194 protein-coding genes, 2 tRNA genes, 10 pseudogenes and 1 riboswitch (1 of these 207 running past the window's edge) are annotated in these 230,686 nt (G+C 59.1%); of the genes and pseudogenes, 114 read left to right on the forward strand and 92 right to left on the reverse strand.

Annotation, left to right across the window (positions count from 1 at the left end; translation table 11 throughout):
• Positions 1 to 42: 42 nt before the first annotated feature.
• From SJQ66_RS15095 to SJQ66_RS15105, 3 genes are all read right to left on the reverse strand, one after another.
• On the reverse strand, positions 43 to 216 hold the full coding sequence (locus SJQ66_RS15095; RefSeq protein ID WP_320534967.1) for a hypothetical protein: 174 nt from the start codon (positions 214 to 216) through the stop codon (positions 43 to 45).
• Between the two features lie 66 nt (positions 217 to 282).
• Positions 283 to 471, reverse strand: a complete 189-nt coding sequence (locus SJQ66_RS15100) for a hypothetical protein (RefSeq protein ID WP_024903575.1) — start codon at positions 469 to 471, stop codon at positions 283 to 285.
• Positions 472 to 541: 70 nt separating this feature from the next.
• On the reverse strand, positions 542 to 745 hold the full coding sequence (locus tag SJQ66_RS15105) for a hypothetical protein (RefSeq protein WP_081764929.1): 204 nt from the start codon (positions 743 to 745) through the stop codon (positions 542 to 544).
• A gap of 173 nt (positions 746 to 918) precedes the next feature.
• Between SJQ66_RS15105 and SJQ66_RS15110 the strand changes: the two genes are divergently transcribed.
• On the forward strand, positions 919 to 1,284 hold the full coding sequence (locus tag SJQ66_RS15110; protein WP_253463630.1) for a Wadjet anti-phage system protein JetD domain-containing protein: 366 nt from the start codon (positions 919 to 921) through the stop codon (positions 1,282 to 1,284).
• A gap of 47 nt (positions 1,285 to 1,331) precedes the next feature.
• Here SJQ66_RS15110 and SJQ66_RS15115 read toward each other — a convergent pair whose 3' ends face one another.
• A complete protein-coding gene (locus tag SJQ66_RS15115; RefSeq protein WP_024903573.1) occupies positions 1,332 to 2,204 on the reverse strand; it encodes a LysR family transcriptional regulator in 873 nt (290 codons plus the stop codon).
• Between the two features lie 209 nt (positions 2,205 to 2,413).
• Between SJQ66_RS15115 and SJQ66_RS15120 the strand changes: the two genes are divergently transcribed.
• The 4 genes from SJQ66_RS15120 to SJQ66_RS15135 all read left to right on the forward strand — a co-directional run bounded on the left by SJQ66_RS15120 (position 2,414) and on the right by SJQ66_RS15135 (position 6,612).
• Positions 2,414 to 3,418 carry a TRAP transporter substrate-binding protein gene (locus tag SJQ66_RS15120; RefSeq protein ID WP_024903572.1) on the forward strand — a complete coding sequence of 335 codons (1,005 nt, stop codon included), beginning with the start codon at positions 2,414 to 2,416 and terminating at the stop codon, positions 3,416 to 3,418.
• Positions 3,408 to 3,992 carry a TRAP transporter small permease gene (locus SJQ66_RS15125; protein WP_024903571.1) on the forward strand — a complete coding sequence of 195 codons (585 nt, stop codon included), beginning with the start codon at positions 3,408 to 3,410 and terminating at the stop codon, positions 3,990 to 3,992. Before SJQ66_RS15120 ends, SJQ66_RS15125 begins: the two co-directional genes overlap by 11 nt.
• Positions 3,992 to 5,278, forward strand: coding sequence for a TRAP transporter large permease (locus tag SJQ66_RS15130; RefSeq protein ID WP_024903570.1), 1,287 nt, complete (start codon positions 3,992 to 3,994; stop codon positions 5,276 to 5,278). Before SJQ66_RS15125 ends, SJQ66_RS15130 begins: the two co-directional genes overlap by 1 nt.
• 104 nt (positions 5,279 to 5,382) lie before the next feature.
• Positions 5,383 to 6,612 carry an aminotransferase class III-fold pyridoxal phosphate-dependent enzyme gene (locus SJQ66_RS15135; RefSeq protein WP_024903569.1) on the forward strand — a complete coding sequence of 410 codons (1,230 nt, stop codon included), beginning with the start codon at positions 5,383 to 5,385 and terminating at the stop codon, positions 6,610 to 6,612.
• Between the two features lie 51 nt (positions 6,613 to 6,663).
• Here SJQ66_RS15135 and SJQ66_RS15140 read toward each other — a convergent pair whose 3' ends face one another.
• A complete protein-coding gene (locus tag SJQ66_RS15140; RefSeq protein WP_024903568.1) occupies positions 6,664 to 7,704 on the reverse strand; it encodes a MerR family transcriptional regulator in 1,041 nt (346 codons plus the stop codon).
• A 289-nt stretch (positions 7,705 to 7,993) separates the two neighbouring features.
• On the opposite strand from SJQ66_RS15140, the gene SJQ66_RS15145 reads away from it, so the two are divergent.
• The 7 genes from SJQ66_RS15145 to fahA all read left to right on the forward strand — a co-directional run bounded on the left by SJQ66_RS15145 (position 7,994) and on the right by fahA (position 15,509).
• Positions 7,994 to 8,935 carry a hydroxymethylglutaryl-CoA lyase gene (locus SJQ66_RS15145; RefSeq protein WP_320534968.1) on the forward strand — a complete coding sequence of 314 codons (942 nt, stop codon included), beginning with the start codon at positions 7,994 to 7,996 and terminating at the stop codon, positions 8,933 to 8,935.
• A gap of 7 nt (positions 8,936 to 8,942) precedes the next feature.
• Positions 8,943 to 10,094, forward strand: a complete 1,152-nt coding sequence (locus tag SJQ66_RS15150; protein WP_046152327.1) for a CaiB/BaiF CoA transferase family protein — start codon at positions 8,943 to 8,945, stop codon at positions 10,092 to 10,094.
• The gene (locus SJQ66_RS15155; RefSeq protein ID WP_320534969.1) at positions 10,091 to 10,228 is read left to right on the forward strand and encodes a hypothetical protein; all 138 of its coding nucleotides are present in this window, start codon (positions 10,091 to 10,093) and stop codon (positions 10,226 to 10,228) included. The genes SJQ66_RS15150 and SJQ66_RS15155 overlap by 4 nt, the downstream gene beginning before the upstream one ends.
• 76 nt (positions 10,229 to 10,304) lie before the next feature.
• The gene (hppD, locus tag SJQ66_RS15160; RefSeq protein ID WP_024903565.1) at positions 10,305 to 11,381 is read left to right on the forward strand and encodes a 4-hydroxyphenylpyruvate dioxygenase; all 1,077 of its coding nucleotides are present in this window, start codon (positions 10,305 to 10,307) and stop codon (positions 11,379 to 11,381) included.
• Positions 11,382 to 11,486: 105 nt separating this feature from the next.
• Positions 11,487 to 12,926 (forward strand): MFS transporter, encoded by a 1,440-nt coding sequence (locus tag SJQ66_RS15165; RefSeq protein WP_320534970.1) that lies wholly within the window; start codon positions 11,487 to 11,489, stop codon positions 12,924 to 12,926.
• A 19-nt stretch (positions 12,927 to 12,945) separates the two neighbouring features.
• Positions 12,946 to 14,238: a homogentisate 1,2-dioxygenase gene (hmgA, locus tag SJQ66_RS15170; protein WP_320534971.1), complete on the forward strand. Its 1,293-nt coding sequence runs from the start codon at positions 12,946 to 12,948 to the stop codon at positions 14,236 to 14,238.
• Entirely contained in the window at positions 14,235 to 15,509 is a 1,275-nt protein-coding gene (fahA, locus tag SJQ66_RS15175; protein ID WP_024903562.1) for a fumarylacetoacetase, read from the forward strand. Before hmgA ends, fahA begins: the two co-directional genes overlap by 4 nt.
• A 79-nt stretch (positions 15,510 to 15,588) precedes the next feature.
• Here fahA and SJQ66_RS15180 read toward each other — a convergent pair whose 3' ends face one another.
• Positions 15,589 to 16,494: a LysR family transcriptional regulator gene (locus SJQ66_RS15180; RefSeq protein ID WP_024903561.1), complete on the reverse strand. Its 906-nt coding sequence runs from the start codon at positions 16,492 to 16,494 to the stop codon at positions 15,589 to 15,591.
• 435 nt (positions 16,495 to 16,929) lie between these two features.
• Between SJQ66_RS15180 and SJQ66_RS15185 the strand changes: the two genes are divergently transcribed.
• Together SJQ66_RS15185 and SJQ66_RS15190 are read left to right on the forward strand one after the other, a co-directional pair.
• Positions 16,930 to 18,123, forward strand: a complete 1,194-nt coding sequence (locus SJQ66_RS15185) for an acyltransferase family protein (protein WP_024903560.1) — start codon at positions 16,930 to 16,932, stop codon at positions 18,121 to 18,123.
• 406 nt (positions 18,124 to 18,529) lie between these two features.
• Positions 18,530 to 19,405 (forward strand): lipid A biosynthesis lauroyl acyltransferase, encoded by an 876-nt coding sequence (locus SJQ66_RS15190; protein ID WP_024903559.1) that lies wholly within the window; start codon positions 18,530 to 18,532, stop codon positions 19,403 to 19,405.
• A gap of 36 nt (positions 19,406 to 19,441) precedes the next feature.
• On the opposite strand, the gene SJQ66_RS15195 is transcribed toward SJQ66_RS15190, so the two are convergent.
• From SJQ66_RS15195 to SJQ66_RS15240, 10 genes are all read right to left on the reverse strand, one after another.
• A complete protein-coding gene (locus tag SJQ66_RS15195) occupies positions 19,442 to 20,392 on the reverse strand; it encodes an NAD-dependent epimerase/dehydratase family protein (RefSeq protein WP_024903558.1) in 951 nt (316 codons plus the stop codon).
• A complete protein-coding gene (locus SJQ66_RS15200; protein ID WP_024903557.1) occupies positions 20,389 to 21,393 on the reverse strand; it encodes a fumarylacetoacetate hydrolase family protein in 1,005 nt (334 codons plus the stop codon). Before SJQ66_RS15200 ends, SJQ66_RS15195 begins: the two co-directional genes overlap by 4 nt.
• On the reverse strand, positions 21,390 to 21,986 hold the full coding sequence (locus SJQ66_RS15205; RefSeq protein WP_024903556.1) for a cupin domain-containing protein: 597 nt from the start codon (positions 21,984 to 21,986) through the stop codon (positions 21,390 to 21,392). The genes SJQ66_RS15200 and SJQ66_RS15205 overlap by 4 nt, the downstream gene beginning before the upstream one ends.
• Positions 21,983 to 22,786 carry a cyclase family protein gene (locus SJQ66_RS15210; RefSeq protein WP_320534972.1) on the reverse strand — a complete coding sequence of 268 codons (804 nt, stop codon included), beginning with the start codon at positions 22,784 to 22,786 and terminating at the stop codon, positions 21,983 to 21,985. Before SJQ66_RS15210 ends, SJQ66_RS15205 begins: the two co-directional genes overlap by 4 nt.
• Positions 22,783 to 23,988, reverse strand: a complete 1,206-nt coding sequence (locus SJQ66_RS15215; protein ID WP_407691535.1) for an MFS transporter — start codon at positions 23,986 to 23,988, stop codon at positions 22,783 to 22,785. Before SJQ66_RS15215 ends, SJQ66_RS15210 begins: the two co-directional genes overlap by 4 nt.
• Before the next feature lie 33 nt (positions 23,989 to 24,021).
• A complete protein-coding gene (locus SJQ66_RS15220; protein WP_024903553.1) occupies positions 24,022 to 25,149 on the reverse strand; it encodes an FAD-dependent oxidoreductase in 1,128 nt (375 codons plus the stop codon).
• A 129-nt stretch (positions 25,150 to 25,278) separates the two neighbouring features.
• On the reverse strand, positions 25,279 to 25,680 hold the full coding sequence (locus SJQ66_RS15225) for a Rieske (2Fe-2S) protein (RefSeq protein ID WP_320534973.1): 402 nt from the start codon (positions 25,678 to 25,680) through the stop codon (positions 25,279 to 25,281).
• Between the two features lie 13 nt (positions 25,681 to 25,693).
• Positions 25,694 to 26,638 carry a VOC family protein gene (locus SJQ66_RS15230; protein ID WP_320534974.1) on the reverse strand — a complete coding sequence of 315 codons (945 nt, stop codon included), beginning with the start codon at positions 26,636 to 26,638 and terminating at the stop codon, positions 25,694 to 25,696.
• A 31-nt stretch (positions 26,639 to 26,669) separates the two neighbouring features.
• Positions 26,670 to 27,830 carry an alpha/beta hydrolase family protein gene (locus SJQ66_RS15235; protein ID WP_024903550.1) on the reverse strand — a complete coding sequence of 387 codons (1,161 nt, stop codon included), beginning with the start codon at positions 27,828 to 27,830 and terminating at the stop codon, positions 26,670 to 26,672.
• 20 nt (positions 27,831 to 27,850) lie between these two features.
• Positions 27,851 to 28,786, reverse strand: coding sequence for a SphA family protein (locus SJQ66_RS15240; RefSeq protein WP_024903549.1), 936 nt, complete (start codon positions 28,784 to 28,786; stop codon positions 27,851 to 27,853).
• A gap of 305 nt (positions 28,787 to 29,091) precedes the next feature.
• Between SJQ66_RS15240 and SJQ66_RS15245 the strand changes: the two genes are divergently transcribed.
• The 4 genes from SJQ66_RS15245 (at position 29,092) to SJQ66_RS15260 (ending at position 33,148) form a co-directional block, all read left to right on the forward strand.
• Positions 29,092 to 30,015 carry a LysR family transcriptional regulator gene (locus SJQ66_RS15245; protein ID WP_320534975.1) on the forward strand — a complete coding sequence of 308 codons (924 nt, stop codon included), beginning with the start codon at positions 29,092 to 29,094 and terminating at the stop codon, positions 30,013 to 30,015.
• The gene (locus tag SJQ66_RS15250) at positions 30,012 to 30,980 is read left to right on the forward strand and encodes a LysR family transcriptional regulator (protein WP_024903547.1); all 969 of its coding nucleotides are present in this window, start codon (positions 30,012 to 30,014) and stop codon (positions 30,978 to 30,980) included. The genes SJQ66_RS15245 and SJQ66_RS15250 overlap by 4 nt, the downstream gene beginning before the upstream one ends.
• 103 nt (positions 30,981 to 31,083) lie before the next feature.
• Complete coding sequence (locus SJQ66_RS15255; protein ID WP_253463621.1) at positions 31,084 to 32,094, forward strand: ornithine cyclodeaminase family protein; 1,011 nt, start codon at positions 31,084 to 31,086, stop codon at positions 32,092 to 32,094.
• A gap of 34 nt (positions 32,095 to 32,128) precedes the next feature.
• Entirely contained in the window at positions 32,129 to 33,148 is a 1,020-nt protein-coding gene (locus SJQ66_RS15260) for a dihydrodipicolinate synthase family protein (RefSeq protein WP_024903545.1), read from the forward strand.
• Between the two features lie 97 nt (positions 33,149 to 33,245).
• On the opposite strand, the gene SJQ66_RS15265 is transcribed toward SJQ66_RS15260, so the two are convergent.
• Both SJQ66_RS15265 and SJQ66_RS15270 read right to left on the reverse strand, forming a co-directional pair.
• Positions 33,246 to 35,036: a glycosyltransferase family 39 protein gene (locus tag SJQ66_RS15265; protein WP_157685706.1), complete on the reverse strand. Its 1,791-nt coding sequence runs from the start codon at positions 35,034 to 35,036 to the stop codon at positions 33,246 to 33,248.
• Positions 35,014 to 36,030 carry a glycosyltransferase family 2 protein gene (locus tag SJQ66_RS15270; protein ID WP_052738166.1) on the reverse strand — a complete coding sequence of 339 codons (1,017 nt, stop codon included), beginning with the start codon at positions 36,028 to 36,030 and terminating at the stop codon, positions 35,014 to 35,016. Before SJQ66_RS15270 ends, SJQ66_RS15265 begins: the two co-directional genes overlap by 23 nt.
• A gap of 340 nt (positions 36,031 to 36,370) precedes the next feature.
• Here SJQ66_RS15270 and SJQ66_RS15275 point away from each other — a divergent pair, with 340 nt between their 5' ends.
• The 4 genes and pseudogenes from SJQ66_RS15275 to SJQ66_RS15290 all read left to right on the forward strand — a co-directional run.
• Positions 36,371 to 37,315 (forward strand): AEC family transporter, encoded by a 945-nt coding sequence (locus tag SJQ66_RS15275; RefSeq protein ID WP_024903543.1) that lies wholly within the window; start codon positions 36,371 to 36,373, stop codon positions 37,313 to 37,315.
• A gap of 96 nt (positions 37,316 to 37,411) precedes the next feature.
• On the forward strand, positions 37,412 to 39,682 hold the full coding sequence (locus tag SJQ66_RS15280) for a TonB-dependent siderophore receptor (protein ID WP_081764926.1): 2,271 nt from the start codon (positions 37,412 to 37,414) through the stop codon (positions 39,680 to 39,682).
• Between the two features lie 42 nt (positions 39,683 to 39,724).
• A pseudogene (gene pnuC / locus SJQ66_RS15285) lies at positions 39,725 to 40,276 on the forward strand (nicotinamide riboside transporter PnuC); the annotation flags it as partial.
• Between the two features lie 189 nt (positions 40,277 to 40,465).
• Positions 40,466 to 41,638: pseudogene (locus SJQ66_RS15290) on the forward strand (phosphotransferase); the annotation flags it as partial.
• A 28-nt stretch (positions 41,639 to 41,666) separates the two neighbouring features.
• Here the strand turns inward: SJQ66_RS15290 and SJQ66_RS15295 are convergent.
• Genes SJQ66_RS15295 through cysT form a run of 3 tightly spaced genes read right to left on the reverse strand, consistent with a single transcriptional unit; the run spans position 41,667 to position 44,904 of the window.
• On the reverse strand, positions 41,667 to 42,869 hold the full coding sequence (locus SJQ66_RS15295; RefSeq protein ID WP_024903540.1) for a sulfate/molybdate ABC transporter ATP-binding protein: 1,203 nt from the start codon (positions 42,867 to 42,869) through the stop codon (positions 41,667 to 41,669).
• A gap of 8 nt (positions 42,870 to 42,877) precedes the next feature.
• Positions 42,878 to 43,864 (reverse strand): sulfate ABC transporter permease subunit CysW, encoded by a 987-nt coding sequence (cysW, locus tag SJQ66_RS15300; RefSeq protein WP_024903539.1) that lies wholly within the window; start codon positions 43,862 to 43,864, stop codon positions 42,878 to 42,880.
• Entirely contained in the window at positions 43,861 to 44,904 is a 1,044-nt protein-coding gene (gene cysT, locus SJQ66_RS15305; protein ID WP_236693384.1) for a sulfate ABC transporter permease subunit CysT, read from the reverse strand. Before cysT ends, cysW begins: the two co-directional genes overlap by 4 nt.
• Before the next feature lie 228 nt (positions 44,905 to 45,132).
• Here cysT and SJQ66_RS15310 point away from each other — a divergent pair, with 228 nt between their 5' ends.
• Entirely contained in the window at positions 45,133 to 45,765 is a 633-nt protein-coding gene (locus tag SJQ66_RS15310) for a 2'-5' RNA ligase family protein (protein WP_024903537.1), read from the forward strand.
• Positions 45,766 to 45,857: 92 nt separating this feature from the next.
• Complete coding sequence (locus tag SJQ66_RS15315; RefSeq protein WP_036009847.1) at positions 45,858 to 46,412, forward strand: YggT family protein; 555 nt, start codon at positions 45,858 to 45,860, stop codon at positions 46,410 to 46,412.
• Here the strand turns inward: SJQ66_RS15315 and SJQ66_RS15320 are convergent, their stop codons facing one another.
• From SJQ66_RS15320 to SJQ66_RS15350, 7 genes are all read right to left on the reverse strand, one after another.
• Entirely contained in the window at positions 46,413 to 47,705 is a 1,293-nt protein-coding gene (locus tag SJQ66_RS15320; protein ID WP_320534976.1) for a WaaZ-like lipopolysaccharide core biosynthesis protein, read from the reverse strand.
• Positions 47,702 to 48,718 (reverse strand): glycosyltransferase, encoded by a 1,017-nt coding sequence (locus SJQ66_RS15325; protein WP_320534977.1) that lies wholly within the window; start codon positions 48,716 to 48,718, stop codon positions 47,702 to 47,704. Before SJQ66_RS15325 ends, SJQ66_RS15320 begins: the two co-directional genes overlap by 4 nt.
• 107 nt (positions 48,719 to 48,825) lie before the next feature.
• A complete protein-coding gene (locus tag SJQ66_RS15330) occupies positions 48,826 to 50,523 on the reverse strand; it encodes a Na+/H+ antiporter (protein WP_320534978.1) in 1,698 nt (565 codons plus the stop codon).
• 256 nt (positions 50,524 to 50,779) lie between these two features.
• On the reverse strand, positions 50,780 to 51,826 hold the full coding sequence (locus SJQ66_RS15335; RefSeq protein ID WP_082102427.1) for a glycosyltransferase family 9 protein: 1,047 nt from the start codon (positions 51,824 to 51,826) through the stop codon (positions 50,780 to 50,782).
• Positions 51,827 to 52,249: 423 nt separating this feature from the next.
• Complete coding sequence (locus tag SJQ66_RS15340; RefSeq protein WP_046152263.1) at positions 52,250 to 52,540, reverse strand: acylphosphatase; 291 nt, start codon at positions 52,538 to 52,540, stop codon at positions 52,250 to 52,252.
• 42 nt (positions 52,541 to 52,582) lie between these two features.
• Complete coding sequence (locus SJQ66_RS15345) at positions 52,583 to 53,572, reverse strand: DnaJ C-terminal domain-containing protein (RefSeq protein ID WP_046152262.1); 990 nt, start codon at positions 53,570 to 53,572, stop codon at positions 52,583 to 52,585.
• 109 nt (positions 53,573 to 53,681) lie between these two features.
• Positions 53,682 to 54,458 carry a queuosine precursor transporter gene (locus SJQ66_RS15350; RefSeq protein ID WP_024903530.1) on the reverse strand — a complete coding sequence of 259 codons (777 nt, stop codon included), beginning with the start codon at positions 54,456 to 54,458 and terminating at the stop codon, positions 53,682 to 53,684.
• A 209-nt stretch (positions 54,459 to 54,667) separates the two neighbouring features.
• Here SJQ66_RS15350 and acuI point away from each other — a divergent pair, with 209 nt between their 5' ends.
• Positions 54,668 to 55,669, forward strand: a complete 1,002-nt coding sequence (gene acuI, locus SJQ66_RS15355) for an acrylyl-CoA reductase (NADPH) (protein WP_390174008.1) — start codon at positions 54,668 to 54,670, stop codon at positions 55,667 to 55,669.
• 101 nt (positions 55,670 to 55,770) lie between these two features.
• Here acuI and SJQ66_RS15360 read toward each other — a convergent pair whose 3' ends face one another.
• Positions 55,771 to 56,409 (reverse strand): peroxiredoxin, encoded by a 639-nt coding sequence (locus tag SJQ66_RS15360; RefSeq protein WP_024903528.1) that lies wholly within the window; start codon positions 56,407 to 56,409, stop codon positions 55,771 to 55,773.
• A gap of 715 nt (positions 56,410 to 57,124) precedes the next feature.
• On the opposite strand from SJQ66_RS15360, the gene SJQ66_RS15365 reads away from it, so the two are divergent.
• Entirely contained in the window at positions 57,125 to 57,316 is a 192-nt protein-coding gene (locus SJQ66_RS15365; protein WP_081764925.1) for a DUF6726 family protein, read from the forward strand.
• A gap of 55 nt (positions 57,317 to 57,371) precedes the next feature.
• Positions 57,372 to 58,139 (forward strand): flagellar basal body L-ring protein FlgH, encoded by a 768-nt coding sequence (locus SJQ66_RS15370; RefSeq protein ID WP_024903526.1) that lies wholly within the window; start codon positions 57,372 to 57,374, stop codon positions 58,137 to 58,139.
• Positions 58,140 to 58,255: 116 nt separating this feature from the next.
• On the opposite strand, the gene SJQ66_RS15375 is transcribed toward SJQ66_RS15370, so the two are convergent.
• Complete coding sequence (locus SJQ66_RS15375; protein ID WP_024903525.1) at positions 58,256 to 58,987, reverse strand: response regulator; 732 nt, start codon at positions 58,985 to 58,987, stop codon at positions 58,256 to 58,258.
• 390 nt (positions 58,988 to 59,377) lie between these two features.
• On the opposite strand from SJQ66_RS15375, the gene SJQ66_RS15380 reads away from it, so the two are divergent.
• A complete protein-coding gene (locus tag SJQ66_RS15380) occupies positions 59,378 to 60,100 on the forward strand; it encodes a response regulator (RefSeq protein WP_036009843.1) in 723 nt (240 codons plus the stop codon).
• A gap of 1 nt (position 60,101) precedes the next feature.
• Positions 60,102 to 61,526, forward strand: coding sequence for an ATP-binding protein (locus SJQ66_RS15385; protein ID WP_320534979.1), 1,425 nt, complete (start codon positions 60,102 to 60,104; stop codon positions 61,524 to 61,526).
• A 44-nt stretch (positions 61,527 to 61,570) separates the two neighbouring features.
• Here the strand turns inward: SJQ66_RS15385 and SJQ66_RS15390 are convergent, their stop codons facing one another.
• On the reverse strand, positions 61,571 to 62,641 hold the full coding sequence (locus SJQ66_RS15390; RefSeq protein ID WP_024903523.1) for a hypothetical protein: 1,071 nt from the start codon (positions 62,639 to 62,641) through the stop codon (positions 61,571 to 61,573).
• A 132-nt stretch (positions 62,642 to 62,773) separates the two neighbouring features.
• Here SJQ66_RS15390 and SJQ66_RS15395 point away from each other — a divergent pair, with 132 nt between their 5' ends.
• Entirely contained in the window at positions 62,774 to 63,493 is a 720-nt protein-coding gene (locus tag SJQ66_RS15395; protein WP_253463614.1) for a DUF6314 family protein, read from the forward strand.
• A 202-nt stretch (positions 63,494 to 63,695) separates the two neighbouring features.
• Here SJQ66_RS15395 and SJQ66_RS15400 read toward each other — a convergent pair whose 3' ends face one another.
• The gene (locus SJQ66_RS15400) at positions 63,696 to 64,148 is read right to left on the reverse strand and encodes a hypothetical protein (protein ID WP_024903521.1); all 453 of its coding nucleotides are present in this window, start codon (positions 64,146 to 64,148) and stop codon (positions 63,696 to 63,698) included.
• 395 nt (positions 64,149 to 64,543) lie between these two features.
• Between SJQ66_RS15400 and SJQ66_RS15405 the strand changes: the two genes are divergently transcribed.
• The 4 genes from SJQ66_RS15405 to SJQ66_RS15420 all read left to right on the forward strand — a co-directional run bounded on the left by SJQ66_RS15405 (position 64,544) and on the right by SJQ66_RS15420 (position 71,754).
• Positions 64,544 to 65,047, forward strand: a complete 504-nt coding sequence (locus SJQ66_RS15405) for an Hsp20 family protein (RefSeq protein ID WP_024903520.1) — start codon at positions 64,544 to 64,546, stop codon at positions 65,045 to 65,047.
• A 258-nt stretch (positions 65,048 to 65,305) separates the two neighbouring features.
• Positions 65,306 to 69,295 (forward strand): hypothetical protein, encoded by a 3,990-nt coding sequence (locus SJQ66_RS15410; RefSeq protein WP_320534980.1) that lies wholly within the window; start codon positions 65,306 to 65,308, stop codon positions 69,293 to 69,295.
• A gap of 91 nt (positions 69,296 to 69,386) precedes the next feature.
• Entirely contained in the window at positions 69,387 to 70,499 is a 1,113-nt protein-coding gene (locus SJQ66_RS15415) for a HoxN/HupN/NixA family nickel/cobalt transporter (RefSeq protein ID WP_390174009.1), read from the forward strand.
• Positions 70,500 to 70,632: 133 nt separating this feature from the next.
• Positions 70,633 to 71,754 carry a porin gene (locus tag SJQ66_RS15420; RefSeq protein ID WP_236693383.1) on the forward strand — a complete coding sequence of 374 codons (1,122 nt, stop codon included), beginning with the start codon at positions 70,633 to 70,635 and terminating at the stop codon, positions 71,752 to 71,754.
• On the opposite strand, the gene SJQ66_RS15425 is transcribed toward SJQ66_RS15420, so the two are convergent.
• Both SJQ66_RS15425 and SJQ66_RS15430 read right to left on the reverse strand, forming a co-directional pair.
• A complete protein-coding gene (locus tag SJQ66_RS15425; protein ID WP_024903516.1) occupies positions 71,742 to 72,482 on the reverse strand; it encodes an aspartate/glutamate racemase family protein in 741 nt (246 codons plus the stop codon). The genes SJQ66_RS15420 and SJQ66_RS15425 overlap by 13 nt on opposite strands.
• Positions 72,483 to 72,487: 5 nt before the next feature.
• Positions 72,488 to 73,729, reverse strand: coding sequence for a cation:proton antiporter (locus SJQ66_RS15430; RefSeq protein WP_253463611.1), 1,242 nt, complete (start codon positions 73,727 to 73,729; stop codon positions 72,488 to 72,490).
• A 490-nt stretch (positions 73,730 to 74,219) separates the two neighbouring features.
• On the opposite strand from SJQ66_RS15430, the gene SJQ66_RS15435 reads away from it, so the two are divergent.
• Together SJQ66_RS15435 and SJQ66_RS15440 are read left to right on the forward strand one after the other, a co-directional pair.
• Positions 74,220 to 75,086: a hypothetical protein gene (locus SJQ66_RS15435; RefSeq protein ID WP_320534981.1), complete on the forward strand. Its 867-nt coding sequence runs from the start codon at positions 74,220 to 74,222 to the stop codon at positions 75,084 to 75,086.
• Positions 75,087 to 75,271: 185 nt separating this feature from the next.
• Positions 75,272 to 75,583, forward strand: coding sequence for a cupin domain-containing protein (locus tag SJQ66_RS15440; protein ID WP_081764924.1), 312 nt, complete (start codon positions 75,272 to 75,274; stop codon positions 75,581 to 75,583).
• A gap of 202 nt (positions 75,584 to 75,785) precedes the next feature.
• On the opposite strand, the pseudogene SJQ66_RS15445 reads toward SJQ66_RS15440, so the two are convergent.
• From SJQ66_RS15445 to SJQ66_RS15455, 3 genes and pseudogenes are all read right to left on the reverse strand, one after another.
• Positions 75,786 to 75,875 (reverse strand): annotated as a pseudogene (locus SJQ66_RS15445) (helix-turn-helix domain-containing protein); the annotation flags it as partial.
• 53 nt (positions 75,876 to 75,928) lie between these two features.
• Entirely contained in the window at positions 75,929 to 76,708 is a 780-nt protein-coding gene (locus tag SJQ66_RS15450; RefSeq protein WP_024903512.1) for a hypothetical protein, read from the reverse strand.
• A 58-nt stretch (positions 76,709 to 76,766) separates the two neighbouring features.
• Positions 76,767 to 77,447, reverse strand: a complete 681-nt coding sequence (locus tag SJQ66_RS15455; RefSeq protein WP_024903511.1) for a hypothetical protein — start codon at positions 77,445 to 77,447, stop codon at positions 76,767 to 76,769.
• A 267-nt stretch (positions 77,448 to 77,714) separates the two neighbouring features.
• Here SJQ66_RS15455 and SJQ66_RS15460 point away from each other — a divergent pair, with 267 nt between their 5' ends.
• Positions 77,715 to 78,209, forward strand: a complete 495-nt coding sequence (locus tag SJQ66_RS15460) for an NUDIX hydrolase (RefSeq protein WP_024903510.1) — start codon at positions 77,715 to 77,717, stop codon at positions 78,207 to 78,209.
• A gap of 412 nt (positions 78,210 to 78,621) precedes the next feature.
• Here the strand turns inward: SJQ66_RS15460 and SJQ66_RS15465 are convergent, their stop codons facing one another.
• Positions 78,622 to 79,137 carry a GNAT family N-acetyltransferase gene (locus tag SJQ66_RS15465; RefSeq protein WP_024903509.1) on the reverse strand — a complete coding sequence of 172 codons (516 nt, stop codon included), beginning with the start codon at positions 79,135 to 79,137 and terminating at the stop codon, positions 78,622 to 78,624.
• Positions 79,138 to 79,756: 619 nt separating this feature from the next.
• On the reverse strand, positions 79,757 to 80,203 hold the full coding sequence (locus SJQ66_RS15470; protein ID WP_024903508.1) for a VirK family protein: 447 nt from the start codon (positions 80,201 to 80,203) through the stop codon (positions 79,757 to 79,759).
• Positions 80,204 to 81,264: 1,061 nt separating this feature from the next.
• On the opposite strand from SJQ66_RS15470, the gene SJQ66_RS15475 reads away from it, so the two are divergent.
• Positions 81,265 to 81,588 carry a GFA family protein gene (locus SJQ66_RS15475; protein ID WP_024903507.1) on the forward strand — a complete coding sequence of 108 codons (324 nt, stop codon included), beginning with the start codon at positions 81,265 to 81,267 and terminating at the stop codon, positions 81,586 to 81,588.
• A gap of 674 nt (positions 81,589 to 82,262) precedes the next feature.
• Here the strand turns inward: SJQ66_RS15475 and SJQ66_RS15480 are convergent.
• Positions 82,263 to 82,892 carry a glutathione S-transferase family protein gene (locus tag SJQ66_RS15480; protein ID WP_320534982.1) on the reverse strand — a complete coding sequence of 210 codons (630 nt, stop codon included), beginning with the start codon at positions 82,890 to 82,892 and terminating at the stop codon, positions 82,263 to 82,265.
• Between the two features lie 238 nt (positions 82,893 to 83,130).
• Between SJQ66_RS15480 and SJQ66_RS15485 the strand changes: the two genes are divergently transcribed.
• Entirely contained in the window at positions 83,131 to 84,246 is a 1,116-nt protein-coding gene (locus SJQ66_RS15485) for an alkene reductase (RefSeq protein ID WP_320534983.1), read from the forward strand.
• A gap of 120 nt (positions 84,247 to 84,366) precedes the next feature.
• Positions 84,367 to 85,299: a LysR family transcriptional regulator gene (locus tag SJQ66_RS15490; RefSeq protein ID WP_320534984.1), complete on the forward strand. Its 933-nt coding sequence runs from the start codon at positions 84,367 to 84,369 to the stop codon at positions 85,297 to 85,299.
• Here SJQ66_RS15490 and SJQ66_RS15495 read toward each other — a convergent pair.
• The 5 genes from SJQ66_RS15495 to SJQ66_RS15515 form a co-directional block, all read right to left on the reverse strand.
• Complete coding sequence (locus tag SJQ66_RS15495; protein ID WP_024903503.1) at positions 85,276 to 85,992, reverse strand: SDR family oxidoreductase; 717 nt, start codon at positions 85,990 to 85,992, stop codon at positions 85,276 to 85,278. The two genes, SJQ66_RS15490 and SJQ66_RS15495, sit on opposite strands and share 24 nt — an antisense overlap.
• Positions 85,993 to 86,058: 66 nt before the next feature.
• Positions 86,059 to 86,730, reverse strand: coding sequence for a peroxiredoxin-like family protein (locus tag SJQ66_RS15500; protein WP_024903502.1), 672 nt, complete (start codon positions 86,728 to 86,730; stop codon positions 86,059 to 86,061).
• Positions 86,731 to 86,786: 56 nt separating this feature from the next.
• Positions 86,787 to 87,551, reverse strand: coding sequence for an enoyl-CoA hydratase/isomerase family protein (locus SJQ66_RS15505; protein WP_024903501.1), 765 nt, complete (start codon positions 87,549 to 87,551; stop codon positions 86,787 to 86,789).
• A 69-nt stretch (positions 87,552 to 87,620) separates the two neighbouring features.
• Entirely contained in the window at positions 87,621 to 88,187 is a 567-nt protein-coding gene (locus tag SJQ66_RS15510; protein WP_024903500.1) for a carboxymuconolactone decarboxylase family protein, read from the reverse strand.
• 532 nt (positions 88,188 to 88,719) lie between these two features.
• On the reverse strand, positions 88,720 to 89,088 hold the full coding sequence (locus SJQ66_RS15515; RefSeq protein ID WP_024903499.1) for a VOC family protein: 369 nt from the start codon (positions 89,086 to 89,088) through the stop codon (positions 88,720 to 88,722).
• Positions 89,089 to 89,142: 54 nt separating this feature from the next.
• Between SJQ66_RS15515 and SJQ66_RS15520 the strand changes: the two genes are divergently transcribed.
• Positions 89,143 to 89,601 (forward strand): MarR family winged helix-turn-helix transcriptional regulator, encoded by a 459-nt coding sequence (locus SJQ66_RS15520; RefSeq protein ID WP_024903498.1) that lies wholly within the window; start codon positions 89,143 to 89,145, stop codon positions 89,599 to 89,601.
• A gap of 278 nt (positions 89,602 to 89,879) precedes the next feature.
• Here SJQ66_RS15520 and SJQ66_RS15525 read toward each other — a convergent pair whose 3' ends face one another.
• Positions 89,880 to 90,320 carry a protein tyrosine phosphatase family protein gene (locus tag SJQ66_RS15525; RefSeq protein WP_024903497.1) on the reverse strand — a complete coding sequence of 147 codons (441 nt, stop codon included), beginning with the start codon at positions 90,318 to 90,320 and terminating at the stop codon, positions 89,880 to 89,882.
• 75 nt (positions 90,321 to 90,395) lie between these two features.
• Positions 90,396 to 91,658: an NAD(P)/FAD-dependent oxidoreductase gene (locus SJQ66_RS15530; RefSeq protein ID WP_046152250.1), complete on the reverse strand. Its 1,263-nt coding sequence runs from the start codon at positions 91,656 to 91,658 to the stop codon at positions 90,396 to 90,398.
• A 100-nt stretch (positions 91,659 to 91,758) separates the two neighbouring features.
• Between SJQ66_RS15530 and SJQ66_RS15535 the strand changes: the two genes are divergently transcribed.
• From SJQ66_RS15535 to SJQ66_RS15560, 6 genes and pseudogenes are all read left to right on the forward strand, one after another.
• Positions 91,759 to 92,241: an MBL fold metallo-hydrolase gene (locus tag SJQ66_RS15535; RefSeq protein ID WP_236693381.1), complete on the forward strand. Its 483-nt coding sequence runs from the start codon at positions 91,759 to 91,761 to the stop codon at positions 92,239 to 92,241.
• A 7-nt stretch (positions 92,242 to 92,248) separates the two neighbouring features.
• The gene (locus SJQ66_RS15540; RefSeq protein WP_320534985.1) at positions 92,249 to 93,256 is read left to right on the forward strand and encodes a thioredoxin fold domain-containing protein; all 1,008 of its coding nucleotides are present in this window, start codon (positions 92,249 to 92,251) and stop codon (positions 93,254 to 93,256) included.
• Complete coding sequence (locus SJQ66_RS15545) at positions 93,253 to 93,747, forward strand: DsrE family protein (protein ID WP_024903492.1); 495 nt, start codon at positions 93,253 to 93,255, stop codon at positions 93,745 to 93,747. Before SJQ66_RS15540 ends, SJQ66_RS15545 begins: the two co-directional genes overlap by 4 nt.
• 135 nt (positions 93,748 to 93,882) lie before the next feature.
• The gene (locus tag SJQ66_RS15550) at positions 93,883 to 94,674 is read left to right on the forward strand and encodes a substrate-binding domain-containing protein (RefSeq protein ID WP_407691536.1); all 792 of its coding nucleotides are present in this window, start codon (positions 93,883 to 93,885) and stop codon (positions 94,672 to 94,674) included.
• 169 nt (positions 94,675 to 94,843) lie between these two features.
• Positions 94,844 to 95,014, forward strand: a pseudogene (locus SJQ66_RS15555) (alpha/beta fold hydrolase); the annotation flags it as partial.
• A 218-nt stretch (positions 95,015 to 95,232) separates the two neighbouring features.
• Positions 95,233 to 96,261, forward strand: a complete 1,029-nt coding sequence (locus SJQ66_RS15560) for an F-box protein (protein ID WP_024903489.1) — start codon at positions 95,233 to 95,235, stop codon at positions 96,259 to 96,261.
• Between the two features lie 375 nt (positions 96,262 to 96,636).
• On the opposite strand, the gene SJQ66_RS15565 is transcribed toward SJQ66_RS15560, so the two are convergent.
• Positions 96,637 to 97,227, reverse strand: coding sequence for a TetR/AcrR family transcriptional regulator (locus SJQ66_RS15565; RefSeq protein WP_046152245.1), 591 nt, complete (start codon positions 97,225 to 97,227; stop codon positions 96,637 to 96,639).
• Positions 97,228 to 97,304: 77 nt separating this feature from the next.
• Between SJQ66_RS15565 and bdcA the strand changes: the two genes are divergently transcribed.
• From bdcA to SJQ66_RS15585, 4 genes and pseudogenes are all read left to right on the forward strand, one after another.
• Positions 97,305 to 98,018 (forward strand): SDR family oxidoreductase, encoded by a 714-nt coding sequence (bdcA, locus tag SJQ66_RS15570; RefSeq protein ID WP_320534986.1) that lies wholly within the window; start codon positions 97,305 to 97,307, stop codon positions 98,016 to 98,018.
• Between the two features lie 297 nt (positions 98,019 to 98,315).
• Entirely contained in the window at positions 98,316 to 98,756 is a 441-nt protein-coding gene (locus SJQ66_RS15575) for a MerR family transcriptional regulator (protein ID WP_024903486.1), read from the forward strand.
• Entirely contained in the window at positions 98,704 to 99,075 is a 372-nt protein-coding gene (locus tag SJQ66_RS15580) for a carboxymuconolactone decarboxylase family protein (protein WP_036009787.1), read from the forward strand. The genes SJQ66_RS15575 and SJQ66_RS15580 overlap by 53 nt, the downstream gene beginning before the upstream one ends.
• A 94-nt stretch (positions 99,076 to 99,169) precedes the next feature.
• Positions 99,170 to 99,313, forward strand: a pseudogene (locus SJQ66_RS15585) (integrase); the annotation flags it as partial.
• A gap of 189 nt (positions 99,314 to 99,502) precedes the next feature.
• On the opposite strand, the pseudogene SJQ66_RS15590 reads toward SJQ66_RS15585, so the two are convergent.
• Together SJQ66_RS15590 and SJQ66_RS15595 are read right to left on the reverse strand one after the other, a co-directional pair.
• Positions 99,503 to 101,062 (reverse strand): annotated as a pseudogene (locus SJQ66_RS15590) (methyl-accepting chemotaxis protein); the annotation flags it as partial.
• An 853-nt stretch (positions 101,063 to 101,915) separates the two neighbouring features.
• A complete protein-coding gene (locus SJQ66_RS15595) occupies positions 101,916 to 102,875 on the reverse strand; it encodes a LysR family transcriptional regulator (protein WP_024903483.1) in 960 nt (319 codons plus the stop codon).
• A gap of 85 nt (positions 102,876 to 102,960) precedes the next feature.
• Here SJQ66_RS15595 and SJQ66_RS15600 point away from each other — a divergent pair, with 85 nt between their 5' ends.
• Both SJQ66_RS15600 and SJQ66_RS15605 read left to right on the forward strand, forming a co-directional pair.
• Positions 102,961 to 103,689, forward strand: coding sequence for an SDR family oxidoreductase (locus SJQ66_RS15600; protein ID WP_024903482.1), 729 nt, complete (start codon positions 102,961 to 102,963; stop codon positions 103,687 to 103,689).
• Positions 103,690 to 104,125: 436 nt separating this feature from the next.
• Positions 104,126 to 105,283 carry an FAD-dependent oxidoreductase gene (locus tag SJQ66_RS15605; RefSeq protein ID WP_024903481.1) on the forward strand — a complete coding sequence of 386 codons (1,158 nt, stop codon included), beginning with the start codon at positions 104,126 to 104,128 and terminating at the stop codon, positions 105,281 to 105,283.
• Between the two features lie 760 nt (positions 105,284 to 106,043).
• Here SJQ66_RS15605 and SJQ66_RS15610 read toward each other — a convergent pair.
• Positions 106,044 to 106,119: transfer RNA gene (locus tag SJQ66_RS15610), tRNA-Lys, on the reverse strand.
• Positions 106,120 to 106,282: 163 nt separating this feature from the next.
• Here SJQ66_RS15610 and SJQ66_RS15615 point away from each other — a divergent pair.
• Complete coding sequence (locus SJQ66_RS15615) at positions 106,283 to 106,759, forward strand: OsmC family protein (RefSeq protein WP_024903479.1); 477 nt, start codon at positions 106,283 to 106,285, stop codon at positions 106,757 to 106,759.
• Positions 106,760 to 106,798: 39 nt separating this feature from the next.
• On the opposite strand, the gene SJQ66_RS15620 is transcribed toward SJQ66_RS15615, so the two are convergent.
• Positions 106,799 to 107,806: a D-2-hydroxyacid dehydrogenase family protein gene (locus SJQ66_RS15620; RefSeq protein WP_253463593.1), complete on the reverse strand. Its 1,008-nt coding sequence runs from the start codon at positions 107,804 to 107,806 to the stop codon at positions 106,799 to 106,801.
• A gap of 557 nt (positions 107,807 to 108,363) precedes the next feature.
• On the opposite strand from SJQ66_RS15620, the gene SJQ66_RS15625 reads away from it, so the two are divergent.
• A complete protein-coding gene (locus SJQ66_RS15625; protein ID WP_024903476.1) occupies positions 108,364 to 109,407 on the forward strand; it encodes a LysR family transcriptional regulator in 1,044 nt (347 codons plus the stop codon).
• An 88-nt stretch (positions 109,408 to 109,495) separates the two neighbouring features.
• On the opposite strand, the gene SJQ66_RS15630 is transcribed toward SJQ66_RS15625, so the two are convergent.
• The 3 genes from SJQ66_RS15630 to dprA form a co-directional block, all read right to left on the reverse strand.
• Entirely contained in the window at positions 109,496 to 112,177 is a 2,682-nt protein-coding gene (locus tag SJQ66_RS15630; protein ID WP_024903475.1) for a DNA topoisomerase III, read from the reverse strand.
• Positions 112,178 to 112,408: 231 nt separating this feature from the next.
• Complete coding sequence (locus SJQ66_RS15635; protein ID WP_407691537.1) at positions 112,409 to 112,783, reverse strand: thioredoxin family protein; 375 nt, start codon at positions 112,781 to 112,783, stop codon at positions 112,409 to 112,411.
• Entirely contained in the window at positions 112,773 to 114,476 is a 1,704-nt protein-coding gene (gene dprA / locus SJQ66_RS15640; protein WP_320534987.1) for a DNA-processing protein DprA, read from the reverse strand. The genes SJQ66_RS15635 and dprA overlap by 11 nt, the downstream gene beginning before the upstream one ends.
• Positions 114,477 to 114,961: 485 nt before the next feature.
• On the opposite strand from dprA, the gene def reads away from it, so the two are divergent.
• The 9 genes from def to SJQ66_RS15685 all read left to right on the forward strand — a co-directional run bounded on the left by def (position 114,962) and on the right by SJQ66_RS15685 (position 124,781).
• Entirely contained in the window at positions 114,962 to 115,465 is a 504-nt protein-coding gene (gene def / locus SJQ66_RS15645) for a peptide deformylase (RefSeq protein ID WP_024903472.1), read from the forward strand.
• 115 nt (positions 115,466 to 115,580) lie between these two features.
• Positions 115,581 to 116,615 (forward strand): methionyl-tRNA formyltransferase, encoded by a 1,035-nt coding sequence (fmt, locus tag SJQ66_RS15650; protein ID WP_024903471.1) that lies wholly within the window; start codon positions 115,581 to 115,583, stop codon positions 116,613 to 116,615.
• Between the two features lie 111 nt (positions 116,616 to 116,726).
• On the forward strand, positions 116,727 to 117,437 hold the full coding sequence (locus SJQ66_RS15655) for a LysE family translocator (protein WP_024903470.1): 711 nt from the start codon (positions 116,727 to 116,729) through the stop codon (positions 117,435 to 117,437).
• Between the two features lie 239 nt (positions 117,438 to 117,676).
• Complete coding sequence (gene htpX / locus SJQ66_RS15660; protein ID WP_320534988.1) at positions 117,677 to 118,537, forward strand: zinc metalloprotease HtpX; 861 nt, start codon at positions 117,677 to 117,679, stop codon at positions 118,535 to 118,537.
• 397 nt (positions 118,538 to 118,934) lie between these two features.
• Positions 118,935 to 120,440, forward strand: a complete 1,506-nt coding sequence (gene rsmB / locus SJQ66_RS15665) for a 16S rRNA (cytosine(967)-C(5))-methyltransferase RsmB (RefSeq protein ID WP_024903468.1) — start codon at positions 118,935 to 118,937, stop codon at positions 120,438 to 120,440.
• Between the two features lie 143 nt (positions 120,441 to 120,583).
• Positions 120,584 to 121,156 carry a DUF4390 domain-containing protein gene (locus SJQ66_RS15670; RefSeq protein ID WP_036009765.1) on the forward strand — a complete coding sequence of 191 codons (573 nt, stop codon included), beginning with the start codon at positions 120,584 to 120,586 and terminating at the stop codon, positions 121,154 to 121,156.
• Positions 121,146 to 123,770 carry a sensor histidine kinase gene (locus SJQ66_RS15675; RefSeq protein WP_320534989.1) on the forward strand — a complete coding sequence of 875 codons (2,625 nt, stop codon included), beginning with the start codon at positions 121,146 to 121,148 and terminating at the stop codon, positions 123,768 to 123,770. Before SJQ66_RS15670 ends, SJQ66_RS15675 begins: the two co-directional genes overlap by 11 nt.
• Positions 123,771 to 124,586 (forward strand): response regulator, encoded by an 816-nt coding sequence (locus SJQ66_RS15680; RefSeq protein WP_320534990.1) that lies wholly within the window; start codon positions 123,771 to 123,773, stop codon positions 124,584 to 124,586.
• 119 nt (positions 124,587 to 124,705) lie between these two features.
• Positions 124,706 to 124,781 (forward strand) — tRNA-Phe (locus tag SJQ66_RS15685).
• Positions 124,782 to 124,941: 160 nt separating this feature from the next.
• Here the strand turns inward: SJQ66_RS15685 and SJQ66_RS15690 are convergent.
• From SJQ66_RS15690 to surE, 5 genes are all read right to left on the reverse strand, one after another.
• A complete protein-coding gene (locus SJQ66_RS15690; protein WP_024903464.1) occupies positions 124,942 to 127,473 on the reverse strand; it encodes a PAS domain S-box protein in 2,532 nt (843 codons plus the stop codon).
• Positions 127,474 to 127,560: 87 nt separating this feature from the next.
• Entirely contained in the window at positions 127,561 to 128,685 is a 1,125-nt protein-coding gene (locus SJQ66_RS15695; RefSeq protein ID WP_024903463.1) for a glycosyltransferase family 32 protein, read from the reverse strand.
• Positions 128,678 to 129,196 (reverse strand): DUF4123 domain-containing protein, encoded by a 519-nt coding sequence (locus SJQ66_RS15700; RefSeq protein WP_024903462.1) that lies wholly within the window; start codon positions 129,194 to 129,196, stop codon positions 128,678 to 128,680. The genes SJQ66_RS15695 and SJQ66_RS15700 overlap by 8 nt, the downstream gene beginning before the upstream one ends.
• Before the next feature lie 140 nt (positions 129,197 to 129,336).
• Complete coding sequence (argE, locus tag SJQ66_RS15705) at positions 129,337 to 130,605, reverse strand: acetylornithine deacetylase (protein ID WP_024903461.1); 1,269 nt, start codon at positions 130,603 to 130,605, stop codon at positions 129,337 to 129,339.
• Between the two features lie 8 nt (positions 130,606 to 130,613).
• On the reverse strand, positions 130,614 to 131,498 hold the full coding sequence (surE, locus tag SJQ66_RS15710) for a 5'/3'-nucleotidase SurE (protein ID WP_407691538.1): 885 nt from the start codon (positions 131,496 to 131,498) through the stop codon (positions 130,614 to 130,616).
• Between the two features lie 342 nt (positions 131,499 to 131,840).
• Here surE and SJQ66_RS29725 point away from each other — a divergent pair.
• From SJQ66_RS29725 to SJQ66_RS15735, 6 genes and pseudogenes are all read left to right on the forward strand, one after another.
• Positions 131,841 to 132,053: pseudogene (locus SJQ66_RS29725) on the forward strand (7-cyano-7-deazaguanine synthase); the annotation flags it as partial.
• Between the two features lie 150 nt (positions 132,054 to 132,203).
• Positions 132,204 to 132,761, forward strand: a pseudogene (locus tag SJQ66_RS29730) (7-cyano-7-deazaguanine synthase); the annotation flags it as partial.
• Positions 132,762 to 133,394, forward strand: coding sequence for a 7-carboxy-7-deazaguanine synthase (queE, locus tag SJQ66_RS15720; RefSeq protein ID WP_024903458.1), 633 nt, complete (start codon positions 132,762 to 132,764; stop codon positions 133,392 to 133,394).
• A 36-nt stretch (positions 133,395 to 133,430) separates the two neighbouring features.
• Positions 133,431 to 133,886, forward strand: coding sequence for a 6-carboxytetrahydropterin synthase QueD (queD, locus tag SJQ66_RS15725; protein WP_024903457.1), 456 nt, complete (start codon positions 133,431 to 133,433; stop codon positions 133,884 to 133,886).
• Positions 133,887 to 134,069: 183 nt separating this feature from the next.
• The gene (locus SJQ66_RS15730) at positions 134,070 to 134,339 is read left to right on the forward strand and encodes a hypothetical protein (protein WP_024903456.1); all 270 of its coding nucleotides are present in this window, start codon (positions 134,070 to 134,072) and stop codon (positions 134,337 to 134,339) included.
• Positions 134,339 to 134,842, forward strand: a complete 504-nt coding sequence (locus tag SJQ66_RS15735; protein ID WP_320534991.1) for a DUF3005 domain-containing protein — start codon at positions 134,339 to 134,341, stop codon at positions 134,840 to 134,842. The genes SJQ66_RS15730 and SJQ66_RS15735 overlap by 1 nt, the downstream gene beginning before the upstream one ends.
• A 97-nt stretch (positions 134,843 to 134,939) precedes the next feature.
• On the opposite strand, the gene rodA is transcribed toward SJQ66_RS15735, so the two are convergent.
• From rodA to SJQ66_RS15760, 5 genes are all read right to left on the reverse strand, one after another.
• The gene (gene rodA, locus SJQ66_RS15740) at positions 134,940 to 136,088 is read right to left on the reverse strand and encodes a rod shape-determining protein RodA (RefSeq protein WP_024903454.1); all 1,149 of its coding nucleotides are present in this window, start codon (positions 136,086 to 136,088) and stop codon (positions 134,940 to 134,942) included.
• A 50-nt stretch (positions 136,089 to 136,138) separates the two neighbouring features.
• A complete protein-coding gene (mrdA, locus tag SJQ66_RS15745) occupies positions 136,139 to 138,310 on the reverse strand; it encodes a penicillin-binding protein 2 (protein ID WP_024903453.1) in 2,172 nt (723 codons plus the stop codon).
• 12 nt (positions 138,311 to 138,322) lie between these two features.
• Positions 138,323 to 138,835 carry a rod shape-determining protein MreD gene (gene mreD, locus SJQ66_RS15750; RefSeq protein ID WP_024903452.1) on the reverse strand — a complete coding sequence of 171 codons (513 nt, stop codon included), beginning with the start codon at positions 138,833 to 138,835 and terminating at the stop codon, positions 138,323 to 138,325.
• Positions 138,832 to 139,965, reverse strand: a complete 1,134-nt coding sequence (gene mreC / locus SJQ66_RS15755) for a rod shape-determining protein MreC (RefSeq protein WP_024903451.1) — start codon at positions 139,963 to 139,965, stop codon at positions 138,832 to 138,834. Before mreC ends, mreD begins: the two co-directional genes overlap by 4 nt.
• Before the next feature lie 75 nt (positions 139,966 to 140,040).
• The gene (locus tag SJQ66_RS15760) at positions 140,041 to 141,084 is read right to left on the reverse strand and encodes a rod shape-determining protein (RefSeq protein WP_024903450.1); all 1,044 of its coding nucleotides are present in this window, start codon (positions 141,082 to 141,084) and stop codon (positions 140,041 to 140,043) included.
• 562 nt (positions 141,085 to 141,646) lie between these two features.
• On the opposite strand from SJQ66_RS15760, the gene gatC reads away from it, so the two are divergent.
• The 4 genes from gatC (at position 141,647) to SJQ66_RS15780 (ending at position 145,843) form a co-directional block, all read left to right on the forward strand.
• The gene (gene gatC, locus SJQ66_RS15765) at positions 141,647 to 141,946 is read left to right on the forward strand and encodes an Asp-tRNA(Asn)/Glu-tRNA(Gln) amidotransferase subunit GatC (RefSeq protein WP_024903448.1); all 300 of its coding nucleotides are present in this window, start codon (positions 141,647 to 141,649) and stop codon (positions 141,944 to 141,946) included.
• Between the two features lie 63 nt (positions 141,947 to 142,009).
• Positions 142,010 to 143,515: an Asp-tRNA(Asn)/Glu-tRNA(Gln) amidotransferase subunit GatA gene (gene gatA, locus SJQ66_RS15770; RefSeq protein ID WP_024903447.1), complete on the forward strand. Its 1,506-nt coding sequence runs from the start codon at positions 142,010 to 142,012 to the stop codon at positions 143,513 to 143,515.
• 4 nt (positions 143,516 to 143,519) lie between these two features.
• Positions 143,520 to 145,010, forward strand: coding sequence for an Asp-tRNA(Asn)/Glu-tRNA(Gln) amidotransferase subunit GatB (gene gatB, locus SJQ66_RS15775; protein ID WP_253463582.1), 1,491 nt, complete (start codon positions 143,520 to 143,522; stop codon positions 145,008 to 145,010).
• Between the two features lie 56 nt (positions 145,011 to 145,066).
• Complete coding sequence (locus SJQ66_RS15780) at positions 145,067 to 145,843, forward strand: exodeoxyribonuclease III (protein WP_024903445.1); 777 nt, start codon at positions 145,067 to 145,069, stop codon at positions 145,841 to 145,843.
• Positions 145,844 to 145,864: 21 nt separating this feature from the next.
• Here the strand turns inward: SJQ66_RS15780 and SJQ66_RS15785 are convergent, their stop codons facing one another.
• The 6 genes from SJQ66_RS15785 to argB all read right to left on the reverse strand — a co-directional run bounded on the left by SJQ66_RS15785 (position 145,865) and on the right by argB (position 152,770).
• Positions 145,865 to 147,313 (reverse strand): M48 family metalloprotease, encoded by a 1,449-nt coding sequence (locus tag SJQ66_RS15785; RefSeq protein WP_157685701.1) that lies wholly within the window; start codon positions 147,311 to 147,313, stop codon positions 145,865 to 145,867.
• Positions 147,310 to 148,584, reverse strand: coding sequence for an AmpG family muropeptide MFS transporter (locus SJQ66_RS15790; RefSeq protein ID WP_036009733.1), 1,275 nt, complete (start codon positions 148,582 to 148,584; stop codon positions 147,310 to 147,312). The genes SJQ66_RS15785 and SJQ66_RS15790 overlap by 4 nt, the downstream gene beginning before the upstream one ends.
• A gap of 11 nt (positions 148,585 to 148,595) precedes the next feature.
• The gene (gene metW / locus SJQ66_RS15795; protein WP_096335567.1) at positions 148,596 to 149,192 is read right to left on the reverse strand and encodes a methionine biosynthesis protein MetW; all 597 of its coding nucleotides are present in this window, start codon (positions 149,190 to 149,192) and stop codon (positions 148,596 to 148,598) included.
• Between the two features lie 170 nt (positions 149,193 to 149,362).
• Complete coding sequence (metX, locus tag SJQ66_RS15800; protein ID WP_024903441.1) at positions 149,363 to 150,604, reverse strand: homoserine O-acetyltransferase MetX; 1,242 nt, start codon at positions 150,602 to 150,604, stop codon at positions 149,363 to 149,365.
• A gap of 307 nt (positions 150,605 to 150,911) precedes the next feature.
• On the reverse strand, positions 150,912 to 151,832 hold the full coding sequence (locus SJQ66_RS15805; protein WP_390174007.1) for a pyrimidine 5'-nucleotidase: 921 nt from the start codon (positions 151,830 to 151,832) through the stop codon (positions 150,912 to 150,914).
• A gap of 38 nt (positions 151,833 to 151,870) precedes the next feature.
• Entirely contained in the window at positions 151,871 to 152,770 is a 900-nt protein-coding gene (argB, locus tag SJQ66_RS15810) for an acetylglutamate kinase (RefSeq protein ID WP_024903439.1), read from the reverse strand.
• 165 nt (positions 152,771 to 152,935) lie between these two features.
• Between argB and SJQ66_RS15815 the strand changes: the two genes are divergently transcribed.
• Together SJQ66_RS15815 and SJQ66_RS15820 are read left to right on the forward strand one after the other, a co-directional pair.
• Entirely contained in the window at positions 152,936 to 154,231 is a 1,296-nt protein-coding gene (locus SJQ66_RS15815) for an ATP-binding protein (RefSeq protein ID WP_024903438.1), read from the forward strand.
• Positions 154,224 to 154,766: a response regulator transcription factor gene (locus SJQ66_RS15820; protein WP_046152232.1), complete on the forward strand. Its 543-nt coding sequence runs from the start codon at positions 154,224 to 154,226 to the stop codon at positions 154,764 to 154,766. The genes SJQ66_RS15815 and SJQ66_RS15820 overlap by 8 nt, the downstream gene beginning before the upstream one ends.
• Positions 154,767 to 154,808: 42 nt before the next feature.
• Here the strand turns inward: SJQ66_RS15820 and hslU are convergent, their stop codons facing one another.
• The 7 genes from hslU to dapF form a co-directional block, all read right to left on the reverse strand.
• On the reverse strand, positions 154,809 to 156,146 hold the full coding sequence (gene hslU / locus SJQ66_RS15825; RefSeq protein ID WP_024903435.1) for an ATP-dependent protease ATPase subunit HslU: 1,338 nt from the start codon (positions 156,144 to 156,146) through the stop codon (positions 154,809 to 154,811).
• 14 nt (positions 156,147 to 156,160) lie between these two features.
• The gene (hslV, locus tag SJQ66_RS15830; RefSeq protein ID WP_024903434.1) at positions 156,161 to 156,709 is read right to left on the reverse strand and encodes an ATP-dependent protease subunit HslV; all 549 of its coding nucleotides are present in this window, start codon (positions 156,707 to 156,709) and stop codon (positions 156,161 to 156,163) included.
• 391 nt (positions 156,710 to 157,100) lie between these two features.
• Complete coding sequence (gene dksA / locus SJQ66_RS15835) at positions 157,101 to 157,520, reverse strand: RNA polymerase-binding protein DksA (protein ID WP_024903433.1); 420 nt, start codon at positions 157,518 to 157,520, stop codon at positions 157,101 to 157,103.
• A gap of 285 nt (positions 157,521 to 157,805) precedes the next feature.
• Complete coding sequence (locus SJQ66_RS15840) at positions 157,806 to 158,879, reverse strand: CobW family GTP-binding protein (RefSeq protein ID WP_320534992.1); 1,074 nt, start codon at positions 158,877 to 158,879, stop codon at positions 157,806 to 157,808.
• A gap of 126 nt (positions 158,880 to 159,005) precedes the next feature.
• Complete coding sequence (locus tag SJQ66_RS15845; RefSeq protein WP_082102420.1) at positions 159,006 to 160,229, reverse strand: tyrosine recombinase XerC; 1,224 nt, start codon at positions 160,227 to 160,229, stop codon at positions 159,006 to 159,008.
• Positions 160,213 to 161,256 (reverse strand): DUF484 family protein, encoded by a 1,044-nt coding sequence (locus SJQ66_RS15850; RefSeq protein ID WP_320534993.1) that lies wholly within the window; start codon positions 161,254 to 161,256, stop codon positions 160,213 to 160,215. The genes SJQ66_RS15845 and SJQ66_RS15850 overlap by 17 nt, the downstream gene beginning before the upstream one ends.
• A gap of 23 nt (positions 161,257 to 161,279) precedes the next feature.
• The gene (gene dapF, locus SJQ66_RS15855; protein ID WP_024903429.1) at positions 161,280 to 162,233 is read right to left on the reverse strand and encodes a diaminopimelate epimerase; all 954 of its coding nucleotides are present in this window, start codon (positions 162,231 to 162,233) and stop codon (positions 161,280 to 161,282) included.
• Between the two features lie 268 nt (positions 162,234 to 162,501).
• Here dapF and SJQ66_RS15860 point away from each other — a divergent pair, with 268 nt between their 5' ends.
• The 8 genes from SJQ66_RS15860 to SJQ66_RS15895 all read left to right on the forward strand — a co-directional run bounded on the left by SJQ66_RS15860 (position 162,502) and on the right by SJQ66_RS15895 (position 176,060).
• Complete coding sequence (locus SJQ66_RS15860; RefSeq protein ID WP_320534994.1) at positions 162,502 to 166,164, forward strand: hypothetical protein; 3,663 nt, start codon at positions 162,502 to 162,504, stop codon at positions 166,162 to 166,164.
• 603 nt (positions 166,165 to 166,767) lie between these two features.
• Entirely contained in the window at positions 166,768 to 167,220 is a 453-nt protein-coding gene (locus SJQ66_RS15865; protein WP_024903427.1) for a phage tail protein, read from the forward strand.
• A gap of 97 nt (positions 167,221 to 167,317) precedes the next feature.
• A complete protein-coding gene (locus SJQ66_RS15870) occupies positions 167,318 to 169,036 on the forward strand; it encodes a phage tail sheath family protein (RefSeq protein ID WP_253463578.1) in 1,719 nt (572 codons plus the stop codon).
• Positions 169,037 to 169,171: 135 nt separating this feature from the next.
• Positions 169,172 to 169,627 carry a phage tail protein gene (locus tag SJQ66_RS15875; RefSeq protein WP_024903425.1) on the forward strand — a complete coding sequence of 152 codons (456 nt, stop codon included), beginning with the start codon at positions 169,172 to 169,174 and terminating at the stop codon, positions 169,625 to 169,627.
• 131 nt (positions 169,628 to 169,758) lie between these two features.
• On the forward strand, positions 169,759 to 170,931 hold the full coding sequence (locus tag SJQ66_RS15880) for a phage tail sheath family protein (RefSeq protein WP_320534995.1): 1,173 nt from the start codon (positions 169,759 to 169,761) through the stop codon (positions 170,929 to 170,931).
• A gap of 441 nt (positions 170,932 to 171,372) precedes the next feature.
• Positions 171,373 to 173,367, forward strand: coding sequence for an ATP-binding protein (locus SJQ66_RS15885; protein ID WP_407691556.1), 1,995 nt, complete (start codon positions 171,373 to 171,375; stop codon positions 173,365 to 173,367).
• A 192-nt stretch (positions 173,368 to 173,559) separates the two neighbouring features.
• Positions 173,560 to 174,810, forward strand: a complete 1,251-nt coding sequence (locus tag SJQ66_RS15890; RefSeq protein WP_320535334.1) for a Pvc16 family protein — start codon at positions 173,560 to 173,562, stop codon at positions 174,808 to 174,810.
• Positions 174,810 to 176,060, forward strand: a complete 1,251-nt coding sequence (locus SJQ66_RS15895; RefSeq protein ID WP_024903421.1) for a Pvc16 family protein — start codon at positions 174,810 to 174,812, stop codon at positions 176,058 to 176,060. Before SJQ66_RS15890 ends, SJQ66_RS15895 begins: the two co-directional genes overlap by 1 nt.
• A 58-nt stretch (positions 176,061 to 176,118) precedes the next feature.
• Here SJQ66_RS15895 and SJQ66_RS15900 read toward each other — a convergent pair whose 3' ends face one another.
• On the reverse strand, positions 176,119 to 177,003 hold the full coding sequence (locus SJQ66_RS15900; RefSeq protein ID WP_320534997.1) for a lipid A biosynthesis lauroyl acyltransferase: 885 nt from the start codon (positions 177,001 to 177,003) through the stop codon (positions 176,119 to 176,121).
• Positions 177,004 to 177,317: 314 nt separating this feature from the next.
• Between SJQ66_RS15900 and metK the strand changes: the two genes are divergently transcribed.
• Positions 177,318 to 178,490 (forward strand): methionine adenosyltransferase, encoded by a 1,173-nt coding sequence (gene metK / locus SJQ66_RS15905; protein ID WP_024903419.1) that lies wholly within the window; start codon positions 177,318 to 177,320, stop codon positions 178,488 to 178,490.
• 135 nt (positions 178,491 to 178,625) lie between these two features.
• Here the strand turns inward: metK and SJQ66_RS15910 are convergent, their stop codons facing one another.
• The gene (locus tag SJQ66_RS15910; protein ID WP_157685018.1) at positions 178,626 to 178,964 is read right to left on the reverse strand and encodes a hypothetical protein; all 339 of its coding nucleotides are present in this window, start codon (positions 178,962 to 178,964) and stop codon (positions 178,626 to 178,628) included.
• 188 nt (positions 178,965 to 179,152) lie between these two features.
• Entirely contained in the window at positions 179,153 to 180,451 is a 1,299-nt protein-coding gene (locus tag SJQ66_RS15915; protein WP_236693391.1) for an amino acid permease, read from the reverse strand.
• Positions 180,452 to 181,027: 576 nt separating this feature from the next.
• Between SJQ66_RS15915 and SJQ66_RS15920 the strand changes: the two genes are divergently transcribed.
• From SJQ66_RS15920 to SJQ66_RS15945, 6 genes are all read left to right on the forward strand, one after another.
• Positions 181,028 to 181,939, forward strand: coding sequence for a hypothetical protein (locus tag SJQ66_RS15920; RefSeq protein WP_024903416.1), 912 nt, complete (start codon positions 181,028 to 181,030; stop codon positions 181,937 to 181,939).
• Between the two features lie 245 nt (positions 181,940 to 182,184).
• Entirely contained in the window at positions 182,185 to 184,257 is a 2,073-nt protein-coding gene (locus tag SJQ66_RS15925; protein WP_176026031.1) for a hypothetical protein, read from the forward strand.
• Between the two features lie 36 nt (positions 184,258 to 184,293).
• Positions 184,294 to 184,431: riboswitch (S-adenosyl-L-homocysteine riboswitch) on the forward strand.
• A gap of 31 nt (positions 184,432 to 184,462) precedes the next feature.
• A complete protein-coding gene (gene ahcY / locus SJQ66_RS15930) occupies positions 184,463 to 185,884 on the forward strand; it encodes an adenosylhomocysteinase (RefSeq protein ID WP_024903414.1) in 1,422 nt (473 codons plus the stop codon).
• A gap of 96 nt (positions 185,885 to 185,980) precedes the next feature.
• Positions 185,981 to 186,370: a phage holin family protein gene (locus SJQ66_RS15935; protein ID WP_024903413.1), complete on the forward strand. Its 390-nt coding sequence runs from the start codon at positions 185,981 to 185,983 to the stop codon at positions 186,368 to 186,370.
• 32 nt (positions 186,371 to 186,402) lie between these two features.
• Entirely contained in the window at positions 186,403 to 187,236 is an 834-nt protein-coding gene (metF, locus tag SJQ66_RS15940; RefSeq protein WP_320534998.1) for a methylenetetrahydrofolate reductase [NAD(P)H], read from the forward strand.
• Between the two features lie 282 nt (positions 187,237 to 187,518).
• On the forward strand, positions 187,519 to 188,433 hold the full coding sequence (locus tag SJQ66_RS15945; RefSeq protein WP_024903411.1) for a LysR family transcriptional regulator: 915 nt from the start codon (positions 187,519 to 187,521) through the stop codon (positions 188,431 to 188,433).
• A gap of 233 nt (positions 188,434 to 188,666) precedes the next feature.
• Here the strand turns inward: SJQ66_RS15945 and madM are convergent, their stop codons facing one another.
• From madM to SJQ66_RS15980, 7 genes are all read right to left on the reverse strand, one after another.
• The gene (gene madM, locus SJQ66_RS15950; protein ID WP_024903410.1) at positions 188,667 to 189,434 is read right to left on the reverse strand and encodes a malonate transporter subunit MadM; all 768 of its coding nucleotides are present in this window, start codon (positions 189,432 to 189,434) and stop codon (positions 188,667 to 188,669) included.
• A gap of 14 nt (positions 189,435 to 189,448) precedes the next feature.
• A complete protein-coding gene (madL, locus tag SJQ66_RS15955) occupies positions 189,449 to 189,844 on the reverse strand; it encodes a malonate transporter subunit MadL (RefSeq protein WP_024903409.1) in 396 nt (131 codons plus the stop codon).
• 58 nt (positions 189,845 to 189,902) lie between these two features.
• Positions 189,903 to 190,214 carry a biotin-independent malonate decarboxylase subunit gamma gene (locus SJQ66_RS15960; RefSeq protein WP_320534999.1) on the reverse strand — a complete coding sequence of 104 codons (312 nt, stop codon included), beginning with the start codon at positions 190,212 to 190,214 and terminating at the stop codon, positions 189,903 to 189,905.
• Between the two features lie 335 nt (positions 190,215 to 190,549).
• Positions 190,550 to 191,596 (reverse strand): dipeptide ABC transporter ATP-binding protein, encoded by a 1,047-nt coding sequence (locus SJQ66_RS15965; RefSeq protein ID WP_024903408.1) that lies wholly within the window; start codon positions 191,594 to 191,596, stop codon positions 190,550 to 190,552.
• Positions 191,593 to 192,798, reverse strand: coding sequence for an ABC transporter ATP-binding protein (locus SJQ66_RS15970; protein ID WP_407691557.1), 1,206 nt, complete (start codon positions 192,796 to 192,798; stop codon positions 191,593 to 191,595). Before SJQ66_RS15970 ends, SJQ66_RS15965 begins: the two co-directional genes overlap by 4 nt.
• Before the next feature lie 5 nt (positions 192,799 to 192,803).
• A complete protein-coding gene (locus SJQ66_RS15975) occupies positions 192,804 to 193,727 on the reverse strand; it encodes an ABC transporter permease subunit (protein WP_320535000.1) in 924 nt (307 codons plus the stop codon).
• 12 nt (positions 193,728 to 193,739) lie between these two features.
• Entirely contained in the window at positions 193,740 to 194,750 is a 1,011-nt protein-coding gene (locus SJQ66_RS15980) for an ABC transporter permease subunit (RefSeq protein ID WP_024903405.1), read from the reverse strand.
• A gap of 355 nt (positions 194,751 to 195,105) precedes the next feature.
• On the opposite strand from SJQ66_RS15980, the gene tssB reads away from it, so the two are divergent.
• From tssB to tssA, 15 genes are all read left to right on the forward strand, one after another.
• On the forward strand, positions 195,106 to 195,645 hold the full coding sequence (tssB, locus tag SJQ66_RS15985; protein WP_320535001.1) for a type VI secretion system contractile sheath small subunit: 540 nt from the start codon (positions 195,106 to 195,108) through the stop codon (positions 195,643 to 195,645).
• 4 nt (positions 195,646 to 195,649) lie between these two features.
• Positions 195,650 to 197,149 carry a type VI secretion system contractile sheath large subunit gene (gene tssC / locus SJQ66_RS15990; protein WP_320535002.1) on the forward strand — a complete coding sequence of 500 codons (1,500 nt, stop codon included), beginning with the start codon at positions 195,650 to 195,652 and terminating at the stop codon, positions 197,147 to 197,149.
• 152 nt (positions 197,150 to 197,301) lie between these two features.
• Entirely contained in the window at positions 197,302 to 197,775 is a 474-nt protein-coding gene (locus tag SJQ66_RS15995; RefSeq protein WP_036009683.1) for an Hcp family type VI secretion system effector, read from the forward strand.
• 11 nt (positions 197,776 to 197,786) lie between these two features.
• Positions 197,787 to 198,443, forward strand: a complete 657-nt coding sequence (gene tssE / locus SJQ66_RS16000) for a type VI secretion system baseplate subunit TssE (protein WP_320535003.1) — start codon at positions 197,787 to 197,789, stop codon at positions 198,441 to 198,443.
• An 18-nt stretch (positions 198,444 to 198,461) separates the two neighbouring features.
• Entirely contained in the window at positions 198,462 to 200,300 is a 1,839-nt protein-coding gene (tssF, locus tag SJQ66_RS16005) for a type VI secretion system baseplate subunit TssF (RefSeq protein ID WP_024903400.1), read from the forward strand.
• Positions 200,255 to 201,397: a type VI secretion system baseplate subunit TssG gene (gene tssG, locus SJQ66_RS16010; protein WP_024903399.1), complete on the forward strand. Its 1,143-nt coding sequence runs from the start codon at positions 200,255 to 200,257 to the stop codon at positions 201,395 to 201,397. Before tssF ends, tssG begins: the two co-directional genes overlap by 46 nt.
• Positions 201,398 to 201,518: 121 nt before the next feature.
• On the forward strand, positions 201,519 to 204,410 hold the full coding sequence (tssH, locus tag SJQ66_RS16015; protein WP_320535004.1) for a type VI secretion system ATPase TssH: 2,892 nt from the start codon (positions 201,519 to 201,521) through the stop codon (positions 204,408 to 204,410).
• The gene (locus tag SJQ66_RS16020) at positions 204,403 to 206,376 is read left to right on the forward strand and encodes a type VI secretion system Vgr family protein (RefSeq protein ID WP_320535005.1); all 1,974 of its coding nucleotides are present in this window, start codon (positions 204,403 to 204,405) and stop codon (positions 206,374 to 206,376) included. The genes tssH and SJQ66_RS16020 overlap by 8 nt, the downstream gene beginning before the upstream one ends.
• A 26-nt stretch (positions 206,377 to 206,402) precedes the next feature.
• Positions 206,403 to 206,915, forward strand: coding sequence for a toxin-antitoxin system YwqK family antitoxin (locus SJQ66_RS16025; protein WP_320535006.1), 513 nt, complete (start codon positions 206,403 to 206,405; stop codon positions 206,913 to 206,915).
• On the forward strand, positions 206,915 to 207,301 hold the full coding sequence (locus SJQ66_RS16030; RefSeq protein ID WP_024903395.1) for a DUF4280 domain-containing protein: 387 nt from the start codon (positions 206,915 to 206,917) through the stop codon (positions 207,299 to 207,301). Before SJQ66_RS16025 ends, SJQ66_RS16030 begins: the two co-directional genes overlap by 1 nt.
• 63 nt (positions 207,302 to 207,364) lie before the next feature.
• A complete protein-coding gene (locus SJQ66_RS16035; RefSeq protein ID WP_320535007.1) occupies positions 207,365 to 207,847 on the forward strand; it encodes a hypothetical protein in 483 nt (160 codons plus the stop codon).
• A gap of 1 nt (position 207,848) precedes the next feature.
• Entirely contained in the window at positions 207,849 to 209,450 is a 1,602-nt protein-coding gene (tssK, locus tag SJQ66_RS16040; protein ID WP_320535008.1) for a type VI secretion system baseplate subunit TssK, read from the forward strand.
• The gene (locus SJQ66_RS16045) at positions 209,447 to 210,655 is read left to right on the forward strand and encodes a DotU family type IV/VI secretion system protein (protein WP_320535009.1); all 1,209 of its coding nucleotides are present in this window, start codon (positions 209,447 to 209,449) and stop codon (positions 210,653 to 210,655) included. The genes tssK and SJQ66_RS16045 overlap by 4 nt, the downstream gene beginning before the upstream one ends.
• 26 nt (positions 210,656 to 210,681) lie before the next feature.
• Positions 210,682 to 215,448: a type VI secretion system protein gene (locus SJQ66_RS16050; RefSeq protein WP_320535010.1), complete on the forward strand. Its 4,767-nt coding sequence runs from the start codon at positions 210,682 to 210,684 to the stop codon at positions 215,446 to 215,448.
• A gap of 37 nt (positions 215,449 to 215,485) precedes the next feature.
• A complete protein-coding gene (gene tssA, locus SJQ66_RS16055) occupies positions 215,486 to 216,766 on the forward strand; it encodes a type VI secretion system protein TssA (protein ID WP_253463553.1) in 1,281 nt (426 codons plus the stop codon).
• Here the strand turns inward: tssA and SJQ66_RS16060 are convergent.
• Together SJQ66_RS16060 and SJQ66_RS16065 are read right to left on the reverse strand one after the other, a co-directional pair.
• Positions 216,750 to 218,417 carry a hypothetical protein gene (locus tag SJQ66_RS16060; protein ID WP_320535011.1) on the reverse strand — a complete coding sequence of 556 codons (1,668 nt, stop codon included), beginning with the start codon at positions 218,415 to 218,417 and terminating at the stop codon, positions 216,750 to 216,752. The genes tssA and SJQ66_RS16060 overlap by 17 nt on opposite strands.
• A gap of 348 nt (positions 218,418 to 218,765) precedes the next feature.
• Complete coding sequence (locus SJQ66_RS16065; RefSeq protein ID WP_320535012.1) at positions 218,766 to 219,419, reverse strand: 5-formyltetrahydrofolate cyclo-ligase; 654 nt, start codon at positions 219,417 to 219,419, stop codon at positions 218,766 to 218,768.
• Positions 219,420 to 219,498: 79 nt separating this feature from the next.
• Between SJQ66_RS16065 and SJQ66_RS16070 the strand changes: the two genes are divergently transcribed.
• Genes SJQ66_RS16070 through SJQ66_RS16085 form a run of 4 tightly spaced genes read left to right on the forward strand, consistent with a single transcriptional unit; the run spans position 219,499 to position 224,414 of the window.
• Positions 219,499 to 221,469 (forward strand): lytic transglycosylase domain-containing protein, encoded by a 1,971-nt coding sequence (locus SJQ66_RS16070; protein WP_320535013.1) that lies wholly within the window; start codon positions 219,499 to 219,501, stop codon positions 221,467 to 221,469.
• A 40-nt stretch (positions 221,470 to 221,509) separates the two neighbouring features.
• Entirely contained in the window at positions 221,510 to 222,478 is a 969-nt protein-coding gene (locus SJQ66_RS16075) for a complex I NDUFA9 subunit family protein (RefSeq protein ID WP_320535014.1), read from the forward strand.
• Between the two features lie 46 nt (positions 222,479 to 222,524).
• A complete protein-coding gene (locus SJQ66_RS16080) occupies positions 222,525 to 223,175 on the forward strand; it encodes a glutathione S-transferase family protein (protein WP_253463684.1) in 651 nt (216 codons plus the stop codon).
• Positions 223,176 to 224,414 (forward strand): multifunctional CCA addition/repair protein, encoded by a 1,239-nt coding sequence (locus SJQ66_RS16085; protein WP_320535015.1) that lies wholly within the window; start codon positions 223,176 to 223,178, stop codon positions 224,412 to 224,414.
• A 97-nt stretch (positions 224,415 to 224,511) separates the two neighbouring features.
• On the opposite strand, the gene SJQ66_RS16090 is transcribed toward SJQ66_RS16085, so the two are convergent.
• Together SJQ66_RS16090 and SJQ66_RS16095 are read right to left on the reverse strand one after the other, a co-directional pair.
• Positions 224,512 to 224,706, reverse strand: coding sequence for a DUF2905 domain-containing protein (locus SJQ66_RS16090; protein WP_024903383.1), 195 nt, complete (start codon positions 224,704 to 224,706; stop codon positions 224,512 to 224,514).
• A 56-nt stretch (positions 224,707 to 224,762) separates the two neighbouring features.
• A pseudogene (locus SJQ66_RS16095) lies at positions 224,763 to 226,037 on the reverse strand (class I SAM-dependent methyltransferase); the annotation flags it as partial.
• Between the two features lie 88 nt (positions 226,038 to 226,125).
• On the opposite strand from SJQ66_RS16095, the gene SJQ66_RS16100 reads away from it, so the two are divergent.
• The 4 genes and pseudogenes from SJQ66_RS16100 to SJQ66_RS16115 all read left to right on the forward strand — a co-directional run.
• Positions 226,126 to 227,136, forward strand: coding sequence for a hypothetical protein (locus tag SJQ66_RS16100; protein WP_157685694.1), 1,011 nt, complete (start codon positions 226,126 to 226,128; stop codon positions 227,134 to 227,136).
• Positions 227,137 to 227,478: 342 nt separating this feature from the next.
• Positions 227,479 to 227,874 (forward strand): dihydroneopterin aldolase, encoded by a 396-nt coding sequence (locus SJQ66_RS16105; RefSeq protein WP_046152298.1) that lies wholly within the window; start codon positions 227,479 to 227,481, stop codon positions 227,872 to 227,874.
• Positions 227,875 to 227,898: 24 nt separating this feature from the next.
• A pseudogene (gene ttcA, locus SJQ66_RS16110) lies at positions 227,899 to 228,825 on the forward strand (tRNA 2-thiocytidine(32) synthetase TtcA); the annotation flags it as partial.
• A gap of 503 nt (positions 228,826 to 229,328) precedes the next feature.
• On the forward strand, positions 229,329 to 230,686 hold the 5' portion of the coding sequence (locus SJQ66_RS16115; RefSeq protein ID WP_320535016.1) for a methyl-accepting chemotaxis protein. 529 nt of this gene lie beyond the right edge of the window; the window shows 1,358 of its 1,887 coding nt (coding positions 1-1,358); it begins with the start codon at positions 229,329 to 229,331; its stop codon lies beyond the right edge, outside the window.

Here is a 230,686-nt window from a genome sequence, read left to right on the forward strand (position 1 = left end):
TTTGATGCAATGCTTACTTTTTCACCACGAGTCCGTGCTATATCACGGGTTTACCGGCGGTGGCGCTTTTTTGTGATGATGCGGAGGCGGAGGCGGCGGCGCCGGCTTGTGTCGCGCCGATTTGTGCGGGGGCGGAGGCGCGTCTTGCGCCGCGGCAAGCATTGGTAAGCCGCCGATAGCAATGGACAAGCCCAGCACGGTGAGGATCTTTTTCATGCGGTGTTCTCCAAAATCAATGTGTCGTTGCACACAGGTCACGGATCGTGATCTGTGCACCAGGCATTACGAATTCGGACCGGGCGGAGGCGGCGGCGGCGGTTTCCGATGGCGCGGCCGATGGTGATGCGGTGGCGGGGGAGGCGGCGGCGGCTTTGCGTGGTGCGGCGGTGGCGGCGCGTCCTGGGCAGACGCGGCGAACGGCGCGCCGATCCACGCCGCTACCAAACCAACGGCAATCAGCATCTTCTTCATGTGCTCTCCTCTTCAAGATGGTTCTTGTGTAAATGCTCAGGCCCACAGATCCTGCATGTACATTGTCACATCAATAGCCGGGAGGCGGCGGAACCGGCGCATCGCGGCGCTCATACCCGTATCCAGGAGGCGGCGGTGGCGGCGGCTCCCAATGCCGATGATGGGGTGGCGGCGGCGGTGGGACGTCCGGAGGAGGCGGTGCATACTGCGCCCGGGCCAAAATCGGCAAGGCACTCAAAGCGGCTAGGGTGACCGCAGCAACGATCTTCTTCATGCATTGGCTCCTTTTTTGTTAAGGCCGACGAGGACCAGATGCCACTCGTCCATGAAACCAATCTAACAATCCGCCCCACCAGACGCACGGGTTTTAACAAAGGCTCACGAAAGAGCCTGCGTCGTTGCATATTTTCACTTTTACTTATTTTTCCGCCTGTGCCAGAGAGTATCGTGATCTTTGGCGCTGGATATGGGTGGGATGCCTTGGCGCAAGCGCGTTGGTTGGATCGGTGCGCCATGCATTATTGGGGTGATATCGATACCCATGGTTTTGCAATCCTGAATCAGCTGCGTCGCCATTTTCACGCGGTATCCTCGATCTTAATGGATCGCCTGACGTTCGATGCGTATGCCGACTCGTGGGGTGTCGAGGCCTCGCCATTGACGGCAGATTTGCAACGATTGACGTTTGAAGAAGGACGGCTTTACGATGACTTGCGCCATCAGCGCTTACGTCCTGGCGTTTACCTGCGTTTGGAGCAGGAGCATATCGGTTATGTCGCGGTGAAGCGCGCATTGCGCCAGATTATCGTCTGATGTGGTCCTAGTGCTGTTTCAATACCGATCTGGTTGAAGCGCTACAATCAAGCCGAGGCCATCACGATCGGCGCGACCTGATGGATAAACGCTGCCACTTCCTGAACGCCGACATGATCGGCACGTTCGCTCCGCGCGTGGACCAGTGCCATCTCAATATCACTGAGCACGGGTAAGCCGTCATCCGCGCCCAAGACACGGAAGTCCTTGGGTACCGCCGACGCCGGAAGCGCGGTCAATGCGCCCCCTAGCCGCACCGCACTCAGCACGCCTGGCAAGTGACTCGCCGTATAGGAAATGTGCCAGGGCACCTGCGCGGCATCCAGATCGCGCAGGATTAATGGTCTGGCACGGCACTGTTCCGTGAACAACGCCAGCGGAATAGTTTTCTGCCGCTCCGGGAAATAACCGTTGGCACAACACCAATGTCGTGGCTCGCTGAACAGAAAATCACCGATGGTGTGTTTTTCATCGCGGGTGACAATCGCGAGATCCAGCGCGCCTTCTGCGAGAAGCGTTTCCAGCGTAGTGGAAAAGTCACACACGATTTCCACGCGTGGGAAGACAGACACACCGCCAAAGCGCCGAATCACCTGGTTGCTGAATCGTTCCAGATAGTCGTCCGGCATTCCTACCCGTACCGGCACGGAAACATGGTGGTTGTGCAAGGCACGCAAGGCTTCGTCTTCCAACTTACGTATCCGACGCGCATACGTCAGTAACGTTTCGCCGGCCTTGGTCAAGACAATGCCGCGCTGGGTTCGGTCGATGAGCGTTTGGCCCAGCCGCTCTTCGAATCGCCGTATGGTCAGGCTGACGGCAGCCTGCGTCTTGAAAAGATGATTTGCGGCAACCGTGAATCCGCCCAAATCATGAACGGCAATAAAGGTTGCAAGGGCGTCTGTATCAAGGTGGCGCATGGCGGCAAGAGGTCCGGCTGAAGAACGCGGCAAAAAAGCACGGGGCAAACAGGGAGCTGAATCCATGCGCCTTAAACACACGCGTCGGGGCGCGTGGAAAGCATAACATTTTGTTGTTGGACGATAGCTACTTGTCGTGAGGTGTTAGATTTTGACAAAGTAGACTTCGCGATATTACCCGTTCCTATATGTTTGCCGGAGAGGTTGCGATGTCTTTTCACCAATCGTCGAAGTTGCGTCTGCTGCGTTTGATGTGCACTGCAGCATTCGTCAGTGCCAATGTGAGCATCGTATCGCCGGTTGTTGCGGCGCAGACGCTTCGACTCGCACATGCTTCCGTACCTGGAAGTCTGATCGATCAAGCCATTCAAAGATTTGCCGCGGAGGTGAAGGACAGCACCCACGGTTCCTTGATCATCAAGGACTTTCCGAGCGAGCAATTAGGGGATGAGGTTGCCATTGCCGACGGTGTGGGCAATGGCTCGATCGACATCGGACTTGGCGGGGCGGTTGATGCAATTGATCCCCGGTTGAACGCGCTGTCTTTACCCTTCCTGTTTTCAAACGCCACACAAGTACACCACTATCTGGACAGTGCTGCTGGCAAGACGTTCTTGAGCATTGGCGCACCGCGTGGTTATCAAATGCTGGGCGCACTGGATTCCGGTTTCCGGCAGTTCGCGAACACGAAGCGGCCTATCTACAAGCCTGCCGATATGGTGGGTCTTAAAATTCGAACGCCAGCGAATCCCGTTATTCTGGCGACGATCAAGCAACTTGGCGCATTGGCGCAATCGCTGCCATTGGGTACGGTGTACACCTCACTGCAGTCAGGTGTGGTGGATGGGGCCGAGCCGGAGCTGCGGGACTACTCAGACGAGAAATGGTATGAGGTCGCCAAGTACGTCAGCATGTCGAACTATGTTTGGACGGCAAACTACTGGTACATGAATAAAGACAAGTACGACGCATTGCCAGCGGCGGATCGTGCGGCGCTTGATAAAGCCGTGATCGACACAACGGCCTGGTATCGCGCACAACTTGAACAGAGCTATCAGAAACTGGACGCTACGCTGAAAGCCAAGGGCGTCAAGTTCAACGACGTGGATACCGCCGCCTTCCAGAAAGCCGTGCTGCCGATCTATGCGCAGTTTTCCAAGACATGGGGCAGCGCGCTCATCAGCACGCTACAACACGATGCCAATGGAAAATAACCCATCGCCAGATAGCGCGCTGGTACCCGTCAATCCTTTGCCGATTATCTCGCCGGATGATCCTGCCGCGCGGCCGACGCCCGAGTCGGGCGGGGGAATTGACCGCGTGCTGTCCGTTATCGGCGTGATCGCGTTTCTCGTCACGTTGGGTTCGACGCTGTGTGGCGTGATCGCGCGATATTTTCATGTGCCCGGTTTCGAGTGGTCGTTCGAGGTGGCAGGCATTGCTTTTATCTGGGTGACATTCATCGGTGCAGCTGTTGCCGAGAAAAATAATCAGAACGTCCATTTCGATGGCGTGTTGTCGCAGTTCAGCGCAAGTTGGCAACGTCGTCTTGCCATTGTCGGCGCACTGATGCTCTTACTGGTCAGTGTTTGGCTGGTGGCCAGTGGCATCGCCTTTGGCCAACGTGCTGGGAGCGTACATACGTCGGTGCTGGGATTGCCCGGCTGGGTGACGATTACCGCGCTACTGGTATCTGCTATCGCGCTAGCAATCTTTGCGCTGCTGCGTTTGTTTGCACAATGGCGCGTCGCATTTTCTTCCACGGCATCGGACGGACACCATAGCTGATGACGGTCGCGATACTTTTCCTGGTATTTTTTCTATTGCTGATTCTCGGGCTGCCGATAGTCTGGTCGATGTTCGGAGCCAGTCTGGCCGCGTTGACCTTTGGCGATCTGGGCATGCCGCTGGCCTGGTTTGCGCAGCAAACCATCCGTGGCGCGGATTCGCAAACGCTTGCGGCTATCCCACTCTTCCTTTTCGCCGGTGAACTGATGAATCGGGGAGGGCTGACGACGCGGATCATGCATATTGCAGAGCACTTTCTTGGTCGTTTGACCGGTGGGCTTGGATTGGTGAATGTCGTAACGGCGCTTGTTTATGGTGGTTTGACAGGCTCCGCGACGGCCGATACCGGTACTGTCGCGAAAGTGATGATTCCGGAAATGGAGCGGCGTGGCTATCCGCGCGATTTCTCCGCCGCCATCACCGCCGCATCCGGTACGTTGGGTATCGTCGTGCCACCCAGCGTGATTCTGATTCTGTATGGCGTGATCACCAACACCTCCATTGGCGGTCTTTTCATGGCCGGCATTCTTCCTGGGATATTGCTGGCGTTGGCTTTCATGGTAACGGCTTACGTCGTGGGGCGGCGCAACGGATTTCCACGTGCGACCCATGCGTTCGTGACCGGCGCCGTGATTCGCGATATCGGCAAGGCGTTTCCGGCTTTATTGATGCCCGTCGCCGTGCTGGGCGCCATCATTGGCGGCATTGCCACACCGACCGAGGCGGCATCGCTCTCTGTCGTGTATGCCTTATTGGTCGGATGCCTGTTCTATCGCGCGCTTTCCTGGCGGGATATCTATCCGGCCATCCGGGATACGGTCATCACCACTGGTTCGGTGATGATCATCATGGCCGCGGCCACGCCCTTCGGATGGATCTTGACGGTCGAACAAGTTCCCCAAGCCGTGGCCTCGTGGATTACCGGCCTGCATGCAGGACCGTACGGCACGATCGGCATCATTGTGCTGGTGCTGAAGATCATGGGCTTCTGGTTGGATCTCGGGCCCGCGCTCATCATCATGGCGCCGATCCTTGTTCCCGTGGCGAAGCTTGCAGGCTTCGATCCTTACCAGATTGGCTTGATTTTTACGATGACGCTGGGCTGGGGTTTATTTACGCCACCGATTGGTACCAATATCTTCGTCGTCTGCAACGTTGCCAAAGTGAGTATCGCGGCTGTGTCGAAGCGGCTCGTGCCGTTTTGGATCGCCACCGCGATCACGATTGCGCTCGTGGTGTTTATTCCCGCGTTGACCGGGTATTTACCCGCTTTTTTTACGAACTAAGGTGGGCCTTGCGCGGCTGGCTTCATCGCGAACGGGGCTCCACGCTAAATCGAAAAGCGCATCGCATATTGATGGTGCGTATGGCTTCGGATGGGAGGTTTTTAATGCGGCATCTGGTTGGTGGTATTTCCAGCGCGGGACGGGCATTGCCCCAATTCGGTAATCAGTCGATGTTGATCGACCGCGCCGCGGGTCCGTATCTGTGGACCGACAGCGGGGATCGGTACATTGACACCGCCGTGGGATTCGGCGCGACGATGTTGGGCCATAACGTGCCGGAAGTCGTGGAAGCGGTCGCCCGTACCCAGCAACGCATGATGATGCCCGCGTTCGCACATGCCTTGGAAGAGGACGCGGCGGCGGCACTGGCCGCATGTACGGGGCCTTTGAGCAAGGTCATCTTTGTCAATACCGGTAGCGAGGCGGTACATCTGGCGTGCCGTACGGCGCGCGCTGCGACGGGCAAAACCGGCATCGCGAAATTCGCCGCGGGGTACGACGGGTGGTACGACCAGGTGGCTTTCGGGAATGCCGGCTCGGCGGATGCGGTCATGGCAAGCGATGAGCGTCCTGTCCGCGACGGCATGGCACTGCTTCGCTATAATGATTTTGCCGATGTCGATCGTCTATTCGCGGAAAATGCCGACTTGGCGGCGGTGCTGATCGAGCCCGTACTCGCCAACGCCGGGTGCATCGAGCCCGCCCCTGGCTATCTGAAATATGTCGCGGATTGCGCGCATCGGCATGGGGCGCTAGTGATCCTGGACGAAGTGTTGATGGGCTTCCGGCTGCATGCCGGGCTGGCTGGTCACCTGTTCGGCATCGAGGCGGATATGGCGACGGTGGGAAAGGCGATTGGTAGCGGTGTCCCTGTTGCGGCCCTGGTAGGGCAACCGTCCGTCATGCAGCATCTGGAAAGCGGCGCGGTAATACGCGCCGGAACGTATAGCGGCAATCCGCCCGTGTGCGCCGCCGTGCTTGCAACCATGCGCTTATTGCGTGAGCAGGACTATACAACTTTGCTGGCGCGCGGTGATGCCGTGCGTGCAGCCATCACCGCACGATTTGCCGAGGCGGGCCAGACTATTGCCACCAGCGGTTATGGCACCGTTTTCACGCTTTGGCCGGCGCCGCAAGCGCCGGTAGACTATGCCCAGGCCGCGACGTTCGCGAACAACGACTGGACCCGACAACTCCACTTTGCCTTACGTGATCGCCATGTATTGACAATGCCCTTCGCGTTCGGCCGGGTGTATCTCAGCTTTGCCCACACCACGGAGGTCATGACGCAGTTGACGGATGCCTACGCGGACGCGGCGATTGTTGGCCATTGACGCGGGTGCGAATGATCGGTGCGACGGATAGGAAGCAAGGTATCTTTGGCGTTATAAACGGGGCATTGCATTTTCTGACACCGGCGGACGCGTGACCCGAATCCGTACATCCGGTGAGGCTAGACAGGTAGCGACTGCCTCATATCCTGGCGCACCAGGGTAGGCCGCTACCCGCATCGGCGGACTATGATTTGCCGGGCATAGAATAATCGTTTCATCGGGGCCGACCGAGGCAAGATCCAGAATTCCCGTGGAGCGGGTTAGCAGGAACAGCGTCTGCCGTCCTGATTTCGCACGATAGCGAAGGTGTGTGATGAATGCCCGCTGCGTATTTTCGTCGAGGTCCTGTTCGATCATGTCGACGATCAGGAATGATGCGGCGTCAGTTTCCAGCTTGGCAAGCAAAGCGGTTAATGCGTGAGATGCTTTTGCTCCTTCCCCCGTTAACCACGTCATGGTTCGATCAACGCGAGCCTTGAGCGCGGGGCTGGCATCCAGCAGCGCGGCGACTGATGCAACACTGTTGTCGAGCCGGTCCAAACCCAGAAACGCGGCGTCGGGCAATGTTTCGGCAAGGCGCATGGCCAATCGCGTTTTTCCGCTGCCAAGTGAGCCGATAATATAATTGAGCGGGCTGATGTTGCAAAGTTCGAAGTGCTCGCCTCCCCAAGGCCAAGGCAGATCGAATGCCACACTTATCTCAGGCTCGCCCAGCAGATGCGCTAATTCACCGCGCGCTGGCATTTGTCCTCTGATCAAGCAGGATCTTATGCTTCGGACTTTGTCGAGCTTACGAACATGGTCCTGAATTTCGTCGCTTAATGCGACCGCGTGGCTTTCCAGCGCCTTTTCCAACGTTTGTGCGTCGCCGTCGAGCACCCCAGCAACTTGAGCGAGACTCAAGCCAAGTGCGCGAAGTGCGACAATCTCGCCCGCCCTCGCCATGTGCTCGGGACCATACAAGCGATATCCCGCCGCGGTTCGACCGGGGCGCACGAGATGTTGCTCCTCGTAAAGGCGCAGTGCCTTGGTTGATACCCCGAGTCTTCTAGCAGCCTCTGACGCATTCAGACCTAATGGAATTACCGCCATGAAGTCACCTTTTGGTTGTGTACCGATCCTCGTCAGGTTAAAGGTGTCCCTGGGGGACGGGTCAACAACATTTTAGGATCTCCGATGATGGGTTCGTACCGCGGTCGTCGGAGGCGTTTTCCGAAGACACACGTGCGGTCCAGTTGCTTGCCATGTTGTCATATGGCTGACATTCCGCACGGGAAGCATAAAGCTTCCAACATACCGCTTTAAGTTTTCGTGGGAATCGCTAAAGTGAGTGCAACGCTGGCTAACTTGCGATCGGCCAAGGATAAACGGAGACGGATATATGCCCTCGTTCCCGAGGAACGTCGTGATTCGCGAGGTCGGGCTGCGCGATGGCCTGCAGAGCATCCAGCGCGTGCTGCCCACCGAACGCAAAATTGAATGGATTCGTGACGCTTACGCCGCCGGACAGCGAGAGATCGAAGTCGGGTCTTTCGTTCCCGCGCGTCTTCTTCCACAACTTGCTGATACGGATCAACTCGTTGCCTACGCGCGGACACTGCCCGGTCTGTTCGTCTCGGTCCTCGTGCCCATTCTCAAAGGTGCTGAACGCGCGCTTGAAACCCAGGCCGATCTGATGCTTATACCATTGTCGGCAAGCCGCGAACACAGTCTTGCCAATCTCCGCAAAACCCCCGACGAAGTCATTGCGGAAGTGGGGCGGATCCGTGCGGCGCGCGATGCCTCGGGCTCGAAAACCTTGATTGAAGGTGGCATTGGCACCGCGTTCGGTTGCACGATTCAGGGCCACGTCGATCGGGCGGAGGTTCTGCGCTGCATGCAGGGCGTGCTCGATGCGGGCGCGGACCGCGTAAGCATCGCCGATACGGTGGGCTATGCCGGTCCCGGTGCCGTGCGCGATTTGTTTGAAAAGGCGCGCGATCTTGCGGGGGAGCGATTCTGGTGCGGCCACTTTCACGACACGCGGGGCCTTGCTCTGGCTAATGTCTATGCCGCACTCGAGACGGGCGTGGGGAGATTCGATGCAACGCTTGCCGGCATCGGTGGTTGCCCGCACGCGCCGGGTGCCAGCGGGAACGCGTCCAGCGAAGACCTTGCCTTCATGCTCGCCGACATGGATATCGAAACGGGGATCGATATCCCGGCGTTTTTGAAACTACGCGAAAAAGTCGCCACGTGGCTCGAAGGGGAGTTGCTTCACGGCACGTTATGGCGTGCCGGCTTGCCGAAAACTTATGCCGCAGCGGCTGCGCTTCACGCTTGAGGTCATGATGAGCACCAACACGAAACTTCCCCTTGATGGCGTCCGCGTCATTGAATTTACACACATGGTCATGGGACCGACGTGCGGCATGATCCTCGCCGACCTCGGCGCGGAAGTCATCAAGATCGAGCCGCCCGGTGGCGATAAGACCCGCAAGCTGCCCGGCCTTGGTATTGGCTTTTTCCGCTCATTCAACCGAAACAAGAAAAGCGTCGTACTTGACATCAACACGCCGGAGGGGCACGCGTCGGCGGTAGAACTCATTGGCACGTGCGACGTGATGCTCGAGAATTTTCGTCCGGGACTGATGCTGAAACTCGGGCTCGACTACGAAACGCTCTCAAAACGTTATCCCGGCCTGATTTATGTGTCGCACAAGGGTTTTCTGCCTGGCCCCTATGAAAAGCGCCTCGCGCTCGACGAGGTCGTGCAGATGATGGGAGGGCTTTCGTATATGACAGGACCTGTTGGACGGCCATTGCGCGCAGGCACCTCCGTGAACGACATCATGGGCGGGATGTTCGGGGCAATCGGTGTGCTTGCGGCACTGCGTGAGCGCGATAGCACACATCGCGGGCAGGAGATACAGAGCGCGCTCTTTGAAAATTGCGTGTTCCTATCCGGACAGCATATGCAGCAATACGCGATGACGAGAGAGGCGCCGCCGCCAATGCCATCGCGCGTATCAGCCTGGAGCGTCTACGATGTCTTCACGCTCGCCAATGGTGAGCAGATTTTTATCGGCGCCGTGAGCGACAAGCAGTTCATCACCTTGTGCGATATTCTCGAATGTCCGGATCTTCCACTCCAACCCGACTTCACCACGAACGCGTTGCGCGTGGCGGTTCGGCCGCAACTTCTCGAGCGGTTGGGAAACATCCTCAAGCACCATCGTAGCGAAGACCTATCTCCGAGACTCGAGGCGGCGGGTATTCCCTATGCACCGATCGTGCGGCCCGAGCAATTGCTTGACGACCCACATCTGAAAGCAAGCGGAGGCCTCGTTCCGATGGAAGCCGAAGATGGCAGCATGACTGAGGTCGTGCTGCTGCCATTGACGATGGGGGGGCGACGACCTGGCGTACGACAGGCCTTGGCGCGTGTCGGAGAGCATACGCAGGAAGTGCTCTCTCGCCTCACGAAGAAATTGAGTGTATGAGCCTCTCCCGCATTTGCGGCGAGAAGTCGCAATCGACCCACCCGACTCGGGCTGTCCCGCAAGTGATGGTGGAAGTCGTGCGCGAACTCACTGATGAGAAAATTGCCTATCTTATTAGTAATGCATGGGATTAATCGCTGAAAAAGCACTTGATTGATGTGAACCGAATCAGGCGGGCTGAATCCTGCCGCTTTATTTAGGAGCATGTAAATGGCAGATCTGTTTGAAAATCCAATGGGCTTGACGGGATTCGAGTTCGTTGAATTTGCGTCGCCCACACCGAATACGCTGGAGCCAATATTCGAGAAGCTGGGCTTTACGTTGGTTGCACAGCATCGCTCGAAGGACGTCGTATTGTATCGTCAGGGCGACATCAACTTTGTCGTCAATCGCGACCCGAAAAGTCCGGCGGCTTACTTCGCGGCGGAACACGGCCCCTCCGCGTGCGGACTGGCATTCCGCGTCAAGGATGCGCATGCTGCTTACGCGCGTGCACTTGCTCTTGGCGCACAGCCACTCGACATGCCTACCGGGCCAATGGAGCTCCGTTTGCCGGCGATCAAGGGCATCGGCGGGGCGCCACTCTATCTCATCGACCGCTTCAAGGATGGCGAGTCAATATATGACATCGACTTCACGTTTCTCGACGGCGTAGATCGCCGACCGGTTGGCTATGGCCTCAAGTTGGTCGACCATCTTACGCACAACGTTTACCGCGGCCGCATGGCATTCTGGGCAGGCTTTTACGAGAAGCTTTTCAATTTCCGTGAAATTCGCTATTTCGACATATCCGGCGAATACACCGGGTTGACCTCCAAGGCGATGACTGCGCCCGATGGGAAAATTCGGATTCCACTGAACGAGGAGTCGTCAAAGGGCTCGGGGCAGATAGAAGAATTTCTGATGAAGTTCAATGGTGAAGGCATCCAACACGTTGCCTTGCTCTCCGACGACCTGCTCACGACCATCGACAAGCTTGCGCTGGCGGGCGTTCCTCTGATGAACGCGCCGAGCGACACCTACTACGAGATGCTCGAAGAGCGGTTGCCGGGGCATGGCCAGCCCGTCTCGGAGTTGCAGACGCGCGGCATTTTGCTTGACGGCAGTACCGAGGGCGAACAGCCGCGCCTTTTGCTGCAGATCTTTTCCGACACACTACTTGGTCCCGTTTTCTTTGAATTTATTCAGCGCAAGGGGGACGACGGGTTCGGCGAGGGCAACTTCAAGGCGCTGTTTCAGTCAATCGAACGGGACCAGATTCGACGAGGTGTTGTCGGACAGAAATAAGCGAAAGCAGGGGCGCCGGAATCACGATTGGCCCGCCATTACGACCGACGGAAAAAAACACTCATAAAACCCGTCATTCCGTAGCTGTGTTCAGGAGACAAACATATGCAGCCTACCGTTACGGCGGATTCGCACCCGCTTGCTCCGACGCATGTCAATGTCGGGCCTACACCCGGCGCTGAGATCTCAGCCCGAATGGATCGATTGCCAATCACACGGCATCTCTGCGTACTTGTTTTCTTGATCTCGCTAGGTGGCTTCTTTGAGGTCTACGACCTTATTTTCACGGCCTATATTGCCCCGGGAATGGCGAAAAGCGAGTTGCTGCAAACAACGACCCACGCCTTCTTTGGCCTTAGTGGTATCGCCGGGTTCATCGCTGCAACTTTCGCGGGCCTCTTTGTTGGCACATTTGGATTCGGCTGGATACCGGATCGTTACGGTCGTCGCCCGATTTTCACGATCTCCTTGCTTTGGTATTCGATAGGGTCGGTGATCATGGCCTTTCAGACAACACCTGAAGGCGTGATTCTCTGGCGTTTTATCACTGGAATTGGCGTAGGTGTCGAAATCATCACAATCGATAGCTACGTTACCGAACTGGTCCCGCGGCATATGCGTGGGCGTGCAATGGCCTTCAACCAACTCGTCATGTTTGCCGCCGCTCCCGTCGCAGCGATTCTTTCTTACTGGCTTGTGCCGACGACAGTATTCGGCGTCGATGGCTGGCGTGTGGTCGTGCTCGCAGGGGCTGCAGGTGCGGTAATCGTCTGGCTCGTTCGCCTTGCGCTTCCCGAAAGCCCCCGATGGCTTGCAATGCATGGCGATGTGGCGAAAGGCGAGGCCGTGCTCCGAAAGATCGAAGCCATTGTTGAACGTCGATCGGGCAAACCACTGCCGGCGCCTTTGCCGATTATCGATCTGCCTGTTCAGCGCCGCGCATCGATTGCCGAACTTTGGCAGCCGCCTTATCGCTCGCGTTTAACCATGCTCATCGTCTTCAACTTTTGTCAGGCCACCGGATACTACGGATTTGCGAATTGGGTTCCGACACTTCTCATCGGTCAGGGAATCACGGTGACAAAGAGTCTGCTTTACTCGTTCGTCATCGCCTTTGCGATGCCAATTGGGCCGTTACTTGCCATGCTATACGCTGACAAGATCCAGCGTAAGTATCTGATCGTTGGTGGGGCACTGGCGGTCATCGTGTTCGGTATCCTGTTCGGACAAGTAAAATCCGCCTCTGTTCTCATCATTCTCGGTATCCTGATTAGTCTCGCGGGACAAACCATCTCAGTGTGTTACCACGCCTACCAGTCGGAACTGTTTCCTACCGCCGTGCGTTGCAGGGCGAACGGCATCGCCTACTCTGCGAGCCGCCTTGGCGCGATGATGTCTGGATTTATTATCGCGTTTCTTTTAAGAGATTTTGGTGTGCCGGGCGTATTTACTGGAATTACCGCCTGCATGCTTACGGTGGTCATGGCGATTGGCGTGTTTGGTCCAAAGACGAATGGGTTAAGTCTCGAAGAGCTGAATAAATGATGTGCGTGTGGAGATTCGCATGACCGAATATCTATCTGGGTTTGGAAACACCTTCTCGTCCGAAGCGTTGGCAGGCGCGTTACCGGTCGGGCGTAACTCGCCGCAGCGATGCCCATATGGACTGTATGCCGAGCAACTTTCGGGTACGGCATTCACGGCGCCTCGCGCTGAGAATCGGCGATCCTGGCTTTACCGGATTCGCCCGTCTGCCATGCATGAGCCGTTCGAGAAAATCGCCGCGCCTCGCATCATCAGTTCGTTTGACGAGGTTCCGGTTTCGCCGAATCAGCTTCGATGGAATGCACTTCCTGCGCCCGCAACCGAAACCGACTTTATCGATGGGATTGTGACCATGGCTGGACACGGGAGCCCGCGGTCACAGAGTGGTGCGGCGGTGCATCTTTACGCCGCCAATCAGTCGATGTGGGATCGTGTGTTTTATAACGCTGATGGCGAGATGCTCGTGGTGCCGCAAGAGGGGGTGCATCGCTTCGTTACGGAGTTTGGAATCATCGAGGCGACCCCGCAGGAAATCGTCGTGATACCGCGGGGGGTACGTTTCCGGCTCGAGCTTCCTGAAGGCCCGGCGCGTGGCTATATTTGTGAAAATTACGGTGCCAATTTGCGTTTGCCGGATCTGGGCCCGATTGGATCAAATGGTCTGGCGAATCCGCGAGATTTTCTCACGCCGGTTGCTGCTTTCGAGGACAAGGATACACCTCATCAACTTATCGCAAAGTTCATGGGGGGCATGTGGTGCGCGCAAATGAAGCATTCACCGCTTGATGTCGCCGCGTGGCACGGCAACTACGCGCCATATAAATACGATCTTCGGCGATTCAATGCGATTGGTTCGATCAGCTTCGATCATCCTGACCCATCCATTTTCTTGGTTTTGCATAGCGCGTCGGATACGCCCGGCGTCAGCAACATTGACTTCGTGATATTTCCGCCCCGCGTACTCGCAATGCAAGACACCTTTCGGCCACCGTGGTTCCACCGTAACGTCGCCAGTGAGTTCATGGGCCTTGTTCATGGGGCCTATGACGGAAAAACCGGTGGTTTCGCGCCCGGAGGGGCGAGCCTGCATAACAGCATGACCGGTCACGGGCCGGACGCAGGTACATTCGAGAGGGCCAGCCGCGCCGACCTCTCCAAACCAGACATCATCACGGACACCATGGCCTTCATGTTCGAGAGCCGTCTCGTATGGCATCCAACCAGGTACGCCATGGAGAGTGCGCAATTACAGCGGGATTATTTCCAGTGCTGGCAAGGACTAAACAAATATTTTGAGGCGGACCGGTCATGACTACGGTGGCGATCGATTTTACCCACGACCCCGAGTTGAAAAGTTGGGTAGAAAGTGCAAACAGCCCGGATACGGACTTTCCGATACAGAATTTACCTTTTGGTCGCTTTAGAAGCACGTCGACTGCGCCATGGCGCGTTGGCGTGGCCATCGGAGACCAGATTCTCGATCTTGCATACAAGGCTCCGGATGCCGATATGAAGCGGGTGATGAGCCTGCCTTCGCATGCGCGCACCGCGTTGCGACAGGAACTGTCTCGCGACCTCGCTTATGGCGGTCCGCGAGCGGCTGAGCTGAAAGCGGCGTTGGTGCCTCAGGCCGAAGTCGAGGTTGGCTTGCCGTGTGAAATCCGCGACTACACCGATTTTTATACCAGCATTCATCACGCTACGACAGTTGGAAAGATGTTTCGGCCGGATAGTCCCTTAATGCCGAATTACAAGTGGGTGCCGATTGCGTATCACGGTCGCGCGTCATCGATTTCAGCGAGTGGTCATTCATTCCATCGACCTGTTGGGCAATCGATCACGATGGGGAGCACAATTCCCGAGATTGGTCCGACGAAGAAGCTTGATTACGAACTCGAACTGGGGTTTTTCATTTCGCTTGGCAATGAGGTCGGTACGCGCATTTCGATGGAAATGGCTGAAGAGCATATTTTTGGTGTCGCGCTTTTCAATGATTGGAGCGCGCGCGATATTCAGGCGTGGGAATACCAGCCATTGGGGCCTTTTCTCTCAAAAAGTTTCGCGAGTACGATATCGCCCTGGATTGTCTCGCTCGATGCCCTCGCGCCGTTTCGGGCGCCGCAAGTGCGTCCTTCAGATGATCCGCAACCGCTTCCTTACCTCGATTCAGAAAAGAACAAAAAGATGGGAGCGATCGATATTGAACTGGAAGTCTGGATTCAGACATCGGTGATGGCCAAGTCGGGTCAGCCTGCTGAGCTTCTCACGCGGTCGAACGCCACCGATGCGTACTGGACCGTCGCCCAACTTGTGTCGCATCACACGATTAACGGCTGCAATCTGTCCACTGGCGATCTGTTGGGATCGGGCACGCTTTCCGGAAAAGCGACGTCCCAGGCTGGCTCACTCCTGGAACTTACCATGAACGGCAGCCGCCCGGTTGTCCTGGGTAACGGAGAGCAGCGCGCATGGCTTGAGGATGGTGACACGGTGATTTTTCGAGCGCAATGCCGGCGCGACGGGTATCGTCGCATCGGACTTGGAGAGTGTCGCGCCACCGTATTGTCCGCGGTTCCGCTCTAGTCAGGCACTTTTACGGAAATGCATGGCTTTGCGTTTTCACTGGGCCGGTCAAAGGCGTTCATTGATATAGCCGGCTCGCCTATGCTTTTTCAGCACGCCTTGTTAAGTGCTCGACCAACGCTTTCGCCGGAGCTTGTAGAAAGTTGAACTGCTTGAAGCACACGACAAAGTTGCGCTTCGTCCATGTGTCGGTGAGGGGAATGATCTTCACTTTGAACACGGACTGGTATGTTGTCGCGACTTCAACAGGGATAACGCTGATTCCAAGTCCAGAGGCAACCACACGGAATGCCGCGTCGAAATTCGAAACAATCACGCGGTACGACAATGTCTTTCCCGCGCTCGCCGCTGCGCGCCGAAGCATGGTGTGGACAGCGGTCGACGGTAACAAGCCGACATGCTCGTAGTCCAAGGTCTGGCTGAAGCTGAGCTTTTTCTGGTTGGCCAAAGGGTGTGCCGGATGTACAGCAAGCGCTAATTTGTCACTTCGATACGGCCTATGTTCGAGGCCTTGCAGGTCGACGTTGTCCCAGCAAACCCCGACGCTTGCCGTTCCCTCCCGCAGTTGTCGGACCAAGTCGGTGGACAAACGCTCTTCAATATCCACGCGGATGTTCTTGTTGGCGGATTCGCCCATGAACGAGGCGATGTCATCCAGGAGGGTCTCAGCGATTGCGGAGACCGAAGCACATACGCTTACCCGTCCACGCAGGCCGTCTCCAAAAACCGCCACGTCGCTTCCTATCCTTTCCAGCGTGAAAAGCACATTGCGCCCATGCTCCACAAGTGCCACGCCTGCAGGCGTGGGTTCGACGCCGCGACGTGAACGTGCCAACAAAGGCACCCCGAGGTCCGCCTCAAGATGAGCAATACGTTTGCTAATCGCCGACGGCTCGATGTGCTCCTCTTCGGCTGCTCGTTTGATGTTGCCGTGGTCGCATACAGCAACAAACAGCCGTAGGGTCTTCAAATCGATATCGCGCACGTCCCGCTCCCCAGAGTTTCCATCCTGGAACAGTAGTGGCTTTAAATTACCACTTTTGCGTTCCATTGGAATGTCTGAAGTTAGCATAAAATGCCACTTATAAAGAACCGGTGTTACTACGTAGAGGCCTGAATCGGCAAAAACTGCGTATTCGACACGCATCTTTTTGATACCACCCTCCATAAGCTGGCCTGTCAGCGAGTACGCTCATCCTTTGGTAACCTAAAACAAGCGTTTCGCGCTTTTGCCCGCATCCACGCCTGGGTAACCCGCCAGCACCTTTATTACCAGAAGCGTATTTTTGAGAAACGCCGTAATACGACCGAATATGCTGCGTCGTCGAGACGTGCTAGCCGGTTATTTAGTATTTCAAGATATCTCGGCGTCTGATTTTGGGAGCCCTGGCCGACGCTGTTCACGTAATGCCCTGAAGAGGTGAAAAATGAAGCGCAACGGGGAACATTGTTGAATGCCGCGCTTGGCGAAAATCGTGCGACATGGGCCGGTGTACACATCGACGCGATGCGTGGCGCCGCGGCCTTGATCGTCGTTATCGGGCATGCACGTAGCTTGTTTTTTGTCAGCATGACAGGAAATACCGAAACGGGGCAACTGACGATTGGCGATGAAGCCGTCATGGTCTTTTTTGTCCTGAGTGGCTATCTCGTCGGTGGTAGCGTGCTGAGAGATATGAAGGCTCGTACGTGGAATTGGCTTGACTATCTCGTCAAGCGATTGGTTCGGTTGTTGATCGTACTGATTCCCGCGGTCTTCATCGGTATAGTCATCGATAACATCGGCTTCCGGTTCTTGGCGCATGGCGGCAGCATTTACACAGCACCCGTCGGGCAAGTCTATGTACTGCCTGTCCTCTTCAGCCAGATTCAAAGCGTCCCGATCATCCTGGGCAATATCGTTTTCCTGCAGACTATTTTGGTACCAACCGTAGGGACGAACGCGACGCTCTGGAGCTTGTCTAACGAGTTCTGGTATTACGTCTTATTTCCGCTGGGAATGCTCGTTCTCCGATATGAACGCAATATTCTTCTGCGCGTCGCCTACGGGACAGGCGCCGCGTTGATCATCTGGATGATAGGCCTGCACGCGTCCGTCTTGTTTCTCACATGGCTACTTGGCGCAACGCTTTCGATCGTGCCGCGACGCATTCCTGCTCGATGTGCGAATGGTGCCGTGATCATTGCCACCGCTGCGTTTTGCATGGTCTTCGTCTGCGCAAAAAAATTCGATCTACCGCTTTATGTCGCGGAATTGATGATTGCGGTGCTGGTGAGCGCGTTGGTCTATACGATCATCTGTCAAACCACGCCAACCACGCCTTCTCTTTACGGGACGGCCGCCCGTTGGTCTTCGAATATTTCGTACACGCTCTACCTCACGCATTTGCCTTTTCTGATTTTGCTTTGCGCGCTCGTCAGCACGCCGTGGGTGCTTGCACCCGTGTCGATGGCGTCATTCGCCAAATTTGGTGTCGGCATCGTTGGCGCGCTGGTGTGGGCAGCGGCGCTATATTACGTATTTGAGTCGCGTACGAACGGTACGCGGACCGTCATCAGTGCCTTGATTCGCACGCGCGCCCGTGCCGTGAAGCAGCCCATCTCAAGGGATTGAGTAACACGCTTGGCGCTTTCCCCTCTCCCATCGCTGTTTTGGCAACATGCCAGCGGCTTGCCCACGCTTTCGCATCCAGGCGAAATAAGACAGCTTTAGCCGCTTTTAATGCCGGACTAAGGTAATAGTCTGCATCATCGCGACGTTCCATTTCGGAATGGTATTTCTGACCGAATACGTAACACGAAAATATGTGCTAATGCGACACCTGCTCGTGCTAACGTGTGTTCTCTAGAATCTCAAGAATATACATGGTAGCCTTCGCCCGGTCCGTGGCGCCGTACCTCTGATCGCATCGCTATCACTGCGGTCATCACCCAGTCCGATCTTCCACCCGAAAAAAAACCGATCCACGGCGACTTCCGTGGAGTTAATTGTGCGAGCAAGCATTTAGCTGGAAGCATCTATGAAAAGTCTGGGGTATTGGCTGACGGTAGGTCTGCTGCGTGTCCTCGCCGTCCTGCCCTATGAGGTGGTTGCCCGTGCCGGAAGCGCATTGGGCGGCCTGCTGTATCGCATTCCGAGCCGACGCAAGGATATTGTTCTCACCAATCTGCGTCTGTGTTTTCCACTCAAGACGGAACCCGAACGGGAGACCTTGGCGCTGGCGCATTTCCGGCACGTGGTGCGCAGCTTTCTGGAGCGCGGATTCCAGTGGTTTGGCAGCGCTCGCAAGATCAATCGTCTGGTTGAGATGGACAGCCGCATCGACCTCGACGCACCCCACGCCCAACCCACGATTTTCATGGGTTTTCATTTTGTCGCGATCGAAGTAGGGTGCATGCTGTATTCATCCAGGCAGCCTGTGGCTGCGTTGTACACCCGGATGTCCAATGCACGTGTGTGCGCAATGGCGAAACGCCAGCGTGGTCGCTTTGGCGCGGCCATGATCGAGCGCAGCACCAGTGCAAAGCAGGTGGTGAAGCTGCTGCGAACAGGAACGCCGATCATGCTGGCGGCCGACATGGATCACGGCCCGACGGGTTCGGTGTTCGCGCCCTTGTTCGACGTGCCGGCCTGCACGCTGACGTCGGTATCGCGACTCGCACGGCTTGCCGGCGCACGCGTCGTGCCCTTTGTGACGGAAGTCCTCCCAGACTACCGAGGATACCGCTTGACGGTCTTCGAGCCGCTTCAAAATTATCCAACGAACGACGAAGCGGTCGACGCCCGGACAATGAATGCGTTTCTCGAAACGCAGATTGTGCGCTTTCCCGAACAGTACTATTGGGTTCATCGGCGCTTCAAGAGCCGTCCTCCCGGCATGCCCGGGGTCTATTGATTGCGTGTCGTGTGACGCCAGATGCGCAGGCGTGGTTCAAGCGTCTGCTAAGGCACGCGTGATCAACGCATCGATCGTGCCATCATCCAGGAAGCCAGCCGCTACGGCGCGACGGTCGATCATCGGCGGCTGGCGGCCGAATTGCCGCTCGATCGCTTCGTCAGGGGCATAGACTATCGGTGCCGTACCGCATTGCCGCGCCAACGCATCGACAACGGCTTGCACCGTCAGGCGGAGCACGGGAGGTGTCCACACGCGTTGAGTGGCCAGGCCCGCGGCCGGCAGGCGTGCCGCCTGCAGCAGGTTATCGATGCAGCACACGCGTGACATCCACCACGGCGTTGCCGACGGAGACACCGGGCAGGTATAAGGGCGCCCGTGCCGTGCGGCATCAAAGATCGCGCTCATGAAGGCCGAGCCGCGCGCCGTCGACAGACCTGGTCGTGCCACGATTCCCGGTAAGCGGAGCGAACGGGCGTCGAGCTTACCGCGACGTGTCCAGTCCGCCAGAATCTGTTCACCGATCAGCTTATGCACGCCATAACTGGTCGTTGGTGCCGGACTGGTGTGCTCATCTATTCGAGATGGCATCGGCGCACCGTAGACGGCCACGCTGCTCGCGAAGACCACGCGCGCCACGCGCGAGTAGGTTTGTACCTGTTGCGCGAGCCGTTCGAACAGCGATAGCGTCGCATGCAGATTGACGCGATCGCCCAGGGTCCGGTCGGCTTCGGCAAGCGCGCCGGGTACGCTTGCCAGATGAAAGACAATATCGACAGGCTCCGATAGCAACGCATCCAGCGTATGCGCCATGCCGAAATCGCCTGCGATGAAAGTAAGGCGCCTATCCGTGGGGAGAATGTCGGCGTTCTGATCGACCAGCAAAAGCTGGGTCACATCCCCGGCGCGGGAAACGCCTTCCTTCAATAGGCGCTGGACCAGCATGCCGCCGACGAAACCACAGGCGCCGGTTATCAATACTCTCATCCTCTTACCTGATCCTGGTTGGCGACCGATGCTTGCACGACACGCTGATCGATGACGCCGAAGGGCGTTCCGCCGTTCTCGTCGCGCGCGACCATTCTCACGCGATCACCGAAGCGCATGAAATCCGTCCGTGCCAGTCCTTCATCGACGATCTCGATGACGCGACGCTCGGCGATGCAAGCGGACCCCGCCGCGCGATCGACATTCGAGACCGTCCCCGAACCGATGATCGTTCCGACGGACAACCGGCGTGTGCGTGCCGCGTGCGCAATGAGGTCACCAAAATGGAAGTTCATTTCGCCGCCGTTCGGTTGTCCAAACCATCGACCGTTCCATTCCACGTGCAATGGCAGATGTACCCGTCCACCGCGCCAGGCGTGGCCTAACTCATCAGGCGTGATCGCGACGGGCGCGAAACTCGTGGAGGGCTTGGCCTGCAGAAAACCGAAGCCGGTTTTCATCTCTCGTGGCCCCAATCCGCGCAGGCTCCAGTCGTTGATCTGTACCAGCAGGCGAATATGGGCGGTCGCGCTATTTGTCGATACGCCCATCGGCACGGGACCGACGATCACACCGAACTCGCCTTCGAAGTCGATGCCGTCGCGCTCGTCGGGTAAGGGCACGTCGTCGGTCGGGCCCAGAAAATCGTCGCTCGCGCCTTGGTACATCACCGGCACCGTATCGAAATCGGGAATGGGCGGTGTGTTGAATGCCCGTTCCATCAAACGACCATGATTGAGAAACGCGGAAGCGTCACACCACTGGGGGCTGCGAGGTAACGGGGCGGCACATGTGCTCTGGTCGAATGGGCGGGCATCGGGGGCGCGACCCTCATTCAGCGCGTCGTACAGTGCTTGTAATCGCGGGGCGATGTCGGACCAGTGTTCCAACGCATCCAGCATCGTTTCGGCGATTGCTGTTGCCTTCACGGCATGACGAAGATCGCGTGACACGACCACCAACAGACCATCGCGCTCATGGCGTAGCGAGGCAAGTTTCATTTTCTTTCCTTCTCCAACCGCAAATCGAGCGATGCGGCAATCGCGCTATCGTAGGTTCCATCCACCAGCACGAATAACATCCGGCACACCCGGTTCGAACGATTGGCCCATGCGTGATTCGTGCCACGCTGGATCACGACGCTTCCGGGTTTGAGCGGCACCTCACCCTCGTCTAGAACCAGCGTCAATTCGCCGTCGATCACGACGCCATAGTCGACCGACTCCGTGCGATGCATCAACGGATGCGGTGAATTTCCCCGAACCGTCGATACCGTCGCATCTCCCGTCTGGCTGAACGCGGCATGCATCTTCGCCGCGCCGTGCGCGAGAAACTCCGGCGTATCAGGGGGAATATCGACAAAGCGTAATCGCGTGCCCTGTTTGGGCGGGGGCAGCATCAGCGGTCCGGCGGCCGGGTCCGGCCCGTTGTCAACGCAAACGGGCGTCCCTGTCGTCGACCAGACTTCATGGAATACCGTGCCGGGTATGGCCGTGATGTTGAAAACGCTATGCAATGGCCCCTCGGAGGCGATGACGGCGCGACCTTGTGCGTCATGACCCGTGACAACGCGGTGGATCGGCGGCAAGCTCATGGCGTCACCTCGTCGAATATCGCCACGGCGCGCGTCCAGCCGGCCGACGCGCCGCGGATCTTGTGCGGAAAACAGCTTATCGTGAACCCATGCGGCGGCAACGCTTCCAGGTTGTGCAGTTTTTCGAGATGACAATAACCGATATCGCGTCCCGCCTTATGGCCTTCCCAGATGAGAGAGACATCACCCGTCTCGGCGATCTTCTTCGCGGTGTATGAAAAAGGCGCGTCCCAGCTCCAGGCGTCGGTGCCGGTGAGGCGGACGCCGCGTTCCAGTAGATACATTGTTGCTTCGTAGCCGATTCCACAACCGGCATTCAGGTAGTCGCGCTGTCCGTAACGTGATCCGGCGCGTGTGTTCACCACGACGATATCGAGCGGTTCGAGTTCGTGGCCGATTCTTGCCAGTTCTTTCTCGACGTCGGCGGCGGTTGCGACATAGCCGTCCGGAAAGTCTCGGAAGTCGAGCTTCACGCCGCGCTGAAAGCACCACTCGAGAGGAACCTCATCGATGGTGATGGACGGCTTTGCTTCACCGAGTTGGGCATCCATCGTTGAATGGAAGTGCCAGGGCGCATCGAGGTGCGTGCCGTTATGCGTGGTCAACGTGACCCACTCGGCCGCGGCGGCCTCACCGTCTGGAAAATCTTCGACTTTCGTGCCCGGTAGCATCGCCATGAATTCGTGGACCGTGTCGGCATGCTTCTGGTAGGTGATCTTCGGCGCGAGCGGCGGCGGGTCCGAGAACACGTCATTTTCGAGATAAATGGAGAGGTCGATAAAGCGACGATTCGGCTTCATTCGGAAGCTCCTGCGATGCGTGCTCGGGATGCCAGCGGTGAGAAGGCGAGGATTGCGATGGTGGCCATTACCACTGCCGCGGCGCCAAGACTGCCATAGCCGAATTGCTTGACGAGCGTGCCGCCAAGAATGGGGCCGATGGCGGAACCCGTCATCAGCATCGCGGGGGTGGCCGCAACCGCGCGGCCCGTTCTGTCAAGACGCGCGAGCATGCCGAACGCGAAGGTGTGCGTGAAGATCATGATCGCCGCGAAGACGGAAGCCGAGGCCGCGTATGGCACAAAGGCGCTACTCTGCGTGATGACCAACGCGACGACGGCTTGTGCCAGTACGCCGCACTGCGCCACGCGTACACCCGGCAAGCGCGATTCGAGTAAGGCCGCGAGCGGTGCGGGTAGCAGGTTGACGAAACCCAAAGCGATGAGTACGCCCCCCACGGCGGCGTAGCCGAAGCCGCGATCAATGCCGATGCGTTGCAGAAAGGCGAATACCATGGCTTGCGTGAGTCCCATGCAGGCAACGCCGAGCATGCCGAACCAGACGGCACGATCGAGGCGCGACTCCCTCCTTGTTGCATTCGCATCGGGTGAGCGGGTAGCGGGAAACCCGAGCGCGGACACGAGCGCGGCAACCACCATCACGAAGGCAAACACTTCGAAAAGCGTTCTGCCGCCATGTGCCGCGATTAATCCGGGCGTGATGCCGAGGAATACGATGGCAAAGCATCCCAGCGACAAACCGGCGAAGGCGAACAATCGGTGCGGGTTCGCGCTGCGCCCGATCGTGCCATGCGTGACACACAGGCTCGCGCCAACAGAAAGCCCAGCCACCAGATGCACGGCGGCCAACAATATATAGCGATCGATCGACACCGCCGTGATGAATGCCACGGCCGCGACGGCGAAACCGGCCGGTACGATCAAGCGCGCCGGCAAGCGGTTCAGGCGCGGTGACAGCAGCACACTGCTCGCCACCGCACCTGCCAGAAACAGCGTGGCCAGCGAGCCGGCTTGCTGCGGATCGAGGTGGTAATTGCCAATCAGCGTGCCGACCCACACCGGCAACGCGACCAGATCCACCATGCCGACGCAATGCGCGACGAGCAGCGCCAGCACGCCGAGCCCGCTGTATCGACGGGCAGGTTGAACGCCGGTTTGCAAGGCCGGCGTTTGCGTAGCGTGCGTTGTGATGTTCTGTATCATTTGTTCGCTCTCCGTCGTGTCAGTCGGGCGCTATCAAATTGGTTGCGTCAAGCTCGTCAGCGTCTCGCGCATGATCTGGGCATGTTCTACCTTGTCGCCGTCGCAGATCTCGATTTCGCCAAGGCGACCGGAGTTTTCCACGACAATGCGGCAGCGCTCCCAACGGCGTGACTGGAACGCAAGCAAGGCCGTCGCCAGCGTCGCACCGCGGCCGAGTTCCTCGGCGAGCACGATGCCATCCTCGATGCCGATACCCGCCCCGGCAGCCATATGAGGCGTTGTTGCATGCACCGCATCGCCAACGAGCACCACACGCCCGGCGAACCACGGTTGTGGCACGAGCAAGCGTTCCAGCGGCCGGTAAATGACGGTGGAATGCGGGCCGATCTGATCACGAACGGACTGCACCATCGGTGCGCTGAAAGGCGCAAGCAGGTCGCGCAGCATCTGTGGCATGCGATCGGGATCGAGGCGCGCGTTTGTTGGACGATCCTCGGTGATGAACACATACATCTCGTCTTGTGAAACAGGGTTCACCCCAGCCTTGACCTTGTGCCCCATCCACATTGTCACGCGTGTGATCTCGGTGGGGCGGGGCACGACCGCGCGCCAGATGCCCTGGCCGGTATAGCGCGGATGCGGCGCGTCCGGGAACACGGCTTGCCGGACTTTAGAATAAAGGCCGTCCGCACCGATCACCAGGTCATAGGTGGCCTTCGTACCGTCAGTGAGCGTCACGTCAACGCCTTCGTCGTGTTGAACGATCTCCGTGAACGTACAGCCAAGGCGCACATGTACGCCGACAGCGCGCGTTGCCGTGGCGAGGATGTCGGCCAATATCGGCCGCATGATCGCGCCGCCGCCAGGGATATCGGGCCCGGCGACGCGGGGCGTTGGCAGTTGCCCCAATGGCATGCCGCTCGATGTGAAAAGGTCAACGCCGTCGTCGCAGTAACCACGCGCAATGACCGCGTCGATGACACCGATAGTCTTTAGCGCGCGTAGCGTCGGACCGCCGATGCTGATGCCCGCGCCATAAGCGCGCCACGCATGGTCTATCTCGACAAGATCGACTTTCAGCCCTTGTTTTACGCATTGAATCGCAGTGGCCATGCCGGAAAAGCCGCCCCCGATGATGAGCACATGCCGAACGGTCGCCATGTTGGTGTCTCCTGTTTTGTTCTTGCGTCCGCGCATGTCGGATGCATGCGGACACGTGTTTTTTGTTTTCGAATCGGTGCAGGGCTTGTTTCCAACCGGACAACCCGCCGCCGCGCCTCCTTGCTCGCGCTACCCTTCGCCTTCGGCCGTGCTTTCGTCGTGCTGTGATACCGCGCCTGTCGGCATGAAGACGCCCACGTCGCCGTGCGCCGTCACTGCCGTGTCAAGCCGGGTCAACCGTTGTCCAAGGCAGGGGCCCACCAGGCATTCGCCCGTTGCGATATCGAACTGCGCCCCGTGCGCGAAACAGACGATACGGGTGCCATCACTATTCAGATACGCGTCCTTGCGCCAGGCCATCGGCGTGTTGCCGTAATGGGGACACGCATCCAGGTACGCAAATACCTTGTCGCCGCGACGAACGACCAGCACGGTGTCGTGGCCCGCGCCCGCGGGATCGAAACCGCGCGCCTCGGGGTCGTCGAGGTCATCGAAACGAACGAGATGGATCGGTAACGCGGCAACGGGCATGGCGTCGTCTCCTTTACTCGGGGCGCTTTGTCGGCGGTCCGCCCGGCACCCATTTTTCGTGATGCTGGAACAGGAACAACTGCGAGCCGTCGGCGCTCATCGGCGCCGCGCGCGCGGTCCATTCATCGTCGTGAAGGTCCATGTCCGCGTCATACTCCACGTGACAACCCAGCGGGCTATTGAAGTACCAGAACCAGTTCGACCCGAATCTGTGACGCCCTGGCCCCCAGAATGATTGATACCCCTTCTCCACAAAGCGCGTGCCGGCTTGCAAGACGGCGGTCGGGCCACCCATGTGGAAAGTGAAGTGCTCGCAGCCCTTCATGAACGGAGGCGTTTGAATCATGAACAGCGTGTGATGATCGAGCGTGCCGGCCGGGCGCAGAAATGGCCCAACCCCGGTGAAGCGGTCCGAGCAACGAAAGCCCAGGCGTTCCACATAGAACGCTTCGGCCTTGTCTGCATCGGGCACGAAATAGACGACGTGCGAAAGCGTGCGAGGCGTGAGATCCGCGTTGTCGTTCACCGCAACCACGTTGGTCGGCCGTTGCGCGGGCGCGCCCGGCGCGTTGATGGCTTCCGCGGGCAACGCGAGAGGTTTTCTGGTTGTAATCTGGAAGCCGAGGGCGAACCCCATGTCGTCGACCGATTCAATCGATCCGTCCGCGAGTTGCTTGACTTCGCGGTCGCGTCGCAGCTCTTCCGCGATAGCCTGCAGCGTTGCGGCGTCCGCCACGCCGTAGGTTGTCTTGCGCAGCATGCTTCCGGTGCCGAGCGCGGGAGGCAATGTCGGATCATCCGCTCGCCGGATCTCGACCGCGGTGCCGTCGAGCGCTTCAAACCGGCCGCCCGTTTCATCGGCACGAATAGGCAGCAGGCCATAATGAAGAAGATATGCGTTGCAGTTCGCCACGTCGTCCACGCCGAAGACAAGCGAATCGGTGCCGATGATATTCATGATCATTATTCTCAAAATAAAAAGAAGGGAGTCAGACAGCGGTATGCCCGCCTAAGGTTTCAGCCACCCAGTCGGCGATGTACTGTCCGGCGTTGATCGAATTGTCGAAGCTGGAGTGTTGGACGCCGCCCTCCCGATCGGTGAAGATTTTCAATTCACGCTTCGGGCTGTTCACAAGCTGTTCGTACGTGCGATGCGCCCACGCAACCGGGATCTGTGAATCCTTCTCGCCGTGTGTTACGAGAAACGGCACCTTGATGCGGTCGAGCACGCCGTCCAGATGCACGTCTTGTGCGATCTCCATGAACGTGTCGATGTCTTTCGCGCCCCACACCCAGCACACATGGTTCCAGTAGTGCGGCACCGGTAAGCTGCCTTCGCGTTGCAGGCGTTTCTTCTGTACGTCGCGCCAGTCGTGATTCGCGCCCCATACAACACCGCAGGCGAAGCGCGGCTCGAACGCCACGGCGCGCGGACAGTAGTAGCCACCGAGAGAAACGCCTTCCATGCCGATGCGTCTGTGATCGATGTCCTCGCGCGTCTCGAGCCAGTCCACGATCCGGCTTGCCCAGATCTCGGTGTTGTACACGGCATGCAGACCTTCGAGACGCAATGCCTCGCCGGTGCCGGGCTGATCGACGATCAGCGACGACACGCCGCGCGCCGCCAGCCATCCTGGCAAGCCGACGAGGTATTTCATCTCCTTCGTGGAGTCGAGTCCGTTCACTTGCAGGAGCAAGGGGCTGCGCGCGCTCGCGCCCCTGGCTTTGACCAGCAGGCCTGAAAGGTGGCTGTCGCCATACGGAATGGTGACGTGCTCGCAGTTTTCGCCGAGCAGCTTGACCCCCATCGAGAAGGTATCGAGCGCGCGGCGGTATAGGTCGACGCGTGCCGGTGCGTCGTGCGCCTGTAACCGCTCGCAGGTGATCAGATAGATCGCGGCGCGCTTGTACTTTTCACCTGCTGACAGGAACCTGCCGCGTGCTTCGTCTTCGGTGGCGAGATCGCACAGGCGATCGGCCATGCTTGACCAGACTTGCCTGAATGCACGTGTTCCTTCGGCATCGGGCTGCTTCGCGGCCTCCTGCAGTGGCGCGCACATCACTTCGATTTCGCCAATGCGCGCCCCCATCTCGATCGCGAGATCGACGGAGAGGTTCCAGACGTAGTTCGTGGGAAAGTAGCGAAACATGTCAGTCCTTCATGATCAGGTTAGTGGCCCGTATTGGGGATTGGTGGCTTTGCCCACAACGGGATCGCGAGGTTTAGCCAGATCGCGTTGCTCTTCGATGTATTGGCTGCATAGATGCCCTGCTGATAGTTCAGATTGATGTTGAAGGGGCCGGCGTTGTACACGATGGACGGGCCGAGGGCGAGCGACTTTGCGCGATTGCCGACGACCACCGAGCCGTTCTGCCGGTCGTCCGTGAACTGGTTCAGGTACGCGCCAACCATGCCGATCTTCCATTTGCCGAAGTTCCATCCGGCCTCGAATTCGCCGACGTACGCCGTGCCGGAACGGTAAGCCGTTTCGCTGTTTTCACGGTTGAACATCACGCGGTTGGAAACACCGAGGTCAATCCCGTTCGGCACGTTGTAGCGCAGCGAAATCACCGGTTGTAGCGAGGTATAGCCCACTGCCACGCTCGCTTTCGACGGGCTGTACGAACCGTTCTCGAACGCAATGTCAAAGCCGCTGGTGAATGTCAGATTCCGTGCAAGGTGCCAGCTCAGCACGACGGGAGAGAGCGTGATATTGGACAGCCCGTTTTGCGTACCGCGTTGGCCCGCAACATTCGTGTGCAGCGAGACGACCGGCAAGACCAACTGCGTGTATACATTCGCGCCTAGTAACGTAAAGGGATAGGACGCGAGCAGACGCGTGGTCGCTGAAAATGTCGACGAGTGAAAACGGAACGGTAATTTTTCGCCGTTATTACCGTAAAGCCCATTGGAGAAGCTGTAATTGAATTGTTCCAGGGCGAACAGTCCGGGTATGGGCGGCATTTCCGCGATGTTCGTGCCTACCGCGCCGGCCGGATAAGGGGAAACCCCGCCTTCGAGCGCATACGCGTGCTTCGACGCCAGCGTGGCAAACAGCATGCATCCTATGGAAGCAGCGATCGCCCCAAGATATCCTTTACGCATTTTTGTCTCCTCATCGCCAGCGCCGCACGGGCGAGTCGACTTGTCTCTTATCGTTTATTGAATGCGATGAAACGCATGTATGTCCCCGGCCGACCCCACGTCTCAACCGGTCCCGATGCAGGGTGTGAATTCAATGTTGTCGGGATGGGGATTAGATTAAGATGCGCTGATATAACACTCAAATGGATTGCATCCATTCGGTGTATGGGTCGCCTGAATGCTTTTGGGAGAAACCCTAACGCCGATCGATGCCGGAACGTATCGGCGTTAAAACAGGCAGCAAACAATAAACGGAGACAAGGCACATGCGCTTCAACAAGCTCGATCTGAATCTGCTCGTGGCGCTCGACGCTTTGCTGACCGAAGGAAGTATCAGCCGGGCCGCGGAAAAAATTCACCTGAGCCAGTCCGCGATGAGTAACGCGCTGGCCCGACTGCGCGAATACTTCGACGATGACTTGCTCGTCCAGGTCGGGCGCAAGATGGAACCCACCTCACGTGCCGAAGGGCTGAAGGACCCCGTGCGCGATATTCTGCTTCGGGTTGATGCGACCGTGGCCGCGCAGCCGCAGTTCGTGCCGTCGCAGTCGAACCGGCTATTCGGATTGCTGGTATCGGACTACACGATGATGACGCTAATGCCGCACGTGCTGAAGCGCGCCTATCGGGAAGCCCCCGGGGTGAGCTTCGACTTACGGCCTCAGGTCTCGAACCCGCAACGTGTGCTTGAACGAGGCGAAGCTGACCTGCCGATCATTCCCAAGGACTTCTGTTCGACGGAACATCCGTCCGAGAGACTGCTGGAGGAAACGTTCTGTTGTGTGTTGTGGGAGCAAAGCAACTTCGCAACCGGCGATATGACAAGCGACCGCTATCTGCGCGCGGGCCACGTGGTCGTGCATCCCGGCGGCGGTGGCATCGCGCTCGAAGACGCGTTCATGAGGCGTCTCGGCGTGTCCCGACGGGTCGAGGCGAGTACGTTCAGTTTTCTGTCCGCCGCGCATCTCGTAGTCGGGACGCACCGCATCGCGACAATGCATTCCCGGCTCGCAAGGGAAGCGGCGCGCGCCTTGCCGATTGCGATCAGGGACATGCCGATGGTGATGCCGAAGATGGAGCAGTGCATGCAATGGCACAAACATCGCACGTCGGACCAGGGCATTGCGTGGCTGCGCATGCTGATAAGGGAGTCGGTGCTCGCCATGGATGGCATGCTGGACGCGGTATGATGAAGACGGTTGCGAGCAGGGCGGCAGGCGGGCACACGAAGGTCGATGTCCATCAAGCGGCCGACACGTTATCCATTCTCGATCCGCGATGGCAAGTCTTCGCGCGCGTGGCGAACCTGGGCAGTCTCAGCAAAACCGCCATCGCGCTCGACATGCCGCAATCGCTTGTCAGCCGGGACATCGCGCTGCTCGAACAGCAGTGTGGCGAGCGGCTCTTTCGACGCACGGGCCGCGGCGTCGTTCTCACCGAATTCGGCCAATACGTGTTGCCGCGCGTCGTGCATCTTGCTGAACACGCAGACGCGCTGGCAGATGATATTCGCAGCGCGCGTGGGCAGCCTAAGGGTGAAGTGCTGGTCGGTTTGTTGCCGTCCGCGGTAGACCAGCTGGCCGGCCCGTTATTCGCGTCGGTAAAAAAGCAATTGCCGGACGTCAGACTGCATCTGGTGGAAGGCGCAAGCGCCCAGCTCGAAGAGCAACTCCACGAGGGCCGTCTCGACATGGCGGTGGTCTTGCGCGACGACGCGGCGAGCGTCAAGGACGCTCATGTCCTTGCCACGGTGCCCCTCAATCTCGTGGGGCTGCGCGAAGATACGTTGGTCGCAGGGAAGGAGATTCCGCTCGCCCGACTTTCTGGTATACCCCTGGTCGTCCCGGGCCGCCCCCATCCCTTGCGCGGGCGTCTTGATCGCCTCGCCGTCGAACACGCGCTGGCACTGGAAGTGACTGTCGAGGTGGACTCGGTGCGATTACAGTATGAGATTGTCGCCGCGGGCGGAGGCTATGCGATCGCCTCGGTCATGCCAGGCAGGCTTGATGCACGTTTGGCCGCATCACGCATCGTCCAGCCCGGGCTCGAACGCTTCGTGGTACTGGTGGATACGCCGCGTCGTCCCCATACCCGCGCCACGCGGATGGTTCGGTGCCTGATCGAAAAGCTCGAGGTATTTGCGCCGATGCGCTGATCCGGTTATCGACAAAATGCATAACTGCTTTCGATGCTGAGCAGTACACGAATGCGCACGGGCTCCCTATAGTGGGTTGGTCATTTACGCCAACGCCCACACCATGTCCGATACGCGGCCGAGCGAGGCCCTTCCCCCCACGCTTTTTCTAAGCGACGCCGACGTTGCATCGCTCGTCGACTGGTTTCCCGCGGTGTCCGCGCTCGCAAAGGCGTATGCCGGACAGATATCCGACGCGATGGTCCCACCGCGTTCGATGGCGCGCGGCGATGGTATCTGGTTGCGCGGTCTGACCGCGATATCGCCTGCTGGTGGTCACATGGGATCGAAGCTGATTGCCGCGTCGCCGCGCATAAGACGCGCAAGCTATTTGATCTCGCTTTTCGATCAGCACACGATGGGCCTTGCCGCGTTGATCGACGGTAATCGTGTGACGGGACTGCGTACCGCGGCCACCGCCGCGCTGGCGATCGACCGGCTGGCGCCCCGCCGGCCGCTGCGTGTAGGGGTGATCGGTTCGGGCTTCGAGGCGCGTGGCGCGCTCGATTGCCTCGCCGCGACGCGCCTGCTGCAGGGTGTGTTGGTCTTCAGTCCCAATCCATCGAGCCGTGAACGTTTTGCGCGCAGTTTCGCCGGCAGCATCGACGTGTGCCCTGTCGACACCCCCGCACGTGCCGTAAGCGACGCCGATGTCGTCATCTGCGCCGCTCGCAGTCGCGACGAGTCGCCGGTTCTGCAGGGCGCGTGGCTTGCTGCAGGGGCAACCGTGGTATCGCTCGGCTCGACCCTGCCCGAGCAGCGGGAGGTGGACGAAGAAACCATGGCCCGGGCCGTGTGCGTGGTGGCCGACATGCCCGATGAAGTCGCGCACGATACCGGTGACGGCATCGCGGCCATGCGCGCGGGCCTCGCACTTGAGGCGAAACTCGTCTCTCTCGCGGCCGTGGTCTCGGGCGAGGTGACGCCGCGACGTTCCCAGGCCGACATCGTGCTCTACAAATCGGTGGGCTCGGCACTGCAGGACGTGGTCATCGCGGAGATGCTGTTCGCACTCGCCAAGGTGAAGGGCTATGGCACGCCGTTACCGGTGAGCATCGTGCCGGTTGCCAAATAATATTGACCTCAATCCGGAATCGGAGAAATGCCTTATGGCTACCTACAAGAAAGCCGACGCTCGCGCATGGGCAAAGGAGCACCTGATTGGTTGCTCGGCCGTTACCATTCCCAGCTACAGTGCGGACCTCAAGCATCTCAATGAACGCGGCATCCGCCACGACATTGAACGGGCGATCACATTCGGTTTCCGTTATACGCTGTTGTGCAGCGAAGTGGCCATTACGCCCCAGGAGAACGCACAGTTCACTGCATGGGCACGCGAGACAGCGGGCAACCGGCTTGGCCTCTTTTTTCATGCGGCATTCGGAACGCTTGCGGAGAACATCGAAGCGGTGAAGCTGGCGGAGAAAGCCGGCGCGGATATCGTGCTGCTGTCATATCCTCCTCAGTTCTGGCCCACGACGGAACAGGAAATCTACGACTATACGAAAACGTTCTGCGACGAGACCGATCTGGCGGTGATGTTATTTCCCATCCCGCTCTGGGGGTTCGAGCGGGTTCATCCCGCAGGCATGCCGGTACACCTGGTCCGTCGCCTTCTCGACGATTGCCCAAATATTGTCGCGATCAAGTCGGAGCAAGGTTTTCCGCTACCAGCGGGGATCTGCGAGATGTACCACCACTTTCGCGAGCAGGTCGTGATCAGTTGTCCGATCGAAGGGGATGCGATTCCACTGATGAGCGTGATGAAACTCCAGTTCTCCGGCACCAGTAACACCGCATGGATGAGCGACTACTATCCGAAGGCGTTCGAACTGGCGCGCCATGGCCAGTGGGAAGAGGCCATGGCGATGTACTGGCGCGTTAATCCCGCGCGCAATGCCAACGGCGGGGCGGCGCAGACCTACGCGGGCGGTACCGGCGTGCTCAACCGCACCATGTGGAAGTATCAGGACTGGCTGGCCGGGTTCAATGGCGGCCCGTTGCGCGCGCCGGCCATGCGTGTGCCCGACCGTTTGATGAAGACATTGCGCCAGGGCCTGATCGCCTCGGCGTTGCCGGTGACGTCTGATCCGGATACGGCATTTAACGTGGGCCGCTTTCCCTGCTGAGCAATAGCGCCACGAAGCACATCGATCGAAGGGCGTGGCACGGTGCGTCGATTCGCGTCCACCCACAAGCCCTTTCCTCGTGGCGCGCTTGCACCGGCTATTTTGCGATGCCGGCCAAGTCGTTCTTGTTCGCATCAAAGCGAAGGATATCGATGCTGCCGAAGTGCCAGGTCTTGACCGGCTGCCCTCGCTCCGCGATCAAGGCTTCGCGCACCAGGTCCGGATGCCCTTTTTCCACCGCGGTTCGACGCGCAAGCCACACGGTTTCGTGCCCCGCCATCATTGCCTTGATACGCGGGATATCCGAGGGAATGACCGCCGGCTCGCCCTTGTTGCTGCTCAAATAGTCGCGCGGCATGTTTAACGCCGGATAGTCAGCCGGAATCTGCACGGCCGGCAGGTTGTCTTGGAAGCGGTGGGTGTAATAGTTGATTCCCACGGCCACCTCGTTCGGATAAATCAGCAGCAAATCATCCTTGCGCACTTGTTGCACCAACGTCTGCTCGATCTTGCGGAGGTCTTCCGTGGGCATCAGGAAATACGCCCGCACGCCAACCAGTGACAGCAACACGACGACCGCGAGAATGGCGTGACGTCGCCAAGCCCGGCCGGGCATCAGTCCGATACCGCAGGCGACCAGCACCATGACTGGCGTTGTCATCCAGGCCATCGTCCGCGTCACGAAGACAGGCTTGAACAGGTACGAGACTACGAACAAAAGCGTCATGGGCAGGAAAAGCGCGATGATCGCGTACACCGTCAAGGTTGCCCACGTACGGCCTTTTTGATATAGCCGCACCACGCCGAAGACCAGCAGCAACAGGACCGGAATCGTGGCTGCGCGCCCGCCTGCCGACAGTGTCAATGGCCAGCTCAGCATTGCCGGTGAAACCTCGGCCCAGAAAGCGGAATGGACCGTGCGCGATTCTTCGAGCAGTATCGGTATGCAGGGTGCCCAGAGGGCCAACGCCAGCAGGAGCGGCTTGATGACCGCCATCAGCAGCGGCAGGCGCCGGCCGGCACCAAAGAAAACGATGACTACGCCCATTGCGAGCCAGTTCGCCATGATGATGACGGGGCTCGTATTGTGCAGCCAGAGTGTGATCCCCGCGCAGCCTCCTAGGCCGAGCCACAGCAGCAGCGTGTTGGCACGCCGCGTCGAGAGCGGAACGGTCGTGGATGGTGCCGACGCGGCAAAAGCGCCGCCTGTGTCGGCGTCGTGGGGCGCCGCCGGATCAAACGCCGTCTGGAAGGCAAACAGACGTTGCAGATACAGGCACGACAGCAGCAGCATTGCCGTGCAGCTCAGACCTTGCAGCGCATAGGGACGCGCTTGTTGCGCGTATTCGAGACTGCCGGCATTGATCGCGAGCAATGCCCCTGCGATGAGGCCGATATACTCGGCTCGCGGACCCGGCTTGATCCAACGTGGCGCATGCGTGGCAATCGCCACCGTGGCAATGCTGGCAATAACCGATAAGGCACGCATTGCGCCTTCGCTGCTCCCCGTCAGCCCCATCCAGAGTTTCAATGCTGAGTAATAGAAGGGCGGGTGGGTTTCATATTGCGGCATGACTTGCCAGAGATCATGCCAACTCAGGCTCGAAAACCAGAAGCTGTAAGCCTCGTCGGTCCAGAAAGACCGGCTGGTCAGTTCGGGCAATCGCATCGCGACGGCGAGTGCGAGAATGGCCCACGCGGCCTGGATGAATTGTCTGCTTCTTGCGGCTGGCACCGGGCGCGGCGGCGGGGTGCGCCGCGTGCCCGGCGGCATGTGCACTTCGGACGGTGGGTCTATCGATGCCGACATTCGTGCGTCATCCGGATGGGCGGGAAGCGTCGTGACCGACTGCGCGGTACGCGTATCAACCACGTGAGCGTTGTTCATAGCGGCGTTTGACGAGGTAGATTGGCCGGCGTTTCGTTTCGAAGTAAATCCGTCCCACGTACTCGCCCAACACACCAATGCCGATCAATTGCATGCCCCCAAGCATCAGCACGACGGTAAGAATGGACGCATACCCCGGTACTGCCACACCGAATACCAAGGTGCGTAGAATCAGGAAGAACGCATAAAAAAACGCAAAGAAGGCGAAGATCACGCCGAGATAGGTCCACACGCGCAGCGGTAGCGTGCTGAAGCTGGTAAAACCTTCCAACGCGAAATTCCAGAGGCGCCAGCCCGAGAACTTGCTGTCACCGGCCACGCGCGCTTCCCGTGCGTATTCCACCGTTGCGGTGGGGTAGCCTACCCACGCGAACAAGCCTTTCATGAAGCGACGCGTCTCCGGTAACTGCTTCAATGCATCGGCGACGGCCCTGGAGATCAGGCGAAAATCGCCTACATTCTCAGGGATGGGGACATCCGACAGGTGATTGTGAAGACGGTAGAACATCGCCGCCGTCTTCCGTTTCATCATGGAGTCCGAACTCCGGTCCGCGCGTTTGGCCACCACGACGTCGTACCCCTCACGCCATTTTTCGATCAACTTCGGAATCACCGCCGGCGGATCTTGTAAATCCGCGTCGAACGGGACAATGATGTCGCCACGTGCTTCGTCGAGACCGGCCGACAATGCCGATTCCTTGCCGAAGTTGCGGGTCAGGTCGATCACGACGATTTTGCCGTTCGCCATCGCATGCGTCACCAGTTGCTGCAGCGTGGTGTCACGGCTGCCATCGTTGACGCATACGATCTCGAAATCGAATTCGGTCAATGCCTCCAACTGCGGGACAACCGCCGCGAAAAATGCATCGATTACTTCCCCTTCGTTATAGAACGGCACAACCAGCGAAAGCAAAGGCTTGTTGACCGGGTCGATGTCCCGGGGCACGAGAAACTGCTGCGCCACGGCGGATGGCGCAAAAGACGGTGTAGTCATCGCGTAGTCACTAATCTGTTACATCAGAGAGTCGGAGCGGCGAAACGTCGAACGGACGAAGGCGTCGCACAGGTACGCGACAGGCAAGACGAATCTGTAAAGCGGCCCGTATAGATTACACAATTCAGCCGCGCTCGACATGTGCTTCGATCAAAATTCGGCATGCCGAAACATGTTTGCCAAGAAAAGTACCAGGCAACACCGTACGCTACGTTACGTCTTGATACATTCACGATGCGGCGACAATAACGAATTGAAAGGAAGCAAACATTGGATTGTATCAATTGACTGGTTTATGCTCGCGGCTGTCCTAATATTCCAAGTCCGGTTTTTCAGCACGATGTTGACCACTTTTGAAATACTGCTGCCGATCTTTGCATTGATCCTTGCCGGCTACCTGTGCAGAAAGCGTCGGATCATGGGGCCGACGGCTGCATCCGAATTGAACAAGATGGTGGTCTGGCTGGCACTCCCGGCCTTGTTGTTCGATGTGATGGCGCACGCCACCTGGGCCCAGATGGACCAGCCGGCGTTTATCCTGGCGTTCACGCTCGTGTCGGTGGGGATTTTTGCAGTCGTGCTGGCCTGGCGACTGCGAGCAGGCCGTCACCTCGCCGATGCGAGCATCGATGCCATTGCGGCAGCCTATCCGAACACCGCCTACATCGGCTTGCCGTTGGGGATGGTGCTGTATGGGGTGCAAAGCCGCACCCCCGTCACGATCGCGACGATCATCGTCGCCTGCGTGCTGTTTGCCGGCGCGATCGTCTTGATCGAGATTGGCGTGCAGACGGAACGTCATCCCGCAAAGCTTGCGGGAAAGGTGCTGAAGTCGCTGGCGAAGAATCCGTTGATCGTCTCGCCGATCGCGGGAGGGCTGGTCGCCGCGGCGCATGTGAGCATGCCGCAAAGCGCCGAGATGTTTCTGAAACTGTTGGGCGAGGCGGCAAGTCCGTGCGCGCTGATCAGCCTCGGGCTGTTTCTCGCCGAGGATCGTCCGTCGTCACGTCTGCAGCCGACGACCGTGGCGCTAGCTGCCTTGAAACTGATCATCCAGCCTTTGCTCGCCTTCTGGCTAGCCAGTCGGTGGCTTGGCATGTCTGGCGATATACTCGGTATCACCGTGCTGCTTTCGGCGCTGCCGACCGGCACCGGCCCTTTCATGCTGGCGGAATTCTATAAACGCGAAGCGGTCATCACGTCGCAGGTCATCTTGTTGACCACGGTCTGTTCGCTGTTGACCCTGACTGTAATGCTGGTACTCACGGGACATGTTCCGCATTAACGCGACATGTTGCTATGCAGCAAACCGCACTGTAATTTACGGATGGCGTCACTGCCGTTACTATGCGCGCGACGATTCGTAAAATAATGGGACAGGATGAGAAAGCCGCGCGGGGCAGTATTTTCGGTGTCGATTGGCTGGGTGCCCAGGGTACCTTTCATCTTCTGCGCGGTGCTGGCCGGCGCGCTCCCGCACGCTGCGCTGGCGCAAGCCGCGGCGGCGGCGGCGACGACGGCGTCCGCACCAGCGGCTAGCGCCTCGGCGACCGACAATGCATTGCCCGCCGTAGCGGTCACCGCGCCGGGCGAAGACGGCGGCGCGGCGAACCATTATCGGGCACGAACCTCGTCGATCACCGGGGACGAGGACGCACGGTTGCGTGACACGCCGGCATCGATCACGGTGATGACCGCGGCATTGATTGCCGACCAGCAGGCCAAGCGCCTCAGCGACGTATTGCGTAATGACGCATCGGTGGGCAACGCCTATGCGCCGGTGGGGTATTACGAGGGTTTCTCGATCCGCGGCTTTCCGATTGATCTCGCCAGCGCGATCAAGGTCAATGGGATGAGCGCATCGGGTGAGCAGCAGTTCGCACTTGAAAACAAATCGCGCGTGGAAGTGCTGAACGGGCTGGCGGGGATAGAGAGCGGTGTAGTCGCGCCTGGCGGCATCATCAACTTCGTGACCAAGCGTCCGGAAAATGTGCAGAGCGTGACGGTCGGCACGGACAGTCGCGGATCGACGTCGGCGGCCGTCGACCTTGGTCGACGCTTCGGTACCGACAATGCATTCGGATTTCGCGTCAACGCGGCCAAGGAAGATACGCACTCGTATGTCGATGGCGCCAACGGCCGGCGTACTTTCGGCTCGGTTGCCCTGGACTGGAACCTGACACCACGCGCCAGCCTGCAATTGGACGCCGAGTTCCAGCAACTGGTGCAGAAGTCGGTGTCCGGCTATCAACTGCTGGGCGGCACCGTGGTGCCGTCCGCCGCCTCCGCCAGCAAGTTGCTCGGCGCGCAGCCATGGGCCAAGCCGACGACCACCGATGCACTAAACCTGAGCGGACGCTTCGACTACCAGTTCAACGACGACTGGCGCGCGTACGTTGCCATCAGCCGCAGCCGGACGATGATCGATGACAACGTCGCTTTCGCCTACGGTTGCTACTATGCGCCGAGTTGCGCCAGCGGTGCCACCTCGCCGTACTTCTTCGGGGCGAACGGCGACTTCGACGTCTACGATTTTCGCAGCCCTGGCGAATACCGGCGTAACGACGAAGTGCGCAGCGCCGTGACGGGCCGTGTATGGACGGGGGCGGTCCGGCATGACGTGTCGTTGGGTGTCGATATCCAGCGGCGCGTGGTCAGCATGACCACGGCGGTCAACGACTACGTCGGTAGCGAGAATATCTACGGCCCGGACCTGACCTTCGATCCCTCACAGAATCAGGCCGGTCCGTCCTTCCGGCAACTCGACGCCTGGCAATATGCCCTTTTCGCGACGGACAAGGTGTCGATCGGCGACCATTGGCAGATCCTGGGCGGTGGTCGCGAAGTGTTCTTGCGGCAGCGCAGCTGGGCAGCAATCGACACGGTAGCCACGCACACGGACCGCACGACCTTCCTGCCGCAACTGGCGGTGGTGTACAAGCCTGTGACGCCACTTTCCGTGTATGCGTCGTACAGCAGGACGCTGTCGCTTGGCGCCCAGGCCCCGTACCGCGCGACGAATGCATACGCGTTCCTGCCGCCATTGCTTTCCACGCAAGTGGAGGGCGGAATCAAGTACGATTGGCGTGATGCATTGAGCGTGGGCTTGTCGGTCTTCACGATCGACAAGCCGTTCGAATTCGCTGATCCGGATGCCGGTACCGGCACCTATACCTTCGTGCAGCATGGCACCCAGCGCAATACCGGAGTCGAGTTGAACGTATCCGGTCGTGCAAGCCGTGACCTGACGCTGAACGGCAGCGTGGCCGCCATTCGCGCGCGGGCATCCGGTACGGGCTCTCCGGATTACGAAGGCCATCAAGTCATCAATGTGCCGGCGATGCGCGCGACGGTGTACGCCGATTATGCGGTGCATCCAGTGCCGGGCTTGCATCTGCTGGGCGGCATGGTGTTCAGCGGCAGCAAGACGGCCAATGAAGAAGGCACGGCCCGCGTTCCCGCCTATTTCGTCTTTAATGCCGGGGCGCGCTATGAGACCCGAATCGGCGGGCATCGGACTACGATCCGCCTGTCGATCGACAATCTGTTCAACAAGTACTATTGGCAGGATGCGGGCGAGCAGCAGGGGGACGCCTATCTGTTCCTGGGCGCACCACGCACGGCCCGGCTGTCCCTGACGTACGATTTCTAAGGGACGGCGGCCGCTTCGGGCAGGTATTTCGTAGGAATCACGATGTCAGGAATTGAAATCGCGGGCGTGCTGGTCAGTGCGCTGGCAGTCTGGATGACGGCGCGCCGCTGGATGGCATGCTGGCCGGTGGGACTGGTGTCCGTCGCGCTTTATGCATGGATATTTCATGACGCGAAGCTGTATTCGGACATGCTGTTGCAGGCCGCATTTGCCGTGATGCAGTTGTACGGCTGGTGGCGCTGGCGGCACCCCGAGACACGGGCGGCGGCCAGCGCGTTGGTGGATGTCCAGGTGCCGTCGTGGCGTCTCTTGTGCCAGGGTCTGGGATGTGGCGCGCTAGGCGGCGCGGCACTGGGGCTGATGATGTCGGTGTGGACCGATGCCGCCTTGCCCTGGATGGACGCCTTTTTGTCGGCATTCAGTCTGGTCGCGCAGTATTGGACGGCGCGCCGATTCATTGCGTCGTGGCGACTGTGGGTCCTGCTCGACCTGATATATGTGGGGATGTTCTTGGTGAAGGGGCTCTATCCAACAGCCTTGCTATACGCCTGCTTCGTCGTGCTGGCATTGATCGGCTGGCGTAACTGGCGTCGTGCGTTGACCCTCGGGCGTCGGGTGATGCGGGGCGGGACGTCGGAAGGCTTGCCCGTGCCGTCCCCGGTTCCGGCCCCCCGTTCGCCCGTGCCATCGAATCCTGCCAGCGGCGCGGGGAGGCGTGGTGACAATACCGCTGACAGGGGGAATCTCGCGGGCACCGCCGGGCGTCCCTTCGGGCAGTCAGGCCAGTTCGGCATACACGGACAGCAGGCCGATCGAGATTGGCCGCTGATGATCGTCAGCGAACTGGCCAGCGTGCTTTCCTCCTACCGGATCGCGGGCGAAATCGACGTCATTTCATGGCATAGCCCGCGACCATTCGCCGCCGCGGCATTGGTCAGGCTGACCACGGGTGAAACGCTATTTGTGAAGCGTCACCATGAACGCCTGCGCGACATCGCGGCGTTGGCGGAAGAGCATCGGTTCATTGCGCATTTGCAACGGCAGGGAATGGCGGTGGCGCAGGTCCTGCATGACCGCTTGGGACGCACGGCCGTCCAGATCGGTGAATGGACTTACGAAGTGCATGGCATGGGGGAAGGCCAGGATGACTATCGCGACGTCATGTCGTGGGAACCCTTCAGGCGGGTGGACCATGCGCGGGTAGCCGGTGCCGCATTGGCGCGGCTGCATCGTGCGTCCCGCGGCTACGATGCGCCGGCGCGGCCACCCCGGCTGTTGCTGTCGAGCTACCAGGTGATTGGTGCGTCGGCGTTATTGCCAGCGCTGGAAAACTGGGTAGCGGCGCAGCCGCTGTTGCAAGAGGCGCTGGCGATGCGGCCGTGGCGTGAAGACATCGCGGCGACGATCGGCCCCTGGCATGCGCGGCTCGTCCCGCTGCTCGAGGCCGAGGGTGCGGATGCGGCGCCCGGCCTGGCGCCTTTATGGACGCATGGCGATTGGCATGCCTCGAATATGTTGTGGCGTGGCGCGGGTGCACCGTCATCGACACCGCGTACGCCCGAGGTCGGCACGATTCTCGACTTTGGACTTGCCGACCGGACGTGCGCCTTGGTGGATCTCGCGCTCGCGATTGAACGCAACACGATCGAATGGCTTGTGCAATCGGATGCGCGCGCCGTCCATCTGGACCAGGTCGATGCCTTGTTGAATGGCTATCACAGCGTCACGCCGCTGACCGATGCGGATCGCGCCGCGTTGATCGCGTTGCTGCCGATCGTGCATACCGAGTTCGCGTTGTCCGAGGTTGGCTACTTTGCTGGTGTGCTAGGTCTCGGCGAAGCCGCCGCCGTCGCTTACGACGATTATCTGCTGGGGCATGCGCGGTGGTTCGGCACGCGGTACGGTGGCGCGCTGTTGGCGCATCTGCGTGACTGGCGCGGCGCGCCATCGGTGTGACGGGCACGGCATGCCGCCACGTGGCGGGTCAGCTTTCAGCGGCGGCCGGCGTGCCGATGTCGATCGTGGCATTGCCGACAAAAACGCGCGCGCGACGCGGTGATAACAACACCGACTCGTTTTCCTGAAGCTGCATGTTCAGGAACTGCTGCGCCGGTAATTGCGCCTCGATAACGGCGATGCCCGCGCCCGCGCCGGCAGTGGGCGTCATGCCTACCGACTCGGCCGGCGCGAGCAGTTCGAGCTTGGCCACCGCACCGACCACCACGGCGCGGCTGAATTGCGCGGCAATGCCGTGGTGGCCCGGCGCCGGTCGCGTGATCTCGAAATCGTGAGGACGCACGAACGCGTTCGCCTCGCCATCCGGGGTTGCAGCCGTTGCCGCATGGCCGGCAGTGCTTGCCGTGGCGGCCTCGTCATGTATCGGGGCGACGTGTCCCGCGCCGGGCGTCTGGAACGTGTAGTCGCCTACGTGGATCAGGCCATCCCGCGCCGTGCCCTGGAACCGGTTTGCATCGCCGAGGAAGCCATAGACGAACGGACTTGCCGGCTTCTGCCAGACGTCCAGCGGTGAGCCGCTCTGCTCGATGCGGCCACGGTTGATCACCACCACCCGATCGGCCACTTCCAATGCTTCTTCCTGATCGTGCGTGACGAAGATGCTGGTCACGTTCAATTCTTCATGCAGGCGACGCAACCAGCGTCGCAGTTCCTTGCGCACTTTGGCGTCGAGCGCGCCGAACGGTTCGTCAAGCAGCAGCACCTTCGGCTCCACGGCAAGTGCCCGCGCAAGCGCGATACGCTGGCGTTGCCCACCGGACAACTGTGACGGATAGCGATCGGCCAGCCAGTCCAACTGCACCAGTTTCAGCAGTGCGTGCACTTTTTCCCGGATTTCGGCCTTTGGCGGTCGCTCGCGTCGCGGGCGGATCTTCAGCCCGAACGCGACATTGTCGAACACGGTCATGTGGCGGAACAGCGCGTAGTGCTGGAATACGAAACCCACCTGGCGTTCGCGGACATGCACATCGGTGCTGTCCTCGCCGGAGAACAGGATCTGCCCGCTATCCGGTGTCTCCAATCCGGCGATGATGCGCAGCAGCGTGGTCTTACCGCAGCCGGACGGTCCGAGCAGCGCAATCAGCTCGCCCTGGTCGATATGCAGGTTGACATCGTTCAGCGCCTGGAAATCGCCAAAGCGCTTGTTCACGTGTTGAACTTCGATACTCATCGGAAACCTCAGGGACGCCCGTTGGCGCGGGCAACATCGGAAGGCGCGGCGCCGGCGCCCGCGATCAGGACGGCGTCCGCGACCTGACCCGGACGTTCGCTTGGAAGGTCGGCGAGCCGCTTCATCTCGCGTTCATGCCGCCACTCCACCACGGATTTGATCACCAGCGTGACCAGTGCCAGCAAGGCGAGCAGCGATGCCACCGCGAACCCTGCCTGAATCTGGAACTGGTTGTACAGAATTTCCACTTGCAGCGGGATCGTATTTGTCTCCCCGCGCAGATGGCCCGAGACAACGGACACCGCGCCGAATTCTCCCATGGCCCGTGCATTGGCCAGGATGACGCCATATAGCAAGCCCCATTTGATATTTGGCAGCGTGACATGCCAGAACGTCTGCCAGCCGCTGGCGCCTAGCACGATGGCCGCTTGCTCCTCGTCGCTGCCCTGCGCCTGCATCAACGGAATGAGTTCGCGCGCCACTAGCGGAAGTGTCACGAATGCCGTGGCGATCACGACTCCCGGTACCGCGAATATGATCTGGATATCGTGGTCCATCAGCCAGGGGCCGATCCATCCCTGCGCGCCGAGCACGAGCACGTACGACAGACCCGCCACCACCGGCGAGACGGAAAACGGCAGATCGATCAGCGTGATCAAGATGGCCTTGCCACGGAATTCGAACTTCGCGAGCGCCCAGGCGGCTGCCACTCCGAACACCACGTTCATCGGCACGCTGATGGCCGCGGTCAGCAGCGTCAGCTTGATGGCGGACCACGCATCGGGATCCCGCAATGCGCTAAAGTAAGCGCCCACGCCCTTGCGCAGCGCTTCGACGAACACGGTCAGCAGCGGCAGGATGAGGAACAGCGCGATAAACAGCAAGGCAATGCCGATCAGCAGCCGGCGGACCCAAGGGGATTCTTCGGTGCCGCGCCGGATGCGCGTGGCGGCGCCCGTCTGCGTGCCTGGACGGCTTAATGCGGGAGAGGTCATTTGCGGCCTCCCGCGAGTAGTTTGCGCTGCCAGGCTTGCAGGCCATTGATGGCCAGTAACAGTACGAACGATACCACCATCAACACGACCGCCACCGCCGATGCCCCTGCGTAGTCGAATTGCTCAAGCTTCACCATGATCAGCAGCGGCGTGATTTCGGACACCATCGGCATATTGCCGGCGATGAAGACGACCGAGCCGTACTCGCCTACCGCCCGTGCGAACGCCATGGCGAATCCGGTAAGCAAGGCCGGAGAAATCGCGGGCAAGATCACGCGTGAGAAAATCTGCCAGCGCGTGGCACCCAGGCTGGCGGCCGCCTCTTCCAATTCCGCTTCGCTATCTTCCAGCACCGGTTGCACGGTACGCACGACGAAGGGCAGGCTGATGAACGTCAACGCAACGACGATGCCGGCGGGGTTATAGGCCAGATGGATACCGACCTGCGACAGGTACTGACCTAGCCAGCCGTTGTTCGACAGGATGGCTGTCAGCGAAATACCGGCCACGGCAGTCGGCAGGGCGAAGGGCAGGTCGACCAGGGCGTCGATGATACGCTTGCCGGGGAAGCGGTAGCGCACCAGCACCCAGGCGATCAGCAATCCAAAGACGAGGTTGATCAACGCGGCGATCAGTGCGCAGCCAAACGTGACGCGGTAGGTTGCCAACACGCGGGGCGCCGCGACTGCGGTGACGAAATCATCCCAGCCCAGGCCTGCGGTCTTGAAGAACAGCGCTGACAACGGCACGAAGACCATCAGGCACAGATAGAACAGGCTGAAACCCAGCGTCAGGCCGAAACCCGGCAGCACGCGCCGGGACTTGCGCGTCTTGCCGGGTGCGGGCGGCGGCGTGGGGTTGCCGGTCCCTCGTCGCGCATCGAGCCCGGTGGCGGGACCACCGGTGGCGTCGGCAAGCGCATCGGAGACGGCGGCGTGAATGCCGGAGGGGGCGGTTCGGGAAGCGGATAAGGCCATACGGTCGAGCAGTGCGGCGTCGCAGCGTTGAGTAGCAGTGCCGAGGGGAGATCGTTGCGGCATGAAGCCACGCGTGAGACTTTCCCTCGGCATGGTGCGGGAATGAACAGGGCATTATAGAGAGCCGCTTTTCGTGAAAACAGTCAAAACTGGGCGAAACAACCTGAAATCATTCGACTTTTTCGTTATGAGCATATGGTGCGAATCGGGCGCGAGTGTGCGTTCGGTTGTCGTCCGGCTTGACGAAAGCCTTACAGGCAGGGCAGCATCAGGATTCAGCGGAGATCCCAGATGCGCTTATTTTTTGCGTTGTTGCCGGATAAAACCGTGCGGGAGTCGCTGGCACGGCGGGCGCTCCAGGCGCAGCGCCGCTGCGGTGGGAGGCGTTTGCCGCCCGAGTCGCTGCACCTGACGCTGCTGTTTCTGGGGCAGGTGCCGTCGGACCGGCTGCCGGTGCTGGCGGCGATGACCACGGCCTACAGTGTGCCGCCTGGCACGTTGTCCTTCGGGCGTTTCGGCGCGTTCGGGCGCCGCCGGATCGTCTGGGCCGGTCTGGGAGACGGTCTCGGGGCTGGCAGCGGTCGCACCGAGGCGGACGTTGCCGCCGCACAGGATGCCAGCGGCGTGACAAACCTGCTGGCCTTGCACCGCGGTCTGAGCGAGCTGATCACCGTAGCCGGTCTCTCGCTCAAGGATGAGCCGTTTCGCCCGCATGTTAGCCTGCTGCGTGACGCCATGCCGTCGGATCTGGGCGGCGTGGTCTCGGCGCTGCCGTTTGCAGCGCTGGAGTGGTCGTATAAGCGCATTGCCCTCATGGCATCCGAACCTGCCGGGGGACGTCACCGCTATGTCGAATTAGCGCGTTCGCCGCTTGCTCCGCTGCCTGACGTGGGCGGCGAGGTGGTGCCGGCCCGATCGGGCTAACAAACAACAGGGCCGCGGTGCCATGTCGGCGGTCGTCGTGTCGTGCGACAATCCCCGGCGCGCATTACCATTGAATGGATTCAGGAGTCAGCATGTTCGGCGATATCGCCCGTTTTCTTATTGACATCGTTTTTACGCTGTTCGGCGCGGCCCTGCTATTGCGGGCGTGGATGCAAGCCGTGCGCATGCCACCGCGCAACCCGGTGTCACAGGGGGTGTTCCAGATCACCGACTGGATCGTGGTGCCGTTACGGCGGGTGCTGCCGGGAACCGGGGGTGTCGATTGGGCGACGCTGCTTGCGGCTTATGTCGTTGCCCTCCTCTATTTGTTGCTGGTTGTCGCCGTCGCTGGCGGTGATCCGGGTGACATGTTTCCGTTGGTCTTCGCGTTTGCGTTGCTGACCACCGTGAAATGGGCTGTCAACCTGTTGATGTGGGCGACCTTGTTGATGGCGCTGATGTCCTGGCTGAATCCGCGCGCGCCGACGATGGCGCTGCTCGACATCCTGACGGCACCGTTCCTGAATCCGCTGCGCCGGGTGTTGCCGTTGATCGGTGGCATGGACCTTTCGCCGCTCGCGCTCTTCGTGATCACGCAGATCCTGCTGATGGTGATCTCGCGCCTCGGGATGTCCCTCGGCTTCTGATTACGCGGCAGCCGGGCGATTTTCCCATTGGCCGCGCGTCACCCCGGCGGGGCAACGTGCGCGTTTGATGGCTTCGTGGGCCAGGACGAACGGCAGCGTGCGCCAATCCGCCTTCGGAAAGACCGCATGGTCCAATGCGCTTTCCAGCGACAGGTTGGTCACGCGTACCCGCCTGGCCCTCAGGATGGGCGCGGCATGCGTGAACGAGGGCAGGATCTCGCCGGCCAGTTGGCGATGGATCATTGTCGGCAGCCGGTCGTCGTCGGTTTCGTAGAAACGCGGTTTCTCCGCCGCGTTGCCGAGGTCGAGTCCATGCAGGTAGAGGTTGTCATAGCCCAGCCAGGTTGCCACCTGAAGTGCCTCGAAAGCGACGGTGCCGCCGGGAAACACGCCTCTCGCGATGTCGTGGCTGAAGCCCAGCGGCATCGGCGTGACGAACTGTGTCATGGTGCCGTCCGATCGCGCCACCACCTCGGCATAGGACTCGTGCGGGCGTAAGGCCTGCATTCCTACGCGCTCTATCAGGAACACGCGGCATTGCAGCGCCGATTGCGGAAATCGCTGCAGAATGGTCCATAAGCAGATGGGCGTGGTGAACAGCACCAGGTCTTGCGCGATGATGTGCGCGACCAGGTCTTCACGGTGCCGGATAAAGCCGTTGTCCGTGATGCAGTAATAATCGAAATGCATGCCGTATTGGCGTGTCAGCGCCACTGCGCCGTTGACGCCCATGCGCTTGTGCGACGGCGCGGCATTGACCAGCACGTCATAATCGATAGCGGCGATCGACGGGCCGCATGCAACAAGATGCAGCGGTGGGCGAGCGTTCAGGGTTACGCCCGTCCTGCCCTGCGCCTCGCACATGGCCGAGGTTCCGCGTTCCCTGTAGGCGCGCTGACGACGCATTGCGTCGTTGGCAAGGGGAAACGAATGACCATACACGGTGAAATCCGTCACGCGTCCTTCCGCATCGCGAAAGACCTTGCCGTGCGGCCAAAGGCGCTCGCTATGTCGATGCTCGGCGGAATGCGTTGCACGAAACAGGGATTTCAACGCCGCCGCATACATTCGGCGCCACGCCCGGTCCAGGCGGCCGCGCCCGGTGGCGCGGCGCGGGGCCACGTCAGCATCGTCGGCGTGCGCGGCGTCTTCGATTGTCTGTCTATCTTCAGCATCCCTATCGGATTGCCGAGCCTTTCCAACATGCGAGACTGTCTCGCCATCGGGGGAACTTGCCGCGGCACCGCCCGTTCCCGTGATCCTGCCATTCGCGATGCTGTCGGCGCTCGTCATTTGACCGTCTCCTGCCGTGCAGCCATCGTGCCTGCGACAGCGTTGGCGCGACCGCCCCGAAGCCGCCATTTGATACGAGACCACAATGACATGCGCCGCGTGCGTCGATTGCCGGTGTAGTTCACCTGGCTGGCCTTGACGATTGCACCGAAGGGCTGCGCATTCCGGTATTGGTCAAGGGTATAGCCCGCGGCAAGCGCATCGGCGTGGTACTGATCGAACAACGCTTGCAAGTCCGCCCGCGGATGCGGAAGCACCTCGCCATCGAACCAATGTTTCGATCTTTCGGCCGCCAGGCGCGGAAACGCATATTTATGCGTGAACTGGGTGCCGATGTCCGAGTAATGCAAAATACGGATATCGCTGAGTGGCCGATTTTCCCCATCGACGTTGTTTTCGTCGGGGTGGAGACGATATGTAAATTCTGGATGGTCGTTGAAAAAATGAATCAGGTTGGCATGCGCTTCGGGTGTTGACCGTAATGCATCCAGTGGCGGCAAATGGTCCTTCGCGGCGGCGCAATCCCATACCATCACGCAGTAGCGCCAACTTTTTTTCTTGCGCTTCGTCGCGGCGAGTATCTGTCCGTACGTAAAAGGGGTACGCCACAAATCGGCAATATCCCGGAGCACGACCATGTCCGCATCCATGTAGATGGCGCGCCCCTGATAGCCGCACAGTGCCGGGATCGCCCAACGGAAGCCGGAAAACGGTGTGACCCAGAGATCGGTACGCCAGCCTCGGTCTTGCTCCGGTTGGGAATACCAAGGGCTTGCGGGATCCCGTGATAACTGCATCCAATGAATTTCGACGGGAATGGACGCATGTCGCCGCAGGCTGTACTCCAGCACCATCATCTGCTCGAGATCGCAGTTGTTGGGGTCGCATCCCACGAATACCCGCGCCACGTCCTCGGAGATAGGGGCACCGAGTGACGGGGAACATGCCGGACGCGCCGTTTCGGTTGCGGTCAAGGCAACAGCCGGGTGCGGATCACGAGATTCGGCAGACATTGTGGGATACTCCAACTTGCAATGCGTAACCAATAAATAACCACGCAACTTTGCAACTTTCGTGCCTGTTCAGGCATCTCCCTATATTTGATCAATCCCGCACGGAATCAGTGTGACGCCGTACCTCGGCCGCCGCGGAGCAAGATCGCGGATTCGGCAAGATCGGTCTCCCGCAGCAGGCGAGTCAACGTTTCATCGTTTATCGCGTTGCTGGCCTGGCGCCGAAAGAATTCGCTGCGCTCGGCACGTAATGCCGCGATATGCATTCGGCGCGCGATTTTTTCCGAGCGGCGCGCGCGGTCGCGCAACGATTCGTCGATATCGCCACCATCGGCCAGCAGATGTAGCGGACGCTTGTACGCGGCCGAGACCTGCGCGGCGATATCGGCAGCCAGCCCGTCTTCCTCATGTCCCCGTTCGGCGCGTAAATCGCGCATCCGCTCGTACTCGACCTCGATCGCCTTCAGCGCGGCGGCGCTGGCGGCGGCCCGTGCTTCGCGCTCCTCGCGTCGCTCGCGTTCTCCGCCAAGGTCCTTGATCCGTCCGAGTGCCAATGGCAGCCCGATGGTGGCCACCACCAGCGAAAAAATAATGACGCCGGCGGCGAGGAATACCGCGAGGTCGCGCCCGGGAAATGGCGTGCCATCGTTCATCGTCAGCGGAATCGACAACACGCCCGCCAGGGTTACCGCGCCGCGTACCCCGGCAAGTGACGTGATGGCCGCTACACGCAATCCGGGAATCGCATTATCAATCCCCATTTTCGCGATATGCCGGCTCGACAGCCAGCGCAGCGCCCAGACCCAGACCATCCGCAGCGTAAGCATGACCATGGAAATCGCGAGCACGTACTCGATCAACGCGGCCAACTCGCCGTTATGGAGGTGATGCGCTTCCAATAGTGCGCTGCCGATGATCGATGGGAACTGCAGTCCAAGCAGGATGAAGACAAAGCCGTTGAAAATCAGTTCGATCATGGCCCAGACACTGGCGCCGCGCATCCGCGTGGCAACGCTTTCGGTGCTCAGGTCCGTCGTGAAATTCATCGCCATGCCGGCGGCCACCGCTGCCAGAATGCCGGACAAGCCCAGGTGTTCGGCCAGAATATAGGACGCGAACGGCAGCAGCAGGATCAGGATGATCTGCACGCCAGGGTCGTCATCATCGGACAATTGGGCAATTTTCTGGCGCAGCCAGTTGAATGGCCAGGTCAGCGCCACGCCCATCGCCAGCCCACCCAATGCAATCACGACAAAGCTGATGGATGCCTGCCATATCGAAAACGTGCCGGTCAGCGCGGCCGCCACCGCGAACTTGAACGCGACAAGTCCCGATGCGTCGTTCAGCAGGGCCTCACCTTCCAGGATGTGCTTCAACTGTAGCGGCAGCCTGCCGCGCGGCACGATGCCGGACAGCGCGACGGCATCGGTTGGCGACAACACGGCAGCCAAGGCGAACGAGACCGGTAGCGGCACTGTCGGCACGAGCCAATGAATGAAATAGCCAAGCCCCCCCACCGTGAAAAACACGAGGCCGAGCGCCAGCATCAGGATGGGCCGCCGGTAATGAAACAGCTCCCGCTTTGGCATCCGCCACCCATCGGCGAACAGCAAGGGAGGAATGAACAACAGCAGGAAGACATCCGGCACGAAAGTCACGTGCAGGCCCAGACGCGGCCATGCCAGCACACTGCCGATCGCGATCTGTATCAACGGCAACGGGATGGGGAAGCGGATCAGCCTGGCAGCCGTACCCGACAGCGCCACGGCAAGCAGCAGGATGAGGACGGTGAAAACGGTTTGCATCAGCGGGGAATCGGGATCTCGAAATAAGCGGGGCGACAGGCTGGGGGCAAACCAGTCCTTAGAGGCAAAGGGCAAAACACGGAGGTAGTGCGGACGGAGGCGAGCAGGTAGCAGCCGGTACCGGCTTAACGGACCCACGGCGCGGCGTACGCGTATCACTCGGTGCAATCTTCGCCTACGCAAAAATACCGTAAACAAGCCTCGGCGTCGCACCGCGCATTGTCACGATGCGGTTAACGTTGCAACACTTTATTGATCAGTTCGCCCGCCGCGCGTCCGTCGCCGGGTCCGTGCCGGGACGGGGTGCAAGCGTTGGACTGGTCGGCGCATATGCATTACCGTGCAACGTGACCGGCATGCCGCAGCGCCGTCGCAGGATATCGAACGCTCTTAATACACGCGCCGAAGATACCAGGTATTTCCAGCACGTCTCTTTCAGGAAGCGTCCCGGCACAACGGGTAGCGGCAGCACCATTTCCGATGGTGCCCAGCCCGGTTGCCAACGCGCGGCAATACGAGGACGCATCGCCAACGCCACAGTCGGAACGCCGAGGCTTGACGCGAGATGGCCTAGTCCCGAGTCGTTGCCGATCACCCAGCCTGCCGTGACGATCCGCTCGGCAATCTGGCTGAGATCAGGCGAGGCATATGCGCGGAGACCGTACGACGGCAGCCATCGCCAGTTCTCCAGTGCCGATTGCGGCAGCACGAATTCCGGGTCGAAACCCCGTGCACGCAATTGCAGCGCCAATGCGACAAACCGTTTGGGCCGCCAGCTTTTCTGCGAATCGCTGGCAACCGGGTGGATCACCACCCGGCGCATGTCGCCGCGCGGTGTCAGCGGCCGCCGCGATCTTTCTGATTCGCCCGGTGCGGTTGCCCGTACGGCCGACGACGGTAGCTGCGCTATCCCATTTTCCCGAACCAGATCCGTCAGTCCGAAATGCACGCGACACACGTCGAGCTGAATGTCGACCATATTCCTGATTTGTCGATAAATGGGCCAATCGTCCATCACGATGACGTTCGCATGCCGGTCACCGGGGGGAAGCACCTTGTCCGCATGGTAAGCGTGCAAGATGACGTCATACGGCGCAAGTGCCGAGGACGCGTCATGCGGCGTTAATCCAGGCGCGATGTCGAAGCCGGGAAACCAATCGCGCAGCGCATGAATCTGGTCACCGAACACCTTGATCCTGTAGCCATGCCGGGCAAGGTTGTGTACCACGATCATCGATAGCAGCGAGTCGCCCAGGCGCGGCGACATCACGAAAGCGTAGGAGTGGTTTACGCTGGCCAACATTTACCGCGCCCCCTCACGATGACGTCGGGGAGCCGCTTTCTTTCTGCGTACGGTCCCGCGCGATGGTCCGCGCCCCGTAAGGGCGGCATGTCGCGCGACAAGGCACCGTAAGACGGAAGGGCTGCATAACGAGATGGCTCGCGACAGATCGTACTCAACGCACTCTCCGATTTGCTTGTGCTGATCAATAGCGCGCGGAAACATGCCATTGCGCAAAGTAGATCAAAGCTTTTTTAAGCAAATGATTTTGCTGTACAAAAACAAAATGAAGTCGGGTTTTAAAGATTCACCCTCGACAGCGACCTTATAATATATCGTCAATCGTGGATGTTTGCCGAAAGGCTCGGTTAATTCGTCATGAATTGTGAGATAAGCATGCGAAAAACCGGGAGCCGAAAAGATCGAAGTTGATGTCGACGAGGGCTAACGTTGCTCGAAATGACTGAAACGGCGGTCGTCCGGGATGCGTTCGCTATCGACGGTTTCAACACGGGCCATCGGCGGCCCCAGTCGCAGCCATTCGAGCATCCGGTCGACCTGATCCACAGACCCTTGTATGACACCTTCGACCGTCCCATCGGCCACGTTGCGTACCCAGCCGCGGACGCCGATCAAATGCGCGCGCCGCACGGCCGCGGCACGATAACCAACGCCTTGAACGCGACCACTGACGCGAATTGCGTAGGTTTCAATATCCATGTCGAAAGAGTGCATCGCCCTTCACCGACGTCGGCGAAGGGGACGTGCTACTTAAATTTAAACAGTCCAATGCGCGCGGGGGTCGAAATGCGTCGCCTGCTCCATGGCCAGATAGGCATTACGCGCGGCACTGGTGCCTGCCGGCGGCAAGGCGATCTGCACGTTCACGTAAAGATCCCCTGGTGTCGAACCGGGAATCCCTTTGCCTTTGAGGCGCAGCTTGCGGCCCGCCGCGGTATTCGGCGGGATGGTCAACTGCACCGTGCCGTCCGGCGTGGGCACGGAAACCGTTGCCCCTAGCGCGGCCTCCCAGGGCGCCAGCGGCAATTCCAGCGACACGTCGCGACCTTCCACCTTGTACAGCTTGTGCGGCGCAAACGTCAGTTCCAGATAGAGATCGCCCGCCTTGCCGCTGCCGGGCGCCGGTGCGCCCTGGCCAGTCAGTCGCAAATGCTGCCCCTCACGTACGCCTTTGGGGATGGTGACATCGAGCGTGCGTTCCTGCGTGGACGCCCGGCCGAGCGCATCCACGGTCGGGATGCGCAGCGTGATCGTGCGCCGTGCGCCCTGGTAGGAATCTTCCAGATCAATGCTGACCTTTGCGTGGTGATCCTGCCCCGCCGCCGTGCTGCCTCGCCGGCGGGATGTTCCCGCACCGGTCGTGCCACCGGTCGAACCCGGACCGCGGCGCGTCGCGCCGCCGAACATCGACTCGAAGAAATCGCTGAAATCGCCAAACTCGCCTTGTTGCGCTCCCCCCGTGCCGCCACGGCGTCCAAAGTCAAAACCCGTGTTCCAGTTCGGTGGTGGCTGAAAGTCCTGGCCGTTGCGCCAGTTGCTGCCCATTTGATCATAGGCCGCCCGCTTTTCCGGATCCTTCAGGACCTGGTAAGCCTCGCCGACTTCCTTGAAGCGTGCCTCGGCGTCGTCCGCCTTGTTCACATCCGGATGATATTGGCGCGCGAGTTTCCGATATGCGGCCTTGATATCGTCCGCCGACGCAGTCCGTTTCAACCCGAGGATGGCATAGTAGTCCTTGTACTTCATCCGCTTACATCGTCCGCTGTCTATATGCCGGGTCTGCTCCCGGCTGTGCCTGTACATACCTGCATCCTGTGCCTATGTGGGGGCAGGATGCAAGATTTCCAGTACCGCCTCAGGCACGCAGGCGGAACGGGGTGAAATTCGTGTCGCGATCATAGTGGTCATGATGCTCGACGCGCTTGAGCCAGCCGACGATCCAGTAGGTAAGCGGCGTGGCAAGCACTTCCCAACTGGTCTTCAGCAGGTACTGCGCCAGCGCGACATGCCAGACCTGGCTGGTAGGCCAGATCCCGTAGAACGCGATCACGTAGAACAGTGACGAATCGAACGCCTCGCCCACCGCCGTCGAGCCGATGGTGCGCAGCCAGAGCATGCGGCCGGATGTCAGGATTTTCATCTTCGCCAGCACAAAGGCGTTGACCAGACTGCCGGTCCAGAACGCGACAATCGAGCCGACGACGATGCGTGGCGTATTGCCGAACACCCCTTCCAGGTGCTGCTGATAGCCGTGCATATAGTCGGAATTCGCCGCAGGCAACGCCAGTACGATGGCCGACATCACGGCCATGAAGATCAGGGCGCCAAATCCGGTCCAGACGGCGCGTCGATCGTATGCGTAACCGTAGACCTCGGTCATGATGTCGCCGAACGCATAGGATATTGGGAAAAACAGCACCCCGGCGCTGTACGAGACCAGCCCGAGGCCTGGCAGGTCGATCACCGCGACCTTGCCCGCGCCGATCAGGTTCGAACAGATCAGCACGACGACAAAGGCGGCGAGAAACAGGTCGTAGTAGCGGAAGCGTGGGCGCAAGGCGGACTCGCCACTGGTGCCGGCGGATTGACCGGGCGGCGGGAGCTCGGATGTCGTAGGTAAGGGCTTGTGCATGGCGGGCCGGAGCAACGATCTGGACGAGTGCGACGATGTAGGGGGCTGAGGCCGGCCGCGGCCGGTCAGGACTCATTGTGCCTGAAGTCGAAAAACGCGTGGCCGTTTCGCCTGGGGCGGCACGGTTGGCCCGATGCGTTTATCCTGCTGAGATTCACCGGCCCGCAGCCGGTCTTCGTATACAACGCCGCTAGGCGGGAGGCCAACCGATGTCTACCCCATCCGAAATGTCCGGGACGTTCAACGCGCTGTACCTGGAGCACGGCGCGAAAGTACGTCTGCAGCGATTGCAGGATGCGCAATTGCCACCAGGCGATGTCACGGTCCGCATCGATCATGCGACATTGAACTACAAGGATGCGCTGGCCATTACCGGCAAGGGTGCCGTGGTCCGTCAATTTCCGATGGTGCCGGGCATCGACCTGGCCGGGGTTATCGAGTCGAGCGCGGATTCTCGATATCGGACAGGCGAGGAAGTGATCGTCAACGGCTGGGGGATCGGCGAGACGCACTGGGGAGGGCTTGCCCAGCGCGCCCGGCTGCGCGCCGATTGGCTGATTCCCCTGCCCCTCGCTTTCGACACCCGCCAGGCCATGTCGATCGGGACCGCCGGTTATACGGCGATGTTGTCGGTGCTGGCGATCGAGGCGCATGGCGTCCGGCCGGCTTCCGGCGAGGTCCTGGTGACGGGCGCCAGCGGCGGCGTCGGAGGTGTCGCCGTGGCCCTGCTGCGCAAGCTCGGCTACACGGTAGTCGCTTCCACCGGGCGCATGGCGGAGCAGGACTATCTCCGGCGATTGGGTGCCAGCGATGTGATTGATCGCGCGACGTTTTCCTTACCCGGCAAGCCCCTTGTGAAGGAGCGATGGGCCGCCGTTGTCGATTGCGTCGGGAGCCATACCTTGGCAAATGCCTGCGCGGCAACGCGGCAAGAGGGGATCGTCACCGCGTGCGGCCTTGCCCAGGGAATGGATTTTCCGTCTACGGTGGCGCCGTTCATCCTGCGTGGCGTCACGTTGAGGGGCATCAACAGCGTCTATCAGACCCGCGAGAAACGGCAGCGCGCCTGGCAACGGCTCGCAGAGGATCTCGATCCCGCCATGTTGGAAACGATGACACACGTGATCGGCCTGGAAGCGGCCATCGGTGCCGCCGACGACCTGCTGGCCGGCAAAGTACGCGGCCGCCTGGTGGTGGATGTCAATCGCTGACCCGTTCGCCGGCGGGCGGGTATTGGCGCGCGGACGGGTCACCTGCACGCCGTGGATTTGCCTGCCGTCGCAGCGCAGCTGCCCAGGCGTGGTGCTGAATGTTACTTATTCGGCTGTGGCGTCACGCGCAGGTACGGGCGCTCAGCCTTGTATCCCTTTGGGAACTTCTGCTTCAGCTCCGCTTCGTCCTTGATCGTCAGCGGAATGATGACGTCGTCGCCGTCGCGCCAGTTGCCCGGCGTGGCCACGCTATAGCCATCGGTCAATTGCAGTGCATCGATGACGCGCAGGATCTCGTCGAAGTTCCGGCCCGTGCTCATCGGGTAGGTCAGTGTCAGTCGAATCTTCTTCTTCGGATCGACGATGAACACGGATCTCACCGTTGCCGTCGCCGACTGGTTCGGATGAATCATGCCGTACAGCGAGGCGACCTTGCGGTCATGATCGGCGACGATCGGGAAACCGACGACGGTTTTCTGCGTCTCCTCGATGTCCTTGATCCAGTCCGTATGTGACTCGGCGCTGTCCACCGACAGGGCCAGCGCCTTTACGTTGCGCTTGTCGAGTTCGGGCTTCAACTTCGCGGTCAAGCCCAGTTCGGTCGTGCAGACCGGTGTGAAATCGGCCGGATGGGAAAACAGGATCACCCAGGAATCGCCAGCCCATTCGTGGAACTTCAGCTTGCCGATGGAGGAATCCTGTTCGAAATCGGGGGCGGTGTCGCCGAGAAAGAGACTCATATCGCACTCCATGTTTGTGACGGATGTTGCAAATCGGGCCGGTGCCACGGCATCACGCTGCTGCCGAGGTCGGCGGAACCAGCAGCCTGCGCAAGCGCACGGCTGATGGCGAATCATGCTATCAGATCGCCGTCGCTCGTTACGCTCAGATTCGGATAAGCATTCGTCCCGGCATGGATTCTTCCCTGGCGTGAGGCCCTTTGTCGCCCGATGGCCGAACCTTGCGGACATTCCGGAAGGGCCAACGCGCACGTCGGCATCCGATAGGCGCATGGGAAAAAACTGAAAGTTTTCCGAAAGCGGCCGTTAACGCGGTATCTGTGCCAGCAAGCTTCCCGGCGTTGCCTTGCCTGCTGCCACACTACCGCCACGAACCATGCCGCGACAGGTTTTGTCCTGCCCGTGTCTTGCCAGGCGACCAGGTCTCAAGCAGGAAGCGATGTCTTTCTTACTGGGGAAGGCCTCCAGGTAAGGGTTCGTAAGGATTGAAGAAATACGCCATATCTTCGCCCGATCGGAATGGTGCACGTGGCGGCATGATGCGACTCTAGCGGGCTGGACAGCTCGGAGAGCGCGGCACGAACCAGGGCGGCAGGAGGCGGCAGCGGCAGGCGAAGGTTTGTGTGATTCGTGGAATCGGACGGTTCGAAGCGGGGCCGTCTAGCGTGCCGGAAGATATTTTCCGGCTTGGTGAACTGTCTTTGGCTCGACTGTGATGAAACTTGTTCCGCGTAGCGTATCGCGCGCTGTACTGTGGGTGTTCGTGGCGGCGGCGCTGTCCCAGCTTGGCGGATGCGGTCTGCTCGCATTCCCATGCCGGGCGGTGGCCGCCACCGTGAAAATCGTGCCGGGTATCGGCCATGCGGTGGCCACGCCGTTCGATGGTTGCGCCGCGGCCATCGATTGATCGTAGCCCGGTAGTACGGCGCTGACGCCTTCGTCGATGTCGACGAAGGTGGTGTATGGCATCGCGGAACAAGGCGCTTGCGCGGACGACGCGCGATTATCGACCGAAGTGCATGATGAAGCCACGTTCCCATGGTTTTACCGCTGTTCCGTCCCGCCGTGCGGCGGGCGTCGTTGCTTGGCCCACGGCAACCGTGATCTTGATGGCGTTATCGGCTTGTGGTGGACAGCAGTCGATCGTCAAGGTGCCCACCTATCCGCCGTTGATGAATCCGCAAACGCAGTTGGCTGAGCAGGGCGGCATCTACCAGCCCGGCACGGCGATGGCGCTTTATGAATCACCGCGCGCGCGTCATGTCGGTGATCTGTTGACGGTGAAACTGGAGGAGAACTTCCAGACATCGAATTCGGCGCAGATGGACTTGAACCGCGACAGTAATGTCACCGCGAAGGTTGCCGACGGCCGGACGACCGGCATCCCCATCACGCTGTCCAAGCTATTCAACATCGGCTCGGCAAATTCGAAGTTCCAGAGCAAGGGGTCGATCACGGGCGGCGGCACGTTGAACGGTACATTGTCGGTATCCGTCATCTCGGTGTTGCCCAGCGGTAACTTGATGGTCGCCGGGGACCGGATGATCGCCACGAACAACGACAACCAGCTTGTCCGTTTTTCCGGCATCGTCAATCCGATCGATATTCAGCCGGGTAACCTCGTGTCGTCGACACGTGTCGCCAATGCCCGGATCGAACAGCAGGGCGATGGTGCGTTGCGCACCACCACGCATAGTGGCTGGCTGCATAACCAGGCAGCGAACTATTAATCGTTTGTAAAAGGCGGGGAGGCTGGTTGCCGGCGTCCCCGTTTTTATCCGCGCGCCGCGTTCCGCCATGGCAACGCGTAACGTGTCGTCCGCGTATGCACGGTGGTAAGCACGACTTAATGCGGTAAGTGTTCCGCCGCGCCCAGCTCGCGGTCCGGCACAAAGATATAGCCCTTGCCCCATACGGTTTGGATATAGCTGGGCTCGGACGGATCGCTTTCGATGACACGGCGCAAGCGCCAGATCGACACATCCAGATTGCGGTCACGCACCCCGTCCGACTGGCCGTGCAGCAACTCGCTCAAGCGAGAGCGCTTCATCACCGTCATGGCGTTGCGCACAAAGACTTGCAGCGTTGCAAATTCACTCTCGCAAAGCGGCAGGCGCTCGCCGTCGCGCCGCAATTCCCGCGCGGCAAAATCGACCTCGAACGGGCCGAAGCGATACGGCGGCCGACTTTCCGGCAATCCGGGCGGCGCCGCGCCACGACGGCGCAGGATCGTCCGGATGCGTGCAACCAATTCCTGTGGATCGAACGGCTTCGGCAGGTAGTCGTCCGCACCCAGTTCCAAGCCGATAATGCGATCGATGGCGTCGGAGCGTGCCGACAGGAACAGGACGGGGATGTCGTCACCCGACGCGCGCAGCTCGCGCAACGCCGTGATGCCGTCCACATCGGGCATCATCACGTCCAGGACGACGATGGTCGGGCGCTCCTGTTCGATGCGCCGGCGCAATCCGGCGCCATGGTGCAGCACGGACACCGCGAACCCGCGCTGTTGCAGGTAATCGCGGATCAGATCTCGCACGACCGGATCGTCGTCGACGATGAGCACATGATTATTCATGTCTTAATTCTAATAGCCGACTGGCGGAAGCGCGACCCCATCGTATCGGTGTGTCTTTCCGAATCTTGCCGCAAACGGGGCGGGTGGGCGGCTTTCAAGTGGCTTGGCGGGGTGGCTGACGGCATGCGCGGGGCCGTCGGGATTTGGCGCCATGAATGGGTAGGCCGATGAAAAAAGATAGCAATAAACGCGCATTTCAGTGGCGTTCGGTCATGTTTTCCATTTCTCTTGGTATAAAAAATGTACCGGAGGCGGGGTAAACCGGGGCGTCGTCTACTGTCAACCCGAGCCAGTACGGGTGCGACATGCGCATCCGCCTCGTAAGCGGGGGTAATATTGAGATGTCCGGTGCGTCCTTGCCTCGGGCGGCGGTCCCGTTAGAATCGCACCATGGATACCTCCGTATTGATTGTTGACGACGACCCGGCCGTACGCGATTTGCTGAGCCGGTATCTCGAACCGCGTGGTTATGCGGTCTCCACCCTGGCGGATGGCGACGGCTTGCGTGCGCGCCTGGCGGAAGGGCGCCCGTCGCTCATCGTGCTCGATGTGATGATGCCGGGCGCCGATGGCATGCAAACGCTTGCCGCGCTCCGCGATAGCGGGGACGATATTCCCGTCATCATGGTGACGGCGCGTGACAGCGTCGGGGACCGGGTGGCAGGCCTCGAACTGGGTGCCGACGACTACATTGTCAAACCGTTCGAGCCGCGCGAGTTGATGGCGCGGATCGATTCGGTGTTACGCCGCGAGGTAGCGAACCCGGTTTCGCATTCCGCGGGTCGCACGGAATCCGCCGAAGTCTTTGCCTTCGGACGCTTTCGTTTCGACAGCCAGTCCCGACGACTGTTCGCCGACAGCAAGCCGTTGCCATTACGGGACAGCGAACTGGCGCTATTGAACGTCTTTGTTCGTCATCCGTACAAGGTGCTCGGGCGCGAGTATCTACACCACCTATTGCGTGGCGAAGCGCTCAGCTTCCGCGATCGGGGCTTCGACGTACCCGTATGGCGGCTACGCCGGCTGATCGAGGAAGATCCGTCAAATCCGCGACATCTCCAGACGGTGCGCGGCAAGGGCTACGTCTTCGTGCCCAATGTCGAGGCAACCTGATATGCGTTTTCGGGCCGGCCGCGCCGATACCGGCGTCGAGGCCGGCAGTGACGGGTCAGACAATACGGACAGCCATCGTCCATCACAGCCATTCGATACTGTGTTCGGGCGAATGGCGGTGTTTGCCATTCTGGTCCTGTTCGCGGTACAAGCCGCCTGGTTTGCTGTATTGGCGATACAGGGGCCGCGCAACCAGGCGAACGGCTATGCGCGTGGCCTGTTGATGCTGCTGCAGGCGGAGCACAATGACGCGACGGGCGATCCGGGGCTATCGCCGGTAAATGGCGTGATGCTGCTGCCGGAGTCGGCACGGCCGCGCGATGGCAACTGGCATAGTCAGATCGATGGTCCGATGGGGCATTTACTCGATGCCATGCGCAAGAATCTCCCGGCCGGGACGCTGGTCGGCATCGAAACCGGATCACCGCGAGATCGCCTCTGGGTTCGCTATCCAGCGCCTGCCGCAACGGCTGCGGCATCGAACACCGCCAGCCCGGCCGATTCGCGCGAACCGAATTGGATTGTCATTTCGCTGGACCCGCCGCCGCCGCCGCCGGTCTTGCTGGAGTCCGCCGCCATGTTGATCGCGGCGGTCCTGTTGTCGATTGGCGCCGCTTGGCAGATGCAAAGGCCGATGGCGCGCGTCGCGCAGGCGGCGCGCCGCTTCGGCAAGGGCGAGCGGCCGCCGCTGGTGGCCGAGAAGGGACCGCGAGAAGTGCGCGAGCTGATTCACGCGGTCAATCAGATGATGCGGCAGCTCAGCCAGAGCGAGGATGAAAAGATCCTCATGCTGGCGGGCATTGCACATGACCTGAAAGCGCCGTTGACGCGAATGAAGTTGCGCGCCAGCGTATTAGTCGACGACGAAGCGCGCTTGCAGTTCACGCGTGACGTCGATTCGCTGACGCATATCGTCCAGCAGTTCCTGGAATTTGCCGGATCGGAGCCGGCGGATGGCCCGGAAATCAGCGTCGATGCGTTTATCCGGGCGCAGTTTTCGATGCCCGAAACGGGTGAGGAAACGCTGTTTGTGCAGCATCTGCGTGCGGGCCCTGCTTTCACTTTGCCCCGTACCCTGATCGATCGTCTGGCCAGCAACCTGGTCGACAACGCGCTTGAGCACGGCAGTGCGCCGGTGGAGTTGCGCACGCGGCGTGATGGGGACCATTGGGTGTTCGAGGTGCGAGACCATGGCCCCGGCATCCCGGAAGATCTGATCGAGGAGGCCGGTAAGCCGTTCGCGCGCCTGGACCCGGCGCGAAGCGGCGATGGTCATTGCGGGCTGGGGCTGGCGATCGTGGCGCGCCTCGCGCGCAAGCGCCGTGGCCGCTACCAGATAGAGAATGCGCCCGATGGCGGGTTGGTCGTCAGCGTCCTGCTGCCTGTCGACCCATCGATCGACCGCCCCGTGGCGGCCTTGCATTAGGCCGGCCTGGCCCACGGCTTACCGGATGACCCCGCCTGCGCGCGTCAGGGAGAGGTGCTGGTGATGCCCTTCGGCTTCCAGGCATTGGACGATGTGGTGCCATAGGGGTTTCCCTGCGTGGCCGGTGCCGGCATCGGGGCATCGCCGGCATATGGTGCCTGGGCCGGTTGCGTCCCCGCAAAGGCTGGCGGGTTTGTTGCCGGTGCGGCCCGCGTGCCGGTGTACGGCGAAACATAGCCGGCCGGCGGTGTGGCGGCGGGTGCCGACATGGCAACATCGGCGGTACCGTACGGGTTCGCCTGCGTCGTGGGCGCCGCGTTCGGTAGCGCGTTCATGCCAGGCTGTTCCAGCGGTACGGCCATGACTTCCGCTGCGCTATAGCTGGTCTGGCCATTCGTCGAGATCGTATAGCCGCTGCTGCGTGATATCGGTACGGCGGCCAATTGCGTATTCTGTACGGGCACGACCATCTGGCGCACCAGACCGCGCATCTTTGTCGAGACACTGGCAAAGCGGTCGACGTTCAGGCCCTCGGTCTGGTAATGCGCGACCACGACCTCGGTGCCATGTACCAGACGCAGATCGATGGTCGAGAGATAGCGGGTATAGCCGTCGATGAATTGACGTTGGCCGTAATCCATCGACGCGGTGTAGGTGAGCCGCGATTCGCAGTCCGGCGGCGCCGTGCCTGCGTTATAGACCATCGAGGTCACCCCGCGCTGAGCCAGCGCGACGCGCAGGGCCGGGACGAGGTCTGACAGGTTGACCTGGTTGTTGATCTCGATGCACACGTGTTTCACTGGCAATGCCTTGCCGGTGACATACGTCGGCGATGACACCTGGGACGCCACCGCGAAGCCGGCCTGGGTCACCGATCCCACTGCGTCGGCCGCGGCCACCAAGGTGTAGGCGCAGCCTGACGTCAGCGACATGATGGCTGTCGCCACGGCGATGGTCGTCCACGCTCCCAGCCTGCCTTCGCTACGCCTTCCTGCCGTTGCGCCGTGCCGCGCGTGCGTGCGCCGACCATCCGCGCCTGCGAGCGGGGTCGTCGAGGTTGCCGCCGTGTCGCGCGCTTGCGCGGCCGTGGGCTGCCGATACGCCTTTGCATTCATTGCCGTGTGCCGTCCGCCCAAATAAGGGGTCGTGGTCAGTGTTGCGATGATCGCGTATCTTGCGTCGGGCAAAATACCGAGCAGGGACCGCGGAACGTCAAGTCCTTACGAATTCTTACATGATCAAGAAATATGACCGATTGGATCGATGACGCAGCCGTGCCCGCATGGTTTGCCGCACTGCGCGGGCGCTGGCGCTTACGGCGGGTTGTGCTGGCCTGGCGCGCGCCAGATAGCGGTCCGCGCGAGAGGCCCATTTCGGCAAGCGGTCCCGATGCGGTGGTGCCTGGGGTTCTGTCTTCTCCTTCTATAGAGGCAAGATTGACCGGCGAAGTGACATTGTCCACGGCGCAATCCGACCTGGCGTTGCACTATGTGGAGTCCGGGGTATTGCGTCTGCGGCATGGCCATCCGTTGCAATCGACACGACGCTACCTCTACCGATGCGAGACCGGCGGCGATGGGCACACGCTCGCGATCGATTTCGCCGATGGACCTTCGTCAGGACAGCCGTTCGTCCGTTTGCCCTGGCCCGCCTTGCAAGAACGCGATGCCGCCGATGGCGAAGACCTGCACGTGTGCGGGGCGGATCGCTATCACGTCCGCTATCGTTTTGAAAAGAAGCGGCGTGACACGACAAGCGATGAAAGCGGCGGCATGTCGATGTCGCGTCCGGATGGCGTCGCCATTGCGTGGTCGCGTCTGAAAATGCGCAAAGAGGATACCGAGATATCCGAGAGCGACGAGGTATTACCACTCTGGAATCGTATCGTGCAGCGAACCCGTGTACGCGGGCCGAAAAAAGATTACGCGATCGTTTCGATATTGGATCGAATCGATACGTCAGGATGATTTTTGTGAGGGTGAAACAGGGTGGATCGTTCCGTCGCGAATGATCACGATGGCGTCAGGGGCATCAAGCGCCCGATGTAAGGCGCCGAGAACCGCCGAGCAATGGCATGGAACCATTGTTGGTATGAACGCCAACGCGGGCGCCCATACCGAACGACGCGCCAGGGAGGCGCTTCGTGAAACGCCGCGGCATAGGTGATGCTTATGCCGTCGTTTCTGCTGCCGGTGCTGCAACCGGTGCCGTGGCAGCGGTCTTGCGCGGTGCGCGGGTCTTCTTTGCGGCAACCGGAGCCTTCGCCACGCGTGCCTTCTTCGCGGCGGCTTTCTTTGCAACCGGCTTCACGGCGACTTGCTTCGTTGCCGCTTTCTTTGCAACGGCCTTTTTCGCAACGGCTTTCTTTGCCACAGCCTTCTTCGCGGCAGTCTTCGTTGCCGCTTTCTTTGCAACAACCTTCTTGCTCGCCGGGCCAGCCTTGATGATTGCTTGGGCTTCCTTCAATGCCGCCTTCACTGCCTTTTCGTACAGTGCAACCTTTTCAGCTGCATCCTTGCGTGCTTCGGCGGTCTTCGCCAAGGCCTTCTTTGCCGCTTCACCCAACTTCGCGGCGCTAGCTTCCAATTTAGCCAGCGGCGTGGCCTTGATTCCCTTCGGCATCTTCTTCTCCTCGTTGATAAACCCGCGCAGTGTTGCCTTGTTTCCCAGTGCTGTCAATCACTTGTCTTCAAACAAAGTGTGACTGTCAACCGAAATTTTCGTTTTTAAAACGCACTGTGTGAATTTGACACTGGAAATAAAGAGGTCCTTTGTATATCGAGGGCTAAGCGAAAGTTGCGATGAAAAAACGGGTAATGAAGCACGCACGCAACGTCTGCGCTGTTAAGCAACAGAAACGGCGAAAAGAAAAGGACGCGACGAAAGGGGGCGATCGCCCAAAAAAAATCGTTCGAAACACTCTTGAAAAGTGTTGAGCAAGGCGCATATCGGTATCAGGCGGGTGCTCATTGGGAGGCCCGTCCAACTTTATCGCTTGTTACTTTGAGGATATGACCATGCGTACCTATGACTTTGCTCCGTTGTTTCGTTCGGTGATCGGTTTTGATGAATTTGCCCGTGTGCTCGATGATGCATCGCGCGGTGAGGGGGCGCCGAGTTACCCGCCTTACAACATTGAACTGGTGGAAGAAAACGCATACCGCATTACGATGGCGGTTGCCGGTTTCGATCGCAGTGATCTGGATATCGAAACGGAACGCAACACCTTGAAGATCACGGGCCGTCGCCGCGCTGAAAACACGCAGCGTACCTTTTTGCACCGCGGCATTGCGGAACGTGACTTCGAACACCGTTTCAAGTTGTCGGATCATGTAAAGGTAACTGGCGCGCGTCTGGATAACGGCCTGTTGTGTGTGGAACTGGTCCGGGAAATTCCAGAGGCATTGAAGCCGCGTCGTATCGAAATTGGCGCGGGTTCTCGGCTGATCGATGCCGCCGAATCACATGCCGCGCCGTCGGAAAAGGCGGCTTCCGCACCGACGGAAACTGTCGTCGCGTGATGAAGACGGCTGGCGGATTCTTCCGAATTTGCCGGCACGCATAACGCCGGTGACGTTGTCTACGCCCCCGCTTGCTTTATGGCAAGCGGGGGCGTATTGCATCGTAGCGTGAAAATAGGGTGTGCTGCACGATGCGGTTCAACGCGGTGTTTTTCCTGACGCTTTCTTCGCAAGACGCGATATCGCTTCGGTAGCGGCTTATTGCTGTCACATCCGACATGCAATTTGATGGACCGCAGAGGTAAAGGAAAGGCTGCCATGATGAACACGCCGGCCACCGACGGCATAGCCTGGCCGTCCGGGGATTCCCGCGACGAGAGACTACAAACGGACAATGGCCGTGACGATGCGGCCCCGAGCGGCCCGCAGACCCAGATGTCGGCGCGCATCGCGACGCATGGTGGCGTGCAATTCGCGCCATCGCATCCACCTGCTCACACATCGCCGGCGTCGCCTCCCTTGCTGCGTCCGCGGACGGAGACAACGCTCGGCCGATTATCGTCGGCGATGTCGCGCGCAAAACGAAAGATGACCGCCTCGCGCGCGTCGACGTTTCTTTCTCGCTCGATCGAGATCAACACGGCGCTATTCCACTCCGCAAGGCACGGATACCCGCGCGATCCGGCGGATTTCAAGCAAGGCAGCGTGACTGACGGTGACCTGCGCCAGGGGACCGACGACACGGCGGCACACGTCATTACGCGGCAACGCCTGCAAGCGCAAGTGCATGCGCAGGCAATCCTGAATGTGTCTCCGCTCGATGCGTCGCCACCGACCGCCGCAACGGCACATGCATCAGCGGCATCATTTCCCGCGACAGACATTACGACCACGCACCGTCCTTCCCCTGACCGGAAAATGGATAGGCTGGCGAAGAACGCGCACGCGCATGCCATCCAGAGCGAATGGGTTGATGGTGTCTCGGAAAAACAGAAAACGCGTCGGGCGAAGTCGTTTGCGCTGACGTTGCATCCCACGCGGCTGGTCTCCGCGTTGCAGCATGCAATCCATCCGATGCGAACTGAAGCACGTGAGAGCAACGTAGGTAACGTGGGGTCCGATAATGGCGTAATCGGGCTGTACCCGGTTGGCCCGTTACCGGATCGCACCCCTGCGTCTGCGATCGGCGCGCTACGCGATGCTGCCGCGTGGAGGCGTTGGATCGAAAACGCGTTGCCGGCGCAAGCACGCGCGCAAACGCACAATGTGCCGCCAGGGCATGCTGGCGCGGCGGCGGTGCAACTTCCAAGTCTCGATCAACTGCGTGCTGATCGCGCGGCGACCGAGCATGTGCATCGCGCGCTGCGTGGTTTGGGACCGGCGGTGTCGCCCGCCGCGCGGGAGAGCGGTGTCTTGGTCGTACAGTCACTGCATCGCTTAGGGGTGATGCACGCGGAACAGGCGGTGCCGATTCTCGACGCGGTATGCCAACTCGATTTCACGCAGCCCGACCGCATGCATGCCGATACGCCGGAGGCAGTGCACGCATGGCGGCTTGCGCGGAACATGGCACGGACGGCACCGGGTTTCGATGCGTTAATGCGGTTAAGGGGGGAGAGACGACCACGAAATGCATTGGGCGATCTGGTCGATGTGCCGCCTGAGCACACTCATCGGCGTGAAGCGCAACGGATGATGTTGCAGGTCGCGGCGGCATTGGAGCCGGACGATGCGTCACCGATGCGTGCGTACGAAAGCGAGAGCCGTGTGACAGCGGATGGTGCGCGCGCGGCCTATCCCGGTAGCGTGACAGGCCGCATTGCGCTGGAATCGCGACTGGATCCGTCGCCTGCCGCGGTGATCGCGCGGCATCGTGCCCCCGCTATCGGTGATCCGGCGCGACCGAATGTGCGGCAATGGCGATCCGCGCCGTTGGCATGGCGTAGTGGCGCGGCGGCATTGGAGATGCTGCGCGCGCAGGGGGACGCGAGTCGCCTTCATGCGGACGCCATAGGTGATTTTTTCGCCTGGCAGCAAGGTTTTCGGAAGGATGGTCCAGGTAGCGACTATGCGTTCATGCGCGCCCGTCTGCACAAGTTTACGGCGAAAACGATTCCGCGCGTTGCACAATCACAAACACGGAATTATCTGCCGCGCTTGTTCGGCAAGCGGCGCTCACCGTTGTCGGCGCTTGTCCGTTTCGGTACGCAAGGCGTGCCTCGGAAAACGTTTAAAGCCGAACACCAGGCAATGCGGGATGGTATCGACGCGGCCGTTGCCGCGCTTCCGCCCTCGGTGCGAACCGAAGCCGCTGACGTATTGCCGACGATGACGCCCGACGATGCGCTTGCCGCGCTGACCGATTGGTTGCACCGCGCGGGTCCCCATGCCAGCCCGGCATTTCAAGCGGCGCTGACGCACGCGCAAAAACTGGCGCATCCAGGCGAAGTCGACGCGCCGCCGGTGCCGATAGGCCGCGCGCACCGCACCGCTCATTCGGGCGTCGCGAATGGTGATGCTCGCGTCACGGTCAACGATGTCCAGATGCTGACTGGCGACGATCCGGTGAGCTTGGCCCGCAGAACCTTGCAGGCCGTGGCGCGTGCGTTGCCGTCGAGTTCGCGATTGCGCCTGGGCGATGGCAATCGCATTGGCGTCAGCACGCGCGGCCTGTCCGCGAACGTGTCGACAGCGCTCGGGCTCGCGGGCATTCCCATTGCGCCGCGCCTGGATCTGCGCGCAAGCCGACAACGGGAAGCGGTTGTCGAAATCGCCCGCAATACGCAAGGAGTGGATGTTTTCGTTGGCACCGCGGATACCCTCTCGGCGCATTCCGGGGCGGGTGTGCTACTCGGGTATGACATTGACGTGGGCCTGGCGCGGTTTCGTGCGGGACTGACGTTGCAAGGCGTGCCGTACTCCGATGCACGGCAACGGCCGCGTGGCGTGATGCTGCGGGTCGCACGCCGAGTTGCCGGGAATGGTGGATCCTACAGCGACGCACGGATGCTGGAGAAAGCCGAGCAGATCGTTTCACACCTGTTTGACGAATCGTTACGCTTGAATGGTCAGTTGCCGCTTGCCACTGTCACCAGCAGAGAGGATCGCACGGCCACGCCAGCACCCGTTGCAGGAACGGCCCATGTCATCTTTCCGAACGGTAGCACACGTACCGTGCTACGCCGACATCGTGATGCACAGGCAGAGCGCGATCTGGCGGAGGGCAAGGATGCCCGCGGTTCATGGAATCGGCTCGCGCGGTGCTTTATCGACGACCCCGACATCTCCATTGGTTGGATGGACGGCCGCAATGGGCAGCAGAAGCATGGTGTGTCCGCCGACGCGGGTCCGTCGTTCCGCCTGTTCGGCCCCGCGTCCTGGATGCGGCTTGGGGTCAACGCCGGCCTTGCCTACGAATACACGTCACGCCGCTGGCTGGATGGCGACGAGCACAGTGGTCGGATGCAGGTGACCCAGCATCGCGTGGGAAGGGGGCATCGTCTGATCGGGCGTCTGGGCGGTACGATCGGCGGGACCTCGGAGACGGGGGGCGGTAGCGGGGCGGTGAGCGTGGGGGTGGTTTCCCTGGATGCGCCCTCGATCAACGTTGCGTTCAAGGACCGCTCACGGCAGGCGAAAGTGCAACGCGTACGCGAGAACGGTCGGCTTGTCAGTCGCGCCTGTCTGGTCGATCTCGAGTATACCGACGCCCATGCATACTGCCGTGCCATGCAGGCCCAGCGCCCGCGCTGGATCGCGTTTTACGCCAATCAGGCGCCCCTGGGAACATCAGCCGCGTCCGCGCACGAGCAGGCGACCCGGCGCTTCGTGCAACATCTTGCCGACGCGATGGCGAATCGCATGCCGAATCAGACCTATTTTCATCGATGGCGACTGCGACGTGACAAAGCCGAGGAGATCGATGGTCTGTCGGCGTTGGCGACAAACGCATTGGTTGAAGCTACGATCATCGAGAAGGCGACGCGCCGCGCGCCGAACGGGCGGTTGCAACGGCCCGGGCCACCCGATCCCCGGCTGCTTGCCGCGCGCGCCGCCCATGACGCCTTTCAAGCCGAAATCGACAAGATTGCCGATGATCCCGAGTCGTGGATACCGGTGGAAGAGAAAGGCAAGGAGCGTTCACGTCAGGCGCGTTCGCCGGGCGTCAATTTCGCCGTGCAATGGAATACGACGACCAGTGCCGTCGGCGAACGGGAAATATTCTCGGAAGCGTTGTCCTTTGCAACGATGGAGCGGCTCGATCGCACTGCTCGACGCGGCAGGCAGGCCCGCACGCACGGGGGGTGATTTTTTTTGGAAGGTTGTATGATCCATAATTTCGAACGCCGCGCGTCATGTCCGGGCGCGCGCCCGACCGGAGGTTTGTCCTCTCGTGGCAATGTCCAAACTTTCACGCCCCAGGCTGATGCTGCCGGTGTCCCTCTTTCGCCAAGGCGCTTCATTCCGTGTCAAGGTCAGCGCGCTCTATGCGGTGCTACTTGCCGGCAATATCGCCGCATGGGCTTGGGCCATTGCGACTTTCCACCATTACCCGCTATTGATTGGGACATGTGGCCTTGCCTATGCTTTTGGCCTCAGGCACGCTGTCGACGCTGATCACATCGCCGCTATCGACAATGTGACGCGCAAACTGATGCAAGATGGTCAGCGGCCGACAACCGTCGGGTTGATGTTTTCCCTCGGCCATTCAACCATCGTTGTGCTGGCCTCGGCGCTGATCGCCGTGACGATCCATGCCATGCGTGGCGCGTTCTTCGACGATGCGCGCGTGTCGTACTGGCGCGAGATTGGCGGTGCATTTGGCACCGGCGTATCGGCGTTTTTCCTGATCGTGATCGCGATGATGAATCTGGTCATCCTGCGTTCCGTCTGGGCGTCATTCAAACGCGTACGTCACGGGCTACCCTATCGGGAGGCCGGTATCGATACATTGCTGGCGGGCGGTGGCTTTTTCGCACGTTTGTTGCGTCCGGCGTTCAAGCTCGTCTCGCGCAGTTGGCATATGTATCCGCTCGGTTTTTTATTCGGGCTCGGTTTTGATACCGCAACAGAAGTCGGCTTGCTCGGGATGTCGGCGAACGGCGCGAGTCAAGGCATGACGACGGGGGCGATCATGATTTTCCCGGCCCTGTTCCTTGCCGCAATGACTTTGGTCGATACGACCGATGGTCTGCTGATGGTGCGGGCCTATGGATGGGCCTTTGTACGGCCCATCCGCAAACTCTATTACAACTTGACGGTAACAGCCTTATCTGTGGTTGTTGCATTCTGCATTGGTGGCATAGAGGCACTGGCGCTTATTGCCGACAAGCTAAGCCTGAAAGGACCTTTTTGGGATAGCGTCGGCGTGCTCGGCGATCATATGGGCTGGCTCGGTTACGGCACCGTGGCGTTGTTTCTGGCCGGCTGGTTCGTATCGGTCTTGGTTTATAGGTGGCGTGGTTATGCGGAGTTGGACTGTGTGCGCACGGGATGCGCGGAATCCGACTGAAGACGAACGGATTGTCACGTTTTCCTGTTCGGGTAATAACAGTCTGCAGTCAAACACTTGTTCACCGCGATCGATGCGAATACGTCGCTCGGCTTGGAGGATTCTTCGTATATTGTCCGGTCGTGCCGCTGCAATGGCAGCGCTTTCCTTGGGGGGAGTGGGACTGCATGCGACAGTTGCCCACGCTGCATCGGACGATGCCGATGGCGTGGCCGGAGTGTCGTTGTACGGCGAGATCGATGCCGGCATCGCCTATCTGCATCAACCGGCGGGTGGCGCATCCTGGCGTGCTAGCCAGGGGCTGATCGATGGTTCCTATTGGGGGGTGCGTGGCAGTGAGCCACTGAACGGCGACCTGCGCGCGTTGTTCCGGCTCGAGCACGGTTTCTCGTCCACCGACGGTAGCCTTATAAATGATCATCCGATGTATGTCGGCCTTGCGAGCGAGCGTTTCGGCATGGTGACGCTCGGACGCCAGTACGATGGGATGTACGATTTCCTTGCGCCTTTTACGCTGACGGGGAACAGCGGCGGTACGGCATTCGCGCATCCGTTCGACAATGACAACGCGAACAATTCCTATCTCGCCTCGAACGCGATCAAGTACACGAGCCCCGAGATCGGCGGCGTCACCTTCGGCGGCATGTATGCATTTTCGAATGCCTCGGCCGGCATGTCGCGCAATCGCGCTTATAGCGTGGGCGCCCGTTTCAAGGCGGGCGATTTCCAGATCGGCGGCGCGTATCTGCGTGTGGATGGCTTGGGAACCACCGAGGGCGGCGCGTATGACGCGCAGCCGTTGCCTCTGACGCCGACGATGGGCAACGTAGTGAATTATGCCGATGCGAGTGCACGTCGACAAAATACTTTCGGTATAGGCGCCAGCTATACAATAGGCGCTTTTACGTCGGCGCTTTCCTACTCGCGTGCGGTCTACACCGGGGTTGCCGACGCGTCCGACGGATCGCCTGCTGCGTCGATCGGCTTCAGCAATATGGAGTGGAACGTCAGTTACCAGGCCAGCACCGCTTTGCAGCTTACGGCGATGGTGTCATACACGCATGCGTCGGCCAGCAGCCGATGGTTGACAGGAGGCATGCAGGCCATCTATACGTTGTCACCCCGGACAAACGTCTATGTTCAGTGGGTCGGACAGCGCGCATCCGACGGTCAACTGGCGGTGCTCAATGGCTTCGATCCGTCCAACGGGCGTCATCAACTACTGCTGGCCACCGGGGTGCGTCACAATTTCTGAGGACTGTACGGCGCCATGGCGCCGCTATAGGTCTTTGGAAGTGGGAAGGCAAAGCCGCTGCGTTTCGACGTGCGCACGCCCAGGCCGAGGAGCGCCTCGGCAAGCTTGACGGCGGCGGTGACGCCGTCGATGACAGGAACGCCCAGTTCCTGTTCCAGTGCTTCGCAGAAATCGACCATCCCCGCGCAGCCCAGCACGATGGCTTCGGCATGGTCTTCCTCCAGCGCTGCACGGCATGACTGCAGCACTTTCTCTCGCGCGGCCGAGCCCGGCTCCTCCAACGCCAATACCGCGACATCGATCGCGCGCACGTTGCGGCAGAAGCCGCGCATGCCATACCGATCCACCAGGTGCCAGGTCATATCCCTGACACGGCCGAGGGTGGTGACAATCGTGAAGCCGGGTGCGATAAGGCTGGCGACATGCATCGCCGCTTCAGCAATCCCCAGCACCGGCCCTTGCACGCACTCTCGTGCCGCATGCAACCCCGGATCGCCGAAACAGGCGATCACGTGCGCTTGCGCCCCTTCGGCCTCTCCTCGTTTCAGTTCCGAGAGCAATCCCGGCACGGCCATCGCGTCGTCATACCATCCTTCAATCGAAGGGGGGCCGGCGTCGGGATTGACCACTCGCAATGTTGTGCCGAGTGCCGCCTTGCGGCGTGCGCCGTCCGCGATGGTTTGCGTCATCGAGGCGCTGGTATTCGGATTCACGATATTGATTTTCATATGGGTTATCCCGTAACGGCGGTACGCATGTGACGTTTGCGCATCAGTAACTTGAACAGCGGGCTGGTCATCGTCGTCGAGATGACAGCGAGCGTCACCAATGCGGCGTAGGCAAACTCCGATAACAGCCCCTGCTTATGTAGCACGGTGGCGGCAACGATTTCCATCAATCCCTTGCATTGCAAGAGGGTACCAATTCCCCAGCGCTCGCGTGCGTCCAGGCCGGCCACCGGCGGCAGTATCCATAGCGCGGTCATTTTAGAGACTGCGGAAACCAGCAGCAGCAATAGGGCTGCCGACATGGCTGCCCAACCCATGACCCGGCCGTCGATGTTCAAGCCGCTATGACCGAAGAAGAGCGGTGCCAGGGCAATCAAGCTGATCTGCCCCAAGCGTTCGATATGGATGCGGCGCATCCATCGCGGCGGCAGCAATGCGCCTGCGGCAAAGGCGCCGATCAACTCGTGAATGCCCAGTCGTGCGCTGCACCAGGACCCGCCGACCAGGAACACGGCCGCGATCATCCAGGCGATGATGGGATGGACAGGTTTCTCATGACGTTCCGCAAGCCAGCCCATGGCGCCGAGCAATACAAGGCAGCCGATGGCCATTATCTGCGTCTTCCCCCAATGCAAGCTTGTACCAACGTTTGCCGCAAGTTGAATGGCGGCCAATCCCAGCCATAGCACCGCATCGTCTATCAAGGCGACACTGAGCGCGATAAAGCCTAGCGGTTGTTGCTCGGGCGTCAGTTCGCGTAGCAGACCGACCAATACGGGCAGCGCGCTTACTGCGATGCATAAGCCGATGGCGCAGGCGCTTATCCAATTATTGCCATGCGGCGGAACCCAGTTTGCCTGGTCGAGCAAATGAAAGCGGCTGACCAGTGTACCGGTCACGAACGGCAACGCCAGCGCCAGCGCGGCGGCGCTGGCAATGCGCAATGGTTTGAGAGGGGGCCGTGCAATGGTCTTGCTGCCACCATCCCGACCGGTGATCACCGGTGGGTGACGTGTTTCGAGCCCCGCGGTAAAAGCGAGCAGGACGACGCCGATAAACCCGATCTGGTCGCCTGGCACTGATGGGAGGCCCAGGGATTTCATCGGTAGTCGTGCGGTTGCCAGGATCAACCCGAGCAGAATTGGCACGACGGCCAAAGGCAAGGAGCGGCGCAACGCCACCCAGATCAGCCAGGGTATCCCGATAAACAGCGCGATGTCATAGAAAAAGGGTAATACGGATGGCATGAGTAAAAGGTTCGGAAAGGCAAACCGGCCCGTCTATTAAATTGATTTGACAAGTTATACCACGATGATAAAAGGCGATGGGAGGGATGGGCCCGACTTGGCCTGGATCTTTGGACAACACCCAAAGGATCGAGGGGAAAGCATACAACGCGGGAGAAGATCAAGGCCGCTTTGTAGCCCAGTTGCTCCGCAGATGTGAGGGAGCGGAAGAAGCAACTATCTGTATTGATGCAAAAGCAATGAAATGCGCGTCCTGGCGGCGCTGATCAGATGCAACGTTGAGATGTATCTCAACGCGGGCAAAGATAAAAGGCCGTCACGCGGCCGTTATGGACGGTCTTCCATCTGTTTTGTAAATTTTATTGCGCTTCCCCTCAACTATTGTTGGCTTATTGTTCGTAATGCGTTTTGTATTTTCGCACTGTCCTAAAGTAGTCTCATTGTTCTTTGATATAAGAAAAGGCGAGTAAATATCAGGAGCAATAGTTTCATGAATAAATTTTGCGTAAGAAAAATTTCATTAGGATTGCTTTTTGCTATACCTTTTGCTATGACAGGTTGTCATAAGGGCGACAAACTATCCGACGCGGGTGATGCGGTAAGTCGGGTCGTTGACAGCGTGGTAGATAAGGGAAGACGAGGTGCGAGAGAGGCGGTGAGGGCGGACACAGGTGCGATGGGTCTTTATTCGCGTGAAGCAACCGCGAAGGCACGTCCTGTATTTTTGGCTGTTACCCCGCATGGCACCTTTGGCACGTTTGACGGTGGGGCTCGGATATTTTTTTCACCGGAGGTAATGGTGCGCACAGGAGGGGAAGGGCACCTTCAGGCAGGAAAAATGTCCCTTTTTGTTAATCCTCCGGAAGTCGGGCGCAAGCAATTTGTAGTGCAGCGGGATTATCTGGGAAGCTTCAAGGCGCAGCGTGAACTTCAGTTGACGCTGGCGGATGTCAACGGCAGTTTCTCGACAGCGCCTTATGTTTTACAGTATGAACCACTGTATGAAGAAGCGCTGACCTTGTTGGACATTGCGGGAGAGTATAACGGTCATCGCATAGAAGGGCAGAAAACTACGGGCCCCCTCACGGTGTCGATTGCGACCGATGGGACATTTAAGATGCAGGACGTAGACGGAAAAATCTTCAAGAAGGTACTGACCGCTGCAGCCGACGCCCGTTACTTTATCTTGTCTGACGATGCGTTGTCATCGGCAAGTGCCACGGTTGACAAAATAATCGCGTTAGTTTTCTTTGATAAGGACAAAAAGCTCACCATGATTGCAGCAGACCAGAAACACGCATTGGCCATCGAGGCACGGCGTATTGATGCAGGCGTGCCTGATCCTGCCGCTATCTAATACGCTCTGCCGCGCGCGGAAGCCTTGGTGGGTCAGGTGCCTGGTTACCTTGTGAACGATAATGTCGCTTGGCGGATGCGGGATGAAGACGCATGCCGCTAACTTTTCGATTTCCAGTTTGAAATAAGCGATAATTTCATCAATTCGATCAGATCCGATTACTAACGCTTTCGCGCCTGACACTGATGAAATTGATCCGAGGTAAGGAATTCACTTCGCCGCAAGCATGGGGCGCGGTCGAAATCGCCAATATGGACGGCACGACGGTACGCCTGCATTGGACCGATAAACCCTATATATGGCATGTGAATGACGGCGAAGAGGTTTTTGCTGTTCTGGACGGCACAGTGGATATGCACTACAGGGAGTCCGGCGTCGAACAGATCGCCGTGCTGTCCGTAGGCGATGTGTTTTTTGCTGGCGTCGGCTGCGAGCACGTTGCGCATCCACGTGGAGAGGCCCGGATATTGGTTGTCGAACGTGAGGGCAGCATGTGAGTCGTACGACGCTTTTCAAGATGGTTAAAGGCCCTTAAACGTCATTTTGCCATTTGATACCGTTGCTTTTTATACTGTCGTGGCGCGCCGATTCGTGACACGTCGCCCCGATTGGCTTACTAATAAGGGGGGGCTGGCAATGCGGCATTGTATCAATCGCCTTGCTTGCTCTGCGCCATGCGGGTGCGATATACGCGCGGTGCGGTGCCACGCCGTACCAACGCTTGAACGCCTGCGAGAAGCTCGATAGGTCGCTGAAACCAAGCCGATCCGCGATATTTGAGAGCGTCATGCGTTTTAGTGTGCCATGTCGACAGACGGCACCGTGCTGAATACGGTTAGTGCTTACCCGTTTGGATATTCCTCGGTAATTAACTGCAATCGAAGCGAAGCAAACTGATTTGCCATGTCATTCAAGAGGAATAGATCACGCCGTCGTCTTGTCGGTTGCGAAGCGTGGGGGTCGTAGTTGCGGGGTAGGGTTATGTCGTTTGGCGCATACGCAGTCATGCCGTGTGCGGTACAGGTTTGAATTGCCCGCTTGGTTTGGTCCCGATGCGTTATCACGCCCACGGTGCCCAGTGCTGCTGCGTTTGTCTTCAAGGCGAGGATAGCAACGGCGACATCGTCGAGCGTAGGGTACGTGACCTTGCCGCTGCTCGCTACGGCCGGGGGATGGACTGACTGGAGGTTGTTTGTGCTCATGCCATATTTGGTCGTGAGCACGCTCGCCACTTCTGCTTGTGCGTACACCATTACCGGCTTCAGTGTATACAGCTGATTTACCGCGTCAGCGATTGCTTCGTTAATGGGGCCAGGTAGCGGCGTGGATGCGCCCGGACGATCTCCGAAACTGAATGCGATGATGCTGCTAATCTGTGCTGCGGGGATGAATGGTAAATCCCACGAGAAAAAGATGTCGTGTAGATAAGGCACCTCGATGGCTGCTGTGTGCGCATCGTTCAGTTCCGTCGTAAGTTTTGCAAGCATTTGCTTTTTTAGATCGGCATCAAGCGTTGCAGCACTTGCCGCCTGGATGGTCTTGCTGATTCCTGCGGTTGATGCAATCACGGGAAGCGCCGCGGCAACGGATGTCGAACGAATAAATGTTCTGCGAGATGTCATAATAATGAGATAGCAAGAATCAAGGGGGCTTCCTACGGGGTTCGCGTGTGAAAAAAACTCAACCCTCGGGGTAGGCCTGGCTTGTTAGTGCCGCGCTTTTGGCCATCAATTGCGCATACATATCGTGTACGAGGTAAAGGTGGCGACGCCGCGTCCACGGTTGTCCCGATAGCGCATCGTAGTTGACCGGTAATGTTATTTCTTGGACTGCTGCTGCATTCATGCCGCGCGCCTGTGAAGTTTCAATACACCGTTTTGCGTGATCGCGATGTCCCACTACCCCGACGTTTCCGAGTGCCGCAGCACTTCCTGCGAAGCCGATGATTGCGGCCGCCACGCCATCGGTGCTGAGATACGTCACGGAGCCATCGCTTGCAATGTTCGGCTCGATCGATTGCAGGTTGGCGCTGGTCATCCGGTATTTCGAGGCAAGGAATCGGGCAATCTCCCACTGTGCGTACACTTTCGCGCCGGTCAGTAGATAAAGCTGATGAACCGCATCCGCGAGTGCTTCATTGATCGGTCCCGGGTCCGGGAGCGCCGCCTGCGCAGTTGCGGTGGCGGACGTGTTGCCGCTCGCGGCATTGGGTCGATTGCCAAAACTGTAAGCGACGATTGAAGTGACTTGGGATGCTGCTATTAATGGTAGATCCCACGTCAATCCAATATCCAGCATGGTTGGTACAAGGGTGCGGGCGGTGGCGGTGTCGTGCAATTCGGCCGATAGCTTCTCTTGCATTGCCGCTGTCAAATTTCTCTCAGAAATGTGGTCAGATGTGGCGCGCCCCCCCGCCGCGGATGCGGTTGATGCATCGGTCAACAAGGCGGTCGCGGCAGCTTGCGAAGCGTGCGATAAGAAACGTCGGCGGGAGGTCGTCACGGGCTGTTGGTGTTTTTTAAAATAGTATTTCTACAGATAGAACGTTACCTTGCAGTGACAACGCGTCATGATGGAGAATGGTTTTGTTGTCTGGGGTCTGTCGTAGCGTTCTTTGGCGGGGAAGTTATGATTGCATTCGACGTTGGCAGCCACCGTTTTCATTTTCGTGCCGCAGCGGTTATCACGCTGTCTGAACACATCTTATTACACCAAATCGAAGGTCAGAATTTCTGGTGTTTACCGGGTGGTCGAGTCGAGCCTGGTGAACGCGCAGAACAAACCGTGGTCCGAGAGATGCACGAAGAAGTCGGCGCGGATATTGATGTTGGGAATCTGTTGTGGACCGTTGAGAATTTCTTTTCCCATGAAGGCCAGCCACATCACGAAATCGGACTGTACTTTGCTGCCATATTAAAGCCGGGGTCGTCGATGCTTGACTTAACGAAGCACCACCATGGCGTGGAAGGAAGCAAAAGTCTCAAGTTCGTGTGGTTCGCACGCGAGCAGTTATGGTCACTTGATATCAGGCCCGCTGTCCTTGGCGAGCTTCTGGCAAAGGGCCAATTAGTGCCAGCCCATGTCGTTCAGGATGGAGAGCAATTCACAGTTCGCTGCTTGTAAATCGAGTGGCAACTTTTAAGGGTTGATGTCGGAGCATGCCGCGACCATCCCATAAATAACCCGGTCTCGACGAACTTGCTGTCAATATGCGAAATGATAGTTGCAGTGACAGCCACTATTGGTCGCTGGGTGGCTGATTCGGATGTGTCAGCGCTTATTCGTCGGCTTCATGGCGTAAAACGGCCGTTGAAGATTGAAGGCCAATGTCCTTTTCGGGGTAAATAAGCTGCCGACTGCAGGACCGCAGCGAACCTCCGAATCTCGGTCTGAGCAGGCGTTCGGCCGCGATTCGACGGCTGACCGCTTATGGGCAGACAGGGGGCGAGTGAGATGCATCACCTGTCGCGCGTTAGAGATTTCTGAGATCGTCCAGGAAAGGACAGCCATTGCGCCCTCTTAAATCGACGACAATCTACACTTCCATGAGGTATCGATGGTCGATCACTGGCGTTGTGTCGATGAAACTAGCTTTAGTCCCTTCAAATCGCCAGCCGTTTCGCTCGTAGAAGGCGATCGCACGAAGATTGCCTTCAAGTACATAGAGATGCATCAGATTCTGATTTTGTTTCCTGGTCCATCTACGCACGGCGTCAATCATTAACTTTCCCGCCCCGCACCCTTGATGGGTTGCGAGCACATGAAGGCAGTCAAGCAGTATTCCGTACGACGAGTCATCCACATTTTCGGCGCGAACGAAACCAACCGGCACTCCTTTGCACTCGGCCAACATGACAAGGCCGCGGGCTTTCGCCGGTTGCGCCATATAATTTTTCCAATGAGCGATATGCTCAGCCGGCACTTTTTCAAGAAGATACGCGGCGGGCAGGATGTGAGAGTAAGCTAGCTGCCAACTTCGGGTATGCAGCCTAGCTATGTGCAACGCATCGTCGGACGCAGCCTCGCGCAGTGAGATTTTGTTTTCTGCCATGTCGGTCAATTTCAGTTCTTGGCATCCATCGTAGCATTTTCTCTGTTTGCACAATTCCGCAGGCATACAATCTGACACGGTGGTGTGCGGTCGGTAGCCGACAAACGGAGGCCGCCCCGAAGCAGCTACTGCCGTCGAGTGCAAACTGTGTCTCATAGTGTTTGTTGGCGGCGGCTATTCTGAGCAAAAACCCGGTGTCCAGCGCAGTGCAAATTTAGTGATCATGCTCACCTGTAATGAGGATTATTCAACAGCCTTGCGATAAGAATCGCGCCGAATTGATTGATGCTGCCGCCGTCAAGTCCAAAGGGCCTGTGCCAGAGCCAAGGCGGCAACGTGTGCGTCAGCGTGGATGCTATGAATCCCTTCCGGCACCACACAGCCCGTAGCTCCGGGATTGACAACATAGCGACGAACCGCCTCCTCAAGCACGGCGCCAAGACACTCTGCCACCGGTCGGTCAGCGCGGAGAAGCTCCGTCAAGGGTACGCGTCTGTGCGAGCGTAGCGTTCGAGGATGCAAGCGCAGAGGCCTGCCTTGTTACCAAACGCGGCGTAGAAAAATGCTGCCCCGAGCGGCATGACGAGCGGGGGGCGGCGTGGCGATGCATGCTTACCGCTCATTGCCGAATAAACCTGATCCCCTCATTCATGCCGCATTTGTACGAAATACGCTCACCGAGCCTCGTATAGGCAGGCAACTGAAACATGTCGGCGGTGAATATCACCGTCTTGTCCGGCTTGACTTGGTAACGTAGAAACTGCCACAGCGGTTCCCTGTTTTTCCCCACAGTCGGGTGGCTATCTGAAAAACTCAGCACGCCGTCCATGACAAGATAGCCGTTGATGGTCAGGCCGCCCTTGGCTTTTCCGGCACGCGTGGTGGCACCGTCGGGCTGGCAGCGGCTCAGGTCGAGAGAGACCGCCACGGACGCGCCCTGGTCGAGCGCTTGCTCGATCTCGGCCAGGCTTGACAACGCTGTTGCTGGGGCTGCTTGGGCCAGAGTAAGCGGCATGGTTATGCAAAGCGAAATGACGGACAGCGATGCAACAGATAGGAATTTCATTACGGATGGTCCTTTCTCGCCAATAGAGAGTTATAAGCTTGAGCCGCCGAAATTTCCGCCCCCAACTCACGCTTCGTCACAAGGGTGTCCAGGTCAATCATCTTACTGTCAATTTGGAAGACGTAATGCCAGTTCAGCAGGATGTGTCGCCTAGCAGCCAGTGACATCTGGGAGATGAGAGCAAGTAGTTCTTATCAAATCCAAGAATGATGCATTTTCTAGTTCGAATACGTTGACGGTGCACTGCGCCGAATAAAGGAGCGTCATTGTCGCACAAGCATCTCGGCGAGAAAAGTTAACGAGCGAAGAGATGACGAAGAGTCATTTCGTAACCCATAAGGAAAACTTGGTCGTAGACATCGCTGTTAATAAGCTAATCGTTGCACGATTTTTTATTGACTTGCTGAAATCTGCTTAGGTACTTACCTTCGGGAAAGGACTGATTAGCATGAAAATGGAAAAGCACATGGAGCGCAAAGGACTTACATGGAGCATATGGCGAAGCAATTCTGGTGCTACGTGAGCGAAAAAAGTTGCAATCTGTGCTTGGCGAGCAGGGCGAGAAGTGATCGCTTCAATCCAGCAGGGGCTGCAAGCTGACAGCATCGCCGTCTCGATTTTCAACCGGACATGCGCTGATTGCTCCTTTTGGCACGCTAGGTCGCGTGGGTGGCGCGTTAGCTGGCATCTCATAAGCCTTTTGAGCGGAGTCGGCTCTCAATGCTGTCGCGCTGGCCTTTGCAAAGGAACTCGCCTCAGTCAATATCAAGGTCGATGCTGTCGATCCAGGCTACATCGCCACCGATTTTAACGACCACTCGGGTTATCGTACTGTGGAGGCGGCTGCAGAAGGCATCGTCTGGCTTGCTACAAAAGACCCAACCGGAAAATCGGGGCGCTTCTACTTCGACCGCAATCAGATTGCTTGGTAATGCGTTTATCGCATGCTCGAATGGCAGCGCGAGAGAAAAGCGCCTCGTCGTGAAAGGTTGATCGATTTAGGATGGACAAGGGACCTGAACTGTCACTGCCAATCGTGTCGCGATTTTTATAGCACGCCAATGTTATCGGCAACCGCATGGTCGCCGGAACAGGTCCTTGTACAAGCAGGTCGCCCGACAACTTTTTCTCATCCAGACAGGCAGCTATCGCGTACGTTTTGCGTAGGATGCGGCGAAACGATGTTCGGTACAAATCGCCTTGGTATGCGTGTCGTGCCGAACAACTTGATCGCCCAAGGCGCGAATGGCGAGTTGCAAGAGGAAATGCGGCCAACTATGCATCTGTTCTACCGGTCTCGAATCATCGATGTGGAAGACGATCTCACAAAATATCTAGAAGGTTGGGACGGGCCGACTACGACAGGCAACCTTACTGGATCTTGATGGCTGACCGCAGCGCGCCGAAGCAAAACCTGCTCTAGCACAATGACCGCTTTCCGCCTCTTTTGGGTCGCTTACTTAGAAGCAGGCGAGTGTCCCTTTCGGCCGAACCTGGTACGATCAGAATGAAGGAACCGGCTTCCGTAGCTCGGCCTAAGCGGACTTTCGACGTTAGATCTAGCAGTGTCCAAAACTGTCAGAAAAACGGTCGCTGCGCGTTGCAGGACAGACGATGCTCAATGCGGCACGCGAGAGCGCCGGCCGGGTTGTGGTTAAGGCGAGGGATATTCTTCGCGTGGCTCGCACAATGAAAAAAACTTCTGATATCGTTGGCTGCGCGAGCCCGGACAATATGGCTTGTCCTGGAAATCGACGGATGAAACCTGGCTAATTTTCTGCTCGAATAGCAAACGAGGATCGGCCGACCGCTGCGTGAACGAAAATGGACCTACCCATTGTTGTTCAAAAGTTATCTCGTCTTCTGACTCTTTACCCAAAAATACAGAAAATTAGCCAGCGATATGGCGAAATAGTATTCAACGCTCATTATAAGTCCCCAATTTTGCGGTGTGATGTGACGTCGAGAGACGAGAGGCACTTGAAGTCTCGCGTCTGTACCTTGACCGATTCAAAGGCGCGTGTGCGTTTTGCTCTCAGCATCAAATGCTGGCGTCGCTTCAATTGCTAGACGTGGACAACGCCTCGAGTTTGTCAATCGCACGCACGAATGCCGGTCGAGCCATTAGCTCGTCATACCATCGCTGTACGTTGGATGCGTGTGCGAGTGATACATCCGGAAATGCACGGCGCCATATCCATCCGAAATGGGCGATATCGGCGATTGAGAGTTCGTCACCAGCAGCGAAGCGTCGCTTACTGAGAACGTTATCTAATAAGCTCAATTGGCGGTTGGCTTCGCTGCTGAAGCGTTCGATGGCATGCGGCATCACTTCAGGCGCAAACTTCAAGAAATACCCTGCCTGACCAAACGCCGGACTGAGGCCGGATGCGTGTGCGAACAGTTGCTCAAACGTGCGTGCCCGCGTCACCATATCATTGGACAGTAGCTTGCCGTGACGCTCCGCCAAATAGACAAGAATAGCTGCAGACTCAGTCAAGACGAAATCCCCCGTCGCGTCGTTCAGCACAGGCACCTTTGCATTGGCGTTCATTGCGACAAAGGCGTCACCCTTTTGCTCACCTTTTCGAACGTTGACAGCGTGTAGCTCATAGTCCAGTCCCATTTCCTCCAGCGCGAGCGGCACTTTGACGGAATTCGGGGTGGCGAAAGCGTAGACCTTATACATGGCGAAGAACCTTTGGGGGCGTTGTGATCGATGAACGGACTATGCGCCAAGTTGCGAAGTCCTTGAAGCCATGGGACAGTGATAAGCACTATTCCATTGAAGAATATTTGTGTGCGCTCGTTGTCGTTCCGATACCGTTATTCCTCAGAGGAATGACTCTTATCACCTTCGTCGATCTACCCTTGTGACCGTCAAGTCGCGATCATGGCATCAACTTCCACACTCCAGGATTTGTGATATGAACGCGCTTTTTGCACCATTTTCCGTTGGTCGTTACGCACTCAAGCACCGCGTCGTGATGGCACCTCTGACACGCATGCGTACCGACACGGGCAATGTCCCAGGTGACTTGATGGTCGAGTACTACAAGCAGCGGGCGACGCCGGGTGGATTGTTGATATCAGATGCCACAGCTGTTTCCCCGTTAGGGATTGCCTATGTCGGAGCGCCCGGTATTTATACAGAGGCGCAAGTGTTCGGTTGGCGACGGGTCACAGATGCCGTCCACGAGAATGGCGGTCGTATCTTCTTGCAATTGTGGCACGCAGGTCGGCAAGCGCATCCAGCGAACACCGGCGGTGTAACGCCTATCGCCCCCTCCGCGATTCAGGCGTTTGAACACGCGGCTATTCTCAACGAAAATGGTGACGTGATCGAAGCAGCTCAGGTGATGCCACGCGCACTAGCTACTGCTGAAATCGCTTCCGTGATTGAGACGTTCCGCAACGGTGCTGAACTGGCAAAGCGCGCTGGATTCGACGGTGTTGAACTGCACGCCGCGAATGGCTATTTACCTGATCAGTTTTTACAGGATGGCTCAAACCATCGAACCGATAGCTATGGCGGTTCCTTGGAGAACAGGGCGCGCTTTTTATTTGAGGTGGTCGATGCCATCAATACCGTTTGGGATGCCGATCAGATCGCGGTCCGCTTGTCGCCAGGGAGTTCTTACGGCACGATGGCCGATAGTGACGCACGTGGCACGTTCATCTATGTGACGGCACGTTTAAATGGCTATGGATTGGCCTATCTACACGTGGTTGAGCCACGTGTTCGCGGTAACGACGATGTTACGGCAAGTGCCGGTGCACTCTCGGCGGCACAACTGCGTCGTGTATACAAGGGACCGATCATCGCTGCAGGCGGTTTTACCGCCGACAGTGCAAGTCACATTATTAACGAGGGCAGCGCCGATCTTGTCGCATTTGGCCGTTTATTCATATCGAATCCAGACCTCCCCGAGCGCTTGCGAGTAGGCGCACCGCTGAGTCACTACGATCGATCTACATTCTACGGCGGTGACGCGAAGGGGTATATCGATTACCCTTCGTATTCGGCAACGGAAGCAGCTTAAGGTAGTGACCTGACGAAAGCTGACAAGACGCCAGCCACGTGCGGATACACCCCCCCGACGCGTGGCTGGCGTCTTTGCGCTTGTTTATTAAACACAAACGTGACACAAGGAGTGGCTGGCATGGACCGAATGGCCGCGATGGAAACTTACATCAGTGTCGTGGAAGCCGGCTCGTTTTCAGCGGCGGCAAAGCGACTCAAAATGGGCCAGCCTGCGGTGTCAAAGTCAGTGGCACAGCTGGAAGAACGCCTCGGCGTACGTCTTTTGCTGCGATCGACACGCGGCCTAACCGCGACTGACGCGGGGCAGCGATTCTACGAGCACGCCAAGCGCGCACTCGAAGAGGTTGAGACCGCCGAGCAAGTCGTGCGTGACTCATCGACTAGTCTCACCGGTGTTTTGCGCGTGGGCATGGCGGTGACGTTCGCGCGCCTCCACATCCTGCCGTCACTCAAGGTGTTCATGGCACGACATCCCGATCTTCAGATTGATGTCGTCATGGATGATCGTACCATCGATCTTTTAGGGCAGGGCATTGATGTGGCGCTGCGCATGGGTAATCTGGACGATTCAACGATGACAGCAAAACGCCTTGCGCGCAGCCGCCGAGTCGTCGTTGGGACGCCCGCGTATTTTGCGAAAGCGGGTGTCCCGACAATGCCCGCAGATCTTAGCCAGCACCAGGCGATCGTTTATTCTCTACGAGGCGGTGGTGAGTCCTGGGCATTTAGCCAAAACGGCAAAGAGGTTGCAGTGGTCGTCGGAGGGCGGGTGAGTGTCAGCGCGGCCGAGGGTGTTCGTGCCGTCGTGCTCGGGGACTTAGGACTCGCCGTCGCATCCGAGTGGATGTTTACCGATCAGCTGGCTGATGGGCATGTTCGCACAGTTCTTGACGATTGGGAGTTGCCAGCGATCGATTTATGGGCTGTGTTTCCGTCGGGCCGGCTAGTGAGTGCCAAAGCCCGCGCTTTTATTGCCTTCGTTGAAGAAATCATGGGCCCCGGTATCGATACCCGCACCCATCATTCGTCAGAAAGCCAGCTTGCCGATTGACGCTCCGCCGTCGACATACAGGGTTTGCCCCGTCATAAATGCCGCTTCTTCGGATAGCAAAAACGCGATCGTTGCGGCAATTTCGTCAGGCTTACCAAACCGGCCCATCGGTACGGCACTTAGATAGCGCTTTTCCCCGTCGCTTCCAGGTGGGCTGTTAGCGCGAAATAATTCCGTTTCAGTCGGTCCGGGTGACACGGCATTAACGGTGATACCGGTCTGCGCCAGTTCCAGCGCCCATGACCGCGCAAAACTGACCAATGCCGCTTTGGCAGCCGCGTAGGCGGTACGCTGTGCGATACCTAAGACCGTTAGGCTCGAAATATTGACGACCCGTCCCCAGCCTCGCGCGCGCATGCCAGGTAACAAGGCTTGGACTGCCTGCACAGCAGGATGCAGATTCAGTGCGAAGACGTCATCCATATCGTCTAGCGCAATGTCGCCCAGTCGCTGTGGTTTTACAAGCCCGACGTTATTAACGACGCCGTCGAATTCGTAGCGCGCGAGTAGGTCGCGCAACGCGGCATCCGTTGCGATGCGGTCCGACAGATCGACCTGCACCAATTCGCCAGGAAAATCGGACATCGCACGCGCGAGTCCCACGACCTGATGCCCGCTGTGCAAAAGCCGCTCGGTGAGCGCCAGTCCAATCCCCTTGGTCGCGCCGGTGACCAAAAAAGTACGCTGTGTCATTGCCATTTCTCCAATAAAAACGCCGCGCCACGGGCAGCGGGGCAGCGGGGCAGCGAGCGCGACGGCTTACGCCTTCGCAGTGGCCTTTTTCAGAACCGGGAACATGTCCGACGGGTCAGGGCGGCGCGTATAGTCGGGATTCACTTCTGAGTACAGTACCACACGGTCTTGTCCGATCACATAGCGCCCCGGCATCGGTAGCGTCCAGAGCGGGTCATTGTTGAATGCTGGCAGATCGTTCTTAAGGTTTTTGTACAGATCAACCAGATAGTCCGGCAGTGCAAAACGCAAGCCAAAATCCGCACCCGTTTGCCCATTGACGTCGCTCAAGACCGGGAAATCCAGCTCGTTAGTGCGTACGGCTTTACGGCTATTGACCGGCGTTTGCGGCGAGATTGCGACAACGTTGGCGCCGTATGCCTGAATCTGCGGCAACACCTCGTTTATCGCCTGCAGTTCGATGTTGCAGTACGGACACCAGACACCGCGGTAGAACGTGACGACCAACGGACCTTTCTTCAGCATCTCCACCGATGACACTTCGTTGCCATCCTGGTCCTTCAGCGTAAAGGACGGTGCAATATCGCCGGCTTTGATGGCACGTCCCGCTTGACCGCTGGCAATCAATTCTGCCGTCGCGCGCTCCATGATCGGATGAATTTCGGGCGGTGCAAAATAGGGTGCCTTACCGCCTTTGAAATCGGCTTTGAATGCGTCGAGCTTATCTTGTAATGACATGTCGGTTCTCAGTGAAGAATTGGGAGGTGTCTATTCAGGGAGTCCAAGCCGCTACGTCATGCAACTGCCGAGCGCGCAACTTCAGCCGCGGTGATGCCTTCGAGCGCCAGGCCATAGCCGATGCCTTCCTCGATCACACGGCGAAGTCGCTGTGTCAGGCCGATCCGTGTGTACTTCGTCGTGAGATACGGTTGCTTAGCGATGGTTTCGGCCAGGGTCCGCGCGCGGGTCAGCAAGTCGCCGGCAGCAACGACTTCATTGACCACACCGAGCGACTTCGCCTCCAGAGCATCGATTTTCTGTTGCGTCAGAACGAAATACCGACCGCGAATGCTGCCAAGCACTTCCGGCCAGAGCAGATGGACCCCGTCGTTCGGCGCGATACCGAAAGCTGCATGGGGCATATCCTGAAAAACTGTTTCCGGTATCGCAAGGACGATATCGCATAGCAGCACATACTCGGAGTGCAGCAGCACAGGACCATTGAGTGCCGCTATCATCGGCACTTCGATATCGAGGATATTCATCAATATCTTGCGACCCTCGCGGAAGATCTTGTCGTAACCGCGCGGCGTGAAGAAATCAAAACCTTCGGGCGAGATCGAATCCATGAAAGCATCGCCGCTGCCCGTCAGAATGACGACGCGGTTCTCCGGGTCCTCGCCGATTTGATGAAACATATCCGTGAACTGCTCATGGGTGTGACCGTTGAAGACGAGCTTGTCGCCGTTCGTGTGAAACTTCACCTCAAGCACGCCCGAGTCCGAGCGTGTCATTGAAGCGTTCGAGTAAGCGTCTTTGTATTTGGCAAAAGTGGACATTGCAGCGCCTGATATTTAATGATGGAACGGGACGTGAGGGAGAGCCGATGCAACTCTCCGCGGTAAGACTTAAGCTGCGACCATGGTCGGCTTGGTCCACTCGTTGCCTGCCATAAAGCCGTCGAGTTCGGTGTGTACGATATGGTTCGTGTAATTGCTCATCACCTTGGTGGCGACACCGAGGATCACCTCGAGGACGTTTTGGCGCGTGTAGCCAGCGGCCAAGAAGGCGTCAATGTCTGCGTCTGGTACAAAGCCGCGTTCGCGTACCACAAGCGTGGTGAAGCGATGTAGTGCTTCCAATTTGGCATCGGGCAAGGCAGTACCAGTGCGCAGTGCGGCGATAACATCTGCATCCATCTTGATCATCTTCGCCAGCGTGCTGTGGCCTGCCATACAATAATGGCAGTTGTTCTCGAAGTTTGACGTCAGATATACCACTTGCTGTTCATGCGCCGTCAGCGAGCTCTTCGAGAACAGATCCCACAGCGTGGCGTAACCCTCCAGTAGTGCTGGTGACTCGGCCATATTGGCTTGAAGATTCGGCACAAAGCCGAAAGCCGCTTTGGTTTTTTCGAGTACGGCCTTGGATGCTGCCGGTGCGGTGTCGATCGTGTAGGTGTTGAAGGTCGTCATTTGTTTGCTCTCTGTTGTGTGTGTCAGTGAGCAAATGATCGCGGCGAACGGCATCTCGAGGTAGACCGCTACCGGACATAACACCCATTCCTGAAAAGCATAAAGTGTGGGAGCTATCGAGTCGGTCTGTGAGAAGACATGCGCGTTTGTAGACGCTGTGGATTATTGCGGCATTTTTGACGAAGCCACTGCGTAGTAGAAGCTCAGCAACGGAACACCAGTGTTTTCGTCAACGCTGATGGCCAGCGACGGCTGCACTAGAACAGTCGCGACGGTATAGATAGTGACTTTGGCTGCGGGGAAGATTTCCACGCAACTCAACAATCCGGTCATGCTTCTGTACGATGGCCGTTACTTGATACCAAGCAGTCGGTCAGAAGCGCGACCCCAGATGACCGCTCTGGCCGAACCTGGGACGATCAGAATGAAGGAACCGACTTCCGTAGCTCGGCCTGAACGGTCATTCCTTATAATTTATAGGATGTCCGCTTACCGTATGGTTACCGCCGCTCGTCGGACCTCGGGATAGGATTCAGCTTCGCGCCGTATGAAAGGTGATCGCATAGCCATCAGGATCGCTGGCAACGAAGAAGCGCCCGAAGGGGCCGTCAGCGAGAGGGCTAAGGATGACACCGCCTCGTTCGACAATGAGCTGGTGCAGCGCGTCGCCGTCAGGGCAGGCAATCCAGAGCGTCATGCCAACACCAAGTGCGCCTGATTCCGGAAGCGGGCGCAGAGGCTCTCTCAGTGCCAAAGCGATCGGTTCGGTCTTAAATATGACCGCTCCCGGAGGACAATGCGTCGACACTTCGAATCCGAAGATTTCGACGTAGAAGTTGCGTGATGCAGCGAGGTCGCGCACCTGTAAGGCAATGAAGTCGGGGCCGATCGGCGTTGTCATTTTCAATCCGGTAAAGTAATATCAGTGTGCTGATATTAATGTAAGGATGCTGATATGTCAAAGGAAAAGACCGCGCCTCGAACCGGGGGCGACTGGATAGGCTACAACCTGAAGATTACGCAACATCGATTGAGACAACGCCTGGATGCTGAACTTGGTCAGTTGGGCATCACCGCACCTCAGAACGCAGTCTTACTTGCGGTCGCTAACAATCCCCGAATTTCGAATGCCGAGTTGGCGCGTGCGGCGTTCGTGACGCCGCAGACCATGCAAGCAATCCTCGTCAATCTGGAGCGAGGAGGCTTGATCGTGAGAAGCCCGCATCCAGAGCATGGCCGAGTCATCATGTCCGAGCTGACAACAAATGGGAAGAGGGCGGTCGCCGATGGCGCGAAAGCTGCCGATGCGGTGGAGCGTCAGATGCTTTCGGGGCTTTCGGCTGAGGAGGCCCAGATTCTTTGCGACCTGCTCAAACGCTGTGCCGCTGCCCTGGCGGACGCCCCGTCCAGCTAATAGTGAACACGGCACGAATGTAGCGGCACAATCGCATATGTCCGCTTTGGACGTCGCTACCAACGTTCGCTGGATTTTCGGCTACGGCCGAAACAGAGACGACCGCCGACCATAACGGACATAGCGGCAAGGCTGGTGAATATCCGCTCGGCCCGCTGAGAACGGACGGCGAAAGGAATGAACTTTATGCTGTCTTCACAATTTGCAAAATGATAATGCTACCGAAAGTGGCGGTCACTTTAGATATAAGGGTAGGCGCTGCTAACGCGAATGCATACCTACTCCGTCCCGTGTAGGTGGGCACGTACGTCCTCTTCCATTTTGCTCAAACCGCACTCTCGTCCGATTGCAATCGCGTCGTCTAATGACTCTCCTTGTTCCCACATAGCGCGTACCGCAAAAAGCGCCCCGACGCGATTGCCTGAAGCGCAATGCACGAGAATCGGCAGATTTTCTGAGTCGCTCACAATCTCGTTGAGTGCGCGAGCCGCCGCCCGCGTCAAATCCTGTACAGTTGCGATAGGTATAGAGAAATACCGTAGACCGGCCGACGCCACTTCTTCACTCTCGTTAAAGCCAACTTGTTCCGTAGCGGGGCGCAAGTTCAGGATGGCCTTGAACCCTTTGGACCTTGCCTGCCCGAAGAAAGCAATAGGAGGTTGGCCGCTGATTGCGACATCTAGTTTTGGCCGTTTTAAACCAGGAACCTCTGTTGTCATATTCCACTCCTATCACAGATGCTTGTTGCGATATCAGTATTGCGGTTGCGATAGCAGCGCAGTACTGAATGTGAACTACGGTGCGATATGCGGCAAAGCATCGGTTAACTGCCGGCGTTTATGCGTCAAGGGCCATCGTTTGCCTTTCAGGACAATGTTCCAGTACAGCCAAGGCAGGAAGCGACGCTTGAGCCACCAGAAAAATCTACGTGGCGAACGAGGGTCCACCGGGAAGGTCGGTGTGACCACGCCGTCATAGCAGAATTCGGCCAACATTACGCGTCCGGCAGAGGTCGTCAGCGGACACGAAGCATAACCGTCATAGGTCATGGACGTGCCGCGCCCGCGTAGCGCCGTCATCAAATTGGTCGCCACGACCGGTATCTGGTTCTTCACTGCCGCCGCCGTCTTGCTGTTCGGCGTACATGTGCAGTCGCCAATGCCATAGATATTGGCAAAACGAACGTGCCTCAGCGTGCTTTTATCCACTTCCACCCAGCCCGCCGCGTCCGCTAACGGGCTTTCCTTGATGAACTTTGGTGCACTTTGCGGCGGTACCACATGCAACATATCAAAGCGCGTGGAGACGACTGATTTTTCCCCTTCCTTTGTTATCTCGAAATAAGCGGTTTTGTTCGGGCCGTCGACTTTGACAAGCTTTTGCCCGAAACAAGGCTTGGCGCCATAGTCGGCCATCACCTGGTCCAATGCCTTCGAGAAAAACAGCACGCCAAACATAGACGGTCCCGGTGTGCAGAATTGAATATCTGCTGTCACATGGTGTTTGCGGAAATAGTCTGCAGCCAGATAGAGGATCTTCTGCGGAGCGCCCGCGCATTTAATCGGCATGGGCGGTTGCGTGAAGATGGCCGTACCGCCCTTGAATCGCCTGACGCACTCCCAGGTGTAAGGCGCAAGATCGAAGCGGTAGTTACTCGTGACATCGTTCTGCCCGAGTGTCTCGGTCAGCCCTTCAATCGCATCCCAGTCGAGCTGAATGCCGGCGGCCACGACGAGATACTTATAGTTCACCCGCGCGCCGCCGTCCAAAACGACGGCGTTGCGCTCAGGCTCAAACCCTGTGACCTCCGAGGCAATAAGGTCGATACCCGTTGGCACACAATCGCGCATCCGGCGACGCGTATCGTTGATTGCAAATTGCCCACCGCCCACTAAGGTCCAGGCTGGCTGGTAATAGTGGTACTCGGCCGGGTCGATGATGACGATGTCGAGCGATGGCTCCATTTTCTTCAAACGGGCGGCCGCGCCGATGCCTCCAGCGCCTCCGCCAACCACCACCACCGCATAAGACTTACGCACGTCCAGGTCCGAGGCCACGACTTTTCTCCGTTGACAAGGTGCGGTTCGAATATTATATTCGAATTTAGATATAAGCATATATAGAAAAGTAATAAAGTATGTCGAGCGAGGTTCTCCCGTGCTTTTCCGCCAATCGTTCGATATCACTTCGAGTACGTACACGTATGTTCTTGCCTCTCGGGCCGGTGGCGAAGCAGTCATCATCGATCCGGTCAAAGAGCAACTGGAACAATATCTACGTTTGATCCATGAGCTTGATCTTCGCTTGGTGCATGCGATCGATACGCACACCCATGCTGACCACATTACGGCATTGGGCGATTTACGTGATGTGGCCCACTGCACGACCGTCATGGGCGCTTTATCCAAAGCAAGCTGTGTATCGGAGCACGTCAACGAGGGGGATCTCATTAAGGTCGACGGTCTGGTGTTGCAATCGCTCTATATCCCTGGGCACACCGACGAATCGTTTAGCTTCGTATCGGATCTGGGGGGCACTCGAAGCAGTTTTCACAGGCGACGCCCTGCTCATCCGGGGCTGTGGGCGCACCGATTTTCAAGGAGGGGATGCCCATTGTTCATGGGACTCCATCGTGAATAAGCTCTTCTTGCTAGGCGACGACACCGTCCTTTATCCCGGCCACGACTACAAAAGGTGGACCGCCCCAGGTATTGGTGAGGAGCGGCGGTTCGATCGCCGCCTTGCAGGGAAGACAGACGCCGAGTATGTCGCGAACATAGAATCGCTGAATTTGCCTAATCCCAAAATGATGGACGTTGCCTTGCCTGCAAATCTGGCTCTCTGCAATGATTTTTTCCGTGGCCGCGTATATGCTGTATCACGCCTGGAGCGCACGATGAAACATCTCCTACTTCACCGGGCACAAAGCGTAGCGACCGCATTGATCGTTTGTGGGCTGTCTTGGTGCACCAGTGCATCGGCAGCGCAAACGATGAGCATCGCACCGCCCACAGTGGCGCATATGCAAGAGGCATTGCGGCGTAACCTCGGCCAGTCACTGACCGTGTCGAGCGTGAGTACCACGCCTTTGTCCGGGCTCTATGAAGTCGACGTCGACAAGCAGATTATCTACACCGACAGCGCGGCAAATTACCTGCTCGTCGGCCAGATGATAGAGGCTCGCACGCACAAGAATTTAACTGTGGCCCGGCTTGAAAAAGAAAACCATATCGATTTCGACGCGTTTCCCTTTGGCAACGCTATCAAGACGATCCATGGTCAAGGACGGCGCAAGATCGCCATTTTTGCGGACCCGTATTGCCCCTATTGCAAGAAGCTCGAACAAACCCTGCAGGGTCTTGATGATGTCACGATCTACACTTTTTTAGTCCCTATCCTGACACCGGACTCCAAGCCAATGTCCGAGGCAATCTGGTGCTCAAGGGACAGCAACGCCGCATGGAACGCGTGGATGCTATTGGGCAAAAAACCTTCGTCAGCGAGCGCCTGCAGCGATTTACCAGTGGAAGCAAATCTGGCACTCGCCAAACGCCTAAGGATTACAGGCACGCCAACCATCGTCTACGGAAACGGTGCGCAACAGGTAGGTGCCCTATCCTTGTCGGCACTTAATGAAGGATTGAACGCAAAATGACAAAACCCGCCGCGAGCCCCATAGACATTTCCGCATTACCCGATTTCGGCAAAGTGCAATTTCCGGTCGACGCCTCATATGTTCCCGATGCCGGCGCCTCTTACAAAGTCGTGTTTTCGATATCTGGCGCATCACAAGATGACAAGGCACCGCATAGCGCTCTACAACGAGTTGCACGCGCGGTGAACCTTTACTGCATGTCCGGCGTTCCGCTCGATCACCTGGAATTTTCGGCAGTCATCCACGGTGCAGCGACAACTTGCATTCTTGCAGACATTGCGTATCAACGGCGCCATGGCATCGCGAATCCTAATGCAAAAATAATAGATGCCTTATTAGCAGTCGGCGTCGAGCTAACCGTTTGTGCACAAGCGCTCCATGGAAACAACATCCCTGCTGACGAACGAAGGAGCGGCGTCACCCTCGCTTTGGCGGCACTCACTGCTTTGCCGATCCTGCAGCAGGAGGGATACAGTCTGATGAACCTCTAGCCGGTCTCGCGATATTACGGTGGAACTCGACTATCTGGCGATCGAAAGACCATGAGCGCAGCTTGTTGCAAATAACGTTATCAAATATAACCACTTTAAATAAGATTAAACATCATGCATTTCAAACGACCGGTAGTGGCCCTGTTCTTGATAACCATGACGGGCACGGTCATGGCACAAACACCGCCAACACTGCACGTTTATGGACCGGGTGGGCCTGCTCCGGCAATGAAGGAAGCGGCGGCAGCGTTCCTCAAGAAGACCGCCATTAACGTTGATGTCACGGCGGGTCCCACCGGTCAGTGGATCGAGAGCGCAAAAGGCGACGCTGATGTGATCTTCAGCGGATCGGAAACCATGATGTCCGATTTTGTGACTAGTTTGCCGGATCAATTGACACCCCAGTCACCGCAGCCTTTGTACTTGCGCCCCATGGCAATGCTCGTTCGACCAGGCAACCCTCATCATATCCAGGGGTTTGCGGATCTGCTAAAACCCGGCGTCAAAGTCTTGGTCGTCAATGGCGCTGGTCAGAATGGCGTATGGGAAGATGTGGCTGGGCGCACCGGTGACATCCAGGCCGTGAAGATGCTAAGGCAGAACATCGTCTCGTATGCGGGCAATAGCGCGGTCGCCTGCAAGACGTGGATCGATCAACCCGATATTGATGTCTGGCTGATTTGGAACATCTGGCAAGTGGCAAATCCAAAGTTAGCGGATGTTGTTCCTATTGAAGCGCGCTATGCCATCTATCGTGACGCTGGCGTTGCAGTCACAAAACGTGGGACTGCAAACCCGGCATCCGCGCAATTCGTGGATTTCTTGAAGTCGCCTGACGGCGCGAAGATTTTTGCACATTGGGGCTGGCTCACGAAAGCTCCGCAAAATCATGAGCGTGGGGGGGTAAGTGAGGAGAATCGTACTTAAAGGCGTCATTTCTTAAGTTGGAGATGGACGTCTTTCAGCGCAATATACGTTACGGATCGATCATTGTTCCACCGTCGTATGTTGCGGCGAAAAGATAAATCCCGCACTGTTTGCTGATGCTTGAAACGAGAGAGTGGTGCTCCCGACCTCCTCCCACTTTGCAAGCAAATCCGTCGATGTAGTTGGTCATTCTGTTGGCCGGGCGATTGCCATGCTGTTCGCCCATGCTTATCCCGCGTACGTCCGCAGGATATTCAATATCGAAGGAAACTTTACCTTGGGCGATGCGTTCTGGTCAGCATCTTTAGGATGGATGTGCCAACGCGAAGCTGGCGCCATACATATGACCAGGCCGCGGGCTTTGGCCGATTGCGCCATATAGTTTTTCCAATGAGCGACATGCTCAGCCGGCACTTTTTCAAGAAGATACGCGGCGGGCAGGATATCTGTAATGATGAGCACGTGATATGGCGTGCAGCGATCTTGCTAAGAACGTGAACTAAATAAGGTTGATGGTTACTCAATCTCATCTACTGTCCGTTTTTAGGAGAACGCAAAATGGATATCGCAAGAAATGCGCTTTCGAGCCTATGGCAATGGGTAACCTACGACACCTCGCGCGCTGATGAAGTACGTCCTGATCCTGAAAAAAACGTGCATCGAAGCGATGTGCCCAATCTACCGGATGAGCTTATTATTAATATCGCATCTTTCCTTCCGAAAGATGATTTACTTAATATAACCTCGACAAGCCAGCGATTTCATACTGAAGTATTGTTGCAGCGTCAATCTATTCTTATGATCCAAGATTTTTATGCGAGAGCCGCGGAATCATATGGGGATTTGGGGCATCGGATCCCATCACTCTTAGCAGATCTGAAACGTGGCCAAAACGTTGCGATTAACGCCATGCGCGCTGTCAACGTTTCAGCGATGCGGCCTTCGATACTACGTGATTTGCTGGTGACAGTACCCGTGACCGTGTTGGAAACAACGGTTCCCGGATTTTTTAAAAAACGAGCTGACGTTACGATCAGTGTGTCTGAGATTCAACCGTCCTTAATACAAAAGGTGCTAAATACGTTGTTCTGGTCCGCACCGGTGGTTGCGGCTAAACGGGACGATCCGGTATTTTATCACCCGAACTCTGATAAAGATACGGTTGCTGAATTTGATGCTGATGCTGTTTGTAATCTGATTACCCAGCAGGAGAGCATGATAAATGTGCCTCCTGAATCCTTATCCGATGCACTCTCCTTGATGGACCTTGCAGTGGCACGGTGGGCTGTACGCCAGACTTTCGATGATTGTCGCGTGTCTCCTTGCGATCTGTTAAAGATGACAGATAAAGCGCTTTGGCCCGCAATGCTCGACTCGCTGCTGGCGGTACCTATACAAGTTGAGTATTTGCAAAGCGAAATCGGGCTATTCGCTAAAGAATATGATGGATCAGGCGGTCGTATCTCCGACAAGGTCAAGATTCATGTCGCAGGTTGGTTTATGGACCAAGGAAATTATAATAGTGATCAAATTCAGGATGCGATGCTTCGCCGATTTCATCGGGGTGACCACTGGTGGGAGAAATAATAACTTTAAAAATTATGCATTATTTTGCTTGAACAAATTTTTGCCGGACGTTGATAGGTGCTGTGGCCCTTACCGAGAACCGACCGTCACATCCGTATTTCAAATTTTTTGCAGCTACGCCCGCTTGGCGTCGCACATCGGTCACGGCAACCAAGTTGTTAAAGGTCACCTTTGGCCGACGCTGCTCCATCTGCCGGGTGTCAGGGTTTCGGCCCGAGCTGTCATTCTGTGATTTGTTGACGAATGGTTGAAGTATCGAAAGTACGGCCATTCCCGCGCGCTTCGCACGCGTTAGCGCGAATCAATTCCCTATGTTCTGATTTATTCAACAGCCTAGCGATAAGGATCGCGCCGAATTGATTGATGCTGCCGCCGTCAAGTCCGAAGGGCCTGTGCCAGCGCCATGGCGGCAAGACGCGCGGTGGCGATAAGCCGATTCAGGCTATGTCCGTTGCGAGCCTGGGTGGACATGCCCGCCATTGTAGTGCTGACGAAATCCGTTAGTTCGTCCGCCACATCGGGATGTCGGTCCGCTATATAGCTACGAATCATGTGTTCGGCAGCATTCTTAACGGCGCAGGCGGCAATGTGCGCTTCAGCGTCGCTGCTATGAATCCCTTCCAGCACCATACAGCCCGTAGCTCCGGGATTGACAGCATAGCGACGAGCCGCCTCCTCAAGCACGGCGCCAAGACACTCAGCCACCGGTTGGTCAGCACGGAGAAGGTCCGTCAAGGGTACAGCGCCTGTGCGAGCGTAGCGTTCGAGGATGCGAGTGTAGAGGCCAGCCTTGTTACCAAACGCGGCGTAGAAGCTCGGTGGATTGATGCCGAGAGCGGCGGTGATATCGGTGATATTGACTGCGTCATAGCCACGTGCGTGGAATAGCTGCTGCGCAACGGCAATGGCCTCGTCGAGGTCAAAACGGCGAGGGCGGCCGCGACGCTTTCCAATATCTGTAATCATTTTTACAAAAATCCTTGACGACGTTCCTGGCGTGTTTATTATGTAAATAATATTACATTAATTGGGGAGGAAACGTGATGTCCTCGTTCCAAGGGAAGTCCGTATTAGTACTCGGCGGAAGCCGTGGAATTGGTGCGGCGATTGTCCGTCGGTTCGCGGCCGGTGGCGCCACAGTGACCTTTACTTATGCAGGATCGCCCCAATCGGCCGAGCAATTGGCGAGCGAAACTGGAAGCACGATGGTTATGACCGATAGCGCTGACCGAGACGCGGTGATCGAGCGGGTCCGCGCCACCGGTCCGCTGGATATTCTGGTGGTGAATGCCGGCATCTGCATTTTTGGTGACGCGTTGGAACACGACCCGGACGCAATCGACCGAATGCTTCGGATCAATGTTCACGCACCGTATCATGCTTCCGTCGAAGCAGCGCGGCGGATGCCGGAAGGCGGCAGAATCATTGTGATCGGATCCGTGAACGGAGACAGAATGCCTGTTCCCGGCATGGCTTCCTACGCACTGAGCAAATCCGCCCTACAGGGCATGGCGCGCGGATTGGCGCGTGATTTCGGGCCGCGTGGGATTACGATCAACGTCGTGCAACCAGGGCCAATCGATACCGAAGCAAACCCTGCGGATGGACCGATGAAAGACCTCATGCATAGCTTTATGGCCATCAAACGCCACGGACATTCGGATGAAGTTGCGGCAATGGTCGCGTGGCTCGCCGGACCGGAGGCTGGCTTCGTTACAGGCGCGATGCACACGATCGACGGAGGTTTTGGCGCGTAGTCCCGCGCGTGCAGGGGCGGTTGGTCGCACTTCTCACCAAAGGCTCGTGGCGGTGAGGCACGAGGTCGACGCGTTGCAAATGCATTCCCTTCTTGCCTCATGGCACAGCGGTCCAGATCGACCGGCATGGTTTGAGCAAGAGCACCAAACGCGGTCTGCGCTGATCGCCATTGCGATGCCCTGCGCCACCGTGTAAAGAGGAGGCCTTGCTCCTTTTCTGAAACCACGATAAAAAGGCCTTGACTTAAACTGCACTCGAAGTCCCAACATCCCGAATGTCGATACGCTGAGGCAGCAATGAAGATTGGGGATATCGCACGCCACACCGGGCTGACTGTCCATACGATTCGGTATTACGAAAAAATTGGCCTGCTGCCGCTTGCTCGGAGGGATAGTACAGGGCAGCGGATTTATGAACCCGCCATTCTCGTTTGGATAGCGTTTCTCGGTCGCCTGAAGACGACGGGAATGTCGATTCAGGAGATGCTGCGTTATGCCCGACTACGGTCCGATGGTGTCCAGACCGAAAGCGAACGCGTGCAGTTGTTAGCGGCGCATCGGGATAGTGTCCTTGCCCGCATCGTTGAACTTCAAGCTTGCCTGCTCGTTCTCGACACAAAGATAGCTGGATATACTCACTCTCTCGGGATGAACGATAGTGCAAAACGACATAGCGCACCAGCAGATAAACTCAGAAAGCCGGTTAGAAAGAGGCCGTCGAGTTCTGTCGGAGATTGATGGCGAGGCTGGCGAAAAAGTGATCAGCGCGCTGGCCGATGTCGCGCCGGATTTCGCCCGATACCTTTTCGAGTTTCCCTTTGGAGACATCTACTCAAGACCTGGTCTTGACATCCGTTCTCGTGAAATTGCCACTGTAGCGGCATTGACCGCAATGGGTAACGCGCTGCCTCAACTCAAGGTTCACATCGCTGCGGGACTGAATGCCGGCCTGAGTCGTGGCGAGATAGTCGAAATTATTATCCAGATGTCGGTATATGCCGGATTTCCCGCCGCTCTAAACGGATTATTTGCCGCGAAGGAAGTATTCTCGAATTGAGTCCACGGCATCGTGTGATCTAGCCTGGGTCCTGGGCGAGTCCCTTGATGCGGTTTGTAATGCCTTCCCAAGCGAAAGGGTCAACGGTTCCCGCTCCATCCGCCGTACGAAAGCGCCGTTGATTTATCGTCGAACGAAGCATCACCGTGCAGTGCATTTGTTACTTGGACACACCAAGCGCGAAAGTATTGTTCGATACCTTGGCATTGAGATCGACTATGCTCTCGACATGACATAACAGACAGAATTTTAGCTTCCGTTTGGTCGTCCAGTGTCCCGAATTTGGCCGAAAGAGCAATTTGGCGGAGATTCGGTGATCGGCCGAAATCGGATCAGCGTTGGACACTGAGGTGTTGTATCGAGAGTTAACGACCGCCCGGTATGTGCGTGATTTTGATACTCATCTGAGCGTGGCAACGGTTTCTAGCCGGAAGTATCCGATCGCCTTGTTCAGTTGACGTCCCTGATTCTCAAGGGAGGAGGAAGCCGCCGCTGCTTCCTCGACTAACGCAGCGTTTTGCTGTGTTACCTGATCCATTTGTGTGATGGCGTGATTGACTTGTTCTATACCGCGACTTTGCTCGGTCGAAGCCGCTGCGATCTCCGACATGATATCTGTCACCCGCACAACGGCTTGCGTGACCTCGGACATCGTCTTGCCTGCCTCATGTGCAAGAGATGAACCCGTCTGGATCTTTTGTACCGACGTACTGATCAAGTCTTTGATTTCCTTCGCGGCACTGGATGAGCGTTGCGCGAGATTACGAACCTCGCCGGCAACGACTGCAAACCCACGGCCCTGATCTCCGGCTCTTGCCGCCTCCACCGCTGCGTTGAGCGCCAGGATATTTGTCTGGAATGCGATCCCTTCAATAATTCCCGTAATCTCGGCAATCTTGTTTGAACTACCACTGATTTGGTCCATGGTTTCTACCACACGACCCACCACCGAACTTCCACGCTGCGCTACCTCTGAGGCGCTGGTGGCCATGGAGGTCGCCTGTTGTGCATTCTCGGAATTGTGTTTGACCGTCGACGTCAATTCCTCCATGCTGGAAGCGGTTTCTTGTAGCGAAGCCGCCTGCTGTTCTGTACGGGATGACAAGTCGGCATTTCCTGAAGCGATTTCGCCGGATCCCGTGGCAATGCTATCGGCGGCAATTCGGACATCACCGATCAAACGGACCAGGCTGGCCTGCATTACGCCCATCGACGACAGCACGCTGCCGTTTGGCGCGGCGCTGGCCCGCGCGACCGGACTTAGATCGCCATTTGCTATGCGTTGCGTTACTTCGCTGAGTTCTCCCGGTTCCGCTCCAAGCGCGCGCGTGAGGCCACGCGCAATAAGGCTTCCGGCTATCATAGCTGTGGCAAGCGCGCTGATACAGATAAAAATAAGAACGATTCTTTGTTTCGCATAGCTATCGTTATTTTCACGGACGAGGGCCTCCTCTCGGCTTGTCGTGTAACTTGCGTATGCGTCCGTGGCTTTGATAAGTTCAGCCAAAAGCGGCTGGCATTCATCGTTGATTTTAGCGATCGCTTCCTCCCTCTTGTTCGCCAAAGCCAGGGCAACGATGTTTTGTGCTACTACGCTATATTTCGCTTCGATCTGGTTGATGGCGCCGACGAGGCCGAGTGCCTTTTCTGTAACGTCGGCTCCGCTGGAAATCTGCTCGTTCAACTTCCGTAGGTTTGCCTGAACGTCGTCCTGGGCCTCTGCCTCAGCCACCCGCTGCGCTTCGAGATTCGCCTGCTTTGTAGCAAGGGCCATATTGCGTGCGGCAATCGCGCGTCGGTCAACTGCAGTCCGGACGTTGTGCACGGAGTCGGCGCGCGCGCTGATTCCGTTTATATAGTCGGTGAAGCGTTCATTTGCTTCACCTAATAATTTGAGTGCGATAACCGAAACGATTAGCACTGTCGCGCTAAGCAAGCCAAATCCTATGGAGAGTTTCCCTTTGACGGAGATCGTGTTGAAATTCATTTTTAGTTGGCCCATGTCAATCAACCCGATAATCGGTAAATACTACCCCTTGCGAAGACCGAGCCGGAGGGGGTAGGGCAACACCGGCGAAGTGGTTGCTTGTCACAAATGCTTTTACGGTACGATTTATTTTTACTGAAGCCGTCACCCAAGAATTCTTAGCCTGATTTTTGTAGATGTGACACCATCCTCATGTATGGGCCCAGTGTGATGCCGCCGCAGATCATGGGCGACGTCACATCGAAAATCGCTTGAAAACTTGGCTTGTCGACCTTACTGCCGCGCTACGATGAGGTCTAAAGCCTTTGCTTGGTAAACAGCTAACTCTGTCATCTGGCAAGTTGCTGTCTGGTCAATAAAAGTGCCATGATCCATAAAAAAAATCGGTTGCTTGCACATGGCTCAAGAAGTCGCCTTACCTCGGACGAATGTTTCGACGATTATGTGCAGGAAATCGATAGTGGCGCCGCACTGATATCGATATCTCGGCGGTCCAGAGATTTCCAAGATCAAAAACTTCTGATCGTTAATACATGGTATTTCTTATTAATAAATGCGCCATCTCTGCTGCGAGATACCTGTAATGTTCTCCATGTCGGTCTAGTGTGAACATGGCGGTGTTGGCGGTAAAAAACTGAACTGATATTTCTTCGAGGAGCGGCATCATATTGCGCTTTCGAAGTTTATCGGTAGGCAAGGGTGTAATGCGCCGTTTTTAAAGTGGCGGATTCAACTGGCTTCGATCCGGCAGCATCGCCGTCTCGATTTCCAACCGGACACATGTTAATTGCCCGGCTCGACGCGCTAGGCCGCGAGGGCGGAGCGTTAGCTGGCGTAGCACGGCGAGCAGGCATTAAGGCTTTTGAGCGGAGTCAGCTGCAACATGCGAGCGTTGAGTAGCATGCTGCTCCTCCCTGACCAATTCCACCAACGCCCTGAGTGGGGCGGATGCAAATCTGTTCGAGAAGTACAACTGCGGTCCCTCGAATGTAGGCCACCAGTCATGCAAGACCGCAAGCAGCTCACCGCTTTCCAGATAGGGGTTTAGCCAGTTTTCGAATGTACCGATGACACCGTGCCCTTTGCGCGCGAATCCGATTGCCGCGGAAACACCATCCACGCCGACAATGATGCGGCCGGGCGGATCAATCTTGACTTTCTCCTTACCGCACTCGAATTGCCATTCGACGACAGCGCCGCTCGAAAAACGCAACCGTATACATTCGTGATTCAGCAAGTCGTTTGGATGTTTCGGAACGCCCCGCGACGCCAGGTACCCCGGAGCCGCAGCCCATGCGATTCTCTGATAACGCGGTCCTATTGGCACGGCGATAGTATCTTGCGCCAAATGTTCGCCATACCTGATTCCAGCGTCGCAACCTGCCGCCACGATATCGACGAGTCGATCATCCACCATGATTTCAACTCGCACTTCCGGATGCGCTTCCATGAAGCGGTCGATAATCGGCGGCAGGATATCGACCATCACGGCGCCCGTTACGTTGATCTTCAGACGTCCGCGTACGACATTTCGCGAGCTGGCTGCATCCCGCAGGGCGACGCGCGTTTCTGCTATTAGCGGAGCAATACGGGTAGCAAGTGCGCGCCCCGTTTCCGTCGGCATGACGCTTCGTGTGGTGCGGATCAATAGCGGCACGCCCAGTTGTTGTTCGAGCTGCGCGACCCGTTCGCTCACTGTCGAGGGAGACAGGCGCAGCCTTTGAGCCGCGGCGCGAAAACCTCCGGTATCTAAAACAGCGAGGAAGACCGAAAGCAGATCCAGATTGGATTCGTCATCGTTATTGTTCGGCATGGCGATCAGTCCATTCGATTTTTATGAGATTATCAGAAATTGCCGAACGAATTAAAGAAGCCGGAAACTTATTCTGGAAGAAAACATGAACACCACCAAAACTGTTGTGATCACGGGGGCGAACAGGAGCATCGGCTACGAAACGGCTCGGCAACTCGGTCGGTTGGGTCATCGGATCTGGCTCGGTTGCCGTGATGCGACACGCGGCGAGAAAGCCGTCAAGACATTATTGGCAGAGGGCCATGACGTCCGACTACTGCCGCTCGATATAACCAGGGAGGACAGCGTTTTTGCTGCCGTAGCACGCGTACGAGACGAAGACGGTCGACTTGATGTATTGGTCAACAATGCAGGCATTGCCGGTAATCAGCAAACAGCACCAAGCGAGCAACCGATCGACGATATCCGGGCTGTGTACGAGACCAACGTTTTTGGATCGATTCGTGTGACCCAGGCGTTCGTGCCGCTACTAAAATCCGCTGGGCGAGGCACAGTTGTGATGGTGAGCAGTGGGTTGGGATCGCTTGGCTGGCTGTCTGATCCAGCTAACCAGTTCTATGGCGTCAATTTTCTCGGATACAACACTTCGAAGTCGGCTCTCAATGCTATCGCGCTGGCCTTTGCGAAGGAACTCGCCTCAGCCAATATCAAGGTCGATGCTGTCGATCCAGGCTACACCGCCACCGATTTTAACAACCACTCGGGTTATCGTACGGTGGAGGAGGCTGCAGAAGGCATCGTCTGGCTTGCTACACAAGACCCAACCGGAAAATCGGGGCGTTTCTACTTCGAACGCAATCAGATTCCTTGGTAATGCGTTTATCGCATGCTGCGAATGGCAGCGCGAGAGAAAAGCGCCTCGTTGTGACAGGTCGATCAATTTTGGATGGACGAGGGACCTGAAGCGTCACAATGACGTCCAGTATGCTGATAAGCCGTTGCTTTTCGGCCGCACTATCTTCACGTAGATTAGCGCTCAATGGGTTTCGATGCTTTTTGTGGCTGGAAACAAGTGTCCAACAGGGGGCAACGTTGCCTGAGCGGCCGGCTCGTGCGAGAATCTCCGCTGAAAACCGCGAAAAACGGCTGTCGATCGTGCTGCTCTTGGGCTTCACTATTCATTCGATAGTCGCGTACACGTCACCAAAGCACATCGTGCAAGGTTGGCCAGCGTTTCCCCCGACCCACGTCGGACTTCCTATGAACCTTCGCACAGTCGGTGCGCATGTTCGTAGTTAATGGAACGCGCCATGAACCGCCACCTTGATTCCTTATCTTTTTCGCACCATCCCCGCATTGCGATTATTGGCGCGGGCCTTGGCGGATTGACGCTCGCACGCGTCTTGCACGTGAATGAAATACGAGCAACCGTCTACGAAGCAGAAATGTCGTCTGATGCACGAGCGCAGGGTGGTTTGTTGGACATCCACGAATACAACGGCCAGCTTGGGCTGAAGGCTGCCGGCCTCTACGACGAATTCCTTCGTCTTGCCTTGCCAGGCGAGGATGCCAAGCGTGTTGTTAACAGGTACGGCGACGTTTTGCTCGACAGGCCCGGTTCAAACAGCACAGTCAATCCAGAGGTGGACCGCGGTACGCTACGCCGCCTCCTTATCGCGTCACTTCCTGTTGATGCCATTCAATGGGGCTGCAAGTTCACGAAGGCGACCCACCTTGCTGATGGGCGGCACATGCTGGAATTTGCCGATGGTGCAACTGTCATGACGGACCTGCTCGTTGGGGCCGACGGTGCATGGTCGAAGGTTCGTCCCCTCTTATCTTCTGCAAAGCCGGCGTACACCGGGACGACGTTTGTCTCGATCAGTCTTTTCGACGGAGATACCCGCCACGCAGCCAGTGCAAAAGCGATCGGCAGCGGAACGTTGATGGCGGTTGAACCGGGCAAAGGGATCTTGGCGCACCGTTACGCGAACGGCACGCTGCATACCTACGTCGCGTTGAACAAGCACGAGGCATGGATAGAGGCCATTGATGTCAGCCAACGGACGGCTGCACTGCATCGCCTCGCAAAGGAGTTTGAAGGTTGGGCTCCTGCACTTCGGGCGTTGATTACGGAGGGCGACACTGTTCCCATAGCGCGGCCCATTTACGCACTGCCAATAGATCATCGATGGGCGCGTGTCCCCGGCGTGACACTCGTGGGCGATGCGGCGCATCTCATGTCCCCGTTCGCGGGCGAGGGAGCCAATCTCGCTATTTTCGACGGGGCCGAACTTGCCCAAGCGCTATGCGACCATCCAGGTGACATTGAGTCGGCGCTGACCGCGTATGAACAAGCGCTTTATCGTCGTAGCACCGCCTTTGCTGAACGCACTGCGCAGAATCATCGACGTTTCTTTGGCGATGACGCGCCTCAAGGTTTGTTGGAAATGTTCTCATCACCCTGACAGGTCAACACAGTAGATTCAACTGGTTGTCGCAACCCCTTACTCTCGGGGGGGGGGGGCATGGGTCGTACGGGGAGTGACTTCCACAATTCACGGGGCGCGGCGCTTTGCGCTTGCCTGGTGCGCCGTTGCATCTGAAAGAGGTTGAGCGTTGGCTTGGGTCGCAGGTTGCAACTGGCATCATAAGTGAGAAGGACTGCCGCCGCGGTCGGGGTGTCGCAAGCCACGGGAACGCGCTGGTTTCGCCGACGTGGTGGAATGCCGCTATTTATGGCGCTCACCGCTTCTGTTCAAGTGGTGTCGTATTGTTTTATGAGATGACGCTTGCAAGGGGCTCGCGCGGCATCGCTTTTCAGCCGCTCCGGATTGCCATCATTTTGATTTGCAACGAAATATGACCCACTTGCAGTGCGTCGCTTAAGCTAGTGCGCTCGGCCTCGGATCGGTCGATGAATGAGCCGGAGTCCATTTCCCCTCGACTCGGCGCGCCCACTTCTGAGCCTGTTGCTTTGTATCGAAACTCCGATAAACGGGTTTGTACCCGCTCCGACGGATTTCCGCGCGCCCGTATTCACCGCGTTGACTGATGTATGCCATTCCAGACTCCTGCGAGAGATTGAGTTCGCTTGGTCTGAATTCTTGCGTTCCGGTAGATTTCCGGCAAACACCAGTTTTGGATGGCTCATCACGCCCACGCGAGACGAAAAAAAAGCACCGACGCTTCCGCGTAAGTGCTTGATTTTCTACAGATGAATTCGGTTGGTGGGGCGTGAGTGACTCGAACACTCGACCTACGGATTAAGAGTCCGCTGCTCTACCAACTGAGCTAACGCCCCAACAGAAGCGAGATTATGCACATGAATTTCGACGTGCGCAAGTCCCCGTGGTCAAAAAATTCTCCTATTCGAGATAATTGTTTGTGCGTGTGATATTCAAGCAACGCGTGTGGGGCGATCACGCGACAATATGCATTCCGCTCCCTTTCTACAGGCGTTTGCGATGACGATTCATTCTTACCGGACCCAGATCGTATGGACGGGCGACCGAGGTACAGGCACTTCCGCGTACGACGCCTACACCCGTGATCATGTGGTTCGCATTCCCGGCAAGGTGTCCATCGAAGGTTCCAGCGACCCGGCATTCCGCGGGGATCCTGCGCGGCATAATCCGGAGGACCTGTTCCTGGCATCTCTTGCGAGCTGCCATATGCTGTGGTATTTGCACTTTGCCGCCGTCAAGGGCATCGTTGTCACCGGCTATGTCGATGACGCCGAGGGCACGATGGACGAAGGCAACCTGCGCAAGCCGGGCTGCTTTACGGAAGTGATATTACGGCCACGCGTGACCATCGGCGTTGGTGGCGACGCAGCATTGGCCGCATCGCTACACAACGACGCGCATCACGCGTGCTTCCTGGCGAACTCTGTAAACTTCCCCGTTCGCTGTGAGCCCGTAATCGATCTATCCAACCTGTAGCCGGCATCGGTTCGCTTCACCGCATGGTGCGTCGCTGAATCATCGACGTCGCATCATCGCATCTGGATTGACGATGTTTTCGCTGCTGCCTTGCTCGAAATTCAGCAGCGCGCGAAACGCGTAGTCGAAGTACAGCTCATAGCTCTCGCGTTCGACGTAACCGATATGCGGCGTGCAGATGGCGTTCTCCATCCGTAGCAGCATATTGCCTTGCAGAATAGGCTCCGATTCAAACACATCGACCGCCACCATGCCCGGACGCCCTCGCTGGAGCGCCGCGATCAGCGCGTCTTCCTCCAATAATTCCGCGCGACTGGTGTTGACGAACAATGCGTCCGGCTTCATCAATGACAAGTCGTCGAGCGTGATCAAGCCCCGCGTTTCGTCGGTCAGGCGCAGGTGCACGGTCAATATATCCGCGCGTTCGAAAAACGCTTCTTTCGATGTGGCAATTTCCATTCCGTCCGCCTGTGCCGCACCCAAAGAGTACTTGCGGCCCCAGACCAGCACATTCATCCCGAACGCGCGCCCATAGCCGGCAACCAATCGGCCGATCTTGCCATATCCCCATATGCCAAGCGTCTGCCCCTTCAAAACGCGGCCCATGCCGAAATTTGGCGGCATCGACGCCGCCCGCAATCCCGATTGCTGCCACGCGCCTTGCTTCAGGTTCGCAATATAAAGTGGGATTCGGCGCTGCGCGGCCATGATCAGCGCCCATGTCAACTCGGCCGGTGCCGTAGGTGAGCCTTTTCCTTCCAGCACCGCAATGCCTCGCTCCGTACACGCTTCCAGATCGATATGGCTACCGACGCGGCCCGTTTGCGCAATCACTTTCAGCTTCGGTAACTTGTCCAGCAGCAACTTTGTGATCTTCGTGCGCTCTCGAATCAGCACCAGTGCTTCGCTGTCGGCCAAACGGCTCGCCAGGTGTCCAACGCCGCGCACGCTATTGTTATAGACCGAGACCGTATGGTCGGCCAGCAATGCAAAGGCATCGAGTTTGCGCACGGCGTCCTGATAATCGTCGAGGATCGCAATTTTCAAAACTCTGTCTCCAAAAGCTGCACCGCTTGCACGGCGCCATTTGTTGAACCAACGAATACGTAATTGATGCCGATTTTTGCAATCGATTCAACTCCTTTTACATGCCGTTGCGATATCCGGGTGCCTCGTCGTGGTGCGTCGTTTTCAAATAATTCCGCCTGATTGTCCTGCGAGTAATGGGCAAGCAGAGGGGGGCACTGCACGCAGATACATAAACGGGGGCAAGACCACATCCATTTTGAGGATGGTGACATTCGAATGACGCTTGGCGCGAAGATTGCGTTCCGGAAGCGATTCTTGCGCGGTCGGCCTACTTTCCGAGGATTTTTTCCTGGCTGCACCCGCGTGTCGTGTCCGCCAGCTCCCGTAAATGCGGGCGACGATGTAAAAAAAGCACGGAAATTTACGTCAATACCCGGTTTGACCGCGCCATCGCGATAAGTTTCTTGCTAAGCCAAGCAAATATTGCCGCGAAGGAGGACAATTCGTCTTGTGTTTCGAGGAAATCGGAAGACGCCGCGAGCGCATCCGTTGCGCGACGCTGAATCGGAGTGGTTATGGATCAATTGCAGTCAATGCGCGTATTTGTGAAAGTTGCTGATTTGGGCAGCTTTGCACGGGCAGCGACCCAGCTCGATATGTCCAACGCGGTGGTCACTCGCCACGTTGCGGACCTGGAAGGACGCTTGGGCACCCGCCTTATGAACCGCACGACGCGGAGTTTGTCCCTGACAGAAGCGGGGCAGGTCTACCTGGAACGCGCAAAACAAATTCTGGAAGAACTCGACGACGCGGAACAGATGGTGCTCGAGCGCACGCATGAGCCCGTGGGCACCTTGCGTATCGTCGCACCCGTCGTGTTCGGTATGCACAACCTCGGTCAGGTGCTGACCGACTACACCGGGCGCTTTCCTCGGGTCGTGCCTGATGTGACGTTGGTAGACAGAGGCGTGGACCTTGTCGAGGAGGGGTTCGACGTCGGCATTGCAATCGCTCGTAATATCCGTAGTGCGAGTGTTGTCAGCCGTCGCCTGACAACGGGTTCTCTCGTGGTCTGCGCGTCACCGGATTACCTGGCCCATCATGGCCAGGTCGACCATCCGTCGATGCTGGCCGGACGCGCGTGTGTGACGCTCAATGCCTCGGTCTCGGACGACGAGTACGTGTTCGAAGGCGCGGACGGTGAGACGCGCGTGCGACCGGCCAGTGTGCTGCTGGCAAACAACTACGAAATGTTGCGACAGTTTGCGCTGCGCGGTACGGGTATCGCCGTGCTGCCGAGCTACTTGATCGGGCGGGATCTGGCGGCCGGTACATTGACGGCGCTGCTGACTGACTACCGACTGGCGCCAATCGATATTCACGTCGTGTACCCCAGCCGCCGCTATATGCCGGCGAAATTGCGGACATTCATTGATCATCTGGTTGCGCATTTCGAGGAACCGGTCGAGCAGATCGAGAAATGGGGCGCGCCTATGCAAGGTGTGGCATCACCGCTGTCGAGCGGCGAAGAGGTGGGGACGGCGGCGCACTCTGATTTAGGCGGCAGGGGGGCATTCGACGCAATGCGACTCCACGCCGAAGCGGTTCCAGCGCAGTAAGACGAGGCGCGCCACCCTTCCTGAGTCACCGCAGGTTACCTGCTGGTGGGCCGAGCTGGTAACCCACCGGTACCCGTCCCCCCGTCAATCAGGCATCGCTGGTTGCTGCGCGCTTTGATGCCGCTTTCGTGGCAGCTTTCTTGGCCGCGGTCTTGGTAGCCGTTTTCGCTGCGATTTTCTTCGCGGCAGCCTTTTTTGCGGGCACTTTTTTAGTCGCCATGGCTACGCCGTCATCGTCGTTCGCCGGGGCGCCTTCTTCTGTCGATGTGCTCCTGGCGGTTTTACGCGCAGCCCCTTTCTTGGCGGCCGGATCTTTCTTTTCAAACTCGAAACCGACGGTGCCATCCTTCTGACGGACCAGGAAGGCCTTGAAGTTCCTGCCCGTCCGCGACGATTTGAAGTTCGTCAGTAAGTCGGTTCTGCCTTCCGGCCCCAGCAGTTTCGCCATCTGTTCGCGGCTCATTTCCTGCTGCAGAATAACCTTGCCGGACCGGAAGTCGCAGGCACGTGGTTGAGCGACGTATTTCTCGCACACATAGCTCATCCCGTGCTCGAACACACGACTACTGCATTTCGGGCAGGCACCAACCGGTTCCTGGTCGGAGAAATCAGGCGGTTCGCCACCTTCCTCGCCGTTATCCTGGCCGAAATCGAATTCAAGCTTGTAGTTCTTCGTATCGCTGTCTTCCACCAGCTTCAAGATAGCGGAGAACGGACGTCCCATCTTGCTGCGGAATCCCGACAGCGGCCCTATCTGTTTCTCGCGCAGCAATTCCTCGGCTTCTTCAATTTCAAATTGACGACCGCCGGGGATTTTCGAGATCGAGAATTCGCACTTCGTACAGGCAAAGCGGCGATAGTTTTCCTTCACCACGCCACCACAGTGCGGACAAGGCGTCGACAGCGTGGCGTAATCGCCAGGAATCGTATCCGAGTCGTATTCCTTTGCTCGCTTGACGATGGTCTGCGTCATCTGCGCGATTTCGCGCATGAACGCATCGCGCTTCAACAAGCCGCTTTCGATCTGCGACAGCTTATGTTCCCATTCACCCGTCAATTCGGGCTGCGTCAATTCCTTGACGTCCAGGCCGCGCAAAAGCGTGGTCAACTGGAACGCTTTTGCCGTGGGGATCAAGTCCCGGCCTTCACGGATCAGGTATTTTTCCGCGAGCAGGCCTTCGATGATGGCCGCGCGGGTGGCCGGCGTGCCCAGGCCCTTTCCGGCCATGGCTTCACGCAGGTCTTCGTCCGTCACCAGTTTTCCGGCGCCTTCCATTGCCGAAAGCAGCGTCGCTTCGTTGTAGCGCGCCGGTGGTTTGGTAACCAGTCCTTGCGCGGTAACGGAGTCCGCTTTGACCTTCTCGTCCTTTGCAACGGGGACCAGGTTGGCGTCATCGCCCTGGGCTTCCCGGCCGTAGATCGACAGCCAACCTGGCGACACCAGAACCTTGCCTTCGGTCTTGAAGCGATGACCGGCAATTTCGGTGATCCGCGTGGTGACCTGGAATTCGGCGGCGGGAAAGAATACGGCGAGGAAACGTTTGACCACCAGGTCGTACAGCTTCTGTTCCGGTTCCGACAGGTTCTTCGGCGGCTGCGTGGTCGGGATAATCGCAAAGTGATCGCTGATCTTCGAGTTATCGAAAATCCGCTTGTTCGGTTTTACCCAGCTCTGATCCAGGATCTTGCGTGCATGCGGGAGGTAGTTGTTGTCCTCCTTCAGCATCTCAAGCGTGGTCTTGACCGTAGGGATATAGTCTTCCGGCAGTGCGCGCGCATCGGTACGCGGGTAGGTCAATACCTTGTGGCGTTCGTACAGCGCTTGCGCCAGACCCAACGTATTCTTCGCCGAGAAACCAAAACGGCCGTTTGCTTCCCGCTGCAAGGTCGTCAAATCGAACAGCGCCGGCGACATCTGTGTCGACGGTTTGGCTTCCTCGGTCACGGTGCCGGTGCGATCACGACACGCCGCCACCACCGATTCCGCCGCAGCCTTATTCCAGAGTCGCGAGTCGCGTTGTTCCGGGTCGAACTCGTCCTTCTTGAACTTTGGATCGAACCAGCGCCCCTGATAGAAACCGGCGGCGCAGACGAATTCCGCATGCACTTCCCAATAGTCGCGCGGGACGAAACGACGAATCTTTTCCTCGCGTTCGGCGACGATCGACAGTGTAGGCGTTTGCACCCGGCCAACGGTGGTAAGGAAGAAGCCGCCGCCTTTGCTATTGAATGCGGTCATGGCGCGCGTGCCGTTGATGCCAACGAGCCAGTCCGCTTCCGAACGGCAACGCGCGGCATCGGCCAGTGGCATCATCTCTTCATCGGTGCGCAGCCGGGCAAACCCCTCGCGTATCGCCCCTTGCGTCATCGACTGCAGCCAAAGCCGTTGCACAGGCTGCTTCGCCTTTGCATGCTGCGCGATGTAGCGGAAGATCAACTCGCCCTCGCGCCCGGCATCACAGGCATTGATAAGGCGGTCCACGTCCTTGCGCCGTATCAACCGCGACAGGACCTTCAGACGGGACTCGGTCTTCGCGATCGGATTCAAGTCAAAGTGCGGCGGAATCACCGGCAGGTGCGCGAAGCTCCATTTGCCGCGCTTGACGTCGTATTCCTCGGGAGCGGCGATCTCGAGCAGATGGCCGACTGCCGATGACAAGACAAAGTCATCGGATTCGAAGTACTCATCATGCTTTGTGAAGCCGCCAAGCGCCCGCGCGATGTCATTCGCGACAGAAGGTTTCTCGGCAATGATCAGAGCTTTGGACATGATGGACGCTATTCTATATACAGGGCTGACGCCAGGGGTAACGTGTCGGACCGCGAGACTCCGGTACCGTAACGCCATGGGGTCACACCGTTTCGACGCTTTATAACACAACCGACGACGATCAAAACATTCACCGCCTCAATCTTCCTTGCCGTTTGCGGTTCCGCTTTACGCTTGCGGGCCGATCCGGCCTGCCTGCACACCGGCGAAATCGACAGGTGGTTGTTGGGTTTACACTGCCAACGCAGCGCGCAGCGTCGGGGCCGTACCGTTTCCTGGCAACTGCGGCACTTCGTTCAGTAGCCGTTCGAGGATACCGCGTTGCGGCAACAGTGTTCCGGCAAACCGAGTCGCAACCGCATCCTCAATGACGATCGTCGGGAAATTCTCGACATCGAATGCGTCAACCCGATCTGCCTGATTTTCAACATCCACCCACAGGAAACAATACTGTGGGAACGTCCTCGCCAGTCCGGTGAAGACATCGCGATAATCGCGGCAGGATCCGCACCACTGCGCGCACAGGCAGGCTACCAGGGTCGCTCCGGCGTCAAGCCGGGCGCGGACAGTCGTCTCGTCGTCCGTATTGTCCAGATCAAATAGCACGCTCGTCTGCCTCGGTCTGTCTTGGGGCGGAATCTGCCGCCGACTCTACCACGTTTCCCGTGGCTGCCTGAATTGCGCCAACGCTGGTTTCGCGGGCGTGCTTCGGGGATGAGGTTGATTTCAGCACGTTCCGCTGTACCTTGCATCGTCCGGGCGCGTGCAATCGCGTAAAGCGCCCGCCACTGTGGACGACGATGCCATCGATCTCATAGCTGGCCAACGTCGCCGCGACCGCTGCTGCCGGCAGCCCCGTGCGAAGGCAGAGCATATCGAGCGTGACGGCATCATGCCCCAACGCTGCCAGCACGGGCTCGTCGCTCGGCCATGCATCGATCGTCCGTGCGGCAAGGACGGTACTGGCCCGGTGGTGTGCCCTGACCGCCACGTGATCGTTGTTGGCATCAATGCCGACCACGCTAACCGTTTGATCCGCACGAGCCGGAGGGATCGAGCGGCAATGCATTTGTACCGGGCTGCCGTTTGGGGTGTGCGCCGGTGATGCTGCTGGAGTGGATGTGGGCCGCGGTAGCGTTCCGCTGCTGAAAGCCTCGGCGATGGGAGGCAGCGTGTCGATGATGTCTTCGACGCATTCGACGAGCGTGGCGCCGTCCTTAATCAGGGCGTGACAGCCCCGCGCCTGCGGCGAGAAGATGGAGCCAGGCAGCGCGAAAACGTCACGGCCCAGCTCATTGGCCAGTCGGGCCGTGATCAACGATCCGGATCGCAACGCCGCCTCCACGACCACGACACCATGCGCCAGTGCGGCGATGAGTCGATTTCTCTGCGGAAAATGGGCGGCTTTTGGTGGGGTGCCCAATGGCCATTCGGACAGCACCGCGCCATGCTGGCCAATCGACTCGCTTAATGATCGGTGGCATGCCGGGTAGGCCTGGTCAATCCCCGTCCCGATGACCGCGATGGTACTGATGGGCACCGATTCCGGCATGTCCCTGCGATACGTCGCAAGGTAGGTGCTGCCGGGCAATACCGCTCGGTGGGCGGCGGCATCGATTCCCTCGGCGAGTCCGGAGACGATGGACCACCCGCGCGCGCCGAGCGCTGCCGCGAGAAACGCAGCTGATTCATTGCCTTGGGCGCTCGCGCGACGGCTGCCGACAATGGCGATCATCGGCTGATGCAGCCAATCGATATCTCCCAGTACGTACAGCAATGGAGGCGGGTCCTCCAAATGGCGTAAGCGCGATGGGTAATCGTCGTCGAGCAACGTCAGCAGGTGTCGTCCCGGCGCGCGCAGCCAGTTTTTGAGCCTTGCAACGCGCGACATCGCATCCCGAGGCAGCGCCGGGTGTGCCGCGCCAGCGCTCACTGCTAATGTTCCTGCCATTGACCGCACGGTGCGTGCGATCCACTGCTGGGCAAAATCCGTCGGCCTGGGCTGTGCCGCCGCGTCGTGGACCGCGCCGATGGTGCGTTTTTGGCAGTCAGCGGCGAATGCCCGCCGATAGCGCAAAGGAAGCGCGGCGATGTCGAGCCAGGCGGTAATCTCGCGGTCATCAGCCCAATCCAGCAAATGGCCCTTGTGCGCCACCCGTGACGAGGCGAGCGATTCTCCAGGATAGGGTGGGCTATCGGTGCCGGGCGGGCGCGTAGAGCCTGGTGAATGTGCCGCGGTGCCATCGGGTGCGTCAATTGTGCCGCCCGCATTGCATAGCGTGCGTGCTTCCTTTTTCATATCGACCTCCCCCATCGGCTCCCGCAGCGTTCTGTTCGGTGGTGGGGTCCCTTACGAGGGCAGGAGCGTCGTGTCATGGCAGTGTGTCCTTGGCGGCCGTTGTCTCGATTGGTTTGTTGGTTGGTGGTACCCGCCTGCACCGTTTCCTCCTGAGGCTCTCTGTTTGAGCGGCAGGCTGATCGACGCTTGCGTGCGCCTGCTCCCGTGATCGCTGTGGCGCTTGTCGTCACGTTGCCTGCGAACATCGCTTGCGGTCCAGGCTGCGACCCAACGCAGCCCTGCGTGATGATGCCTTGTACAAACAGACTGTTGCATGAACGCGACGGCAGGCATGCTAAACTTGTCGATTCGAAAGGTAGGCAAAAAGCGCGCGCCGTGGCTTGTATGAACGCCGTAATTACGCGGCAGTCGACTCGAGGCAATAGACCGTTCAGGTTATGGCTGATCGATCGCATGGCGCGCACATTGCCGAGGCAGGTGACATCATGGCGTTGTTGAACATATTGAAATACCCGGACAAGCGACTGTACAAAGTGGCCAAGCCGGTTGTGGCCGTCGATGACCGGATCAAGACGCTCATTCGGGATATGGCGGAGACGATGTATGACGCCCCCGGCGTTGGTCTGGCGGCGACGCAGGTCGACATCCACGAACGTGTTATTACGATCGATGTGTCTGAGGCACGGGACGAATTGATCGTCCTGATCAATCCCGAAATCATTTGGGCGAGCGAAGAACGCAAGCTGAATGAAGAGGGTTGCTTGTCCGTGCCCGGCATCTATGACAATGTCGAGCGTTCCGAGCGGGTACGGGTAAAGGCACTCGACGAAAAAGGCCAGTCGCGAGAAATCGAGGCGGAAGGTCTGCTGGCCATCTGTATCCAGCACGAGATGGATCACTTGCTGGGCAAGGTGTTTGTAGAGTATCTGTCGCCGCTGAAGCAAAATCGGGTTCGTACCAAGCTGAAGAAACAGGCTGCGAACGTCTGACGTCGCGCTCGCGCGATTTTCGGGCGATGTGCCCATTTTGCCTTGCCCGGATGCCTGTTCCATGTCTCATACGTCTCCTTCTCCTGCTCCCGGGGATCTCGATCAAGCCCCGTCGATGGGTGCGCCGATAAGTACCGGGCTCCGCGGGGTCGACGCTGCCAAGCATGCGTTGCGCGTGATCTTTGCCGGAACGCCGGAGTTCGCCGCACAGGCACTGGTGGCAATTCACAACGCGGGTTTTACTGTGCCGTTGGTACTGACACAACCCGATCGTCCGGCAGGGCGGGGCATGAAGTGTCATCCCAGCGCGGTCAAGCGAGAGGCGTTGGCGCGCAGGTTGCCTGTCGCGCAACCGACGTCGTTGCGCCTCGACGGGCGCTACCCCGAGGAAGCCGCCGCCGCCAATGCTTTGTTGAACGCCACGCCGCACGATGTCATGGTCGTGGCAGCGTACGGCCTGATTCTGCCGCAATGGGTACTGGACCTGCCCCGGTTCGGCTGCATCAATATCCATGCGTCGCTGCTGCCCCGTTGGCGCGGCGCGGCACCGATACAGCGCGCGATCGAGGCAGGGGATGTCGAAACCGGTGTCACATTGATGCAAATGGATGCGGGCCTTGACACCGGTGCGATGATTTCGCGTGTCACGGTGCCGATCGGTGCTCGCACGACCACGGCGTTGCTTCATGATGCATTGGCGGAGGCCGGGGCGGCCGCCATTGTCGCGACGCTTTCGGAACTTGAGAGGGCGGGGCACCTGAACGCCACGCCGCAACCTGGCGAGGGCGTCACGTACGCCGAGAAGATCTCGAAGGCGGAAAGCGCATTGGATTGGGGGCGGGACGCTCATGCGTTGACTCGCCAGATATTGGCATTCGATCCGTTTCCCGGTGCGACCGGCGTGCTTGACGGTGTCACGCTGAAGATCTGGGCCGCCGAGCCTGCCGACGACGTTGCAAACGCCGCCGCGGAGCTTCCAGGCACAGTGCTGCGTGCAGACGCTTCCGGGCTGGTGGTTGCTTGCGGCGCGCAGCAGGCAATTCGATTGTTGGCATGCCAGAAGCCGGGCGGCAAGCGCTTGGCGGTACGGGAATTCCTCACGGGCTTTCCGGTCTCCGTTGGTCAGCGATTCATAGTGAACCCATCGTAAGCGGGCCTGTCGCGTCGTAATAGTCGGCCAGATGGCCGAATTGCCGCGGGGCCATCATCACCGTAGAATCGCGTTGACCAGTCAGCCCCGTACTGCGTCCGTGGAGAAGTCATGTTTGGCATCACGCATTTTTCATTGTTCATCCTGTCGTGCATCGCGTTGTCGGTCACGCCCGGGCCGGATTCCGCTTTCATCGTCGCGCGTAGCATCAGCAGTGGTCCGCGGGCCGGCCTGGCCTCGGCATTGGGCATCATCACCGGTTGCTGTGTCCATTTGACGTTGACCGTCCTTGGTTTGGCCGCATTGCTGGCCGCATCGGTGCAAGCCTTCACGATCGTCAAATGGGTCGGGGCCGCTTATTTGATTTGGCTCGGTATTCGCATGTTGATGACGCGGCAAGCGGTACGTGGGCAATGGCGAGTATCCACCCCGGCAGGCGATGCGCCGCCGCACCTGCCCGGTCAGTCCGCTGTCCCGGTCCCGTCAGCCGGCGTACAAGGCAACGATGTCCCGGTGCAAATGCATCGCCTTTTCTGGCAAGGCTTCGTGACAAACCTGTTGAATCCCAAGGTCGTGTTATTTTTCGTCGCCTTTTTCCCTCAGTTCGTCGAGCCGACGCTTGGCGATAAGCGCCTCGCGTTCCTGGTGCTGGGGCTTGTCTTTATCGCGATATCACTGATTTGGAATACGGGACTCGCATTGGTTGCAGGACGACTCACGCGCCGCGTGGCGTCCAATCCCTACATCAAGCGCTGGATTGATCGTGCCGTCGGTAGCCTTTTCGTCGGCTTGGGTGTCCGGCTCGCATTGATCACGCGCTGAGCGCCCGTCACCTCGTTTCAGCCTCCCACCGAGGACCTCGCATACAAAATTTCCGCGACAGCGTTTCATACGCGTGTTGCGGCGTATTGCTCGGTAGCGTAAGGGATTGAAATTTTCTATTTCGCCCTTATCTAACAAAAACCTTACAATACAACGTCGGTCAACATGCCATATCTTCAGTGATGTGGCGGGTCGATCGACAGCGAGCGCCCGCGGGGCGCCTATTTCGGAGTCGAACAATGTTCAACTGGGTGAAGACTGCAGCGTTGATGGCGGGCATTACCGCGCTGTTTGTCGTAGTTGGCGGCGCGATTGGTGGTCATCGTGGCATGGTCATCGCGCTGGTGATTGCCTTGGGCATGAATTTCTTCTCTTACTGGTTTTCGGATTCCATGGTGTTGCGGATGTACAACGCCCAGGAAGTCGATGAATCCACGGCGCCAGAGTTCTACCGGATGGTTCAGGAACTGGCGCATCGCGCCCAATTGCCAATGCCGCGTGTGTATTTGATCAATGAAGATGCCCCGAATGCTTTTGCAACCGGGCGTGATCCCGAGCATGCCGCTGTCGCGGCCACCACCGGCATCCTTCGCGTGCTGTCCGAACGAGAAATGCGCGGCGTGATGGCGCATGAGTTGGCGCACGTCAAGCACCGGGACATCCTGATTTCAACGATTTCCGCGACGATGGCCGGTGCCATTTCGGCGCTGGCTAATTTCGCGATGTTCTTTGGTGGTCGCGACGAAGAAGGACGACCGACGAATCCGATCGCGTCGATTGCGGTGGCGATTCTCGCGCCGATCGCGGCATCGCTGATTCAGATGGCGATTTCACGCGCCCGGGAGTTCGAGGCCGATCGCGGTGGTGCGGAAATTTCGGGCGATCCAACCGCATTGGCATCGGCACTGGAGAAAATCCACGCCTATGCGAGCGGTGTGCCGTTCCCGACGGCCGAGGCACATCCGGCTACCGCACAGATGATGATCATGAATCCATTGTCCGGCAGTTCCGTCGCCAAGCTGTTCTCGACCCATCCGGCAACGGAGGAGCGCGTCGCCCGCCTGATGCATATGGCGCAGACGGGTCAATACCCGGGCTGAACGATACCGTCGGCCTGTTCGGCAATGCCTTGCAAATGCGTCGCGTCCCATGTTGGTACGCACCGTTTGTAATATTCGTGGGTAGTGCCTTATCGTGGGGGAAGGGCATGGTGGACGGTGACCGGAGTAGAATGCGCGGTTCCAGCATCACAGACTGTCGCTTCCGATGACCGAACGTTCCTCTGCCTCGCCAAGACCTGCACGTAAGACATTGGGTGCCCGGTCTGACCGGCCATCCAATCGTCGTGCTAATGCAGATCGCGGCGCGGGTGTCCGCTCGCCTAAGCCTGGCGGGAAAGGGCCCGCAGGCCCTGCCAGGCATAAAGGTGCATCCGGTGCGACGCACGGTGACGTTCCCTCGCGCGCGCCCTTATCGACGCCTCCAGTCGCACGGCAAATGCATGCGGAAGGTTTGCCGGTGGATTCCTTGGCGTTTGCACTCGATGTCGCGGCCAGCGCCGTTGGTGCTGTTCGTCAAGGCGCGTCACTGCCATCTGCCTTGCAGACGGCCTTCCAGGCCCGTGCCGCAATGACGGCGCACGCTAGTGTATCGGCGGATCATGCGTCCAGCGATTGGCGCGGTGCGTCGCAAGATATCGCCTATCGCGCCATTCGCGCATTGGGCTTGACCGATGCGCTGATCGCCGAAATGGTCGCAAAGCCCCCCGCGCCGCCGGTGCGGGACTTACTGGCGTGTGCGTTGACGTTACTTGTCGCGGCGGACGATGCGTCCATAGCCGTGGCCGGTGACCAATCAGTCGCTCCCGTCCATGCCACAACCGATGAACGTGACGCGGCATCCACCGTGCTTGCTACATCCGAGTCATCGTCATTCGCCTCTCTCGAGACGCCGCGGGCGCAGACCGCCGCGCCGTTCGGGCGAGCGGCGCCGTACGCTGCCCATACCGTGGTCGATCAGGCGGTCACTGCCGCGGCGGCGGCGGAAGATACGCGCTTTGCACGCGGTATGGTCAATGCCGTGTTGCGGACTTTTTTGCGAGAAGCCCCCGTTCTGCGCCAGCGTGTGGCGCAGCAGCGCGTTGCGCGTTGGAGCTATCCGGAATGGTGGATCGACGCGGTGCGGCGCGCTTGGCCGACGCAATGGCAAGCCATCCTGGAAGCGGGCAATAAACCCGCGCCGATGACCTTGCGTGTCAACACGCGCCAATCCAGTCCGGACGCGTACTTGGTCACGCTGAGTGAAGCCGGCATAGTCGCGTACCCCGCGGCGCCCTCGGGTGTAAGGCTTTCGCGTGCCGTGCCGGTGAATCGGCTGCCAGGATTCTCGCAGGGTGCCGTGTCGGTGCAGGACGCGGGCGCACAGCGCGCCGCATTGTTGTTGGATGTGCGTGACGGCATGCGCGTTCTCGATGCCTGTGCGGCACCGGGCGGCAAGACGGGCCATCTGCTGGAGCTGGCCGATATCGAGCTTGTGGCACTGGAGAGCGATGCGGGCCGCGTGCCACGGATCACTGAGAACTTGCAGCGGCTGGGCATGCACGCTGACATCCGCATTGGCGATGCCGCCCGCCTTGAGGATTGGTGGGATGGTCGTTCGTTCGACCGCGTTCTGGCCGATGTACCCTGCTCAGCTTCGGGGATCGTACGCCGACACCCGGACATCCGCTGGCTTCGCCGCCCGGCTGACATTGGCGTATTGGTGCAGACGCAGCGACGTATTCTTAACGCCTTGTGGCAGACTGTGGCGTCGGGCGGCGAATTGCTCTACGTCACATGCTCGATATTTCCGGAAGAAGGCGAGGAACAGGCGCGTTGGTTTGAAGGGGGCCGCCAAGATGCGGTACGATTGGATGCCCCAGGGCAATTGACGCCGGTTGTCGCGGCATCCGGGTCCGACGCGGATCATGACGGTTTTTTCTACGCGCGTTTTCGAAAACGGTGACTTTTTTCCGCGTTCTCCTTCGTCAAGCGCGGTGCGCTCGGCGCGCCTTCGCAGCACTGCTTGCCGTGCCGCTGCCCGCGCCGATCCGCGCCGTGGCGCCGTCGCATGCACGGCGCAAATGGCTCACGCGTGCCGTACCAGCGATGATGTTTGCATTCTGCTTCGTGTCGCTGGGCGTTGGTGTCATGACGCCCGCCTCGGCGCATGCCGGTACGATCGCGGTCCAACGGGCCTCATTGCAGGCTGATGCGGCGGGCGGCTGGAACCTGGACGCACGTTTCGATTTCACGTTGAACAATAGTTTGACGGATGCGGTCAGCAAGGGGATTCCGCTGTATTTCCGCACCGAGTTCACGTTGACACGTCCGCGATGGTATTGGTTCGACGATCAGGCGGTTACGGCCTCACAGACGGTACGTCTGTCCTTTCAACCGTTGACGCGCGAATATCGTGTTTCAACCACCGGTGACAGCTTGTATCTATCGCTACCAACGCTTGAACAGGCGTTGGCGGTGATCAAGCACGTGGTGGCCTGGAAGGTGATCGACAAGCACGATGTGGCACCGGGCGAGCACTACGTCGCGGCAGTCCGAATGGAGCTGGATATCTCGCAGATGCCAAAGCCGTTCCAGATCGATGCGGTCAACAATAGCGACTGGACCTTGTCTTCGGATTGGTCCCGCTTTGATTTCAGTACGGCCGATCATGAAAAGTAGCGTCGATCTGCGGACTCTGCTGGTTCGGGTGCTGGTCACGACGGTTGCGTTGACCGCTACGCTGCTGCTCGTGCTACTGGCACTCGCGAGCGCGAACACCGAATTCTTCGATCGATACTATTCGTGGCTCTACACGGCAAACGTCGCGGTCGCCTTCGTCTTCCTGGTGGTGACGGTGGCGCTGGTGTGCCTGATTGCCGTACGCTTGCGGCAGGGGAAATTCGGTACCCGCCTGCTGGCCAAAATCGCGATCTTTTTTGCACTGGTGGGTGTCCTGCCAGGTGGCATCATCTACCTTGTGTCATTGCAATTCGCGTCGCGCAGTATCGAGTCCTGGTTTGACGTCAATGTAGAGACCGCGCTCGATTCGGGACTGGCGCTGGGGCGCGGCATGCTGGACAACTCGCTGAGCGATCTGCAGGCAAAGGGTCGCACGATGGCGGACCAGTTGGCGGCTGCCGGCGAGTCGAACACGACGTTGACGCTGCTACGCCTGCGGGATCAATTCAATATTCAGCAGGCGCAGGTCATCTCACGCGCGGTGCCGATGTCCACGCCGATGTCGACGCAGCCCCTGTCCCTGCATTATGTGCAGCAACCCGCGCTGCGGATCTTGGCCGAGGCGAACCAGACGATCCAGCCGCCGCGCATTGATGAATTACCGAACCAGCAAATGCTGGCGGTGGTGAGCAGCGGCAAGGTTTACGCGGCCACCGAAGGCGACATCGATGCGGCCAGTGAAAAGGGCGTGCTGCGGATGCGCGTGTTGATGCGCATCCCGTATTATCAGCGCCAGACGCAGGGGGACGACCGATATCTGCAACTGATCCAGCCGGTTTCGCCTACCTTGGCACGTAATGCAGAAGCGGTCCAACGAGCGTATCGGGAATATCAGGAAAAGTCGTTGGGCCGTACCGGCTTGCGCAAAATGTATATCGGCACGCTGACGCTGGCGCTGTTCCTTGCCACCTTTATCGGCATCATGTTGGCGCTCGTGCTCGGCAATCAGTTGGCGCGCCCCTTGTTCCTGCTGGCGCGGGGTACAGAGGAAGTGGCGCGCGGCGACTACACACCGAAGCATGAGATCAAGTCCAACGACGAGCTGGGCTTTCTGACACAGATGTTCAATGCAATGACACGCCAGTTGTCGGAAGCGCAGGGGGCGGTCGAGGCGAATCGTCTCGCGCTGGAGGAGTCCAAAGCCTATCTGGAAAGCATCCTGGCGAACCTCACGGCCGGCGTATTCGTGTTTGATTGGCAGTTCCGTCTGACGACCGCCAACCCAGGCGCGGATCGTATTTTCCGCAAACCCTTCCAGGAGCAACTGGGCAAGACGCTGTTTGAGATCGAAGGTCTGGCAGACTTCGGCGTGATGGTACGCAAGGCGTTTGCTGATCGTGAGGCGGCGGATCGCGTGGCGATGGAGCGCGAGACCGGCAATGATGGCAATCACGATGGCAGCCGCAAGGACAAATACGGCGATAACCGCGACGGCGTCGAGATAGATGGCCATACCGCCACGGCGGAATTGGATGCGGACGGCGGCCAGCTTGGCGGTGATCACCTCGCCCAGGCCGCCGCGGCAGTCGCGGTGTCGATGGCGGCAGAGGATCGTCCGCGTGTGGGATTGGACCCGCGTGGTCCCGTTGGCCACTGGCAGCAGCAATTCGCCATTCCGGTGGCCGGGGAAACCGAGCCGTTGACGCTGCTGGTACGTGGTACGCGTCTGTTGAGCGCGTTGGGTAACGCCGCGACCGCCGGCTATGTGGTGGTGTTCGACGATATTTCGGACGTGATTTCGGCACAGCGTTCCGTGGCATGGGGTGAGGTCGCGCGGCGTCTTGCACATGAGATCAAGAATCCGTTGACGCCCATTCAACTGTCAGCCGAGCGTTTGCAGATGAAGCTGTCGCCCAAATTGGATCAGACGGATGCGGACGTTTTGAAGCGAGGTGCCACGACAATCGTCAATCAAGTGGCTGCGATGAAGCGCATGGTCGATGACTTCCGCGAATACGCACGTACCCCACCGGCTGTGTTGCAACCGCTTCAATTGAACGATCTCGTAGCCGAAGTCATGACGCTCTATGGCGTTGATGATGGCAAAGGCGCCATCACGGTTTCGCTGGAGCAGTTACCTGCAATTAAAGGCGACGCAACGCAGCTTCGGCAAGTGATTCATAATCTATTGCAGAATGCTCAGGACGCGGTGGCGGATGCCCCACGGCCGCAAGTCACAATTGAGACGCGCCCGGTAGAATATGGAGACGCGGATGAGCATGGCAACCGCAGAATGGCCGTCCGTCTTGCCGTATCGGACAACGGTCCCGGTTTCCCTGCGCGTATCCTGACGCGTGCCTTCGAGCCCTACGTGACAACGAAGGCAAAAGGCACGGGTCTTGGATTGGCGATGGTCAAGAAGATCGTCGATGAGCATGGTGGCCGTATCGATATTCGAAATCGTGGCCGCATGGGGCAAGAAGGCGTGGCTGGGGCGCAGGTGTCGATCCTGTTCCTGCAATTGGACGACGCGGCGTCTGAACCCAGGCAGCATGGCAGTGAGGATGGGCATGCATCGCAGGCGAAAGCAATTGCGCATACAAGGGTAGGGTAAATGGCAACCATTCTGGTAGTGGATGACGAAATGGGTATCCGGGAATTGCTCTCGGAAATTCTTGGCGACGAAGGTCATGCAGTAGACCAGGCCGAGAATGCTCAGCAAGCACGTTTGTATCGGCAAAAATCGACGCCGGACTTGGTGCTGCTGGACATCTGGATGCCCGATACGGATGGCGTGACGTTGCTGAAGGAATGGGCGGCGCAAGGGCAATTGACCATGCCGGTCATCATGATGTCCGGTCACGCGACGATTGATACGGCCGTGGAGGCGACGAAGATCGGTGCGCTGAACTTCCTCGAGAAGCCGATTGCATTGCAGAAGCTGCTGAAGGCGGTGGAACAGGGGCTTGCGCGGGGTGCCGCGCCGACTCCCGCGCCCGCTTCGCCTACGGCAGCCCCGACGACGGTGCCGTCCTTTGCACCAGCGTCGCCTGCATACGCGTCGGCATCGCCCGCGCCCGCTTCTGCATCGCTGGTCGGCAACGGAACGACTGGCTCGGGGCATGCGTTGGCGTCCGGTGCATCCGGGCAGACACCGGGCTTGGGTGGCACCTCGAGCGGGACGCCTCTGTTGCAGGGCGAGCCGCTGACGCCACAGCAGACTCGGCTCGCGGCCATGACGTTCGATATCCCGTTACGGGAGGCGCGCGACGCGTTTGAACGGGCCTATTTCGAATATCACCTGGCTCGTGAGAACGGCAGCATGACGCGCGTCGCCGAAAAGACCGGTCTGGAGCGAACACACTTGTACCGGAAGATGCGGCACTTGGGCGTGGACCTGTCACGGAACAAGGGCGGCGGTCAGGAGTGATGCGCGGAGCACGCAGGATTGCCTATGCCGCGACAAGCGCCGCATAGGCAATCCGGACGGCATTTTGCATGGAATTACTTGACGGTTACGGGTATTGCGCATATACTCTTTTCTCTCGTGGCCCGGTAGCTCAGTTGGTAGAGCAGCGGATTGAAAATCCGCGTGTCGATGGTTCGATTCCGTCCCAGGCCACCACGAAATTTCTGATGCTCTTTTCGAAGGGCGGATGGTAAAAAAGGCGACCCGAAAAGGTCGCCTTTTTTGTTTTCAGCAGGGCGTCGATGTCGATGTCGATGTCGATGTCGATGTCGATGTCGATGTCGATGTCGATGGCAGCAGCCGTCGCTGCGCCACCTCAAGACTTCGTTCCCGCCGCCACCATTTCCCGAATCCGCGCCATGAGTGCTTCGACCGTGAACGGCTTGGTCATCACTTGCATGCCGGGCTCCAGGTGACCATTGCCAATCACCGAGTTCTCCGCATAACCGGTGATGAACAATACCTGCAGATCAGGACGCGATTGACGCCCCGCGTCGGCCATCTGCCGGCCATTCATGCCACCAGGCAGGCCGACATCGCTGACCAGCAGATCGATACGGACGTTCGACTGCAAGATCTTCAGACCCGCCGCACTGTCCGCGGCTTCGATAACCGTATAGCCGAGGTCGTCGAGCACATCGGTGATCAGCATGCGAACGCTTGGTTCATCGTCGACGATCAACACGGTTTCTCCCGCCTCGGCCGTTTCGATCGGCTCCGTCGTGGGCGTCACCGTCTCATCAAGCACATCGCCATAAAAGCGTGGCAGATAGATGCAGACGGTCGTGCCTTGCCCTACTTCCGAATAAATCCGGACCTGTCCTCCGGACTGCTTCGCAAAGCCGTAGATCATCGACAAGCCGAGGCCGGTACCCTGGCCGATCGGCTTGGTGGTGAAGAACGGATCGAAGGCCTTCGCCATCACATCGGGCGTCATGCCGGTGCCGGTATCGGTCACGCACAGGGACAGGTACTGACCCTCCGGCATGTCATGCGTCTGCGCGGCATTGCGGTCGAGCCATTTGTTGGCGGTCTCCACGGTGATGCGGCCACCTTCCGGCATGGCGTCTCGCGCATTGATGCAGAGGTTCAGCAACGCATTTTCCAACTGCCCGGCGTCCACCAGCGCCGGCCACAATGCCGTGGCGCCCACCGCCTCGACAATGATGCCGGGACCCACGGTACGTTGGATCAGGTCGGTCATGCCATTGACCAGCGCGTTGACGTCGGTGGGCCGTGGATCGAGCGTCTGTCTGCGCGAGAAGGCCAGAAGACGATGCGTCAACGCCGCGGCGCGGCGGACCGCACCTTGCGCCGCGACCACGTATTTGTCGACATCCGCGAGGCGGCCCTGGCTTAATCGTATCGAGAGCATCTGCAATGAGCCCGAGATGCCCGCTAGTAGATTGTTGAAGTCGTGCGCAAGTCCGCCGGTCAGATGCCCGACCGCTTCCATCTTCTGCGACTGGCGAAGTTGTTCCTCTGCCCGCATCAGTTCCGCGGTGCGCTCCGCCACGCGTTGTTCAAGCGTTTCGTTCAGCGCACGAAGCGATGCCGACGCCCGATCGCGCTCTTCTTCCACCGCACGCCGTTGCCCGACGTCCAGCAACACGCCCGGAAAACTCAACGGCGTGCCATCCGGCCCGTGATCCACGCGCCCGTTCGCCTCGATCCAGTGATACTTTCCATCGCGACGCCGTACACGGTACTGATGGGCATAAGGGCCGCCGCGTCGGATGGCCGAATTGATGGCGTCGGCAAGGCCGGTCTGGTCATCGGGGTGTACGGATGCGACGATCTGCGCACGCCTCAGGCCGCTACGGCCGAGCGCCGGATCCAGACCGCAGGCCTCGGCAAATGCCTGGTCCACGGTGAAGCGGTCGTTCGGCAAATCCCATAACCAGGTGCCAATGATCGCGCCGGCCGACAGCGCCAATTGCACGCGCTCGATGTTTTCCCGTGCAATGGCCTCACTTGCCCGCAGCGCCGCTTCGCTTTGCTTGCGTGCGGTGATATCGCGAAATAGCACCGACACCTGCTTGTCGCTTTCCGGTTCCACCCGGACCGCCGAGACTTCGATATGTCGTCCCGCTGTCTTGAAATATCGCTCGAAGCGGATCGGCGTGCCGGTACGCAGGACGCCGCCATAAAGTGCAAGCCATTGATCGGCGTCGACCGGGTCGATTTCGCGTAGCGTCTTGCCCAGCACATTGGCAATGCCGGTGTGCCTTTCATAGCCTGAGTTCGCCTGCACGTGCCGGTAGTCGCTCAGTGGGCCATGCGGTCCATCGAAGAATTCGATGATGCAGAAGCCTTCGTCAATCGAGTCGAACAAGGCCCGATAACGCGCCTCCGCGAGATCGAGCGCTTGCGTGGCGGTATGTTCGGTCGTTCGGTCACGCAGCACCTTGACGTAACCGTGATGCTGCCCGGTGTCATCACGTAGCGGCGAAATCTCGCCGCTCGCCCAGAAGCGCGTACCGCCACGCCGCTCGTGCCAGCGCTCGTCCTTGCCGCTGTCCTGGGCAAGGGCCGCACGCATTTCTCGTTCAGGCGTGCCTGCCGCGCGATCCTCTTTCGTGAAGATCATCGCAAGCGGCTTGCCGATCATCTCGGCGCTGGTCCATCCGAAAACGGACGTCGCACCGGCACTCCAATCCGTGATGGCGCCGGAAAGATCGGTCACGATAATCGCGTAGTCGCTGGCACTGTCGACGATCGCGCGATGACGTGCGCGTTCCGCCGCGGCGCTCACCAACGCGCGGTCCCCGGATGTCTCGGTCCGTGTGTCCGGCGTGTCGCGCTGCCCGGCGAGGCGTGCCGTCTCAATATCGAATGCGTCTGTCATTTATTAGAATAGGTAATGGGTACAGCGCGCGAACGACGAAAAGCGCCACCTATCCTAGTGTACTGGGAAACGTATGGCCCACGCTGGTCAAGGCAGCAGGCATCCGATGATCGATGCCGGGTGGACGTCGCCTCGTTGCAAACGCGCCTCCAATGGGCGCCACAGCAAGCCGATCAGTTTTGTCAGCCGCGCGCTGGTCGACCATCGCGCCGCGAAGAGAGCCACCGGCGCACGGTCCGGTGCGTCCGGTGCCATGCATATCGCCGCCGCCGGACCTCCCGGCGCATCGCAAAGCCACGAACAGACGCGGTCCGGCTCCCAGCCGCGCGAATGCGTCTCGTAAAAAGCGTCGAGTTCCGCCGGCATCAACGCCAAGCGATAGGGCAGGACCGCTGCGTCGGTGGAGGCGATCCCGCGCCCGTGGTCCGAGTGGTGCGTGCGAAACAGGCAAGCGGCCTGGTTTTCCGCCGCCGTCGCGCCGTCATGCCGGCCAAATCGGTCGGTGTTACCCTCTGCGATGCCGTCTCGCATCACTCGTTGGGCGGCGGCGTGGCACGTAAAGTACGCCGGTGCGTGACTGAAGCCCTGGAGCAACGTCGGCAACCCCGTGCCATTGGAGAGTGACGCCATATCGGCGGTACCGTCGCGATGCAGCGCACCGTCGAACATGGCCCACCATCGGCGCACGAAAGCGCTATTCGCAGGGGCTGCCAGAAACCAGTTCTCCAGCATCGGAAACGCCGCATCCTGTGTGCGTTCGCGATTGAAATAACCGATCAGGTCTGGTCGATGCCGCGCGGCAAGCGTATCGATGAAATGGAGAGGCGCGTGCATCAACGTGCTGGCATCCAGCCATACGCCGCCATGCGTTGCCAACACGGCGAGCCGCACCCAGTCGGACTGTACCTGCGGCGGCCAGTGGCGAAATCCCTCCGGTAATGCAGGCAGTTCGTCCGGCAATGTATCCGGATGCAGTATGGTGATGCGCTTATCGGGATGGTGATGACGCCAACTTCGCAAGCACGCCTGGACCACGAGCGGCAACGACGCGTCATGCCAATAGGTCCAGAACAGCGGGGGAATGGGGGCCGTGTCTCGCGGGGGGCTGTCGTCGTGTTCCGATGACCACAGCAGCAACGGTACGGTAAGCGGGGCGCGGGTATCCGTCGCGCATGTCGTTGTCGCCCGAGGCGCGCCGCGCACGTTAGCCATGGTCCGACGGCGGCGTCTCCACCGCGTGCACCACAGTCAGGCTGCCGTCACGATAGACAAGCCACTCATGCGCCGGCGCGAAGAATTCCGCGCGTTGATTCGGCTGCAACGATTGCGCCAGGTCCAGCAGGCAGGTGGGATCGTAATACCGCAGTAAGGAAATGGAACCATCAGGCAGCGCGACGTCGAGACGTGATGTCAGGTCTTCTTTCAGGTCGGCGAATTCGCGTGCACTGATCAGCCAGACCAGGCCGATCGCGGTTTCACCGAGTTTTTGCAGCAGCGCGATATTCGGCGCCGATGCCTGATCGATTTTCAGCAGCCAGGGTCCGGCATCGGCAATTGCCGTGTCAACTGTCTGATCGAACAACGCCACGCTACCTGCATCGTGCACCGGCACGCTGCCCGTGACTTCCTGCACGCTCGCGCCGGCGACCAGCGCATAGAGCCGGAAAGTCCTTGGGTCGCGGGAGTACAGAGCGAAAAGGCGCTGATTGATCGCGTCTAGCATGGTTCGTTTTCCTGAGCGGGCAAGGCGACGTCCCGGCGAGATCCACAATTAATCCAATGTAGCATAGTGAGATAACGCAGCCTTGCTCACGCCGCCTTGGGGAAGACTTTAAAGGGGGGATGGATACGGCCCATGATCCCTTAGTCCCGCGCCAGTCCGTTGGCGAGACGTTGCAGGAACACGCAGCAGGCTTCCATTTGCGAGATGGCGACAAACTCGTCGGCCTTGTGCGCCTGGTCGATCGAGCCCGGTCCGCAGATCAGTGTCGGCACGCCGATCTCCTGATACAAACCGCCTTCGGTGCCGAACGCAACGGTGTGATCGGCGAGCGCCGCGAAGCCGAGCGCATGCGAGCACAAGGACTTCAACTGGCGCGCCGGCGCATCGTTGTCGTTACGCAAGCCAGGGTAGGCGGACAACTGCGTGAAGGCGATATCGGCCCCGTTATAGGTGGCCTGCATGTCGGCCAGTAATTGCTTCAAAGCGAATGCCTTCAGCTTGGCGACATGGGTATCGGCACTGTCCTCGGGCAAGTAGCGGATCTCAAAATCGAAATCGCATTGGTCGGGTACGACATTGACAGCTACGCCGCCGCGGATCGTGCCGGTCTGGATCGTTGTGTAGGATGGGGCGAATGCGTCGTTGAACGGCCCGTCACGCCGGATGCCGGCGCCAATGCCGCGTAGATGACTGACCAGTTCCGCTGCGTATTCGATGGCGTTGACGCCGGTCTCGGGTTGCGACGAATGTCCGGCCAGACCGCGTACGCCGCAGCGATAGCTGTGTTTGCCCTTGTGCGCCATCGCAACACGCATGCCGGTGGGCTCACCGATGATGCAACCGATCGGTTTTGCCGCATCGACGGCCAATTCCGCCAACAGGTCGCGAATACCGACGCACCCGATCTCCTCGTCATAGCTGACTGCGATATGCAGCGGAATCGCGTTGATCGTGTCCTTGAAGAACGGCACGCATGCCAGCACGCAAGCGATATACCCTTTCATGTCGGCAGCGCCCCGTCCGACGAGCAGGCCATCGCGTTCGATCAGCGTGAACGGGTCGCTCGTCCAGGGCTGGCCGGTGACCGGCACCACATCGGCGTGACCCGAAAGGCAGATGCCGCCGCGGTCGGTTGGTCCGATTGTCGCGTATAAATTCGCGCGGGTGCCGTCGGCATGCGCCACGAGGCGGCTGGTGATGCCCTGGCTTTCCAGGTAGTCGCGGATATACGTGATCAGCGGGAGATTCGGCTGGCGGCTGATGGTGGGAAACGCGACGAGGTCACGCAGGATGCGTTTTGCCGTGGCGACAATCTCGGCGGTGCGTGCTTGTATCGCCGGGGCGTGCGATGCCACGGGTGCATGCGCGGCATCGATGGTCGTGGACGTACTGTCGAGGGAGGAATGCATGGCCTGGCTCACGATGGTGTGGAAGCGGGATGGGGCTTGCCGGGCGTTTGTGATTCGGCAAACGCGAGACGCAATTGGTCGAGTGCATCGGTATCGGTGCGCTCGAAACGCAAAGGCGTGACCGATACATACCCCTCGTGTACCGAGGCGGTTTCGCTATCGGGCAGCGCGTCCTCGCCGTTGCGGCGGAAGCGCAGCCAATAATAAGGGACGAGGCGTGGGTCCTCCTTCACCTCTACTTCCATGCCGCGCACCAGTCCGGCGCCCTGGCGGGTCAGGCGGATGCCTTTCGTCTGCTCGGGACGCACGGCCGGGAAGTTCACATTCAGGCACACGCCAGGCTGCCACGGCAATGCCAGCAACTGTCGGACGACATCGGCGCCCAAGGTGCGTGCCGTGTCCCAACTCAGCGGATTCGGTTGCCGATACGTCTGGCTCATTGCAAAGGCGCGCAGACCCAGTAGCGTCGCCGTCATTGCCGCGCCCACGGTGCCGGAAAACACCGTCTCCACACCAAGGTTGCCGCCGCGGTTTACTCCCGACAACACCAGATCCGGTTTCACGCCGCCCATCAGCGCCTGTGCCATCACCACGCAGTCTCCTGGCGTGCCCGTCACGCCAAAGCGCCGCTCGCCGCGCGGGATGGCCCGCAACGGCGCATGCAGACTGACCGAGTGCGAGGTGCCGCTCTGATCCGTTTCCGGGGCAACCACCCAGACCTCATCGGCGATCTGCGCCGCGATATCAGTCATGACCGCCAAGCCAGGGGCATCGATGCCGTCATCGTTCGTCAACAGGACGCATTTCAGGCGAGGTGCCGAGGACAGGAGCTGCTGGGTGCGTGATGTAACGAAATCGCGGGGGACGTCAAGCGGCTGAAACGTGTCGGGCATGGGGCGAGCCTTATCGGAAAACGGTGGCCAGCGCGGCAATGCGAGCATGAACGGCAGGCCCGAAGCACTGGGATGATGTCGACATTTTACCGCAGTGGTGTGCCCCTCAGTCCGTCTTACGACGCTAAACATTTGAAATCAGCCGGGATTTCCCTATAATTACAGGCTGGCCTCGCGTGCCATTCCTCTCGAACGTCCTGCAATTCGTCCACCGATCGCGACGACATTGCCAGCCCTTCCGCCATGGTGGACCGTGGGCCGGACCGCCAAATAAAATCGATACCCATGCCGAAGACTGACACTGCTCCCGCCCCGCGCCGGTCCGATTCGTCCGACGTGGCCTTGCGCCCCGTTCGGGGAACCGATGGCCTCGCAAACGAGGGGGCGCTGGTGCTGTTTTCCGGTGGTCAGGATTCGGCAACCTGCCTGGCCTGGGCATTGCAGCGCTTTGCCCGCGTGGAGACGATTGGTTTCGACTACGGCCAACGCCATAAGATCGAACTGACTTGTCGCAGCGCCTTCCGGGCCCAATTGCTGGCCGCCGGCGTGCGTGAAACGACCGCCGGCGATGTGGAAGGGGCGGCGAAAGCGGATGCGGCAACGACGACCGCCGGTGGCGGGCTCGATACCGCCAGCGCGTCCGGCTTGAACAGCATGACTGGATCCAACGCGGCGGCATCCGTCGCCCCGGTCGCCATGAGGGCGTTTGACGGCTGGACCGGGCGCCTGGGCGTTGACCATATGATCGACTTGTCGATGCTCGGTCAGATCAGCGACACCGCGATGACGCGGGACATCGCGATCGAGGCCCGGGATGACGGCTTGCCGAATACCTTCGTGCCAGGACGCAACCTGCTGTTCTTGACCGTGGCGGCCACGATCGCCTACCGGCGCGGTCTGCGGGTGCTGGTGGGCGGCATGTGCGAGACCGACTACTCCGGCTACCCCGACTGCCGCGACGATACGCTGAAGGCACTGCAGATCGCGTTGAACCTGGGCATGGATCGCCGCATGGTGCTGCAGACGCCGCTGATGTGGCTCGACAAAGCCGCCACGTGGGCCCTTGCCGAGCAGATGGGCGGCACGCCGCTGGTCGAGCTGGTGCGGGATCATACGCACACCTGCTATGTGGGGGACCGGACGCATTTTCATCCGTGGGGCTATGGGTGCGGCAACTGCCCCGCGTGCCAGTTGCGCGCAAACGGTTATGCGGCCTACCAGGCCGAGCGCGCCGTTTCACGACAGGACGGTCAGGGCCATTAAATGACGTACTCGGTCAAGGAAGTTTTCCATACCTTGCAGGGCGAAGGGGCGAATGCCGGTCGTCCGGCGGTGTTCTGCCGTTTTTCCGGCTGCAATCTCTGGACGGGCCGCGAAGCGGATCGCGCGGAGGCGGTCTGCCAGTTCTGTGATACGGATTTCGTCGGAACCGATGGCGAAAATGGGGGCAAATACCGCACGCCTGCCGATCTGGTCGCCGTCGTTGCCGGGCTGTGGCCCGAGGGAGAGGGGCAGCGCTTTATCGTATGCACCGGCGGCGAACCGCTGTTGCAATTGGATGCCGCATTGATCGATGCATTGCATCAGGCCGGTTTTACGATCGCCATCGAGACCAACGGCACGATTCCGGTGCCTGACGGGATAGATTGGGTCTGTGTCAGCCCGAAGATGGGATCGACCCTGGTCGTTACGCGCGGCGATGAGCTGAAAGTGGTGGTGCCCCAGCCGAACCAGGTGTTGGCGCAATACCTGGCGCTGGATTTCACCTATTTTCTGGTCCAGCCGATGGACGGGCCATCACGTGACATGAATACGCGTCTGGCAATCGACTGGTGCAAGCGACATCCGCGCTGGTGGCTGTCGATGCAAACGCACAAATACTTGAATATCGCCTGAGCGCATGCTGGCGCGGCGAATCGACGGATACCCATTGTGATACGAATTACACGCCGTTTGGAATTTGATGCCGGTCATCGGATTCCGGATCATCGCAGCCAGTGCCGTAATCTGCATGGCCATCGCTACGTCCTCGAACTGACGCTGGAAGGCGAGGTCGTCGAGGAAAGCGGGTCTCCGGAATGCGGGATGGTCATGGATTTCGCCGACGTCAAGTCATTGGCCAACGCGCATCTGGTGGACCGCTGGGACCACGCTTTTCTCGTCTACCAAGGCGACGAGGCAGTGATGCGGTTCCTCGAGACGCTGCCCGGTCATAAGACGGTGGTCATCGATCGTATTCCGACGGTCGAAAACCTGGCGCAGTGGGCCTATGAAACATTGGCACCGGTCTACGATGGACATTACGGGCGGGCACTGCGCCTGATCCGCGTGCGTCTCTATGAAACGCCGAATTGCTGGGCTGACGCCGGACCGAAGCTGGAGGGTTGATCGCCAGACGGCTTCCCTGACGCATTGCCCCGTCAGTTGATCATGTGGTTCAGATAGTGGTCCATGGACAGTCCCAGGCCGGGCGCGGTTCGACGAGCGTATTCTATTTGGCGGGGTGATCGATTCCTTCCATGCCGGGCACGCGGCGTGCTTGTTTAAGCAGGCCCACACATGGAGGCAATAATGACCTACGCGACGACGCAATCGACGAAGCAGGATCACGCCCGCAATATAGCCGCGGCCTTGAAGAAAGACGAAATCGACCCGAACAAGCATGAAAACCCGGATCGCGACAATCTGAGTACAGATCACCGCCTGGATAAGGACTTGGAGGAGACGTTCCCGGCAAGCGACGCCCCGGCCACGGGTGGCGTGACCAAGATCGGCACCGATGGTGAGGAAACCGGCAAGCCGCGCCATCAGGACGAGAAAAAGGCTGGACGGAGCGCGTAATGGGCACGACGCATTCATACTCCAAGAGCGTGCCGTCCGAGCTGCCGGAGGACGTCGTGCCACGCGGTGTCGACCTGGACAATGATGTCGGCAGCGACAGCACTGTCGACGCGGATGGCAAGAATCGCGACGCACGCCGCCAGGCCGCTGACGCGGCGTCGGGAACGGGCGGCGGCCTGGACCGCCAGCATGATAACGAAGTGGTGAGCAACGCGACGTTGCAAAACGCGGTGCGGACCCCGCCAACAGGATTAGCGGGGATCGATAGTCGTCCGGATGGCGCGTCTGCTGGCGTGCTCGCGGCGCCTGGTAGCCATGTGGTGGACGTTGGGTTCGTCGAAGCGTCAGGGTTGTACGAAACAGCCGGTGATGACTCCGATACCGATGCAACGGAAGGCGCGAGGAAGCGTCTCGAACATATCCCGCAAAACCATACGCGCGTGGGTCACAACATCAAGTTCGAGCCGGACACGGACGTGAAGTCGCCCCGCTCGGAGCCGTGACGGGTGGCATCTGTTGCGGCCTGCCGGACCCGCAGCCGCGCACAATTGCGCTAGGTCTGGGCGGCGTGCGTTTCCGTCCGCGTCGCTTGGTGCCCGTCTAGCGCCGGATGTTCTTGCGCTGATTGGCTACGCTCATCACCATGCCGACCGCAACGCCCAGCGTGACCAGCGCCGTCCCGCCATAACTCATGAATGGCAGCGGCACGCCGACAACCGGCAAGATGCCGCTTACCATCCCGATATTGACGAAGGCATAGGTAAAGAACGTCAACGACAGCGCCCCGGCCAGCAATCGTCCGAACATTGTCGCGCCACGCGAGGCGACAATCAGGCTTCGGACGATCAGCAGGGTGTACATCGCCAACAGCAGCAGACCACCAACCAGGCCAAATTCTTCCGAATACACGGCGAAAATGAAGTCCGTGTGTTTTTCTGGGATGAACTCCAGATGCGCCTGCGTACCCTTTAGCCAGCCTTCCCCGCGAGGACCGCCCGAGCCGATGGCGATCACGGCCTGGATTGTGTGGAAACCCCTGCCAAGCGGATCGGACGTCGGATCAAGCAGCGTACAGACACGATGTTTCTGGTAGTCATGCATCATCGGCCAATTCACACCGGGCTGGCAGATACGATCCTCGTTGATCAGTACTGCGCCGATGGCAACGACCCCGACCAGCATCACGGGCAAAATCAGCTTCCAGCTCAGTCCTGCAAAGTAGATGACAAACAGGCCGGCTGCAAAGACCAGCATCGCCGTACCCAGATCGGGCTGTTTCGCAATCAGGCCGACCGGTAGCGCCAGCAATAACAGCGCGACGCCGTGATCCCACCATCGGATGGCCCCCTCACGCAATTGGTAGTACCAGGCCAGCATCAATGGCATGCCGATCTTCATCAACTCCGAAGGCTGAATCACCACGCCCACGTTCAACCAGCGTTTTGCCCCTTTGCGGGTTAGTCCGAACAGGGCCACGGCGACCAATAAGGCGACCCCGAACGTATACAGCGGTACCGCGAAACGCATCAGTGTCTGGGGCGGTACGTGCGCAATCGCCCACATCAGGATAAAGGTCAGCAGGACATTGCGGACCTGGTCGGTGACACGCGACGGCATGTCGATACTGGCGCTATAGAGGGTGATCAGACCGGTGCATACCAGTAGGAACACGAACAGTGCCAGCGGCTTGTCGAAGGCCATCAGGGACCGCCAACCGCGGTCGAACCAGGCACGAACTTCGGGAGACATGCGCGAAATCCTCTCGATGGGCGAAGCGATGGGCCTCGCCGGAATGGTGCTTAGTCGGCAACGCCTTCGGGTTTTTGTTCCGCCGGCTTCGGCGGGGCGGGTGGTGGCTCTTTCTGCGGTCGATCCACGTCGTGCTCACCCGCAGCGGAGGCGGCTGATAGCGCCGCGGCATCCGATGCGGCATCCAGGTTGAAGGCGGGCGAAGCCGCGGCGAGCGAGGCCGGCAACGCCGCGGCTGCCGGCGACTCTTCCTGTCCGCCGATGACAGGGGTGGTCCCGCCGACGGTCGCGGATGCCGCGGCGACAACAGCGGCCGCCTCGGCACCCGGCTTGAAGCGGTCCACCATATAGTAGTCCAGCACCTTGCGCGCCACCGGTCCCGCCGTTTGCGCACCCCAGCCACCGTTCTCGACGATCAGCGCCAGCGCGATCTGCGGATCCTTGGCAGGCGCGTACGCCACGAACAATGCGTGGTCCCGTAGCCGTTCCGGGACCATATGCGCCTTGTACTTCGAATCCTGCGCGACCGTGAATACTTGCGCGGTACCGGTCTTTGCCGCCACGGTGTACGGCGCGCCCACGAATACCGCCTTCGCCGTCCCTTCAGTGACCACGCCCTGTAGCGCGCGTTTGACGATATCAAAGTCGGATTGCGGCAGGTTGATCTTGTAGCTCGGCTTGGGCACCGTCAGCGTGACCTGATGCGTGATGGGGTCCTCGATCTCTTTCACGAGGTGGGGTTTCATCACCACGCCGTCGTTCGCCAGAGTCGAGATGGCATGGGCGAGCTGCAGGATCGTGAACGAGTTATAGCCCTGGCCAATGCCCAGGCTGACCGTTTCACCGTCGTACCAACGTTGCTGCGCTGGCTTTCGGTAGGCTTTCATCTTCCAGTCGGTGGAGGGCAGCACGCCAGTGGCCTCGCCTTGAATATCGATACCTGTCTTCTGGCCGAAGCCCCACGGTCGCATGAAGTCGGCGATCGCGTTGACGCCCAGGTCATGCGCGAGCATGAAGAAGTACGTATCGTTCGATACCACCAGCGCGCGATACATATTGACCCAGCCCTGGCCGGTAATCACGTCGTTGCGGAACTTGTGGCCGCCCAGCATGTAAAAGCCGGGGTCCTGGAACCCCCAGTCCGGCGTGCGCTTGTGCAAGGCCAGCGCGGCCAGCGCCATGAACGGCTTATACGTGGAGCCCGGCGGGTAGGTCCCGCGCAACGGCCGGTCGAGCAAGGGATGGTCCGGCGAATTGTTCAGTTCGTCCCAATTCTGCTGATCGATGCCATCGACGAACAGGTTCGGATCAAAACTCGGTGCGGAGACGAACGCCAGGATGTCGCCGGTTTTGGGTTCGATGGCCACCAGTGCACCACGCCGGCCGGCGAAGGCCTGTTCGGCCACCTGCTGCAGGCCGATATCGAGTGACAGCACCAGATTGTCACCGGGCTTTGCCGGCGAACGCGACAGCGTGCGCACGGGGCGGCCGCCTGCTGTGACTTCCACTTCCTCGAAACCGGTCGTCCCATGCAACTGGGTTTCGTAGCTTTGCTCGACACCGATCTTGCCGATGTAGTCGGTGCCGCGATAGTTGTTCGCATCAAGCCGCGGATCGTAGTGATCGGGGTCGTTGTCATTCTCCTCGCTGCGCTGTTCGATCCGTTCCTGATCGCGCTGCGAAATGCGGCCGATATACCCGATTACATGCGCGGCGGTGGGCCCGAGTGGATATTGCCGGAACAGCCGCGCGCGCACCTCGACGCCGGGAAAGCGATAGCGCTGCGCCACGAAGCGCGCGACGTCGTCATCGCTGAGCCGAGTCAGGATCGGTAAACTCTCGAAATTCTTCGAGTCTTCCTGCAATTTACGGAAGCGTCTCCGCGCCCGTGCATCGATCGGTTCGAAGGCAGCGAGTTCGTCAATGACCTCGGGCAGCGGCCGATCCAGCTTCGATGGCGTGATTTCCAGCGTGTAGGCGGAGTAATTGCGCGCCAGGATGACGCCGTTACGGTCCGTGATGATGCCACGGTTAGGCACGATGGGCGCAACCGAGATACGGTTTTCCCGTGCCTGCAAGGCGTAATGCGGATAGCGCATGACCTGCAGGTAAAAGAAGCGGCTGGCGAGCAGGCCGAAACAGATCAGCACGAAGGCCGCCGCGGCGAAGATGCGCAAGCGGAAACGTCGGGCTTCGGTTTCGGCGTTATGAAAGTCGGTCATCCCGCTATTCCGTCAGATCGGCCGGGTGTCGTCCGGATCGACCGCCCGCTTTTGCGGTGCGATCAACAGGATGCTCACGATCGGCCAGATCAGCGCGCCCACCAGGCCGTTGCTCAAGTACCCCCAGGCGGGCAGCTCGCCGGTCATCACCCAATGGGCAATGAACGGCAGCAGTTCGACACCCAGCAGCAGCGGCAGGATATAAAAGGTCTGCGACCACAGCGGATAGGCCAGGATGCGCCGATGCAGCGTGATCGCCGTGTAGGACATCACCGTATAGGCCAATGCATGTTCGCCCACGAGGCCGGTGTTGTTGACATCCACCAGAAGGCCAAGCAGAAAGGCCGAGCCGATGCCGACCCGCCGGGGTGCGCGAATATTCCAGTAGAGCAGTGTCAGCGCGAGGAAATCGGGCACGCCCGGCAGGCGTCCCCATGGCAGCATGTCCAGGAACAGCGACACCACCAGACTCATAACGATGAACCAGGGGCGAACTGGCTGCAGGATGTATTGCGGAGGATTCATCGTTTATGGTTCGTCGTGCCGGGGGCCGCATCCTTTATCGCGCCATGGCGTGCCGCTGCCGCCGCTGGAGCCGAGGCTTCCATTGCCGGCGCCGCAGGCCGCCCGGACGCCGCCAATGCCGCGGCGGTGGCCTCGGCCGGCGTCACTTCCGCCGTGCTGGCGGCGCTGGCCGCGTCAGGCGCCGAGGCACTCTCAGTCGCGCCCGCTTTCGTGGCGCTGGCCGACTTGCTCTTCTTCGCGCCTTTCCCATTCTTCGCCTGTTCGGCTTTTTCCTCTTCCACCGGATTGGGAGGAAGCGCCTCGCGATAATGCAGGACCAACAACTGCCGCACGCCGCGGATCTTCGCGATGGGTGACGCCCAGACCTTCGCGAACGCGGAATCCGACTGTTTGTCGACGCGAACGATCCGCGCTACGGGCAAGCCAGGCGGATACAGCCCATCGAGTCCACTGGTCACCAGTTCGTCGCCCGGTTTCACATCGGCGCCCGATGGCACGAAACGCATGTCAAGCATGCCGGTGTCCGCGCTGCCATAGACGACGCTGCGCACGCCGGTACGCACGATCTGCACCGGCACCGCTTGATCGCGATCGGTCAGCAGCGTCACTTCCGATTGCAGTGGGAAGACACGAGTGATCTGTCCCATCAGGCCATCTTCGGTAATGACCGGCGCACCATTTTCCACGCCGGCTTGCAGGCCGTGGTCGATGATGACTTTCTGTGAGAACGGGTCGCGGGTGTCGTACTGGATTTCCGCCGGAATCGGCGTGATCGGCGCGCGTTGCGTCAATTGCAGCAAGCTGCGAAGGTGGCTGTTTTCCACCTGCATCTCGGCGGCACGCGATGCTTCCAGACCCAATTGCAGGTTGCGCGCCTGCAATTGCGACACCTGCGCGCGCAGTGTCTCATTCGAGACGGCGAAGGAAAACACATCCGCGATCAGGTCGCGTGGTGCCAGCGCGGCGCGTTGCAGCGGGTAGAGCGCGGTCACGATGACCTGCCGGAACAGCGTCAGCGTATGGAAATGCGCATCGGTCACCAGCAGGCCGATCGCCAGCGACATGCAGACGATCAGGCGGACCAGCGCGGAAGGACCTTGCCTGAAGAGCGGCGGTGGACTGTGATCCATGAACGGCGTCCCAGCCTAGAAAAATACGAAAGGGCTACGCTACCCTGGCGGGCAGCGCCGCGCCGCCGAGAGGCGTTATTCGTAGGAAAAAATGCTGCGAACCTTGTCCACACGCTCAAGCGCCATGCCGGAACCGCGCACCACGCACGTCAACGGGTCCTCCGCGACGAGGACCGGCAGACCGGTTTCCTCCGCCAACAGGCGATCCAGGTCGCGCAGCAGCGCACCGCCACCCGTCAGCATCATGCCACGCTCGGCGATATCGGCGCCCAGTTCCGGCGGCGTTTGTTCTAGCGCGATCTTCACCGACGACACGATCTGGTTCAGCGGGTCCGTCAATGCTTCCAGGATTTCATTGCTTGAAATCGTGAAGCTGCGGGGGATACCCTCCGACAAGTTACGCCCCTTGACTTCCATTTCCTTGACTTCGGAACCGGGGAACGCCGAGCCGATTTCCTTCTTGATCGCTTCCGCCGTCTGTTCGCCAATCAGCATGCCGTAGTTGCGGCGAATGTAGTTGACGATGGCTTCATCGAACTTGTCGCCACCCACGCGCACCGAACCCTTGTAGACGATCCCGCCCAGTGAGATCACGCCGACTTCGGTCGTGCCGCCGCCGATATCGACGACCATCGATCCCGTGGCCTCCGACACCGGCAGGCCCGCGCCGATCGCGGCCGCCATGGGCTCTTCGATCAGATAGACCTGGGAGGCGCCGGCGCCATGCGCCGCTTCCTTGATGGCACGACGTTCCACCTGCGTGGAGCCGCACGGCACACAGACGATCATCGCCGGCGACGGTCGCAGCATCCGCGACTGATGCGCCATCTTGATGAACTGCTTGATCATCTGCTCGGTGACCGTGAAATCGGCGATCACGCCGTCTTTCATCGGGCGGATGGCCTCGATGTTACCCGGCACCTTGCCAAGCATCTGCTTGGCTTCCTTGCCTACTGCCTGGATCGTCTTCTTGCCGTTCGGACCGCCTTCGGTGCGAATGGCGACCACGGAAGGCTCATCGAGGACGATGCCCTTGCCGCGCATGTAGATCAGCGTATTGGCCGTGCCCAGATCGATGGCGAGGTCATTGGAAAAGTAGCTGCGAAAAAAACCGAACATTCAGGATCCTGTCGCTCAGCGCCACGCGGCGGTCAGCCGGGGCAGCGAAAAAATAACAGCCTCGCGTGCGGCCGCCGGGTTCCAACCGCGAAACCACGAGGCGACACACAAATTTCCGCACACGAAGCTGCCTGGAGGAATTTGCAGTTGGTCGGCCGCGGCGTTGCTTTGCCACGCTACATGCACGCGCATGTGTATCACGAAGGTCAAGGTACGGGCAGCGCGACGGCGGACGATCAACCCAGATTGGGTCGAGGCGTAATGATACCTTATAATTCACGGGTGCCAGCACCAAAAACGGTGTTACCAAACGTGACGGCGTGCTGTTTCAGCGCGTTGTTTTAGCGCGGATTTTCGTTCGACCATGCGAAAATCGCGCGCTAACCCAAACGGTACGGCGACATACCCGCTGCACCGCGGCTTGGCCGCGTGTGCCGCGGTATGCGCCCTGCAGCGATTCTTGCGGATTCCGCACGTTGACGCGACTGCCTCGCTACGCGGCAAGCCGCGTATCTGCGCCTTTTCCGTCCTTTTTCCGTTTTTTTGCAATCGCCCCTAGCCAATGTCCCTGACCCTGACCGATGTACAACGGATCGAGCACCTTGCGCGGCTCGAACTGGCCCCCGATGCGCGCGAGCGGATGGTGACGCAGTTGAATGAATTCTTCGCGCTGGTCGAGCAGATGCAGGCGGTGGATACCTCCGGCGTGGCGCCGCTTGCCCATCCGATCGAAGCGATCCAGGATGTGGCGTTGCGACTGCGGGACGACGCCGCCGCTGAAACGATCGATCGCGAAGCCAATCAGCGTTCGGCGCCGCGGACCGAGGAAGGCCTCTACCTGGTGCCGCGCGTGATCGAATAAGCGATTGCGCCGCGTGAACCGTTGTAGATCCGATCGAGCGAATTATTCGGGAAAATCCCTGAGATGCATGACAAAAGCCTGACCGAATTACGCGCCGCACTGGATGCGCGCGAGACTTCCGCCGTGGAATTGGCGGAGCATTACCTCAAACGTATCGAGGCGGCAGCGACATTGAACGCGTTCATCAGCGTTGACCGGGAGGTCACGCTGAACGCCGCCCGTGCCGCCGATGCCCGGCTGGCAAATGGCGAGGGCGGGGCGACGCGTGCGCCGCTGCTCGGTATTCCACTGGCGCACAAGGATGTGTTCGTCACGCGGGACTGGCCATCGACAGCCGGGTCGAGGATGTTGGAAACGTATCGCAGCCCGTTCGACGCCACCGTTGTCGCTCGCCTGGCCGACGCCGGTGTAGTGTGTCTCGGCAAGACGAACATGGATGAATTCGCGATGGGCTCGTCGAACGAGAATTCGTTCTTTGGTCCCGTGCGCAATCCCTGGGATAGGCAGACGGTACCCGGTGGCTCGTCGGGGGGCTCCGCGGTTGCGGTGGCCGCCCGTCTGGCGCCCGCCGCAACCGGCACCGATACGGGCGGCTCGATTCGCCAACCTGCCGCGTTGACCGGCATCACCGGCATCAAGCCGACCTATGGTCGCGTCTCCCGCTATGGCATGATCGCGTTCGCGTCGTCGCTCGATCAGGCGGGCCCGATGGCGCGTTCGGCCGAGGATTGCGCGCTGCTCCTGAACGTGATGGCCGGCGCAGACCCCCGCGACGCAACCAGTCTCGAACGCGACGCCGAGGATTTCACGGCGCATCTGGGCAAGCCGTGGAACGCTTCGACGAGCGCGTCCGATGCGGGAGACGCCGCCCTGGCCGGCTTGCGCATCGGATTGCCGACGGAGTACTTCGGAGAGGGTCTCAATGCCGACGTGCGTCAGGCGATCGATGCGGCGCTGGACGAGTTCAAGAAGCTCGGCGCCACGCTGGTCGATGTGTCGCTGCCGAAGACGCAGTTGTCGATTCCGGTCTACTACGTGCTGGCACCGGCCGAGGCGTCGTCGAACCTGTCGCGTTTCGACGGTGTGCGTTACGGGCACCGTGCCGCGTCGTACAAGGACCTTGCAGACATGTACAAGAAGTCGCGTACCGAGGGCTTCGGCGATGAAGTACAGCGCCGTATCCTGACCGGCGCCTATGTGCTGTCGCATGGTTATTACGATGCCTACTACCTGCAGGCGCAGAAAATCCGCCGCATCATCGCGCAGGATTTTCAGCAGGCGTTCAGCCAATGCGACGTGATCATGGGGCCGGTGTCGCCGAGCGTGGCGTGGAAGCTGGGCGAGAAGACCGATGATCCGCTGGCGATGTACCTCGCGGACGTCTACACCTTGTCAACGAGCCTGGCCGGTCTGCCAGGCATGAGCGTACCGGCGGGTTTCGGCGCGTGCGGTTTGCCGGTGGGGCTGCAGATCATCGGCAATTATTTTGACGAGGCGCGAATGCTCCAGGTGGCGCATGCGTTCCAGCGAGCGACGGATTGGCATCTGCGCGCGCCGACGGGAGTATAAGAACATGGCCCATCACACATACACGGGCTGGGAAGTCGTCATCGGCTTGGAAACCCACGCGCAGTTGTCCACGGTATCGAAGATTTTCTCCGGCGCGCCCACGTCATTCGGCGCTGCGCCGAACACGCAGGCCGCGCCGGTTGACCTGGCGCTTCCCGGCACGCTGCCGGTGCCGAATCGCGGCGCCGTCGAGCGGGCTATCCGTTTCGGCTTGGCGATTGGCGCCACGGTGTCGCCGCGCAGCATTTTTGCGCGCAAGAACTACTTTTATCCCGATCTGCCCAAGGGCTATCAGATCAGCCAGTTCGAGATTCCGGTGGTGGTGGGCGGCAGCTTGACGGTGCTGGTGCCGGGCATCGGCAAAGACGCGTCACCCTATGAAAAAACGATCGAATTGACGCGTGCCCACCTCGAGGAGGACGCGGGCAAGAGCTTGCACGAAGACTTCGCCGGCATGACTGGCATTGATCTGAACCGGGCCGGCACGCCGCTGCTGGAAATCGTCACCGAGCCGGTGATGCGCAGTTCCGCTGAAGCGGTGGCGTATGCCAAAGCGCTGCATACGCTGGTGGTCTGGCTGGGTGTCTGCGACGGCAATATGCAGGAAGGCTCGTTCCGGTGCGATGCCAACGTATCCGTGCGTCCTGTGGGGCAGGAAGCTTTCGGCACCCGTGCCGAAATCAAGAACCTGAATTCGTTCCGCTTCCTGGAAGAAGCCATCGAGTACGAGGTCACGCGTCAGATCGAGCTGATCGAGGACGGTGGCACCGTGGTCCAGGAAACACGCCTGTACGATCCAGACCGTCGCGAAACGCGATCGATGCGGAGCAAGGAAGACGCGCAGGATTACCGTTATTTCCCGGACCCTGATCTCATGCCGCTGGTGATCGAACCTTCATGGATCGAGCGCGTGCGCGGCGAGTTGCCGGAATTGCCGGAAGCCATGCAGGCCCGCCTCACCACGCAATATGGTCTGCAAAAGCAGGATGCCATGACGTTGACGTCGTCGCGGGCGCTGGCCGCTTACTATGAAGCGATCGTGGCGCAAGCCGGGGAAGCGCAGGCCAAGACCGCGGCGAACTGGGTGGTGGGTGAACTGGCGTCGCAACTGAACCGCGACGGGCTGGAGATCGCACAGGCACCGTTGACGCCGGTACAGATCGCGCTGTTGATTTCCCGCATTGCCGACGGCACGCTGTCGAACAAGCTCGCCAAGGAAGTGTTCCAACTGATGTGGGAGACGCGGGCGACCGATGAGCATGCGGCCGATCGGATTATCGAAGAGAAGGGGCTGAAGCAGATTTCCGACAGCGGCGCGCTGGAAGGGATCATCGACGAGGTGCTGGCCGCCAACGCCAAGTCCGTCGAAGAGTTCCGGTCTGGCAAGGAAAAGGCGTTCAACGCGCTGGTGGGGCAGGCCATGAAGGCGACGAAAGGCAAGGCCAATCCGGCGCAGGTCAACGACCTGCTGCGCAAGAAACTCGGCGATCGGTAATCAGCCAATATCTCCTTAACAAGCGACCACGAAGCGGTCAACAAAGGCGGCAGACGATGCGGGTTATTTCGGCGAACCTGAACGGTGTGCGTTCGGCGGCGAAGAAAGGTTTCTTCGAGTGGATGGGCAAGCAGGACGCGGATATCGTCTGCGTGCAGGAGTTGAAGTGCGCGCAGGACGACATGACGCCGGAGTTGCTGGCGCCGCACGCGTTCACCGGCTATTTCCAGCATGCGGTGAAAAAAGGCTATAGCGGTGCCGGGCTCTACACACGTCATACGCCCGATGAATTCATCATCGGCTTTGGCAGCGAGGAGTTCGATGCGGAAGGACGGTACGTCGAGGTGCGTTACGGCAAGCTGTCTGTGATCTCGGTCTATGTGCCGTCGGGCTCGAGTTCGGAAGAGCGGCAGCAGGCGAAGTTCCGCTTCATGGCGGTCTTCATGCCGCATCTCGCCGCGCTGAAGGCGGAAGGGCGTGAAGTGATCTTGTGTGGCGATGTCAATATCGCGCACAAGGAAATCGACATCAAGAATTGGAAGGGCAACCTGAAAAACTCCGGTTTCCTGCCCGAGGAGCGCGCCTGGCTGACGACGCTCTTCGATGAGGTCGGCTATGTGGATGTGTTTCGTACGCTCGATGATCGGCCGGAGCAGTACACGTGGTGGAGTCAGCGCGGACAGGCGTATGCGAAGAACGTGGGCTGGCGCATCGATTACCACCTGACCACGCCGGGCGTGGCGGCCACGGCGAAACGGGTCGAGATCTTCAAGGACATCAAGTTCAGCGACCATGCGCCGCTGACGATCGACTACGACTACAAGCTTAAATAACGGCGCATTGCCGTTCGGCGACTATTTGAACAGTTCGGCAAGCCGGTGCGGCAGGCTCGACAGAAAGGACAGCGGCGATGCCGTTGCCGGTTGTTCATGCCGCGCCTCGCGCAGCGGTGCGTTTGCCGTTGCGTCATCATCGCGCGAATGCTGCAGGCGCGGCGGATTCCAGCGCCCCGGCCGGTACGGCGGCAGGTCGTCCACTGACGCATCGAGGGCGCGGGCATACAGCGGCAGCATATCCTTCTGCCGCTTCTTCAAATCGGCCAACCGCTTGTCGGTGATGGGATGTTCCTGCACGAAGGGCAGCGAGGGCTTCCAACGTGCCATCGCCGCGATTTTTTCCCACAGCGCCAGCCCGGCACGTGGATCAAAGCCGGCGCGTGACGCCATGTCCGCGCCAATCACATCGGCCTCTGTTTCATCGGCCGCTTCATAATGCAGATTCAACAACGCCGGCACCACATTCAAGCTGGTGCCGGACAGCGCCAGGCCATCGACCGGCGCCGCACCGGGCGCGCCGATGATGGGGGCGCCCGGTACGGCGCGCTGCGTGTCATTGGCGTCAATGGCGTGGGTGCCGTTGCGCGATGATGACGATACCTTGCGTGGCGTGGCACCGCCGTCTGCCGGATCCACCGGCAGGCCGTCGCGGGTGTCGGCCTGGGCAAGACCGGAAGAGCCGAAGAGGGAGGTGTCGCCGGGATCCCTTGCCGATCGGGCACCGGGCGACGGTGCCGCCGCGAGCGCCTTGGTCCCTGCGACGGCGCGGCCGGTCTTGCCGACACGGGGGTCCGCCTGCCCCAGTTGTTCACCAATCTTCGAGCGTGCGTGCTCGCGCAGCGCATGGGCGATCAGATGGGCGATCAAGAGCGCGGTCTCGTTTTCATTGAGGCCCAGGCGCTCGATCATGCCATCGTTGATCAGCACCTTGCCGCCAGGCAAGCAGACGGCGTCCAGGTCCGGCGAGTGGATAATGCTGAGTTCCCACTTCCACCCCTTCGCGCGATCGTTCCATTTGAGTGCGAACGGTTCGAGCCTTGCGAGGATCGCCCGCGTTCGAACGACTGTCGGATTGTCGTCGGGCAGCGATTGCCCTTGCTGCGCCGCAATAGCCAGTGCATGCTCGTAGGCAAGCTCTCCCTGGATTTCCAGCCAGTCCGAGGGCACCATGGCACGGAATGTCAACGGGCCGCCAGGGGCGCCGGCAATGCGTGTGCCTTGACCGAAGGTCCCGCCGGCAGTCAGTGCCGCCGAGCCTGGCAACGGCGCCGCCGGATCGCCAATCGCCAGCTCCCCTTCCTGAACCGGCGATGACCCCTCGGCCATGCCCAGCGACGAGCGGTTGCTGGCGAGCACCGGCGCGCTCGCCCCAGCGTGACTGGCGACGAACGTCAGCGTAAGCGACAAGGCGGACACCGCGGAGACGGCAACAAGCGCGGCAAAGCGGGTCCTCTCGGAGGGTGTCATCGTGTTCGTGTGTTCCAGGGTGCCACTTTCAGCAGCAGCGCCATGCCAGGGAGCGCCAGCACCGCGCATACCAAGTAAAAATCAAACCATCCGAGCGTGTCGACGATCCATCCGGTCCCCGCATTAATGAATACGCGTGGTACCGATGCCAGACTCGTGAACAGCGCGAACTGCGTCGCGGTGTATCGCGGGTCCGTCGTTGTCGCGATATACGCCGTGAACGCTGCGGTTCCCAAGCCGGCGCCGAAGGCCTCCGCCGCGATCGCCCAGCCGAGATCGAATGTGCTCGCGTGCGTGCCAAGTGCCGCGAGCCACGCGAACGTCAGCGTCGATACGATTTGGGCGATGCCGAAAACCCATAGCCCGCGGGCAATTCCCAACCGTACCAGCCAGATACCACCAAGGATACCGCCTGCAACGCTTGCCCACAGGCTACTCACCTTGGCGACCAGTCCGATCTGCGTTTTGGTAAAGCCGAGATCGAGGTAGAACGGGGTGGCTAACGCCGTGGTCATACTGTCGCCAAGTTTATACAGGAAGATAAAGGCAAGAATTAAGATTGCGTGTCGCCAGCCGCTTCGCGCGATGAATTCCTTGAAGGGCAATACGATGGCATCGGTCAGGTTACGTGGCGCCAATGCGGCCACGGTGGGGGCGGGCGCGAGAAATGTCAGGATGATGCCTGGCAGCATGAACGCCGCAGTGATCGCAAACACCGTGGACCAAGGCAGGTGGTCGGCCAGCACGAGGGACAGTGAACCGGGGACCAGTGATGCGATCTTGTAGGCATTGACGTGAATGGCAGTGCCCAGCCCCTGTTGCGCGTCCGACAGCAATTCGCGACGGTAGGCATCGATGGCGATATCCGCGCTGGCGCTGAAGAACGCGAGTGCGAAGGCAAATGCGGCCACGGTCCAGAGTTCCAGCTGCGGTTGCAGCCAACCCATCGCCGCGATGCCCGCCGCCACCGATAATTGCGCCACCAGCATCCAGCCGCGCCGCCGCCCCGGTTGCCAACGGCCTATGCCCGGGGAAAAGCGGTCCAGCAGCGGTGCCCAGACAAACTTCCAGGTGTAGGGAATGCCAATCAACGCGAACAGGCCGATCTGCTTCAGGTCCACCCCGGATGAACGCAACCAGGCCTGGACCAGCGTGATCAGAACGTAAAGCGGCAGGCCCGATGTGAAACCGAGAAACGCGCAGACCAGCATCCGCGTGTTGAAATAAACACGCCAGCCCGATACCGCGAGTTCCTCTTTCGATGTACGCATTTGCTCGCCATTCACCGCTTTTCCACTCGATAAACCGCAAGACTACCACGCCAGTTCGCCCCCCAATGGATCGGGCGGCCGCCATGCAGTACCACGCGTTCGCAAATACGGATGCCGACTTCGGGTGCCAGTGCCTCGAAGTCCGCGATTGTCAGGACGCGCACATTCGGTGTGTTATGCCACTGATAGGGCAACGATGTCGACACGGGCATGCGGCCTTGCAACACGGACAGCCGATGCGGCCAATAACCGAAGTTAGGGAACGAGACAATGGCCTGTCTGGCCACGCGAACCGTCTCGTGCAGGATGGCCGCCGTTTCGTGGATCGTCTGGAGTGTCTGTGACAGGATCGCGAAATCGAAGCTATTGTCATCAAACAGTTTCAGACCGTCTTCCAGATTTCGCTGGATGACGTTGACCCCGCGTTTCGCGCAGGACAACACGCCGGCATCGTCGATCTCGATCCCATAGCCTTGCACTTCCAACTCGTCTGACAGGAGCGCGAGCAACGCGCCGTCACCGCACCCGAGGTCGAGGACGCTGGCACCCGGTTCCACCCATCGTGCGATGGCCCGGAAGTCCTCGCGCCCTGACAGGTGGTCAGCCAGCGAGGCGGAGTGCGTATGCAAGGCCGGCGCAGCGCGGGGCGGTCGCGCCGCGTAGGCCGCCGCGGTGGCTGCCGCGGCGTCGCGCGGCGCGTCGATCGCACGGTCCGCGTGTGCCTCCGACGGAGGGGGCGACGGCTGCGACGGGATGCGGCTGTCCGGTTGCACGGTCTTCATGCCTGAATCTCCTCGGCGATCCGGGCGAAGCGTGCGCGAATCAGATTGTGGTAGCGGACGTCGCTCAAGAGGAACGCGTCATGGCCGTGCGGCGCATCGATTTCGGCATAGCTGACGTCGCGCTTCAATTTGAGCAGGGCCTGCACGATTTCACGCGACCGTGCCGGCGCGAACCGCCAGTCCGTGGTGAACGACACCACGAGGAATTTGGCGCGGGTGGCGTCGAGCGCGGCGGTCAGGTCGCCGCCGTGAGACTTTGCCGGATCGAAATAATCAAGCGCACGGGTGATCAGCAGGTAAGTGTTCGCATCGAAGTATTCGGCAAACTTGTTGCCCTGGTACCGTAGATAGGACTCCACCTCGAACTCGACATCGAAGCTATAACGATAGGCCGATGCTGCCGCCGTCGCGGCGATGGCCGCCGCGCTCTCGGGGCTGACGGCGGCCGGATCGATTTCGGCCGCAGCCGTGGCCACCGCCGCGATCGGAGACTGGCCCTGGTCTTCCGCGCGACGCAGCGCCCGGCCGAACTTGTTCGCCATGTCGTCGTCGGATAGATAGGTGATATGACCGATCATCCGCGCGACGCGCAGGCCGCCGCGTGGTTTGACACCATGCGCGTAGTAATCGCCGCCATGGAAATCGGGGTCCGAGCGAATCGCCGAGCGCGCTACTTCGTTGAACGCAATGTTCTGCGCCGACAGCTTCGGTGCGGAGGCGATGACGATGCAGTGCCCGAGTCGATCCGGATAGAGAAGGCTCCATGCAAGGGCCTGCATGCCGCCCAGGCTGCCGCCGATCACCGCGGCGAAGCGATAAATCCCGAAATGATCGGCGACCCGTGCCTGGGTACGCACCCAGTCCTCCACCGTCACCAGCGGAAAGCGGGCACCGTAGGGGGTACCGGTCTCGGGGTCGAGGCTCATCGGTCCGGTCGAGCCGAAGCACGAACCAAGATTGTTAACGCAGATCACGAAGAAGCGATCGGTATCCAGCGGCTTGCCCGGGCCGATCATGTTGTCCCACCAGCCCACTTCCTCTGTATCCGCGTGGATGCCGGCCACATGATGCGATGCATTCAGCGCGTGGCACACCAGCACCGCGTTCGAGCGGTCGGCATGCAACGTGCCATAGGTTTCGACCAACAGGTCGTACGCGCGAAGGGTTTGGCCGCTATCGAGGGCTAGCGGGTGGTCGAAGTGCAACGAGACCGGTGTGACAAAGCCGAGCGATTTCATGAATCCACCAAGGGTGGCGAAACGGTCGGCATGGGCTTGTCGTTGCACGGTACATCGCGGAATGGAAAAGCCTTCCGCCGGGTACCGGGACCGCCTGCGCTGACGACCGCTTTAGCCGGATTTATAGTGAACCGGCACCAGGTTGTCCCCGCGGCGGCTTATCCTGGCATCGCACATACCACGGGCGAACAGGACAAGACGCCACGGAGGCATTCCGGCGCCAGCTCGCGCGCCCGCAATCGAGTCAGCAAATCGGCGCGTGAGAAAGGAAGCCAGTATAGCACCGCACCGCGGCGACCGAACAGCGTCAATGCCGGCGCAATCGTGCCAACGTCCGCACACGGTGATCGACGTAATGGGGGCGGCTTGCCGTGATCCGCGCCGGTGCGACCATATGCTGCCGCAGCGATGCCTCGCTGCCCGCGGAGGGCGTGACGGGATACGTGACTGCCGTGCCGTCGGCGGTTGCGTCGGGCGCTGGCCGCGCCAGCAGCAGCGCTGCCTGCGATGCGCGGCGTGCCGGCGTATCGCGTACCGGGATGAAGCCGGTGATCCAGACGGTGCGGATGCCGAGCCGGCGATAGCGCTTCAGATGTCCGTGCGTATCCTCGACCAATGTCGCCCTTGACGCATGCGCGAGTGGCACGCCTACCTGACGCAACACACGTCGCATGACCGTGCGTTCCGGCTTGGCCTGCCATTGATTGCCGCGTCGCATATCCTCGATGGCAATGACGCGCTCGAAATAACCGCGAATGCCCAATGCCGCGAGAATCGTCTGTGCGTAGGCGGAAGGGCCATTGGTCAACACGATCTTGCGCCCTGGCAGCGCGGACAGCGTGCGGCGCAAACCCCGTTCACCGCGCACCATTTCCATCAGGGTGTCGGAAGGATGGACCTCGCGCAGGAAGGCATGCGCATCGATCCCATGACGACGTACCAATCCCAATAACGCTGCGCCGTAGCGCCGCGTATAGGCCACGCGCAGACGGTTTGCCGTTTCACGGTCGACGGCCAACGCGCGCTCGATAAATGCCGTCATCTCGCGATTGATATACGGGAAAATGGCGTGCGATGCGTGATGGAGGGTGTTGTCGAGATCGAACAACCAGACCGGCCCTGCGCGAGGGCGCCCGATCGTGCCGGTACCCTTACGCGTCCGGCGGCGGCGGGTGTCGCGAAAACGCCCGGACGCCTTGGCGCGGGCAGGATCGAGGGACGCGTCCAAGCCGAGTGGCGAGGGCCGCCCGAGGCGGCGAGGGGCCATCAATACGAGCGGATCATCGTGCCGAACGGTTGTTCGGTCAGGATTTCAAGCAGCACCGAGTGCTCGATACGGCCGTCGACGATGTGCACCGAGCGCACGCCGCTCTTTGCCGCATCCAGCGCCGATGCGATCTTCGGCATCATGCCGCCGGAAATCGTGCCGTCCTCGAACAGCGAATCGATTTCGCGGGCGGTCAGATCGGTCAACAGCGTGCCGGCCTTGTCCATCACGCCCGGGATATTCGTCATCATCACGAGCTTCTCGGCGTTGAGGACAACGGCGAGCTTGCCAGCCACGAGGTCGGCGTTGATGTTGTATGACTGGCCTTCGCTGTCGAAACCGATCGGCGAGATTACCGGAATGAAGGCGTCATCCTGCAACGCTTTCACCACCGCCGGATTGATCGCCTCGACTTCGCCGACATGACCGATGTCGAGGAACGCGCCTGGGTGCTCGCGATCCGGGATCATCATCTTGCGGGCGTGGATCAGGCCGCCATCCTTGCCGGTCAGGCCCACTGCCTGTCCGCCGAAGTGATTGATCAGCATGACGATGTCCTGCTGGACTTCACCGCCGAGCACCCACTCGACCACTTCCATCGTCTCATCGTCGGTCACACGCATTCCCTGGATGAACGTGCCTTGTTTGCCGATCTTTTTCAGGGCCTGGTCGATTTGCGGGCCGCCACCATGGACGATCACCGGATTGATGCCGACCAGTTTCAGCAGCACCACGTCGCGCGCGAAGCCTTGCTTCAATCGCTCTTCGGTCATGGCATTGCCGCCGTATTTGATCACCACGGTCTTGCCGTGATACTGGCGGATATAAGGCAATGCCTCCGAAAGCAGTTCGGCCTTGAGAGAGGGGGCAAGTTGCGCGATATCGAGGGAGTCGGGCATGGCGGCCTGAAAATCCGGAAACGGGGTGCAAAAACATCGCCGCAAGAGTCAAAGGGCTGGCGGCGGTGACGACGGTTTTTGGCGCTGATGAGCCAGCGGTGCGCTGCCTATGCATTAATGCATTGCTAACGCGGAATTGTACAGGAACGCGCTACACTCCTGCCCATGAACGACATTTCTCAAACTGGGCATTTGAACCTGAGCCATTTATTCTGGCTCCGTTGTGTTGCAATTACAGGACAAGCGCTGGCGATCATCGTCGTGGATGTTGGATTAGGCATCCGGCTGCCGCTACTGCCGATGGCTGCCGTGATCATCCTGGAGATCGCATTCAACGCCGCCACGCTGATGCGCATCGCGCGTCCCGGCGAGGAAAGCAACGGCGAATTGTTCGGGCAGCTCTGTGTCGATCTGGGTGCGTTGACCGCGCTCCTGATCATGTCCGGCGGCACGATGAATCCATTTTTTTCGTTGTATTTGCCGGCATTGGCGATTGGCGCGGCGGTACTCCCGTGGCGGTCGGCGCTGGTGCTGGCCAGCTTTGCGGTGCTCGGCTATCTTTTGCTGGCCGTCTATTCCTGGCCGCTGGAAGCGCGTCATCCGCGCGACCTCTTCGACTTGTACCGTACCGGCAACCTGATCAATTTCCTGATCAGCGTGGCGCTGATCGCCTGGTTCGTTGCGCGGATGTCCCGGGCATTGCGTCGCAGGGAGGCCGCACTGGCGGAGGCTCAGCAGCGTTTGCTACGCGACGAGCGTGTCGTGGCCCTTGGCGCACAGGCTGCGAGTATCGCGCATGAAATGGGTACGCCACTCTCGACAATTGCGCTGTTATCCGAAGAGTTGCGGGAAAGCGCCGCAGCCGATCAGTCGTTGGCGCCCTATCGGGGCGATTTCACCGTGCTGGAGCAGCAGATCACGCTTTGCAAGGAAGCGCTGAAGCGGCTACAGTCGCGAGCGGCATCGCCAAATCGCAGACGCTTGAAGCCATGGTTGGAAAGCTTTATCGAGCAATGGCGGCTGCGTCATCCGCAGGCAGGTCTGGAGACCGGGTCGCTGGGCTCCGAGTCGATGGTCATCGAGGATACGGTCGCGGTAGGCCAGATCCTGACGATCCTGCTCGACAATGCCGCGCGTGCTAGCCCGGGCCACATCTCAATCGAGGTGCGGGATGGCGGGTATGCCGCCGATGGGGCGGCGGTTTCGGCAGGCGATGGCCGGGAGGGGGTGATCGCGTTCACCGTCTCCGATCATGGCCCCGGTATTCCTGCGGCGCTGCGTGGCCAGATTGGCGCGACACCGGTACGGAGTACTCAGGGTGGCGCGGGCGTTGGTTTGTATCTGGCGTTCGTGACAGCGGCCCGGCTGAATGGCACGATCGACATTGGCGATGCGCCGGGGCGTGGCACCCGCGCTATTTTGACACTACCCGCGATGCGGGCCGAGGCTCCAGATGAGTAACCAGCATTTCCTGATCATCGACGACGACACGACGTTCGCCGATATTCTCGGGCGTTCCCTGACACGTCGTGGGTATACCGTTCATCAAGCGAATGACGCTGCCCGCGCGCTGGAACTGGCGGACGAGATGGATTTCGGTCGGATTACAGTCGACTTGCATCTGGGCCAGGATTCGGGCCTGACGCTGATCGCGAAGCTGCGCGAATTGCAGCCTGACGCGCTGATCCTGGTACTGACCGGCTATGCCAGCATCGCGACCGCCGTGCAGGCGGTCAAGGACGGCGCCGATAACTATGTATCCAAGCCGGCAAACGTCGAGACGATCCTGGCTGCGATGAATGAGAACGCGACCCTGGAGCAAGCGGATGCCGCGTTGGAAAATCCGGCGCCGCTGTCGGTTGCGCGACTCGAATGGGAGCATATCCAGCGCGTGCTGGCCGAGCATGAAGGCAATATTTCCGCGACCGCTCGCGCGCTGAACATGCACCGCCGCACGCTGCAACGGAAATTGAGCAAGCGACCAGTCGGACGCTGATCTCCGGAGCGGGTTACGTACCCGCTGCCTTCATCAAGAGGGCTACAAGACGTAGCGCGACAAGTCTTCGTTGCCTGCCACTTCGCCCAACGCCGCATCGACATAGCTGCCGTTGATTTCCACGGTCGGCTGATCGGTGGTACCAGCGGTGAAAGACACCTCTTCCAGTAGCTTTTCCATGACCGTGTACAAGCGGCGCGCACCGATATTCTCGGTCTTCTCGTTGACCGAAAACGCGATCTCGGCGAGGCGTCGAATGCCGTCGTTCGTGAACGTCAGCGTGACCCCTTCCGTTTGCAGCAAGGCTTGATATTGCTTGGTCAGGCTGGCGTCGGTGCTGACCAGGATCGATTCGAAATCGTCAACGGACAGGGAGTCCAGTTCGACGCGGATCGGCAAGCGCCCCTGCAGTTCCGGGATCAGATCGCTCGGCTTGGCCAGATGAAAGGCGCCGCTGCAGATAAACAGGACGTGATCGGTCTTCACCATCCCGTATTTCGTATTCACGGTCGTACCTTCCACTAGCGGCAGCAAGTCGCGTTGCACGCCCTGGCGCGACACTTCACCGCCGCCGCCCTCGCCGCGGGAGGCGATCTTGTCGATCTCGTCCAGGAACACGATGCCGTTCTGTTCGATATTGGCGATCGCCTTCGTTTTCACCTCATCCTGGTTCAGCATCCGCCCGGCCTCTTCATCGATCAGCAGCTTATAGGCTTCCTTGATCTTGACCTTGCGCCGGGTCTTCTTGCCGCTACCGATATTGGCGAACATGCCGCGAATCTGCTCGGTCATTTCCTCCATGCCGGGTGGGCCCATGATGTCCATCGATGGTGTAGGCGCATCGATGTCGAGCTCGACTTCCTTGTCGTCCAGCGTGCCTTCCCGCAGGCGCTTGCGAAACGTCTGCCGTGTGGCCGTGTCCGTGCTGCCCTGGGTCTCGTTGTCCGCTGAGTAGGCCGTGCGTGTATTCGGCAACAGCAGATCCAGAATCCGGTCCTCCGCGGCATCCTCGGCCTTTGCCCGTACTTTGCGCATTTCCGAATCACGCGTCTGCTTGATGGCGATCTCGGCAAGGTCGCGAATGATGCTATCGACGTCCCGGCCGACGTAGCCGACCTCGGTGAACTTCGTCGCCTCGATCTTGATGAAGGGGGCGTCGGCCAGCTTGGCGAGGCGGCGAGCGATTTCCGTCTTGCCCACGCCCGTCGGACCGATCATCAAGATGTTCTTCGGCGTGATTTCATGACGCAACTGTTCATCAACCTGCTGGCGGCGCCAGCGATTCCGCAACGCCACCGCGACGGCGCGTTTTGCCTTGTGTTGACCGATGATGTGCTTGTCGAGTTCCGAGACGATCTCGGGTGGGGTCATATTGCTCATGTCTTGTCCTGAAATCATTCCAAACCAATCGTCTCGATAATGCGGCTGTGATTCGTGTAGATACACATATCACCCGCTATCTTCAGCGATTTCTCGACGATGTCGCGCGGATTCAATTCCGTGTTTTCCGTCAAGGCGACCGCAGCGGCCTGGGCATAACTGCCACCTGAGCCTATGGCGCAGATTCCGTCCTCGGGATCGAGCACATCGCCGTTCCCGGTGATGACGAGCGTGGTTTCCGCATCGGCGGTAATCAGCATGGCCTCCAGGCGCCGCAGCATTCTGTCGGTGCGCCAGTCCTTGGCCAGTTCCACCGCGGCGCGTGTCAGGTGCCCCTGATGCTTCTCCAGTTTGGCTTCGAAGCGATCCAGCAGCGAGAAGGCGTCCGCTGTACCGCCGGCAAAGCCCACCAGCACCTTGCCGTGGTAAATCCGGCGGACCTTCCGCGCGGAGCCCTTCATCACGATATTGCCGAGCGTCACCTGGCCGTCGCCGCCCAAGGCGACCGATTTGCCGTCCTTGCTGCGCACCGAGACGATGGTCGTGCCGTGGTATTGCTCCATACGATTCCTCTAAAAGTCAGGGGGGCATCCGCACGGGACGGCGTCAACCGTTGCGGAAACGACGAACGCGGACGCTATTCGTTCTTATATGAGCGCGTACTGACAGAAATCAAGGTCGAAAGCGAAATTGCAGCGGCAACGGTAGGCGTGCGGCAAAAAACGGGTTTGGCGGGGGTGATTCAGGTAAATAGCCGCGACGTAATGGCGTCGGCAGCCGGGAGGATCGGAGCGGCGGCGTGGCGAGAGCGCCCGAAAGGGCATGGGGAAGCACACCGGTGCCGCAATGGCACGTATCGTCGGGGCGCCGGAGTCGGCAACCCGGCAGGAGTAGCCGCGGACAGCCTGTCCCGCCGCGGTGGCGGCGCAAGGACCCGGGCGCCCACAAGGCAAATCAGTCGCCGAACAGCTTTTGGCGCAATTCGCGGCGTTGCTGCGCTTCGAGCGACAGCGTAGCCGTCGGACGGGCAATCAGACGCGGTACGCCGATCGGCTCGCCCGTTTCCTCGCACCAGCCGTATTCGCCGCTTTCGATCCGCGCCAGCGATTGCTGCACCTTTTTGAGCAGTTTGCGCTCGCGGTCACGCGTGCGCAATTCCAGTGCGTGCTCTTCCTCGATGGTCGCGCGGTCTGCCGGGTCCGGCACGATCACGGTTTCACGGAGGTTTTCGGTCGTCTGGCCGGCGTTATGGAGGATTTCCGCCTGCAATTTTTCGAGCCGATCCCGGAAGAACGCGAGCTGCGCATCGTTCATATAATCCTTGTCGTCCGCGGCAAGGATTTCTTCTTCAGTCAAGATTCGTGTCGTCGTCATCTGGCGTACTGTCTTCGTGGCGGGAGGGGGCTCCCGACTGCTGCAAAACGGCTGTGCAGATCCGGGTGGCGCTATTGGGTCGATATGTCGTTTCTAGCGGCGAAGTATTGTAACTGAAACGTCGACCCGCTCCAGTGATTTGTCACTCAGGCGCGTTATCTTTTTCGATTCAGTGACATAGCGCGCGCGAGCGGCCTGCGAGTGAACCAGGGTCCGCAACCACTCCACGGCTGACGCCGGCAGCGGATGCGTCTTGTACACTAAGCACTCATGTAGTGTACGGCTTTACACCAAACAACGTTCCAAGCCATCCGTAATCAAATCCTGCGGCAAGTCTATACCGATGAAAACCATCTTGGAATGCTTCTTTTCAGACGGCAGCCAACGTGTGGCTAAATCGGTTCCCATCATCTGGTGGACGCCCTGGAATACTACCCGGCGGTCCACCCCCTTCATCCACAGCACGCCCTTGTAACGGAGTAATTGCTCGCCGTAGATCTGCAGGACGCCGCCTAGGAAGTCCTCCAGTTTCCGGGGGTCGAACGCCTTGTCGCTGCGGAACGCGAAGCTTTTGATCTTGTCGTCGTGGTGCGCATGATGATGATGGGCATGACCATGGTCGTGGCCGTGATCGTGCGCATGATCGTGATCATGTTCGCAATGGCCATGATCGTGGTCGCAATCGGCGTGATCGTGATCGTCTTCTTCCAGGAAAGCCGGGTCGATCTCCAGCTTGTCGTTCAGGTTGAAGCCGCGCAGATCGAAGATCTGCTTGATCGAGGCTTCACCGAAATTGACTTCGGCGATCGGCGCCCGGGGATTCATCTGTACCAGGCGATGCTTCAGCGCGTGCAGCACCTCGGTATCGACGAGATCCGCCTTTGTGATGAACAGGCGATCGGCAAATCCGACCTGGCGCTGCACCACTTCGTGCGTGTCCAACTGCTGGTTCGCATGCTTCGCGTCCACCAGCGTGATGACGGCGTCGAGCAGGAAATGCTCCGCCACCTTGTCATCCATGAAAAACGTCTGCGCGACCGGACCCGGATTCGCGAGACCCGTGGTTTCAATGACCACGCGGTCGAAATGAATCGCCTTGGACTTGCGGCGCTCGGCGAGATCCGTCAACGCATTCGCCAGATCACCGCGGATCGTGCAGCAGATGCAGCCATTGCTCATTTGCACGATCTGTTCGCCGGCGTCGCGAACCAGAATGTCGTTGTCGATATTCTCCTCGCCGAATTCATTTTCGATAACGGCGATTTTCATGCCGTGCGCATCGGACAGGATGCGATTCAGCAGCGTCGTCTTGCCGCTGCCGAGGAAACCGGTCAGGATGGTGACGGGAATCTGATTCATGATGATGCGTTGCCTCTATCGATACAGTTGAGTGCGCATCGCGATGCGGGGCACCCCGCATGCGGCGAATCGCCCATTGAAGCACAAAATGCGCCCAAGTGTCAGCGAGCCCCGCAGACCAGACTTTCAGTCTGGTTTTTTCCGTGCACGCGGGTGCGCGGCATCATATATTTTGGCTAAATACTGAAAATCAAGTGATGTATACACCTGCGTTGCGGCAATGCTCGCGTGCCCGAGCATTTCCTGCACCGCGCGAAGGTCGCCGCTGGATTGCAGCACATGCGTGGCAAATGAATGTCGCAACACGTGCGGATGCACATTCGTCGGAATGCCCGCGCGCAATGCGACGGCTTTGACGACGCGCCGCACTAGCGTGGGCGATACCCGCGCGCCGCGGGCCGACAGGAAGAGGGCGTTCGCGTCGTCCTTGACCCACTGCGTGCGGACCGCCAGCCAGTCTTGCAATGCTGCCAGCGCCTTGCTGCCAACCGGCACGGCTCGCCGTTTGCCGCCCTTGCCCGTCACGATGACTTCGGATTCGGGAAGATTGAGCCAACTGATCGACCGATAGCCCGGCGCTTCCGCGTATTGATGATCGAGACTGATCAACTCCGCCAGGCGCAGGCCAGACGAGTAGAGCAGTTCGAGTATGGCGCGGTCGCGCGCCTGCGTTTGCGGGTCTTCTGTCGATGGCACGGGGCTTCCGTCGCCCAGGGGCGTGGCGGCGGAAGCGGGGGCGGGGCGCCGTGCCCTGGCGCCCCGCGGGGTCGCGTCGGCCTCGGCGCCCCGCGGCCTGGATCCGGCGTGCGTCGTGATGGTGGTTGCGCCGTCAATGTCCGCCGGCGTGGCGGATTGCTTGGCGCGCGTCGCGCCGGGGGGCGGCACCGCCTGCATCAGGCGCGCGGCGTCATCGGCGGACAACGCTTTTGGCAACGTGTGGGCTTGCTTGGGTGCGCGGATGCCTTCGACTGGATTGAGGTGGAGGTCGCCGTCCAGCGCGCGCCATTTATAGAAGCCGCGCCATACGGACAGCAGATGTGCGATTGACCTCGGGTGCAGGCCACCGGCATGCGCACGAGACACGGCGCCGCGGATATCGGTTGGTATCAAGGTGCTGAGCAGCCTGCCGGCCGATAACGTCGCGAGTGCGTTCAACGCGTGCTGGTAACCCCGTAGCGTGTGTGGCGAATATTGGCGCTCGCGTGCCAGCATGGTCACATAGCTTTGCAACGCCGCCCGGTCCGACGGCGCGGCGGCGGCAAAAGGCGCTACCGGTTCAATGTCGACGCACGGCGGTGCGCCGGTCTCGGCCTTCGCCGTCGCGTCGACGTGGTCAGCGGACGTCGACACGGCTCAGCGCGGCGCTTGCGAGCGCGCCGATGCGGGACAGTAGATCGGTCGCCATCGCCGAGTGAAAGCGCTGCGGGTCGGGCGAGCCAAGCACGATCAGTCCGAATGCCTCGGTATCGGGGTCGACATAGCCGTCGGCATTCGGCACCCGCAGCGGAATCATCGCGATCGACGCAATGCCACCCGGCGCCATCGCCACTTCGCCGGGCGGGGTCGATAGCGGCGCGTCGGCGCTCCCATTTTGCGTCGCGGCCTCATTCGGCGCGATGCTGCGCAAAAGCGACCCTGATGGGGGGGGCCGATCCATCGCCTGGCGCGAGGCGTCATCCGCCGTCATTGCGCCACTGGTCGCCACAACGGGTTGCAGATAAGGACTCGTCGCCGGCACCGATGGCGCCGACGCCGGTGCGGCGGGCGCCACCGCATCGAGCCAGGCCGCCGCCGCGAACCCGGTGTTCTTGCCGCAATATGGCTTGCCTAGTCCGGTTGCGAATGCCCGGATCGTGTTGTCCACCGGTGCCGACCACCCGGCGGGCAGATGAAAACTGCTGTAACCGGTGACGGTACCATCCGCGGCAGGTGCATCGCCGGTGCCGCCAATGGGCTGGCGGGGGGCAGCGGTGCCGGACGTTCTGCCATCCGGTGCGTCGGCTCTGCTTGAGACGGCCTGCGACGAAAAAACCGGCCAGATACGCACAGCCACCGACGGCACGTCGAAGCCGGTACGCAATCCGTCGCGGACGATATCCGGCAACGTGTTTGCGTCGTCGGTCAGCAGTAATTGGCAGGCCAGGCGATCCAGCCGCGCCGCATAGCCGTCGTTTTCGTGCCCATAGCGGACCAGTTCGTTCAACCGTCGTTCCAACTGCCGGTTCTTCTCACGGACAATTTCGATCTGCCGTTGCGGGAGCGAAACAACACGCCCGCCGTGCGGATTCCCGAGTTGCTGCCGAGCGAGCACGTCCGGGTGTCGTTCAAGGAACTGCGGATTGGCAAGCAGGAAATCGGCGACGTCTGATTCGTTCATCGGCATACCAGGTTCAACATGGACTAGTCGGCGCGCACGGAGGACGCCGCGGCATCATCTGTATCGGCGTTGGCCGTCGCAACGGCATCGTGCGCGTCCGGAGCGGGTGTGAAGACATCAAGTTCAAGCTCGCCCTGGAATACGGTGACGGCGGGTCCGGCCATGAAGACGTGGGCATTCTGGACGTTCGGACCTTCCCAGCGGATGGTCAACCTGCCGCCGTGCGTAAGCACGGTAACCGGACTGTCCAGCAGCCCTCGCGAAATGCCCGCGACAACGGCGGCACAGGCCCCAGTACCACAGGCCAGCGTTTCGCCCGCACCGCGCTCGTAGACCCGCAGCCGGATCGAGCCCCGATCTATGATCTCCATGAATCCCGCATTGACGCGCTCAGGGAAGCGTGGATGGGATTCAATGACTGGCCCATCTTTTTCGACGGGCCAAGCCTCGACATCTTCCACCAATTGCACTGCATGTGGATTACCCATCGATACGACGGACAGTTCCGCCTCACGTCCATTGATCTCCACGGGCCACAACACATCGTGCACGGTCGGGCGCGCCAGCAGGTCCCGAATTTCGAACGGGACCTCGGCGGGGTGGCGTTCGGGCACGCCCATGTCCACCACCACGTCGCCATTCTCTTGCATCGTCAATACGATCACGCCGCGCCGCACCTGAACGCGAACCTGGTCCTTGTCCGTCAGGCCATGGTCTTTCACGAAGCGATAGAAGCATCGGGCACCGTTGCCACAATGCTCTACTTCGCCGCCGTCGCTATTGAAAATGCGATAGCGAAAATCCACGCCATCGATGGTCGGTTGTTCGACGAACAGAATCTGGTCCGCGCCCACGCCGAAATGCCGATCCGCGATGGCGCGAATTTGTGCCTCGGAGAGAGATAGCGCGTCGTGAGTCGCATCGAAAACGACAAAATCGTTTCCGGCGCCGTGCATCTTGCTGAAAGGCAGTTTCACGATGATGAGACGAAAAAGGAGCGAAAGACGAGTGGGATGGGCTGCATCGGTGGCGTGCCTGGTGCGATAGGAACGTCATCGACGTGCGATACCACGCAAGCATGGCCGAAATTACAGCCGATTCAGGAGATTGTACGCCAAACCACGCTGCGGGCGTGGCGCGTTGTCGGCAAACCTCGTCCTCTCGGTTAAATCGTTACAAGCACAATGAAGGGTCTCGTGGTGGTGCCTTACATTCAAGGTTGGTCAACGCGGGAAACTGACAACCATGCATCAGAACATACGCTCTCCGGGCACCGGGGCGCTGACGCGAACGTATCGGCCTGACACGGTGCGCCATCTATTTGGCGGACCACCGCCTCAGGAGGATATGGATGTCAGTCCCGAACAGCGTGTTGGCGCGGTGGATCGACAGTGGCATGACGCCTTGCGCGCCGCTGATCGCGAGAAATGGGATATTGGCGCGGTGCAGTCCAAGCAATGCCGTAAGTCCGATGAGCGGCGTGCGCCGCCAGCGCAGCCACATGCTCCCGTTGCGGCGTATCTGGCGCGCGTGCGGCGGCGCGTTCCAGCTAATCGAGACGTAGCGCCTTCGTCCACCACTACCGTATCGTATTTGGACGTGGTCTCCCAGGCAGTCCCACGAGAATGGCGCTTCCAAACGGAGTACAGCCTGACGGAAGTGTTGCGCGGTCTGAGCTCTTGCAGTGCGCCCTTTACGCACGCCGCGCAGATTGCTGACGATCTGTTCGCGGTATCCGAGCATCCGCGGTTCACGCCAGCGAACCGTGAAATGCTGCGCAAGATTGGCAGTATGACGGATCAACTCGCCGGATTGGCAACGAATGCTTTCCGCATGCAAAGCGTCTGCAAGATGTTTGGCATTGCAGCCAACCTCCTGGAAGGCAAGCCGATGTTGCCCGGCGATGTCATTGACATCAATACCTTGAGCCGCAGCCTGACCTCCATCGAGCGAATGGCATCTCCGCTGTATGCCGGTGGAAATGAAAAAAGCAAAGGCACGACCACTGGAGCTGAAGGATACACGGCACAGCTTGCGGGTAAAGCGCGGGAAGTCCATCCCGTGAAAACGCAGGGCAACGGTCTGGCTACCTGGGATAACGCAAACGTGCCGGACGTGGAAGCGGGAATCACATCATTGGATCTGTTCTATCGCGAACCAGGAGAGACGTTGCTGACCGCGCCGGTCGCTGGTGCCGAGGAGCCGCATGTGATCAATGATCCGGATGCCGAAGAACCGCCCTTCGACGACGAGCAAGTCGACGAGTCAGCGCATGAGGAGCATGAGGAGCATGAGGAGCATGAGGAGCATGAGGAGCATGAGGAGCATGAGGAGCATGAGGAGCATGAGGAGGAACCGAACGAGCCAAGCGTCGCTTCGTCCTATGGAGGGGAACGCGTACGGGGAGGCGCGCCTTTCGGACGAAACGATCCGTCATCATCCTTCGACGATGTGACGGACGTCGTCACGAGGGAGATGCAGGTCATGCGCCGTATCTCCGAAAGTGTTCGCCCTGCGGTCGTGCAATGGACCAGCGTGCAATCGGTCCCCATGCGTAGGGGCGTGGGCCCCAATCCGCAATGGGAAATGTTCTCTCTGATTGACTACGTTGCACATGGCGTAGATCCGCGTGGGCGGGCCGAAGGTGAGTTTTTTACTGAAAATGGCAAAACCTATCTTTTACTGTCGGGGTATGCGATCGCGGTGAGGGAGCTGCTTCCAGGGGAGTGGCGGGTTGTCGATAATCATTGGCACGCGGAGTCGTCGGGGCGTGCCGCAGACCGATTTCCCCCTTTGCCATTGCGCGAGGTTGCCGGTCGATGGGCGCTGGAACAACCGGCAATGCAGGACGTTCAGGCCGCGCACGATGCGCCCGTTGGCGACGACGGGTATATCCGGTATCAGGGGCGAAAATTCATTGAAATGAATGGCAAGCGGATAGAGACATCGCTCAGGCGTATCGATGGTGAATATGGGATTGCCGATTTCGCGCGCAACGTGCCCGACGCCCTGCCTGGTGCTGACGCAATGCAAATAATACGATTAGCCGATGGGACTTGCTGGATAGAAGGAGAACTCGGCTATTACCAGTTGCGCTTCGATCTCGACATTAGCGAGTTCTATGTAATCGCACCGGACCGTTCGTCGGCAGGAGCGCCGCCACGCCGCGCCTTGGTCGATTTCGATGTGCACCGGCATCGATGGACGGCTTATGTGGAACGACGAGAGGTTGGTTACGAAGATTTCCTGACCACGCGCTATTTGCAAGTAGAGGAGCGCTCGGAAGGCACTGACGAAGTCGAACCGGATAGGGGGGATGCAAGCGCACCGTCTTCCTTTGAGCAATCGCTTGGCGCACAAAGCTCGCCACGCGACCGCAGTGGGCATGACTCGTTGAGTCGATCGCCCTTTCCCCTTTACGTTTCCAGAGAAACGGGGCTCGAAAGGGAGTTTGCTTTATTTGGACACTATGCCAAGCATATAAAGCGCTTCCCATTTTTCTCATCGCGAAATCCACGCATGGCAGTCCAGATACGGCGCAAATTACGGCGGGCATTACGCGACACCTTCGATGGCTTGAAAGCGACATCGATGATTGCGGCAAACCGGATGGACGCGGATGTCAAAGCGGAATTAACGCCTTTGGTACTGGGGTTAAGGCGTCGGCTCATCGGCCTTTATCCATCGGCCGAGCGTTGGTACAGCATGACGATTCAGGAAAAACAGTTCGAAGTTGCGGAGATGGTACGCGTGGCTTATAAAAAAGCAGCGGCTGGCATGTGGCCTTGCCTTACTGGATATTGCAACGAAATTGCGGATGTGGTGTTGAGTTCGTTGACGAGGGTCAGGCCGAAGCTTCGTGAAAACTTGATGCAAGTGGCCTTGTACGATCGAAGCCCGGCACGAAATACACACGTCATGCTGGTCTATGCCGACGATCCTGCCTCGCTAAGTGTATTTGGCGATCTTGCGACGCGGGACGTTCGCATCCAACGGCTAAGGACTGAATTGAATGAGGCATTCTTCTACGATTGGTTGCTGGCGCATAAGGACGATGTTTTGGTGATCGATGCATGGGCGACAAACAAGCTGCTTGATATCAGTGAAGCGACTTCGGCCGCAGTGGTGCGCAATGAATTGCTGCCCAATCTAGTGGAAGCGGGATTTGACCCGCATTTTCGGCCGCCAAATTTTTATGCTAAAGCGGTATTGCCGCTGCGTCCACTTGACATGCCGAGACCAAAACGTGCGGTTGACAGCGACCGTGTATTACCTGCCGCGCACGCGTCGTGGGAGCTACTCGCGCAGTGGGCGGTGACGGGACAGATACCCCAGGGGGCGTCAGCCGCGGCATTGAGCGGCGATTTGCGCGCCGCCGGCGATATTCCCGCGCTGGATGGCTGGCGACGGACGCAATTTCGTACGCTGGCGGCGGAGATCGACATCGGTTCCCGAAATGGGACAGCGGTTCAAGGCATTGATCGCAGGAGGTTGAAGATAATCGGGCACGCGGCGCTGGCGCTGCTGGCGTTGCCTAAGCGGGCAGGTATCGCTACCACGAATGCCACTGAGGCCACTGATGCCACTGATGCTACTGATGCTACTGATGCCACTGATGCCATCGATCCCCAATTGCGTGCGTACAAGCCTGCCGTCGCCCCTGATGGGAATGATCATTCAGCGATTCCGTTTTTCGGCAACCTCACTCGCGTGTGGATGCCCGACGGTCTGTACTATGCCGTGAGAGAGATTACGCCTGGACGCATTTTCATAGTCGATCCAGACGAGAGTCCTTTTGGTCGACCCCCTTTGCCGCCAATTCCGCTCGAGCGGAATGGCGCATTGTGGCGCGTTGCTTCTCATCAACCACGTGGCAAGCGTGGCGCTTCCGCAATCGTGGACGGCTGAATCTCTTTAAACGGAATGCATCGTCGATGCAGAGCGGACTCAGAGACATATCGCAATCCATCATTCAGAAAAGGTCGTTCAAACGAAAATTGACGCCGACCGTAGCGGTACATGACAGACCTCATACATTAAATGTCTTTGCATCGACGTAATGTGACGTAGGCAAATAAGATCATCAGATGCGCCGAAATAAACACAATGGCAGCGGCGCATGTCGGCGAGGTTGGTCGAATGGTCGATAGCTTGGGGCTCGCTTTTCCGGCAGGCTTTTGTTGGTGGCGTGTATTCCTTACGTGAACGGTCGAGATGGCATGCGGGCTGCGGCATGACTGTTGTTCAACCGAAGCCGGTGCCTCCAGAGGCAGCCAAAAATAAAAAGCATTCCTTATAACCTTCGGTTAACTGACGCTCCGGCTTTGATTTCTATATTGTTATTCCGTGCACTACGGCTCCTTCATTGAATGGCGATAACGCAGCGGTTTTTGCAGTAAAGCCGATATTGGTGAGTGACGTTGAAAATTTTGTTATGCAAATTGAATGCGAAAGAGATTCAGAAATACCTGCATGGCAGGGAAATAGGAAAAAACTGTTAGGAGAGAACGGATGAGTGCAACGCAGATGGACATTGAAAACCAATACCCTATCCCGCTGTATCGTTTCAAGGTAACCGTCGGCGATCTTGGTGACATGGCCTTTGCAGGCGTTTCCGGCCTGGAATTGGCGTTCGACACGATCGAATATCGCGACGGTGCGGGGGGGTGGTTTCGGATGCCGGGTCAACGGCAAACTATTAATTTGACATTGCGGCGAGGGTTGTTCAAAGGCGATAAGAAGCTCTACGACTGGATTAACAGCATCACGCTGAATCGCGTGGAAAAGCGCGACATCTCGGTCAGCCTTACCAACGAGGTGGGAACAGAGATATTGGTGGCATGGAACGTAGCCAATGCGTTTCCGACCAAGCTCAGCGCGCCGAGTTTCGATGCGACAAGTAACGAGATTGCGGTGGCTGAGATGTCTTTGATGGCGGATCGGGTAACGATGTCAATGCCCTGACGCATTGCCTCAGTAATTTCGCCTCTGCCGCCGTGCAAATGCGGTGTGCCTTTGTAATATCGCTGAAAAAGCGTGCGCCACGTTGCGCGTTCGCGTGATGAAAAAAATATTTTTATTGAGGGAATATATGGATAAGTACTCGACGCCTGGCGTGTTTGTCGAAGAAGTAAAGAACCTGTCGCTTTCAATCGCAAGTGGTGAAACGGCGATCCCGGTCATTGCGGCATCTACTGAAGACTTTACGCTTTTAGAAGCGGGGGCGGGGATCGATTACTTTGAGGTGAACAGTTGGCTTGATGTTACCGCGCGCGCGGGCGGTAATGCGTCGGCGGTGCGCGTTGCAATGGCGAAGGTGGAAGCGGGGAACCCGGCATCGGGGCGTGAAATTGACGCGGTAACAGCGGCGGGCGAGACGTACATTGCGTTTGTAGCGACGCGCCAGTTGGGGCAGGCAGGCTGGGCGGAAACGGTTGAAAACGCCAAGAGCTTCGCTAAAGCGGCAGCGACGGAGGCGGCAGAGAAGTATTCTGTCAAAACCGTGGTAGAAATTGTGAGTGCCGCCAAATCGCATCCGTGGAGCTTAAAAAATTACATGGTCGGCGACGCTGACATTGTCACTTTCATATCAACAACGCTATCTTCCGAGCTAACTGCCGGTAAAGCATTCGCCTCGCCTGTATATATCGCGCGCAATGTTGTCGCCGCAGTTGAAAGGCAGTCGCTAAAAACTGCCAAAAATGACACCGTGGAGGAGGGTGAAAAGAGGTCTGAACTCGCCAAGTTGGAGGCGGAGATTCATAAATTCCTTTCGCCGTTCGCTGAAGCGCAGACAATGTCGGTTTTGGATAGCGCGAAATTTCTGATGCAGAAATACATCAACGCGTTTAACCAATCGATCGGCCTGAACGCCGCGACCGAGGATGGCATTGCAGATTTGAAAAAGACCATGCTCGGGCAGTCTTTGGAAGCGTTCTTCGTCAATGGCGGCGGTAGGGCCTATGTCTGCAAGGCAGACAGCGTGGGAACAGCTGTAGGTCTCTTATCCGACGTAACGTTGTTAGTCGAGGCAGGAGCGAACCTGAATAAACAGGTTGTCGCGCGAGTCTGCACCGAGAAAAGCGGAATTTTTGGTGTGCTTGATGCGAGAAATGTCCCGCCTTCCAGCGACGTCACTAGTGTTCTACCAACCGACATAGGCGAAAACGATAACGTTGCATTCTATTATCCATGGTTTAAATCGGCCTCGCAGCACGACACGGCTCCCAGCGCCGTGATGGCGGGCATTTACGCGAAAGTGGATGCCGAGCGAGGCGTGTGGAAGGCGCCGGCGAATGTAGCGGTTCAGGGCGTCGTGCCTAAATACGTCGTCACGGACAATCAACAAGCGAAACTGAATGACCACACGACGCCGATCAATGTTATCCGAAGCTTCGGCGCAGGCACGCCGCTGGTTTGGGGCGCACGGACTGGGAAAAAGGCGTCTCCGTTCCGCTATATCCCTGTGCGGCGACTGTTCAATGCCATGGAGCGCGACATCAAGAAGGCAATGAAACAAGCCGTGTTCGAGCCCAATACGTCTGCCACTTGGGAGAAAGTGCGCTCGGCCATCGACAACTATTTGCATGAGATTTGGCGCCAGGGCGGATTGATGGGCGAAAAGCCAGGCGACGCTTATCGTATCTCGATTGGAGAAGGCGTCACGATGACCGCCACGCAGATTCAACAGGGCCAGATGATCGCGGAAGTTGCCGTTGCTCCAACGCGTCCAGCAGAGTTTGTCGTTCTGCGCTTCAGCGAGAAGATGCAAAGCATTTGACGGATTGAAAGATTTTCTTTCTCTCAATATTTTTTTTATGATAAGTCATGCTAAATATACTGAATGTATAAATAGCAAAAATGACATGAAATATCGAAGCGGGATATTTTCGAAATTTTATAGCTGGAGTGATGTATGAGTGCTACGCAGGACGATATCGAAAATCAATACCCCATTCCACTTTATCGATTCAAGGTAACGGTAGGCGACCTGGGGGATATGGCGTTTGCCGCAGTGTCCGGTTTGGAGCTGGCCTTCGATACGATTGAGTACAGGGACGGTACCGGCGGCTGGTTTCGTATGCCCGGGCAGCGTCAAACCATCAACATGACATTGCGGCGCGGTCTCTTCAAGGGCGATAAGAAGTTATACGAATGGATCAACAGCATCTCTCTGAATCGCGTTGACAAGCGGGATATTTCGGTCAGCCTGACCAATGAAACTGGAACGGACGTGTTGGTGACGTGGAACGTGGCAAATGCGTTTCCAACCAAACTGAGTGCGCCTAGCTTTGATGCGACGAGTAACGAAATCGCCGTTGCGGAGCTGTCGTTAATGGCCGATCGACTGACTGTGCAGGTTGCAAACTGAGGCTTTTGGCAGCCAGTGCGACGACGATCGGTTTCGCGCATGCCATGCATGCTATTGCATGCATGTCCGTGTGACATTCGGGCACTGGGTCGATGAAGATGACATACCTTAAAGAGATGACGAGATAAGACATGACCAATTACAAGGTGCCCGGCGTATACGTCGAGGAAATGAAAAGCGTATCACTGAGCGTTACCAGTGGTGAGACTGCAATTCCGGTGTTTGCGGCGAAAAGTGAGGATTTTAAATATTTTAAAAAAGACGCAGACGGTGGGGATTCGTATTTCGAGGTTGAATCCTGGCTGGCTGTGGTGCACAGGGCGAACACTTTGGCGGATGGTGCGTTCCCCACCGCGATGACGGGCTCCGCTGCCGCGAGGACTGTCTTTGCGTCTTTGCTGTATAGGAGATTGCAAGCATATTTCGCAAACGGTGGCGGGCGTGCTTACGTGTGCGAGGCTTCTAAACTTGAGGCGGTTGTTCCCTGTTTGCCAGATGTTACGCTTTTGGTGCAGTCCGGCGTAGGAGATGAGTTGAAAGGGGGGCAACTCACATCCGTACTTAAAGAATCCGTCGGTCTCTTTGTTATCCTGGATGCCGGTAATGGCGCCATTGATATGGCTCCGATAACGAGAGAAAAGATAAATTCGGAGTTGACCATGTTGGGGCTGACGCCAGTAAAGAACGAAAGCGCCGCATTCTATTACCCCTGGTTCAAATACGGTCCCGATTCGAGCGCGCTCGTCCCACCTAGCGCGGTCATGGCGGGCATCTATGCAAAGGTCGATGGCGAGCGCGGCGTGTGGAAGGCCCCGGCAAACATCGCGGTGGAAGGCCTCAGTCTGGCGCGGGACGTGTCCGACCTGGATCAAGCTCAGCTGAACACCCATACGACCCCAGTGAACGTCATCCGTCGCTTTGGTAACGGTGCACCAACCGTATGGGGCGCCAGGGTAGCTGACAGCACCTCCGAACTGAAGTACGTGCCAGTACGCCGTCTATTCAACGCGTTGCAGCGTGATATCAAACGCGCGATGAAGCTGGCCGTGTTCGAGCCGAATACATCCGCCACGTGGGAAAAGGTCCGTTCTTCGATTGACAATTATCTGCACGAGATTTGGCGGCAGGGCGGTTTGATGGGCGTCAAGCCGGAAGACGCATACCGTATTTCGATCGGACGAGGCATTACGATGAGTGACGACGATATCAAGCAAGGGAAAATGATTGCCGAAGTCGCTGTAGCACCGGCCCGTCCGGCTGAGTTCATCATTCTGCGGTTCAGTGAAAAGCTGCAAAAGTCCTGACATTCAGCTCGAAAGCGTTGGAAAACGTGCGCTATCGAACGACACGTCGGTGTATGTGGCGTGCTGCGGACGCAGCGGCACGCGGTTTGCGTGATTCCCACGGCACTCGGCCATGGTAAGCGAAATACGAGAGGAGTGAAGGCAATGGCCGAAGACCACGGTAGTAGGCATCACAAAACTGTGGTGCCTACTATGGCGAATATACGCACGCAAGCCGGGCATGGCGAGTCGTGCTCGGTCCCACCTATCGATGAACGGTCCGAAAAAAAAACGGAACGATTTTCTGATGCCTCCAACCCGATTTTAGGCGGGCGAAAACGAGATCAAGAGAACGTCGCGGCGCTACTGCGATATATCGAACCGCTGGATCTGCTGCTGCAGCGCGCGGTACACCGCGTGGATGCCGCGCCGGACGACAAGTTGGGCCTGCGGACGATGGTCATGCCGCCACATATCGTCGATCAACAGTTAGTCAAGCTCAACGGTTGCCCATTTTGGGCGCGACAACTCGGCGATGGTCTGGATGCGCCGAAGCACGATCGCTTTAGTTCGGTACTGTCGCAAGACGCACTGAGTTCGATCGACCCAGACACCCCGCTAGGACAGTTGGTAAGTCGCTTCAGGCTTGATGCGTTACAGGTTAACTTGCTGTTGCTTAGCGCGATGCCGATGATCGACAGACGTTACGCCGCGTTGTTCAGTTTCGCGCAGCAGGACAAACCAAATCTGGAATGGCCCACCTTGGATTTGGCCCTTACGCTGTTAGGTATTGAAGGTGAAGCCCGTATTACCGCACGTACTTCACTGGGCGTGGACGCACCCATTTTTTTGCATCAACTCATCGTGGGCAGCGCACCGAAGAGTGCTGCCTGGGCGGTGGAGTTGCGTTGCGATCCGGCTGTTTTTGCGTTCCTTATAGGTGGCAAATCCACATGGCAGGACCCGGCGGCGAGCTGGCTCGATGCTGCGCGTTATAGATACGATGATTTTCACCACGGCCCCATGGTCGCGCGTATGTCCGAGGCCATGGATGTTTCCAGAGACGCCAATCAGGCAAGCCCGATACTCGTATACCGCGGCGACCTGCACCAGGACGCATGCGCGGCATGGATCAAAGCTGCCGAAAGGGCTGGTCAGCGTGCGCTGGCGTTGGATTGTGAGTTATTGCCTGAGGGCGATCTCGATCTGGTGCGTCTGATAAAACAATGCTGCCGTGAGGCGACAATGTACGGCGCATGGCTGTGGGTACGAAATGCCGATGTACTCGAGAACAGAAAGCCAGGCAACTGGCAATACGCGGCGCAAGGCTTGGAGCAATACGCAGGACCGCTAGCGCTTTCGCTTTCTGCTAGCGATAGCCTTGTGTGGTTGGGACAACGTCCACATCAAATCGAGGCACTGCCGCAAGTAGAAGTGGTTGACATCGCGCGCATGCTTGAGCGGACGATTGCGGCGGCGGCTGGCGATTGTCCGGTGTCCGAGGAAACATGTATGTCATTGGCCGCGCGTTTCAGGCCTTCGCCGCAGACCGCCGGGCCAGCGGTTCAAGAGGCATTGCTATATCACACAAGAGAAGGCGCGAAAACGCCGTTGACGACAGACGCGTTGCGGCGCGCGTTTTCCTTGCGTTCACAGCGCCATTTTGGAAAGCTGGCGCAGCGTATTGTTCCGCGTCTTGGACTGTCGGAGGTCATGCTGTCGGTGGACGTGCGCCAGAGAGTGGAGGAGTTGCTATGCGCGGTTCGTCAGCGCGAAGCAGCGTTGGCAAAAGGGTTCGCGCGCAAGGTTGGTCGAGCAACCGGGATTGCGGCAATGTTCCACGGCGGCTCCGGCACGGGTAAAACATTGACTGCGGAAGCCCTGGCGCATCATTTGGGTGTGGACTTGATAAAAATCGATTTGTCGACGGTGGTGAATAAATTTATTGGTGAGACGGAGAAGAATCTATCGCGCATTTTTGATTTGGCGAGCGCTGATGCAGGCGTGCTTTTCTTCGATGAAGCTGATGCGTTATTTGGTAAACGTTCGGAAACAAAAGATGCGCATGATCGACATGCAAATATTGAGGTTTCCTACTTATTGCAGAGAATGGAAAGCTTTCCTGGTCTGATCGTGATGTCGACGAATCACCCCGACCATTTGGACGAGGCGTTTTCTCGGCGAATAGCGTTCATGATCGAGTTTAAGCATCCTGATAGAGAAACGCGCCGTCGATTATGGGCGTCAGCCTGGCCGGCAGGCGTGACGGTGTCCGACGAGGTTTCGTTTGATGAGCTAGCGGACATAACCGATCTAGTCGGCGGGAATATCAAGAACGTTGCATTACTGTCGACATGGATGTCGATGGAGTCTGGCGCGCCTTCGGTTGGGCGCGATGTAGTGTTCACGGCGATTGCTCGGGAGTTCGAGAAACTCGGACGGCTCTGGTTCAGATAGCACCGGCATGCTGCCTGGATTGGGAGCGCTGCGTATCCGAAGCAGTTTTTCCAGACGCGCACGATGCAAACAAGATGGAACGACAGGAGAGCTTGAGCAATGATAAAGGAAAAAGTAGACCCATTGGGGGGGGCATCGGAGAATTTGTTGTCGTCAGTGAGTTATCGCCTCGCCGATCGCGTGATACGCCGAATGAAAGATCAACTGAAAAGCGATTTGTATGAGGGGCGCGGTGATAGGCTAGCGGGCGCCACGAATACTGAGATTAAATATACATTCGAAATCCCAAGTAGCAAGGCACAAGGCAAAAACACGCTGATTAGTTTGTTTTTGTACGATGTTCATGAAGATAGCGCGTTGCGCCATAGTGCGATGCCGATTGGCCGTACGCGATATCCTCTCTCGGCGGGAAAGCGGCCAATCAGATTGTGCTATTTGATCACGTGTTGGTTTCCCGTGAGCATCGAGAATGCTCAGATCCAGTCCGATGAAGCGTACGCGATGCGCATTAGCGATGCGCTTTTGACCGCGCTGATCGGCTTGCGCGGTGATCCGCTGATTCCCGACGCCTACTGTCGCATTCTGCCACCTTCTGAAAAACTGTTCAGCCTTGGCCAATTTTGGCAGGCGTTAGAGGATTCACATCCGCGCTTGACGTTCGGCCTGACGATTACCGTGCCGTATGCACCCGCGCAGCAGCCGGCGACGCCGGGCGAGGTTGGTCAAATCGTTCTGAAGGGCATGACGGAGAATGGCCTGACGCCGCAAGTGACTGCTGAAGCGGAATACACGGCGCGCTTGATTCTGAATGTACTGGAGTTTTCTAAAAATTCCGGGTCTCATGACATACAGAGTGACAAACGTAATCTGCCGTTTAAAACTGCAACTACCCTCAAAGACGCAGAACGGCAATTGCTGGACGTTTTGTCCCAGGAGGCAAAGCAATGGCGTGATCCTTCTGAGGCGCACAGCTTGCTTGGTCTCCGTTCTATTTCCCTGAAAGACGCGATTGATTACGACACGTTTATCCGACATTTGGAAAACCGTGCCAACACCGTGCGATGGCGCAATTCGGATGTCGAAGGCGTGTTGCCTTGGGATGTTGCGGTAAAACGGGCGCTTACCCGCGTTGGCTTGCGGGCGGCGGATATCCCCGAGGTAATTACACCGATATTGTCGAATCTGGCGACGCACGCCTGGACAGCGTGGTGTCAGGGGCGTGCTGACCGTATGCCAGCAGACGTCGACGGGGCGATTGGCGAGCCCACTTTAGCCGCCGGGTCTACCGTGCGAAACGACATCGTTTCCACGTCCGACAATGTGTATTTATCCGCTCTTGACGTTATGGCTCTGGCTGGTTTGTTCGGATGCGTGGCACTGGCGCAAAGCTTGGGCGTGCCGTTGGGTGAGGCATCGCGTCTGAACCAGGAAGGAGGCCATTGATGGCGAACAATGTGATGGGCCGGGCGTTGACGACAGTCACGAAAGCGGTGGAAGAAATTATCAATTCGGCGTTAGCCGAAAAGAAAATTGTGTGTCATTCCGACAGTTGTGTGACCTTTCGCGTCCCTACTACGGTGACAAAGCAGAAAGTCAGCGTATTTCTGTATGACGTGCATGAGGACTTGGATGTTCGTCTCGGTGAGGCCCGAGAATCCGAGGGAAGTACAACCCACTGGAAGCCTTCCCGAATATTCCTGCGATTTTCTTATCTGATTACCTGCTGGCGGACAAAAAACGATGAAGGGGGCGTGGAGCTGGACCCTGTGGCGACGGATCGCGACTCGCCCGCACTTCGGATTCCGCAAATCGTGCTCGATGCATTGCTACGGCACAGAACGCTCAAGACAATACCGGGTGCATTCTGCCGCGTACTGCCCCAGTCCGAAAATCTCGATGCACTCGGGCAATTCTGGCAAGCGCTAAAAGGCAATAATCCTCGCCTGTGCATGAGCTACGCTGTCACCGTACCGGTGGAGATTCCTGTCGGTGCCGCGGCAGAACCGGTCTGGCCCGTTGTCGAGATCGATGGCACCGTTAGCATCGACCGACCGTTCCTTGCTGCCTGGGAGCGAGCGCTTGAGACGGTGGGTGCGCGTTTGGGCATCGAGGCCGGATGGAAGATGGGCGCTCCTAGGCGCTTCGACAAGCGCGATTTTTTGCGAATCCGTGATGCCTTACGTAACGACGAGGGGCCGTTTGCCGGCATGCTTGCCTCGCTGACTGTGCTAATGACTTCCTTTATTGCCCTAGCCAGGACGATTGATCCAATTGCGCTGAACGACGGATGCGAACAGATTGCCGACCCCCAACCGCTGGCTGAAAGGCTATTGCAATCAATACGTCAATTGCATCTTGACATGGCTGAGAGCAACACGCCGTCCCCCACGCACAACATGGCGGATGACGCGCTGGTTGCGGAAACGGATTCCAACGACGATGCGGATTACGCTATGTTGCTTTTTGCCACCAAGCTCATTTCCGTTTTTAAAAACGAGCGTCCTCGTAGGCTCCTGCTCACGCAGGCGGAGCGTTCAGCGCGGTTGAGGAAGGGGCAACCCGATAAGGAGTCGATGCTGGCCTACCTGTTGCTGGCGACCTGCCGTACGAAATCCCAGGTTGCTGTAACCGTGGCACTTGTGGTGGCCTGGTTGGAGGAGGGCGAAGATGCGCCGACGGATACTGACGGTTAAGAGATACGTCTATGGCGCAATCTCAAACGCGTCGTATTATCACATGGCCGAATGCAAATTAATAAAATCCGGGCTCGCCGGGCGGGCGCGTCTTGAAGCGTTTGTGCACCCAGTAATATTGTTCGGCCATGGCGGGAATTTGTTCCTCGAGGAACGCATTCATCCGGCGGGCATCCGCTACATCGTTATCCGTCGGATAATTCTGCCACGGCGCGAAAATTTTGAGCCGGTAACCGTGGTAGTTCGGCAACACCTCGCAAATAAACGGCAAAACCTGCGCATGGCCTGCCTTGGCCATCCGGGACACGCTGGTGAGCGTGCACGCCTCGACACCAAAGAAGGGTACGAACGCCGAATTCCGCTCGCCATAGTCCATATCCGCCCCGAGCATGACCGGCTTCCGAGCGCGGAGCATCCTCATGACGGCACGCGCGCTATCGGCGCGTGACACCATTTCCGCGTTGAAACGTCCGCGCGCTTCCTTGGCGATACGATTGACCTCTGGATTTGAGAGCGGCTGATAGAGCGCCCCGCATGGGCGATTAAGCGCGTGATTGAGGAAAATCGAACCAGCCTCGATTCCGACGAAGTGCATCCCTAAAAAAATCGTCGGTGGCATGTCGGGATTGGCCAAATCGATGGCGCTGTCAATCTGAATTAATTTCTCCAGTTTGCGTGCACTGCCGAACCACTGCACGCTCCGCTCGATATAGCTTCGGATGGCATGCTGAAAAGTTTGCCGCGCGATACGTTCCCGGTGAGCGTCATCCCACTCCGGGAAGCACAATTTAAGGTTGATGTGAACGACTTGACGCCGGCGGCTCGGGATCAGGTACAGCAAAGTCCCCAGTCCAGCGCCAAATCGGGCGACGAGGCCATATGGCAATACGGCGAGAAAGCGAAGCAATCCGATCGCGAATGAAGTGCCAAGGCGTGTAAACATAGTGGCAAAATTGGTGACCGTCCGGCCTGCGGGATAATTAAGTCAGCCGGATCGAGCGCAGAAAAAGCAAAGTCGCTATAATAATGCCTAACACCATCTTCGCCGAGTTAACGGACAACTTGCGGGGCGAAGGCGGTCCATGGGGTCGAGCAATGTCATATTGTCGGCATCCCACGGATCGCGAAAAAACCGCTAAAGCGTCGCCGCTTTGCAGCCTCACGAGGATTTAGCTCTCTCGTAAAGTAAAAAAGTCGGCTACGTGATGCACCAAATGTCCTCTCGTAACCGATTAATGCTTTATGGAGCGTTGCAAAGTGTCAAACGATTATCTGTTTACTTCCGAATCCGTCTCTGAAGGTCATCCCGACAAAGTTGCCGACCAGATATCCGATGCGATCCTGGATGGCATCCTTGCACAGGATAAATACGCACGCGTTGCTGCGGAAACGCTGTGTAACACTGGTTTGGTGGTCCTTGCCGGCGAAATTACCACCACGGCTAATATTGACTACATCCAGATTGCCCGCGATACGATCCGAAAGATTGGTTACGACAATACCGATTTCGGTATTGACTACAAAGGCTGCGCGGTGTTGGTTGCGTACGACAAGCAATCCCCGGATATTGCCCAGGGCGTGGACCGGGCGCACGACAATAACCTTGATCAAGGCGCGGGCGACCAAGGCTTGATGTTCGGCTATGCATGTGATGAAACCCCGGAACTGATGCCTTTGCCGATTTATCTATCGCATCGTTTGGTCGAGCGCCAGGCGGACCTGCGTCGCGATGGTCGGCTGAACTGGCTCCGCCCGGATGCAAAGTCGCAGGTTACCGTGCGTTATGTCGACGGCAAGCCCCACTCCATCGATACGGTTGTGTTGTCGACGCAACACTCTCCAGACATCGAGCTCGGTCGTCTGAGAGAAGCGGTCATCGAAGAAATCATCAAGCCGGTCATGCCGAAAGAATTGATCAAGGGCGATATAAAGTTCCTGGTTAATCCAACCGGCCGTTTTGTCATTGGCGGTCCGCAGGGCGATTGCGGTTTGACCGGCCGTAAAATCATCGTGGATACATACGGTGGTGCGGCGCCCCATGGTGGCGGCGCGTTTTCCGGAAAGGATCCGTCGAAGGTGGATCGCTCGGCAGCGTATGCTGGCCGTTACGTGGCAAAAAATATCGTTGCCGCAGGCTTGGCGTCGAAGGCTTTGATCCAGGTATCGTACGCGATCGGTGTGGCTGAGCCGACGTCGGTCATGGTAAATACGTTTGGGACAGGCAAGGTCGCTGACGAGATCATCACGAAGCTGGTGCGCGAGCACTTCGATCTGCGTCCAAAGGGTATCGTCAAGATGCTCGACCTGCTGCGACCGATTTATCAAAAGACCGCCGCGTATGGTCACTTTGGACGTGAAGAACCGGAATTCACCTGGGAAGCAACAGACAAGGCAGCCGCTCTGGCGGAGGCCGCAGGTACCAAGCGCTGATTTTGTCATGCGGTTTTGTTCCCATCGCAGGGGCGGCGGGAATGTTTGTGCGCCATGTGACTATTTAGCATGGCGCATTTGCTTTAAGGGGCAGGGGCGACGATCGGGCTGCCGCTGCCCACTTTGGGGATCGCCTCAGCGACGCACCGGAACAATCGCCTGGACACGGAAATCGTGATGCGTTCCCACGGTGAATCCGGCTAGACGCAGATTGTCTTCCAACGCTGTTATCAGAGCACTTACCGATGGAAAGCTTGCGAGATCCAGCACCCTGGTATCGCCCCATGGTTCCAACAATACCGATACTTCGCGGTAATGCCGGAGGTATTTCCCGAACGCCCTCTTACTCATATGAGTCAGGTCTTGCTGGCTGACGCCGTGTTCGGACAGCGACCCAAAAATAAGACAATATTCTGGATCCTCGGCGTACAGTAAGGTGACATGAACGATGCCTGTTCCAGGCAGATCAAGCACTGCTAACTGCAGCACATGCCCCTGCAATGCAGGGTCAGATCATTACTTTATTATTGATGATAAAGTCATCCTTATGACCGTATCGTCGGGCACCTAGCCATGTGGACAGGATAAAAAAACGACTCGCGGAACACGCGCAGTGTGACAAGCCTGAGCGCTGTCGTACTGTTCAGGCAGCGTGAGTCAAGTCATCGACGGCCGATATGTGCGCGCTTACGTGCATAGCCGAAATAAACGAACAGCCCCGCTAACACCCAGATTGCAAAAGCGATCCAGGTCAGTGTCTGTAACTGCATGAGTAAAAACAAGCACATCACAATGGACACGCCGGGAATCCAGGGCACGCCTGGGCATCGGAAGCCGCGATGAAGATCTTTATGCGTATGGCGCATTACGATGACTGATACGGATACCATTGCAAAAGCAGACAACGTACCGAAATTGACTAACTCAGCAAGTTTTTGCAAAGGCACTAGGGCGCCGATGAGGCCAAACACAAGACCAACAAGCCAAGTTGCCAGATAGGGCGTCTTAAAACGGTGGTGGACTGTCGAAAGGGCCGGCGGCAGCAGTCCGTCGCGCGACATGGCGAATAACAAACGGGTCTGTCCGTAAGCCATGACCAACATGACTGTCAGCATTCCCACGACGGCGGCTAAATCGATACATCCGGCCATCCAGTTCACCCCGATTTGCTGAAAAGAAAGGGAAACCGGGTGGGCAATGCCAGCAAAATTCTGCCAAGGTGTGATGCCTGTCAGGACTGTGGTAACTCCGATGTATAAGATCGTGCATACGAGCAGCGATCCGATGATGCCAATCGGCAAGTCTCGTTTCGGGTTTTTTACCTCTTCCGATGCACCGCTTACCGCATCAAATCCGATATAGGCAAAAAACATGATGGCAGCGGCTTGGAACACCCCGGAAATGCCCATGGGCAGGAACGGGCGCCAGTTTTCAGGCCGCACATGAAACGCGCCAACACCGATCACGAGCAGTACGACGCCGATCTTTATGGCGACCATTACGTTGTTGACTTTAGACGTGCTATGGATACCAATAGCTAATAGCGACGTAATCAACATTACTACTAGAAATGCGGGCAGATTAAAGAGTGTCGCTACACCAGGGATTGACCCCGGTGCAGCCTGCAATGCGATAGGCACCGAGATACCAAAGCCGCTGAGCAAGGATTGGAAGTAGCCGGACCACCCGATTGAAACCGCTGAGACTGCGAGGCCATATTCTAGTGCAAGGATCCAACCCATTAGCCAAGCAGCCAATTCTCCTATGGCGATATAGGTATAGGTGTAGATCGAGCCCGCTACCGGAATCGAAGACGCGAACTCAGCGTAAGACAGTGCCGCCAAGCCGCAAGCCAATGCTGCGACAATAAATGAAAGGCTTAGGCCCGGACCGGCCATCATCGCACCGGTACCTGTCAAGACGAATATCCCTGTGCCGACAATGGCACCAATGCCAAGCATGACAAGGTCAAGCGCTCCAAGGGAGCGCTGCAGGCAAGGCCGCGCCGCGTTGTTTGGGTGTTGATGCCCCGATGCCTCTCCAACAGGCTTTGTCCTGAGCAGTTGCGACAAAAAATACATTGCACTCGCCGTTAAAGAATGAAGTGGTGGAAGGAAGATGATCGTCGCTTGGAAGATTCTAAGTGTTTCGCAATGCATATTACATATTGCATCTTGCATCTTGCAAAGCGAGAAAGATAGCGGTCGAAATCCGGATCATCGAATCCATCGTGCTCCCCTATTGATTAAGTCATTGTCCCGTTGTCCCTTACTGCAAAGCGCAACGTTGCAAGATCAAATGTTAGGTCATGCGGACGACTGTCGGATTGCGTCTGGATTGGTTATTTTTAGGGAACGGAATAAGGGGTGGCTAGATAAACGGAGGGCGAGGTGAGCTGTCGAAATTCTGCTACAAATGGAAGTTGCGAAAAGTGCGAGGAATGTACTGCAGCCAGGATTAAGGAATACGATTGGAATGTCGACAATGATGCCGCCTTGCTTCAACTCGAGGCAAGTCGTGCGTGGCGCCATACAGGGATGGAATGGAAGGAGGGCGATGGCCGCAGCAGGTTTTGCGATTTCCTGGATCATATCGCAGCGTTTCTGGACGCCGCCGGAAAAATAAAAGACGCTGGTGGTCCACCCCTCGATAAGTTGATCGAGAGATTGACGCAAGCCACGTGGGATATGCACGCACCGACGCCGCTCGCCGAGCCTGCTCAGATCGCGGAGGCCACACGGATTCTCGACAATGAGATCGTACCGACGGTGAATGGAATTGCAAGTACCGTCGGCCAAGTTGCGGCGAAGCCTTTAAAGACGGCCGCTATGAAGGTCGCAGCGCACCGGCGGGATATTTTGAACGATCATAAAGAAATATCTTCCGAGTTTCAGCAATACCGTGCGAGGGTGACCGCGGCGCATATGCAGTCTGCCGCCAGCGCGGCCCTGCCAAAGTTTGGGCGCCCGAATAGCGCCGCTCGGGCAAGACGCGCCCAGCAGCGCGCCAGCGCGACAGCGCCGCTGAGTGGGCAAAAGGAAGGGGGGGCGTCAACGGGAGCGATACCGAAGGTGCGGCGCCATGGACGCGGGAGCGATGGCCATGACGTGGGTCGGTATCGGGAAGATATGAGCGGGTCCGGGTATCAGGCAGATCATCGATCCAGGTTCAGCGCGGCTGAACGGATCTCCGCGCTCGTTACAGGTCGGGGGCGCTACGAATTCGGTTCGTTTAACGATTCGCCTTTCGAGGGCACGCCGTTATCTTATCCGCGGCTAAATCTCGGACTTGATACCCGATACGGACAAGATATGTTTTCAGCGCCAAGTGATCATTTACGCGCGCACACTTTCTCGAACATGAATTCGACAACAGACGATTCACGGAACGTCTATGTGGAAAGCCGTTCGGGGCGAGCAAACCATGCGAGTCTCGCTACTCGACGTTGAATACGGCATGCGATGTAGCGCCGGACATGCGGTCTCGATAATGAAGCAGGGCGACAAGATAACCATGTGTTTCTGCGAAACGGGATGTGGAAATGCTTATTGGTGACACCGTTCGATGTTTGTCGTCTTATTTCGGAAAGTAAGTGCTTTGGTGGGGGCTGATGTATAAGACGTATTCCGGGAGTGAGACACAAACGCTGTTAAGGCGCTGTGAGAGCGGCAGTGGACATACGGAGATTGATACGTTGCCGATGCCCGATTCTGGTGTTTTCAGCGGGCTGGCGGATGATGTCTCCAGTCGAGATGGGGTAGAGGAGTCAGTTGAGGCTGATCCGACGTGGGACGATGTGAAGCAGTTTCTTGATAAAAACGGCGTGCATGTTTCCAATACTGGTTCAAACGTGTTTACCTTGGGCATCGAGGATTTACTGCGCAAGACGCACCGCATGACAACGCCATTGGTATTTGATTCATTCGAGGACGATGAGGTGTCGCGCTACTATCTTGGGTTGCGAGTAATCGCGGCGTATGAGGCTGTGTTTTTTCGTAACTTGGATAGCGATCTCGCGGTTTTTTCTTACATCAAAGCCAAAGCCGAACTCAGGAAGCAGAAAAATAAGCGCGGACGAAGTCGACGCTTGGTTGAATGGCTGTTTTTTTCTTGCGGTGGATCCGCAGGTGAGGCTGATTCAGAGGAATATTTCATCTCGCAAATTCCTGTGCGCTATCGTTTGGGCCTAAAGCGCGCTTTTGGTGTCCTTCTGCTTGATCACGATTTAACGTTGTCATTGATTGCCTTTGAGCGACTAAAAAATTACGCTTTTCATCATGTCGAGGATCATGCCAGACGACGCGGAATTTGCCGGGTTGCCAAAGATAATGTGGCTAAGGCTCGGTCGACACACCCAGAGACTGACTATATGGCGGAGTCGGATTTCTATGCGTTGTCGCGTTTTTCCGTCAGCATTCCGGCAGAGGCTGGCGCAATCCGTCTGCGTGGTGTTGTTCAAAATGATTGGCTATGTGTGCCGCGAGCCTTGGGCAATGATCCTCTCGATTTTTCGGCCATGTATGCTGACGCTTTGGAGCAGCTGAAGGAAAGTATCGATACGGACAAAGATTGGCCGATGTTAAAGATTGGCTTGATTGATAAAATATTCCGTCGATTGCGTGACCTTGCGAAAGCGGAGGCGCGGGGAGCCAATGATGAAGAGGAGCACGCGTTCGATCGTTATTCGTCGCTACGCGAACACGCGATCACAACCATTTTTAGTCTGTTTAATATGGCATTCATCGCCCGATACGGCGAGAAGGAAAAAGAGATTGCCGATGCCATCGAGAGGCTGAGGCAAAATAACGAAAAGACTAAAAACCAGGGGAAATCGACGTTTTCGTCACGGGCCATATTTAACGAGGAACGTTCGACAGAGTGTTCGTACAGGGAGTTCTTGGTCGTCGGCGCGCCTTTGCGTTATATAGACGGATTGCTTCCACTTTCGCGACTCGGCATCAGTGATCCCTGGGAGTTGGCGAATTTGGCGTGTGCGATCCTGAAACATCCTGCCGATATTTTCGCCACGAGATTTCGAGCCGACTTCAAATACGATCCAGCGCGTTATGCCGCTACTTACGAAAAAAGGCCTGATCAGCGCGAGGAATACGATAAATTCAGGAAAGAACAAAGACGTGACGAGCAACTGTGGTCGATCTGTTTCGTGTTCGGCGCAGTGATAAGTAGTGTCGCGCCAAGTCGATCGCAGTATAAATATGTGGTGGCGGAGGCGGAAAAAGCCGCAAGGCGTGCCGCCTCGGATCACGCGCGTGAGGAAAGCCGATATCGACGGGCGGTGGGTATAGCGACTTTCCACGCAGTACTCCCCTTCCTCGGCGACATCGTTCATGATCTGACAAAAGTCAAGCCGCGCTTCACGAGCGATACGATTTTCCAGTGCGCCTACTGGAAGAACGCGGTTGACATCACGCTTAGGCATGTCCAAACAATGCAGTTTGAACATCGATATACCCACGCTGTCATCAACCGCACCAGGATCGATCAACGAAAACGAATGCCCGGGGGTGAATGGTCGCCGTCCGAGCGTATCGCGGGACATAACCTCCTTCCTCCCGGCACCAATAGGGAAAACGTCATTTTTAGCCATGGACGCAGTGACATAAGCGAACACACGCGATACCGGAATGGTTTGATGTCGGAGCGGCCACTCTCCAGTCGCGCAATATTGCCAGAGGAGCCGCCGTATCAGCCAGGTCCAAGTGGTCGTTATCCGACGTTAACACTTAGTCGGCCCGCACCTGAATAAACGCTTTCGTCACAAAAACTTTGCTACAATCGGGGACCTTCCGAGGAGCGTTGCGACGGGTTTTGCCCGCCAGGCTCGGAAAACGGGGTTTCCGGCCCGGCGGCACTCTACATGGTGCTGCCTATACCGCCCGGGTCAACGGCCAGGAAATGGCCGCAACGGCGCTCACGTCTTGATTTCTATCCACTTTAGAAAAGGAGGCGTGATGAACGCTGCCGTATTGAAATCCTCCCCGAACACCGAAGCCGTCATTGCCGATATCGCACTGGCCGGCTGGGGCAAGAAAGAAATCGCGATCGCCGAGACAGAAATGCCCGGTCTGGTGTCGATTCGCGACGAATTTCGCGGCGCGCAGCCGTTGAAGGGCGCACGTATCGCCGGCTCGCTGCATATGACAATCCAGACCGCGGTCCTGATCGAAACGCTCGAAGCACTGGGCGCGGATGTCCGCTGGGCATCGTGCAATATTTTCTCGACGCAAGATCACGCCGCCGCCGCTATCGCCGCGAACGGCACCGCCGTGTTTGCGGTGAAAGGCGAGACACTCGACGAGTATTGGGATTATGCGCACCGCATTTTCGAATGGCCGAACGGTGAATACGCGAACATGATCCTCGATGACGGTGGCGACGCCACGTTATTGCTGGTCCTGGGCACGCGCGCGGAAACGGACCCTTCGGTGATCGCCAACCCGACGAATGAAGAAGAAACCGCCCTCTACAAGTCGATCAAGACCTGGTTGGCGAAGGATCCACACTGGTATTCGGTGCGTCTGAAGGCCATTCAGGGCGTGACCGAAGAAACCACGACGGGCGTACATCGTTTGTACCAGATGGAGCGCGAAAACCGTCTGCCGTTCCCAGCGATCAACGTCAATGACTCGGTCACGAAATCGAAGTTCGACAACCTGTATGGTTGCCGTGAGTCGCTGGTCGACGGCATTAAGCGCGCAACCGACGTGATGATCGCCGGTAAGATCGCGGTGGTGGCCGGCTACGGTGATGTTGGCAAGGGGTGCGCACAGTCGTTGCGTGGCTTGGGCGCCACGGTCTGGGTGACGGAAATCGATCCGATCTGCGCACTGCAAGCGGCGATGGAAGGCTATCGGGTCGTGACGATGGACTACGCGGCATCGCGTGCGGACATCTTCGTGACGGCCACCGGTAACCTGCACGTGATCAACCACGATCACATGAAGGCGATGCGCAACCAGGCAATCGTCTGCAATATCGGTCACTTCGATTCGGAAATCGATGTGGCTTCCACGCGTCAGTACGAGTGGGACAACATCAAGCCGCAAGTCGATCACATCGTGTTCCCGGACGGCAAGCGCATCATCATGCTGGCCGAAGGTCGCCTGGTGAACCTGGGCTGCGGCACGGGGCACCCGTCGTTCGTCATGTCGAATTCGTTCACGAACCAGGTGCTGGCACAAATCGAATTGTTCACGCAAGGCGACAAGTACGAAAACAAGGTGTACGTGCTGCCAAAGCATCTGGATGAGAAGGTTGCTCGTCTGCACCTGGGCCGCATTGGCGCCGAATTGACGGAACTGTCGGACACACAAGCGAAGTACATCGACGTGTCGAAGGCAGGGCCGTTCAAACCGGCGCACTATCGCTACTAATCCGCGTTGCACGCGGGGAGCGCGTGCGCCGGAGCAGGGTCGCCTCGTCGTGATCGGCAGCGATTCAAGTCGGCGCGTTCACCGAAGGAGTTTTACATGGACTGGCTGCTGGCTTGGCTGATCAATGCAGTTTCGCTGTTGATCCTGCCGTATGTGATCCCCTCGATCAAGATCCGGGGATTCGGGACCGCATTGGTCGTGGCGCTGGTGCTGGGTCTGATCAATATCCTGCTCCGTCCGATCCTGGTCTTGCTGACGCTACCGGTGACCTTGATTACGCTGGGTTTGTTCATCCTCGTGATCAACGCCTTGCTGTTCCAATTCGCCGCCTGGTTGCTCAAGGGCTTCGAGGTCAGCGGATTCTGGTCGGCGTTTTTCGGCTCCCTGCTGTACAGCATTATTTCGTGGCTACTGTCCGCGCTCGTTCTCGGGCATGGGTTGAGCTGGGGCGTCAGCAATGGCGCTTCGGGTTCTGGCTTCGTCTGACCGCGGGCGCGGTCTTCTGACAGGTGTCATCGATGGCTGCCATCGAAATTTCGTTCGAGTTTTTCCCGCCTAAGTCCGAGGAAGGGGTGGCAAAGTTGGCCGCCACTCGCGCGGCCTTGCGCGAATTCCATCCTCGTTTCATGTCGGTGACGTATGGCGCGGGCGGGTCCACGCAGCAAGGTACGCTGGATACCGTCAAGGCCATTGCCGCCGAGGGTGTCGAGGCGGCGCCGCATCTGTCTTGTGTGGGCGCGTCGCGCGAGAGTCTGACGCAGACGCTGGATACGTTCCGTGCAGCCGGTATCCGTCGCGTCGTCGCATTGCGTGGTGACCTGCCGTCAGGCATGGTCGACACGGGCGAGTTCCGCTATGCGTCGGATCTGGTTGCCTTCATTCGCCAGCATGCGGGTAACGCATTTCATATCGAAGTGGCGGCTTATCCGGAATGCCATCCGCAGTCTCGAAATGCCCGGCAAGACCTGAAGCATTTCATGACCAAGGTCGATGCGGGTGCGGATTCGGCGATCACACAGTACTTTTTCAACGCGGATGCGTATTTCCGCTTCGTTGATGATGCACGCGCGGCGGGTGCAACGCTGCCGATCGTACCGGGTATCATGCCGATCACCAATTTCTCGCAATTGGTGCGTTTCTCCGAGATGTGCGGTGCGGAGATTCCACGCTGGATCGCGCGACGGCTGGAATCGTATGGTGATGATCTGCCATCAATCCGGGCATTTGGCGTGGATGTCATCAGTGCGATGTGTCGACGTCTGATTGACGGCGGCGTCCCGGGCTTGCATTTTTATACGTTGAATACCGCCGCGGCAACCAGTGATATCTGCAGGAACATCATTTCGGCCTGATATCGTCGGGTATCGCCTAATAAACGCAGGACGCTCAACCGAGCGCCCTGCGTTTTTCCATTGCCTGCCCCGCTGGGCAATCACTTGACGCGCTACGTTGTTATCTGCTCGCCCTGCAAGGGAACGCGTCAGCGTGAGAGCGTTTTCATCGCGTGAGGGTGATTTCATTACTATAACGGCCGCAGCCCGCAGCCCGCAGCCCGCGTGTCGCGGGTTTATCGCTACTTGTCCAGCGGTCGCATACGCCGATAATCGTCCATTTCCATCACTCCCTGCATCAACATGCGCGACCGAATCGACGACGAGATTACCTTTCGCAAGCTTGAGTTCCTGCTCGCGTTCATGAAGACTGGAAGCTTGTCGAAGGCGGCCGAAGCGCTGAATGTCAGCACGGTCAGCGTGCATCGCGCGCTGCACTCGCTCGAACAGGGCGTACGATGTGCGCTGTTCCGGCATGAAGGCCGCAATCTCAAGTCGACGGATGCAGCGCGAATGCTGGCCGATGTAGCGCAGGAGGTGCTCACGCTGATGTCCGCCGGCATTCACGCGACCCGTGAGGCGGCGGGGTATTCGTCGGATCGGCTGAAGATCGGCTCGCTGTACTCGCTGACTATCAAGACCGTGCCTGACATTGTCGTCGACCTCAAGGTACGGCGACCAACGCTCCAGGTCGAACTCGTGCTTGGTTCGAATGCAGAACTGCTCGACAGGCTGAGGCAGGGCACCATCGATGCGGCTCTCATGGCATCGCCGGACGCCGAGCCCGAAGTCGAATTCATCCCCCTTTTCGAAGACGACATCTTTTTCGCGGCGCCCGCCGATTCAGTGTATGCGAACCAGGAAGCAATCGATTTGCGGCACTGCCGCGACCAGACCTTCGTTTCCCTTGGCGAGGGATTTGCAACCTATCGGGGCTTCATGGAAGCGTTTCGGGTTGCGGAATTCACGCCGAACGTCACCATGAAAGTCGGCGATATTTTTTCACTGATGAATCTTGTGAGTGGTGGGGTCGGATATACGCTGTTACCTGGCCGCGTGCGCGGAGTGTTCGGCGACAAGGTGCAATTTATTCCTCTCAAGCCGCAATATCTGATGCGCCAGTCGATCGGTGTCAGCTTTTTACACGCGCGCGAGCGTGACCCGAACCTGTTGGCGCTGATGGCTGTCTGCCGTCTTTGCACGAGAAGGGCTGGCTGAGTGCCGGCCCTTTCTCCCTCACCTGTTACCGTTCAATCAGCGCGGCAAGGTTTGGCAGTGCCATATTGCTGCAATGCATCACGATTTCCTTATAAATCACGCTGGTCAATCGGGTGTAGCCCGTTGACCGGCGACATCTCGATGGCGAGGCGAGCCCTTCTGGCGTGACGCTAAAACGGATGCGCTCGCGTGCCATGTAAACCGTAGACAAAAAGCGGATACTTCCAGGCGTATCAAGCGCCCATCAAAGCCTTCGTCGAAAAAAACAACAGCGAAGGTCCGAGCAAGCAGCCAATGCCGGTATGGAACGTCGCGATCAGCGCCCCATAGGGCACGAGCCGACGATCGGTCGCGGCGAGCCCCGCGCTGACCCCGCTCACCGTCCCCGCAAGGCCGCCGAAGATCATTGCGGAGCGCGGCGTCTTCAGTCCCATGAAACCGGCCGCGAGCGGTGTGCCGATCATCACGATGATCGCTTTGATCAGGCCTGTGGCGATGCTGAGCGCGATCACATCCGAGCTCGCGCCGATCGCCGCGCCTGTTACCGGTCCCACGATATAGGTGACCGCGCCCGCGCCGATGGTCGTCATGCTGACGGGATCGGTATACCCGAACGCGTAAGCAATGCTTGCGCCGACGATGAAGGGCAGCAAGGTACCGAGCAGTAACGACACCACGCCGATCATCCCCGCCTTGCGCGCCTCGGTGGCTTGTACCTCGAACGCGGTCGCGACAATGGCGAAATCACGCAGCATCGCGCCGCCCATCAGGCCTATGCCGGTGAAGAGCGGCAGGTCGGCGATACCCTTCTGTCCGCCGGTGAATGCGCCGCCGACATAGGCGAGCACGAGGCCGATCACGATTGCGATTGCCGAGCCGTGCACGCGCCCGAAAGTCAGTTTGCGCGATAACAGCGACGATGCCCACATGATCAGGCCCACCAACGCGAACGCGGTGATGAGGCCATTTTGAACCAGGTTTTTATTGAGAATTTCCAACATGATTCACTCCTGATTCAGGTTTCTTCAAGGTGCGGAGCGTTCGCGAACGACGTGTTGTCGCGACCGGTGCGGGAGAGAACGGCGATGCAGCATGCGCAGACGGCCACGGCGGCCAATGCCGAAAGCAGGGCGACGGGGCCGCCCTTGAGTGCAGCCACGACGTTCTGGTTGGCGGACATCGCCACCACGACAGGAATGTACATCGCGCCCCAGAAAGCCACGCCTGCTTCCGTCTCCTTCGGCAACAGTCCTTTCTTGTGCAAATAGAGCTTGAGGAAAATCAGCAGCAGCATCGCGATGCCGACACCGCCGACGTTCGTCTTCACGCCTATCGCGGCGCCTAGCAGGTCGCCAAGAAAAAGTCCCGCGAGATGACAGAACGCGAGAAGTGCAGTTCCATAGATGATCATTACTGTCTCCTTTAATATCTTTATCGGCTTCTGACGAGCCGGCTTGAGAAGTGAGGCGCTACCGCCATTGCTCCCGTAGCTTGCGGCCAACGGTTGTGGAGGCCGCGCGGTGCCTGCTGCCGAGCTGATGTTCCAGACCGCGCGACGGGTCGTTGTGGATGTCGTCGAAAGCGGCGCGCAGCGCCTTCTCAACGGTAGTCTGATCGGCGCGGGTCGGTGCATCGGCGGTGGTTACGCTCAGGAGCTTCCAGAGTAGCCCGAGTGATGCGTCATTGTCGATGTTGTAGGCCATCGGCGGGACTCGCGCGGCGAACGCGTCGAGATCGGCAAGCGAGCGGCGCGTGGCCCGTGCCGCCAATTCCTTGCCCATCGCGTGGAGCATGACTGGGCCTGGCTCTTAATGGACATGAGGCAAGTCTAGGGAGCGAGGTACGCCATTTCAATGACGCTCGGGGTGTATCCGTTATCACGAGAGTAATGATCGTTCGACGTGAACGCCGACACCGTGATGGGACCGGGCTGGAGTGCTGGACGGGGATATCCAGGGGTTTTCCCTGCTTCGCTGACCGCCAGGCACCAGGTCCTACCGCGCGACGGTTTTGAAACGCCGTGTGAACGGGGCCAAGGGCGTGGTGGCTTGGCCGAGTACGCGTAACTATCCCCGCGGTGCCGATGGCGTGAGAGCGGGGCCGGTGCCAACCCGCATCACGCTATTTCTTCAGCGCGATGACATGCCACTTGGCGACCGTCCACGGGACGTAGTATCGGTACCTCGCTACGGCACCGTTCGACCGCATAAGGGCAGCGCCGATGGAAGGTGCAGCCTGGCGGGGGCGCCAGCGGCGACGGCAATTCGCCTTCGATGGCGATCCTGTCGCGTCGGTTTTCCGCGCGCAACGCCGGCGTGGCGGACATCAGTACGCGGGTATAGGGGTGTCGTGCACGACTGAAGATACGCGATTTCTCACCTGTCTCCACGACGGCGCCCAGATACATCACCATCATGTCGTGTGCCACGTGCTCGATGACCGACAGGTTGTGCGAGATGAAAACGTAGCTCGTCCGGAACTGCTCCTGCAGATCGAGGAACAGGTTCAGAATCTGCGCCTGCACGGAGACGTCGAGCGCCGATGTCGGCTCGTCCGCCACGACGATCGAGGGCTCGACGATCATCGCACGCGCGATGGCGATGCGTTGACGCTGGCCGCCGGAGAACATATGCGGGTAGCGCCGCAGATGCTCGGGACGTAATCCCACCGTTTGCATCATGTCGCGAATGCGCGAGAGCCGGTCCGTCGCGCTCAGGTCGGTGTTGATCCGAAGCGGCTCGCCCAAGGCTTGTTCGATCGTCTTGCGCGGATTCAGCGAGGCATACGGATTTTGGAAGACCATCTGGACGCGTCGGCGTAAGTCGGCATCCTGAGTGTTGGATAGACGTTTTCCGTTTTCGGAGATGGTGCGACCGTCGATGACGAGACGGCCATCGGTCGGTGTCTCTACCATCGTCAACTGGCGCGCCAACGTCGACTTGCCGCAACCGGATTCACCAACGACCCCCAGCGTCCGACCCCGTTCGAGCGATAAGGAAACGCCGTTCAACGCACGTAAGGTCTTGTTGCCGCCGAACCAGCCACTGCGCACCGGGTAAAGCTTCGATAGCGCGTGCGCTTGCAAGGCGATGTCCAGCGCATCGGCGACCGTGCCTTGCGTGCACTCCCCGTCAATGGACGTTGCGTGAGGGCTTTCGATCATGCTGCATCTCCTGTGGCCCGCACCGGCAGTGGTTTGATGCATCGGACCAGTGGCGTCATCGGATCGAGTCGGTTTGCTTCCGCCTCGGTCGTAACCGACGCGGACGGCCGCGCCGGTTGCGTTGCCGCAGCGCCTACAGCGACGTTCGATGCAGACTGCGAATGCGGAAGCGAAGCAAGCGGTGCAGCAGTCTCTGACACGGGCGGTACCTCGCCCTGCAACGTTGGCGGTAAAGCACGCTGTGAATCCGGCGGCAACAATGCCGGGCGCGCCGTTTGGCAGGCCGGTTCGACAAAGGCACAGCGCGGCGCGAATAAGCAGCCAGTGGGGCGATCGTCCTTGCCGGGCACCGTGCCGCCTAAGGCCGTTAGGCGCAAGGCACCGCGATTATGCTCGGGGATGGCGGCCAATAACGCCGAGGTATAGGGATGTCGCGGCGCCTGGAAAATCGCCGGCACCGCCTGCCGCTCGATCAGCTCGCCTGCGTACATGACCGCGACGCGGTCAGCCATTTCGGAAACCACGGCCAGATCGTGTGAGATCAGTACCATCGCCATGCCACGATCGCGTTGGAGGCTGCGCAGCAGGCTCATGATCTGCGCCTGTACGGTGACGTCGAGCGCGGTCGTAGGCTCGTCGGCAATCAATAGCCTGGGATTGCAGGCCACGGCGATCGCGATCATGACCCGCTGGTTCATTCCGCCCGACATCTGGTGCGGATAGGACTTCAGCCGGTTCTTTGCATCCGGGATTTCGACCTGCTCCAGCAGGGCGAGAATCCGTTGCTCCAAGGCCCGGCCTCGCAGGCCCTCGTGTCGTTTCAAGACCTCGGCAATCTGAAAGCCGATTGTATAGCTTGGATTCAGGCTCGATTGCGCATCCTGAAAAATCATCGCCACATCGCGACCGATGATCTGCCGTTGCTGGCGTGCCGACATTGTCAGAAGGCCCTGACCGTTAAACGCGACCCGGTCCGCCGTCACTTTGCCGGGCGCATCGATCAGCCCCATCAAGGCCAACATCGTCACACTCTTGCCGGAGCCGGATTCTCCTACGACACCGACGACTTCGCCAGCGCTGACCGTGAAGTTCACCCGTTGCACCGCAGGTGCGCCATCGAACGCGACACTCAGGTTTTGGATATCGAGCAGTGTCTCTCCTGTACCGCCCGTGCCAACTCGGCCGTCCTGCACGTCAAGCAATGAATTCAACGCAACCTCCGCAATTTTGGATCGAGCGCGTCACGCAAGCCATCGCCGAACAGGTTGATTGCCAACACGGTGACCAGAATGGCAAGGCCTGGCATCGTCACGATCCACCATGCGCTGTCGATGTAATCGCGTGCCGACGAAAGCATGGCTCCCCATTCGGCGGAAGGCGGTTGAACGCCAAGGCCGAGGAAACCCAACGCCGCGGCATCCAGGATCGCCGTGGAAAAACTGAGCGCGGCCTGCACTAGTAATGGTGCTGCGCAGTTCGGCAATACCTGCGAGAACATCAGGCGCAATGTGCCCGCGCCGGCAAGACGCGATGCCGTGACATAGTCCTTCTGCAGTTCCGACTGTGCGGCTGCACGTGTCAGTCGGGTGAAGGCTGGCAAGCCGACGATGCCGATCGCCATCATCGTATTCACAAGACCGGGGCCCAGCACGGCGACCACGGCAACGGCGAGCAGCAGCGACGGCAGTGCGAGCAAGATATCCATCAGCCGCATCACCGGCGCGTCCATCCAGCGCGGATAGAAGGCGGCGATCAAGCCCAGTATCGTTCCGGGAATCATCGCCATGAATACCGATAATAAGCCAATCAGCAGGCTGAGCCTGGCGCCATACAGCAGGCGTGAGAGGATATCGCGGCCTGCTTCATCGGTGCCCAGAAGGAAGCGGGTACTGCCATGCACCTCCCAGACTGGGGGCTGCTGGATCGCTTCTCGATATTGCACGATCGGATCATGTGGCACGATCCATGGTGCAAACACGGCGGCCATCACCAATAACACCAATAGCAGGCAGGCGACGACTGCTCCTCGATTGGTCGAGAACTGCCGTACGAAATCCCGCGCGCGCAAGCGCAGGCCGCCTTGCTCTGCCGCAGGAAAGGCAGCATCGACGCTGGGTTGTAATCGACTCATCTTGGTTCGCTCCTAGCGGTGGTGACGGATGCGCGGATCGAGCACGCCATACAGCAGATCCACCACCAGGTTGACGAAGATCACCAACAACGCGATCAAAAGAATCCCGCCTTGTACGACGGGATAATCGCGGCGACCGATCGCATCGATCAGCCATTTGCCGATGCCAGGCCAGGAAAAGATCGTCTCCGTAAGCACCGCACCGGCCAGCAGCGTGCCTACCTGGAGTCCGATGACCGTCGAGACCGGAATCAGCGCGTTGCGCAGTGCGTGCACGACGATCACCCGCGTTCGCGACAAGCCCTTCGCCCGAGCTGTACGGATGTAGTCTTCGCGCAGCACTTCAAGCATCGACGAGCGGGTCATGCGCGCTATTACCGCGAGAGGAATCGTACCGAGAACGACGGCGGGCAGGATCAGATGGCTAACGGCGGAGCGCCAAGCGCCTTCGTCGTCGGAGAAGGCGGCATCGATCAACATGAAGCCGGTAATGTGCGGGATATCATATTCAACCGCTATGCGCCCTGATACCGGTGTCCAGCCCAGTTTGACGGAGAAAAACATGATCAGGATCAGTCCCCACCAGAAGATCGGCATCGAGTAGCCGGTCAGCGCCGCGCCCATCACGCCATGATCCAGCGTCGATCCGCGCTTCAACGAGGCAGCGACGCCGGCGGGCAAGCCCACCAGCAAGGCGAAGATCATGGCGCAAATAGACAGTTCCAAGGTAGCCGGAAAACGCGCCCAGAATTCCTGTAGGACTGGGGTGTTTGTAACGATTGACAGGCCGAGATCGCCGCGCACTGCGTGCGAGACGAAGTGCCAGTACTGCAGTGCCAGCGGTTGGTCCAGCCCAAGCCGGTGCAACGCGGCGGCGTGCGAGGCTGGATCGATGCCGCGCTCACCCATCATCACTTCCACAGGATCGCCGGGTATGAGATGGATCAAGGCGAACGCCAGCAAGGTGATGCCGATAAAGGTGGGGAGCAACACGCCTAACCGTCGCAGCAGATATCGAACCATAGGATGGGGTAGCAGACGTTATAGGAGTCGATCATACCGCTTCCCGTGAATGGATTTACGGCATGTGAGACTTAGCATCGTACCAAGTCTCAAATATTTTGTGTCATCGCATCCGTACAAGAAAGTCGGGCGAAGTAAGCGTTGGGGTGGCGAAGCTCCTAAGTAGTCTCTGGCGTTTAGGACGGTTCCGAGTGGGAATGCGAATGGCAACGGTCTATGATCTTTTAACAGTAGATGGTCTTTATAAACCAAGTGGCAGCGCTTACGGAGGATGACGGCCGATCCCGCAAGCGCACCGAGTGCGACCACTTGATTCTGCATGTCGTATAGACCGGCGTCCTTTTGGGAGCATAGTATGTCAAATAGTTTACAGAAGTGGGTAGGACGTAATCGTGCACCACGCGTTCAGATTACTTACGACGTAGAAGTTGGCGATGCTGTGGAGCGGCGTGAATTGCCCATGGTGGTCGGCGTGATGTCTGATTTGGCCGGTATGCCGGAGAAGCCACTCCCTAAGTTAAAGGACAGGCGTCTCACTGAGATAGATCGAGACAACTTTAATGATGTGATGGCGCGTGTGGCACCGCGCTTGATGCTGTCCGTGCCGGACACGATGAAGGGAGAGGGTAGCCTCGCGCTGGAACTGCACTTTTCCCACATGCGTGATTTTCATCCCGATGCGCTCGTCAATCAGGTGCCCCGTCTGAAAAAACTGTTGGAGGCGCGTCAGCAGCTGCGAGATCTACTCGCGAAACTCGACGGGAACGACGAATTGGACGCCTTGCTTGAGAGTGTCATTAGTAATAGTGACGCACTGAAGACGTTGCGGCACGACGCGGGGACGAAAGCTGACGCGGCGGATACCGTATCTGACGTTGAAAACCAATCGGAGTAAGGCGATGAGCGCTGAAACACAAACGAGTACCGCCGCCGTACAGACGATGGACGACGCATCGGAACCGACATCGTTGCTCGACCGCATCGTGCTCGAAGGCAATATGGCGGTCGAGCCTTCGCAGGGTGGCTATGCCCGGCGACTGATCGGGCAACTCGCATCGCAGATTCTGGACGAAGGCATGCGGGCGAGCCCCGATAAGGGCGTTGTTGCCATGATTAACGAACGCGTCGCGCAGATCGATGCGATCTTGACCGATCAATTGAACGCCGTCATGCACGACCCTGCATTTCAGGCGCTGGAGGGCTCGTGGCGTGGTCTATCCGATCTTGTGCACGGAACGGAAACGAGCGCGCGATTAAAGTTGCGTGTGTTAAACGTGACAAAGGCGGAATTACTGAAGGATCTTGAGAGCGCGGTCGATTACGACATGAGCGTGTTGTTTAAAAAGCTATACGAGGAAGAGTACGGCACGTTTGGTGGTGCACCTTATTCCATGTTGATTGGCGATTATCAGTTTGGGCGTCATCCACAGGATATCGCGCTGCTCGAGGGCATGTCCAAGGTCGCGGCGGCAGCGCATGCACCATTTATTGCAGCGGCTGCGCCTTCGCTGTTCGATCTGAAGTCCTACACGGAACTGGGTGTTCCGCGCGATCTTTCGAAGACTTTCGAGAGTGAGGAGCTGGCGCCTTGGCGCGCATTTCGGGAAACCGACGATTCGCGCTACGTTGCGCTTGTCCTGCCCCGCTACGCGGCCCGGTTGCCTTACGGCGCGAAGACGCAACCGGTGGAAACGTTCCAGTTCGAGGAGGACGTGGATGGCAGCGATCACAATAAGTACCTGTGGTCGAATGCAGCCTATCAAATGGGGCTGCGCATTACCAATGCCTTCGCGCAACACAGCTGGCCAACGGCCATTCGCGGGGTGGAGGGCGGCGGCAAGGTAGGCGGGCTCGCAGCACACGTTTTTAAGACCGATGAAGGCGATATGGCACTGAAATGTCCAGCCGAGGTCGCCATCACTGATCGCCGGGAAAAAGAACTAAGCGACATGGGATTTGTGGCGCTTGTCAGCGCCAAAGGCGAGAACTCCGCAACATTTTTCGGAAGCCAGACAGTAAACAAGCCAGCGATGTACAGCACCGATGCGGCCAATGCTAACGCGGCGCTTTCAAGTCGACTGCCCTATGTCATGGCCGCATCCCGCTTTGCGCATTATATGAAAGTCATGATGCGCGACAAGGTGGGAAGTTTCCAGTCCAAGGAGGCCATCAGTCGCTATCTAAACGATTGGATATCATCATTTGTACTACTAAATGAATCGGCGCCACAGGAAATGAAAGCGAAATTTCCGCTTAGTTCTGCTCGGATCGATGTAACGGAAGTGCCGGGGCGGCCGGGAGCCTTCCGTGCAACGTGCTTTATCAAGCCGCATTTCCAGATGGAGGAGATGACGGCGTCGATGCGACTCGTGGCAGATTTGCCAGAGTCGGCCGCGTGAAGCGGATGAGCCCGGAGGGCGTGAAAACGGTCGGAGTACGGGGTCGTTTAGTCCATAGGCTGCCAATGTTGGAGGGGGAATTTTACAGCATCCACTTTTCCTTTTTTTACCAAATGAATGTGCACTGATATGTGCTGCAAGGAGAATTAAAGATGGCGATTTTACTGAAATTGGACGGCGTAAAAGGTAACAGTACGATGGACGGTTTCGCCGACACGATCGAGCTCGAAGCGATATCCTTCGGTATCTCTAATCATGGCAATGTGGATCCGTCGAATTCTGGGCGTGGATCGGGAATCCCCAGCGGCAACACAATCTCGATCACGAAGCGGATGGACATGTCGACACCCCCGTTGTACCAAGCCTGCGCGGACGGCAAATCACACGCGGAGGCGACGATTAGTATTGTGCGTAACGCGGACAAGCCGACCGCTGATATGGTCTATAAGTTGACGAATGTGATAGTCGTAAACGTAGGGTGCAACGCAATGGATATGGACGGATCGGATTCCATTCTGCTGAGCTTCTCTGCAATTGAGATTACCTATAAGACGCAGAATAAAGATGCGACAGGTAAGGGCAACACATCAGCTAAATGGGACTTCACGACGAATAAGGCATCCTAGGCGAAACAGGTATGTCGATCTCTCGGCGCACGGTAGCCCATTCAGAATGCCCTGCGCAGCGGCGCGGGGCAGAGGGTGACGGCAACGCACCGAGGCTGCTGTTCGATCGGCTTGTGTCTGAAGACCCTGGCGACGCGGGGCGGCTGAATTCGCGCAATAGCGATCCTCTTATCGACGACATGCGCACGCCTGAAAAAGTGCGTAGTAGGGGTGATCGGCCGTGCGTCGAACCATCACAAGCGTGGTGTGAATCAATTGCCAATGAGCTATCCGATCTGTTTCAGACCACGTCGCGTGTGCCGATTCGGCATTACGAAGCGCGATCATTGGATTTGCTCGACTATGGACTACCTGATATACGGGGCTTGTCGATGCGGTCGGAGCCTGATCGGCAACTGCTCTCCCGTGTGATGGTTCTCGCGATTACCCGCTTCGAGCCGCGTTTGACAGATGTGCATATTACGTTGCACGCGGACCCTGCGGGAGGGGAAGCGCTTCGCTTATCTATCTATGCCAGGATTCGTACAGGGACTGCGCGAGAGGATGTCCTTTTCGTCCTGACACGCTCCTCTCAGGGGCTATCGCGCGTATTGCCTGTCACGCTAGAGTCGGAAGACGATACAACGTGCAAAGGGAGTGCGTGCGGCCCGACGGGTTTGACTAACTGAATAAGACGAGGTGGCCCCATGTCCGACGACGTTTTGCAATACTACAAGCGCGAGATGGGCTACCTGCGCCAGCAGGGTGCGACGTTTGCCGCGCGGTACCCCAATGTGGCTGCGCGGCTGTCGCTGTCGGGAACAGAGTCGCAGGATCCGCATACCGAGCGGCTGATCGAGGCGGTCGCCTTCCTGACTGCTCGTGTCCATCGAGATCTGGATCAGGCCGCGCCCGAACTCGCGACTACGCTGCTTTTTCAAGTCTGCCCGTCCCTTGCACAGTCCCTGCCGTCCATGGCGATCGTGCGGATGTCACTGGACCCAAGGCAGGGGAATGTGACATCGGGCTATCGGTTGCCACGTCATACCGCGTTGCTTGCTCGCACTGTCGACGATATAGCTTGTCATTTCCGTACTGCGTGGGATACGACTTTATTGCCGTTACATATTAGTGCGGCGTCGAAAACCCAAGATGACACGATCACCTTAACGTTGGAAACCACACCGGGTATCACATTTCCACAGTGCGATATTCGACGTCTCCGTATTCATCTGTGCGGTGACTGGACCGAGGTGGTGCCGCTGTATGAATTAATGGTAGCGGCGGTGTCGCGTGTGACGGTGTCCACCGATGCGGGCATCACGCAGCACTTGGCGTCAAGCGCATGGCGGGAGGTGGGGTTCGACGCGGATGAGTCGTTGCTGACGACATCCGCACCCGCTTATCTGCCGTATGTGCTGCTGCAGGAGTATTTTGCTTTTCCCAATAAATTTCACTTTTTCGATCTGTTCTTGCCGCCTGGTGTGTTCGGTCAAGGAAACAAGGCGCGTCTGACGTTCCAATACAGCCGCTCTATAAAACATCTCCCCGCTTTACGAACTGATCATTTCGATCTCGCTTGCGTGCCGGTGGTCAATCTTTTCGAGCGCACCAGCGAGCCGGTAACAGTGAAAGGTCAGCATTATGAATATCCTCTAGTTGCAGACCATCGACACGATGCCCATACAGAGATCGTTTCCGTGGACACAATGTGGTATGTCGATGGCACCAGTGGTCGCACGGTACAGATGCCGCACTATGCGATGGGTGCGCAACCTGCGGACGTGGCGCACTCCGATGATTTACACACCGGGAAAGAACCGAAGCAAGCAGCGGATACGACGGCTGATCGCGTGTCCGGATCTCACCCGTTATATGACGATACGTTGTTCTGGGGGGCGCGGATCGAACGGTCGATCCGTCCAAACCGCTCAGGTACGGATACCTATATCTATTTCATCGATGCCGATGAGGGGCGCGCGCAGTCGTCTGGCTGGACGGTATATGCGCGGGTCCTGTGTTCGAATCGACGTTTGGCGGAGCGAATGCCGGCAGATGCACGGATGACACTGACGCGCGGATCGCAGCACGTGCAAGCGCAAAGCCTGACCTCGCCTACTGCCGCGCAGTTGCCGCCACTCGAAAGTGAAGCGTTATGGCGCCTTGTTTCTCTGTTGACCTTGCATTACCAAACGTTTTCAGCGGGGAATGCAGTCAGATATGTTCATGATCTTCTCACGGTGTTTTCACATGGAAGCGCTCGGGAGAAAGCACAAATCGATGGCGTGCGTGCCGTCCGTTCCGCGCCGATGACAGGACATATCGGTAACGATGGGTGGCGCGGCTTCTGTCGCGGCACGCGTATCACGATCGAATTCGACGAAGCGGCGTTCGCGGGCACATCGCCACTGCTGCTCGCTGCAGTACTGTTCCGGGTATTTGCAATGTACACGTCGGTGAACACATTCGTGTGTCTCGTGGTAAATAAGGGAGGGGAGACATGGCATCAGTGGGCACCAGCCGCCGGGACCTATCCGATGATGTAGTCGCGCGTCTGCAGGATGCGCCGCAGTGCTACAACCTGTTTCAAGCGATTTGGCTGATCGAACGTGCGGCTCTTGGATGCGTGCCGCTGGGAAAGGGCGACGGCAGGTTTGAAGCCCTGCGCCTGGGCGCGATAACATCGATGAAATTCGAGCCGCGGGACATCACCTCGGTCGAACCTGCTGATGCGTTGCGCGATAGGCCCTTGCTACGTACACCGATTATGGCGCTGGCCGGCGCGCATGGGCCACTGCCCGAGCCATTTGCACGCCGACTGTTTGAACGTGCATCCCGCAGAGATTACGCGACGCACGATTTTCTCGATATTTTCCATCATCGCTTGCTCACCTTGCTTTATCGCAGCAAAAAGCGACGGTTCGGGGCGCTCTCGGCCTTGGGTGATCCCGATGGCCCTCCACTGCAAGCAGTGCTTCGCGCGTTTATGCGAGACGGTGCGTTCGATGTGCGGCACAAAGGTGTCGCATCGCGTAACGCCGTTGTAGCCGCACATGACGACGCATTGCGATCGGTGCGGGTTGGTGCGTCTCCGCAGCCGGAGGCAGCGTGGTTAGCGCATGCCGGATTGTTGGCTGGAGCGCCGCGCTCGTTGCGAGGTCTTGAGACGCTGATGCAACATCGGCTGGGTATTCGCGTGGACGCGCAGCAATTTATCGGCACTTGGTTGCCGATTGATGTAGGGCAGCGGTGTCGGCTGCGGGGGCGCGACGGGCAGGGCGCACGATTGGATGGGCGGTCGGCGCTTGGACGGCGAGCATGGGATCAATCGGCTGGTATTGGGTTGCGATGCCGCATCACAGGGAATGCGGCACTGCGCGACCTGCTGCCAGGGGGAAGTGCCCACGCCGTGCTGGTCGACATGTTGCAGCGTTACCTTCCATCGCGCCCCTTTGTGCAAGTCACGTTGCAGCTGTTAGGGGAAAGCGCTGCGCCGGCGCGCATATCGACAGCGACGGCACGATTGGGGTGGACAACGCGATTGATGGCCAATCCATCGCGTCGCGGCCATGCGGGTGCCGCATCCCTTGGCACGGTTAGATTTTCAGTGATGCTTAGTGATAGCGAGATGGAGAAGCGTTAGGCAATGAATCGGACCGGTCTTCGAGTCAGCCAAGTTGACAACGGCGGTACGGTGCGAGAGCGGCGCTGAGGTGATGCCGAAAGGGGTTGCCTTTCTTTAACGAGTTCGAGAACCGAAAGCAATGGACACCAATATCCGTACTTGGCTGAGCCGGCTTGACCCGCGGTGCTTATCAGCGATGGAGCAGGCCGCCGCATTATGCGTGCAGCAGACGCATTACAGCGTGGAGCCCGAGCACTTGTTAATGCAGTTCGCCCAGGCACCGGACGCCGCTTGGCGAGGTGTGCTACAGGAGTGTGGCGTGGACGCCGATCTTGTGGCGCGCCAGTTGCAAAAAGCGATCGATGGCTTCACACGTGGAAATGCCAGGACGCCCGCGCTGGCGCCGGACTTCGCTGATTGGTTTCGTGAGGGCTGGGTGTTGGCAACCGTCACGTGTGGTCTTCAAAAGATTGATGCTGGCGCGTTGCTGCTCGCGCTGCTTGCGCTGAACAGTTTGCGGGGCCGTCTGATCGACGCTGCGCCGGCGTTGTTGAATATTTCACGCGATGCGGCATCCCAAGCAGTAATGGTTGCACAAGGCGCGGACAAATCCGTCGGCGCGCGGGATCTGCCCCTATTGCAGACAGACCATAGTGACAACGGTCTGTCCTCCGGCGGGGGAACGCCGGCGGGGTTTTGGCCAACGTCTGATCGTTCCACTGACGGCCTGGCACGCTTTACGATCGATATTACGCGCCAGGCTCGGGAGGGTCGGCTGGATCCCGTCACCGGGCGTGATTCGGAAATTCGGCAACTGATTGATGTGTTGATGCGGCGGCGGCAAAACAATCCAATCCTCACCGGAGAAGCGGGAGTGGGGAAGACCGCCGTCGTCGAAGGATTCGCGCAGCGTATTGCACGAGGGCAGGTTCCGGCTGCGCTACGCCAGGTTCGATTATTGTCACTGGACCTGGCGTTGTTGCAGGCGGGGGCGGGCGTCAAAGGGGAGTTTGAAAACAGGTTGAAAGGGGTGATTGCGCAGGTACATGCGTCGCCGCAGCCGATAGTGCTATTCATCGATGAAGCGCACCAGATCATTGGTGCAGGTGGAGCGGAGGGGCAAGGCGATGCGGCGAATTTGCTGAAGCCGGCACTGGCGCGCGGTGAACTGAGGACGATCGCGGCAACCACCTGGGCGGAATACAAACGCTACGTCGAGCGTGATCCGGCGTTGGCGCGGCGGTTTCAGGTGGTTAAAGTGGACGAGCCAACAGAAGAGGCTGCCATTCAAATGTTGCGCGGTGTCGTGCGCAAACTTGCCGAGCATCACGGGGTCGAGATCGGCGACGACGCCGTGCGCGACGCGGTTCGTCTGTCACACCGCTACATAACAGGCCGACAATTGCCGGACAAAGCAGTGAGCGTACTAGACACGGCCTGCGCGCGCGTTGCGGTTGTCCTCGCAGGCGTGTCGCCGCGTATCGAGTCGTTAGATCGCGAAATCGCGCAAGATGAACATGCGTTGGGACTGCATCGGTACGAAGCCGCCTGCGCACCGGCTAGTGACGCACTCGCCCATACGGCGCTTGCAGAGAAGATGGCAGCGCTTGAGGCGCAATTGATCGAACAGCGTGGCGCGCGCCGGAAGCTGCAGGAGAAGCTGGAAACGGAACGCGACGTGGCCGCGCGGATCAATGCTTGCAGAGCGCGCATCGCCGCAGAGCTGCAGAAGGGTAAGGATGGAAGCGATGGGCAGGACGCCTCCTCCTGCGGTAAGAGATCGGCACAACGCGATGCGTCTCCAGTGGCTTCCGCCTACCCGCCGGCGGAATGGGCCGACGATCAGTTTTGCAGCGACCGAGCACTGCTGCAGCGGCTGGAGAAGGGGCTTGAGGCAATCCAGCAGGATGATCCCTTGGTGTCCGTCCGCGTCAACGCCTCTGCCGTGGCAGAAGTGGTATCCGGCTGGACCGGTATCCCGGTGGGACGCATGATGGCGGATGAGATTCATTCCGTGCTAGATCTGAAGGCGCGGATGGGACAGTACATCGTGGGGCAGGATGCGGCGCTGGATGCACTGGCCCGACGGATACGAACGTCGCGCGCTGGATTGGAAGACCCGTCGAAGCCGATTGGCGTATTTCTACTGGTCGGACCGAGCGGCGTCGGAAAGACTGGCACCGCTTTGGCCCTGGCAGAGCTGCTTTATGGCGGTGAGCGCAATGTCATCACCGTGAATATGTCCGAGTTTCAAGAGGCCCATACCGTCTCATCGTTGAAGGGCGCGCCGCCAGGTTATGTTGGATATGGACGCGGTGGCGTCCTGACCGAGGCCGTACGGCGCAAGCCCTATAGCGTCGTCCTGCTTGATGAAATGGAGAAAGCGCATCCCGACGTTTTGGAAGTGTTCTTCCAGGTGTTCGACAAAGGAACGTTGGAAGATGGCGAAGGCGTACCAATCGATTTTCGCAATACGATCATCCTGATGACGTCCAATGCGGCCCAAAGCGTCATCACGGACCATGAAGAGGTCATGCGCAAAACTGTGCGGGTCGCGCCTGAAGAAGACGGGCATATCCAGGGCAGACCGGAGGCGTTGCAGGATGCCGCGTCTCTGATGCCCGTGCTGCGTGATGCGTTGTTGCACCGGTTCAGCGCTGCTTTCATTGGCCGTACCGTCATCGTTCCTTACTTTTCGCTGACCGATAAACAAGTGCGGAAAATCGTGACGATGAAGTTGTCGACGTTGGCGGATCGGATCAAATTGCAGCATCGTGCACGCTTTCAGTGGTCTGACAGTGCCGCGCAGACGATCGCGGCGCGTTGCGTGGAGGTGGAAAGCGGCGCGCGCAATATCGATCATCTCTTAACTCAAACCGTTTTGCCGGACCTATCGCAGTGCATTCTTGAGCGCGTTGCCACGGGCATTGCGCTGGCATCAATATGGATGGACGTCGATCAAGACGGGAATTTCCGATTCCGTTTCAGTGACACGACAGAGAATGTTGGCGTGGAGATCTGCAATGTCTGACATTGGAAGCGACGCCGCATTCACGGCCATGCTTGCTATCGAAAGTGTCAATCAGCACCTAGTGTTAGAGACGCTGGATGGTGAAGAGGCAGTGTCGTGGCTATACGCATTTTCGATTGCTTTCACGGTGAGTGGCGCGCCGCTGGACGCGGTGACACTGACGGGCAGGGTCGCGTCCATCACGATGCGCTTTGAGGGACAAGCCGACCGCATCTTGCGCGGCATTGTAAGTGAGATCGTCGAGGAAGACGAGCGGACGGCTCCGGGCAACGAGCGTGATAAGGTCCATTGTTATACGGCTAAGATTGTACCGAAACTCTGGCTACTGACGTTGGATTCAGACCGCTCCATCTATCAGGCGCAGAGTGTGCCAGCCATCATTGAAAGTGTTTTGCGTGGACATGACATCACTTATGAAAATCGTCTGACCGAAACGTATCCGGTTCGTGATTACTGCGTCCAATACGACGAGAGCGCGTTTGCTTTTATCGCGCGTCTGATGGCCGAAACGGGTATTTTCTTTTGTTTCGATACGGCAGCGGATTCCCTGCCAGTGATACTTGCCGACGCGGCTTCTTACGAATTGCCACGCAGTACGAGCCAGGTATTGCGTTATGCGCGGCGACCGACGGAACGAGCCGTGTTTGATACCGTTTGGCGACGTCAGTTGTTGCGTGCGGTCGTGCCTCGGCAGGTCATTGTGAATGACTATCACCCAATGACGTCGGCAACGCCGGCACTGGCGCAGTCTGGCGACGCAGCCGTATGGGGAACGCGTTACGTCTACCCCGGCGGACAGCATGACGCAAATGAAGGCAAGAATTTGGCGCGACGGTTGTTAGACGCGTTGGGCACGCAGGACGCTACGATGTCCGGACTGACCCGTTGTCATGCGTTATCGGCGTGGTCGTTACTGGAAATATCCAGCGATGATGACGCGACGGATACACGGGCGGGCGCGCGGTACCACGTCCTTACGGTTCGCCATCGCATTCAGGACAGTCAATACTGGGCGGAATTTTCGTCGTTGCCGGCAGATCGCCCGTTCCGCCCGAAAGCCATCGCCAAGCCGCGTTTGGCCGGTCCCCAAACGGGGACCGTCGTTGGTCCCTCAGGCGAAACGGTGTGGGTGGATGAACACGGTCGTATTAAGGTGCGCATGCATTGGGACCGAAAGCGCGCGGCGGACGAGCACGCGTCGTGCTGGATGCGGGTGGCGCAAGGGACGGCCGGACAGGGGTGGGGGCAATGGTTCCTGCCGCGAATCGGTCAGGAAGTGTTGGTGACCTGTGTCGAAGGAGATCCCGACCGGCCTGTCGTAACGGGGTCGGTCTATAACGACGTGCAGACGCCGCCGGTAACGTTGCCGCGTGACCAGACACAGACAGTGCTACGTTCGCGCACTTTCGGACAGAACGCCGTTGATGGCAACGCGTTGGTATTTGACGATAAGACGGACGCGCAATTGCTTGCGCTGCAAGCCAGCAGGGCAATGCATATCGATGTTGCCAATTCGATGTCAACGACGATCGCCGAAGGTGACGAGACCCATAGTGTGCGCAAGGGGAACCGGCTCTTCGAAATTGCCGAAGGCAACGATACGCAAAAAGTGAAAGGCAAGCGAACGGAAACCGTGTCAGGCGATCACGCCCTTTACGACGAAGCGACATATCGGCATAGTGTGTCGGGCGACTATACCCTGCAGATCGACGGAAATCTGACCATCAAGGTGGGGGGCAATATCGCGCTACATGCGGGTGGCACGCTTTCAAACGAAGCCGCCACTGCATTGACAAATAAGGCTGGTACAGATCTTACGAATGAAGCGGGCATGTCGCTGACCAATAAGGCGACTACGACATTGTCTAACGAAGGATTGTCGGTGTCGTCGAGAGCATCCACCACGCAGACTGTGGATGGTGGTGGCATGCTGACCTTGAAGGGGGGCATGGTGTCGATAAATTGACGATGCTATTCGCGGCGGATAATCGCATGCATGACGTTGAAGGTGGCATGACCGGCGGTGCTAATTGCCCATTGATCGGTGCGCCGGCGCACGATCAGGTCAGTGGCGATTGCGCAGCGCCTAATGCCACGCACGTGACGCTTGTGGCAGGGCGTGTCGAGGGTGTCGTGCGGCAATTTTGGCCAAATGGAAACAGCCAGTTGCTGGCCGCTTTCGTTGACGGGCAGCCCCATGGTGAGATGCGGGTTTTTAACGAAGATGGTGTCATGACAATGCGCGCAAGCTACCAAAGCGGACTGTTGCATGGCCCTTGCCTTCAGTTAGTCCACGGTCAAACCGTGTCGATATTGACCTACCAGCAAGGGAAATTGCACGGAAATGCGTTGTGCTTTGATCAAGTGAGCGCCCGTGCCGTTGCACTATTCCATTACGAAAATGGGTTGTTGCATGGGTGGACACGATATTGGCGTCCGGACGGCTCCCCCTTGCGCGACGAAAAATGGCACGCTGGCGTGTTGCAATTCGTCGAGGAGCGGTGATGACTTTTCTCGCGATAGCTGGAGCGCCGCTGCAATGCTCGTTCGGCGCGGCCCCTTCTGTATTGAATGTCATTCCAATAAAACGTGTAGTCGCGGGTACCCCGGCCGCCACCGTGACTGACAATTTGCCATTCGTGAACGTGCCGCCATTTGGTGTCTGTTCTTGTCCGGCGAATCCAGTGGTCGCTGCTGCAACCGCCGCGGCGTTCGGTGTACTGACGCCCATGCCGTGTGTGCCTGTTTGTGGCGCGCCATGGATGCCGGGGGCATTGCGAACGATGATCGGCAACACACCAGCGCTGGATGTAAGCAGTAAATTAATGTGCCAGTGGGGAGGCATCATCCAGGTTGTTTCTGCCAGCCAAGCCACCATTACCGTGGCCTGAAAAAATGCCGCCACGTTATTGCGACGTTCATGAGTTAAACCGTTAGATGAAAGGGGGCGCATAGTGAGTCGAATTGCCGTGACCATTCCGCGCGCCATTCTTTCGATCGTGCTTCTGGCGCTGGCGGCGCTCGTCTGTGGCTGTGCAAACAGCAATCCACAGTATCGGATTCATTGGTCAGGCCTGACCCTGAGTGCCACGCCAGACGCAAATGGCGATAACCCCGTAGCGTTGGATCTGGTTCTGAGCAGTGACGTGGCAATGACAGAGCGGATCGCGGCCATGTCTGCGGCGCAATGGTATGCACAGCGTGAAGCCTTGCAGGCACTGTTCCCGGATCGGCTTCATTACTTCAGTTGGGAGATGGTGTCTGGGCAGACGTTGCATATGCCGCGCTCGCTTATGGCGCCACGGCGAGTCAATGCGGCGCTCGTTTTTGCCCGCTATGGCACCCCTGGCGTTCATCGCGCACGGATTACGGCACGGAAAGGGCCGGTGACGATCCGGTTGACGCGGGAAAATATTGAAATCGTAGGAGACCGTTAGCGTGCACGATGAACAGGAATTCGAGGGCACGCACGAGCGCGTTGAACGGATATCCGAGCGGGTCGAGTGGCATGAGGGTATGTTGCTGTCGCCGCAGCACTTTCAGTTGTTAGATGCTCGCTTGGAACAATTGGTGCGCTGGCATTTACTACGCACGAATCCTTACGCTTGGGGCGTCTGGTCATGCCATTTTGAGCGAATGCAATTCGCGTCGGGGCATATCAGGGTAACAACACTGGAGGCCGTGATGCCCGACGGCACCGTGTTGACCTATGACGCCACAGATTCGCTCAACGCGCCACTCGAACTGGATCTGCGACACCATGCGGCGCTGCTAAGCGGTGCGGAAGTCGATTTGTACCTGACGCTGCCGTCCATCCACACGATGCGAGGCAGCGGCGTCCAAGGCGATCCGCAAGATCGTCCCGTCCGGCGCTTCTGCTCCGTGGCAGGCCCGCTGGTGATGGATGCCGTCTCCGGTAGCGACGCCATCGCGGTGCCGCGGCAGGTCCCGCAACTCGGCTTGGCCGTGGGGGCCATTCCCGATGCAAGTTATGACGTATTGCGCATCGGTACACTGCGGCGGAACGCCGATGTCGTGACGCTCGCCGAACGTTTGCCCCCGTCGCTGCGCCTGCGTGATCAAGGTCGCATCCTGGTGCGCGTGCGCGGGATTGCCGTGCAGATGCGGGCCAAGGCATTGTTTCTAGCACGGCAATTGCTGTCGTCGGGACCGATGGGGCAGGACGTCCCGGCAACCATTCACCCGGAGTGGATCGACAGCAAAGACGCCAACAAGGCGCCGCTACATCGCTCATCCGACGATGGCGGGCTCGCGCGCTTTGCGATGCGGGAAAAGTTGCGGTGTCTGACCTTGGCGTTGCCGCAGCTGGAGGCCGTACTACAAACGCAGAACGTGCATCCGCACGCGCTGTTCGTCGCGCTGGCCAGCGTGCGCGGCGCGGTGGCGCTGCTGCGGGAAGACATGGTACCCGGATTGTTGGACCGCTACGACCACAACAACCCGGAAGGGGCACTAAGTCCACTGCTCGATGATATCGATCTCGCCATGCAGAAAGTGAGCTTGCGCTATCGTGAACGCTCATTCGTCTTCACGGAGGGACGCTACGAAGCCCTCTTGCAGCAAGATCTTCGGGACATTTGTTTCATCGTCGCGCAGGGTGGTTCGACGCAAGCACTCGAGGCGTGGATGGCAGGCGCGGTGATTGGACGAAAGGCCGACTTGCCTACTCTCGTCTCCCGCCGGGTCCTTGGGTTGGCGCGCGAGCGCGTCAACGGAGCGGCCGCCCGTATTGGCGGAGACGGGGAGAATAGCGTGGTGTTCCGCATCGATGCACGTAATGCGCCGCTACGGGCCGGGACCCCGTTGGTTGTTTATAGTCCTCGCGGCCCCGGTCAGGCGTTATGCAATCCAACGCTTGTGCTATTGGAAGATACCGACGTCCGCAGCGAGGAGGCGCCGGCGGGGGGCGCGGCTGCGGTGTACGGGGCAGGACGGGACGAGTCGAAACAGCGGGCTGAAACAATGCGACCGGTCGACCCGTACTGGCGCGCTAACGGTGAGGATGGTACGCCGCTATGATGAGTATTCCTCACTGGCAGGAATCAGCGGTGTTTGCACCGTTTCGCGCGTTTGTCGCGGAGATCGACGCAGCGTTGCGGTCGATGGCGCCCCCGTCGCAAAGCCCATTGTCTTCCTTCGGTAGTAACGGACGGGCGATGCAACCTTCCGATCACGTTGGTGCGGCCGATCCGCGGACGACGGGCGAAGCCTTTGTTGTTCCCACGCTGCCCGATCAGGCACCGACGGTGGCGTCGGCGTGGCGCCAGTTTGGTGACGCGGCCGTTGATTTGGGCGCGCCCTTGGACGATCGACGCGCGGTGTCTGAGAGCGGAGCGGCTGCCGGCCCGTGGCCGCAGAGCCCCCTGGCATCTGCAGGGAACGAGCCGTCGAACGTGGCAACGCGCGCGGAACATCTTGCGCGGATGGAGGATGCCGCGCGAGAGGTCAGCGATCGACTGCTGCGACAACTGCGTGTCTACGGTGCGCGGTGGCAAATGAGCGCGTATGCCGAGATCGGGGAGGCTAGACAAGAGCTGCTTTACCTGTTTGCGGCGTTGGCCGACGATCTATTGCTGAATACCGAGTGGCTTGGAAAATCTGCCTGGATCGGCTACCTCCTCGAGGCACGACAATTCGGCAGCCACATTGCCGGCGACGCGGTCTTTGAAAGTATCGAACGACTCGTGTGCTCACAACGCCGGGCGAAGCCGATGTTGGCCCGAGTCTACCTACTGATGCTGGGAGTGGGCTATAGCGGCCGCTATCACGGGCAGCCATTGCAACGCGACGCAGTGGACGCCTATCGCCAGACCGAACGCGAACCAGAACCGTCAGAAACCAGCGCGTCGGCGCAACGCCTGACGCCCAATGGCCTTAGTGGGCAGGAACAGCTTACGCGTTATCGGAGGCAACTCTATGAGGCGGTGATGCAACAGCCGCTTCCTGAAGGCTCGGCAGCACCGAGCGTCGTGGATCCGCATGCGTATGCGCATACGCTGAACGCGATAAGGCCGACAAGCTTTCGCCGGCCCGCGCGCTGGGCCGTTATCGCGCTCCTGTGCGCGGGCGCGCTCCTGGTCCTTTCACAGTTTGCCTGGTTTGCAAGTAGCTGGCCGGTGCGCAAGGCGCTGCGCGAAACCATGCAGCCATCTGCTCAGACATTTGAACGCAGTGCGGATGAGTATGAATCGCGCGTTCCGCGTATTGCGGAAAGGCGGCAATAGGTTAAAAGTATATCGGGCAGAGGGATATGAATAGCGTAAGCGCCGTGCCGTTGCTGTCGTCGTTGCCGGGGGTATCACACACCGTAGTGATCGGGGCGGTCGTCAGCGGCATTGTCTTGCTCGCTGCATTGATCGTGGCAATGCTCGCGTATCGTAAAAAGCGGCGTGAAAGCCGTGCCGCGCAGAAGGTGGAGGTGGCACCAAAGGGCGCGCCTACACCCACTGAGGGGGAACGCCCGCCCGCCGCCGCGGGGAGCAAGCCTGGTGAAACGCCGCTCGCGCATGTGCTTCGCGGACTGCGACGGGATTTTCGCGCTCGCGCCGGTACGGTGGACGCCCGCACCGGCACGCCTTACATGCGCTATGACGTGCCATGCCTCGTGGTGTTGAATGCCTCCCCGGACGCAAAGCCGTTGCCGCTGTCGAACCTGGATGTAACGCCCTGGGTGCCTAACTCGGCAACTGACCCGTTGGCGGCTGAGAACGTCAGCCTTTCGTCCCGCCTGCTGTTGCGTTGGAAACGCTGGCAAAGGGCAAAGGCGTTCCGAGAAGGCCCCGAGACGCCGGCCATGCCCGGCATGACCTGGACCTTTGCGGACCGTGGCGTGGTGATTGAACTACGTCAGCCCCTGATTGATTTCGTGCCGTCTTCCGGCATGCCGGGCCAGCCACAACCGGTCTGGGACACATTTCTACGTTGCAGCAGTCGCTACCGGCCACGGCGTCCGCTAGATGCCGTCGTGCTAGTGCTACCGGCGCGCCTGTTACGCGATGATTCGGTGCAGGGGCATCTGGCCCTTCAAGAGGCGGCGCAACTCGCCCATCAACGGCTATGGCATCTGCAGCGCCTGTTTGCGATGCGGGTAACCGTGTATGTGGTTATCAGCGAATGCGAATCGATCCCGGGATTTGATGCCTTCGCGCGCAGCCTTTCGGAGCCGGCCCGGCAAAGCATGGTGGGTTGGTCGTCCCCCTATTCCCCGGACAGATTGTGGGACGAGAAATGGGTGGACGAAGCGTTGAACCATCTGGGTGACGTGGTGAATGCTTCAGTGGTGGCGCATTTTGCCGCTTCCATCGACGGTGGAGAAATGGAGCGTATCGTCGGCGGCTGTGACAGGGCGGCGGTGAGATGGCTCGCGCTGTTGGACGCTTTGTCGGCGTTGCGTCAGCCGCTGCACCGTTATATGGAAGCGTTGATGCGTCCCAACGCTTACCACGACCCGTTCTTGTTGCGCGGCCTGTATTGGGGCGGCGACATTGCCGGCGACGCGGCCGGCGCGGAGTCGGATAATGCTCGCTCCGAACCCGTTTTCTACCGGGATCTCCTGCTCAGGAAGGCGTTTGCTGAAATTGGCCTGACACGCGCCTCCGCGACGGTAGCGCTGAGGTCGCGATCGGGGCACCGTCTCATGCGATGGGGTGCGACGGCGTTGCTGTGCGGCTGGGCGGCCGGTTTGGGCGTCGCGACGTGGCAAACGGCGGCGCGTGGGAAAGTACTCGCGGACGTGTTGCGAGGCTTGCGAGGCGATCAGCGGATGATGGCGGCGGCGGCGCAACGCCAGGAATGGTTGCCGGTGGGCTGGTACTCAAGTAAGACGCTTTCCTTGCTGGCGTTGGATGAGACGTTGGCGGGTCCGCTAGCGCGGGTGACGATGCCCGGCGTATGGCTGCCGTTCGATCGCTTGGACGCGCGGATCTCGGACCGCTTTCACCTGGTTTTTGGCGCGATGGCGGTGGTTGCGTTCGAACGAGAGCTGGGCCGCAAAGTGCACGCGTTGACAGGCGCCCCGATGGATCCTTTAACCGGGGAAATCCTGCCAATGGCACAGGCGACGCGATGTGATGCGTCACTGGATGCCGGTGACATGGTTGGCATGGCGTCAGCATGCAACGCGGCGCTACCCGCAGTCGCCGCCGCCACGCTGGCGCCCTTCGACCGGCCCGCGATGCGGGACTTGTTGGCCTATTTGAAGGGCGTCGAGGCATTGGAGCAGGCGTTGGGTGCCTGGAAGCGGCTACGCATGGGCGATAATGCCAGCGAGGATGCTGACGAGGATTTCCGTTCAGTCATTCGCTATCTGATGAACGTTGAGGTGCGCGGTGATGTCGCCCATAGTCTGCGGCGCTTCAGTCGATACTCGAACAAGACCCAGTTCGTGCCGTCGCTGAAAAACCCCGCGTTGCGGGCGGCCGTGCAACGCCGCTGGCAAATACACGCCGTGACGGTGAGACACGACTTGTTGTCGGCAAATTGCTTGTTGTCGACCGATAAGCGGGTTCAGGCAATGCTGCAAGCGCTTGGTCAGGGCGTGTCTCCCGACGGCGGGCCGATCAACTGGCCCGTACAGTACGCGCACATCGTCTCCCTACTGGACGATGAGGCCACCATGGTGGCCGGGGGGGGCTGGCGCTGGATCCTTGATGATGCAGGCCGAGCGGGGCAACCGATCTCCTCGGGCGAGTCGGCAAACCGGACTGGACCGGGCAGTGCCAACGAGCAGGGCGAGACGCTGGCCTTACCGCCCGTTGGTGTGCCCCGTCGGATGTCCGACGAGATCGATGAGATCGCCGGGCGCGTGTCCGCTTCTACGGTGTTAGGGGCGGCGACGGCGTCTGCATGGCGCGATGATTGGTGGCGGGCGCAGCGCGGATTGCAGTCGGATTTGAGGCAATGGTTGGCGAACCCGAAGAGCGGCCTGTTGTGGAATGCAAGCGATGCGACATGGCATCTGAAGCCCGCACGTATTGCATTACGGGGCGCGCTTGGGAATTTGATGGAACAGTCGTTTATGACATCGGTGCCGCCGCGTGACCTGCCGGCGCCAGCGCCAGGACAGGTGCTGCGGTGGCGCTTGGATAGGCTGGCCGGACCCGAGGCGCTGGACGACGCACGTAAGCAACTCCTCGCAAAAACGGTACTGCCCCTGTCGCCCGACCTCGCGCAGGACGTTACGCGCGGCGCTGATAAGCAGCTCGCGGCATTGTTGTTGCGTCGGTTAGCTGACGCCGCGCAGCTCGTGCCGGTTTCCGTGATGGCCGACCCCGCCAGCGCGGCGGGGCGTTCCTCGGCGCCCGCGGTGCAGATCGCGCTGAAGCAGATTGCGGATTCACTCACCTTGCTGGATGCAACACCCGCTGTGCAGCAGTTACAGGAGCGCTTGTCGGCAGATGCAATGAGCTGGCTGCAAATGCTCGATCAGCGTTTGAATGCATCGGACTTGTATGCCGTAGCGCGTGTGACAGCGGCGGACGGCCCGTGCGGGCCTATGAACGCGCGCGTCGAGAGCGATCGCGTCGTGCCGGTGCCCTCGATGGCCTGTGCGTTTGCCGTGGGTACGCAGTCGGCATTGGCATCCTTCGTGGGTGAGCAGTCCGCAACGATAGTCGATTGGGGCGGGCAAGCGACGACGCTGTTGCCGCTATTGACGACTGCCGATGCGAACACCGCGCTGGCGCGCAAATGGCGCGGGATCGTCGAGGATCTGGCCCGCTATGCAGTGCGCAGCCCGATGTCGTCGCTACTCCAACTCGAGCAATTCATCCTCGCCGCGGGGCCGCCTGGGGCGGGCGCCCCGATCGATGGGGGCGCCTGTGCGCGCCTCGCCTCCACCGCACCCAGGTCAGCGTCGCAAGACTATTTCAGCGAAACGCAGTGGCGACTTTATCGCTGGCTATCCACACAATGTCAGGCCGCTTCCTCGATGCGGCGCCGTGCCGATTGGCGGGCTTTTCAAACTGTTTTCAATACCTACCTCGCAGGGCATTCGCCGTTTGCGTCGCCGTTGCGAGGATCCGGGGAGCGGCAGCCAGAGGCTGCGGACCCTTCACAGGTGGCGCGGGCCCTTATGCTTTTCAGGCGTTTCAAAGGGGCGACCGTTTCAGCCGGCGCGGGAATGTTCGATGGCAATCGCGGTTCGTCTGTCATGCCTTCCTCGGTGGGCGCTTTCGCGCGGCAGTTCGACATGATGTCAAGGATACTCACGCCGTTGACGGGGGGCGCAGAGTCGAAGTCGTCCGGTTCCGGGCTCCGCGGGAAAGGCGGATTACCTGCCAATGACGGACCGCCGGAACCATCGCTGGCCAGCGCTGCCACGGCGGGGGGCAACGATATGTCCGCATTGGTATCGGCAGACACCGGCACGCCAGGCGGCCTCGGCCTGAAGGTAGCGTTTCGCGTGAACAAGCAGTTGGAGCAGTACGGTAACCAGATCATAGACTGGACGTTCGCATCTGGTGCGCAACGTGTGTCCAAACAACGTGATGCCCTTCCAGCAAAGGCGTCCGCCTCCCTTGCTTGGCGACCAGGTGACCCCATCGTATTAACGCTACGATTGGCCGACGAGGCGCAGATACGGATAGGCGCAGACCCTCGTCAACCGGCGATGGCAACCGATGGCAGGACCGTCATCTTCCGTTTCGACGACACATGGGCGCTGTTGTCGATGATCGATCGCCACCGTGCATCCACCGGGACGGACGGCATCACATTGGCATTCAGTTTCCCGGTGACGCCCTGCGTGCGCGACGAGACGATGGGCTGCCGTGCGCCGCTGTCCAAGGCCGCATTGGCGGCGGCGGATGCGCTACGGCAAGACGCGCCCTCCGGGCCTTCATCGGTACTTAACGCGCGCGTCTTCATCGGTTTGACGTTGTTGCAAGCGGGCGGACTGCCGCCGGATGGCTCAGGGTCCATTGCCGGACTTCGCGCAGGCGATGGATCGCGGTCCGTAGCAACGCCACGCGCTGTCGACTGGCCAGCGCAGCGTCCATCACATGCACCGGCATGGTGAAGGTGCGCCTATGCGGGGCGCGTCATCGGAGCGGATCGTGGAACAAATATCGGAATCAACAGTGGAACCGACCTTGCCGCCTAACGCGTTGCAGGACTGCGTGACACGGATGATCGTGGCATGGCACGACGATGAGGCGATTGCGCCTTTTGCCGCTGCAATGGCGGCCGTTGTCGCTCCACTTGGCGATGGTGCGCCGGCTGGCGTGTCTTTACGCTACCACCCGATCTTTCGCGAGATCAATGTGGCGCGTGCTTCGGATGATCCGTCGTTACCGCAGGGCGAATGGGTGAGAGCGCTAAAGAAAGCGGATTGGGGCAAGGTGGTGACACTGTGCCAGCGTGCGCTCGGCGAAACGGGAAAAGACTATCAAGTGGCCGCTTGGCTGTGCGAGGGGTGGTTCCATACGTCGGGCGTTCCTGGATTGCAGGCCGGTATCGCGACGATGACGGCGCTCGTATCGCGTTACTGGCGCGACGCGTTTCCTACCATTTCGCGGGACGATTGCGACGCGCGGTTCAATGTGTTCGATTGGCTGGACGAGGAAATGGCGCGTCTGTTGCGCAGCGAACTGACATTGCGTCCTGCGATGACGTTGTCCGTAGACTTCAAAGACGACACCGGGGGGGCGGAGAGCGACATGGCGCGTGAGTTGACCGCGCAGCGCTGGCAGCAGGTAACTGCCGGGGAGGGCGGGGCTGGTATGCCCGATGCGGCTACATGGCGGGCTAAGACCGATGCTGACGGGGTTGATGCGCTACACCGGCTTCGCGCGACATTAACGGCGCTTGGTAAGCATTGGCAGGCGTTGCGTGCGGCGCTGGACGTTTGTGTCGAGGCTCATGCGCCAGCAGATGCGTCAATGCAGGCGCCGGCATTGCGTCAGGGAGAGCGTGCCATCGAGGCGGTTTGTCTCGCGATAAGCGGTATTCTCGACGGCCGTCACGCCTCGTGGGAAATGATGCATGCGGACGGCATCGATGAGACTGTACGGGCTGAAATGGCGGCGGGATTGTCCATGGAGGCAGAGTCGGGCAGTGTGGCCGAGGACATTGCCGGGTTACGTGCATCGACGGAACCCGTGGCCTCCATGCGCACGACACGGAGTGAATGGACGCGGGCGGGCGCCTACCGCATGCTTGCGGAGATTGCGGCATTCCTGCGACGCCAGGAGCCTCATAGCCCCGTCCCTTACCTGATCGAGAAAGCGGTTCGCTGGGAGAACGAGCCGCTTGACGAAATCATGAGTGAGGTCTTGCGCGACGACATATCGACACGGCAGTACGCCGCGTTGCTTGGTATTAGCTTGGAAGGCTAGCACCGTAGTTTGCTGCCAGCGCCTGAAAGCTTGAGGGGATGGCGTTGCCCTTTCGCCGGGCGTCGCGTTCCGTAAAGCTTTTAAAATAATAAATGCGCGTGCGTAGATATTCGGCGCCAAACACTTTCAGTTCCGAGAACCATTTCGACGCCTCGTTATAAACATGCGCACTAATGAGTTGGGTATTGTTTTCGTTTTGCGTTTCTATGCGGGTGAATAAAGGGCCGGCAAGACCGCTGTTGAGGATAAGAAAGGCTACTGCGGGACTGGCCTTGCATGCCTCTGAGAAGAACTGTGCAAACGCATCGCCGTCGTTGCTGAGCCCACCGCTTGTTCCCGGTTTATATTCCGCGTGTTCACTCTCACGAGGTTCTTCGGCGAAGCGAGCTTGCGCTTGGCGCAGGAACGCGCGAATTCGACGGGCCTCTACCATCTGCGCGGCAACGTCGCACAGTAACGTGATAGCCTTGCCAATGCTGGCTAGCAATCCGCCGAATCCGGGAAGGGCGATACTACTTGCAATGCCAATGGTATGCCAGCCGGCACTGGCAAGGGGCGTCTGTAGCTTCGACCATTTACGCAAGCTGGCGCACACATTCGCCAGCGTAGTCGAATACCCGGGCTTTAGTCTGAACGTGGCAAACTGGGCCCGCTGCGCCAGGGTATCGCACGTTTCCTTGATCACTGCGTAAATGTCCTTGACGAGTTCGTAGCTGTCTTTCAGAAAAGGTATTGCATGGCCGGCGATCTTTTCAGCGATATAAAACACCAGCGCACGCATTTCCGCTACGACAAAATCAGCGCACGCTCCAGGAATGTGCTTGATAAACGCAAGCAACTGGTCCCAGATGTATTTAACTATTTTTTTAAAAAGAGATTGCCCTGAATGGCGCTCCTGTGCCATTCGGCTCTTCCGCAGTATATCGCTCACGGGGTTTTCTATGGTGGATAGCAGCGCGTCAGCAGCGAGTTGTTTTTTCAGCTTTTCTGATATGAGATTTCCTGCCGATGATCCATTGCTGTGAACTAGTTCGGCGATGAGGGGCGTCTCGATTTGATCGGAAGACCCCAGGAATGCCGGTTTCGGCGCTTGCCACGACGAAATGTTGAATCCTTCCAAGACAGCATTTCCCGCCGCCATTGAACTTTTGAAAACGGTTTGGATAATGGAGGCTGTCGAGTAACGTATGTCGGTGTCTTGAAGGAGATACAGAATGCCAAATCGTGCGTGAACGGTGTCGCGCTCGATTGCGTTGTTTATTCTATTTACGTCGACAGGGCGCAGGTGAAGATCCAGCACATCAGTCAACTTTTTGTAGAGGTCTGTCACGAGACCTTTAGAATCGCGCTTGATGTTCGCGAGATGGCTATCGCGCTTCTTGCGCTGATTAATATAGATTTCGAGTTTTCCGTGCAGTTCGATGGCCCGCGACCTCAGGTCTCCCTCTGCGGCAGCACCCCGACCGGCCGCTATCAGCGCGCCGTAGGCGTTGTCGACCACCCGCAAATCGTTGGGGCGAGATCGGAATGAAACACTGGTCTCACTTAACCATTGCGCGAGTGGTTTCAACTCGTGGACAAGATCAACCAATGGCGAAGAGCGAAAGAGAGCGCTCGAAAGAACCGTGCGGTTTGAGCCGAAATCTGACATGAATCGATGGCCTTTGATGACGCTGCATGTTTGTCGTATTGAACATTGCGTAAAACCGGCGTGCTTAGGTTAGGACAGGCATCGAGGTGCCTGGAGGACCGAGGCTTACATAGCGCGCACTGATTCTGGTTTTCCCTCAATGCCCTACCATGAGGATAGCGGAGCGTAACGACGGCGCAATGAGATGGGTCGCAATGCGTCCCGCCGCGCCGTTGCAATCAGTAACGAAGCGGTGAACGTGGGGCGATGCGCGAACATCTGGGCGGAAAGAGTGGGGCGCCTGTGAGACCGGCACAGTCAACGCGTCCAACGAAATCGACAGGCACAACCGCCATTTCTGGCTTGAATTCACCGATAATAACGTTGCCGCTCAGTTTGTATCGCATCCAGTGGTATATCGAATGCATCTGTGGGCAATGTGACCACGCGGGTGGTGTCCAGCGCAACGCCTAAGGTGGCAGGTCGACAGGCGGCGCTCGCCAACGTCCGGTCGTAGTAGCCGCCGCCATAGCCCAGGCGAAAGCCGCGCCCGTCAAAACCGACGCAGGGGATCAGCAGGGCATCGGGCGTCATGTTATTTGTCGAGGCGTCTTCTGTGCCGCTTTCCGGAACGGCGATGCCGTACCGGCCCTTGCGCATGGCGGTTTCTGGCGTCCACGCCACATATCGCAACGCTGTCGCGGCGTGTACGACCTCAGGCAGGGCGGCGCGGCGATCAGTATCGGCGGCGAGCCAATCTGTCACCGCGGCACGCACATCCGGTTCGCCCGCCAACGGCCAATAGAAGCCAACGCAACGCACCCTCTGTTCATCGAGCCATGCCCGCACGCCTGCGGTGATTGCCCGCGCAGTTTCGGGATTTGACGACAAGGCCTGTTGTCGCAAAGGAAGCAGGCGCGCGCGTAGCGCCTGTTTTTCAAGGTGGACGGTTTCCGCGCGAGTGGGCCCGGCACTCCCACGTGCGGTCGGTGACGGCGTGTCGGCGGTCATGTCGTCGGGCACGACATGCCGCGCGTGCGCGCGAGCATGGTTATAGGGGCAGGGTCGCGTGATATGCTGTTCATATTCAAAAGAACGCAAGATGGCAGAGATAATGGTGCGAGTATATCGCGCGATGGCGGCGGGTCTCGTCGCGGTCGTGTTGGCGGCATGCAGTTCTCCAGGGGCGGTTCGCGCGCAGTCCGCGACCATGACGCCGGACGTGGCGGACAGGATCTTCTTGCAACTGCGTGATGCGGCACGCCGCAACGACGCCGCGGCGGCGGCGCAATTGTCCGCGCAGATTCCGGATTATCCGGTCCCGAGCTATGTAGCGTATTACCGGATCAAACCGCAGATGTTCGATCAATCGGGCAAGGCGCGTCTCGACGCACCTGACGATCAGATCCTGGCGTTTCTGCAGCAATACGACGGTACCGCGATCGCGGACCGGCTTCGCAACGACTACCTGACCGTATTGGGCGCGCGCCACGATTGGCGGACGTTCATGGCCCAGTATCCGCGTTTCGCGCTCGACGACGACACGCAGGTCAAGTGCTATGCGTTGGAAGCGCGCGCGTCACGTAACGAGAACGTTGCCGATGCCGCGCGACAACTGCTCACCAATCCGCGCTGGTATGGCGATGGGTGTGTCGACCTGATCATGGCGCTGGCGTCGTCCGGGCAGTTCACTTCCGACGATGTCTGGGCGCAGATGCGCCTGGCCTACGAGGGCAATTACACCTCGCTGGGCCGCCGCATTGCCGATGCGCTGGGGCCGGTCAAGCCAAGCGATCAGACTTTGTCGATGGCGACGGACAAGCCGCCGATTTATCTCGCGCAACCAATCCGCATCAACGACCCGGCGCATCAGCTCGCCTTGCTGGCCATAATCCGGATGGCAGCGAATGATCCGGCGCAGGCGGCGGTCGCGTACGCGAACGTAGAGCCGCGTCTCACGGCCATCGAACGTGGCATCGGCTGGGGCGCGATTGCCTACCGGGCGGCGTTGAAGCAGATGCCGGCGGCTGTCGATTGGTATCGGCTGACAGCCAACGCCCCGTTGACGCTGGGTGAGTACGAATGGCGCACCCGTGCGGCGTTGAGCGTGCAGGATTGGACAATGGTCCGCTGGTCGATCGAGCAGATGCCGCCGGTGCTCCGGGATCAGCCCGTATGGGTTTACTGGCGTGCCCGTGCAATGCAACAGGGCGGCGATGCCGCGAGCGCACAGACCTTGTATCAATCGATCTCGAACCAGTACAACTTTTACGGTCAGTTGGCGACGGAAGCGCTGGGCGGGCTGATTACGGTGCCGCCGCGCACGGTTGTCAGCGCGCAGGAGATCGCCGATGCCGGAAAGAATCCAGGTTTTGCACTGGCGCGCCGTTTCTACGATTTGAATATGCGTTTCGAAGGCAACCGTGAATGGAACTGGCAGTTGCGCGGGATGACCGATCGTCAGTTGCTGGCGGCCGCGAATTACGCGAATTCGATTCAACTGTTCGATCGTGCCGTGAACACTGCCGATCGGACGCGTGTCGAGCATGATTTCACACTGCGTTACCTTGCGCCGTTCCGCCCGATTGTCGACCGCTATGCAGCCAGCACGGGCCTGGACGTCGAGTGGGCGTATGGTCTGATGCGACAGGAATCGCGCTTTATCTATGACGCGCGTTCAGGTGTGGGCGCATCGGGATTGATGCAGTTGATGCCGGGTACCGCGGATCTGGTGGCACGCAAGCTGGGCATGGGCAAGCTCACGCGTGCGCAGGTCAATGAGCTCGATACCAACATCAAGCTGGGTACCAATTACCTGTCGATGGTATATAACCAGTTCGACCAATCGCCGGTGCTGGCGTCGGCTGGCTATAACGCCGGACCGGGGCGTTCACGGCAATGGCGCGCGGCGTTGACGCGGCCGGAAGAAGGCGCGATTTTTGCGGAGACGATTCCGTTCAACGAGACGCGCGATTATGTGGAGAACGTGTTGTCGAACACCGTCTACTACGGCGCGTTGTTTGAAAACCGGCCGAAGTCGTTGCGCGAGCGCCTGGGCATCATCTCGCCCTGAGTGCCGCGCCCATGCGCTGCGTCTGACAAGGAGAGGTGACATGCGTTATCAAACGGTCGCGGTCATTGGGGGAACCGGCTTTATCGGTCGGTCGTTGATACCCAAGCTCCTGACGCTTGGGTACGCGGTGCGCGTGGCAACGCGCTATCGCACGCGGGCTCGTCCGATTCAAATGTTGCCGATTTCGATCACCGAGTGCGACGTGCACGCGCCCGCCCAGCTATCGGCTTTTCTCGATGGTGCCGATGTCGTGATCAATCTGGTGGGCGTGTTGCAGGACAAGCGGGCGATGCCATACGGTCCCGGCTTCGAACGTGCGCATGTCGCGCTGCCGGAGAAGATCTGCACCGCGAGTCGCGCCCTTGGTATCGAGCGTTTTCTGCATGTCAGCGCGCTGCATGCCGATTCGAACGGGCCCAGCATGTATCTGCGCTCGAAGGGGGACGGCGAACAGCGGATCAATGCTGCTGTCGCGGCCAGTCAGACCGAGGGCGGTGCGCCGTTCCGGGCGACGATTTTCCGACCATCGGTGATTTTCGGGCCGGGCGATCAATTCCTGAACCTGTTCGCGCAGGTGCTGAAATTCGCACCGTTCATGCCGCTTGCGTGTGCGCATGCGCGCTACCAGCCTATCTATGTCGAGGACGTGGCTCAGGCGCTGGTCAATGCGATTGAACTGGATGCGCCCACGGTGCCGCGGGTTTTCGAACTGGGCGGTCCGCATGTCTATACGCTGGCGGAGTTGGTACGCTTTGCCGGGGAGGCCAGCGGACATCGCCGTCCGGTCATCGGTTTGCCTGACTGGGCCGGCCGTTTGCAGGGTGCCATCTTCGAACATCTTCCCAACCCGCCGATCACCCGCGACAATATTGATTCTATGCGAGAGGATTCCGTGCTCAGCGGCCCGCTCGATCCGCTGTTACGGCTGACACCGGCCTCGCTGGAATCGGTTGCCGGCGCGTATCTGCGTGGGCTGCCGGTGGGACAGCGATGGACACCGTCCGCCTGAGCCGCGGGGTGAATCGCCTATATACATCGGGGAGCGTGGTGCAATGATGCAATTGGTAATCGCCAACAAGAATTATTCGTCCTGGTCCATGCGGCCCTGGGTGCTGATGACGCACTTCGACCTGCCGTTCCAGGAAACACTCGTGATGCTTGCGAAGCCGGATACGGCCGAAATTATCCGTCGCTACTCGCCAAGTGGACGCCTGCCTTGTTTGATCGACGGACGGGTCACCGTTTGGGATTCCCTGGCCATTTGTGAAACCCTTGCCGAGCGTTTTCCAGAAAAAACGTTGTGGCCGACCGATCCGGTCGCGCGCGCGCGGGCTCGATCGATCAGCGCCGAGATGCATGCCGGTTTCGCCGCGCTGCGCAACAACATGCCGATGAACATCCGGGCACGTGCCAGTGCGGATCGCCTGCAACGCCTGGATGCGGATACGCATGCCGACATCGGCCGCATCGATGCCATCTGGTCCGAGGCACTCGCGCATTCGGGCGGTCCTTTCCTGTTCGGCGAGTTCAGCATCGCCGATGCGATGTATGTTGCCGTGGTCATGCGCTTTCAGACCTATGGTCCCGTGTTGTCGCGGGCCGCGGCCGATTATATGGCGCGGGTGATTGCATTGCCGGCCGTGCAGTCCTGGATTGCCGCCGCCGAGCAGGAAGAGGGCATCGCACGCTACGACGAGGTGTTGTAAGTGGAAATCTACGCCGTAGGCGGCGCGATCCGTGATGCGTTGCTGGGTCTGGAAGTGAAAGACCGCGACTACGTGGTGGTGGGGGCAACCCCGGAGCAGATGACGGCGCAAGGTTTCCGGCCCGTCGGCAAGGACTTTCCGGTGTTTCTTCACCCACGGACGCAAGCGGAATACGCGCTTGCGCGGACCGAACGCAAGACCGCCGCCGGCTATCACGGCTTTTTATTCCATTACGCGCCGGATGTGACGCTGGAGCAGGATTTGGCGCGTCGTGACTTGACGGTCAATGCCATGGCGCGTGCGGTTGCGCCGGACGGTACCTTGACCGGCGAGATCGTCGACCCTTACGGCGGGCGCCGCGACCTGGCGGCGCGCGTGTTTCGGCATGTCGGGCCGGCGTTTCAGGAGGACCCGGTGCGTGTGCTGCGCCTGGCACGCTTTGCCGCACGTTTTGTCGATTTCACCGTGGCCGATGAAACGATGGCGCTGATGCGCGACATGGTCGCCGCGGGTGAAGTGGACGCGCTGGTGCCTGAACGTATATGGCAGGAGGTGTCGCGCGGTTTGATGGAGGCGAAACCATCGCGGATGTTCGCGGTATTGCGCGAATGCGGGGCGTTGGCGCGGATACTGCCTGAGGTCGACGCGCTGTTCGGCGTGCCGCAACGCGCGGACTATCACCCGGAGATCGATACCGGTGTGCATGTGATGATGGTCACCGACTACGCGGCGCGTGCGGGCTATGCGTTGCCCGTGCGGTTTGCCGCGCTGACGCACGATCTCGGCAAGGCGCAAACACCGGCGGATGTGTTGCCGCGTCATATCGGTCATGAGGGGCGGAGCGTCGATCTGCTGAAGCCGCTATGTGAACGCCTGCGCGTGCCGAATGAATGCCGCGACCTTGCGCTGATGGTTGCGCGTGAACATGGCAATATCCATCGTGTCGCCGAGTTCGGCGCGGCGGCGTTGGTGCGCTTATTGGAGCGCTGCGATGCATTGCGCAAGCCGGCGCGTTTCGCGGAAGCGCTGCAAGCGTGCGAGTCCGATGCGCGTGGGCGATTGGGTTTCGAATCGCATCCCTATCCGCAGGCCGAGCGTCTGAGATTGGCGTTGGTCGCGGCGCGCAGTGTCGATGCGGGTGCGGTTGCGGTGCACTTTGCATCGCAACCGGCGCGGATCAAGGATGCGGTGTACGACGCACGCGTCGCCGCCGTGGCCGAGGCGCTGAAAGGTACCTGACCGCTGGCGTGCGCAAGGACGCGGAAGCGCCGGTCATGCTGCCAGGTCCGCTTATGTGGTTGCGTTTGTGTGCGGGTGCCCATCATCGGCAACCGTGTCAGAGTATTCGCGCCAGCGCGAAGCCGATCGCGGTGATCACGATCGACGACATGAACGGAAATGCGTACTCGCGGCCGAACGCTCGGACACGCAGATCGCCGGGCAGACGCCCCACGCCAATCTTGCTGAGCCAGGGCCAGCACCCGTTCAGTAACATCGTCGCGATAAATGACGTGATGAACCAGCGGATCATGATGCATCGTTCCGGGCATAGCCATAGCCATAGTCATCGCCATCGCCATCCGGCAGCAGCGTCCAGGAGCGGTCGCCGGTCAGGAAGGCATCGGGAATGTCGTCGAGTGCCCGCGAGAAGCCGATGACCTTGAACAGCTCCCCCATCTCCGCTTCGGACAACAACTTTTGCATGGCGCTGGCCTTTGGTAGATAGGCGGCAGGGTGTTCCGGGCTGACCTGGCGCGCGAGGATGTCCGCAATCCCGCAATTGATCAGGAACCGGCCCTGCGACATATAGCCGAGGATATCGGCGCCAGCGTCGATCCCGGCTTGCGCCATCGCGCTGAAATCCACGTGCGCGGTGATGTCCTGCAGTCCGGGATACAGCAGTGCGTCGCCGTGCGTCTGGTGACGGTAATGACACATCACCGTGCCGGCCGTGCGTTGCGGGTGGTAGTACTCGTGCGCGGGAAACCCGTAATCGATGAAAATCGCCGCGCCTTTCGTGAGCATTGTGCAGACGGTGGCGACAAAGGCACTGGCGGCGCCGTGCGTTTCCACCAGGTAGTCTTGCCCCATCCGTCCGACGTGTTCAAAGAGCGCGCGCAATGCGGGCGCGAGTGTGTCCGGCGCGGCGCAGGGGCGATCGCGGTGCACCAGATGCGCCCCATCGAGCCCCACGCCGCGTTCGTGCCAGCGTCCCTTCGTGAGCGGATGCAACGTTATCGGCATTGCGTCCAGGACCTCGTTGCCGATCACGACACCGCTGAATGTCTCCGGGAGGCGATCGATCCAGGTCACGTGCGCGTCCACCCAGCGGCATACTGCGTCCGTTTCGGCCGAAGCGGCCGGGCCACCGGCGCCGGCACGGGCGATCAAGGTGACCAGTGTGTCGTGTTGGCGGGCGCGGAGTTCACCCGACAGCTCAACGATCGTATAACGGCTGCAGATCGGTGTGCCCGCATTGTCATCGTTCGACATGCCATGCAGCGCCAGTAGCAGATCGGCGGCCAGTTTCCCGCTGCCAGCTCCGAACTCCAGCACGGCATCGGCATCGGCCATCCGCAGCGCCTGGGCAACGGGACGGGCCAACGCCTGGCCGAACAGCGATGTCAATTCTGGCGCGGTGATGAAGTCGCTGCCGTCGGCGGGGCCGCGACCGAACTTGACGTTGTTTCCGCTGTAATAACCAAGGCCTGGCGTATAGAGCGCCAATTCCATATAGCGCGAAAAAGGCAGCCAGCCGCCGTGCGCGCTGACCTCCGCGGCAATGCGCGCGCGCAACGATGTGCTGCGGGCGAGGGCGGCGGCGTCGGGAACAGGTAAACTGGCAGGATGATTGGCGTTCATCGCGACATTGTAAATGACCTGCGAATCTTCCCGCTCCCCCGTTTTATCGACCCACGCACACGGCTCCGACAGCCCGGGGGCTACGCCTTTGCCTGCTTTATCCGCATCGCGAGGCACCAGCCGCGCACCGGTGGTGCTCCTGCCTGCGCGTATCGGTGTCGATTGGGACGCCGACGAGCGCTGCCCCGCATCATGGCCTGACAAACCGGATGGCGACGGCGGCGCTGGCGGTGGAGGTGCCAGGCGCGGCATTGAGGCAGCCAATGTCATCGGCGCACGCGCGGCGCGCGTGGCGGGGGCGTTCGTCGAGGCCGGATGGGATGTCGGGTTCTACGGTACGCCGCTCGCGTCGGCGGTCCCGGCCGTCGCGTTGGCTGACTCGCCGCGTGGCGCGGCGCTTCTCGCGCTGGCCGAACGGACAGGTCATCCATGCCAATTGCGCTACTTCGGATTGGATTCAGGCGGCGCCTCCGCCAATGCGGCGGCGGCCGGGACGATCGGCGCCTGTACCGCCGTCACGGGGTTTGGTGCGCCGGCACGTTGTCTGATCGTTGCCCCATCGGCGTTTGTGGACCCGCGGCACGCGGTGGAACAGGGCGGCCGTCCCGCATCCGCAGGTCCGCGTTCCGACACCGCGCATGGCACGGACGGCGAGGAAGTAAGCCGCTTTCAAAAGGCGAACTTGACCATCCCCTTGTGTCTGATGAGCGCGCAGCACGCGGCGTGGCAGGCTTGGCGGGGGCAAAAGTCGCCTCCGGCGGACGCTGATGCGGAGCGATTCGCGGTGGAGGATGCGTCGATCCTGGTGCTGCTCGATACAGCCGGGTTGCAGCGGCTCGTCGATATCGAGACCGTGCCGTACGCGGCGTCGCAAGCCGGCTTGCATGCGACGGTGCCGAGCCTGGCACGGGCATATGCGCCGGGGATGCGCGTCAGCGCGGTCAGTGCGCCGTTGCATGATGGTGGTGATCGCGACGAACGGGCCGGTGCGGACGCGGCGTTGGCGCAAGCCTTGTACTATGGCGCGCAAGCCAGCACGATCACGGGTGCAACGTTGCGACTAGGCGGCGTGCCAACCCAAGTTGCCAGGAGCGAGTAAACTGGCGGCCCGGTGTCCCCCGGCGTGGTTGCAAACGGGTTTTGGCTACGCCGCGTGATGCTACGCGAATGTTCCTTGATGGTGCTGCGGTTGCCAGACGCTCGCTGGCGCTTCCAAGCGGCGCGCTGTGGTGCAAACGCGTCAGCGTGAAGCGTCGTCTGGTGCAATCGCTTCGATTCAGATTGATTTACCGCGGCGGCGGCCATGCCTGTTTGCCGAAATGCGGTTGCGATTGATATTATTGAAGTTTTTCGTTTTTACGCTGGATGTTTCCGATCATTGCCGGCCTTCGGCTTCGTGGTCTTACGTCCGCCGCCGATAAGTTTCCTGTGGAGCCGCGCGATGACCAGCGTGCTGATCGACCCTCGTCTTGCCGACTGCCGCCGCTTGTTCGTTCGCGACTATGAAGTCCGAATGCATATTGGCGCCTACGAGCGGGAAAAGCACGGACCGCAAAAGGTTCGTTTCAATGTCGAGCTGTTTGTGCCACTGGCCATCTCAACACCACAACGCGACGCGCTCGAAGAGATCGTCAACACGGACATCATTCGTGACGCCATTACCGAGGCGATCGGCGACGGCCATGTGCATTTGCAGGAAACGCTGTGTGATGGACTGGCGGCGCGATTGCTGGCCGATGCGCGTGTGCGCGCGGTGCGTGTCATCACTGAAAAGATCGACGTCTATCCGGACTGCCAGTCCGTGGGCGTTGAGGTATTCCGATTCAAGGAGGCGTAAATGCCTGACGATATTCCCGCCGACATGACGGTGGACCAGACCACGCCGGACGCTAGCCCCGGTGCCGTGATTCGTGCAGAACGTGCGGCCACGCGGCGCGAGGAACGCGACGCGTACGAGAACAACAAGCTCTTCAAGCGTCTGGCGCGTCAGGTCGGCCAAGCCATTGGCGACTACAACATGATCGAGGACGGGGATCGGGTCATGGTGTGCCTGTCCGGCGGCAAGGATAGCTATGCGATGCTCGACATTCTGATGCGGCTGCGTGAGCGCGCGCCGATCGACTTCGAGATCATCGCCGTCAACCTTGACCAGAAGCAGCCTGGTTTTCCGGAGGAAATCCTGCCTGCGTACCTGACGCAGCGCGGTGTGCCGTTTCACATCGAAAACCAGGATACCTACAGCATCGTCAAGCGGCTGGTGCCGGAAGGCAAGACCACGTGTTCGCTATGTTCGCGACTGCGTCGAGGCATCCTGTATCGCTTGGCGGGCGAACTGGGCGCAACGAAGATCGCACTCGGCCATCACCGTGATGACATTCTGCAGACGATGTTCCTGAACATGTTCTATGGCGGCAAGCTCAAGGGCATGCCGCCCAAGCTCCAATCGGACGACGGCCGCAATATCGTCATCCGTCCGCTCGCGTATGTGAAGGAAGTTGATCTTGAAAAATACGCGGTTCTGCGTGCGTTCCCGATCATTCCTTGCAATCTGTGTGGCAGCCAGCCGAATTTGAAGCGCGCCGAGATGAAGGCGCTGATCCGCGATTGGGATAAACGTTTTCCAGGGCGCGTCGACAATATGTTCAACGCGCTGTCGAGCGTGGTGCCATCGCATCTGATGGATCGGGATCTGTTCAACTTCACCGGCTTGCGTGCCAGCGGCAGCCCTGATCCGGATGGCGATATCGCTTTCGATGAAGATCCCTGTGGCAGCGACGCGGCGCGGCCCTTGATGCTTGACGATGATGAAGAGGATGCCGATGTTGACGCCGTTACCCGCGCGACGAACGAGGCATCGATACGCACTACCCCGTCGTCTGGGCTCCGTGAGCAGGTGATTCGCTTCGGCAAGCGAGAGGGTTGACGGTCTTTATAAGACAGACCGGTACGTCTCGATGCGTTTAAAAAAGCGTCTCCATCGATGATGGCGGCGCTTTTTTCTATCCATTTTCGGCAAGCTTTCCACTAAATAAAAATACGATAAGGCGATCGCGCCGCCAGCGTGTGATCGCGGCATTGCATCGATAACGACGCCCCGGCGGCGCGGCATGATTGATATTAATAGTTGGTATGACGGAGGTGGTGCGAAATCGGTAAAAACCGCTTAATGGTTGGTTTTTTTTCGATGCATCGGCAGTGAAAGCCCCGGCATGGCTAAATAAATATCGCTCAAGACCTTCAGTAAGCTTTCTGGCGGCCGTTCACCGTACTGCACACTCATGGAGAGCTGTCGTGAAGTTTCTGAGCAACTTGAAGATTGGCGCCCGCTTGGGATTGGGATTCGGCATCACGCTGCTGTTGATCGCGTTGATGGGCGTTTTGTCCTATATGCAGACATCGCGTGTGTATCGCGGCACGGAGAGCCTGGCAAAGGATTGGTTGCCAAGTATCCAGGCGCTGGGAACACTGCAGAATACCGCCAACACCGTGCGTCGGACGCAGTTGAAGATTTTGCTGCAAACGAGTGACGCCGGGCGCGCGAAAGACAACAAGACGCGTGACGCTTCACTCAAGGCGTATGACAGTGCCTGGGCGGACTATGTAAAGCTCTCGGCCAACGGCGACGAAAAAGTACTCTCTGACAAGGTTCAGCAGGCGTGGACGGTGTATCGCGAGGTCGACAAGCAGGTCGCCGATCTCGCTGCTACCGGTGATGCGGGGATGATGCAAGCCCGTGAATTGGCGCTTAATGGCGCGACAGTGGCGTTTGGCACCTTGGTCGACGCTATCGCTGAGAATATCGAATTCAACCGGAAGGGCGGCGATGCCGCCGTCGCGGACGCCGAAGGTGCGTTCAGCGAAACGCTGACGACCACGGTGGTGATCGTCCTGCTGGCATTCCTGGGCGGCAGCGTCATTGCCGTGCTGATCACGCGCTCGATCACCGCGCCGGTACGTGAGGCTGTGGACGTGGCGGAGACCGTTGCACGTGGCGACTTGACCCGGCGCATCGAGGTGCGCGGCCGTGATGAGATGGCGCAATTGCTTGGCGCGCTGTCGAACATGAACGAAAAGTTGGCATCGATGGTCAGCCGTGTACGCGATAGCAGCGAAAGTATTGCTACCGGTTCTTCGGAAATCGCCGCGGGTAACAGCGACCTGAGTCAGCGGACGGAAGAGCAGGCCTCCGCATTGGAAGAGACCGCGGCCAGCATGGAGCAACTGACTGCCGCCGTGCGTCAGAACGCGGAGAACGCGAAGCAAGGCAATATGTTGGCGCGTGATGCATCGGAAATTGCCGAGCGCGGCGGTGACGTTGTCGAGAAGGTGGTGGGTACGATGCGCGGCATCACCACCAGTTCCGAGAAAGTTGCCGAGATCATCTCGGTGATTGAAGGCATTGCATTCCAGACCAATATTCTCGCCTTGAACGCGGCGGTGGAAGCCGCTCGTGCCGGCGAGCAGGGGCGTGGCTTTGCGGTGGTGGCCGGCGAAGTGCGCACGCTGGCGCAGCGTAGTGCCGCGGCCGCGAAGGAAATCACCGGGCTGATCAACCAGTCGGTGGAGGGCGTGAAAGCCGGCTCGGCGTTGGTTGATGAAGCCGGTGCGACGATGAAGGACGTCGTGAAGTCCGTGCGGCGCGTGACCGA

It is taken from the genome of Robbsia andropogonis (assembly GCF_034047095.1).
Classification (GTDB): domain Bacteria; phylum Pseudomonadota; class Gammaproteobacteria; order Burkholderiales; family Burkholderiaceae; genus Robbsia; species Robbsia andropogonis.

Bases quoted from the DNA above. Each gene is read 5' to 3' on its own strand.
- SJQ66_RS15145 (WP_320534968.1), top strand. From the start codon at position 7,994: ATGCCCTCGTTCCCGAGGAACGTCGTGATTCGCGAGGTCGGGCTGCGC.
- SJQ66_RS15330 (WP_320534978.1), bottom strand. From the start codon at position 50,523: ATGCAAACCGTTTTCACCGTCCTCATCCTGCTGCTTGCCGTGGCGCTG.
- SJQ66_RS15315 (WP_036009847.1), top strand. From the start codon at position 45,858: ATGTTCGGCGATATCGCCCGTTTTCTTATTGACATCGTTTTTACGCTG.
- SJQ66_RS15670 (WP_036009765.1), top strand. From the start codon at position 120,584: ATGATGTTTGCATTCTGCTTCGTGTCGCTGGGCGTTGGTGTCATGACG.
- SJQ66_RS15700 (WP_024903462.1), bottom strand. From the start codon at position 129,196: ATGCTAGACGCGATCAATCAGCGCCTTTTCGCTCTGTACTCCCGCGAC.
- SJQ66_RS15130 (WP_024903570.1), top strand. From the start codon at position 3,992: ATGACGGTCGCGATACTTTTCCTGGTATTTTTTCTATTGCTGATTCTC.
- SJQ66_RS15150 (WP_046152327.1), top strand. From the start codon at position 8,943: ATGAGCACCAACACGAAACTTCCCCTTGATGGCGTCCGCGTCATTGAA.
- SJQ66_RS15500 (WP_024903502.1), bottom strand. From the start codon at position 86,730: ATGTCATTACAAGATAAGCTCGACGCATTCAAAGCCGATTTCAAAGGC.
- hmgA (WP_320534971.1), top strand. From the start codon at position 12,946: ATGACCGAATATCTATCTGGGTTTGGAAACACCTTCTCGTCCGAAGCG.
- SJQ66_RS15995 (WP_036009683.1), top strand. From the start codon at position 197,302: ATGGCGATTTTACTGAAATTGGACGGCGTAAAAGGTAACAGTACGATG.
- SJQ66_RS15245 (WP_320534975.1), top strand. From the start codon at position 29,092: ATGCGCTTCAACAAGCTCGATCTGAATCTGCTCGTGGCGCTCGACGCT.
- dksA (WP_024903433.1), bottom strand. From the start codon at position 157,520: ATGACGACGACACGAATCTTGACTGAAGAAGAAATCCTTGCCGCGGAC.
- SJQ66_RS15340 (WP_046152263.1), bottom strand. From the start codon at position 52,540: ATGCACTCTTTCGACATGGATATTGAAACCTACGCAATTCGCGTCAGT.
- SJQ66_RS15695 (WP_024903463.1), bottom strand. From the start codon at position 128,685: ATGGCTAACGTGCGCGGCGCGCCTCGGGCGACAACGACATGCGCGACG.
- mreC (WP_024903451.1), bottom strand. From the start codon at position 139,965: ATGGATCACAGTCCACCGCCGCTCTTCAGGCAAGGTCCTTCCGCGCTG.
- SJQ66_RS15935 (WP_024903413.1), top strand. From the start codon at position 185,981: ATGGACTGGCTGCTGGCTTGGCTGATCAATGCAGTTTCGCTGTTGATC.
- SJQ66_RS15425 (WP_024903516.1), bottom strand. From the start codon at position 72,482: ATGAAAATCAATATCGTGAATCCGAATACCAGCGCCTCGATGACGCAA.
- SJQ66_RS15735 (WP_320534991.1), top strand. From the start codon at position 134,339: ATGGGCACGACGCATTCATACTCCAAGAGCGTGCCGTCCGAGCTGCCG.
- SJQ66_RS15490 (WP_320534984.1), top strand. From the start codon at position 84,367: ATGGACCGAATGGCCGCGATGGAAACTTACATCAGTGTCGTGGAAGCC.
- SJQ66_RS15225 (WP_320534973.1), bottom strand. From the start codon at position 25,680: ATGCCCGTTGCCGCGTTACCGATCCATCTCGTTCGTTTCGATGACCTC.
- gatC (WP_024903448.1), top strand. From the start codon at position 141,647: ATGTCCCTGACCCTGACCGATGTACAACGGATCGAGCACCTTGCGCGG.
- SJQ66_RS15405 (WP_024903520.1), top strand. From the start codon at position 64,544: ATGCGTACCTATGACTTTGCTCCGTTGTTTCGTTCGGTGATCGGTTTT.
- SJQ66_RS15790 (WP_036009733.1), bottom strand. From the start codon at position 148,584: ATGCGTACATCGAAAGAGGAACTCGCGGTATCGGGCTGGCGTGTTTAT.
- SJQ66_RS15965 (WP_024903408.1), bottom strand. From the start codon at position 191,596: ATGATCGAAAGCCCTCACGCAACGTCCATTGACGGGGAGTGCACGCAA.
- SJQ66_RS15370 (WP_024903526.1), top strand. From the start codon at position 57,372: ATGGCATCGCGGAACAAGGCGCTTGCGCGGACGACGCGCGATTATCGA.
- hppD (WP_024903565.1), top strand. From the start codon at position 10,305: ATGGCAGATCTGTTTGAAAATCCAATGGGCTTGACGGGATTCGAGTTC.
- SJQ66_RS15280 (WP_081764926.1), top strand. From the start codon at position 37,412: ATGAGAAAGCCGCGCGGGGCAGTATTTTCGGTGTCGATTGGCTGGGTG.
- SJQ66_RS15200 (WP_024903557.1), bottom strand. From the start codon at position 21,393: ATGAAACTTGCCTCGCTACGCCATGAGCGCGATGGTCTGTTGGTGGTC.
- SJQ66_RS15125 (WP_024903571.1), top strand. From the start codon at position 3,408: ATGGAAAATAACCCATCGCCAGATAGCGCGCTGGTACCCGTCAATCCT.
- SJQ66_RS15220 (WP_024903553.1), bottom strand. From the start codon at position 25,149: ATGGCGACCGTTCGGCATGTGCTCATCATCGGGGGCGGCTTTTCCGGC.
- SJQ66_RS15470 (WP_024903508.1), bottom strand. From the start codon at position 80,203: ATGAAATTCCTATCTGTTGCATCGCTGTCCGTCATTTCGCTTTGCATA.
- SJQ66_RS15545 (WP_024903492.1), top strand. From the start codon at position 93,253: ATGACAAAACCCGCCGCGAGCCCCATAGACATTTCCGCATTACCCGAT.
- SJQ66_RS15165 (WP_320534970.1), top strand. From the start codon at position 11,487: ATGCAGCCTACCGTTACGGCGGATTCGCACCCGCTTGCTCCGACGCAT.
- SJQ66_RS15440 (WP_081764924.1), top strand. From the start codon at position 75,272: ATGAAATTGATCCGAGGTAAGGAATTCACTTCGCCGCAAGCATGGGGC.
- SJQ66_RS15615 (WP_024903479.1), top strand. From the start codon at position 106,283: ATGACGATTCATTCTTACCGGACCCAGATCGTATGGACGGGCGACCGA.
- SJQ66_RS16060 (WP_320535011.1), bottom strand. From the start codon at position 218,417: ATGTCAGATTTCGGCTCAAACCGCACGGTTCTTTCGAGCGCTCTCTTT.
- SJQ66_RS15345 (WP_046152262.1), bottom strand. From the start codon at position 53,572: ATGAAGTACAAGGACTACTATGCCATCCTCGGGTTGAAACGGACTGCG.
- SJQ66_RS15915 (WP_236693391.1), bottom strand. From the start codon at position 180,451: ATGCTTGGCATTGGTGCCATTGTCGGCACAGGGATATTCGTCTTGACA.
- dprA (WP_320534987.1), bottom strand. From the start codon at position 114,476: ATGAAAAAGGAAGCACGCACGCTATGCAATGCGGGCGGCACAATTGAC.
- SJQ66_RS15600 (WP_024903482.1), top strand. From the start codon at position 102,961: ATGAACACCACCAAAACTGTTGTGATCACGGGGGCGAACAGGAGCATC.
- hslU (WP_024903435.1), bottom strand. From the start codon at position 156,146: ATGAGCAATATGACCCCACCCGAGATCGTCTCGGAACTCGACAAGCAC.
- SJQ66_RS15980 (WP_024903405.1), bottom strand. From the start codon at position 194,750: ATGGTTCGATATCTGCTGCGACGGTTAGGCGTGTTGCTCCCCACCTTT.
- SJQ66_RS15135 (WP_024903569.1), top strand. From the start codon at position 5,383: ATGCGGCATCTGGTTGGTGGTATTTCCAGCGCGGGACGGGCATTGCCC.
- madM (WP_024903410.1), bottom strand. From the start codon at position 189,434: ATGTTGGAAATTCTCAATAAAAACCTGGTTCAAAATGGCCTCATCACC.
- SJQ66_RS16050 (WP_320535010.1), top strand. From the start codon at position 210,682: ATGAATAGCGTAAGCGCCGTGCCGTTGCTGTCGTCGTTGCCGGGGGTA.
- SJQ66_RS15400 (WP_024903521.1), bottom strand. From the start codon at position 64,148: ATGCCGAAGGGAATCAAGGCCACGCCGCTGGCTAAATTGGAAGCTAGC.
- tssB (WP_320535001.1), top strand. From the start codon at position 195,106: ATGTCAAATAGTTTACAGAAGTGGGTAGGACGTAATCGTGCACCACGC.
- SJQ66_RS16105 (WP_046152298.1), top strand. From the start codon at position 227,479: ATGACCAGCGTGCTGATCGACCCTCGTCTTGCCGACTGCCGCCGCTTG.
- SJQ66_RS15115 (WP_024903573.1), bottom strand. From the start codon at position 2,204: ATGCGCCACCTTGATACAGACGCCCTTGCAACCTTTATTGCCGTTCAT.
- def (WP_024903472.1), top strand. From the start codon at position 114,962: ATGGCGTTGTTGAACATATTGAAATACCCGGACAAGCGACTGTACAAA.
- SJQ66_RS16080 (WP_253463684.1), top strand. From the start codon at position 222,525: ATGCAATTGGTAATCGCCAACAAGAATTATTCGTCCTGGTCCATGCGG.
- SJQ66_RS15310 (WP_024903537.1), top strand. From the start codon at position 45,133: ATGCGCTTATTTTTTGCGTTGTTGCCGGATAAAACCGTGCGGGAGTCG.
- SJQ66_RS16090 (WP_024903383.1), bottom strand. From the start codon at position 224,706: ATGATCCGCTGGTTCATCACGTCATTTATCGCGACGATGTTACTGAAC.
- SJQ66_RS15730 (WP_024903456.1), top strand. From the start codon at position 134,070: ATGACCTACGCGACGACGCAATCGACGAAGCAGGATCACGCCCGCAAT.
- SJQ66_RS15850 (WP_320534993.1), bottom strand. From the start codon at position 161,256: ATGAACGAATCAGACGTCGCCGATTTCCTGCTTGCCAATCCGCAGTTC.
- SJQ66_RS15380 (WP_036009843.1), top strand. From the start codon at position 59,378: ATGGATACCTCCGTATTGATTGTTGACGACGACCCGGCCGTACGCGAT.
- SJQ66_RS15960 (WP_320534999.1), bottom strand. From the start codon at position 190,214: ATGGGCAAGGAATTGGCGGCACGGGCCACGCGCCGCTCGCTTGCCGAT.
- SJQ66_RS15525 (WP_024903497.1), bottom strand. From the start codon at position 90,320: ATGACAACAGAGGTTCCTGGTTTAAAACGGCCAAAACTAGATGTCGCA.
- SJQ66_RS15360 (WP_024903528.1), bottom strand. From the start codon at position 56,409: ATGAGTCTCTTTCTCGGCGACACCGCCCCCGATTTCGAACAGGATTCC.
- fahA (WP_024903562.1), top strand. From the start codon at position 14,235: ATGACTACGGTGGCGATCGATTTTACCCACGACCCCGAGTTGAAAAGT.
- SJQ66_RS15410 (WP_320534980.1), top strand. From the start codon at position 65,306: ATGATGAACACGCCGGCCACCGACGGCATAGCCTGGCCGTCCGGGGAT.
- tssE (WP_320535003.1), top strand. From the start codon at position 197,787: ATGTCGATCTCTCGGCGCACGGTAGCCCATTCAGAATGCCCTGCGCAG.
- SJQ66_RS15560 (WP_024903489.1), top strand. From the start codon at position 95,233: ATGGATATCGCAAGAAATGCGCTTTCGAGCCTATGGCAATGGGTAACC.
- SJQ66_RS15625 (WP_024903476.1), top strand. From the start codon at position 108,364: ATGGATCAATTGCAGTCAATGCGCGTATTTGTGAAAGTTGCTGATTTG.
- SJQ66_RS15820 (WP_046152232.1), top strand. From the start codon at position 154,224: ATGAGTAACCAGCATTTCCTGATCATCGACGACGACACGACGTTCGCC.
- fmt (WP_024903471.1), top strand. From the start codon at position 115,581: ATGGGTGCGCCGATAAGTACCGGGCTCCGCGGGGTCGACGCTGCCAAG.
- SJQ66_RS15105 (WP_081764929.1), bottom strand. From the start codon at position 745: ATGAAGAAGATCGTTGCTGCGGTCACCCTAGCCGCTTTGAGTGCCTTG.
- SJQ66_RS15235 (WP_024903550.1), bottom strand. From the start codon at position 27,830: ATGTTTCGCTACTTTCCCACGAACTACGTCTGGAACCTCTCCGTCGAT.
- SJQ66_RS15890 (WP_320535334.1), top strand. From the start codon at position 173,560: ATGAAAGATCAACTGAAAAGCGATTTGTATGAGGGGCGCGGTGATAGG.
- tssG (WP_024903399.1), top strand. From the start codon at position 200,255: ATGGCATCAGTGGGCACCAGCCGCCGGGACCTATCCGATGATGTAGTC.
- SJQ66_RS15240 (WP_024903549.1), bottom strand. From the start codon at position 28,786: ATGCGTAAAGGATATCTTGGGGCGATCGCTGCTTCCATAGGATGCATG.
- SJQ66_RS15885 (WP_407691556.1), top strand. From the start codon at position 171,373: ATGCCGCCACATATCGTCGATCAACAGTTAGTCAAGCTCAACGGTTGC.
- mreD (WP_024903452.1), bottom strand. From the start codon at position 138,835: ATGAATCCTCCGCAATACATCCTGCAGCCAGTTCGCCCCTGGTTCATC.
- SJQ66_RS15450 (WP_024903512.1), bottom strand. From the start codon at position 76,708: ATGACATCTCGCAGAACATTTATTCGTTCGACATCCGTTGCCGCGGCG.
- SJQ66_RS15325 (WP_320534977.1), bottom strand. From the start codon at position 48,718: ATGTCTGCCGAATCTCGTGATCCGCACCCGGCTGTTGCCTTGACCGCA.
- SJQ66_RS15390 (WP_024903523.1), bottom strand. From the start codon at position 62,641: ATGAATGCAAAGGCGTATCGGCAGCCCACGGCCGCGCAAGCGCGCGAC.
- bdcA (WP_320534986.1), top strand. From the start codon at position 97,305: ATGTCCTCGTTCCAAGGGAAGTCCGTATTAGTACTCGGCGGAAGCCGT.
- SJQ66_RS15875 (WP_024903425.1), top strand. From the start codon at position 169,172: ATGAGTGCTACGCAGGACGATATCGAAAATCAATACCCCATTCCACTT.
- acuI (WP_390174008.1), top strand. From the start codon at position 54,668: ATGTCTACCCCATCCGAAATGTCCGGGACGTTCAACGCGCTGTACCTG.
- SJQ66_RS15900 (WP_320534997.1), bottom strand. From the start codon at position 177,003: ATGTTTACACGCCTTGGCACTTCATTCGCGATCGGATTGCTTCGCTTT.
- SJQ66_RS15195 (WP_024903558.1), bottom strand. From the start codon at position 20,392: ATGAGAGTATTGATAACCGGCGCCTGTGGTTTCGTCGGCGGCATGCTG.
- SJQ66_RS15100 (WP_024903575.1), bottom strand. From the start codon at position 471: ATGAAGAAGATGCTGATTGCCGTTGGTTTGGTAGCGGCGTGGATCGGC.
- SJQ66_RS16025 (WP_320535006.1), top strand. From the start codon at position 206,403: ATGCATGACGTTGAAGGTGGCATGACCGGCGGTGCTAATTGCCCATTG.
- gatA (WP_024903447.1), top strand. From the start codon at position 142,010: ATGCATGACAAAAGCCTGACCGAATTACGCGCCGCACTGGATGCGCGC.
- SJQ66_RS15230 (WP_320534974.1), bottom strand. From the start codon at position 26,638: ATGAATATCATCGGCACCGATTCGCTTGTCTTCGGCGTGGACGACGTG.
- SJQ66_RS15375 (WP_024903525.1), bottom strand. From the start codon at position 58,987: ATGAATAATCATGTGCTCATCGTCGACGACGATCCGGTCGTGCGAGAT.
- argB (WP_024903439.1), bottom strand. From the start codon at position 152,770: ATGCCCGACTCCCTCGATATCGCGCAACTTGCCCCCTCTCTCAAGGCC.
- metF (WP_320534998.1), top strand. From the start codon at position 186,403: ATGGCTGCCATCGAAATTTCGTTCGAGTTTTTCCCGCCTAAGTCCGAG.
- SJQ66_RS15865 (WP_024903427.1), top strand. From the start codon at position 166,768: ATGAGTGCAACGCAGATGGACATTGAAAACCAATACCCTATCCCGCTG.
- SJQ66_RS15655 (WP_024903470.1), top strand. From the start codon at position 116,727: ATGTTTGGCATCACGCATTTTTCATTGTTCATCCTGTCGTGCATCGCG.
- SJQ66_RS15190 (WP_024903559.1), top strand. From the start codon at position 18,530: ATGAAAAGTCTGGGGTATTGGCTGACGGTAGGTCTGCTGCGTGTCCTC.
- SJQ66_RS15480 (WP_320534982.1), bottom strand. From the start codon at position 82,892: ATGTATAAGGTCTACGCTTTCGCCACCCCGAATTCCGTCAAAGTGCCG.
- SJQ66_RS15265 (WP_157685706.1), bottom strand. From the start codon at position 35,036: ATGAACAACGCTCACGTGGTTGATACGCGTACCGCGCAGTCGGTCACG.
- cysW (WP_024903539.1), bottom strand. From the start codon at position 43,864: ATGACCTCTCCCGCATTAAGCCGTCCAGGCACGCAGACGGGCGCCGCC.
- SJQ66_RS15760 (WP_024903450.1), bottom strand. From the start codon at position 141,084: ATGTTCGGTTTTTTTCGCAGCTACTTTTCCAATGACCTCGCCATCGAT.
- SJQ66_RS15780 (WP_024903445.1), top strand. From the start codon at position 145,067: ATGCGGGTTATTTCGGCGAACCTGAACGGTGTGCGTTCGGCGGCGAAG.
- SJQ66_RS15505 (WP_024903501.1), bottom strand. From the start codon at position 87,551: ATGTCCACTTTTGCCAAATACAAAGACGCTTACTCGAACGCTTCAATG.
- SJQ66_RS15675 (WP_320534989.1), top strand. From the start codon at position 121,146: ATGAAAAGTAGCGTCGATCTGCGGACTCTGCTGGTTCGGGTGCTGGTC.
- SJQ66_RS15485 (WP_320534983.1), top strand. From the start codon at position 83,131: ATGAACGCGCTTTTTGCACCATTTTCCGTTGGTCGTTACGCACTCAAG.
- madL (WP_024903409.1), bottom strand. From the start codon at position 189,844: ATGATCATCTATGGAACTGCACTTCTCGCGTTCTGTCATCTCGCGGGA.
- SJQ66_RS15275 (WP_024903543.1), top strand. From the start codon at position 36,371: ATGTTGACCACTTTTGAAATACTGCTGCCGATCTTTGCATTGATCCTT.
- SJQ66_RS15840 (WP_320534992.1), bottom strand. From the start codon at position 158,879: ATGAATCAGATTCCCGTCACCATCCTGACCGGTTTCCTCGGCAGCGGC.
- gatB (WP_253463582.1), top strand. From the start codon at position 143,520: ATGGCCCATCACACATACACGGGCTGGGAAGTCGTCATCGGCTTGGAA.
- tssH (WP_320535004.1), top strand. From the start codon at position 201,519: ATGGACACCAATATCCGTACTTGGCTGAGCCGGCTTGACCCGCGGTGC.
- rodA (WP_024903454.1), bottom strand. From the start codon at position 136,088: ATGTCTCCCGAAGTTCGTGCCTGGTTCGACCGCGGTTGGCGGTCCCTG.
- SJQ66_RS15260 (WP_024903545.1), top strand. From the start codon at position 32,129: ATGGCTACCTACAAGAAAGCCGACGCTCGCGCATGGGCAAAGGAGCAC.
- SJQ66_RS15295 (WP_024903540.1), bottom strand. From the start codon at position 42,869: ATGAGTATCGAAGTTCAACACGTGAACAAGCGCTTTGGCGATTTCCAG.
- SJQ66_RS15895 (WP_024903421.1), top strand. From the start codon at position 174,810: ATGGCGAACAATGTGATGGGCCGGGCGTTGACGACAGTCACGAAAGCG.
- SJQ66_RS15510 (WP_024903500.1), bottom strand. From the start codon at position 88,187: ATGACGACCTTCAACACCTACACGATCGACACCGCACCGGCAGCATCC.
- SJQ66_RS15385 (WP_320534979.1), top strand. From the start codon at position 60,102: ATGCGTTTTCGGGCCGGCCGCGCCGATACCGGCGTCGAGGCCGGCAGT.
- SJQ66_RS15455 (WP_024903511.1), bottom strand. From the start codon at position 77,447: ATGCAAGAGAAGCTATCGGCCGAATTGCACGACACCGCCACCGCCCGC.
- SJQ66_RS15475 (WP_024903507.1), top strand. From the start codon at position 81,265: ATGTTATCGGCAACCGCATGGTCGCCGGAACAGGTCCTTGTACAAGCA.
- SJQ66_RS15250 (WP_024903547.1), top strand. From the start codon at position 30,012: ATGATGAAGACGGTTGCGAGCAGGGCGGCAGGCGGGCACACGAAGGTC.
- queE (WP_024903458.1), top strand. From the start codon at position 132,762: ATGACGTACTCGGTCAAGGAAGTTTTCCATACCTTGCAGGGCGAAGGG.
- SJQ66_RS15120 (WP_024903572.1), top strand. From the start codon at position 2,414: ATGTCTTTTCACCAATCGTCGAAGTTGCGTCTGCTGCGTTTGATGTGC.
- SJQ66_RS15975 (WP_320535000.1), bottom strand. From the start codon at position 193,727: ATGAGTCGATTACAACCCAGCGTCGATGCTGCCTTTCCTGCGGCAGAG.
- hslV (WP_024903434.1), bottom strand. From the start codon at position 156,709: ATGGAGCAATACCACGGCACGACCATCGTCTCGGTGCGCAGCAAGGAC.
- SJQ66_RS15255 (WP_253463621.1), top strand. From the start codon at position 31,084: ATGTCCGATACGCGGCCGAGCGAGGCCCTTCCCCCCACGCTTTTTCTA.
- surE (WP_407691538.1), bottom strand. From the start codon at position 131,498: ATGCCCGACACGTTTCAGCCGCTTGACGTCCCCCGCGATTTCGTTACA.
- SJQ66_RS15785 (WP_157685701.1), bottom strand. From the start codon at position 147,313: ATGACACCCTCCGAGAGGACCCGCTTTGCCGCGCTTGTTGCCGTCTCC.
- SJQ66_RS15460 (WP_024903510.1), top strand. From the start codon at position 77,715: ATGATTGCATTCGACGTTGGCAGCCACCGTTTTCATTTTCGTGCCGCA.
- SJQ66_RS15435 (WP_320534981.1), top strand. From the start codon at position 74,220: ATGAATAAATTTTGCGTAAGAAAAATTTCATTAGGATTGCTTTTTGCT.
- SJQ66_RS15495 (WP_024903503.1), bottom strand. From the start codon at position 85,992: ATGACACAGCGTACTTTTTTGGTCACCGGCGCGACCAAGGGGATTGGA.
- tssC (WP_320535002.1), top strand. From the start codon at position 195,650: ATGAGCGCTGAAACACAAACGAGTACCGCCGCCGTACAGACGATGGAC.
- SJQ66_RS15210 (WP_320534972.1), bottom strand. From the start codon at position 22,786: ATGAAGCCGAATCGTCGCTTTATCGACCTCTCCATTTATCTCGAAAAT.
- SJQ66_RS15320 (WP_320534976.1), bottom strand. From the start codon at position 47,705: ATGACGAGCGCCGACAGCATCGCGAATGGCAGGATCACGGGAACGGGC.
- SJQ66_RS15420 (WP_236693383.1), top strand. From the start codon at position 70,633: ATGGCAGCGCTTTCCTTGGGGGGAGTGGGACTGCATGCGACAGTTGCC.
- SJQ66_RS15945 (WP_024903411.1), top strand. From the start codon at position 187,519: ATGCGCGACCGAATCGACGACGAGATTACCTTTCGCAAGCTTGAGTTC.
- SJQ66_RS15880 (WP_320534995.1), top strand. From the start codon at position 169,759: ATGACCAATTACAAGGTGCCCGGCGTATACGTCGAGGAAATGAAAAGC.
- SJQ66_RS15520 (WP_024903498.1), top strand. From the start codon at position 89,143: ATGTCAAAGGAAAAGACCGCGCCTCGAACCGGGGGCGACTGGATAGGC.
- SJQ66_RS15920 (WP_024903416.1), top strand. From the start codon at position 181,028: ATGGAATGGAAGGAGGGCGATGGCCGCAGCAGGTTTTGCGATTTCCTG.
- SJQ66_RS15515 (WP_024903499.1), bottom strand. From the start codon at position 89,088: ATGACAACGCCGATCGGCCCCGACTTCATTGCCTTACAGGTGCGCGAC.
- cysT (WP_236693384.1), bottom strand. From the start codon at position 44,904: ATGCCGCAACGATCTCCCCTCGGCACTGCTACTCAACGCTGCGACGCC.
- SJQ66_RS15575 (WP_024903486.1), top strand. From the start codon at position 98,316: ATGAAGATTGGGGATATCGCACGCCACACCGGGCTGACTGTCCATACG.
- ahcY (WP_024903414.1), top strand. From the start codon at position 184,463: ATGAACGCTGCCGTATTGAAATCCTCCCCGAACACCGAAGCCGTCATT.
- SJQ66_RS15680 (WP_320534990.1), top strand. From the start codon at position 123,771: ATGGCAACCATTCTGGTAGTGGATGACGAAATGGGTATCCGGGAATTG.
- SJQ66_RS16030 (WP_024903395.1), top strand. From the start codon at position 206,915: ATGACTTTTCTCGCGATAGCTGGAGCGCCGCTGCAATGCTCGTTCGGC.
- SJQ66_RS15155 (WP_320534969.1), top strand. From the start codon at position 10,091: ATGAGCCTCTCCCGCATTTGCGGCGAGAAGTCGCAATCGACCCACCCG.
- SJQ66_RS16075 (WP_320535014.1), top strand. From the start codon at position 221,510: ATGCGTTATCAAACGGTCGCGGTCATTGGGGGAACCGGCTTTATCGGT.
- rsmB (WP_024903468.1), top strand. From the start codon at position 118,935: ATGCATGCGGAAGGTTTGCCGGTGGATTCCTTGGCGTTTGCACTCGAT.
- SJQ66_RS15205 (WP_024903556.1), bottom strand. From the start codon at position 21,986: ATGAGCTTGCCGCCGATCCACCGCGTTGTCACGGGTCATGACGCACAA.
- SJQ66_RS15395 (WP_253463614.1), top strand. From the start codon at position 62,774: ATGACCGATTGGATCGATGACGCAGCCGTGCCCGCATGGTTTGCCGCA.
- SJQ66_RS15350 (WP_024903530.1), bottom strand. From the start codon at position 54,458: ATGCACAAGCCCTTACCTACGACATCCGAGCTCCCGCCGCCCGGTCAA.
- SJQ66_RS15365 (WP_081764925.1), top strand. From the start codon at position 57,125: ATGAAACTTGTTCCGCGTAGCGTATCGCGCGCTGTACTGTGGGTGTTC.
- SJQ66_RS15270 (WP_052738166.1), bottom strand. From the start codon at position 36,030: ATGACTACACCGTCTTTTGCGCCATCCGCCGTGGCGCAGCAGTTTCTC.
- SJQ66_RS15465 (WP_024903509.1), bottom strand. From the start codon at position 79,137: ATGGCAGAAAACAAAATCTCACTGCGCGAGGCTGCGTCCGACGATGCG.
- SJQ66_RS15630 (WP_024903475.1), bottom strand. From the start codon at position 112,177: ATGTCCAAAGCTCTGATCATTGCCGAGAAACCTTCTGTCGCGAATGAC.
- SJQ66_RS15415 (WP_390174009.1), top strand. From the start codon at position 69,387: ATGTCCAAACTTTCACGCCCCAGGCTGATGCTGCCGGTGTCCCTCTTT.
- SJQ66_RS15215 (WP_407691535.1), bottom strand. From the start codon at position 23,988: ATGATACAGAACATCACAACGCACGCTACGCAAACGCCGGCCTTGCAA.
- SJQ66_RS16020 (WP_320535005.1), top strand. From the start codon at position 204,403: ATGTCTGACATTGGAAGCGACGCCGCATTCACGGCCATGCTTGCTATC.
- SJQ66_RS15605 (WP_024903481.1), top strand. From the start codon at position 104,126: ATGAACCGCCACCTTGATTCCTTATCTTTTTCGCACCATCCCCGCATT.
- tssF (WP_024903400.1), top strand. From the start codon at position 198,462: ATGTCCGACGACGTTTTGCAATACTACAAGCGCGAGATGGGCTACCTG.
- htpX (WP_320534988.1), top strand. From the start codon at position 117,677: ATGTTCAACTGGGTGAAGACTGCAGCGTTGATGGCGGGCATTACCGCG.
- SJQ66_RS15565 (WP_046152245.1), bottom strand. From the start codon at position 97,227: ATGATTACAGATATTGGAAAGCGTCGCGGCCGCCCTCGCCGTTTTGAC.
- SJQ66_RS15430 (WP_253463611.1), bottom strand. From the start codon at position 73,729: ATGCCATCCGTATTACCCTTTTTCTATGACATCGCGCTGTTTATCGGG.
- SJQ66_RS15870 (WP_253463578.1), top strand. From the start codon at position 167,318: ATGAAAAAAATATTTTTATTGAGGGAATATATGGATAAGTACTCGACG.
- SJQ66_RS16070 (WP_320535013.1), top strand. From the start codon at position 219,499: ATGGCAGAGATAATGGTGCGAGTATATCGCGCGATGGCGGCGGGTCTC.
- SJQ66_RS15595 (WP_024903483.1), bottom strand. From the start codon at position 102,875: ATGCCGAACAATAACGATGACGAATCCAATCTGGATCTGCTTTCGGTC.
- argE (WP_024903461.1), bottom strand. From the start codon at position 130,605: ATGCATTCCTCCCTCGACAGTACGTCCACGACCATCGATGCCGCGCAT.
- SJQ66_RS15140 (WP_024903568.1), bottom strand. From the start codon at position 7,704: ATGGCGGTAATTCCATTAGGTCTGAATGCGTCAGAGGCTGCTAGAAGA.
- SJQ66_RS16045 (WP_320535009.1), top strand. From the start codon at position 209,447: ATGATGAGTATTCCTCACTGGCAGGAATCAGCGGTGTTTGCACCGTTT.
- SJQ66_RS15335 (WP_082102427.1), bottom strand. From the start codon at position 51,826: ATGTTGGCCAGCGTAAACCACTCCTACGCTTTCGTGATGTCGCCGCGC.
- metX (WP_024903441.1), bottom strand. From the start codon at position 150,604: ATGAAATCGCTCGGCTTTGTCACACCGGTCTCGTTGCACTTCGACCAC.
- SJQ66_RS15690 (WP_024903464.1), bottom strand. From the start codon at position 127,473: ATGACAGACGCATTCGATATTGAGACGGCACGCCTCGCCGGGCAGCGC.
- SJQ66_RS15860 (WP_320534994.1), top strand. From the start codon at position 162,502: ATGCATCAGAACATACGCTCTCCGGGCACCGGGGCGCTGACGCGAACG.
- SJQ66_RS15815 (WP_024903438.1), top strand. From the start codon at position 152,936: ATGAACGACATTTCTCAAACTGGGCATTTGAACCTGAGCCATTTATTC.
- SJQ66_RS15095 (WP_320534967.1), bottom strand. From the start codon at position 216: ATGAAAAAGATCCTCACCGTGCTGGGCTTGTCCATTGCTATCGGCGGC.
- mrdA (WP_024903453.1), bottom strand. From the start codon at position 138,310: ATGACCGACTTTCATAACGCCGAAACCGAAGCCCGACGTTTCCGCTTG.